Below are 191,264 nucleotides of genomic sequence, written 5' to 3'. Positions count from 1 at the left end.
TCTTGAAAGAGATGTCAAAGTTATAGGGTCAAGTGAATAAGAGCATGTGGTGGATGCCTTGGCGATTACAGGCGACGAAAGACGTGATAGCCTGCGATAAGCTTCGGGGAGCTGGCAAATAAGCTTTGATCCGGAGATTTCTGAATGGGGAAACCCACCTCGCAAGAGGTATCGCATGATGAATACATAGTCATGCGAGGCGAACCGGGTGAACTGAAACATCTCAGTAGCTCGAGGAAAAGACATCAACCGAGATTCCGAAAGTAGTGGCGAGCGAAATCGGAAGAGCCTTCTATTGATAGCACGACTGTTAGCAAAACGGAATGGAAAGTCCGGCCATAGCAGGTGATAGCCCTGTATGCGAAAACAGACGTGTGGTACTAAGGTAGAGACAAGTAGGGCGGGACACGAGAAATCCTGTCTGAATATGGGGGGACCATCCTCCAAGGCTAAATACTCGTAATCGACCGATAGTGAACCAGTACCGTGAGGGAAAGGCGAAAAGAACCCCGGGAGGGGAGTGAAATAGATCCTGAAACCGCATGCTTACAAAAAGTAGGAGCCCTTAGGGGTGACTGCGTACCTTTTGTATAATGGGTCAGCGACTTACATTCAGTGGCAAGGTTAACCGAATAGGGAAGCCGTAGAGAAATCGAGTCCGAATAGGGCGAATCAGTCGCTGGGTGTAGACCCGAAACCAAGTGATCTATCCATGGCCAGGATGAAGGTGCCGTAACAGGTACTGGAGGTCCGAACCCACTAGTGTTGCAAAACTAGGGGATGAGCTGTGGATAGGGGTGAAAGGCTAAACAAACTTGGAAATAGCTGGTTCTCTCCGAAAACTATTTAGGTAGTGCCTCAAGTATTACCGTCGGGGGTAGAGCACTGTTTAGGCTAGGGGGTCATGGCGACTTACCAAACCTATGCAAACTCCGAATACCGACGAGTACAGCTTGGGAGACAGAGCACCGGGTGCTAACGTCCGGACTCAAGAGGGAAACAACCCAGACCGCCAGCTAAGGTCCCTAAAATTGGCTAAGTGGGAAACGAAGTGGGAAGGCTAAAACAGTCAGGATGTTGGCTTAGAAGCAGCCATCATTTAAAGAAAGCGTAATAGCTCACTGATCGAGTCGTCCTGCGCGGAAGATGTAACGGGGCTAAGCCAGTTACCGAAGCTGCGGATGTGCAATTTATTGCACGTGGTAGGAGAGCGTTCTGTAGGCCTGTGAAGGTGTCTGGTAACGGATGCTGGAGGTATCAGAAGTGCGAATGCTGACATGAGTAGCGTTAAAGGGGGTGAAAAGCCCCTCGCCGTAAGCGCAAGGTTTTCTACGCAACGTTCATCGGCGTAGAGTGAGTCGGCCCCTAAGGCGAGGCAGAGATGCGTAGCTGATGGGAAACAGGTCAATATTCCTGTACCGATGTGTAGTGCGATGTGGGGACGGAGAAGGTTAGCTCAGCCAACTGTTGGATATGTTGGTTCAAGCCTGTAGTCGTGCCCGGTAGGCAAATCCGCCGGGCTTAGATGAGGGGTGATAACGAGGCTGCTTGCAGCCGAAGTGAGTGATACCCTGCTTCCAGGAAAAGCCACTAAGCTTCAGCTACACACGACCGTACCGCAAACCGACACTGGTGCGCGAGATGAGTATTCTAAGGCGCTTGAGAGAACTCAGGAGAAGGAACTCGGCAAATTGATACCGTAACTTCGGGAGAAGGTATGCCCCAAGTAGGTGAACCTGTACAAGGCGAGCCCAAAGGGGTTGCAAAAAATCGGTGGCTGCGACTGTTTAATAAAAACACAGCACTCTGCAAACACGAAAGTGGACGTATAGGGTGTGACGCCTGCCCGGTGCTGGAAGATTAAATGATGGGGTGCAAGCTCTTGACTGAAGTCCCAGTAAACGGCGGCCGTAACTATAACGGTCCTAAGGTAGCGAAATTCCTTGTCGGGTAAGTTCCGACCTGCACGAATGGCGTAACGATGGCCACACTGTCTCCTCCTGAGACTCAGCGAAGTTGAAATGTTTGTGATGATGCAATCTCCCCGCGGAAAGACGGAAAGACCCCATGAACCTTTACTGTAGCTTTGTATTGGACTTTGAACAGATCTGTGTAGGATAGGTGGGAGGCTTTGAAGTGAGGTCGCTAGATCTCATGGAGCCAACGTTGAAATACCACCCTGGTGTGTTTGAGGTTCTAACCTAGGTCCATTATCTGGATCGGGGACAGTGCATGGTAGGCAGTTTGACTGGGGCGGTCTCCTCCCAAAGCGTAACGGAGGAGTTCGAAGGTACGCTAGTTACGGTCGGACATCGTGACGATAGTGCAATGGCATAAGCGTGCTTAACTGCGAGACTGACAAGTCGAGCAGATGCGAAAGCAGGACATAGTGATCCGGTGGTTCTGTATGGAAGGGCCATCGCTCAACGGATAAAAGGTACTCTGGGGATAACAGGCTGATACCGCCCAAGAGTTCATATCGACGGCGGTGTTTGGCACCTCGATGTCGGCTCATCTCATCCTGGGGCTGTAGCCGGTCCCAAGGGTATGGCTGTTCGCCATTTAAAGAGGTACGTGAGCTGGGTTTAAAACGTCGTGAGACAGTTTGGTCCCTATCTTCCGTGGGCGCTGCAGATTTGAGGAAGCCTGCTCCTAGTACGAGAGGACCGGAGTGGACACACCTCTGGTGTATCGGTTGTCACGCCAGTGGCATTGCCGAGTAGCTAAGTGTGGAAGAGATAACCGCTGAAAGCATCTAAGCGGGAAACTCGTTTCAAGATGAGATCTGCCGGGGCCTTGAGCCCCCTAAAGAGTCGTTCAAGACCAGGACGTTGATAGGTCAGGTGTGGAAGCGCAGTAATGCGTTAAGCTAACTGATACTAATTGCTCGTGCGGCTTGACCCTATAACTTTGACAGCCTGTCTTCACATCCCCCAAAGATGTGTCAGACATTCTCTTCAAAGATTGTTATGCCAAGTTGACGCATTCAAAAAAACACACAATCTGATTCCAAACTCTATGAATTCGCCGAGCTGTTCCAGTAACAGCTCAGCACTCAGTTATGCCTGATGACCATAGCAAGTTGGTACCACTCCTTCCCATCCCGAACAGGACAGTGAAACGACTTTGCGCCGATGATAGTGCGGGTTCCCGTGTGAAAGTAGGTCATCGTCAGGCTCTTACAGCCCAGCAACGCCCCCCTCTGTGATCAGAAGGGGGCGTTTCTGCTTTGGAATTGCCAAAACACTGCACACCAAACTCAATGCCTGCCAAGCCAGCCGGCAAACGTTGCATCCGGTGAGTCTGCTTTGCACCTTATCGGCCAAGACAGCCCAGAGCTCGACTGCGGGGGCTTAAGGTCGCCAGGGCGCCAAGCCGTCCAGAATTCAGGGCAACAGAATTCGGGGCAAGTGAAGGGACAGAGCAGAGGGGGCTTGGCGGCAAGGTTGCCCGCACGCATATGCTCGGGCCGTGGCCCTGTATGCGCGCAGCCAGAAGGCGCTAGGTAGCCTGCCCCATGTCTGCCTCGGTGCCGTGCACAAATACCTTCAGCTCACCCGCTCCGAACGCTTTCCAGCCCTCGTTGGTCGTCAGTGGATCTGTTGCCACCAATTGCACCCTGTCTGAGGGGGTGGTGAGTGGCGCAAAATCAATGCAGAGGTCTTCATCGGACAGTTGGGCTACAGCAAAAGGATGCCGGCGTTCGAGGTGATAAAGGTGGGTTGAAGCGTGGGCCCACAGTGCTTCCCCATTGGACAGTAAGAAATTGAACGTTCCATGCTTTGCAATGTGTGGAGCAAGTTCGCGCAGCGTGTGTGTGAGTTCTTCAATGCTGGGCATTCCGGCATGCGATTTTGCAAGTTCTTGCAGGAGCCAACAAAATGCGTGCTCGCTGTCAGTAGTGCCTACCGGGTGAAAATGCGCATGCAATCTGGGGCGAAATTCTTTCAGATCGCCGTTGTGTGCAAAAACCCAGTAGCGTCCCCAAAGTTCGCGCACGAAAGGGTGGCAGTTTTGCAGGCTCACAGGGCCTTGCGTGGCCTTGCGGATATGGGCAATCACATTAAAGCTCTTGATGGGATAGCCCCGGATCAGCTCGGCAATCGGCGAGTTCGCCGCGGGTTGATGGTCCACGAAGTGGCGCAAACCGCGGTCTTCAAAGAAAGCGATGCCCCATCCATCGGCGTGATCGGCGGTGTTGCCGCCCCGTTGGGCAAACCCCCGAAAGCTGAACGTAATGTCCGTGGGGGTATTGCTGTTCATACCAAGCAGCTGGCACATAAATAAATCCGTTGGTGTGGAGACTGAAGAAATTGGCGCTACGGTGCGTCGGTCTGTGCAGGTGCACCCCGCAACTGCCAGGCAGCAATGAGGGCGAGCAGGCAGAGCCCTGCCAGCATCAGAAAGGTTTCGCCAAATGCTGCGATGCGTGCGGCGCTGGTGGCGGCGGTCGCCAAGGAATCGCCATGCACGCCCAAACGCCATTCCAGCACGATTCCGCAAAGGCTCACGCCCGCAGCGCCCCCCAGCATGCGCACAAAGCCAATGACACTGGATCCCTGGGATATGAGTGTTTTGTCCAGGGGGCGCATGGCGCCCAGGTTGAGTGAAGGCAGGATAAAGCCCAGGCCGATACGGCCCAGCACGGCAAACAGCACCAGCATCCAAAGTGCCGACTGCAGGCCCACCAGCATCATCAGTGCAAACGAAGCGCCCAGCAGCGCCAGGCCTGTGCTGACCAGCCAGTGGGTGGGAACCCGGTCAGCCAGTCGGCCGACCAAAGGAATGGTCATCGCAAGCACGATCCCGGAAGGCAGCATGATGGTGCCTACGTGGGAGGCCGACAGCTGCAACCCCAGTTGCATGAAGACTGGCAGCAGATAGGTGGAACCGAACAGTGCGGTGCCGTAGATGAAGGCCACCACGCTGCCCATGGCGAATTGTCGGTAGCTAAAGACGCGCAGGTCCATGAGCGGCTGGAGGCCGCGCCTTGATACGCGACGCTGCCACCAAAGAAACAGCACAAAAAACAGAATTGCGCCACTCATCAAAAGGGCGGCCTGGGCGTAGGGCCCGCTGTGCATTGCCACCAGGCCGTTCAGCAGGCACAGCGTACCCAGCGTGCCCAGCATCAAGCCGCGCCAGTCCAGTGGCTCACCCCGGCGATCCGCAGGCACGCCACCGGGTGCGGTAGTGGGTACGAACTTATAGGCCAGGGCAATCGATGCAAGGCAAAACGGCACGACCATGAAGAAGATGGATCGCCAGCCAAACCAGTCGACCAGCAGCCCGCCCACGCTGGGTCCGATAGCGGGAGCCAGCACCACCCCCATCCCGAAAATGCCGCTGGCGCGTCCCTGTTCGTGGGGTTTGAACGCATACAAAATGATCACGGCGGGAATGGGCTGCACCACCCCGGCCGCCAGACCCTCGGCGACACGTGCGGCCAGCACCAGACCGAAATGCCCGGAGAGCCCACCCGCGATGCCCCCTGCCAGCAGCAGAACCATGGCACCCACATAGGTGGCGCGGTAGCCATAGCGTGAGAGCAGCCACGGCGTGGTCAGCATTGACACGGTGGTAGCCACCATGAAGCCCGACGTGACCCACTGGGCACGTTCCTGGCCGAGCATGAAGTAATGGCTCATGTCCGGGATCGCCACGTTGACGATCGTGGACGACATGATGGACGCCATGGTGCCCACCATGACGGAAAGCAGCAGCAGCCAGCGGTAACGTTCGCCGTAGCGCTCGCGCAGCACGGCGATCGAGCCGGGCGGCTGTGTCATGGTGCCGCGCTCAGGAACGTTCGGTCCAGAGCTTGCCGCCGGTGGCCCAGTTTTCGCGCTTCACATCGGCGATGAGGATGTCCACCATCTCGGGCGTACCTCCTAGCACCTCGACCGACACGCGGGTGATTTCTTCGACAAGTTTTTTCTTCTGTTCGACCGTGCGGCCTTCAATCATTTCGACGCGGTAGGTCGGCATGGGGGGACTCCTGGGCAAAAATCAATCATAAATGCGCGGTCTGCGGCCCGGGCGTGGTTATGTCGGCGGGGTCGGGGGTGCGGGCGCACACCGGGCAGATGCAGCGCTGGCCGCGCTCCTGCTCTGGCAGACGGCTCAGTGCCGCCCTGGACACCGTAACCTGCAGGCACCAGCATTCCTGCGGGTCGGCACCCGAGGCCATGGCGCATTCGTTGGGCTGGCCGCAGGCGGGGCAGGCGTTCGGGGGGGAAGAGGGCGAGGGGTTCATGAAAAGAGGGGCAGCGCGAACTTGGAGTGTAGGCCAAGGCCCGACGCAACGGTACCCGAAGCTGCTGTTGAATTTTAGATAAAAGCAGGCTACAAGGCTTATAAATAAAGCGCAAGCAGCTATTTAATCAATAGCAGATGATGAAGCACCCCTCATCCCCCCAGCGGCAGCAGTGCGCCGACCGCGCGGGTCGGTGGCGATCGAAATAGGCACCCCCTGCGGGGGGTGGAATACCGCTGCAAACGCCTGACTGCAGCCTTTCGTGCAGGGAATTCCCCAGCGGTTGGACTGTTTTTTGTGCCCGAAGTCCGGCGCACCGACTGTACATTCACCGGTCACGCCGTTGATGTGCGCCCTGTCCGCCCTCCCGCCTCCACCAGCTGGACCGTCGCAGTCGCCCGGCAACGCAGAGGCGCAAAGATCACCAGACAGTCAACCCGCCTGCGCACGATGGTGAGCACCGCTTGCCGCAGCGATGAGAGCGCTGCGCACCATCGCACCCGGCGGCAAAGCCGGGGGTAAAGACAACCAAAGGGAGAGCCGTGCTGTTACTCATCGTTTTGCTTCCGCTGCTGCTGGGCACCGCCGCCACGTTCTGGCTGGGTTCGCGCTCGCGCTGGCTCACGGCGCTGGCGGCGGGGGCCGTCACAGCGGCCAGTCTGGGCCTGTTGTTGAACCACGCGCCAGCGGTGATGGCGGGCGAGGTCATCGTGAACGCCTGGGACTGGGTGCCCGAGATCGGGCTGAACCTCACCTTCCGGCTGGACGGCCTGTCGATGATGTTTGCCGGGCTGATCCTGTTCATCGGGCTGATGATCGTCATCTATGCGCACTACTACCTGAGCGCCAAGGATTCGGCGGGCAAGTTCTACAGCGAGATGATGCTGTTCATGGCCGCCATGCTGGGCGTGGTGCTGTCAGACAACCTGTTGCTGCTGGTGGTGTTCTGGGAGCTGACCAGCCTGTCTTCGTTCCTGCTGGTGGGCTACTGGAGCCACCGGGCCGACGCGCGTGCCGGTGCCCGCCAGGCACTGGCCGTGACCGGCGGCGGCGGCCTGGCCATGCTTGGGGGCTTTGTACTGCTGGGCCAGATTGCAGGCACCTATGAACTGAGCGCCATGCTGGGCAACGTGGCCGCCATCCAGGCCGACCCGATGTTTGTGCCCGCGCTGCTGCTGATCCTGATCGGCGCCTTCACCAAGAGCGCGCAGTTTCCGTTCCATTTCTGGCTGCCCGACGCCATGGCCGCACCCACGCCAGTGTCGGCCTACCTGCACTCGGCCACCATGGTGAAGGCCGGCGTTTTTCTGCTCATGCGCATGTACCCGGTGCTGGCGGGCTCGGGCTGGTTCGAGGCGATCGTGACCACTGTGGGCCTGATCACGGTGCTGTTTGCGGCCTTCATCGCCATCTTCAAGCACGACCTCAAGGGGCTGCTGGCGTACTCCACCGTGAGCCACCTGGGCCTCATCACCTTTCTGGTGGGGCTGGGCTCGCCGCTGGCGGCCGTGGCGGCGGTGTTCCACGTGTTGAATCACGCCACGTTCAAGGCCTCGCTGTTCATGATCGCCGGGATCGTGGACCACGAAACCCACAGCCGCGACATGCGCAAGCTGGGCGGCCTGTGGGCGCTGATGCCCTGGACGGCCACCCTGTCCATGGTGGCGGCGGCGTCCATGGCCGGTGTGCCGCTGACCAACGGATTCTTGTCCAAAGAAATGTTCTTCACCGAAGCGGTGGCGGGCACCACCGGCGTGTGGGCCTGGCTGGTGCCTGCGGCGGTGACGCTTGCCGGCATTTGCAGCGTGGCGTATTCGCTGCGCTTTGTGCACGACACGTATTTCAACGGGCCGCTTGGCGATGTGCCCAACACCCACCCGCACGAGCCCCCGCTGGGCATGAAGCTGCCCGCCATGCTGCTGGTGACAATGTGCATCGCGGTCGGCCTGCTGCCCGCCATCACCTTCGGCCCGCTGGTGGACGTGGCGGCCACGGCCCTGGCGGGCAAGCCACTGCCCGAATACCACCTGGCCCTCTGGCACGGTTTCAACCTGCCGCTGCTCATGAGCGCTGTGGCCCTGGTGGCGGGCGTGGGGCTGTACCTGCTGCTGGCGGCGCACAAGCGGCTGCACCGCATCGAGTCCGAGGCCTGGTTTGGCCCGGCCACCGGGCGCCAGATTTTTGACGCTCTGATCGACGGCCTGTTTGGCCTGGCGGGGCGCATCTCGGCGCGGCTGGAAAGCGGCTCGCTGCAGCATTACCTGGCCTGGACGCTGGGCGCCGCCATTGCCGTGGTGGCCGTGACCGTGCTGGGCGGTGGCAGCCCTATGGGCACCGGGCCGCGTGAGCTGTTGCCGGCTTCGCCGCTGGCCATTGCCATCTGGCTGCTGCTGGGGGCCACCACGGTGGCGCTGGTGGCGACGCACCACCAGCGGTTCCAGTCGGTGGTGCTGGTGGGCGTGGTGGGGCTTGTCACGTCGCTGACCTTTGTCAGCCTGTCTGCACCCGACCTGGCGCTGACCCAGTTGTCGGTGGAGGTGGTGTCCACCGTGCTGCTGCTCATGGGCCTGGCCTTGCTGCCCCAGCACTCGCCGCGCGAGTCCGGCCGCCTGCGCCGCATGCGCGACGGCGCACTGGCGCTGGCCGGGGGGGCGGGCATGTCGTGGCTGGCCTGGGTGCTGCTCACCCGCGACCACGACTCCATCTCCTGGTATTTCCTGGACAAATCCATGCCAGCGGGCGGGGGCACCAACGTGGTCAACGTGATCCTGGTGGACTTCCGGGGCTACGACACCTTTGGTGAGATCACCGTGCTGGGCATTGCCGCCATTGGTGTGCTGGCGCTCATGGAAGGCATGCGCACGCGCCGCCCCACGGCCGACACCGAGGGCCGCAACTGGACCTTTGCCGAGCAACCCCTGCTGCTGCGCGTGGCGGCGGCGGTGGTGCTGCCGGTGGCGCTGGTGTTCACGCTCTACATCTTCATGCGCGGCCACAACCTGCCGGGCGGCGGCTTCATTGCCGGCCTGATCACGGCCGTGGCGCTGGTGCTGCAGTTCATGTCGATGGGACAGGTCAAGGCCGAATTGCTGCTGCGCGGCCAGGGCGGGCGCCGCTTCGTGAAATGGATTGGTGCCGGTCTGGGCATTGCCGGACTCACCGGCGTGGGCGCATTCGTGTTCGGCCGCCCCTTCCTGACCAGCGCCCATGGCCACCCCCATGTGTCCCTGCTGGGCGAGTTGCCGCTGGCTTCGGCTGCGCTGTTTGACCTGGGCGTCTACCTTGTGGTGGTGGGCGCCACGCTGCTGACCATCTCGGTGCTGGGCACCGTGAGCCGCGAGAGCCCGCAACCCGCCGCCCCGCGGCCACCGGAGCCTGCCGCATGAACGCCGCAAGCCCCCGTCACCCCTCGCCCGCCGTGCGACACACCAAGGAACCCACATGAGCATGGAATTTTTGCTGGCCACCGGCATCGGCTTTGTCACTGCCTGCGCCATTTACCTGATGCTGCGCGGGCGCACCTTTCCCGTGGTGCTGGGCCTGTCGCTGCTGGGCTATGCGGTGAACGTTTTCATTTTTGCCATGGGACGCCTGTGGTCCAACGCCCAGCCCATCCTGGTGGGTGATGGCCCCGTGGCCGACCCCTTGCCACAGGCGCTGGTGCTCACCGCCATCGTGATCGGCTTTGCCACCACCGGCTTTGTGATCGAACTGGCGCTGCGCAGCCGCCATGAGAGCGGCAGCGACCACGTGGACGGGCACGAGCCCGGCCACGCCCCGGGTTACCGCAGCGCCGCCCAGGCACCTGCGGGCAAGAGTGGAGGGCAGGCCTGATGTGGGATGTGATCTCTGCTTTCTGGCTGCAGCACGCCCCGGTGCTGTCGGTATTGCTGCCGGTGTTCACGGCCGTGGGCCTGTTGCTGATCGGTGATTCGGCCAGTTCAGGCAGCACCGGGGCGGACGGCCGCCAGCGCTGGGGCGCACGGCTGTCCATGGCGTCGGTGTTGCTGGGCCTGTTCATGGCCGTTCAGCTGGTGCGCCACGCCAGCGGCGGCGAGCTGCTGGTGTACCAGCTGGGTGAATGGCCCGCGCCGTTTGGCATCGTGCTGGTGCTCGACCGCCTGTCGGCCCTCATGGTGCTGCTGACCTACCTGGTGGCGGTGCCGGTGCTCTGGTATGCCACCGGTGGCTGGGACACACGGGGCCGCCACTTTCATGCCCTGTTCCAGTTCCAGCTGATGGGCCTGTGCGGCGCCTTCCTGACCGGCGACCTGTTCAACCTGTTCGTGTTCTTCGAGGTGCTGCTGATCGCCTCGTACGTGCTGCTGGTGCACGGCCAGGGCCGCGAGCGGTTTCGCATGGGCGTGCACTATGTGGTGCTCAACCTCGCGGCCTCGGGGCTGTTCCTGATCGGGCTGGCGCTGGTGTACGCCGTCACCGGCACACTCAACATGACCGACGTGGCCCTGCGCGTGGGCCAGCTCACGGGCGACAGCGCCGTGCTGGCGCGGGCAGCGGCGCTGGTGCTGCTGGTGGTGTTTGGCCTGAAGGCGGCGCTGGTGCCGCTGTACTTCTGGCTGCCGGGCACCTACGCGTCGGCCAGTGCGCCGGTGGCCGCGCTGTTTGCCATCATGACCAAGGTGGGCGTGTACAGCATCATCCGCGTGCACTGGGGCATTTTTGGCGCCGAGGCCGGTGAGGCCGCCTTTGCGGCCCAGGCCTGGCTGCTGCCGCTGGCCCTGACCACCAGCGTGCTCGGCGTGCTGGGTGCGCTGGCCGCGCACAGCATGGGCCGGCTGGTGGCCTACCTCACCGTCTCGTCGGTGGGCACCATTCTGGCGGGCGTGGGGCTGTACTCCCCTGAAACCCTGTCTGCTTCGCTGTACTACACGCTGCACAGCACGGTGGTGATTGCGGGCCTGTTCCTGCTGGTCGAGCTGATGGCCGCCCAGCGCGGCGACGCGCTGGACAAGCTGCGGCCTGCTGCGGCGGTGCGCGAGCCGGTGCTGCTGGGGCTGATGATGATTTTTGGCGCGGCCTCGGCCGCCGGGCTGCCGCCGTTGCCGGGCTTTCTGGGCAAGCTGATGATTCTGGAGAGCTCGTCGGGCCTGCCCGCGCAGGCCTTGGTCTGGGCGGTGGTGCTCAGCGTGGGCTTCTTCACCATCGTGGGCCTGGCACGCGCCGGGGTCATCGTGTTCTGGCATATCCAGCCCGGCGAAGGCCGGGGCGAGCCCAGCTCGGGCTCCAGCGTCAAGTTGTTATCGGCCGTGTGGTCCTTCATGGCGCTGACGCTGGCCATGGCGGTGCTGGCATCCCCCGTGAAGCGCTACACCGACGCCACCGCTCGGCAGCTGGCCGACCAGGCCGCCTACGCCCGCGCCGTGCTGGGCGTGACCGGCGCCCCCACCACCCGGCCCTACGACGGCCAACGCACACCGGCCGCGGCCCCCACCGAGGAGACCCGATGAACCCCAACACCTCGCCCCCCGCCAATCCGGCGCGCAAGCCGGGCTGGCTCAGCCATCCGCTGCTGTCCCTGCTGCTGGGCGCCAGCTGGCTCGCGCTGTCGCACAGCCTGGAGCCCGTGCACCTGCTGTCGGCGCTGCTGATTGCCCTGATCGTGCCGCGCCTGCTGCACCCGTTTCTGGGCGAACACGCCCGGATCGACTGGCTGGCCGCCGTGCGGCTGACCTTGGTGGTGCTCAAGGACATCGTGGTGGCCAACATCACGGTGGCCCGGCTGGTGCTGGGCCCGCTGCCGCGCATGCAGCCCGCCTGGCTGCCCGTGCCGCTGGCCTGTGACCACCCGCGCGTGAATGCCTTGTTCGCCACCATCATCACCACCACGCCCGGCACGGTGTCGTGCGTGGTGGACGAGCAGCGCCACGAAATTCTGGTGCATGCCCTGACCTGCGACGACGCGCAGGCCATGATCGACGACATGAAGACGCGCTACGAGGCGCCTTTGCTCCAGATTTTTCGCCAGCAGCCGCGCGCCGCAGCGCCCGGCGCTGGCGCCACCACCGGGAGGGCCGCATGAACGTTCTGGACATGGCATTGAACCTGGGCGTGGCTGCCGTGACGGTGGCCGTGGTGCTGTGTGCCTGGCGCCTGCTGCGCGGGCCTGAAATGACCGACCGCCTGCTGGCACTGGACACGCTCTACATGAATGCCGTGGCGCTGATCGTGCTGCTGGGCATCCGCTGGAACACCGCGCTGCTGTTTGAGGCCGCCCTGCTGGTGGCCATGCTGGGCTTTGCCTCCACCGTGGCGCTGGCACGCTACCTGAGCCGCGGCGACGTGGTGGAATAAAGGAGTAACCATGCACCCTCTGATCGAATGGACTGCCGCCGCGCTGATTGTGATCGCGGCCTTCTTCCTGCTGGTGGGAGCCATTGGCCTGGCCCGCCTGCCCGACTTTTTCATGCGCCTGCACGCACCCACCAAGGCATCCACGCTGGGTGTGGGCGGCGTGCTGCTGGCGTCCATGCTGGTGGCGTTCAGCCAGGGCCGCCCCGGCATTGCCGAGCTGCTGATCACGCTGTTTGTGTTCGTCACGGCCCCGGTTTCGGCCAACCTCATGGCCCAGGCGGCGCTGCACCTCCGGCTGGCGTCGCGCGCGCCGGTGCCCGACGACGCGGTGCCCGAGCGCCGCCAGGGCTGAGCGCCATGAACAACGGCACCCGAAGGTGCCGTTGTTCATTAAAACAGCCTTCAGTCTTTGTCCATAAAGCGCTGATAGCTATTACATCAATAGCAATCGATCACGCCGACGCCTTGAGCTTCAGGCGCCAGGCGTGCAGCAGGGGCTCGGTGTAACCGCTGGGCTGCTCCACGCCCTTGAACACCAGATCGCAGGCGGCCTGGTAGGCCATGGATTCGGCAAAGCGGCCGTGCATGCGCTGGTAGAGCGGGTCACCGCTGTTTTGCTGGTCCACCTTGGCGGCCATGCGCTCGAAGGTGGCGCGCACGCGGCCTTCGCTCACCACGCCATGCAGCAGCCAGTTGGCCATGTGCTGGCTGCTGATGCGCAGCGTGGCACGGTCTTCCATCAGGCCGATGTCGTTGATGTCGGGCACCTTGGAGCAGCCCACGCCCTGGTCCACCCAGCGCACCACGTAGCCCAGAATGCCCTGGGCGTTGTTGTCCAGCTCCTGCTGGATCTCCTCGTCGCTCCAGTTCGGGTTGGCCGAGACGGGAATGGTCAGCAGGCCGGTCAGCAGGTCATCGCGCAGGGCATTGGCGTCGGTCTTTTCCAGTTCGATCTGGATGTCGCTCACCTTGACCTGGTGGTAGTGCAGGGCGTGCAGCGTGGCGCCCGTGGGGCTGGGCACCCAGGCGGTGTTAGCTCCGGCCTTGGGGTGGGCGATTTTCTGCTTGAGCATTTCGGCCATCAGGTCCGGCATGGCCCACATGCCCTTGCCAATCTGGGCCTTGCCGCGCAGGCCGCACGACAGGCCCACCAGCACGTTGCTCTTTTCGTAGGCCTGGATCCAGGCGCTGCTCTTCATGTCGCCCTTGCGGATCATGGGGCCGGCGTGCATGGCGGTGTGCATCTCGTCGCCCGTGCGGTCCAGGAAGCCGGTGTTGATGAAGGCCACGCGGCTCGATGCCGCAGCGATGCAGGCCTTGAGGTTGACGGAAGTGCGGCGCTCTTCGTCCATGATGCCCAGCTTGACGGTGCTGTCAGGCAAGCCCAGCAGCTTTTCCACGCGGCCAAACAGCTCGGCGGCAAAGCCCACTTCGGCGGGGCCGTGCATCTTGGGCTTGACGATGTAGACCGAGCCTTTGCGCGAGTTGCGGACGCCATTGGCGCCGTGGCCTTGCAGGTCATGCAGGGCGATGGCCGTGGTGACCACGGCGTCCATGATGCCTTCGGGGATCTCGCATTGCTGGCCCTGGGCGTCCGTCCACAGGATGGCCGGATTGGTCATCAGGTGGCCCACGTTGCGCAGGAACATGAGCGAGCGGCCATGCAGGCGCACTTCGCCCGCGCCGCTGGGTGCGGTGTAGACGCGGTCGGGGTTCAGGCCGCGCGTCATGGTCTTGCCGCCCTTGTCAAACGATTCGGTCAGCGTGCCCTGGAGGATGCCCAGCCAGTTGCTGTAGCCCAGCACCTTGTCTTCGGCATCGACGGCGGCCACCGAGTCTTCGAGGTCGAGGATGGTGGACAGGGCGGCTTCCAGCACCAGGTCGCTCACACCGGCGGCATCGGTCTGGCCGATGGGGGTGCTGCGGTCGATCTGGATATCGAGATGCAAGCCGTTGTGCTGCAGCAGCACCGCCGAGGGCGCAGCGGCGTTGCCCTGGTAGCCGGTGAACTGGGCGGGGTTCTTCAGGCCCGAGGTGCTGCCATTCTTCAGGGCCACCACCAGCTGGCCGGCTTCTACGCGGTAGCCGGTGGCGTCCTTGTGCGAACCGGTTGCCAGCGGCGTGCTCTGGTCAAGCACGTTGCGGGCGAACTCGATCACCTTGGCGCCGCGCACCGGGTTATAGCCCTTGCCCTTTTCGGCGCCATCGGTCTCGGGGATGGCATCCGTGCCGTACAGCGCGTCGTACAGGCTGCCCCAGCGGGCGTTGGCGGCGTTCAGGGCATAGCGCGCATTCAGGATGGGCACCACCAGCTGGGGGCCCGCCTGGACGGCGAGCTCGTCGTCCACATTGGACGTGGTGACCTGCACGTCGGCGGGCTGGGGGACCAGGTAGCCGATGGTTTCAAGAAACTTGCGGTAGGCCGCCATGTCGGTGATCGGGCCGGTGTGGGCCTTGTGCCAGGTATCGAGCTCGGTCTGCAGGCGGTCACGCTCGGCCAGCAAGGCGATGTTGCGGGGGGCGAGATCGGCCACGATGGCGTCAAAGCCCTTCCAGAAGGCGCTGCTCTGCACGCCGGTGCCGGGCAAGACCTTGTCTTCCACAAAGCGGAACAGGGAGGTGGCCACTTGCAGGCCGTGAACAGAGGTGCGTGCGGTCATGGTGCGATGCCTAACGAATGAAAAATGAAGGAAGAGCCAGCCAGCGGGACCGCCGGTGCGGGACATGGACAGACTGTATTGCAATTGTTTGGTGGCATAAAGCCCTTGAATATCTTGAAACCAATGACTTTTAAGCAAAAGTAGATCAATAATGTGCTACCAATATAATAGCTTATGGCGCTTATTGGGTAATGGCTTGCGGCTGTTTTTGTTCATATTTTGCGGCATGGCGCTGCCCCACTGCCTTGCGCAGGTTTGTCTCCATAATCAGCGCCCATGGACAAACTCAAGGCCTTCGAATCCTTTGTGTCAGTGGCCACGCGCGGCAGTCTCACCGCTGCGGCCAAGGCCGAAGGCGTGGCGCCCGCCATCATGGGGCGGCGGCTGGACGCCCTGGAAGAGCACCTGGGCGTGAAGCTGCTGGTGCGTACCACGCGGCGCATCAGCCTGACGCACGAAGGCAGCGCATTCCTGGAGGACTGCCAGCGCCTGCTGTCCGACGTGGCCAACGCCGAAGCCAGCGTGTCCGAAGGCGGCGTCAAGGCCACGGGGCATTTGCGCATCACCGCCCCTGCGGGCTTTGGCCGTCGTCATGTGGCGCCGCTGGTGCCGCGTTTCCGGCTGGCGCACCCCGATGTGACGATCTCGCTCAACCTCAGCGACCGCGTGGTGGACCTGGCCGGCGAGGGCTTTGACTGCGCCGTGCGCGTGGGCGACCTGCCCGATTCGTCGCTGGTGAGCGTGCGCATCGCCGACAACCGCCGCCTGTGCGTGGCCACTCCCGCCTACCTGCAACGCCATGGGGTACCGCGCCACCCCAGCGAGCTGTCGGGCCATGACTGCCTCACGCTGTCGAGTGAAGCCTCGCAGACGCGCGGCTGGGCCTTTCGCATGCCGGCCCCGGACGGTGGCAGCGAGGTGGTGCACCTCAAGCCCGGCGGGCCGCTGGATTGCTCGGACGGCCAGGTGCTGCACGACTGGTGCCTGGCGGGCTACGGCATGGCATGGCGCAGCACCTGGGAGGTGGAGGCGGAAATCGCCGCCGGCCGTCTGGTGGAAGTGCTGGAGGAATATGCAGCACCACCCAACGGCATTTACGTGGTGTTCCCCCAGCGCAAGCACATGCCGCTGCGGGTGCGCCTGTGGATTGACTTCCTCAAGCACAATTACAGCCAACCCGGTTTCTGGACCGCCGCATGACCCGCACCGCGGGGCGTTGCGAACCGCTCCCTGCCGCCGCAATTCACAAGGATCTGCAATGACTCTCGAAGCCGTATTGGCCAGCCTGCATCTGGTGGCCATCCTGACCCTGGTGGTCTTCATGTCGAGCCAAGCGGCGCTGTGCCGCATCGAATGGCTCAATGCCGCCGTGGTAGAGCGGCTGGTGCGCCTGGACGTGATCTACAACGTGACGGCGCTCGTGCTGCTGCTCACGGGCCTGGCGCGCGTGGTGTGGGGCATCAAGGGCATGTCCTGGTATGTCTCGCAGCCCCTGTTCCATGTGAAGGTCACGCTGTTCGTGGTGATGGTGCTGCTCTCCATCTGGCCCACGCTGTCGTTTCGGCGCTGGCGCAGCCAGCTGCGTGCCACCGGCGCGCTGCCGCAGGCCCGCGAGGTGGGGCAGGTGCGCCGGCTGGTCATGGTGCAGTCGCACATCCTGCCCGTGGTTGCCGTCATTGCCCTGTTCTGGGCGCGTGGCTGGTAGGCAGGCCCCGCAGTGGGTAGCGCTTTCTGCCCGATTGCGCCCTGGACCGGCCCCGCCCGCCGCGCCGATGGCACATGCGGGCAGGCGTTTGTCGCTTCAATGCCCTCGGCCGCGCAGCCGCCTGGCACCTGCCCCGTAAAATCGCCCGATGCTCTCTGTCAAACAAGATCTGCTGGCCGCGCTCGCGGCCGAGCTGGAAACCCTCACCCCCGGCGCGGGCGCCAAGGCCGCATTTGAATCGCCCAAGGTGGCCTCCCATGGAGACTTCGCCTGCACCGCGGCCATGCAGCTGGCCAAGCCACTCAAGCTCAATCCCCGCCAGGTGGCAGAGGGCCTGCGCACCGCGCTGCTCGCCACGCCGGTTTACCAGCGCTGGGTTGCCGACATCGACATCGCGGGCCCCGGCTTCATCAACATTCGCCTGAAACCGGCGGCCAAGCAGGAAATCGTGCGCGAGGTGCTGGCTGCTGGTGAGCGCTTCGGTTTCCAGAACCCGCGCAATGCGCGCGTGCTGGTCGAATTCGTCTCTGCCAACCCCACCGGGCCGCTGCACGTCGGCCATGGCCGCCAGGCGGCCATTGGTGACGCCATCAGCAACCTGTTCGCCACGCAGGGCTGGAGCGTGCACCGCGAGTTCTATTACAACGACGCAGGCGTGCAGATTCAGACCCTGGCCCACAGCACCCAGCTGCGCGCCAAGGGCTTCAAACCCGGCGACGAATGCTGGCCCATCGACCCGGAAAACCCGGCGAGCAAGGCCTTCTACAACGGCGACTACATTGTCGACATTGCCGAGGCCTTCAAGGCCAAGGCCACCGTCAAGGCCGACGACCGTGAGTTCACCGCCAACGGCGATGTGGAGGACTACGACAACATCCGCCAGTTTGCCGTGGCCTACCTGCGCAACGAGCAGGACAAGGACCTGCAAGCCTTCAATCTGCACTTTGACGAGTACTACCTCGAATCCAGCCTGTACACCAGCGGCCGTGTCGAGCAGACGGTGAACAAGCTCATTGCCAATGGCAAGACCTACGAGCAGGACGGCGCGCTGTGGCTCAAGTCCACCGACTACGGTGACGACAAGGACCGCGTCATGCGCAAGGGCGACGGTAGCTACACCTATTTCGTGCCCGACGTGGCGTACCACATCACCAAGTGGGAGCGCGGGTTCACCAAGGTCGTCAACATCCAGGGCACCGACCACCACGGCACCATTGCGCGCGTGCGCGCCGGGCTGCAGGCGGCCGATGTGGGCATTCCCCAGGGCTATCCCGACTACGTGCTGCACACCATGGTGCGCGTGGTCAAGGGCGGTGAAGAGGTCAAGATCAGCAAACGCGCGGGCAGCTACGTCACGCTGCGCGACCTGATCGAGTGGACCAGCAAGGACGCCGTGCGTTTCTTTCTGCTCAGCCGCAAGCCCGACACCGAATACACCTTTGACGTCGATCTGGCCGTGGCGCAGAACAACGACAACCCGGTGTATTACGTGCAGTACGCGCATGCGCGCATCTGCTCGGTGCTGCGGGCCTGGCAGGAGGCCAGCGGCGGCGACGTGGCCTCGCTCAAGGAGGTGGACCTGTCTCCGCTGGACGGGCCGCAGGCCCAGGCGCTGATGTTGCAACTCGCCAAATACCCCGACATGCTCACCGCTGCTGCCGAGGGCGAGGCGCCGCACGACGTCACCTTCTACCTGCGTGATTTGGCCGCCAGCTACCACAGCTATTACGACGCCGAGCGCATCCTGGTGGACGACGAAGCAGTAAAAAGGGCCCGCCTGGCACTGGTCGCTGCCACCGCGCAGGTGTTGCACAATGGCCTGGCCGTGCTGGGCGTATCGGCTCCAGCCAGAATGTAAGCAGTTACTACCATGAAGAAAAAACAGACGGGTGGCACCATCATCGGCTTCATTTTCGGAGTCCTTGTGGGCCTGGGTGCCGCACTGGTCGTGGCCGTGTATGTGACCAAGGTGCCCGTGCCATTCCTCAACAAGGGGGGTGTGCGGGGCGTGGACCAGGACGCGGCTGAAGCGCAAAAAAACAAGAACTGGGACCCGAACTCGCTGCTCACCGGCAAGGGCTCTGCACAAAGCCCTGCGCGCGTGCCCACACCGGCGGCCCCGGCCAGCGCTAACGGCGCTAACGGCACGGCTCCAGCCGCCGAGGTCACCGCTGCGCGGACCCCCGCTAGCAAGCCCGCAACGGCCGATGCCAAGCCCGCAGCAAAGGTCGACACCAAACCCGCCGCCTCGGCAGACCCGCTGGGCGATCTGGCCAAGGCCAAGTCGGCGGCGGTGGATCCGTTTGATTATTTCGTGCAGGCCGGAGCGTTCCCCAACCAGGCGGGGGCCGATGCCCAGCGCGCCAAGCTGGCCATGCTGGGCTGGGAAGCCCGCGTGAGCGAGCGTGAGCAGAATGGCCGCACCGTGTACCGTGTGCGCGTGGGCCCTTTTTCCAAGCGCGACGACGCCGAGCAGCTCAAGGAAAAGCTGGAAGGCGCGGGCGTAGAGTCCGCGATGGTGCGCGTACAGCGCTAAAGCAGCAAAGCCCATCGCCATTGTCTGAACTTTTTCATGGGGGAGTGCTCACACCTCCAGACCCGAACAAGGAGTGTCCCTGTTATGAAACGCCGCGAGTTTTCCCTGTCCACCGCTTCGGTGGTTGCCGCTTCCGCCCTGACCTTGCCACTGGCCACGCCGGCCATGGCGCAGGCGCGCCAGTTCAAGGAGGGCAAGGATTACACCAGGCTCGCCAAGCCGCTGACGCCCGATGCGCCTGCTGGCAAGGTGGATGTGATCGAGTTTTTCTGGTACAGCTGCTCGCACTGCAACGCATTCGAGCCAGCGCTGGAGTCCTGGATCAAGGCCGCTCCCAAGGATCTGAGCATCCGTCGCATCCCGGTGGCGTTCAATGCCAGCTTCGTGCCACAGCAAAAGCTGTATTTCACGCTGGAAGGCATGGGCAAGCTCGATACCGTGCATGGCAAGGTATTCCGCGCCATCCACGTTGAAAAGCAAAAGCTGGCCAAGGACGATGAAATCTTCGCCTGGGTGGCCCAGCAGGGGGTGGACATCGCCAAGTTCAAGGAGATGTACAGCTCTTTCACGGTGGCCAGCCAGGTGCGTCGTGCCACGGCGTTGCAAGAGGGCTACGGCGTGGAAGGCGTGCCGTCGATGGGCGTTGCCGGCCGGTTCTATACCGATGGCACCATGGCTGGCAGCATGCAGACCGTGCTGCAGGTGGTGGAGCATCTGGCGGGCGTGGCACGCAAGGGCTGATTGCGCAACCCGCTCCCGAGAAGCCCGCGCCAGCGGGCTTTTTTATGGGCGATGGCACCGGTGCATGGCTACAATGAGTGCAAGATTCGTGCCTCATGAAAAAAAGCCTCCTCCCGATCCTGCTGCTGACCGCCCTTGCCTGCGCCCCTGGCGTGGGCCAGGCCGAAAAGGCCGACCGCAACAAACCCATGAACATCGAGGCCGATGCGTTGCGCCACGATGAACTCAAGCAAACCAGCGTCTTCACGGGCCGGGTGGTCATGACCAAGGGCTCCATCGTGCTGCGCGGGGCGCGGCTGGATGTGCGCCAGGATGCCGATGGCTACCAGTACGGCGTTGTCACGGCCGAGCCTGGCAAGCGCGCATTCTTCCGGCAAAAGCGCGACACCGTGGCGGGCGCACCCGACGAGTTCATAGAAGGCGAGAGCGAAGTCATCGAGTACGACGGCAAGGCCGACAACGTGCGCTTCATCACCCGCGCCGAGATGCGCCGCTACCGCGAATCCGTGGTGACCGACGAGCTTTCGGGCGCCGTCATTGTGTACAACAACCTCACCGACGTTTTCACGGTGGATGGCCAGAAAAAGGCGGCCGCCAGCGGGGCGGGCGATGCGCCTGCTGCGGGCGGGCGGGTGCGTGCCGTGCTGTCACCCAAAGAACAGCCTTCCGGCGCTGCCGCTCCGGCCAATGCAGCCAGCGGGCCGGTGCTGCGTCCCAGCAATTCCCTCGGCGGTGCGAGCAAGTGAGTGCTGCGACAGTGAATCAAGACCCAGATACCCAGGCGGGCAGCCGCCTGGAAGTGGAGCACCTCGAAAAATCCTATGGCAGCCGAAAGGTCGTCAAGGACGTGTCGCTGGTTGTGCAAAAGGGCGAAGTGGTGGGTTTGCTCGGGCCCAATGGCGCTGGCAAGACCACCTCGTTCTACATGATCGTGGGCCTGGTGCGCTGCGACGGGGGCGATATCCGCATCGATGGCCATTCGGTGGCCGACATGCCCATCCACCGGCGCTCGCGCCTGGGGCTGTCTTACCTGCCGCAAGAGGCATCGATCTTTCGCAAGCTCAACGTCGAAGAGAACGTGCGCGCCGTGCTGGAGCTGCAGCGGGGCGATGACGGCAAGCCGCTGGGCCGGGCGCAAATCGAAGAGCGCCTCACGTCCTTGCTGCAGGAGTTGCGCGTGGACCATTTGCGCGACTCGCCGGCCCTGGCATTGTCGGGTGGTGAGCGCCGCCGGGTCGAGATCGCCCGTGCCCTGGCCACCCAGCCCCGCTTCATCCTGCTCGATGAGCCCTTTGCCGGCATCGACCCCATCGCGGTGATCGAGATCCAGCGCATCATCGGTTTCCTCAAGGCGCGCGGCATCGGCGTGCTGATCACCGACCACAACGTGCGCGAAACCCTGGGCATCTGCGACCACGCCTTCATCATCAGCGACGGCCGCGTCCTGGCCCAGGGCACCCCGTCCGAAATCGTCGACAACGCCGAGGTGCGTCGGGTGTACCTGGGTGAACATTTCAGGATGTGATGAAACCTGGTCTTTCGCTGCGCGTCTCGCAGCACCTGTCGCTTACGCCGCAGCTGCAGCAATCCATCCGGCTGTTGCAGTTGTCCACGCTCGAACTCTCGCAGGAAGTCGAGCAGATGCTCGACGAGAACCCGTTTCTCGAGCGCACGCCCGAAGAAGCCCCACGCGAAGAGTTTGGTCTTGAAGCGGCCGACACCCCCGCGCAGACCGACGATTACAGCGCCGATGACGCTATATTTTCAGGAGCTGTTAGCGCAAGCAGCACAAGCGCTGAAGGCCAAAATGATGCTGAAACGCCCAGCGCCAGCGCGGACGAGCCCGACTGGAGCGGCGACGGCACCGTGGAAATGGCACCCAACGACGCCGAGTGGGGGGGCGACGCACCCGCGCGCAACCGCAATGACTCCGAGGGCGACGAAGCCGATGCCACCGAGCTGGCCCGCTCGCACGAGTCACTCACGTCCTTCCTGCACCGCCAGGCCTTGGCGCTGCGCCTGTCGGAGATCGACCGCGCCGCGCTGCGCTTTCTGATCGAATCGCTCAACGACGACGGCTACCTCGAAGAGCCCCTCGAAGAGCTGGCCACGGGACTGGCTGGCGAGGGCAACCTGGAGCAGATCGACGAGCTGGTGCACCGCTTCACCGTGGCGCAGCGCCTGCTGCAAAGCCTGGAGCCGGTGGGCGTGGGCGCGCGCAACCTGGCCGAGTGCCTCACGCTGCAACTCAAGGCCCTGGCCGCCGACGAAGGCAGCGCGATCGACCCCGACGCCGTGCAGACCGCGCTGCGCATCTGCCAGCAGCCGCTGGAGATGCTGGCCCGCCGCGACATCCGCCGGCTGACGCAGCTGTGCGGCGATGGCGAAGAGCGCACCCGCGCCGCCATGGCGCTGATCGCCCGCCTGGAGCCGCGCCCCGGCCGCCGCTTTGCCGATGTAGAGCGCAACATCATCGTGCCCGATGTCATCGTGCGCAAAGCCGGGCGCGCCAATGGTCGCGATGGCCAGCACAACTTCATCGTCAGCCTCAACCCCGATGTGATGCCGCGCCTGCGCGTGCACGACATCTATGCGGGCGCCCTGCGCGGGCACAAGGGCGGCGAGGGCCACCAGGGCATGCAGCAGCGCCTGCAGGAGGCGCGCTGGTTCATCAAGAACATCCAGCAGCGCTTTGACACCATCCTGCGCGTCTCGCGCGCCATCGTCGAGCGGCAAAAGAGCTTTTTCACCCATGGAGAGCTGGCCATGCGCCCGCTGGTGCTGCGCGACATTGCCGACGAACTGGGCCTGCACGAATCCACCATCAGCCGCGTGACCACCGCTAAATACATGGCCACGCCGATCGGCACCTACGAGCTGAAATACTTCTTTGGCTCGGGCTTGGGCACCGAGACCGGCGGCAACGCATCGAGCACGGCGGTGCGCGCGCTCATCAAGCAGTTCGTTGCCGCCGAAAACCCCGCCAAACCCTTGTCCGACAGCCAGATTGCCGAGATGCTCAAGGAGCAGGGCATCGAGTGCGCGCGCCGCACCGTGGCCAAATACCGCGAGGCGCTCAAAATCGCGCCGGCCAACCTGCGCAAGGCGCTGTAGACGTTTTTTCCCGCCGAGCGCGTGGGCTGTGCGTCTGTCAGCTGCCGTTTGTCATCCCTTTGTTCTGTTTTTTACTTGTCTCTCACGCCATGGCCCGCATCGTTTTCGATCTTCCTGCCCACTTTGTCTTTTCGACCGAGATGCAGATCTACATCAGCCATGTGAACCAGGGCGGGCACCTGGACAATGCCCAACTGCTCAGCCTGGTGTCCGAGGCGCGCGTGCGCTTTTTCCAGGCGCAGGGCTATCCCGAGGCGGATGTGGGCGGCCTGGCCATCGTGGTGGGCGACATCGTGGCGCAGTACAAATCCGAGGGCTTTCATGGCGAGACCATGCGTGTGGAGATGACTCCCGCCGATTTCAACCCCTACGGCTTTGACCTGGTGTTTCGCATGACCGAAAAATCGCAGGGCCGCGAAGTGGCACGCGGCAAGACCGGCATCGTCTTCATCAACAAGTCCGATCGCAAGGTGGCGCTGCTGCCCGCACACATCCGCGCGCTGCTCAGCCGCCCACCTGTTTCTGCCGCCCAGCCGTAGGCGCGTATCCTTTTGCCCTGTCTATGAACCAACTCCAACTTTTCCTGCCGTGCGCCGCTGGTGTCGAGAGCTATCTGGCTGACGAAGTGCACGCCATCACCGGCCTCACGGGGCAAGACCTGCTCACGGGGCGGGGCGGCGTGCTGCTGCGGGCCTCGTGGCGCGATGCGCTGCTGCTCAACCTGCACAGCCGCCTGGCCCAGCGCGTGCTGGTGCAACTGGCGCACCGCCCCTACCGCTCTGAAAACGACCTGTATGCCGCCGCCAGCGACGTGGCCTGGGAAATCTGGTTCACCACGCGCCAGACCTTCAAGGTCGAGGTGACGGCGCAGCACAGCCCGCTGCAGAGCCTCAATTTCGCGGGCCTCAAGGTCAAGGACGCCGTGGCCGACCGCTTTCGCGCCAAGACCGGCGTGCGCCCCGATGTGAACACGCAGTGGCCCGATGTGCGCATCCACCTGCACCTGACCACCGAAGAGGCCACGATCTACATCGATACCAGTGGCGAGCCGCTGTTCAAGCGCGGCTGGCGCGAAGACAAGGGCGACGCGCCGCTGAAAGAAACCCTGGCCGCCGCCATGATTGCCGCCAGTGGCTGGGACCCCCTGGGTGACAACCCCGTGCCCCTGTACGACCCCTGCTGCGGCAGCGGCACCATCGCCATCGAGGCCGCGCAGATCGCCTGCCGCATCCCGGCCGGCATGCTGCGCCGCTTTGCGTTCGAGAAACTGCTGCCGTTCCAGAGTCATGTCTGGAGTGCTATCAAAAACGAAGCTGAAGGCGCAATACAGGAAAGCGCTGTGCCCATATTTGGCAGTGATGTGGCCCACCGCATGGTCGATTTTGCCCAGCGCAATGCCGAGCGCGCCGGTGTCGCCGATGCGGTGCAGCTGCGCGGTGGTGATGCCCTGCAGCGCATGCCGCCCTGCGAGCAGCCCGGCGTGATGCTGCTCAACCCGCCCTACGGCGAGCGCATTGCCGCCGCCGGCACGGCCGGGCAAAACGCCAACGAGCGCGCCGCCCAGCGCGCGCAGGGCGATGCGGTCGGCCGCGAAGCCGCACACACCGACGATGGCGGCGAGTTCTTCAGCCAGCTGGCCGCGCACTGGAAAAAGAACTACGCCGGCTGGCAGGCCTGGATGCTCACCCCCGACCTCAAGCTGCCCGGCAAGATGCGCCTGAAAGAATCGCGCCGCGTGCCCATGTGGAACGGCCCCATCGAGTGCCGCCTGTTCCGCTTCGACATGGTCAAGGGCTCGGTGCGCGCGCCGCGTGGTGATGGTTCGGCCCCGTCGGCGCCAGCGCCCAAGGCCCATGGCGGCTAGGCCTGCACGCCATGTGCTGGCGCTGCCCGAATGCGGCGCACCCGGCGATGGCGGTGCCAACGCGCGCGCGCTGGTGCTGGACACCAACATCGTGCTCGACCTGCTGGTGTTTGCCGACGCGGCCGTGGCGCCCCTGCGCACGCTGCTCGACGCCCAGCGGCTGTGCTGGGTGGCCACACCACCAATGCGCGACGAACTCGCACGCGTGCTGGCCTATCCGCAGATCGTGCCGCGCCTGGCGTTTTATGGGCTGACCGCCGATGCGCTGCTGCAGTCCTATGAAGCCCAGGTGCGCTGGGTGGATGTGGCGCCGCGCGTTTCAGCCGTGTGCAAGGACTCCGACGACCAGCATTTCATCGACCTGGCCGTAGCCCACCGCGCCATCCTGCTCAGCAAGGACAAGGCGGTACTTTGCATGCAAAAAAGGCTGCTGGCCCTTGGTGCGCAAGCGGCAAAAGCTATAGTTTTTGAGGAAGATGGATGGGCCGGGGTGTCGCCGGTGGGCACAGCCACCACGCCCTTGGCCGTGCTGGCGGCTTGACTTTTCGCCCTGGCGGGCGGCTACACTGGCCGCCTTTGCAAGGGGCCGCGGGCAGCATCCAAGCCCAGCGGCCCCGCTGACTGGAGCCCCGCTATGAACACCCCCCAACAAGAACCCTCGGACGCCGCCGCCGCATCCGCATCCGCATCTGCCGCACCGGCCCTGGGCCCCGACGAACTCGACGAGATCGACACGCTGCTGGACGACCTGCGCACGCGGGGCGAAGAGATTCCGCAGTGGGAGTTTTGCGATGGTTTCCTCACGGCGCTGATCTGCAGCCGCCGCCCCATTCCGCCATCGGAATACCTGCCCATGCTGCTGGGCGATGGCGCAGCGATCGATCTGGCCGAAGACGAGCCGCTGCCGCTGCCGCTGCTGCCGGCGTTTGCCGATGCCGCCCAGCAGGCGCGGTTCCTGGAGCTGTGGATGCTGCGCTGGAACGAGGTCGAGGCGCAGCTCGACGCCCCGGTCGAAAAGCTGGACGACGACCGCACCTTTCAGCCCGAAGCCATGGACATGCGCGGCGCCGTGGCCAGCCTGCCTGAAGACCAGCGCGCCGAAATGGCCGGGCAGGAAATCCCCTCCTTTGGCCAGGTGTGGGCACTGGGCTTCATGTTTGCCGTGGAAAACTGGCCCGAGGACTGGGCCGCCCCGCGCGACAAGGAAGCCGCCAAGTGGCTTGACGATGCCCTGGACAGCATCGTCGCCCTGACCGAGGACGACACCGGCAAGCCCGAGGTCTGCATGTTCAGCGAAGACGGCCCGCCCAGCACCAGCCAGGCGCGCGTGGAAACCTTCGGCGAAGCCATCTGGGCCGTGTACGACCTGCGCCAGCTGTGGAAAAGCCTGGGCCCGCGCATCGAAACCGTGCGCAAGTTGGCCGAACCTGGTCGCAATGAGCCTTGCTGGTGCGGCAGCGGCAAGAAGTTCAAGAAGTGCCACGGCGCGTAAACGGCTGCTCCTGAAAAAGGAGCTTCTAGCGCTTTGCAGGCAAGGGCTGGAGGCTGATTTGGCCTGAATATTTACATGTCTCAGGCTCTCTCCCCAATCCGTTCGGGCTGAGCCTGTCGAAGCCAGGGCGCCCTTTGCCAGCACCCCTTCGACAGGCTCAGGGCGAACGGGTCTATCTGAGGCAAGCACCTAATCAGGTGTTTTGGCTTGAATTTTGACGGAAGGCGCGCGGGCCGCTACGCCAGCAGCGCCTGCAGCCGCGCCAGCGCATGGCGCACCGTGGCAGCGCGCACGGCGGCGCGGTCGCCCGCAAAGTGCTGCACCTGGCTGTGCGTTTGCCCGGCCACGCACCAGCCAAACCACACCATGCCCACGGGCTTGTCGGCACTGCCGCCCGTGGGGCCAGCGACACCAGTGACGGCCACGGCCACCTGGGCGTGCGCGTGCGCCACCGCGCCTTCTGCCATGGCGCGTGCCACGGGCTCGCTGACGGCGCCGTGCTGCGCAATCAGTGCCGTGGGCACGCCCAGCAGCTCGGTCTTGGCCGCGTTGGAATAGGTGACGAAGCCGCGCTCGAACCACTGGCTGGAGCCTGCCAGGTCGGTGCAGGCGGCGGCGATCATGCCGCCAGTGCAGCTTTCGGCGGTGGCCAGCATCCAGCCGCGCGTGAGCAGTTGGGCAGAAATTTGAATCAAAATAGCCTCTAGCCCTTTACCATCAAGCGCCAGCAGCTCTTCTTTTGATAGTGATGGGGCGGTCACCAGAAGAACCTCCACACCGCAATGACCAGCAGTGTGCAAAACGCCGCCACAAAGTCGTCGAACAAAATGCCCCAGCCGCCGCGCCAGCCAAAGCCCTTGAACAGCTGGTCGGCCCAGCCCACGGGCCCGGGCTTGGCGGCATCAAAGTAGCGAAACAGGGCAAACGCCACGGCCTGGCCCCACAACCCCATGGGCATGGCCAGCCACAGCACCAGCCAGAAGGCCACGACCTCGTCCCAGACGATGCTGCCGGGGTCGGACACGCCCATGTGCCGCGCGGTGATGGTGCAGGCCCACCAGCCCACCAGCGTGCCCGCGCCGATCAGCAGGCCCATTTGCTGCGGGTCCAGCCAGTGCTGCAGCACCAGAAACGCCAGCCAGGCCCACAGCGTGCCCACGGTGCCCGGCGCCTTGGGGCTCAGGCCCGCGCCAAAACCCAGCGCAAGGCAGTGCGCCGGGTGTTGCAGCATGAAGGCGGCAGTGGGCCGACGCGGCGGTGGCGGTGTGCCGGGGGCGCGCGGCGTGGCATCGGTCACATCGACCGTGTCGCGGGGGGCGCCAGATGGGGTGGGAATCACGCGGGAACCTCGGGGGGTGCATCAGAAGGGGGAATGCTAGCAGCCGCGTTTGCCCCGGCGGCGGGCGCAACGGCACAACCTCCGCGCCGGCTGCACGCTCAGGCCGACGCGCCGGGCTGCGTGTTGGCGGGCGCGGCTGCAGGCAGGCGCACCAGCAGCACCGGCACGGGGGAGGTGCGCGCAATTTGCTCGGCATCGCTGCCCAGGAACATGCGCGCCAGGCCTCGCCGCCCCTGGGTGCCCAGCACGATCAGGCGGGCGCCCCATTGCCGGGCTTCGTCGATCACCAGCGGTGCCACCTGGGCGTCCAGGTTTTCCAGCAGCCGGATTTCGGCCTGGATGCCTTGCGCGGTGAGCTGATCGCAGGCCTTGCGCAGCATGGTCTCGGCCCCCTTCATGGCGGCGGGGAGAAAGTCGCTTTGGTAGACCTCTGGGCGCACAAAGCCGACCGCGTGTGTCAGGGGGTCGATGATGTGCAGCAGCCGCACCTGCGCACCCATTTTCAGCGCCAGGCCGGCGGCTTCTTTCAGGGCTTGTTCGGAGGTGGGGCTGCCGTCAAAGGGAACCAGGATTTTTTCGTACATGAGGGGCCTCTTGCAAAGATGGGCAAATAGGGGCAAAAACAGGTGAAAGCGGATGAAACCAGTCTGGCACAGCCCGCCGGGGAACGGAAAAAAAAGGTCAGGCCATCTGGCTGATGGTTTTGCGAAAACGGGCCAGGGCGGCAGTGAACAGCACGCCGCCAATTACCAATATGGCCAGCAATTGCGGCCACACCATGTCGAGGCCGGCACCGCGGTACAGGACGGCCTGTGCGGCGGTGACGAAGTGCGTGGTCGGCGCGGCCAACATCACTTGCTGCACGAATTCCGGCATGCTCTCGCGCGGCGTGACGCCGCCCGACAGCATTTGCAGTGGCAACAGGGTCAGCACCAGCAGCATGCCGAACTGCGGCATGGAGCGGGCCACGGTGGCCAGGAAGATGCCCATGGAGGTGGTGGCAAACAGGTGCAGCGCCGACAGCGCCATGAACAGCAGCACCGAGCCCTGCACCGGCACCCGAAGGACGCCCTGCACCACGAACACCAGCGCCACCAGCGCCGCCAGCAGCACCACCAGCCCCATGGACCACACCTTGGCCAGCATGATCTCGCCGGGCGTCACGGGCATGACCAGCAAATGCTCGATGGTGCCGTGCTCGCGCTCGCGGATCAGCGCCGCGCCCGTCAGGATGATGGACAGCATGGTGACGTTGTTGATGATCTCCATCAGCGAGCCAAACCATGCCTGTTCGAGGTTCGGGTTGAAGCGCATGCGCACGTTCAGGTCCACCGGCAGCTGCGCGGCGCTGCGGTGGCGCTGCACGAACTCGCCCACCTCGCCCGCCACGATCTGCTGGATATAGCCGCTGCCGGTGAACGCCTGGCTCATGCGCGTGGCGTCCACGTTGAGCTGCACTGCAGGGGCGAGCCCGGCCAGCACCTCGCGCTGGAAGTTGGGCGGGATGTCGAGCACAAAGGTGTAGGTGCCGTTGTCCATGCCGGCATCCATCTCGGCCAGCGTGATCAGGCGCGGGGTGGTGAAGTGCGGCGGGTAGAAGCTGGCCACGATGCGCGCCGACAGGGGCGAGTCGTCCTCGTCCACGATGGCGATGGCGGCCTTGTGCAGGCTCTCGGGCATGGCCGTGGCGGCTACGTAGATCGACACCGTGAAGGTGTAGACGATCAACACCAGCATCATGGGGTCGCGCACCAGGCTCCACAGCTCCTTGATCCCCAGGCGCCAGATGTTGGCAATGGATGCAGCGTGCATGCTCAGGACTCCTGCTTTCGCAGCAGCAAGATGGCCGTGCCGACGATGACCGGCGCGGCGATCAGCAAGGGCCAGAACGAAGGCAGCAGGCTGCCCAGGTCCAGCGCCTTGCTGAAAACGCCCCGGCTGATGGTGAGGAAATGCGTGGCCGGAAAAATGCGCCCCACGAAGGCGCCCACGCCTTCGAGCGAGGACACCGGGTTGATCAGCCCCGCATACTGGATGGAAGGGATCAGCGTGCCGATCATGGTGACGAACATCGCCGAAATCTGGCTGCGGGTAAAGGTGGAGGCCAGCAGGCCAATGCCCGTGGACGACACCACGAACACCAGTGCCGCAAGCGCCAGCGTGGCAAAGCTGCCCTTGAGTGGCACATCGAACACCGTGACGGCCAGCGCGGTCATGAGCAGAAAGTTGAACATGGCCAGCGCGATGTAGGGCAGCTGCTTGCCCAGCAGAAATTCGGTGCGCGTAACGGGTGTGACATACAGGTTGATGATCGAGCCCAGCTCTTTTTCACGCACCACCGAGAGCGCCGTGAGCATGGCGGGTATCAGCATCAGCAGCAGCGGAATCACGGCCGGCACCATGGCGGGCAGGCTTCTGACATCGGGGTTGTAGCGAAAGCGGGTCTCGACCGAGCTGGCCGCCGCCAGCCGCACGCCCAGCCGTGGCTGCGCCAGGTCGGCCAGCCACATCTGGTGCATGGCGCCGACATAGCCGCGCACGGTTTCCGCGCGCATGGGCATGGCGCCATCCACCCAGGCGGCCACCTGCACCGACCGGCCATGCTGCAGGTCGCGCGCAAAGCCGGGCGGAATCTCGATGGCCAGCGCCAGTTCGCCGCTGCGCATGCGCTGGTCCAGCTCGGCGTGGCTGCCAAGCGGTGGCTTTTCGATGAAGTAGCGCGAGCCCGCGAGGTTGAGTGTGTAGTTCTGGCTCAGCAGGGTCTGGTCGTGGTCCAGCACCGCATAGCTGAGGTCTTCCACGTCCATACTGATGCCGTAGCCAATGATGAACATCAGCAGGGCGGTTCCGAGCAGCGCCAGCGTGGCGCGCACCGGGTCGCGCCGCAGCTCCAGCGTCTCGCGCCACATGTAGCTCAGGGCGCGCCCCAGGCTGAAGAAACTCCGGCTCGGCGGCGCGGCGGGGGGCTCGGCGTTCCGTGCGGGGGCAGCCTCGGTGGCGCCCGGCGTGGGGGCGGGCGCTGGCGTGCGTTCAGCGGGCACGGCCCGCCGGGTGCCCGAGGCGTCTTCCAGGTAGGCAATGAAGGCTTGCTCCAGCGAGCCCGCGCCGCGCTGCATGGCAATGTCTGCCGGCTTGGCACTGACCAGCACCTTGCCGGCGTGCATGAGCGAGATACGGTCGCAGCGCTCGGCCTCGTTCATGAAGTGCGTGGAGATGAAGATCGTGACCCGGTCGCGCCGCGACAGCTCGATCAGCAGGCGCCAGAAGTTGTCGCGCGCCACCGGGTCCACACCCGAGGTGGGCTCGTCCAGGATCAGCAGCTCGGGCTGGTGCACCATGGCCACCGCCAGCGACAGGCGCTGGCGCAGGCCCAGGGGCAGGGCATCGGGCAGGCTGTCAATCTCTTCCTGCAGGCCAAAGCGCTCGACCATGGCCTGCACGCGCCCTGGCACCTGGGCTTCGGGCACATGGAACAGGCGCGCGTGCAGCACCAGGTTTTGCCGCACGGTCTGCTCGCCATACAGCGAAAACGCCTGGGACATGTAGCCCACGCGGCGGCGGGTTTCGATGTCTTTGGGGTTCACTTTCTGGCCAAACAGCCAGGCATCGCCCTCGCTGGCGGGCAAGAGGCCGGTGAGCATTTTCATGGTGGTGGACTTGCCGCAACCGTTGGAGCCCAGAAACCCGAAGATCTCGCCGCGGCGGATGCGGAAATCCACATGGTCCACGGCCACGAAGTCGCCAAAGCGCATGGTCAGGCCCTGCGCCTCGATGGCCACCTCTGCGTCGTCGTCCAGCACCAGCGGTGTGATCTCCACGGGCTCGTGCCCGCGTTTTTTGGCCTCGGGCAGCAGCCCGATGAAGGCGGCCTCCAGGTTGCTGGTGCCGGTGCGTTCCAGCAGCTCGTGGGGCGCACCGGTGGCGAGCACCTGGCCGTCGTCCATGGCCACCAGCCAGTCAAAGCGCTGGGCCTCGTCCATGTAGGCCGTGGCCACCACCACGCTCATCTGCGGGCGCTCTTGCCGGATGCTGGCAATCAGATCCCAGAACTGGGCGCGCGCCAGCGGGTCCACGCCGGTGGTGGGCTCGTCCAGGATCAGCAGGTCGGGGTCGTGGATCAGCGCGCAGCACAGCCCCAGCTTTTGCTTCATGCCGCCCGAGAGCTTGCCCGCCGGGCGTGCCAGAAAGGGGTGCAGACCGGTGCTGTGCGTGAGGTGATCGATGCGCCGGCGCCGCTCGGCCGCGTTGTGGCCAAACAGGCGGGCGAAGAATTGCAGGTTTTCTTCCACCGACAGCGTGGGGTACAGGTTTTTCCCCAGGCCTTGCGGCATGTAGGCGATGCGCGGGCAGACCGCATCGCGGTGCTGTTTGCTGCGCATGTCGCCGCCCAGCACCTGCAGGCTGCCCTGCTGCAGCGCCCGCGCGCCGGACACCAGTGCCAGCAGGCTGGATTTGCCCACGCCATCGGGCCCGATGAGCCCGACCATGCGCTGGGCGGGCAGGTCGAGCTGTATGTCCGCCAGCGCCACGGTTTTGCCGTAGCGCAGGCCCACACCGGCCAGCTGAACCACGCTGGGGGACGTTGCTGCCACGCCTTACTCCGGCAGCTTCACGGCCAGATGGGCCGGCCAGGGGGCGTTTGCGTCGAGCTTGAGCCAGGCCATGCCGGGCAGGCCGGTCTTGACCAGTTGCACATGCTTTTGCAGCAATTCGGGGGCGATCTGCGCCTTGACGCGGAACATCATCTTTTGCCGCTCGCTGGCGGTTTCCACCGTCTTGGGGGTGAATTGCGCGGTGCTGGCCACAAAAGACACCCGGGCCGGAATCACCAGCTGCGGCGCCGCATCGAGCACGATGCGCACCTCGCTGCCCAATGCCAGCTGGCCTGCCACGGTTTCGGGCAGAAAGAAGGTCATATAGACATCGGACAGGTCCACCAGATTGAGCACCTTGCCGCCGCCGCCGATCACCTCGCCGGCCTGGGCGATGCGGTATTGCACGCGTCCGCTGCGGGGCGCCAGCAGTGCGCTGTCAGCGATGTCGGCCTGGATGCGCGCCACCGAGGCCAGCGCGGCCGTGACCGAGGCGCGCGCGCTGGTCACCTGGGTGCGTGCCGCGGTGATGGCCGCCTGCGCGGCATCGGCTTGGGCCTTGGCCGCCACCACGGCGGCCTGCAGGCTGCGTTCGCGGGCGCGGTCGTCGTCCAATTCCTGGTCCGACGAGGCGCCTTCGCGCACCAGGGTTTGCGAACGTGCCAGGCGCCGCTGCGCGGCCTCCAGCTCGCTTTGGCGCTGCGCCACCAGGGCCAGAACGGCCTGCCGGTCGCTTTGCCGCACGGCCACCTGGGCTTCGGCGGTGGCCACGGCGGCCACCGCCTGCTGGTGCCGCGCCTTGGCCTCATCGTGTGAGGCTTCCAGCGTGTCGATCTGCATGTGGGCCAGGGGCTGGCCGGCAGTGACGAAATCGCCTTCTTTCACCAGAATGCTTTGCACGCGGCCGCCCAGTTTGGCTGCCACGTCGACTTCGGTGGCTTCGATGCGGCCGTTGCCGCTGACGAAACCCTCGCCGGGGCCCTGGGGGCGCAGGGTGGACCAGGCATAGGTGCCCGCAGCCGTCACAGCGGCCAGGACGGCCAGAAGAATCAGCCGGTTTTTGAGGGTGGAGTTCATGGTGCTTGAAAAGGGGCTGGCTCAGGGAGCGGGGCGGGTTGCGGTGGGGGCAACGGCGGCGCTAGTGGCATTGGTGGCATCGGGGGGGCTCGGCCAGCGCGCCCCCGCCCAGCGCGGCATACAGGCTGACCTGGCTGGACAGCAGGGCGCGGCGCAACTGCACCACCTGCTGATCGGCCACCAGCAGGTCGCGCTGGGCATCCAGCACTTCCAGGAACGCAGCGGCGCCATGGTCATAACGCAACTGCGACAGGCGTGCGCGCTCGCTCTGCGCAGCGCGCGCATCCTGCGCAATGGCCAGCTGGCGGGCCAGGACCTGGCGCGCCACCAGCGCGTCGGACACATCACGGAAGGCGCCCTGCACGGTTTTTTCGTAGTTCGCCACGGCGATGTCGCGGCGCACCTCGGTCAGGTTCAGGTTGTTGCGCAGGCGCCCGCCGTTGAACAAGGGCACGGAAATGGTGGGCGAGAACGTCCAGGCCTGGCTGCCGCTGTCAAACAGGCCGCCCAGCTCGGCGCTGGCGGTGCCCAGCGAGCCTGTAAGCGCCACGCGAGGGAAAAACGCCGCACGCGCTGCGCCGATTTGCGCCTGGGCCGCCCGGAGCTGGTGCTCGGCGGCCATGATGTCCGGGCGCTGGGCCAGCAGGTCGGACGGCAGGCCCACGCGCAGTGGCGGCATCTGCAGGGTGTCCAGGCGCACGGTGGCAGGTGTTGGCCCCACCGGCGCACCCACCAGCAGCGCCAGGGCGTTGGCCTGCTGAGCGCGGGCCTGCTCCAGCTGGGCGCCCAGTGCCTCGGCCTGCGAGAGCAGCGTTTGCACCTGGGTAAGGTTCAACCGCGATGCGGACCCGACGTCCACGCGCCGCTGAAATATGCGCAGGCTTTCCTTGCGGCTGGCGATGGCCTGGTGCGCCAGCAGCAGGCGCTCCTCCAGCTCACGCAGCGCCAGTTCACTTTGGGCGACCTGTGCGATCAGACCCAGCGTGACGGCGCGCCGGGCCGCATCGCTGGCCAGGTAGTTTTGCAGGGCCGCGTCGTTCAGGCTGCGCACGCGCCCCCAGAAATCGATTTCCCAGCTGGCCAGGCCCACGCCAGCCTGGTACTGGCTGCCCAGCAAGGGCTGGCGCGTCAGGTTCAGGTCGGCCGGCACGCGCGAGCGGTCCATGCCGGCCTGGGCCCCCAGGGTGGGCAGCATGTCGGCGCGCTGGATGCCATAGGCGGCCCGCGCCTCCTGCACGCGCAGCGCGGTGGTGCGCAGATCGCGGTTGTTCTCCAGCGCCTGCGCAATCAGGGCCTGCAGGCGCGGGTCGGTGAAATAGTCGCGCCAGCCGGTGGTGGCGGCCGGCGTGCCGGTGTCCGTGCCCGGTGTGGCGTAGTGCGCGGGCACTGGCAAGGCGGGCGTCTCAAAAGGCGGTGCCATCGATGCGCAACCGGTGAGCACCAGCGTGGCGGCTGCCAGGGCGCAAGCAGCGCGGCGGGCCGTTGCAGGGGGCGTGGCCATGGCTATTTTTCCAGCACGTAGGTGCCGGGGGCATCACCCACGGGAGGGTAGGCGGTAGCGCCTGCGCGGGGCGGTTTGACCGGGGTGCCCGAGCGCGCCTTGAGCCATGCCAGCCAGGCGGGCCACCAGGAGTCGGGTGTGTCCGTGGCAGCGGCCAGCCACGCGTCGGGCGGCAGGTAGTTGCCGCCTGCCGGGCGGGTCAGCATCTGGAAATGCCGGCGCGGGTTGCCGGGCGGGCTGACGATGCCTGCGTTGTGGCCGCCACTGGTGAGCACGAAGGTGTTTTCGGCGGGGCTCAGCTGCTGCAGCTTGAAGACCGAGCGCCAGGGCGCCACGTGGTCGGTGACGGTGCCCACCATGAATGTGGGCAAGGTGATGTCGCCCAGCGTCACGGGCTTGCCGCCCACCGGGTAGCGGCCCTCGCTGAGGTCATCGTCGAGGAACAGCCGACGCAGGTACTGCGAGTGCATCTTGGCGGGCATGCGCGTGGTGTCGGCGTTCCAGGCCATCAGGTCGTTCATGGGGGCCCGCTCGCCCAGCAGGTATTCGTTGACCAGGCGCGACCACAGCAGGTCGTAGGAGCGCAGCATCTGGAACGCGCCGGCCATCTGGGCCCCCGTGAGGTAGCCGGTTTGGGCCATTTGCGCTTCCAGCAGGCTGATCTGGCTGTTGTCGATAAACAGGGCCAGTTCGCCTGGCTCGGTGAAGTCGGTCTGCGCCGCGAACATCGTCATGGAGGCCAGGCGCTCATCCCCGTCGCGCGCCATGGCGGCGGCCGCAATCGCCAGCAGCGTGCCACCCAGGCAGTAGCCGGCGGCGTGCACCTTGGCCTGGGGCACGATGGTGTTGATGGCGTTCAGTGCGGCGTGAAAACCCTGGTCCAGGTAATCATCCATGCCCAGGTCACGGTCCTCTGCGCCCGGGTTGATCCAGGAGATGCAAAACACCGTGTGCCCCTGGTCCACCAGGTACTTGATGAGCGAGTTGTGGGGCGACAAATCGAGGATGTAGTACTTCATGATCCACGCCGGCACGATCAGGATCGGCTCGGGGTGCACGGCTTTGGTGGTGGGCGTGTACTGGATCAGTTCCATCACGCGGTTCTTCAGCACCACCTTGCCGGGGGTGATGCCCACGTCGCGGCCGACCACAAAATTCTCTGCGCCAGCGGGCGGCATGCCAGCGGCATGGCGCCGGGCGTCGTCCAGCAGATGGAGCGCGCCACGCGCCAGGTTGGCGCCGCCTTGCGCCAGTGTGCGGTTCAGCACCACGGGATTGGTGGCCAGCTGGTTGCCGGGCGAGAACACATCGAGAAACTGTCGGGCCGCGAAGGCCACCATGTCTTCGTGGTGCTTGTCCACACCCCAGACACCATGCGTTGCGGCGGCCCACCATTGCTCGGTCAGCACAAACGACTGGTGCATGAGGTTGAACGGCCACTGCTGCCAGGCGGGGTCGGCAAAGCGCCGGTCCTGGGTGGGGGTGGCCACGGCATGGCGGGCCTTCTTGTCGGGGCCTGCCGCCATTCGCGCCAGGGCGTACGCCGCCATTTCCTGCCCCTGGCGCAGCGCCAGGTGCGCCAGGTCCATGCAGTGGCCCGGCGAGGCGGCCAGATGCAGGGCCCAGTCGCTGGCTGCCATCAGGGCAGAGGCGTGCGACAGCGACGCAACACTGCGCGCAATAGCCGCGTGCACGGTGGGGTCGAGCCGTTCGGCCATGGACAGGGTGGTGTTCGCAGGGGTTGGCATGAATGGAGTCCCAGATGAAAAGCGGGCCGATGGTGCCGTTGCACTTTACGCAGGCCAGACGATGAGTGACTTGAGATGTATCAATTTTATATGCTTACCGACCGGTCGGTAGATAATAATGCCGAGCATAGCCAGAACGCGAGACAAAACGATGACCCAGCAACTGCCACCCTCAGGCGCGGCCCCGGCCGTCGTGCCGCTGCGACAGCGCCTGCCCCCCGAGGTGCGTGTGCTGCAGATTCTGGACGCCGCGCTGGTCGAATTCTCCGAGCGGGGCTTTGCCGCAGCCCGGATGGACGACATCGCGCGCCGCTGCGGGCTCTCCAAAGGCGGCCTCTACGCCCATTTCGCGGGCAAGGAGGAAGTGTTCGAGGCACTGCTGACCCGCTCGCTCGCGCCACCCGACTTTGGACAAATGCCGGTGCTGGGCAACGGCATACGGCCGCTGGCGCAGTGGGTGGTGGACAAGCTCTATGACTCGCTGGGCCGCCCTGGCGCGGTGGCCACGCTGCGCCTGCTGGTGGCTGAAAGTGCGCGTGTGCCGCACCTCGTTGCCTTATGGAAGCGCAACGTGGTGCAGCCCCATCTGGCCTTGCTGGGCGTCATTCTGCGTGCCCACGCCGTGCAGGAGGGGTGGGTTCCCAGCGTGATCACGCAAGAGCCGTGGCTGGTGGTCTCGCCGGTGGTGCATGCCCTGCTGTCGCAGGTGGTGCTGGGCGATGCGGACCCGCATGAACTCGCGCATTACCGCCAGGGCCATGTCGCCCTGCTGTGCGAACTGCTGGACCCTGCATCCCGAATCCTGCCGCCGCTTCAGCCTGCGGCGAAGTGGTCGAACGATGCGTAGCGCTGCACCACGGGCTGGCCTTGCGCGTCCACCAGCCGCAGGCCGGGTTCGGCCTCGATGCGGCCGATGCGCGTGACGGGTGTGCTGCTGGCCAGTGACGCAGCGGCCACTGCGGCGCGCCGGGCCACCGGGGCGGTGAAAGCCAGTTCGTAGTCATCGCCCCCGGCCAGAGTGCACTGGTGGAGCAGTTCAGGGTCAAATTTGCCTCTAGCGCTTATAGGTAAAGCGCTAATAGCTATCAAATAAGTAGTAATTGAGGTATCGATGCAGGCACCTGTTCCCGAGGCGCGCAGGATGTGGCCCAGGTCGCCGAGCAGCCCGTCGCTCACATCCAGGGCACTGCTGGCCACGCCGCGCAGCGCCTGGCCCAGTGCCACGCGGGGTGTGGGTTGCTCCAGGCGCAGGCGGGCGGCGGCCAGCACATCGGCGGGCAGGGTGATGTGCCCTTGCAATGCCTCCAGCGCCAGCCGGGCATCGCCCAGCGTGCCGCTGACATAGATGTCGTCGCCAGGCCGCGCGCCGCTGCGCAGCAAGGCCTGGCCTGCGGGCACCTCCCCAAACACCGTGATGCAGATATTGAGCGGTCCTTGCGTGGTGTCGCCGCCCACCAGCTCGCAGCCGTGTCCGTCGGCCAGGGCCAGCAGCCCGCGCGAAAACGCTTCGAGCCAGGGCGCATCCACGCGGGGCAGTGCCAGGGCCAGCGTAAAGGCCAGCGGGCGCGCGCCGCAGGCCGCCAGGTCCGACAGGTTCACGGCCAGCGCCTTGTGCCCCAGGCGTTCGGGGTCCACGTCGGCAAAGAAGTGGCGGCCTTGCACCAGCATGTCGCTGGAGACGGCCAGCTGCATGCCCGGCGCGGGCGCCAGCAGCGCGCAGTCGTCGCCCACGCCCAGGGCGGCGCGGCGCACGGGCCGCGTGAAGTAGCGTGCAATCAGGTCGAATTCACCCATGGGGACGAATTGTGCGGTGTGTCGCGCATCCGGGCATCGGCGCGGTGGCGCAGGCTTGGCCGGTTACCCGCCGCCGCACCTTGTGCACAGTGGCATCGGGCGGGTCAGTTGGTGCCTCGAAAACGCAATGCGGCCTGGCGGCTGACTTCAGCCAGCAGCTGTTCTTCGCGCTGGCGCTCGCGCAGCCAGCGGGCGTCGTTCTGTCCGGCTTCGGTTTCTGTGCGCAGCATGTGCATGGCGTTGGATGCGCCTTGCATGGCCGCGTGCCCGGCGATCTGGTCCATGGTCATGCGGATATGGTCGCGCAGCGGCATGTGGTCGCCGGTGGCAGGGTCGACATACACGGCGTCCATGCCAAAACGGCAGGCCTGGAAGCGGTTGTAGGTGTAGACGAGGTAGTCGTCCTCTTGGGGCATGAAGGGTTGCGCGTTCAGGAACCACGCGCCGAGCGACTGCACGAAGCCAGCCAGCGCGGCGGCACGCTCGATGGTCAGTGGCGTGTCGAACACCCGGATCTCGATGGTGCCGAACTCGGGCTTGGGGCGGATGTCCCAGTAAAAGTCCTTCATGCTCTTGACCACGCCGGTGCGGGTCATCTTGTTGAAGTAGGTGGTGAAATCGTCCCAGGTCAGTGCAAATGGCGCGCGGCCCGACAGAGGAAACGCGAACACCGAGTTGAGCCGAGCCGAGTCGAACGCCGTGTCCTGCCCCTGCACGTAGGGGCTGGAGGCCGACAGCGCAATGAAATGCGGGATGTAGCGCGACATGCGGTGCAGCATCAGGAGCGCGGCGTCGGCATCGGGGCAGCCAATGTGTACATGCTGGCCAAAGATGGTGAACTGCTTGGAAAGGTAGCCATACAGCTGCGACAGCTCCTGAAAGCGTGGCTTGTCGTAGATGCGCCGCTCGTGCCACTGCTGGAACGGGTGCGTGCCGCCGCCCACCACGGCAATGTTGAGCTTGTCCGCGCTTTTGACCAGCGCGTCGCGGATGGGGCTGAGCTGCCCCAGCACCTCGCTGGCCGAATGGCAGATGCCGGTGGAGATTTCGATCATGCTGTTCGTCATCTCGGGCACCACGCTGCCAGGCAGCGGCACCTTGCTCATCAGGCGCAGCATGTCTTCGGCGTAGGGCGCCAGATCGTAGTCGTGGGTGTTGACCAGCTGCAGCTCCAGCTCCACGCCCAGCGTCAGCGGTTCGGAATGGGTAAAGGCTTCAAGACTCACTTCGGTCTCCATTGCCGCCGCGCGACAGCGGGGCCCAAGGTTTGGAACTCTCGCCCGCGCGGTAGATGGCTACCGTGGCGATCACGGCGCCCAGCACTTCCATGAGCAAGATGGCGGGCAGCGCCACGCGGGCAATCAGGTGGCCCGTGGAGGGGGATGCCACCACGAACTGCGAGGCGATCAGCAGTGCAATGGACGACATGGGCGTCATGGCGCAGCCCACCCACAGGGCCTGGCGCCAGCTGGCACCGCTGCCCACATTGCCCAGCCCTACGCCCACGGCCTTTGCGGCCAGTCGCACGGCGATCAGTGCCAGCACCACGCCGACCACGGGGCCGCTCCAGTCGGCCTGCGCCGCCACGGTGGACACCAGCACGAACATCAGCATGGTGAGCAGCGACGAGGCGTTGCCCAGCTGGCGCGGCCAGGCCCACGGGCGCGGGTTGAGCTGCTTGAGCAGCATGCCGCCCAGCAGGGCCGCCAGCGGCGCGGAGCCACCCATGTGCGCTGCCACGGCGGTGGCAGCGGCGATCAGGGCCAGCAGCAGCATCGAGGTGTTTTCGCTGGTCGGACTCATGAAGCGCAAGGCCATGCGCAGCGCCAGCGACAGCACAGCCGCCACGATGATCGACACGCCCAGCACCACCACCACGGGATACATGGTGTCCAGCAACGTGACGCTCTGGCGGTTGATCTGCTCGGCACGGGCGCTGCCCAGGGTGAGCGCATAGAGGGTGGACAGGGTGGCGAGCACAATGGCGCGCTCGGTGACGGGGCCGGCCGCGCGGGTGTCGGCCACCACGCGCGTCAGCACGGCGGGCGATGCGGCCAGCGCCACCAGGGCCAGCGGGCCAGCCACATGCGCGGGCATGTCCAGCCACACCAGCACCCAATAGACGGCAAAGTAGGTCAGTGCCGATTCGGCAATGCTCTGCACCAGCACCATGGGGTTGTGGCGAAACCAGCGCAGCGGAATGCGTCCGCCGCACTCGAACAGCACGATGGAGATGCCCAGCTCCAGCAGAAACAGCCCGATGCCCTGAAGCGGCCACACCGCCCCGCTGAAGCCTGCCAGACCGGCAGCGGTGCCCACCAGGGAGTAGCCCACCACTTTGGGCAGGCCTGTGTGGCGCTGGCACAGATAACCCGCGATAGCGGCCACCGCCAGCAACAGCGACCATTGCACCGTGGGCAACCCGGCCGAAGGGCGCAGCCACTGCGCCCAGAAGCTCAGGATTTCGTTCATTTCATGGGTCCTCTCCATCAGACGGGCAGCGCCCGGTGGGCGGGAAAGACAGGCCAGCGCCTGCTGGCGCCACGGTCCTTCCCGGCGGTTACCTGAATTTACATGCGCAAACGACAGTGCCCTGTAGGACAGCGGCGCCCGTGTTTGCGCAGGCCAGAAGCGCCTGAATCAGGCGGCCTGGCGTTCAGGCACGAAAAAGCTCAACGGCGCCTTGAGCAGGCGGTGCCGCATTGCTGCATAGATGCGAGAGCGGTCAACACCGCTCACGTTGTGGGCTCGCAATGCCAGGCGGAAAGCCATGTAAAAGCTTACTCCGACATTGAGGGCGCCCAGCAGGGGAATGGTGGCTACAGCCCACCAGAACGCACTCTGGTGAATGACGTCCCAGCCCAGCGCAGCCGTGGCCGCGCCCAACTGCCCTGAAGACAGTGTGACATGGCGCACGTCCAGCCCCAACCCGAAAAACCCTGCAAACGCCGGGACCAGGCCGAGCATGAAGCCCAGCGAGATGTTGGCGGCAAAGCCCGACAGGTTCTCGCGCAGAAAGTGCGCCCAGCGCGCCGCGCGTTCCTTGCCCAGCCGGGAGGTGATGCGCGGGTTGTAGCGCACGGCCGAGTCGAGCCGGTGCAGCACAAACCAGTTTTCGGTCCAGCCCGCGATGATGCTGGAGGCAAACAGCAGCACGCCCGTGAATGCTGCGAACAGCAGCGACGGCCCCAGGAGGTGCAGCGACTCCAGCACATGGCCGGCTTCTTTCGTGCTGATGGCGGGCGAGCCCTTGGCCCATGCAATCAGCAGCGCCAGGCCCAGAACCAGGGGGTACACCACCAGCACATTGCCCAGCACGGCTGCAACCTGTGAGCGCACCAGGTGGGCGACTTCATCGACAAACGACTCAATGGCCTCGCCCGAGGCCAGCTCCTTGAGCTTGGCCGCCATGGCGGGGGCGGTCATGGCCGGCTGTTTGGTGGCTACGGTGAAGTGCAGCAACTGCACCAGCACAAAGCTCAAGGCATAGTTCGCCCCCGCCCAGAAGCCGCCCCAGAATGCCGACAGCGCCATTGCGTAAAGGGCAAACTTGGCCAGCGTGGTGAAGGCCATCACGGCGCCGCCGCCAGCGGCTTTCTTCACCATGGAGCGGTATTCGACCGCCGTGCGCGTGATGTAGTGTTCGCCCGTCTCGGCGCTGCGCTCGGCCACTTTGGCGGCCAGCAGTGACGAGTTGGATGCCAGCAGCGCCCGCAGGCTGCGCCGCTCTTGCCCCACCTCTACCAGATGCGCCAGAAGGCGGGCCGCCGTGACGGCGGGCTGGGGGGACAGCAGGCAGTCGAGCAACTCGCGCACCCGCAGGATGCGCGCACGCAACTGGCGCAGCCGAAACACCAGGTCCACGGAAATTCCGTTGTCTTCAAAGTGCGTGTAAACGGTGGCAGCGGCGGCACGGCAGGCTTCCAGGCGCTCGCGCAGTCGCCGGGCTGCCTCCTGCAGCCGGTCGGGGGTGCGCAGCGCATGCAACACTTCCACGCGCAGGCTTTCCACATCACGGATCAGCGCATGAAAGGGTTGCGACTCGCGGGCCGATTCGCTCATGCGCAGGCGCAACCCCGGCGCAAAGCCGGTCGAGAGGATCTGCCCCGCGCAGTAGGTGATGGCGTCCAGCAGTGCGTGCTGCCAGCGCGATGCGCCCTGAGGGCTTTGCGGCGTCAGCAGGGCTACCAGCCGGTTCAGCGTGGCTTCGTCCAGTGCGCCGAGCCACTTTGCATCGAAAGCACTGGGCAGGGCCAGAACGAAGAGCTCCGATGCGTCAATGGTTTCGGGGCTGTGCGGCAGCAGCTTGTTGCGCAGTCGCTCTGCGGCTTCGCTGAGCAGTGCCGTGTCCTTGGCAAAGCCAAAATCAGCCAGCAGCGTGGTGATGTCTACCGACTCCACAAGGGTGGCCCACCAGGTTTGCAGCTGCCGCTGCACATCGGGGCGCGCCTCGACCGCTTCCAGAAACAGTTGGACCCGGGACGTGGAACCCGGTACCGAATCGCGCGCGCCACGCACCCAGTCGAGCAGGTCAATCAGCCATACATGGCGCTGCCCAAGTCCTGCGTGCGGGTCCAGGGCCGCCAGCAGCTCCGCCAAATCCGGGGCCGGCCGCTTCAATGCAGCACCCTTCCGTTCATGGGCTGACCCGAGGTTCCGGGGGCGGTCGCCTCCAGCACGAACAAGGGGATCGGGCTGCTGAATGGTTCGCCGTCTTCTGCCACGCAGTAAAACGTGCCGTGCATGGTGCCACTGGCGGTGCGCAGACCGCAACCGCTGGTGTACTGGAACGACTGGCCCGGTTTGAGCAAAGGCTGCTGGCCCACCACGCCCAGGCCTTTGACCTCTTCGGTGTGGCCCCGGGCGTCACTGATGATCCAGTGGCGCGAGATCAGCTGGGCGGGCGCTTCGCCTGCATTGGTGATGGTGATGGTGTAGGCAAAGCTGAAGACGCCAGAGTCCGGGGAGGACTGCTCCGGCAGGTACTCTGGCTGTACTTCCACATCAAACTGGTACTTGGGCATGGGCGAATGGTAACTGCGACAATCGGGCCATGAGCCGACCTTTTCGCATTGCCCCCTCGATCCTCTCAGCCGATTTCGCCCGCTTGGGCGAAGAAGTGCGCAGCGTCATTGCCGCCGGTGCCGACTGGATTCACTTCGACGTGATGGACAACCATTACGTACCCAACCTCACCTTTGGCCCCATGGTCTGCCAGGCCCTCAAGCCGCATGCCAAAACGGCTGCCGGCGTGGCGGTGCCCGTTGATGTGCACCTGATGATCCAGCCCGTGGACGCCCTGGCTGCCGCGTTTGCCGACGCGGGCGCCGACTACATCAGCTTTCACCCCGACGCCTCGGGCCATGTGCACCGCAGCATCCAGGCCATTCGCAGCAAGGGCGTCAAACCCGGCCTGGTGTTCAACCCGGCCGAACCGCTGGATGTGCTGGACTGGGTGATCGACGACATCGACCTCATCCTCATCATGAGCGTGAACCCCGGTTTTGGCGGCCAGAGCTTCATTGACTCGGCCCTGCGCAAGATCGAAGCCGTGCGCAAGCGCATCGACGCCTCGGGCAAGGACATCCGCCTGGAGGTGGATGGTGGCATCAAGGCCGACAACATCCGCCGTGTGGCCGATGCGGGTGCCGACACCTTTGTGGCGGGCAGCGCCATTTTTGGCAAACCCGATTACAAGGGTGTGGTGGACGCGATGCGCGCGCAGCTGGCCTGAGCGGGCCACTGGTCTTCGCCGCAGGGATCAACGGCCGGGGTTGAGCTCCCGCTGCACATGTGCCAGCAGCCCGTCGCAGGCATCTTCCAGCAGGTCCAGTACACGCTCGAACCCCTGCGCATTGCCGTAGTACGGGTCTGGCACCACGGGACTGCTGGTGCGCAGACAGAACTCTGTCATGCGCCGCAAACGATATTGCTGCTCTGGAGGGCAACGGCGGCGCAGTTCCGCCAGGTTGTCGTAGTCCATGGCCAGCACCAGATCGAAGGTGTGGAAATCGCCATCGGTGATCTGACGGGACCGCAGATCTGCCAGCGCATAGCCGCGTTGCCTGGCCTGAATTTGTGCGCGTGCGTCGGGGGGCTCGCCCCTGTGGGCGCTGTGGGTGCCGGCTGAATCGATGCGCACTTTGTCGGCCAGCCCGGCGCGCGCCACGCGCTGGCGAAACACGCCATGGGCCGTGGGGCTGCGGCAGATGTTGCTCATGCAGACGAAGAGAACAGAAAACTGGCGCATGTTCTAGAGGGCCGCCACGTCAGTCGGCAAGGGTGCGATTGTATGGACCGGTCTGCAAAGCGGGCCCGGCGTGCTGGGCTCGTTGCCTGTTCCATGGCAATTTTCCAGCATGATTGACGAGGCATATGCAATAAGATGGACAAGCAGTATGCCCTCCGGTGTGAAGTGCTGGTCTTCCAGTGGCGCCGGGTTGATCCAGTGTGGTATCGATGTCTGCAGACAAACGGGGAACAAGCAAACCATGTTGATCCAGCCGGTAGTGTTGTCGGGTGGTTCGGGCACACGCCTGTGGCCGCTGTCGCGGGAAAAATACCCAAAGCAATTGCTCGCACTCATGGGCGAGGACTCGCTGTTGCAAGCGACCCTGCGTCGGTTTGAGGGCGTTTCCGGCGCCGACAGCGCACCCCCGCTGGTGGTGTGCAACGAGGAATACCGTTTTGTGGTGGCAGAGCAATTGCGTCTGATCGGCAAGCAAGGCCGCATTGTGCTCGAGCCGATGGGCCGCAACACCGCGCCAGCGTTGACGCTCGCTGCAATGGCTGCACGTTCCGGCGGAGATGATCCGGTATTGCTGGTCATGCCTGCGGATCACGTAGTGGCTCAGCCTGAGGTATTCCAACAGGGCGTGTGCCATGCTGCCCGGCTGGCTCAGGATGGGGCCATCGTCACTTTCGGTATCACCCCGGACCGGCCCGAGACGGGCTACGGTTACATCCAGGCTGGCGCTACGCTGAATGAAGACGGTGCGCGCGCCATAGCCCGTTTTGTCGAAAAGCCCGACCTCGCTACGGCCGAAGGCTACCTGCAAGCGGGTGATTACCTCTGGAACAGTGGGCTGTTTGTGTTGCGCGCCTCGGTCTGGCTGAAAGCTCTGGAGCTCTGCCGTCCGGATATCCTGGCTGCCTGTGATGTGGCGTGGAAAAACGGCACATCGGACCTGTCGTTTCTCCGCGTGGACGCTGAGTCATTTGCTGCCTGCCCGAGTGATTCCATCGACTATGCCGTGATGGAGCGTTTGACCGGGGCGAAGGCGGTAGCAGGCCTGCCACCTGGCGTGGTGGTGCCGTTGTCGGCGGGCTGGTCTGATGTGGGTGCCTGGGACGCGCTTTGGCAAATCCTTCCCAAGGATGACGACGGCAATGTCGTGCAGGGACGTACCCTGATACAGGACTGCCGCAATACCTTGGCTCTGTCATCCGGGCGTCTCTTGGCATGCGTGGGTGTGCAGGGTTTGGTCGTCGTAGAAACACCCGACGCGGTGCTTGTGGCCGATCAGCGCCACACCCAGGATGTGAAAAAAATCGTTGATCGTCTTAAACGTGATGGTCGCACCGAGGGTATGGTGCACCGCAAGGTGTATCGACCCTGGGGCTGGTATGACGGTGTCGACGGAGGCGAGCGCTTCCAGGTCAAGCGCATCATGGTCAAGCCTGGCGGCAAGCTGTCGCTTCAGATGCACCATCACCGTGCCGAACACTGGATTGTTGTGCGTGGCACCGCCCGTGTGACCAAGGGCGACGAGGTGTTTCTTTTGTCTGAGAATCAGTCCACTTATATCCCTTTGGGGGTGACACACCGCCTGGAAAACCCCGGCCAGGTCAGCCTGGAGATGATCGAGGTACAGTCCGGCTCCTACTTGGGCGAGGACGACATCGTGCGGTTCGAAGACCTGTACGGGCGCTGATTTCCATATTGGCCCACCTGGCGGGAGCTGCCTTCATGAAGTCAGAGCGAAAGCCACAACACGTTCTTCTGACCGGCGCCGCCGGGTTCATTGGTAGCCACGTGGCCGGGCGCCTGCTGGAGCGCGGTGATCGGGTGATGGGCCTGGACAATCTCAGCGACTACTATGACCCCGCACTCAAACAGGCCAGGCTACAGCGGCTTGAAGGAGTGGCGAATTTTCGTCTTGTACAGCTCGATCTGGCCGACCGCACGGGAATGGCAGAGTTGTTCGCTGCCGAGCGTTTTGACAGCGTCATCCATCTCGCCGCCCAGGCCGGCGTGCGATACAGCATTACCCATCCCAATGCTTATTTCGATTCCAACCTGACCGGATTTGGCCATGTCCTCGAAGGCTGCCGCGCCCAAGGTGTCGCGCACCTTGTGTATGCCTCCAGTTCCAGCGTTTATGGCGGCAATACAAAAATGCCGTTTACTGAATCGGACGCCGTTGACCACCCTGTGAGCCTGTATGCCGCCACCAAGAAGGCCAACGAGCTCATGGCCCACACCTACAGTCACCTTTATGGATTCCCCACCACCGGGCTGCGCTTTTTTACAGTCTATGGCCCCTGGGGACGGCCTGACATGGCGTACCACCTCTTCACCCGTGCCATCCTGGCCGACGAGCCGATTTCGGTCTTCAACCACGGGGACATGCGGCGTGACTTCACCTATATAGACGACATCACGGAGGGCGTGCTGCGCGTACTGGATAAACCAGCCACTCCTGAACGCGTGGGCGCAGCCCCTTACCGGGTGTTCAACATTGGTAACTGCGACCCTGTTCAGCTGCTCGACTTCATTCGTTGCCTGGAAAGCGCGCTGGGCAAATCGGCCATCAAGAAGCTGCTTCCAATGCAGCCGGGGGATGTGCCGGCAACGTATGCCAGCACCCAAGCACTTCGGGAGTGGGTGGGTTTTGCACCGTCTACGCCGCTGGCTGAAGGAATAGAGAGTTTCGTACGTTGGTATCGGGAGTACTACGGCTGCTGAGTCTGCCTGTCCGCGGATGCGATGTGGTGCCCTCAGGCCTTTTCTCCTGGGTAGGTGGGCACGGTTTTTTGCCTTGACGAAACAGCGGTGCAGGCATTAAGTCGCACGCAGAGACAGATTTTGTGCAGCCAAAAATGCATTTACGTTTGACATTCGTTCGGGGTATGCTGCAACGAGGCTAGGTTGTTTTGGCTATAGCCGTGCAAACGATGTAAGGAGTTGCGCCATGCGGAAATACGTTTCGAGGCTCCTGGGCCTGGGCTCAATGGCTCGCGTTGTGGCAGCTGCGGCCTTGGCCTCTTCGGTGGTTGGCTGTGCGGGTATGCGGGGAGGGGACCATCCGGCTGCGCCAGCCAAAGCGTCCGCCCCAGACTACAACTACATCGTGGGGCCTGGAGATACGCTCAACATCATCGTATGGCGAAATCCCGAGTTGTCACAGGTCGTGCCGGTGCGCCCGGACGGTCAGGTGTCTACCCCCCTGGTTGACGGACTCGTCGCGCAAGGTAAAACGTCGGCGCAGATCGCTCGGGACGTAGAAAAAGAGTTGGGTAAATACGTGCGGGATCCGGTCGTCACCGTGATCGTTACTGGCTTCGTTGGCCCCTACAGTGAGCAGATCCGTGTGGTGGGTGAAGCGGCCAAACCGCAGTTCCTTCCCTACAAGCAAAAAATGACAGTACTGGATGTGATGATTGCGGTAGGTGGATTGACTGATTTTGCCGATGGCAACAGCGCCACGCTCGTACGCGCGGCCGAGGGCAACAAGCGTTACACCGTACGCCTGAATGATCTGGTCAAGCGCGGTGATATCGACGCCAATGTGGAAGTGCTTCCTGGCGATATTCTCATCATCCCTCAAGGGTGGTTCTGACTTGCCTGAGCAAGGATTGGCGGCTGACAGGCGCCCAGTGGACTTGTTGAGGGGGAACGAATGGATGAGTTTCTAGGCCAGATCACCACAACCGTCCGCGGCATGTGGAGCTATCGTCGTCTGGCCATGCTGATCACATGGCTGGTAGCTGCCGTGGGCGTGGGTGTGGTGCTCATGATGCCGGATCACTACCAGGCATCGGCGCGTGTGTTTGTAGACACGCAGTCCATTCTGCGTCCGCTCATGACCGGCATTGCTGTACAGCCGAACATCGAGCAGCAGGTTGCCATGCTCAGCCGTACGCTGCTTAGTCGACCTACGGTGGAGCGGCTGGTTCGCACCGTCGATCTGGATCTCGGTGCGCATTCCAAGGCTGCAAAAGATGCGGTGGTCGATGCCGTGACCAAGTCCATCAGCATCCAGACCACCGGGCGCGACAATCTCTATACGTTGTCCTATCGCGACCAGAATCCTGAGAGGGCGCAGCGTGTCGTGCAGGCTCTGCTGACCATCTTTGTCGAATCCAGTTTGGGTGCATCGCGCCAGGATTCAGACAGTGCGCGTCGCTTCCTTGATGAACAGATCAAGAGCTACGAGGCCAAACTCACAGACGCCGAGGGCCGCCTCAAGGCGTTCAAGTTGCGAAACATTGAGTTGCAATCCCAAAGCGGCCTGGACTCGGCGGGACGGGCCGCCGAAATCGGCAACCTTCTAAGTCAGGCCCGGCTGGAGCTGCGCGAAGCTGAAAGTGCGCGGGCGGCGGCGAGTCGTCAGTTGGAGATGCTTCGCGCGCAAACTGAACAGTCTCTCATCGGGTCTGCAGTCGGTATACAGACGCCTGAGCTGGATGCGCGCCTTTATGAGCAGAAGCGCAATCTTGATACGCTGCTACAGCGCTACACCGACGAGCACCCGGATGTGGTCAACACGCGCAGATTGATCGCAGAACTTGAAGCTCAGAAGCGCCGCGAAATAGACGAGCTGCGGCGCAAGGCCAAGGCTGCGCCCGGTGGGCCCGCCGTGGAGGCCAATCCGGCAGTATTGGAGCTCAATCGCATTTATTCTGCAGCTGAAGTTCAAGTGGCGTCACTGCGCGCGCGCGTCGTTGAATATGAGTCGCGTGCCAACCGTGTGCAGGAACAACTCAAGGTGGCCCCGCAGCTGGAGGCTGAGTTGGCGCAGCTGAATCGGGACTATCAGATCAACCAGAAAAACTATGCCGATCTGGTGTCCCGCCGTGAATCGGCCATGATGTCGGGGCAATTGGAAAACACGTCCAGTGTGGCTGAATTTCGAGTCATCGACCCGCCGCGCGTGTCGCCCAAGCCAGTGGCTCCCAACCGGGTTCTATTGATGCCAATGACCTTGCTGGCAGCTTTGGGCGCAGGGCTTGGAATGGCGTTTCTCATGAGCCAGATCAGGCCGGTTTTCTTCGATGGTGCGGCCTTGCGCCAATTGACCCAACTGCCGTTGCTGGGGGTGGTGGATTTAATCCCCAGTAATGCGTTTCGTCAGCGTGAATCGAGAAGCTTTAAGCGATTCATCGCGGCCTTGCTTGCACTCGTTCTGCTCTATGCGGGTGGAATGTTAGCGCTGTCCTACTTCTCGGGCCTTCTTGGGTGACATGCCATCATGACAAGTTCCATTGAAAAAGCGGCGCAGCGGCTTGAACAATTGCGAAAAGCGGGTGTGCCTGTGTCGGGTAATGTGGTGCGGCATGAAGAAATCCCTGCTCCGAGCGCCGAGCAGCAATCAGCCAAATTTTCACCGGCAGAAGATGTTGTCATCGATGTGCAGCGGGGCGTGCCAGCTTCCAAAAGCGTGCACATTGATTTGACGGCATTGGCTGCGGCTGGATTTGTTACTCCCAATGCGCCCCGCTCCGCCACGACAGACCAGTTTCGTGTCATCAAACGGCCACTGCTGGAAAATGCAACGGGCAAAGGCGCCTCGCTGGTAGCCAATGGCAACCTCATCATGGTGACCAGTTCGTTACCCGGGGAGGGCAAGACCTTCACGGCGATCAACCTGGCCATGAGTCTGGCAATGGAGCTGAACCATACGGTGATGCTCGTTGATGCCGATGTTGCACGCCAGTCCATCATGAAAACACTGGGCCTGCCCCCGGCACCCGGCTTGCTGGACTTGTTGTTGGACGACAAGATCGGCTTGCCTGACGTACTGTTGCGCACCAATATAGATAATTTCACTCTGTTGCCAACGGGCCTTCCGAACCCGCGTGCGACGGAATTGCTGGCCAGCGATGCCATGGTCGCACTGCTCAATGACATGGGCAAGCGCTACAGCGACCGCATCATCATTTTCGATTCACCCCCATTGCTGCTGACCACGGAAGCGCGGGTTTTGGCCAGTCACATGGGCCAGGTTGTCATCGTCGTGCAGGCTGAAAAAACGCTGCAGTCGCAAGTTCAGCATGCCCTGTCCACCATCGAGGCTTGCCCTATCAGGCTCATGGTGCTCAACCAGGCGCGTAGCCGTGGCCTGGGTGCTTATGGCTATGGGTATGGCTACGGCTATGGCTACGATCGATTAGTGGGCGAGTCCAGCATGGCTACTGCCGCGGCGTGACGGAAATAGGAGTGTTCGCGTGAACCGCCCTTATCGCTACACCGCAAGTCCTCCCTTGGTTCGCTGGGCATCACTCGCTTTGGCAGCCGCTCCAGCGTTTCTTTCTGGCACCGTCACCGCACAACAAGAAGATGTGCAGGCAGCAACAAGTCAACCCAGCGTGGTATTCGAGCCGCGTGTTTCTGTGCAGCACACCATTACCAATAATGCACGGCTCGATGCAACCGGTGACAGTGATCAGGTGACAGAGGTGATCCCAGGTTTTCAGCTGATCAGCAACACGGCACGTGTCAAAGGGTTTGTTGATTACTCACTGCACGACACCTATTACGCACGGGAGTCAAGGTTTAATCAGATTCGGCACAACCTGAATGCCAACGCGGTCGTCGAAGCGATCGAGCAGTGGGCCTTTTTCGATGTGGCCGCCGTCGTCGCTTCGCAGCCTATATCGGCCTTCGGCCCACCGGTGGATGGTTACCCTGCCAATCCCAATGCTTCGCAGACGTCGAGCTTTCGACTTTCTCCTTACCTGCGAGGCCGCATTGGAGCGGTGGTGGATTACGAGGCGCGTTACAGCGTGCAAGATACCCGCACCAAGGCAGACAGTCGATCTGATGTCACTACGCAAGACTGGCTCTTGCATCTGGGTAGCCGAGAAAGCGGGAAAATCCTGGGCTGGGCCGTAGATGCCAGCAACCAGGTCGCCGATTATTCACTCGGTCGGAGTATTGAAACCACTGCGGTGCGTGCGCGGGTGAATATTGCGATGACGCCGCAGTTGGTTGTTACGGGGATTGGCGGAACCGAAACCACCAACCAGATGTCGCCCACACGCGAGTCTCACAGCATTGCAGGGTTCGGTGCTACGTGGCAGCCATCGGAGCGGTCCCGACTGTCTTTCGAACGCGAGAGCCGCTATTTTGGCGAAGCCCACAATGCATCACTGGAGCATCGCACTGGGCGCACTGTCTGGCGCTACACCGATGTCAAGGTCATTTCCAATGGGTTGGACGCACAGTCGGCGTCGCTGGGGTCGCTGTTCGACCTGCTTGACGGCTTCTACGCACAGCTTGAGCCTGATGCCATCCGCCGCACACAGCTCGTTCTGGCAGAGATTGAGCGCCTGGGGCTGCCCGCCAACGTACAGGTTTTTCCTGATTTTCTCCGGTCATCGAGCACCTTGCAGCGGGTGCAACAACTCTCGCTGGCGCTGTTGGGGCAGCGCAGTACCGTGACGCTGGCCGTTTCGCGTTCAGATAGCCGCTCTATTGGTGGTGCGCTCCAGTTGGGCGATGATTTCGATACCAACTCCCGCATTCGTCAGCGAGGGTGGAGTTTGTGGCTTGCCCATCGCCTTACACCGAATTCTTCGATCCATGCAAATTGGGGCGAACAGCGCAGCGTAGGTACTTTTCCAGGGCTGGAGACCCGTGTGCGCTCACTTGTCTTGGGCTGGAATGTGCTGTTGGCCCGTCGCACCAGTGGCGGTATCCAGATACGCCGCGTGCGGTCCGATGGCCTCGCCAGTCCTTATAGCGAATCGGCCATCGTTGGGACCATCACACACAGGTTCTGATCCATGTACGAAGCGTTTTATGGGTTGAGCAGCAAACCCTTCCAACTCAATCCCGATCCCAGCTTCTATTTCAGTAGCAAGCAGCACCAGCGCGCACGCGCGTATCTAGAGTACGGCGTGATGCGTTGCGAAGGATTCATTGTGATTACGGGCGAGGTGGGGGCGGGCAAGACGACGATTGTGCGCGGCCTGATCGAAAGTCTGGACCCAGGCACCGTTGTCGCCGCCCATCTGGTGAGCACGCAGTTGGGTGCCGAAGACACGCTGCGACTGGTGGGGGCCGCATTCGGCGTCCATGTGCATGGTGTTTCCAAAGGTGACCTGTTGCTGGCACTGGAAGCGTTCTTCGTCACCCAGACGCTGCAAGGAAAGCGTTGCCTGCTAATCGTCGACGAAGCGCAGAATCTTCAGCAGCAGGCGGTGGAAGAGCTGCGCATGCTGTCCAACTTCCAGAGTGGCCAGAACGCACTGCTGCAGACTTTTCTGGTTGGCCAACCCGAGTTTCGGGAAATCCTGCAAAGCCCCAGCATGCTGCAACTGCGTCAGCGTGTCACCGCCACTTGCCATCTCGGTCCCCTGGAGGCAGATGAAACCCGCGAGTACATCCTGCATCGCTTGAAATGTGCGGGTGCCCGCGAAAAGCCCACCTTCGATCCAGAAATATTCGACTGCGTCCACCAATACACAGGCGGAATTCCCCGGCGCGTCAACACCTTGTTTGACCGGATCCTTTTGCAGGGATTTCTGACGGACAGGACACACATTGACCTGGAACTGGTCAGCGACATCATTCACGAAGTTCAATCTGAAATGCGTGTGCCGCCCAAGGCAGCCTATCCTTGGGAAATACCTTTGTATGCGGCTGCGCAAGGTTCGCATTACGAGGGGCTGGTCGATGGCGATTTGGCGTTGGGGCCGTTGGATCTGGATTTGAATCTGGATTGCGCTCTGGCAGACAGCATGTCCGGGCATCTCGCGCAAGTTTCGGCCGAGCAACTGAGTGCCCGTTTGCTTCGTATCGAGCGCAGCGTTCTGCGCCAGGAGCGCGTGACCCTCGAAATCTTGATGAATCTGCAAAAGCTGGTGGCCGCAAGTCGGCGCCCGCGTGCCGATAGTGCCGCTGGCTAGAGCCGGGAGTCCATCGCCATGCGCAGCACGCCCTCCATCACCAACGCGCTGACCATTGACGTGGAGGATTACTTCCAGGTATCGGCTTTCGCCCCCTACATTGAACGCAGTGCGTGGGATTCGCGCGAATGCCGGGTGGAGCGCAACGTCGAGCGCATCCTGGCCATGCTGCAAGAGAACAAAACCCACGCCACCTTCTTCACATTGGGCTGGATCGCCGAGCGGTATCCGGCGTTGGTGCGCCGCATCGTGGACGGTGGTCATGAGCTGGCCAGCCATGGCTACGGTCATGAGCGTGTGAGTGACTTGTCGGAGGCCGCGTTCTTCAACGACATTCACCGTGCCAAAGCCCTGCTGGAAGACATCGCCGGTACTTGCGTGCACGGTTACCGTGCCCCCAGCTTCTCTATCGGTGCAGGCAATTTGTGGGCGCTGGATGCGCTGCAGCGCGCAGGCTACCGCTACAGCTCCAGCATTTACCCCATCCAGCACGACCACTACGGCATGCCGGATGCCCCCCGTTTTGCCCACCAGATACGCGACGGATTGATCGAGGTGCCACCGACCACCCTGCGTATGTTCAACCGCAACTTGCCGTCCAGCGGGGGAGGCTACTTTCGCCTTTTTCCCTATGCGCTGTCGCGCTGGATGCTGCGCCAGGTGAATCGCCAAGACAGCTCACCTGCCGTTTTTTACTTTCATCCCTGGGAAATGGATGTCGGACAGCCGCGCGTTCAGGGCATTGGTTTCAAGACCCGCTTCAGGCATTACGTGAACATCGGTCGCATGGAACAGCGGCTGGGGCACCTGCTGAGGGACTTTCAATGGGGCCGCATGGACCATATTTTTCTGTCCCCGCATTCAAAAGAGGTGGCCCGTGTCTGAAGTTGCCTCCACGCTCGCCGTTCGCCGGCTGGATGTGCACAACGCAGCCGACGCAGCGCGGTGGGACGCTTTTGTGCTGGGCTGTCCGCACGCCACTTTTTTCCATCGGGCGGGCTGGCAGGTATTGATCCGCGAGGTGTTCCATCACGACACTTACTTTCTCTATGCCGAGAGCGGTGGAAGCATCCTGGGCGTGTTGCCGCTGGGGCATGTCAAAAGCCGCTTGTTTGGCAATGCCCTCACCAGCTTGCCTTTTTCCGTGTACGGAGGCGTTGCAGCGCTGGACGAAGATGCTGCCGTGGCGTTGGAGCACGAGGCCGAGCTGCTGGCGCAGCGCCTGGGTGTGGACCACCTGGAGTTGCGCCATGTGCAGCGCCGCCACGCCGACTGGCCACTGCAAGACCTCTATGTGACGTTCCGCAAACAGATCGCGCCGAAAGAAGAGGACAACCTGCTCGCCATCCCGCGCAAGCAGCGCGCCATGGTGCGAAAAGGCATCAAGAACGGGCTCACATCCCACATCGATACCACGGTCGACCGCTTCTTCGCGCTGTATGCCGACAACGTGCACAGGCATGGCACGCCAGCCCTTCCCAGGGCCTATTTCAAAGGGCTGTGTCGGGTCTTCGGGCCTGACTGTGAAGTGCTCACCATTTGCGCGCCCGATGGGCGCTGCATCAGCAGCGTGCTGAGTTTCTATTTCCGTGACGAAGTGCTGCCCTACTATGCCGGCGATGACGAGGCCGCACGGGAACTGGCGGCCAACGACTTCAAGTACTGGGAGCTCATGCGCCTGGCCTGCGCCCGAGGCATGAGGGTGTTCGACTATGGACGCAGCAAGCAGGGCACAGGCTCGTATGCGTTCAAGAAGAACTGGGGCTTTGAGCCCACGCCCTTGCACTATGAATTCCGGCTGTACAAATGCGACAGCGTGCCGCAGAACAACCCCGCGAATGCCAAGTACCGCCTGCTGATCGCCGCCTGGAAGCGCATGCCCATCGGACTGGCCAATTGGCTCGGGCCCAAAATTGTGCGCAACCTTGGCTGAGTGCTACCAACGCATGACTGCCATGAGCAATATTCTCTACCTGGTGCACAGACTGCCGTACCCCCCGAACAAGGGTGACAAGGTGCGTTCATACCACCTGCTGCGCCACTTGCAGCAGCGCCACCGGGTGTTTCTTGGTACCTTCATCGACGACCCGGACGATGCGCAACATTTGCCCACACTCCAGGCCCTGTGTCCCGACCTGCACGTGGAGCGCATCCACTCACGCAGCGCCAAAGTCAAGAGCCTCCGCGGTCTCCTGGCGGGTGAGGCGCTCACGCTGGCCTACTACCGCAACGCTGGGATGCGGCGCTGGGTCGAGCAGATAAAGGCGGAATACAGCTTGCAGGCATGCGTGGTTTTTTCCTCGGCTATGGCGCAGTACGCGCAGCCGCTTTTGCCGCAGGTGCCCATGCTGGTGGACTTTGTCGATGTGGATTCTGCAAAATGGACCCAGTACGCACCCGCACACCGCTGGCCCTTGTCCCTGCTGTATCGCCTGGAGGGAAGGCGTTTGCTCGCATACGAGCGCGCAATGGCCACATTGGCGCGCCGTTCGTACTTCGTTACGCCCAACGAAACCGCCTTGTTCTTGTCGCAGGCGCCGGAATGTCAGGGGCGCGTGCAGTCGATGGGTAACGGGGTGGATGCCGATTTTTTCGTACCAAACCCTCTGCGGCTCAACCCCTTCGAAGCCGGAGAGCAGGCCGTAGTGTTCACCGGTGCCATGGACTACTGGCCCAACATTGACGGTGTCAGTTGGTTCGCGGCCGATGTGCTTCCGCTCTTGCGCACCCGCTGGCCGCTGGCACGCTTTTATATCGTGGGTCGCAGCCCTTCGTCTCAGGTCCAGGCGCTGGCTGGCGCGCATGTGGTGGTAACCGGGACCGTGCCCGACGTGCGGCCCTATCTGCAATACGCCAGCGCCGTGGTGGCGCCCTTGCGTGTGGCGCGTGGTATCCAAAACAAGATTCTGGAAGCCATGGCCATGCAACAGCCAGTGGTTACCGGCAGTAGCTGTGCCGACGCCATCGGCGCCACCGTGGGTCAGGGGCTGTTGCGTGCAGACACGCCGGAAGAGTTTGTTGAAGCCCTGAAGCCGCTGCTGGAGTCGCCCTACAACGCAGCAGCATTGGGTCAACAGGCTCGTCGCTACGTCGAGCAGGAATGCAGCTGGCAAGCGCATCTGAGCGGCATCGACAGTTGCCTTGGAAGCCTGCGTGCCAAGCCCCCTCAGGAAGTCGTGGCATGAGGGTGTCAACATGACAGGCCGCCTCCAACGTCTCCCCGCCTATTGGCGCAGGCCCCTGGGTGCATTGGTACTTCTGCTTGCAGTCATTTTGGTCGCGTACTGGCATACGGCCTGGAGCATGGCGATGATCTGGGCGCGCTCCGACACCTACGCGCACGGCTTCGTGGTGCCCATCATTTCGCTGTGGCTGGTGTGGCGCCAGCGCGCGGTTCTGGCGCCCATGGTTCCCCGCCCGGGCCGCCTGGCGTGGGTGCTTATGGCGGGCGCTACGGCGCTCTGGCTGGCTGGCGATCTGGTGGCTGTGAATGCTGCTACTCAGCTTGCGCTGATAACGTTGATCGTGTTGTCTGTGCCTGCCGTGCTCGGTTGGCGCGTGGCCAAGGCGCTGGCTTTTCCTTTGGCTTTTCTGTTTTTTGCCGTACCGATCGGCGACTTTTTGCTGCCCCGTTTGATGGAGTGGACCGCCGACTTCACCGTGATGGCGCTGCGTGCGAGCGGCATCCCGGTGTATCGCGAAGGCCTGCAATTCATCATCCCTTCGGGCACATGGTCGGTCGTAGAGGCGTGCAGTGGAATTCGCTACCTCATCGCGTCCGTAACGGTAGGCTGCCTTTTCGCGTATCTCAGCTACCAAAGCACGCGCAAGCGCATGGTGTTCATTGGTGTGGCCATCCTGGTGCCGCTGGTGGCCAACTGGATGCGCGCGTACATGATCGTCATGCTGGGGCATTATTCCGGCAATACCATCGCCACGGGTGTGGATCACCTCGTGTACGGATGGTTGTTTTTCGGGATCGTCATCGGCGTGATGTTCCTCATCGGCGCGCGCTGGGTAGACCCACTTCCGCCACCGTCCAAGAAGGTAATTCCTGGTGGTTCGACTGCTGAAAACGCTCCGTTTCGAACACCTTGGCTTGCGTTGGCGCTCGTCTTTTTCGTGGTGCTGGCGCCGCATGGTGCGCTGGCTGTCATGGACTTTGGCACGCAGACACGGCCTGTGCAAGTGGTCGAGCCCATGGTTGCGGCCCCCTGGCATGCCACGTCCACGCCGCCCAGCACCTGGCGGCCGGCTTTTGAATATGCCTCTGACACGCTGGACGCCGGTCTGATTGACGGTCAGGGCCAGCCGCTGGGACTGCACGTCAGCTATTACCGCCAGCAAAACTATCAGCGAAAGCTGGTCAGTTCAGAGAACGTGCTGGTCAAAAGCCAAGACCCAATCTGGACGCGGGCGGCCAATGGTTCTGCCGATGCGCGGCTGCAGGGCCGGTCCCTGCGTATGGACACCGCCGTGCTGCGTCAGCGTCAGCACACGCCCAGCACGGGCAACGTCGGCCAGCGCCTGTTGGTGTGGCGCTTCTATTGGGTTCATGGCGCCTTCACCGCCAGCGACTACGCGGGCAAGATACAAGGTGCTCTGGGCCGCATCAGCGGGTGGGGCGACGACGGGGCGCACATTGTGATCTACGCACCGTTGTCCGACACCAAGGAGTCTGAGGTGGAAGCTTCGGCGCGGCTGCAGTCCTATCTGGACGGCCAGGGCGACGCACTGGTGGCGGCGCTCAGGCAGACGCGAGGGCGCGACTGACCATGTGTGGCATATCCGGTCTTTTCGATACGCAGGGTTCGCGCGCCTACTCGCGTGATCTGATTTCGCGCATCAACAATGTCCAGGCCCACCGCGGGCCGGATGAGGACGATGTGCACCTGGAGCCCGGTCTGGCGCTGGGGCATCGGCGCCTTTCCGTCATCGACCTGGCCACCGGCAAGCAGCCCTTGTTCAATGAAAACGGTACCGTGGGCATTGTCTTCAACGGCGAGATTTACAACTACCGCGAGCTGATGTCCGAACTCAAGGCTTTGGGCTATCGCTTCAGGACGCGCAGCGATACCGAAGTGATCGTGCATGCCTGGCAAGCCTGGGGCGAGGCCTGCTTGCACCGACTGAGGGGCATGTTCGCCTTTGCCTTGTGGGACCGCAACCAGCAAACCCTGTTCCTTGCGCGCGACCGCATGGGTGTCAAGCCCATGCACTACACGTGGTTGCCCGACGGTAGCTTCGTTTTTGGCTCCGAACTCAAAGTGCTCACTGCACACCCGGGCTTTGTGCGCGACATTGACCCGCTTGCGGTGGAAGACTATTTCTCGTTCGGCTACGTTCCCGATCCCCGTTGCATCTACCGCCACGCCCACAAGCTGCCTGCGGCCCACTGCCTCACCCTGCGCCGGGGCGACTCTGCCCAGGCCCAGCCGGCGCCCTATTGGGATGTGCACTTCAGTAATGACAACCCCATCGGCCTGGCCGATGCACAAGTCGAACTGCGTGAGCGGGTGAAAGAGTCGGTGCGACTGCGCATGATCGCGGATGTGCCACTGGGGGCATTCCTCTCCGGCGGGGTGGACTCCAGCGCCGTGGTGGCCACTATGGCCGGTCTGTCAGACTCGCCCGTTCACACCTGTGCCATTGGTTTCGATGACCCGCGTTTCAATGAATCCGCCTTTGCTCAGCAGGTGGCGGAACGTTATCACACCGACCACAAGCTCGAAGTCGTCAGAAGCGACGACTTCGATCTCATCGACACGCTGGCAAGGCTTTACGACGAACCTTTCGCTGACAGCTCGGCCATACCCACCTATCGCGTCTGCCAGATGGCGCGCAAGCATGTCACCGTGGCGCTGTCCGGCGACGGCGGCGACGAGAGTCTGGGCGGGTACCGGCGCTACCGCATGCACCAGGGCGAAGAGGCTCTGCGCAATTGCCTGCCGCATGGTTTGCGCCGCCCGCTGTTTGGTGCGCTAGGGCAGATGTACCCCAAGGCAGACTGGGCGCCGCGTCCGTTGCGGGCCAAGACCACCTTGCAGGCTTTGGCTATGGACAGCGTGCAGGCCTACCACCACAGCATGTCGCATCTGTTGGCCGACCAGCGCCAGGTGTTGTTTTCCGCGGCATTCCAACGCTGCCTGGGAGGCTACAGCTCGCTCAATGTGTTCCGGCAGTACGCTCTTCAGACAGAGATCGACGACCCGCTGGCCCTGATCCAGTATTTAGACTACAAAACTTGGCTGGTCGGCGACATCAACACCAAGGTGGATCGCGCCAGCATGGCGCACTCGCTCGAAGTGCGGGAGCCGCTGATGGATCACCAACTCGTGGAATGGCTGGCTACGCTGCCCAGCGACCTGAAGATCCGAGGAGGGGAGGGCAAATATGTACTTAAGAAGGCATTCGAGCCCTTGCTACCGCGCGAAGTCCTGTACCGGCCGAAGATGGGGTTTTCGGTGCCATTGGCCAGTTGGTTGCGAGGTCCGCTTGCGCAACGCTTGAAGGAGTCCGTGCTGAGCCCGCGCATGTTGGCATCGGGCTACTTCAACGCCGGAACGCTGAAAACCCTCGTCCACCAACACCTTGGTGCGCATCACGACCATTCGACGGCTTTGTGGATGCTCATCATGTTCGATGCGTTTTTGCGGCAAGCGATGGAGCCGGTCCGTCCTGTTGTACCCGCAGCCCTCACCGAATGGGCCACCCCATGAGTAGCCCACGGCGCCGCCGGCGCATCGTTCATGTGGTGCTTTCGCTCACCACCATCAGCGATTTCAAATATCGCATCACCCAGCCCGACGTGTGCTTCATAGAGCTGCAAAAGCCACCGGGTCACGCCGTGCCGCTTTACCCGCGCATCGTTCAGCCGCTACGTGACTTCAAGGCCGACGCAGTGCTCAGCTGCAATCTGGCCGCGCTGGAGATCACGCCACTGGCGTGGCAGGCACGTGTGCCGCTACGCATTCATACCGAGCACGGCTGGGACGCACACGACCCGGCGGGCCAGAATCTGCGCTACCAGCGCCTGCGCAAGCTACCCAAGCCTTTCGTCAGCCACTACCTAGCAGTATCGAAAGACTTGGATGAATGCTTAGCACACGCCATCGGAGTGCCAGGGACACCCGATGTGGTGGAGGACAGCGTCACAGGGCTGCTCGTTCCTTCTGGCGGCACCAATGCGATGGCGCAAGCTTTGTGGAGTCTGTACACGGACGCGGCCAGAGGCTGTTCTTTTGCCCAATCAGCGCGTCGACGGGCGTTGAAAAATTTTGGGATGGATGCGATGGTGCATTCCTGCGAACGGCTGTTTTTCGGTCAGCAGAGGGGTGAGTCGGATCGCAGCGTTCCAGGTTGCTCCGGGTAATCATGAAAATCCTCTACCACCACCGCACCGCTTCGAAAGATGGTCAGGCTGTCCACATCGTAGAGATGATCGACGCCCTGCGCAGCGAGGGGCACGAAGTGCGTGTGGTGGCACCAGGCGCGTCTGAAGCCAATGCGGATGCGGTGGTTCAAGGTGGTGGTCGCATGGGCAGCGACATGGATTGGGTGCATCGCCTCAAAGCCATGCTGCCCAAGGCCGCTTACGAGTTGATGGAGTTGGCCTACAACCTGGTGGCCTATCGCAAGCTGATGGCCGCCGCCCGCGATTTTCATCCGCATGTGATTTACGAGCGCTACAACCTCTTCCTGCTTGCCGGCCTCATGGTTAAAAGGCGCTTGGGTATTCCGCTGTTGTTGGAGGTGAACTCGCCCTTGGTGCTGGAGCGCTCGCAGCACAGCGGCGGTTTGGCTCTGCAGCGACTTGCCCGCTGGGCAGAAGGAACTGCATGGCGCGGGGCTGATGCCGTATTGCCCGTGACGGAAGTATTGGCTGATCATGTGCGTGCGTGCGGTGTCCCGACCGAACGCATTCATGTTGTGCCCAACGGTATCAACCGCGCGCACTTCGCCGATGCGCCGATGCCCGATGCAGCGAAGATGCGGCTCGGCCTTGAGGGAGCGGTGGTGCTGGGCTTCACCGGTTTTGTACGCGACTGGCATGGTGTGGACCGCATCATCGACTGGATGGCCTCACCCCAGGCGCCACAAGGTACGCATCTGCTGGTGGTGGGCGATGGCCCGGTGCGCGCTGAACTGGAAGCGCAGGCGCAGCGATTGGGGCTGGCTGATCGAGTGACGTTCACCGGCGTGATCCACCGCGATCAGGTGCCGTCCTTTGTTGCGGCTTTCGATGTGGCGCTGCAGCCGGCGGTTACGCCCTATGCCTCGCCGTTGAAGTTGATGGAGTATTTGGTTCTGGGCAAGGCGGTGGTGGCCCCGGCCACGCCCAATCTGCAGGAAGTGCTGACAGACGACGTCAATGCCCTGATGTTCGAGCAAGCCCTGCCCGGCGCACTGGAGAGTGCACTCACACGCATATGCACCGACACATTGCTGCGGCAACGCCTGGCCCAAGGCGCTGCAGACACCATTGACCGGTTGGACCTGACCTGGATCGGCAATGCCCGCCGGGTGACTGCCCTGGTGGAGGCTGGCTAATGAAAATCTTGCTGTTCTCTACACTACATCCCAGTTCAGCGCGCCCCATCCATGGCATCTTTGTAGAGACACGCCTGCGCGAGTTGCTCAAGACGGGGCAGGTGCAGGCCCGGGTAGTGGCGCCGGTGCCGTGGTTCCCCTTCAAGGGCCAGCGATTTGGCGAGTATGCGCAGTTCGCTGCCACCCCGCGCGTGGAGCAGCGCAACGGCGTAGAGGTGCACCACCCGCGCTATCTGCTTTTGCCCAAGGTGGGCATGAACCTTGCCCCCTTTGCCATGGCCCTGGGGGCCTTGCCCACCATCCGACGCTTGCAGCGACAAGGCTTCGACTTCGATCTCATCGACGCCCACTACTACTATCCCGACGGTGCGGCTGCTGCGCTGCTGGCCAAGTGGCTGGGCAAGCCCTTTGTAGTGACGGCACGCGGCACCGACCTGAACCTCATTCCGCAGTACCATTTTCCGCGCAAACTGATTCTGAAAACTGCCGCGCAGGCCAGCGCGTCCATTGGCGTATGCCAGGCGCTCATGGACAAACTGGGCGAATTGGGCGCCGACCGCTCCAAGCTCAATACACTGCGCAACGGCGTCGATCTGGAGCGCTTTGTGCCTGAGGACCGTGCCAATGCTCGCCAGCGTCTCGGCCTTCCGGCCAGGGGCCGTTACCTGCTGTCTGTCGGGCACCTCGTTGAGCGCAAGGGGCATCACATCGCCATTGAATCCCTGCAGTATTTACCTGGGGTGACATTGCTCATTGCCGGTGCGGGCCCAGAGGAAGCAGCCCTGAAAGATCTGGCCAGCCGCCTGGGGGTGGCTGACCGCTTGCGCTGGGGCGGTGTGGTGCCCCAAACCGAGTTGAAGTGGTGGTACAGCGCGGCCGACGTCCTGGCCTTGTGCAGCAGCCGGGAGGGCTGGGCCAATGTGCTGCTGGAGGCTATGGCTTGCGGCACGCCGGTGATAGCCACAGACATCTGGGGCACGCCCGAGGTGGTGAGCACCCCTGCGGCCGGTGTGCTGATGGCGCGTCGCGATGCGTCGGCGCTGGCTGAGGCCTGGGTGCAGCTTCACACCCAGTTGCCTGCGCGAGAGGAAACGCGCGCCCATGCGCAGACGTTCTCTTGGGATGCGACGACGCAGGGGCAGCTGCAGCTCTTTCAGAGGGTTGTAGATGTCAGGACCTGAGACGCTTTCTATCCGCGCTCCTGAGCGGCTGCTGGCATGGGTGCTGGTACTGGGGTGTGTGGAACTGCTGTTTGCGCAGGCACCCCATGGAGGCGCCTTTTACTGGAGCGACTCGCCGCGCCACGCCCTCAATGGTGTGTTCGTCATGGATCTGATCAAGGCGATGCCGCTCGACGACCCTACTGGCTATGCCTATCGGTATTACGCCCAGTACCCGGCGCTTACGATCCTGTTCTATCCACCGCTGTTTTACGCCATCAGTGCGCCTTTTTACGCGGTGCTCGGGGTGTCGCACGAAACGGCGCTGCTGGTGGTGGCACTGCACTACCTGGCCCTGGGCCTGGGCTGCTGGCGCCTGGCGCGGTATTGGCTGCCTGCCGCCCCGTCGCTCGCGTTTGCCACGCTCGTGCTCTGGCTACCCGAGGTGGCCTTCTGGGGAAGGCAGGTGATGCTCGAGGTGCCCGCCTTTGCGTTCCTGGTGTGGAGCGCCGTGGCCATGGTGGCCTATCTGCGTGGGGGGCCGCCCAGGTGGCTATACCTCGGAGCTGCGCTGCTGGTGCTGGGCATGTACACCAAGATCAGTGTGGCCTACATGGGGCTGGTCTATGCCGCCTTGATCGCGCAGCGCGACGGCTGGGCGGTGCTGCGCAATCGCCACCACTGGAGGGTGGCCGCCCTAGCTTTTTTGGGCTTGTTGCCCCTGGCAGTTCTCACCCTAAAGTTTGGCCAGGCCAACATGCAGTCGGTTACCGGTGTGGCCGACGCCGTTGCATCGCGCACCAGTTGGCAAGGCTGGGTTTGGTATCTGCAGCAGATCCCTTCGCAGGCGGGTTGGCCGCTGACGGTGCTTGGCCTGGCCGGCGCCATCATGGCCGCATGGCGGCGCATGCCAGGGCTGAGTTTCTGGTGGTTGGGTTTCGGGGTGGGGTACCTGTTCTTCTCGTCCATCGACCTTAAGGAAGCCCGCCACAGTGTTTTCTTGCTGCCATCGGTCGTCTTTTTTGCTGTGCTTTTGCTGCACACGCTGGTCCTACCCCGGCTGGGCCATTGGGCAGTCCCTGCGCTGATGCTGCTGGTGTTTGCCACCGCGGGCTTGACCGTGTGGACACGCCCGGTGTTTTATGTGCAAGGCTATTCCCAGGCAGCGGCCGAGGTGGCACGGCTTGCACCGCGTGGCAGCACGGTCATGTTCTCGGGTTATCGTGACGGTTCATTTGTATTCAACATGCGCGCACTGAAGAGCCGGCGCGACCTGCACGTCATGCGGGCCGACAAGCTGCTGCTGGGCGTGGCCGTGCGGCGGGAGCTGGGCGTGGAGCAAAAGGGCCACACCGAGGCCGATATTGCCGAAGCCATCAACGCCAACGGCGTGCACTACGTGGTCATGCAACCTGGTTTCTGGATCGACCTGGAGGCCATGCGGCGTTTTGAGCGTGTGATGTCCAGTGAACAGTTTGAAGAGGTGGCGCGCATTGCTACCCCCGCCAACCACAAGGCGCACGAGACCGAACTGGTGATTTACCGGAACAAGGGGGCGGTGTCGCCCCGCCGGCAAGGCACCGATATCGAACTGAAGATCATCAACCGGCGCATATCGGCCGACTGAGCGAAATATAGAGAGACCCACAGTGGAAGCAATTATTCTGGTGATCGACATGGGCGTCATGCTGTATTTGTGCTGGCGCTTGTTTCGTGGTCGACGCGAGAAAAATATCGACTTGGGTTTTCTGCGCTATGACGATGTCGACAGTCACCGCTGAGCCACCGGCCTCTCTTACTCACGAAAAATCCCATGCGTGATTTGGCTTTTGCCCTGATGCTGCTGGCAGCACTGCCCCTAGCGGTGGCGCGTCCTTTCAATGCCTATCTGCTGTGGGGGTGGACGGCATTGCTCGCCCCAACCACTTTCTTTTATGGATGGATGGTCGGCAACCGGGTCAATTTCTTGTGTGCCGTGCTCACCCTGGTGTTGCTGGCACTTGGGAGGGTGCCCTGGCGCGACTACCAGCCCAACAAGGTGACGTGGCTCTACTTGCTCTTGGCGGCCCACGCCACGCTGGCTTTTTTACTGGCTTACCCGGGCAATCCCTATAACGACCAGTATTTTGAGTTCCTGATCAAGGGTTTGCTGTTCTGCGTGGTCATGCCGTTCTTCGTGCGCGAGCGCGTGCATTTCCACGCCATCTTCATCGTCATTGCCCTGGGCCTGGGAATTCACGGGGTGCTCAATGGTCTTAAGACGGTGGCCTCGGGCGGTGGGCACAACATGATGGGCCCTGCGGGCACCATGCTTGGCGACCGCAATCATTTGTCCACCGCGCTGGCCGTGGTGCTGCCAGTGCTTTTTTATTTGCAGACCTACGCCGCCAATCGGCTTGTTCGCCTGGGTTACCTGGGCGCATTCTGCGTCGTGGTTCTCGCCATTCTGGGCGGCGGGTCGCGCGCCGGATTCATTGCCGTGTCGGTGGTGGGGCTGTGGCTCATCATCACCTCACGGCGCAAGGGCATGGCGCTGGTGTTGGTGGCAGGCGCTGTGCTGGCTTTCCTGGCATTCGCGCCCGATGACATCACCAGTCGCCTCACCACCATCAAAGAGGCAGGCGAAGACAGCTCCTTCATGGGCCGCGTGATCGCCTGGAAAATCAGTTCGGCCATCGCCTTGGAAAATCCCGTCTTTGGCGGCGGATTTCATGCGGTTCAGGTTCAAGCAATCTGGGACAAATTCAAAATGTCTCCGGGCTTGCTCGGTTTTTTGAATTTGCCCGTTCCGGAATTTTCCGCCAAGGCGGCTCACAGCATCTACTTCGAAGTAATGGGGGACCTTGGCCTTGTGGGCTTGGCGCTCTTTCTGTTCATCCTGTTGCGGGCGCTCTGGAACCGGCGGATCATCAAAGGCATGACAACCCAGTTGGGGGTGCATTACCAATGGGCGCGAGACATGGCAGACATGCTCATGCTGTCGGTGCTGGCCTACATGGTGGGCGGAGCCTCGGTCAGTCTGGGTTACCTGGAGGTAATCTACATGATCGTCATGCTCATGGAGTTGCTGCGCGTGCACGTAGCCCGTGCACTCGCGGCGGCCGCAGGTGAGGCCGCTGCGCTGGGTCGAAGGGGCAATACGTGATTTCCAGATTCGTCCTGCAATCGCTGTCCAAAGACAAGCTGTCGGTGTTCTTGTTTCACAAAGTGCCGCAGCAATGTGACCCGCTGGTACCGGCCGACCTGGACATGGCGCGGTTCGAGTACCTGCTGGACCACACGTTTTCCAAGTTGCACGTACTGCCGCTGGAAGAGGCCATTGGCCGTCTGCAGACAGGCACCCTGCCACGCCGCGCTGCCTGCATTACCTTTGACGATGGTTACCCCGACTGGCTGGCGGGGGTTGCCCCCGCCCTGCGCCGACGCAACTTGCATGCCACCTTTTTCATCACATCGGGCCAGTTCGATGGCGTACCACTATGGCATGAGCGCATTTTGGCGGCGGTGCGCCGGCTGTCCGGACCGTCGCTGGATATGGGTATTCCCTTTTTGCCAGCGCAGCCGGTGGCCTCCATCGACGACCGGCGTCGTCAGGTTCAGCGCCTAGAGCAAGAGTTGAAGTACCTCACCCTTTACCGCCGCGAGCAGATTCTGCAGCAGCTGGAAGCCGAAGCAGGGGTGCATTCTGCTGACGTGCCGGTGATGAGCGAGACACAGTTGCGTGACCTGCATAGCCAGGGCTTTGGTATCGGAGCACACACCGCTTTGCACCCCATCCTGGACTATTGCAATGCTGAAGAAGTTGAGCGCGAAATCGGAGGCGCCCGTGAGCGCCTCCAGGCCATTGTGCGTGGACCGGTGAACGGCTTCGCTTACCCCAACGGTCGTCCTTACGCCGATTTTTCTCGCCTGCATGTGGACGCCGTCAAGCGGGCGGGATATCGCTACGCCGTTACCACCCATTGGGGGGTTGCAGACGCTTCGACATCGCCATTTCAGATTCCACGTTTCACCCCTTGGGCAGAGCGCGATTGGCACGTGACCTTTCAACTGGTGCGCAACCTGATGACAGAGCCAATGCAGGTGCCGGAGATGGCAACATGAGTGCAACAGCGATCCTGAAGGACCTGTCGCGCACCGCGCTCTACCGGTGCGGAGCATTGGGGGCGTGGCACCGCTGGCGCAACCGCCGCGCACTCACGGTGCTGATGTTTCACCGGGTTTTACCCGCCGATCACCCGACTTTCACGCTTGCCGAGAGGGAGTTCACCTTTACCCTGGACGGTTTTTGTCGCACGCTGGACTTTGTGCAACGCCACTACAGCGTGGTGAGCCTGAACGACTTGCAGGCGGCCCGCCTGGGGCAGGCGGCGTTGCCCCCCAACCCCTTGTTGATCACCTTTGATGACGGCTGGCGCGACACCTTGACCCATGCGGCCCCCGAACTGGCGCGACGTGGTCTGCCGGCGGTGATGTTCCTGGCCAGCGAGGTTGTGGAGCTTGACAATCCACAATGGTGGCAGGACGCCCTGGTGGCGGCTCTGGCTGAGCCCGGGGCATCGGCCCGTTTGTGGGCGGCTGCCGGATGGAAAGAGAAGCCGAAAGGCAGCATTGGTCAGGCATTGGCGGCGCACTTGGGTGCCATGAAAGAGACTGAACGTCAGGCGTGGTTGGCGCAGCATGCGTCCCGCGTCTTGGGTCAGATCGTGGCACGCCAGATGGTGACACTGAGTGATTTGAGCGCCACGGAATTGAATTCTTTCGCCATAGGCGGGCACGGGCACACGCACAGCCCCTTGACCCTATCTCCCGACCCGGAGGCTGAACTGCAAGCCAGCCAGCGTTTGCTGGGCAGGTTGAATCAGCAGGTGAGAAGCATGTCGTTCCCGCATGGCGTGAGGTCAGGTGACCTGGTCTCGTTGGCGAGAAAGAGCGGGTTCGACTGGATATTCACCAGCGACCCCGTGTTGGTTGATGCCTCTCACTGGCCCAACCCAATGCCGGCCTTGGGGCGCGTTCATGTCCCTGAAAGCGCCTGGACATGCAGGGCAAACCGCATTGACCCTGCCCGCCTTGCCACGTTTCTGTTTTTTCGCCCCATACAAGGGCACCGTCTCCAATGAGCGCTCATTGCCTGCGCGTCCAGCGCAAGCCCTTTGACACACTGACAGCCGCTGAAAACGCAGGGTGGGCGAGGTTGCTGCGCGAAAGTGCCACTTCGCGCTGGGCATTCTTGTCGCCCACCTATGCCGAGGCAGCGACCATCACCCTGGGCCCGGTGGATGTGCTGCTGTTTTGGCAGAGCGACGAGTTGGTGGGTGTGATGCCCTTGCAGCGTGCGAGCGGCTGGCTGGGGCGTATGGGCATGCGAGAGCCGGTGGGCAGGCACATGACTGACTATTTCGGCCTTCTGGCTCGGCCCGGTCTTCAGCTTGATTGGCGCTCGCTGCTGCTGAAGGCGGGGGTCCCATGTCTTTATTTCACCCACCTCGACGAAAGCCAGTCGGCCCATGGACTCAAAGGTGACAGCCCGAAAAGTGGACTTCGGACCTGCATTCATCCCGCGGGCGGCGAGGCCCACTGGGAATGGCTGCGTACGCGGGACAAAAAACTTGTCAGTGACACGGAGCGGCGCGAACGAAAGCTGGTTACAGAACACGGCCCGCTTCTGTTTGAGATGCAATCAACCTCGCCTGTGCTGGATCTTGAGTCCTTAATCAGCCTGAAGAATGCCCAATACCGGCGAACCGGGCATGAGGGTGGCGCGCTGCTTGATCCAGCGAATGCGTGTCTGTTGTCCCGTTTGATGGCCTCTCAAGACACCAACTGCCAGCCCCGTCTCAGTGTTTTGCGTTGCGGCGAGCAAGTGGTGGCAGGTCATTTCGGCCTTCAGTGCGGACCGCTGTTGCACTATTGGTTTCCGGTGTACGACAACCAGTTTTCTGCCTATTCGCCAGGGCGAATTTTGTATCGGTACATTCTCCTGGCGGCGCCAGCGCACGGCATTACATGTATCGATCGGGGAGAGGGCGACTCTCCATCCAAACGAGACTTTGCCAATGAAGAACACCTGTTTTTCAGGGGGCTTGTCAGCAGCGGGGTTCGTGGCCAAATCCTGTCATTTATCCAGCGCCTGAAATGGCGGTTTTCTGCCTGATCAGGAAGTGGGCGTCTTTGCGTGGCCAGTCCAAAAAGACAGAGTGATATAGGTCAAGCAGCGCAGAGGGCGGTGCCCGCGGCGAAGGGCCTGATAGAAAGCAGCGCGTGCGACGGTTCGGTCTCCGTGCCAGTAATGGGAATATGCGTGATCAAAATGAACGCTGCCCAAGCGCTCATCGAATGACTGCGGCGATAGCCTTTGGTCATTGAGAGTGTTCAAGCCCCAGCGCATCGAGGCAGCTTTGAGCAAGTTGGCCAAGTGATTCTGCGGCGACAGTCTGTGCATAGCACTCGCACCATGGATTCGATACAAGGCCACGGGGCCGTTAAGTGAATGCATTTCAGCCACCCGCGAGGCCCTCAGCCAAAAGTCATAGTCTTCACCCAGTCGCATGGCCTCGTTGAAGCCCCCAATCGCCTCGTACACCGTGCGACGTGTTACAGCGGTGTTCATTCCCACCAACAGTCCGTCAAGCAGTCTGGTGTAAAGCCAGCCAGATCGTTCGGGGTCTGCAGCGGTGAGTCGGCTCGCATCTTCTGTCAGCGCGCTGGCTGGTGCAAACCCTCCCTCGGGCAAGGCAGGCCAGCGAACGAACTTTCCAAAAACAACGCCTGCCTCTGGGTGACTGTCGAAATACTGAACCTGGGCCATCAACTTGCCTGGGAACCAGATGTCGTCGGCATCCAGGAAGGCGATCAGATCCCCGCGCGACTGCGCCATGCCCACATTGCGCGCTCTTGATACTCCCGTCCCGGTCAGGTGAATCACTCGAATGCGGGAATCTTGAAGAGTGTACCGGTCATAGTTGTCGTCGGTGGACCCGTCGTTTATCAGCAGCAACTCCAGGTCGGTGAACGATTGTTGCAGCACGCTGTCGAGGGCTTCCTGCAAGTAGTCCTTGCCGTTTCGCACCGGAATCACGACGGAGACAAGTGGTTTGGTCATGGCTGCATTGAGGTGATAGGACGATTTCATTTCAGTAAACCCTCCATTTCGTGCAAGTGGGCGGACAAGCGGCGTAGGCCGTTTGAGTGCGCTTTGCTCCGCCTGTAAGCGCGTGCTCTCATATCTTCTGCCGCCGCCGGACCAGCTTTTTTTGCATCCGCTTCAACTCATCGGCCATTGGCAGTGAAAGCAGGAAGCAGCTGGCCAGGAATGCCGCTAGTGCGCCACAGCCCGTCACCAGAATGGTCGCCCATGGGGCAAAGTTGACGGGCATCGCTTCACGGATGCCAAGGCAAACTCCTCCCACCAGTAGAGCCTGGGCCAGCACAGGCAGGGTGCTCCGGGCCCATGTCGCCCATCCTAGGTTCAGATACCGCTCGTGAATCCATAGGTTGTAAGGCACGCTGAGCAACTGGCCGAGCGCCATTGCCAGCGCGAAGGTGCCCAGGGTGCCATCCATTAGCCACACAGCGCACGCCACTTTGGCGACTACCAACAAGGCGTTCGGGCCGATGGCGGCGTAAGGCTTGCCAACGCCCGTCAATACTGGGGCGCTAAGTGTGAACAAACTGCTGATTGCAAAGGCCAAGCACAGCCAGGGTACGGCGGGTACGGCCTGCAGCCAGGTACTGCCATACAGCAGGCTGACGATGTCGTGTGCGAGCACTGCAATGGCGGCGAGCGCGGGCAGTATCAGTGAGTTGATCAGCGACGTGGCTCTCAGGTATTCACCGGCCACTGGTCCGTTGGCGTGGTGAACCTTGGCCATGTAAGGCAAGGCGAAGTAGTTGACCGTGGGTAGCAGGGCTGTGCTGACCATGTTCACGGTGGAGTTGGCGCGACTGAACAGGCCAACCGCAGTGGGTGTCATCCACCGGCCAAGCAATATGTCGGGCAGCGCGTTATCCGCGGCCTTGAGCAAGGCTGTCAACAGGTTGCCCAGGCCGAAGTGCACGATCCCTTTGAGCTGGCTGAAGCCCGGGATCCAGGGCAATGATCGGCCCAAGGCCCATCTGGCCATTGCCCCGGTGACGATGATGTTTATCAGGTTGGCCCAGGCCATGGTCATGGGGCCAAAACCCGCAAGGGCCAGCCCCACTGAGGCGCCGAAATACACCACCGTGGCTACTGCACCGATGGTCGCCGACTTCTTTACGTCCATCTCACGCGAAATGATGGCCATTGGAATGGCGCCGAAGGGAATAAACACAAAACCCAGGGCCAGCACCTGAACCACTGGTACGACGCGTGCTTCGTGAAAGAAATGGGCCCAGTAAGGTGCGCTCAAAAACATGAGTGCGGCCACGCTCCACGATGTAATCAGTAGCACGCCCAGTGCGCTGCTCAGACTATCCGGGGTGAGCTCTTTTACTCGCTTGATGAATGATGTAACACCGAAATCTCGGAAAACATGGGCCACGGCCATCAGCACAGCGCTCATGGAAAAAATGCCAATGTCTTGCGGGCTGAGCAGGCGCGCCAGCACAATGGTCAGCACAAAATTGGCCACCAGGGCCAAGTTGCTGACGATAAATTGCAAGGCGACTTTTTGACGAACAGATGACACGTTGCCGTTTCTTCAGAGCCAGATGGCCACCTGAGCGGTGCTTGGGCTGTCAATCCTACAGGTTCGATCCTCGTTTGCACGTTTTTTATGAACGGAGCGATGTCGTCCTTAAAAAATTCGCACAGATTGCTTGCCTGCTATGTAAAGTAACCACTTGCCGATGAAAAACGCCACAAGAATGGCCGCAGCGGTGGTGTGCAGGATAGTTGGAGGTGGAGCTGTCACGCTTGAAATTTCCAGTCGTTGTTTTTGCGTGGTTGAAATTTTCCGCTATTCACGGAGCGCAAGGATTATTTTGCGCACGGAGTTCTTCTGAAGTAACGGGGGATTTGGTTCATGATTGCCGATTCAAAACGATTGAAAGTTGTTCTGATTCCACCGGAAGAATGGCTCCCAAGTATTAAAAATTTTGTCCACGGAGAATGCCCTGATCCTGTAGTGTTCTTTGAATTTCTCGCCGAACATCATGGCATTGATGTGGAGTTGATGGATCCACATGTTCCGAAGTGGATGCCTCTGGTGCACAGGCATCCCATATATAGAGGCCTGGATCCGGTTCGGGCTATCAAGGTGCTTTTTTTCCGTCGCAACGTGGATGTTGTCGTTTCTGTTTTTGAGAGTTCGGCCACCGTGCTCTCATTCCTGCGTGAATGGTTTCCCTTTAAACCGAAGTTGATCATGTGGGATATAGCGCCTGACGAGGTGTGGCGCCCCAGGCGCTGGCTGCAGAACATAACGGTTCCGCGGGTTGATAACATATTGCTGCTTTCGTCTCAGCAGCAAAGTTATCTTGAGACCCGATGGCATTCTGGAGACAAGGCCAAGATGATTTGGCAAAGCGTGGACACCCGTTTTTATGAGCCTGAACCAGCGCAGCCAATGGGGCCAGTGTTGGCTATAGGAGACGACCATGGACGCGATTGGCCAACGTTGATCGAGGCATTGGCTCCACTTGATATAGACCTCGTGCTCAAAACACGCAGCAAAATAACAATCCCAGAAGGGGCGCGCTTGAGGGTGCGCCAGATCTCCAATCGTGTGAGTTTCCGTGAACTGCGAGATCTGTACGCAAAAGCGAGTATTGTTGTTATTCCGTTGTCAGAGACGTTGAACGTGAGTGGCGTGGGTAGCGTTCTGGAGGCCATGGCAATGGGTAAAGCCTTGGTCATCAGCGATAATCCTCCTATACGGGATTACCTGGAGCCAGGAAAAACGGCAGACGTTGTGCCAGTCGGAGATGCTCTCACCTTGCGCAAGGCGGTCAAGGCGTTGCTTGCTGATCATGAGCGTATGGTTGAAATGGGGCGTTTTGCAAGAGAGCGTGTGGTGCATCTCTATGGGAATGAGGCGTTAGCTCATCGTTTTGCTGCTGCTCTTCGAAATATTTGTAGAAGTTAGTTGCTTGACGCCCATTGACCATGGCGGCACTTATTGACTGCGTAGGCGCCGTATTCTGCTGATGACCCGTCTTTTGAAAAATCTGAGTCGTGTGAAGTAGTCGAGATCAAGTCCTTCATCAACCGTGTATCCGGTGGCCCTTACCCGTACTCCACGGAGATTTAAGTTCCCGTTCTTCAAAGAGTGCTGTTGAACTGTGTGCCATAAGATTGATTCGGCATTCATTGGGATATTTTTTGTAACAATATCGTCAATTATCGATATTCTGTCGGCATAGACTTTTGCAGCACGCAGATTACACATGCATACCCTATCATTGAGTCCGCCCCAGCGCTGCCAGGTAGGTGTCAAAATATCAAATCGACCGTCAAGCAAATTTGGTAATGCATCTGCCGGAGCGAGTCTGTCTAAGTATTCAACATCCGGGCGCGCAAATAATACGGCGTCTACTTTGTCGCCCTCTGCACTTTTTATCATTTGCATCACAGCATGCAGGCTGCGATACTGGTGGATGAGGTTTCGGTGTGAGTTGACAGTTGGGTCGTTGCTCTGCAAGTCATGATGTTTAAATTTCTCAAGTAAAACTGCAACTTCCTCGTCTTTTTGCGGTGCCATGATAACCTGGTCAAACGCAAGCAGGTTTATTCCGCGGTTCTTGAACGAGCCGACTTTTTCGCCGCTCCGCGGATTATGGATGGTGGTGGGAATGTTGAAGTGCCCAAATAACTTTACTTGAGCGCCGTATTCCCTCAGAGGGTTTATTAAATTGTCGATAATGCTCCTGTGGGTCCAGGGGAGCGATCGGTTCAAGCCGAACAGGGCAATACACACGCGCATAGGTATGTTTGGTGGAATGGGACAGGTTCAGGCTAGAAATGCAACCCCCGAGGTTTGAATGTAGGCGGTCAATTGACCGGCGCTCAGGTGGAATCCGTGATCAGCCGTCAGAGGCGATCGTATGCCTATGTGTCTGTCTGGGCAACGATGGCCATGGAGGCGTTGCCTGTAGCCTGCTGCGCCTACCCGATCCACTGCATTTCGTTCCAACTGTCGTCACGTGTCGAAGACTTCCGGGTAAGAGCACCAGCGTTTGTGGCAGACCACTTTGCCCCCAATTTGTCGAAAAAAAAGGGAACGTGTTGGACACGTTCCCTTTTTGCATCCTGCCCAAGGCAGGCTTTACACGCTTGTATTACCGCATCATCCGGTCAAGGTCTTGGAACGATGGCCCAAGTCGGGTTGTTCGACATGTCGGCGTCCATCGCTGGTGTCATCCCACGCCATTTTTCGTACGTTGATCCTGCCTCAGCTATTCCACCATTGAACGCAGAGGCCAGCGCTGCACGGGCACTTGCTGCATACCCACCCGACCATGCTGGATAACCCGCAATGACCATTCCCGGGCTGCAAGTTTCACCAGGAAAGTTAGCCTGGAAAAAATCTCGCCAAGAGGTGTAGGGATTGTTGTTCGAGTTCCTGGTAAGGAAGTAGTAGCCTGCTGCATATGCAGTACAGAACCCTTGGGCTTCAGCGTTGAAACGACCCACGTTGAATTTGCTGATCCATGCCAACGTTGTGTAGGCATTTGGCTCATTGTTTTCTGCCAACTGTGCCATCACAATGCCGAAATAGTCGTTTTGCCATGGCCCGGTGACCTCTTGTTGGTCAGGCTTCGGCAATGCATTCAGCGGATAAAGGGTGGCTGCATTGGGATTCAAAGGGTATTCCTTGGCATACCAATCCAAGTTGACTTTCAGGCGGTTGTCGAAGTAGCTCTTGCGAGGATGGTTGTCTGGCAGTGCGCGATAGGTTTCACCCAGTGCACGCATAGCCCACGCCTGTCCGCGAACCTGATTGTCTTTTGCTAATCCGAGCCCGGCACCCCGGTATCCCGGGTTTGGAGTCGCTGCGTTCCAGGCAGCCCAGAACATCATTTCGTCTAAATAGAAGTTGTCTCCTGTCACCAGGTAGGGCACGTATGCGAAAGATGATTGGTGAGCCACATCCGGTGTCCAGATGGTGGTGCCGTTTACGACCGTCGGCAAGACAGGACTGGACCAGTCTGGAGTGATAGAGACATTGGGATATCGATCAAGGTCCAGGGGGTAGCCTGTGGCCTCGTCTCGATAGTGCGTGTTGACGGCAGCCGCGGCGTCAGCGTTGGCCAACATCACTTCAAGTGCGCTGGAGTCTTGGCTCAAGAGGTAATTAACCGTCCACCGGGGGTAGGGGCCAAGATCGTCGCGCCCACCTGTCATTGGGAAATAGGGCTCCACCATGACATTGCCCATTGGTCCTAACGCTGCTTGGTCAGCGCGAGCTTTGATCAAGCGGCTGTAGTCGTTGGCCAGGACGCTGGCGGGGATTTGAATGCTCAGGTCGTAATTCCAGACGGCTTTGCTTGCCATGAAATACGGCATGTTGTGGCGCACGCGGGCCTTGGGTTCCGCCAAGGCGCCGGTCCACAGCACCTTATGCCACCGCGCATGGTGGTAGTGCGTGAACTTGGGCTGGGTGTAGATCGTGCTGCCGTTGCGTTTGACGGCGAACGAGTAGGTGATGTTGCCCGGGCTGGCCGTCCAGGTACGGGTGTTCTCCATGACCACGTCGGTACGGATGCGCTGGCCGCCGTCCGTCAGGCGCGTGTGCAACCGTGCGCTCAGGTGCGGGTGCGCGGTGCCGGTGGCCTTGTTCTTGAAGGGCAGGGCGACCGTGTACTCGGTGGCCACAGCGCCAGCCAGGCGGCGGCCGGTGGTGCTGGCGATTTGCGTGACGAGTTGGCTTTGGGGTTGTGCCACCAGCGTGGCCGTGACGTTGCCGTTGGCGTCGTAGACCTGGGCTTCGAGTTCCAGGTTCCAGTCCGGCGTCGCGGGTACGCTGGGGGTGCTGTTGGCCTTCGCGCCAGGGAAGATGTTGATGATGCGTGCTTCGCCAGGCTGGACGTTGCTCAGCTGAGCGCTGAGTACGGCGAAACGGGCGGAGCCGTCGCGGTGCGACGATATTTCGTCGGTCTGCAGGGGGATGGCCGCACCGCCTACCTGAGCCACAAGCCCTTGCGATGTGTGCAACCAGTCGCCCGCTTTAAAGGGTTGACCAAAGGTGACTGGCAAGCTGGCCTGTGCCTGTGCGCTGGTGGATGCCACCTCGACACAGGTGATGGCTCCGGCAGCACAGCTGAACGGGGCCTTGGCAATCGGAGCTGGAGCTGGAGCTGGAGCTGGAGCTGGAGCTGGAGCTGGAGTCGGGGTCGGGGTCGGGGTCGGGGTCGGGGTCGGGGTCGGGGTCGGGGTCGGGGTCGGAACGATGCCTGGGGTTGCAACGATGCCTGGGGTTGCAACGATGCCTGGGGTTGCAACGATGCCTGGGGTTGCAACGATGCCTGGGGTTGCAACGATGCCTGGGGTTGCAACGATGCCTGGGGTTGCAACGATGCCTGGGGTTGCAACGATGCCTGGGGTTGCAACGGATTGTGTCGAGGGCCTAGTGGTGGGGCGTTGGCGCAGTCGCTCGAGTTCCAGAGCGGACTCGGACGCTTGCGCAGTCTCCACTCCAAGTGCAGCGCTCTCGCTGCCGCCCCCGCACGCGGATAGGGTGATTAAAAGAAGCAGGCTTGTAATCCCATCGCGACAATCGTTTCTGATTGTTCGAGGGTGAGTGGGTGCAGTGATCATGTGAATCGGACTATTCAATCGAAGGGTATTGCAGAGTTGTGGCGACACAAGGCCTATGCCGATGCCGGGTGACGCCATGGAATCAGGCGCGAATAGCGGTGCGCCAGCATTAACAGAGCCGCACAACATGCGAGGGTTTGGGGGTATTGACTACAGGAAAAGTCCGTTAAGACCTACAGCAGACGAGCGATTGTCCGAGAGGGTGTGACTTGAGACGAAACTGGTTGTCACAGGATAGAACCCAGCATTTCACTGTTTTTGCCAGTCGATGAGCTCCGTTCGGAGCACCTGGTGACGCTCTGTGAGCACGGTGCCGTGGACGTGTAAACGTGTAGCACCAAACTTAGGTTGGTTAAGCGGTTAGACGGGTTAAGTCAACGAGAAAATAACCGTCTGCTCGACAAGTCTCACTGCTGTATCAAGGTGGCTCATGCACTCCGAAGCACAGGCACGGACTGCTCCGTTCGATTGCAACATCTTTAAACATATTTGCGGAGCGCCAGACTTGGCTAGTCGAGCTGCGGCCCAACTATCAATCGCTGCGAACAGCGAGCCATGCCGGTGTGAAAATTTTAAGCCGCAATCCGCTTTTGATGCTATTGATATAATAGCTTTAAACGCTTTATCAGTAAGCGTTTTGGCCTGTTTTATGCCAGAATAACAGGGCGGCGACGCGCAGAAAGAACGGTGGATTTTTGGGGATATCTGCTACAACTTGCTTCAAATCCTGGAGGAGTGGCAGATGGGGGACACATCGAACATGCCGTTGGTCGTGGACTTGGACGGCACCCTCACGCCCACCGACACCTTGCTGGAGTCATTGGTCAGCCTGCTCAAGCATTCTCCGGTGAGCCTCCTGCTCCTGCCTTTGTGGCTTATGCGAGGCCGGGCGGGTTTCAAGGATGCCATCTCGATGCGCGTCACCATTGACGCCGAAAAAATCCCCTACTGCGCGCCGTTACTGGAGTACCTCCAAGAGGAAAAATCCAGGGGGCGCCAGATTGTCCTTGCCACTGCGGCGCACTACACAACCGCCGACCAGGTGTCCAGGCACCTGGGCATTTTTGACAAGGTGTTGGCCACCCGTGCTGGAGACAACCTGAAGGGCCCGGCGAAGCTCAAGGCGATTCAGGGAAGCGTAGGCGAGGCTTTTGTGTATGCCGGCGATTGCAAGGCCGACCTTCCCATCTGGAAGGAGGCCAGTGCGGCAATCCTGGTGGGTGTGGCGCAAAGCACGGCGGCGCTCGTGCGGCGCCAGGTGCCGATTGAGCGCGAATACCCGAAGCAGAACAGCGGCATGGCCGCGTGGCTGCGGGCATTGCGGGTGCACCAGTGGGTCAAGAACCTGTTGCTGTTCGTCCCCCTGCTCACCACGTTCGAGTTCACCGACATCTACAAGCTGGGCAGCATGGTGCTGGCTTTCCTGGCGTTCTCCTTCGCTGCGTCCGCGACCTATATCGTCAACGATCTTTGGGACCTCGACAGCGATCGTTCTCACCCCCGCAAACGCCTGCGCCCGTTTGCTTGTGGTGCTCTGCCGATTTTGCATGGACTCCTTGTGGCGGGCATTGGTCTGGTGCTGTCGCTTGTGGTGGCCAGCACCGTGTCACAAGGATTTTTCTGGATGTTGGTGACGTACCTGGGACTGACCAGTTTCTACAGCTGGGTGATCAAGGAATACGTGCTGATGGACGTGCTCATGCTGTCGCTTCTTTACACCATTCGCATACTGGCTGGATCCGTGGCGATCGGTGTGGCCACCAGTTCCTGGCTGCTGGCGTTTTCGGCGTTCCTGTTTCTGAGCCTGGCATTGGTCAAGCGCTGTGCCGAGCTGGTGTCGTTGAAAGAGGCCGGTGTGGGCGCCACCCGGGGGCGCGACTACCGGGTGAGCGACTTGGTGGTGCTGTGGCCGCTGGGTGTTGGCGCCGCGCTGTGTGCCGTGGTGGTGTTTGGCCTGTTCATCAGCGCCCCCGAAACCCAGGCACGCTACGCAACCCCGCAAATGCTGTGGCTCGTGGCGATTGGGCTGGTGTATTGGATGGCCCGCCTGTGGGTCAAGACTTCACGCGGCGAGATGCATGACGACCCCGTCGTCTATGCCGTCAAAGACCGTGGCAGCCGCCTGACGGTGCTCGCCATGATCGGCGCAGCCATGGTGGCTTTTTTTGTCACTTTGGAGCTTCAGCCATGAACACCTTTGCGATTGCCCTGTTGAGCGTCGCGCTGTCGGTGGCCGCTCAGTTCGCGCTGAAGGCCGGCATGTCGGACCAGGGGGTGCGGGATGCCTTGGCCCCGCCATATTCGCTGGGCAATGTGGCTTCAGTGATTGCCAACAAGTATGTCCTGGGGGGCTTTCTGCTCTATGGCCTGGGGGCCGTTATCTGGCTTGGCGTGCTGTCGAAGTGGGATGTGAGCAAGGCCTACCCGCTGGTCGGGCTGGGATTTGCATTGACGGTGGTGGTGGGGCTTATGCTGGGCGAGCAGGTTTCGCTGCTGCGGGCGGGTGGTGTGGCATTGATATGCGCCGGGGTTTTTTTGGTTGCGCGGTCCTGAAAAATATGCCGAAATCGCACACCCAGTCGCGCCCTCAGGGGGGGCGGCTATGCCTACTCTGATCTGTTTTTTGCCCATGTTGTATAGGACTAGCCCGTGGGCTCCAGCAGCTGGGAGGCGGACTTTCAAGAAAAAATGCGCCAGATCCTGTTGCGTTGGAATGACGCATTCATAGCGTCCGAGAGGCGCACGTTTTCTTAACGAGGCATCATGAAAATCACAGTCATCGGGACGGGATATGTGGGGCTGGTCAGCGGGGCATGCCTGGCCGAAGTGGGCAACGATGTGCTGTGCTTGGACCTCGATCTGGAGAAGATTCGGGTTCTGGAGGCAGGCGGCATCCCGATTTATGAGCCTGGCTTGCAAGACATGGTGCAGCGCAATGTTGCCGCCGGGCGCTTGCACTTCACCACCGATGTGGCGCGCGCGGTCCGGCACGGCACCATCCAGTTCATCGCGGTGGGCACGCCGCCCGATGAAGACGGCTCGGCAGATATGCAATATGTGCTGACTGCGGCGCGCAGCATTGGCCGTCTCATGACCGACTACAAGGTGGTGGTGGACAAGAGCACGGTGCCTGTGGGCACGGCCGACAAGGTGCACGAAGCCATCGCAGATGAATTGGGACAGCGAGGCGTGCAGACGCCTTTTGCGGTGGTGTCCAACCCCGAGTTCCTAAAGGAAGGCGCAGCGGTGGAGGACTTCATGCGCCCCGACCGCATCATCGTGGGCGCGTCCGATGAGCACGCCATCTCGCTCATGCGTGCACTGTATGCGCCGTTCCAGCGCAATCGCGAGCGTCTGATCGTGACAGATGCACGCAGCGCCGAACTGACCAAATACGCCGCCAATGCCATGCTGGCCACGCGCATCAGCTTCATGAACGAGTTGGCCAATCTGGCGGAAAAACTGGGTGCCGACATTGAAATGGTTCGCCAGGGTATGGGCTCAGACCCGCGCATTGGCTACCACTTTCTCTACCCGGGCTGTGGCTACGGCGGCTCGTGTTTTCCGAAGGACGTGAAAGCGCTCATCAAAACCGCGGCTGGCGCAGGCGACGTGGGCCTGAAAGTACTCATGGCGGTGGAAGCCGCCAATAACGCGCAAAAACACGTGCTTGGCCGCAAGATCAAACAGCGTCTGGGCGACGACCTCACGGGTCGGCATTTTGCGGTGTGGGGCCTGGCGTTCAAGCCCAACACCGACGACATGCGCGAAGCGCCCAGCCTTGAGCTGTTGACCGACTTGCTGGCCGCCGGTGCCACGGTCATCGTCTACGATCCGGCCGCCATGCACGAAGCGCAACGCGTGCTGGGTAACGAGCCGTGCGTTCGCTATGCGCAGTCTCCCAACGATGCCCTGGAAGGTGCGGACGCGCTGGTCATCGTGACCGAATGGAAAGAGTTTCGTAGCCCGGACTTCGAGCTCATCAAGGAACGGCTCAAGCAGCCACTCATCGTGGACGGTCGCAACCTGTACGACCCTGCGCTGGTGCGTGGTATGGGATTTGACTATCTGGCCATTGGCCGCTGAGCGACCAAGGCAGGTCGGCGGCATGGCTTGCGACGTGTTCGAGACCGAGGCCTGGTTTGCCAACTTGCTGGCCCATGGTTTCGAGCGGCCTCCCCACAAGAACTGGGAGTGGCAGCTGCCAGCCCTGCAGCACGGCCACGCTGCCCATTTGCACTTGATGCAGCAATCGCCCGGCGAGCCGTTGGCAGCCTTGAGCACTTACTACAGCTGCCTCTATGGTCCTGTGGGCTCAGTTGAAGCTATCCGTGATCTCTCGGCCCCGCAGTGGCAGGCGGCGGTTCAGGCGCTGCGACAGCTGGCGGGGGGGGCTGTGCTTCGTCTGCAGCCGCTGGATGCCGACAGTGCGTGGCTGGCCGGGCTGCAAAATGGTCTGCGCGCAGCGGGCTACTGGTCGGATCGGTTTTTCTGTTTCGGTAACTGGTATCAGCCGGTGCCTGACGGCGGGTTTGGCGTGTACTGGCAGCAGCGTCCGTCGGCCCTTCGGCACAGTGTGGAGCGTGGGCGACGCCGACTGGACCACGCTGGGGCCTGGCGCATCGAGATCCACACGGGCGACGCAGCCGGCCTGGATGGCGCATTGGCCGCATACCAGACGGTCTACGCCCAAAGCTGGAAGCAGCCTGAGCCTTGCCCGGGCTTCATGACGGGGCTCGTGCACACCGCGGCGCACGAAGGCTGGCTGCGCCTGGGGGTGTTGTGGCTGGGAGAGCAGCCGCTGGCTGCGCAGGTCTGGCTTGTGCATGGCGGCAAGGCCAATATCTACAAGCTGGCTTATGTGAAGGGGCAAGACCGCTTGTCGCCTGGTTCCATACTCACAGCGGCACTGATGGAGCACGTCATGGACGTGGACGGGGTGCAAGAAGTCGACTTTCTTAGCGGCGACGACGCCTACAAGCGCGACTGGATGGCCCAGCGCCGCGAGCGTGTGGGGCTGGTGGCGTTCGACCAGCGGCATTGGCGTGGCTGGTTGGCAGGGGGGCTGCATCTTTTGGGGCGTTGGCGCAGGCTCTGGCACTCAGCTGGGTGAGTCATTTTCACGAAGGCACGATGCCCACCAAAAAGTTTGCAGCGCTCAATGATGAGGCCTCTTATTCCACGTGAACAGGCATTGCGCAGATCGATGTGTTGCCAATTTGCACTTCTTGGCAGCAATGTGGTAACGAAACGAAAACGTTATGCGGAGGAAGTTCTCAAGGCTGCACGAGGGGTTGTTTTGTGCTGTCTTCGTTCACTAAGTGTTACGGATCGACCGTTAACTTAAACGATCATCGAAAAACAACCATCTTCAAAGTGGTTTTCATCCTCTGCAGGCATGCGTGACCCCCTTCATGGGCCATCTTCTGTCGCCAATGAGGCACGCCTTAGCCCACGCACTACACGCATGATCGTCTCGCATGAATGCCGTTTTACACCCACACCAAGAGTTCTCTGCCCACTTCTCGGGCCGTGAGGTGTTGCCCCATCACGATGGCCCCTTGTTTCATTCCGTACAAGAATTGCGCTACCAAGTGTACTGCGAGGAATGTGGCTTTCTGAAGCCAGAAGAGTGCTTCAACCGACGTGAAAGTGATGAGCATGACAGCAACTCTGCTCACTTTGCTGCGCTGAACCGCAGCGTCGAACTGGCGGGGTATGTACGCTTGGTTCTTCCCGACGCGATCCAGACTTTTCCGTTTCACAACCACTGCGTCATCCTTTTTGATGGCGTGGTCTTGCCCCCTGCTTCGCACTCGGCCGAGATCAGTCGGCTGATGGTGCGTAAAGACTACCGGCGCCGACATGGCGAGCAACCCCCGAGTGGGGCTTCGACTGACAAGGCGGAGCACGCAAATGGCCATGAAATGCGCAACCCCTCCCCGCAAATTTTGCTGACCCTGTATCGCGAAATGTATGCCTACAGTCTGCAAAACGGGATTCGTTATTGGTACGCTGCTATGGAACGCTCCCTGGCGCGGATACTGACGCGGATGAATTTTGGTTTCCAGCAAATCGGGCCCGCCACCGACTACTATGGCCCCGTGGCTCCTTACGTGGCAGACCTGCGAGTACTTGAGAACCAGCTTGACCAGAGTAATCCGGCCTTGCTGGCCTGGATGCGCAGCGCGAGTGCATTGACCTGAGCGCCGATGGGGCTGCTCTCGCTTCTGCCTTCGGGCGCAGTGCGTGCGCTGCGCAAGTTCATGTTGAGTCAGGGCCGGCGCATGGGCAGCCATCGCATGCTGGCCATCTCAAAAAGCCGTGCAATTCACGCCATCAGGGACGCCGCCAGGATCAGCCCGGCATACAGAACCTTGCTGCAGGAGCACGGGGTCAATCCGGCCCAACTCGGACCGCAGACCGACTGGAATCGCCTGCCGGTTCTGTCCAAAGCCAACACTTTTGAGCGTTTTACGCTGGCGCAACTCTCACGGCCAATGCCTGCCAACGCGCTGGCCGATGTGCTCACCAGTTCCGGCCGAAGTGGTCGCAGTTACGGGTTTCGTCTAACGGCCCGCAAAGAGCACGAAGAAGCCTGGTTTTCTATCGATCTGGGTCTTCAGGATGTCTTTGGCGTGGACGAAAAGCCCACGCTGCTCGTCAACTGTCTGCCTATGGGGGTGGTGTTCCACTCCAGGGCGGTGGCTGTGGCCAATGTCAGTGTGCGCGAGGACATGGCTTGCTCCATCTTGCGCGACGTGGGACCGGGTTTTCAGCAAACCGTGCTGTGCACCGATCCCTTGTTCATTCGCAGGTTGCTGGACGAAGCCCGCAGGGCGGGCGTGGACTGGCGCGCGCTGAATACCAGCGTGATCGTGGGCGAAGAAGTGCTGGTCGAAGCACAGCGCGACTACATTGCCGCCCGCATGGGCATTGACATTGATCGTGATCCCCGCCGCATCGTGGGCAGCTCCTTCGGGGTGGGCGAGCTGGGGCTGAACCTGCTTTTTGAAACGCGCGAAACCATTCGCATGCGCCGCGCCATGCGCACCCAGTTGGCGCTGGCGCAGCTGCTCTGCGGTTCGGCGGCGGTGTTGTACGCCATGCCCTCCGTTTTTTGCTACAACCCGCTGCGCACCCACATCGAAGTTCTGAATCCAGATGCGAACGGCTTCGGCGAACTATGCATCACCATGCTCGACAGCCACGCCGTCATTGCGCTGCCGCGCTACGCCACGGGCGATCTTGGCAGGCTCGTCAGCCCCCATGAAACTGCCCAGGCGGCAGCCATGGCCGGCACCGCTTCCCCTTGGCTACCGCTGGTGGCTGTTCAGGGGCGCATCAAAGACCGCCCGGCAGGCCTGCCTTCTGTAGAAAGCATTAAAGAGTTGCTTTACCTGGACCATGCCATCGCCGACCAGTTGAGCGGCGCTTTTCGCCTTGCAAAAAACGCTACGGGTGGCATCCAGCTGTCGCTGCAGGCCAACCAGGCTGGCGTAGTCACGCCGACGCTGCGCGCACAGCTTATGGATCACTGCACCCGTCATGGGTTTGCAGAACTGGAAGTGGAACTGGTTGAGCCCGAAGATTTTCCGTGGCGGCCCCTGTTGGACTTTGAGCGAAAGTTTGCTTACGTGACCGCAGCCACCGATTGAGCGTCGGGTTTTTTTACGCCATCGACATGGCGAATCGGCAATTTCCAAAAAAGTCTTTATTTTTCAACCACTTGGAGTGTTTTGAATGGTTGGCACGGCACGTGCTTACAGGGATAGCGAGGCGGTTTGAAGCGTCAACAACCGGGTTCTTCCCGGCGACCAGACAGCCTCTTACGCCAACCCTTATCAGGAGTCACCATGAAACACCTCACCAAAACCCTGCTGGCCGCAGGTGCGTTGGCAGTCAGCGCACTTTCCCATGCGGCCCCTGTCATCAACTGGGATGTCACAGCCTCAGGCACTTGGACTGCCTTTACATCCAGTGCCGGTGCGGGCGCTGGCGTCCAAAATCCTGATCCTTTGACATTACAGTGGGGAACGTCCACCGGTAGCGGTCAAAGCTCGCTGGTGATCAACAATCCCGCCCCGGCCACGACAAATATTCCGACATGGTACGGGGGTGGCACTCCTCCTGCCGGTTACATCGCCCCAAGCATTGCACTGACACACTCGAACAACCCCATCACCGGAAGAACGTTGACGAGTGCGGTGTTGACGGCTGTTGTGACGCTGAAGCCAACGAACCCCTCTGGCCCCGATTTGCCTCTGCCAGACATCGACTACGCCATCCGGTTCACTGAAACGCCGAACTCCACTCCTTGCGCAGCCACAAGTCCTCCGGGAGTTCCATGCAACGACATCTTTGTGCTGGTTGATGGCTTTCTCAATGAGTCCTTCGACTATGACGGTCAGACGTACTTCGTGAATGCCTTCCCTACCTCGGGCGGCAATCTGAGCACTCTGTCCAATAGCGCTTGCGCTGCCGCAGGTGCCCCCAATGGCTGCTTTGGCTTCACCACGGTGGAAGGGCAAAATACCCGTCTGGCTTTCGGTCTCACCATTTCGTCGGAGCGCCTCGAGGTTCCAGAACCTGGATCGCTGGCTCTGATTGGCCTGGCATTGGCGGGCCTGGGATTTGTAAGCCGTCGGCGCTCGGCCTCCTGATGGGTTGACGTAGGCACCACCGTCCAGCGGCGGTACCTGGAAATTAGAAGGGGGCTCGCTTCGGCGCAGCCCCCTTTTCTTTGTCTCTTGGTGCACGCGCAACCGCCGCGTGCGGTGATGGTTCAGCGATGAAGATCGTTCAGCCAGGCAAGTACCACGGCTTGCACCTCGTGTTGCGCCGAGGTACTGGAAAAGGTGTGGTCTGCGCCGTGCACCCAGTGTTGGGTAACGCCAGGGCGTGAGAGCAAGCCGCGCCAGGCAGGGTGCGTTTTTGCATGTTCCACGAACTCCTGTGCCGTCAGGTCTCGCTCACTCAATATAAGCATCATTTTGCATTCAAACGCTTGCCAGCCGAGCGCCATTAGCTCCTGAAATGTGAGTGTTTTAGGTGGATTTTGCCGCATGGTGCGCAGGTTGCTCCCCAGGCTGCGCAATGCCCGCCAGCCTACGCCACCGGCTGCCAGCTTGCGCCAGAAATCGGGTTCCATGAGACGCTGTCGGTAATAGTGCTTGACCTGTGCGCGGGCCAGTCCGGCGTCGGAACGTACCCAGGGGTTGAGCAGCACCATGCCGACCACGCGCGGGTCTTGGTGTGCTTTCATATAAAGCAGGCTCGCCGATGCTCCGTCGCACAAGCCCCAGAGCACGACCTTGTCCACTTTTGAATGCTGGCCATGCAAGGCGTCGATGGCGGCGGCGATGTGGGGGGCTGAATCTTCGAATGCCACAGGAGCGCCCGGGCTGTCACCCATGCCAGGGAAGTCAAAGCGCAGCACGGGGTAGCCCGCTGCAGCGAGAAAGCGGGCCATTTGTACAAACTGCCTGTGGCTGCCCACCCGGTATTGGGCGCCGCCCACGACAATCACAACCCCTGTGTTTTGCTGCGGTGCAACCGGAGCGGGCAGGCTGACGATGCCCAGCATGTCCTGCGCCTTTGGCCCGGGGATGACCAGAGGGTGCTCGTGGATACTCATGGTGGTGCTGCTTGCGTGGCTGGTCTGGTGAGCGCGCTGAGGGTGGCCTGCACGAGGGTGGGAGCGTCTTCAGTGGCCACGGTCTGCCAAAAAAGTGGTCCTGTGAGCGCCTGCGCAGACACGGCCCAGCCGGCTGTGCGCCAAACGGCGAGCTGCTTTTCTGAGGCCGGGCTGAGCACGGACTCTGCCTGGGCCGCCAACTCCAACCAGACAAGTTGCCCGGGGGTGCGCCGTGGTGGCTGGAGCCCGGCCGCAGCCAGGCCCCGCGCCAGCGCCGGGCTCAGGGTGAAGCCGGCAACGTCCACGGGCTGGCCGTTGTCCAGCAAATGCGCTGGCGTCGGCCCGTTGCCCTTGCCAGTGCCCAGCCACTGGCCTGCAGTGTGCAGGCGCAAAAACTGTTGCAGCTGCTGCTGTCCGTTGATGGCGGGCTGCCACAGCAAAAAATGACACGCTTCATTCAGCTCGTTCGCCAGCGCTGTGGCAAGCAGGGCGCCTGCGCGCATGCCCCACAGCCAAAGTGGCCCGCCGGCGTGTTCTCGCAACCAGCGGTGTGCATGGTGCGCATCCTGCAGCCACGCTTCCCAGGTGGCGTCGGAAAAGCGGCCTTCGCTGTCACCACACCCCGAAAGATCCATTTGCAGCACGCCGTAGCCGGCCTGTGCCAGCGCCCGCGCCTGTTGTGCGACCACGCGCCGCGTGCAGTTGAGCTCTTCGGCAAAAGGGTGCAAGTACAGCACGCAACCCCGGAGTTCATCGCCTTGCGGAGGGTGGAACAGGCAAAAGCACTGCCCGTTGCCGGTTGGCAGGAAGAATGCATCCGGCAAGGGGGACGGCCCGAGAAGACTCATTTGTCTTGCCGGGCCAGTGTCTGCTCCACCAAATCGCTCAGGCTGCCCACGGTGGCGAAGACCGAGCCACTGAGGTCATCGTCACTGAAGGTGATGCCAAAGTGGTTTTCCAGACCGGTGAGGAGGGCCAGTACGGCCATGGAGTCGAGTTCGGGCAGGGCGCCGAGCAGTGCGGTTTCGCGCGTGAAAGCAGCAGCGCGCCCTTGCAGGCGGAGTGCGCCGTCGAGTACGTGAAGGACTTGTTCGGTCAGGTTCATGGCGAATGCTTGTATAGGGCGGATGTGTCGATGGATTCTAGGACTGTGGCGCGTGCGTGCGGCACGCTGCCAGGATGCGTGGCAATGACTTACCATCCGCAACATGCCCCAAGCGCCAGATTTCAACAGGGGAGTTCCCCCCGTTTTGCTGCACGAGCTACCGGCCCGGGCCGCCGCCTGCTGGCCTGGTCACCTGGCCTTGACGGTGGACGGGCGGCATTGGTCGTATGCCGACCTGCAGCCGCAGATGGAGCGCTGTGCGGCGGGCCTGCTGTCTTTGGGATTGGAGCGCGGCGCACGTGTGGCGGTGTACCTCGAAAAGCGGGTGGAAACCGTGGTGGCCAGCTTTGCGGCGCCTGCCGCGGGTGGCGTGCTGGTGCCCATAAATCCACTGCTCAAGGCGGCGCAGGTAGCGCACATATTGCAAGACGCACAAGCACAGGTGCTGGTGACATCCGCAGCGCGGCTGGCGGCGTTGGCACCGGTGCTGGTGGCCTGCTCCGAGCTGCGGCATGTGGTGTTGTGTGATGGGAGAGCACAGCCCACTCCCTCCGGTTGGCCGGACCACTTGGTCTTGCGCGTCTGGCCCGATGTGTTGGACAGTCAGTCTGCCGCGTTGCCCGCCTTGCTGGATACCGATGTGGCGGTGATTTTTTACACCTCCGGCAGCACGGGTCAGCCCAAGGGAGTGGTGTTGTCGCACCGAAATCTGGTGGCCGGGGCTACCAGCGTGGCGGGCTACCTGCACAACCGTGCCGATGACACTTTGCTGGCCGTGTTGCCGCTGTCGTTCGATGCCGGATTCAGCCAGCTCACCACGGCTTTCCTGGTGGGCGCCCGTGTGGTGCTGCTCAACTACCTTTTACCGCGTGATGTGCTGCAGGCCATGGTGCGCGAGCGGGTTACGGGCCTGACCGCCGTGCCCCCGCTGTACATGCAACTGGCTGCACTGGACTGGCCGGCCGGTGCCGCGCAACATCTGCGCTATTGGGCCAACACCGGCGGGCGCATGCCCGGGGCCACGCTACAGCGCTTGCGAGATCTGGCGCCTGCGGCCTTGCCCTTTCTGATGTACGGACTGACCGAGGCGTTCCGTTCAACCTATCTGCCGCCTGAAGAAGTGGATCGGCGACCCGATTCGATAGGGCGCGCGATACCGAACGCCGAGGTGCGCGTGCTGCGCGACGACGGCAGTGAATGTGCAGTCGATGAACCCGGCGAGCTCGTGCATCGCGGCCCATTGGTGGCTTTGGGGTACTGGCGGCGGCCCGAAGAAACCGCGAACCGATTCAAGCCCTGGCCGCCGGCCTTGCTGCCCGCAGGTGGCGACTGGCGGGCGCCCGAGCGCGCGGTGTACTCGGGCGACACGGTGCGCCGCGATGCCGATGGGTTCTTGTATTTTGTGGGTCGGCGCGACGAAATGATCAAGACATCGGGCTACCGCGTCAGTCCGACTGAAGTGGAAGAGGTGCTGTACGCCAGCGGCCTGGTCGCCGAGGCGCTGGTGCATGCGGTGCCGGATGAGGCGCTGGGCAGCGCCATCTGTGCGGCGCTGCTGGCTTCGCCCGCCGCTAGCGGCCAGGCCGATGAAGACAGTGCAGCCCTTCTGGCGCATTGCCGAGAACACCTGCCGGCGTTCATGCTGCCCAAAATACTGAACTGGGTGAGCCAGCCGCTGCCGCGCAGCCCCAATGGCAAGCTGGACCGTCAACGCTGGATAAAAGAATATGGATCGATTCGACACATCCCGCGATGAACTGCAGGTCGGCGGTCTGCCGCTTTCCATGCTGGCTGAGCGGGTCGGCCAGACGCCGTTCTACGCTTACGACCGTGCCCTGATCGCTGCGCGCATCCATGCAGTGCGCCAGGTGCTGCCGCAAGGCGTGCACCTGCACTACGCCATCAAGGCCAATCCCATGCCGGCGCTGGTGGGCTTTTTGTGCCCGCTGGTCGATGGCATGGATGTGGCCTCGGCCGGCGAACTCAAGCTGGCGCTCGACGCCGGCGCGGATGTCCGGTCCATCGGTTTTGCCGGGCCGGGCAAACGCGAGGCCGAGTTGCGCCAGGCCGTAGCCTCGGGGGTGCTGCTGCATGTGGAGTCGGCGCGCGAGCTGCGGGCATTGGCCGATGCCGCGCATGCACTGGGGCGGCCAGCGCGCGTGGCACTGCGCATCAATCCAGACTTTGAGTTGCGTGGCGCAGGCATGCACATGGGTGGCGGGCCCAAGCCCTTCGGAATCGACGCCGAACAAGTGCCCGACTTGTTGCGCAGCATGGCGCAGCATGGTTTGGTGTTTGAAGGCTTTCATGTTTACCCGGGCTCGCAGAACCTGCGTGGTGAAGTCATTGCAGAGAGCCTGCGCCGATCGCTCGACCTGGTGTTGCGCCTGGCGCAGGATGCCCCCGCGCCTGTGCGCCTTGTCAACCTGGGGGGCGGCTGGGGCATACCGTATTTTCCGGGTGAGCGGGCTCTGGATCTGGCTCCCGTTGCCAGTGTCCTGGCGGAGGTGCAGATGGATCTGGAGCGAGCGTTGCCCGCGGCGCGGCTGGTGCTGGAGTTGGGGCGTTACCTGGTCGGCGAGGCGGGCATTTATGTGGCGCGGGTGATCGACCGCAAGGTGTCGCGTGGACAGGTGTTCCTGGTGACCGACGGTGGCATGCACCATCATCTGGCCGCCTCGGGAAATTTTGGTCAGGTAATCCGGCGCAACTACCCGGTGGCGATCGGGAGCCGGTTGCAGGCGACCGACCGCGAAACCGCCTGTGTCGTGGGTCCGCTGTGCACGCCGCTGGATGTGCTGGCCGACCGGATGGAGCTGGCAGTGGCGCAGCCGGGCGATCTGGTGGTGGTGTTCCAGTCCGGGGCCTACGGCGCGACGGCCAGTCCGCAGGCGTTTCTGGGGCACCCGCCTTGTCCCGAAGTGCTGGTGTAAACGCAAGCAGTCGGGTGTCCGCCGCTGTCCTTACGGGCGTGGCGGGTTTGTGTGGTCTTTTATTTGCGGCGACCGCATTGGCTGCTGCTCTGCAGCACCCGGTGGCTCCGGCCCTTGCCGTGTTGATGCTGGTGGGCGTAGCGGCCTGGGCCATACGGCGGCCTGCTGATCTGTGGTTCATGCTGCCGACCGTGCTGCCCGTGGCCAATTTCACCCCCTGGACGGGCTGGTGGTTGGTGGACGAATCGGACCTCTTGATGCTCGCTGCCATGGGCGGCGCCTACCTGCGCTGGGGGCTTGATGCGTGGAACAAGCCGGCGGTGGCGTTGGGACGGACGCCGCGCAGCATGCAGTGGGTTTACGTGGTGCTGCCGCCGTTGCTGCTGATAGGCGTGTGGCGCGGGTTGGACGATGCGCGTGCTGCCACACCCTGGGCCGCGATGCTGGCGGACCTGTGGGCCCAAGGGGTTTACGGAGACTACGATTTGCCTGGCAACACGCTGCGGGTGGCCAAGAGCATGGTGTGGGGGCTGGTGCTGATGCCCGTGCTGTACCGGTATGGACAAGCTGCGCCTCTGCGGCTGGCGCGCGGCATGGTCGTCGGGCTTTTTCTGGTGTGCGCCGCCGTGTTCTGGGAGCGCGGCATTTACGTGGGCGCGCTGGATTTCAGTGACCGCACCCGAATCACCGCCTGGTTCTGGGAAATGCATGTCGGCGGCGGAGCCATAGACGTTTACCTGGCGTTGGCGTTACCGTTCGCATGGTGGGCGGCATGGACCGCGCGGCATGGCTGGCGCTGGTGTGCGGCGGGGGCGCTGATGCTGCTGTCGATCTATGCGGTGCTCATGACGTATTCGCGCGGCGTTTATCTGTCTGTGGCGCTCGCCTTGATTGCGCTGGTCACGTTGGCACACAGATACCGATTGGTTGCGCCCGATAGTTCTGTATGGCACCGGCGTGCCATGGCGTTCCTGGCGGTTGCGTTGGTGGCTGAAGCGCTGGGCGTTCTGGTGGGTGGCACCTTTATGCCGGATCGCCTGGGCCGATCGAATAAGGATCTTTACCAGCGCTTCGAACATTGGGAGCGCGGTGTTGACTTGTTGAAGACGCCAAGCCAGTGGGTCCTTGGGCTGGGTGTGGGGAGGTTGCCTGCGCACTACAGCACACAGACCTCTGAGGGTGGGCTGCCGGGCCAGGTGCGCTGGGTCCGCAGTGCCGAAGGCAGCCCCCAGGCGTTGATTTCGGGACCGGCTCAACCTGGCGTCAAGGGCAAACTGGCGCTTACCCAGCGCGTGGCTCTGGCCCCCGGTGGTGCCTACCGAGTCCGCTTGCGAGGGTACGTGCAGGCGCCTGCTCGCCTGTGGGTTCAGTTGTGTGAGCAGCATCTGCTGTATGCCTTCGAGTGCCAGGAGCAAACGCCCCTTGTGCTTGCGTCAAGCGATGCCGTGGGCGGCTGGATGGAGCTGCAACTGCACGGCCCCGCTTTTGCGTCGACCGGTATCCGCTCTGCCTGGAGAGAGGGTGTGCTGTCGATCGCGGTGCTGCAAGCGAAGACGCGTGTGCGCCTGGATGCGGTGGAGCTGATTGATCCACAGGGTCGGCAGGTGCTCAAGAATTCAGCTTTTGCGCTAGGGCCGCGCCACTGGAGCAGCATCGCTTATGCGAACTTCCTGCCCTGGCATATGGACAACCTGTACCTCGAGTTGTTGATAGAACGCGGTTTGCTTGGTTTGGCGGCATTAGCAGCCCTGGCTGTATGGGCGCTGGCAATGGCCTCTCAAGGCGTTGCACGCCAAAACCCCCTGGCCTTGATCGTGGGAATCGCTATATCGGCCACCCTTCTGATTGGCGTGGTAATAAGTGTTATTGAAATTTCACGTGTATCCACTATGCTGTGGCTGTTGCTTGTCGTATCGCCATTGATCCGCGAGAGCTAGCGGGGTGAATGCGGATGGGGTTTGGTTTGCGGGTATTTGCCCCCTGCGAAGCACGCTGTCAAGCAAATTTTTACCGAACCAGGGTTGCTTCTTGGTTAAACATTTGGTTTCATAAATTTCCAGATGTGGGTAATTTTTGATCCGTATTTTTTGCGTCCTAGAACGGACACGGCAGGAAGCAATTAATGATCAAGATTTCCAGTCATTATTTTCACCGACGGACCATTTTGCAGATCATGGTTTATTCGGTCCTGATTGTTGGCACGTTGATTGTTTCGTTGACGATGCAGGCCGGAGCAGGCATGTTCAATCTCTCGGCGATCATTGCGGGTGTCATTCGAGGGGCCTTGATGGCCGTCGGAATTCTCACAGTGAATTTTTCCCTTGGTTTGTACGAGCACCCCAGCAAGTTGACGGTTGGCCAGATCCGGGCCCGGGCAGTGTTGTCGTTTCTTTTTTCCATGGCCATTGCCAGCGGCATTTTGTTCCTCTTGCCCCTTCAGTCCCCGTACCAGAATGAGCAGGCACTGATTGCCTTGCTGATTATTGTCAGTGGCATGTTGATTATTCGATTGTTTGGCGGGAATATATTCCCTGCTTCCTACACGCGCCAGCGCATTCTGGTTTTTGGCACCGGAGCGCGTGCAGGTGTGGTTGGCCAGTCTTTGCAGGAAAACGACCCCGGTATCGAATTGGTGGGGTATTTTTCGAGTTCAAACGAAAAAGAGCCTGCCGTTTCTGCATTGAAAATTATTTCTGATGGTCAAACGCTGACCGATGCAGTGAATAAGCACCGTGTGGAAAAAATTGTGGTGGCGCTGAGTGAGCGGCGAGGCGGTAGCATGCCGATGCGTGAATTGCTCGATTGCAAGGTCAATGGCATTCAGGTCATCGACATCGCAACGCATTTCGAACAGTTTCTGGGGCAAATCCATCTGGAAGCCGTGTCAGCTGGTTGGCTGATTTTTGGAGATGGATTCAAACAGGGGCTTGTACGGTCTATTGTCAAATGGATCTTTGACATGGTTGGAGCAAGTTTATTGTTGTTGATTGCATCTCCCGTGATGCTTGTTACCGCGCTCTTGATTTTTATTGAAGATGGTGGTCCTGTTCTTTATCGTCAAGCGCGCGTCGGCCGCAATGGTCGGATTTTCAATGTGATCAAGTTCCGCAGCATGCGCAAGGACGCGGAGAAAGACGGTACACCCCGCTGGGCCAGTGCCGGAGATGCGCGGGTTACGCGCATTGGAAAAATCATCCGCAAAATGCGCATCGACGAACTGCCCCAGCTGTTTTGCGTACTCAAGGGGGACATGAGCCTTGTGGGGCCTCGGCCAGAGCGGCCCTATTTTGTGGACCGGCTCACGCTCGAGATTCCCTACTACGCCTTGCGGCACGGCATCAAGCCGGGATTGACTGGATGGGCCCAGGTGCGTTACCACTATGGCGCGTCCATCAAAGACACAGAGCACAAGTTGCAATACGACCTTTACTACGTCAAAAACCATTCATGGTTTCTTGACTTGGTCATCCTGTTTGAAACGGTGGGCGTAGTCCTGACCGGCAAAGGTGCTCAGTAACACGGGTCCGCCCGCACCTCGCCATGAACAACAGTGAAAACGCGCTGGTTTACTGGGGGTTGGCTTTGGTAGCGGGCGCCTACTCTTTGTTGTCCCTGCGTTTGGTCCGCCAGGAAAATTGGCAGGAGCCAGTCAATCGCATCGGCTTGGCAATGCTTGCCGCAGCGCTACTTACTGTGGTGTGGAGTGGTTTCAGCTTGCTGGCGCTGACCGTCAGCGCTGACTGGTGGCTGGGTGCGCAGTCGGCCGACATGCTGCGCTACCTCTGCTGGGGTGTCTTTGTCGCCCTTTTCTTCAACCCCAACGCCGGCGTGGCACAGGGCCCGTGGTATCGCTGGTTGCCTGGGCTGGCATCGGCGGGTTTGCTGGGCGTGCCCGCACTGATCGTGCTCGTCAACGTTCTGGCGGGGGCGACGGGCCACATGTTTCTCATGGTGCTGTTGGCACTTGGAGGCCTGGTGCTGGTGGAGCAATTGTTCCGCAATCTGCCCGAGGATTCGTTGTGGAGTGCAAAGCCGGTGTGCCTCGGGCTGGCGGGCACCTTCCTGTTCGATTTGTACTTGTTTTCTCAAGGCGTGCTGTTTCAGGGGGCAGATCCTGATGCTCTGAGTGCGAGGCCTTTGGTGCACGCCCTGATGGTGCCACTACTGCTGCTGGCCACAACGCGGCATCGCAACTGGATCACCAAGATTCGGGTCTCGCGCAAGGTCGTTTTCCACTCCGCGACGCTGGTGCTGGTGGGGCTTTATATGCTGTTCATTGCGGGCGTTGGCTATTACGTTCGCTATTTCGGCGGTGAATGGGGTGGCGCCCTGCAATTGGGTCTGGTTTTCGTGGGATTGGTACTGGCACTGGCGCTGGCGCTTTCAGGCTCGTTGCGAGCCAAGTTGCGGGTGTTTTTGGGCAAGCATTTCTTTCGCTACCGCTTTGATTACCGCGAAGAATGGTTGAAGTTCACCGCCACGCTGTCGAGCCAGGCCCACCCCCAAGAAGCGGGCCAGAATGTGGTGAAGGGCCTTGCCGACATGCTGGAGAGCCCTGCAGGTGCATTGTGGCTGCTGCGTCCGGACGACGATCAGTACCGACAGGTGGCCCGGTGGAATCTGGCCGCGACCAGCCAGACCGTAGACCAGCAGGCCGAGCTACCGACGTTCATGCGATCCACAGGATGGGTGGTCAATCTGGAGGAGTTTCGTGCTTCGCCCGGGCGCTACCGGGATTTGCGCCTGCCCGATTGGCTGGCCGAGTACCCGCAAGCCTGGCTGTTGGTCCCGCTGTGGCAAGGCAAGGATTTGTTGGGCTTTGTGTTGCTGGCCAGTCCGCGCACGTTGGTGGACGTCAATTGGGAGGTCACCGATCTGCTCAAAACAGCCGGACGCCAGGCCGCGAGCTTCCTGGCGCAAATACAGGCCACCGAAGCACTGCTGGAGTCCCGCAAGTTTGAAGCCTTCAACCGAATGTCGGCATTTGTGGTCCACGATCTGAAAAACATCGTCGCCCAGTTGTCGCTCATGGTCAAAAACGCCAAGCGACTGCAGGACAACCCCGAATTCCAGGCCGACATGCTGATGACGGTAGAGAACTCGCTCGACCGCATGCGCCAGCTGATGCTGCAGTTGCGCGGAGGCTCTGCGTCCGGTGATGCGTCCGTGGGTGTGGATCTGTGCAAGATTGCGGAACGGCTGGCAGCCAATGCCTCGCGCCGCGGCCGCACCGTGCACCTGGAGGCGTCGCCACAGGTTTTTACCCGTGGACAGGCCGACCGGTTGGAGCGCATCATCGGTCATCTGGTGCACAACGCCTTCGACGCGACGGAAGTCCATGACCGGGTCTGGGTGAAAGTGGATCGTTTCGGTAGCCATGCTCGCATCGAAGTGGGTGATGAAGGCCAGGGAATGACCGAAGAGTTTGTCAAGACGCGCTTGTTCAAGCCGTTTCAGACCACCAAAGAGGCTGGCATGGGAATTGGCACCTACGAAAGTTTTCAGTACGTGCAGGAGCTCGGCGGCAAGGTTTCCGTGGACAGCCAGATTGGCAAGGGAACCGTGGTGCGTCTCCTGCTTCCCTTGTTTGAAATCGGTCGTGATTTCGGATTACACCCCCAGGAGGAGGCATGAGCCCGGACAAGTTGCAGCCCCTGCTTGTTGTCGAGGATGACTTGGCGCTGCAAAAGCAGATCAAGTGGTCGCTGGATCGTTTTGAATCCGTCACCGCCCATGATCGTGAAAGTGCCATGACGCAGTTGCGTCGTCATGCGCCCGCGGTGGTGACCATGGACCTTGGCCTGCCCCCGGATGCCGACGCGGTCTCCGAGGGGTTCAAGCTGCTAGAGCAAATTTTGGGTGCTGATCCTGACACCAAGGTCATTGTGCTCACCGGGCAGAACGACCAGTCCAACGCGCTCAAGGCCGTGGCCATGGGTGCTTACGATTTTCTGGCCAAGCCGTTTGAGCCTGAAGTGCTGAACCTGACCGTGGAGCGTGCCTTCCGGCTGCACCATTTGCAGACCGAGAACAAACGTCTGCGGGCGATGCAGATGCCCGACACGCTTGCCGGCTTGCTGACGCGCGATCCGCAGATGCTGCGCATTTGCCGCACCATTGAAAAAGTCGCCAACACCAACGCCTCCGTCATGCTGCTGGGCGAAAGCGGCACGGGCAAGGAGGTCCTGGCGCGCGGCCTGCACCAGCTTTCTAATCGCAAGGACGGCAAATTCGTCGCCATCAACTGCGCGGCCATTCCTGAGAATCTGTTGGAAAGCGAACTCTTTGGCTACGAAAGAGGGGCCTTCACAGGAGCCGCAAAGACTACTCCCGGCAAGATTGAGACAGCGCACGCAGGCACGCTCATGCTCGATGAAATCGGGGACATGCCGATGTCTTTGCAAGCCAAGCTGCTGCGATTCCTGCAAGAGCGCGTTGTTGAGCGTGTAGGTGGTCGTCAGGAAATAGCCGTGGATGTGCGTGTTGTGTGCGCAACCCACCAGAACCTCACGCAATGCGTCAAGGAGGGGCGGTTTCGAGAAGATCTCTATTACCGCCTGGCTGAGATCGTGGTGGAGATACCGCCCTTGCGTGCGCGGGTAGGAGACGCGGCGCTGCTTGCACACGCCTTTGTGCGCCGATTCGGCCAGGAGCACCGGCGCAACCTGACACTGGCTGATGATGCGCTGCGCGCGATTGAGGCGCATCCCTGGCCGGGCAACATCCGCGAACTAGAAAACTGCATCAAGCGGGCCACCATCATGGCCGATGGCAACCAGATCACGGCCGACGATGTCGGGCTTATGGGTGCTGCCAGCGACGATGTGGACCGATCACTGGACCTGCGTGTGACGCGCGAGGCCGCCGAGCAGCGGGCGGTGCTTGCAGCGCTTGCCCGGGCGGACGGCACGATTGCCAAGGCCGCCGATCTTCTGGGTGTCAGCCGCCCCACGCTGTACGACCTGATGCATCGCCTGGGCCTCAAGCCCTGAAACATCTCTCTGGAGGACGACCATGAAGGCTCCCGTTTCCCGCTCTTTTGTTCCCGCAGCCACTCTTGCCATGGCCTTGCTGGTGTCGGCATGTGGTAGCGACAGCCCGGATGCGCTCCTGGCGTCGGCACAGGACTACCTGAGCCGCAACGATGCGCCCGCGGCCATCATCCAGCTCAAAAATGTCTTGAAGGACCGCCCGGATTCCGCCAAGGCACGCCTTCTGCTCGGCCAGGCCTTGCAGGCCACCGGTGACATAGCGGGAGCGGAAACCGAGTTCAGGAAAGCGCAGGATCTGGGTGCGGCCCCTGACGAAGTGGTGCCGCAACTGGCGCAAGCCTTGTTGCTGGGCAAGCAGTTCGGCAAGATCACGACCGACTATGCCCTCCTGCAGCTTGCCAGCGCCCCAGCGCAGGCAAGTCTCAAGACGACTGTGGCGATTGCCTGGCTGCGCCAAGGCCAAGAGGAGAAGTTCCGCGCCAGCATCGATGAGGCGCTCAAGGCCAAGGCAGACCATGTGCCTGCGCTCATCGAGCTGGTCCGCGCCAGTGCCCAGCGCGGCAATATTGATGAGGCCTTGGCAGGGCTGGACAAGATTCCCCGGCAATCCTCCGGTGCCGACGAGGCGCACAAACTGCGCGGTGACTTGCTGCTGTATAGCAAGCGCGACATGGATGCGGCGATGGTGGCGTACCGGGATGCGCTTCAGGTCAATCCCTCTTATCTGGAAGGGCAGGCGGCCGTCGTTCAATTGCTACTTCTCCAGGGCAAGACCGAGGCCGCCGCCGAAGCCTTGCAGGGGCTGGCAAAGGAGGCGCCCGGCAAGCCGCAGACCTTGTATTTGCAGGCGATGCTGGCATACGCCAAAAATGATCTCAAGGCGGCACAGGAACACGCGCAAAAACTCGTGACCCTCACCCCTGAGAATTTCCGTGCGCTTGAACTGGCCGGCATGACGGAGCTGCGGCTGGGGGCCAATGTGCAGGCCGAGGCGTTGCTGGCCAAGGCCCTGCAACTGGAAGCGGGGCTGCCCATGGCACGGCGGGGTTTGGTGACGGCCTATGTGCGCCAGGGCCGCCTCGACAAGGCCATGTCCGCACTTCCTGTGGACGTTGAGCGCAACGACCGTGATCCCGGAATGATGGCGCTCGCCGGTCAGGTGTACATGCTCCATGGCGATGTGGACCGGGCACAGCGCTACTTCGCACGGGCGTCCAGCCTTGATCCTGAAGACCCCGCAAAGCGCACATCGCTGGCGGTCAGCCGCCTGGCATCGGGTCAGAGGGATGCTGCGCTGGGTGAGTTGCAGAGCATTGCGGCCTCGGATGACGGGGTGGTGGCAGACATGGCCCTGATCAATGCACTGCTGCAGGAGCGCAAGGTCGATCAGGCCCTGAAAGCCATTGATGCGCTGGAGAAAAAGCGTCCTGCAGACGTGATGCCAGTCTTCTTGCGCGGCCGAGCCCTGTTGCTCAAGCGCGATGCGGTCGGCGCACGCAAGGCCATGGAAAGGGTTCTCGAGATCGACCCCAACTACTTTCCCGCTGTGGGCGTGCTGGCGGTGCTCGACAACGCCGACAAGCGGCCAGACGATGCGCGTGCGCGCCTTGAGGCGGCCATCAAGCGCCAGCCAGGCAACGTTCAGGCGCATCTGGCCCTGGTGGAATTGCGCCAGGCCAATGGCGCGGACAAGACAGAGCTGGCGACGCTCTTGCGCAAGGTGGTGGAGGCGGCGCCCAGCAGCCCCCTCCCGCGTCTGCTTCTTGCAGAGCACCATTTGCGCCACAGCGAGCCCAAGGATGCGCTGGTTGTGGCACAACAGGCGGTGTCCGCACTGCCTGACAACGTTCAGTTGCTCGATGTCCTGGGGCGCGCGCAGTCGGCCAACGGCGAACACAACCAGGCACAGGCCAGTTTCAACCGCATGGCGGCGCTGCAGCCGCAGTCTTCCCTGCCCTTCCTGCGCATGGCCAGCGCCAACCTGATCGCCGGGGACCGTGACGCTGCCAGTCAGAATCTGCGCAAGGCGCTGGAGATTGAGCCCAAGTCGTTGGAGGCCCAGCAAGGGCAAGTCAGTCTTGCCATGGCGGCGCAGAAGCCCGGCGATGCCTTGGCCATCAGTCGCGCAGTGCAAAAGCAAAGGCCCAAGGAGCAGGTGGGCTATATGCTCGAAGGCGAGATTCACGCGGCAGGCAAGGCCTGGGATAAAGCCGCCGACGCTTTCCGCGCGGGGCTCAAGCAGGTAGCCAGCCCGGAGCTGGCAGTGCGGCTGCATGACGTGCTGCTGTCGGCCGCAAAAAAACCCGAAGCCGATCGATGGGCCGCTGAATGGTTGCGGACCCAGCCCAAGGATGCGGTTTTTCCTTTCTATCTGGGAAACCGGGCACTCACTCTCAATGAGTTGCCGGAAAGTTTGCGCCAGTTCGAACGGGTGGTGGCGATTCAGCCCGACAACGCGGCTGCCCTGAACAATCTGGCATGGCTCAAAGGCCAGCTTGGCCGCGACGGCGCACTTGCCGATGCCGAACGCGCCAATGCGTTGGCACCCAATCAGCCGGCGTTCATGGACACCTGGGCGATGTTGCTGTCTTCCGCCAACCAGCATGAGCGGGCCTTGGAGATGCAGAAAAAGGTGGTTCAGCTGCAGCCGCAGGTTTTGGAATTCAAGCTGAACCTGGCCAAGATTCAGATCAAGGCAGGCAACAAGGATGCTGCCCGCGCACTGCTGGATGAACTCAGCGCGGCAGGAGATCGGTTTTCGGCCCAGGCCGAGGTGGATCGGCTGAAGAAAACGCTGTGAATTCCTGCAATGAATGTGCAGTCAAAGCTAAGCAAATTGACCTGCTCTGGAGAACGTGATGAAAGAAACCGAAACAACGTCGACAACGTCTGGCGCGGTACCAGACGGGCATGCACACGGCGTCAGCCGCCGCCAGATTGTGCGTGCGGGCCTGAGTGCCGCGCCCGTGGTGGCCGCGCTCAAGAGCAACACCGTTCTGGCCGGAGCAGTGGGCGGCGGCCAGGGCAATGGTGTGACCACATCGGCTTTTGCCTCGCTGCAGGCCAACCAGGGACGGGTCAGCAATGCCCGCTACAAGACCGACTGCATCGTTCGCACGCCTGCAGAGTGGAAGCTCAAGCAAAGCGAGTTCAAGAAAAAGAAGTTTCAGGAGTGCGGCTTTGTTGCCAACCCCGAAGGAAGGTTCGGGCGCCGCGTTTCGCTGGGGGATGTGTTGGGCTACGAGGGCCATGATCGCGACACCGTTTTGGCCCGCTATGTGGTGGCGTCGTATCTGACAGCGCTCGAGTTCCACGACGATCGTGACGTGCTGGCGCTCTCCACCTCGCAATGCAATGCGATCTGGAGCGGGCGCGGCAACTGGAGTCCGTTTGCGGGCGTCCAGTGGGACTATGCACAAACCATCGCCTACTTCGAAACCATCTACAGTGCGCGCCGTTACGGCTGATGCCGCCCCGGTGCAGCCCGTGCATGCTATGCGCTGGCACTGCCCACGGCGCGCAGACTATCTGCTGCAGCTGTGGCCCGATGGCGCCGTGGTGTACGACGAAGCCAGTGGCGATATCCATGCGCTCAGCCCCATTGCGGGCGAGCTGCTGCAGCAGCTGTTGACGGTGCAGCAGTCTTGCGCCGAAAGTCTGGCCCAGGCGCTGCTGGGCGAGCAGCCCACCGCGGAAGATATTCGCAAGGTGGACAAGTTGCTGAAAGATTTTGAATACCTGGGTTTTATCGAACCCTGTGACGCGTGAGTGCGCAGCGTCAGCTGTCCTCCCTGCCCAGGACGCAACTGGACAGGCTGCTGGGCGGCGAAGGCCTGGGTATCGTGATTCCACCGTTTGTTGTGCGGGTGCGCAGCCCCATCTGCGTTGTGGCCGATGGCATCGAGCGCCTGTATTCAGACCACCTGTTGGCCCCGCAGGATGGGGCGGGGTTCTTTGACTTCCATGTGGCAGTGGAGGCAAGCCGTCCATGGTTTCGGCCGCTGTGTGTTTTCGCGCTGGACGGACGCCAGCCGTTCACGCCGCTCGCGCAGGGCGAAGCGTTCGCACTGTTCGAGTGGGGGTTGAACTGGTGCGTGACCAGCCACTGCCACCAGTGGATCAGCCTGCACGCAGCCGTGCTGGAAAGGGGTGGGCGCGCCGTGGTTCTGCCGGCACCGCCGGGTGCGGGCAAGAGCACACTGTGCGCGGCGCTCATGCTCCATGGCTGGCGCCTGCTGTCCGATGAATTGACGCTGCTGGAGCCCGGCAGCGGCTGGGTGGTGCCGTCCCCGCGCCCCATCAGCCTCAAGAATGCCTCCATCGATGTGATTCGTGAGCGCGATCCGGGTTGCGTGCTGGGGCCGGTGGCGCACGATACGCAAAAAGGCACGGTCGCGCACCTCAAGGTGCTGCCAGATAGCCTGGCGCGTGCCGACGAGCGCGCCTTGCCGGCCTGGATCGTCTTTCCCCGGTACGAGCGCGGCGCCGCGCTGCAGGTGCAGCCGCGCGCCAAGGCCACCACCGTGATGGAGCTCGCGCGCAACAGCTTTAACCAGCATGTGCATGGCCGCGCAGGCTTCGAGGCCCTGGTGCGGATGGTCGATGCCTGCGACAGTTTCGATTTGCGCTACAGCCAGCTCGACCAGGCGCTGGACTGGTTTGATGCGCTGGAGCCACCATCGCCCGCGAGGGTTGCCTGATGCACGACGACGCCATGCAGCCGCTGTTGAACCTGCTGGGCCCGGCGCCGCAGCCGCAGCGGCTGAGCTTGGCTCAATGGGATCTGGTGGTGCGGCAGGCGCGCCGCGCCAATGTGCTGGCGCGCATTGCCTCCCTGGTGCAGGCCCGTTGCGCGTGGCATGCAGTGGCCCCTGCGCCGCGCCAGCACCTGGCCTCGGCGCTGGCACTGGCCACGCGCCAGCAGCGTGAGTTGCGCTTTGAGGTGGCGCAGATCGCGCGCGCCCTGCAGCCAACGGGCCTGCCCGTGGTGTTGCTCAAAGGGGGCGCCTACACCTTGGCTGGCCTGCAGGCATCAATGGGGCGCATGGTGTCGGATGTGGACATTCTGGTGCCGCGCGAGCGCCTGGCCGACGTGGAAACGGCGTTGATGATGGCCGGCTGGGTGCACGCCGACCATGATGCCTACAACCAGCACTACTACCGCACCTGGATGCACGAGCTGCCGCCGATGCGGCACCTGCACCGTGGCACGGTGCTGGACGTGCATCATGCCCTGGTGCCTGGCACCGCCAGGGCCCGGCCCAGCACACAACGTTTGTTGCAGGCGGCGAAGGCGCTGCCCGGTCAAGCGGGCGTGTGCGTGCTCGCACCGGTGGACATGGTGCTGCACAGTGCGGCGCATCTTTTCCACGAAAGCGACTTCACGCACGGATTCCGGGGCGTGGTGGACATCGACGCATTGATGCGCGAGTTTGCCTCGGTGCCCGGTTTCTGGTCGGACCTGCTCGAGCGCGCGGCGGCGCTGAGCCTGCAGTGGCCGCTGCACCATGCGCTGCGCTATGCGCAGGCCATCATGCAAACGCCCGTGCCGTCCGGCGCAGTGGCCGCACTGGCGCCCAGCGTGGGCCAGCAGGCCCTGCAGCACCGCTTGCGCGACGCCCTGTATTTGCGCACGCTGCGGCCCGATCACGCTTCCACCGCGGATGCGTGGACACCACTGGCGCGCGGTTTGCTCTACCTTTACGGCCACCATCTGCGCATGCCGCTGCACTTGCTGGTGCCCCACCTGGGGCGCAAGGCGCTGCGCGGGCTGCTTCCCAAGGAGAAAACATGAACCACAAACGCTGGTGGGTGCGCTGGGCACTCGTATTTTTGTTACATGCGGCATGGAGTGGCACCACGCTGGCACAACTGCCCGACACCATCGAGCGGATCAAACCCGCCGTGGTGCTGGTGGGCACCTACCGTGCAACGGACGCGCCGCGGTTTCGCTATGTCGGCACCGGCTTTGTGGTGGGCGACGGCTTGCGCGTGGTGACCAACGCCCACGTGATATCCGCCATCCCTGCCATGGGTGCCGATGGGCCGGCACTGGTGGTGCAACTGCGCGCGGGGGCTGGCGTGTGGACCATGCGCCAGGCGCGGGTGCTGGAGACTGTTCCCGAGCACGATCTTGCCTTGCTGCAGATCGACGGACCGGCAGCGGCAGCGCTGAACGTGGTGGCGTCCGACCCGGTGCGTGAGGGGGAGGAACTGGCGTTCATGGGCTTTCCCATCGGCGGGGTGCTGGGGTTTTCCAGCGTCACGCACCGGGCCACCGTCTCGTCCATCACCACCATGGCCTTGCCCAGCCCAACGGGCCAGCAGCTGAGCGAACGCGCCATTCGCAGCCTGCGCTCCGGGCCCTTGCAGGTGTTCCAGCTCGATGCCACGGCTTATCCGGGCAACAGCGGCGGACCCCTGTTTGATCCGCGCAGCGGCGCGGTACTCGGCGTCATCAACATGGTGCTGACCAAGAGCACGCGCGAATCGGCCATGAGCCAGCCCTCGGGTATTTCGTATGCGATTCCGAGCCGCTATGTGCTGGAGCTGATGGCGCGGCACCGGTAGATGCGGGGGGCGGTTTGCCCCTGCAGCATGCCCATGGCGGGCCGCTGTGGTGCAGCGCAGTAACATGCGGCGCATTGTTTTGAAACCTGCTGGCCATGCTGAATTTGAAGTCTTTTGGATCGAACCCCACCCCCCTGGACGCCGTCATCATCGACCTGGATGGCACGATGGTGGACACCTTGGGCGACTTTGCCGAAGCCCTCAACCGGATGCTGGGCGATCTGGAACTGCCACCCATTGCGGCGCAGCACATCGAACGCATGGTGGGCAAGGGCTCTGAACATTTGCTGCGTTCAGTGCTCAATCACGTGCTAGAGCATATGGGTAAAGCGCCTACAGCTATTGAAATTGAAGCGCTCTACGCCCATGCCTGGCCCAGCTACCAGCGGCACTATCTGGCCATCAATGGACACTACGCGCGCGTCTATCCCGGCGTGGAGGCAGGCCTGCAGGCCCTGCGCCATGCTGGCCTGCGTCTGGCATGCCTGACCAACAAGCCCACTTCGTTTGCTTTGCCGTTGCTACGCGCCAAGGGGCTGGAGGGCTATTTCGAGCAGGTTTTCGGGGGTGACAGCTTTGACAAAAAAAAGCCCGACCCGTTGCCGTTGCTGAAAACCTGCGAGGCCCTGCAAACCGCGCCTGCCCGCACGCTGATGGTGGGTGACTCGTCCAACGATGCGCAGGCCGCTCGCGCTGCTGGCTGCCCTGTGGTGCTGGTCACCTACGGCTACAACCACGGCCTGCCGGCGCAGGCGGTGGATGCAGACGGGTACGTGGCTTCGCTGGAGTTGCTGCTGGCGTGAGCCGGGGTGCCCGTCAGGCGCCTGCCCCGATGACGGCTTGCCCGCTGTAGCCAATGTGCCCTGCGGGGGCTGCCGCCGTAGCGGCCTGGCGGCGCTGCGCCGGTGCCGCCAGGGGCGTGTGCAGGCCAGAGGCCAGCTTGAACACTGCAACGGCGTCGACCAGTTGCCCGGCCTGGAGCCTGAGACCGTCTGCGGCTGCGGCGCTTTGCTCCACCAGGGCCGCGTTTTGTTGGGTCGCCTGGTCCATCTGGGTGATGGCCTCGCCCACCTGCGAGACGCCCGAGCTTTGCTCGCTGCTGGCGGCGCTGATCTCTCCCATGATGTCGGTCACGCGGCGGATGGACGCGACCACTTCGGTCATGGTGGTGCCGGCCTTGTCCACCAGCCGGGTGCCCTGTTCCACCCGTTCCACGCTCGCGCCGATGAGGCTCTTGATTTCCCGGGCGGCCTCGGCACTGCGGCCCGCCAAGCTGCGCACTTCGCCGGCCACCACGGCAAAACCTCGGCCCTGCTCGCCTGCGCGGGCGGCCTCCACCGCTGCGTTCAGCGCCAGGATGTTGGTCTGGAACGCAATGGAATCGATCACGCCAATGATGTCGGCGATCTTCTTGCTGCTGTCGTTGATGCCCTTCATGGTGTCCACCACTTCGGCCACCACGTCGCCACCCTGCACGGCCACCGTTGACGCGCTCATGGCCAGCTGATTGGCCTGGCGCGCGTTGTCGGCGTTCTGCCGCACGGTAGAACCCAGTTCTTCCATGGAGGCTGCGGTTTCTTCCAGGGCGCTGGCCTGCTGCTCGGTGCGGGCAGAGAGGTCGTTGTTGCCCGTGGCGATTTCCACGCTGGCGGTTGCAACCCCCTCGGCGCTGTTGCGCACATTGCCCACAATGGCCGCCAGGCGTGATTGCATGGTGGCCAGCGCCTGTAGCAACTGACCGGTTTCGTCGCGGCTGTCGCAGGCAATGGGGCAGGTGAGGTCGCCGTTGGCAATGCGCTCAGCAGCTTGTCTGCCCAGTTGCACGGGACGCACGATGGATCGTGTCACCGTCCAGGCAAGCAAGGCGCCCAGCGCTACCGCGACCAGGGTGCCCACCCCCAGCAGCATCTGGCTGCCTCGGGCCAGGGTGCTGGTGTCGCGCTGGCTGTAGGCCAGCTGCGTGGCCATGGTTTTGCGCAGATCGTCCAGTGCCCCGAGGTATCTGTCGGCCAGGGGACGCAGGTCTGTATCCACCATGGCGGGCACATTGGGCTCGCCGCCGCGGTGCAGTTCACGGATCTCGTTCAGTTTGTCGCTGTAGGCGGCACGCGCCGCGGCAATGGCTGTCAGCAGGGCGCGCGCCTGGTCATCCTGCACCAGGCCCTCAATGCGCTTGACCTTGCTCTCCATGCTGGTGGCCGTGGCCTGGGTGTCGGCCGTGAGCTTTTCCATGTAGTCGCGATCGATGGCCTTGAGGAACGCTTCGGTGCGCACCCAGTTCAGCCGGATGTCGGATGCCCAGTCTTCCACCAGCGTCTGCTGTTCAATCTCTTGGGTGGCCACCCTCTCGCTGGCCATCTGCAGGCTGGAAATGCGCCACATGCCCATGGCAGCAATGAGCGCCGTGATGACCAGAATGGCGCCGAAAGAAAGGCCCAGACGCAGGCCGACGGGAAGGTTGCTGAGTTTCATGGTGGCCTTGATGAGCGATAGGGGGCTGCGGTGGGGGCGGTCCACCAAGCGTGCCCAGGCGTTGGTGTTGCGGCTAAAAATGCTTCAGGAGCTGGGTGGTGCGGGGCGCGTCGCCGGGTTGTTAGCGCAATCCTTTAAGCCTGTCGGACAGGCGAACGGGGCGGCCAAGCGTAAAAAAAACCTGCCTTGGGGGCAGGCTCAGTCCAGGGCGCAACAAGCGCGCGTCACTGTGGCTGCGGCTTGACGCCCAGCAGTTCGTCCTTGAGCTTCCAGTCGGCCGGCGTGTTGCCAAACCAGATGGACATCAGGGCGCGATAAAAGGCAGGGTCCTTGAAAGGCTCGGCCTGCAACTTGCCCTTGGCGTAGACGCTCAGTCCTTTGGCGGGGTCCCATTCGAGTGAGCAGACATCGCCGGGCGCAAACGACTTGTTGGCCGCAAAGATGTCTCCCATTTTGATCATGCCGGGAATGATCTTGGAGAGTTCCTGCTTGCTCACGTTGTCTTCCATTCCGCGCGTCAGCAACTTGCCGAACTCTGCGGAGTTGATGTCACGCAAAAACGTCATGGACAGCCGCTTGGGACCGGGTGCGGCAATCAAATCGTCCAGCGAAGACACCCGGCGCGTCGTGTAGAGGTCGCCCACGTACACCTTGAACGGGCCTTTGTAACGGATGCCAGCCCCGTTGAGTTGCAGCTTGGTGCCGCTGACGGTGACGGCGTCCTCCACCTTGACGCCAGCCAGCTCAACGGCGACGGCAGCCGTGGCTGCAGCACCCCAGCACAGGCCGGCTGCGAGAAATAGGGCATGCATTGTTTTGCGCATAGAAATCCTGAAAAAGCACGACCGTTCATTTAATGCAACAAATTGTGCGCTGGTGGGCGCTGGCGTGCATCGGGGTTTTCCCCGGGACAGGCCTGGCAAGGGCTGTGCGCGTTTTCGTCGGCCTGGAGGCGCGCATTTGCTACACTTTGCCCATGTTCATACACCACGTGTTCATTACAGGTTGCAGCGACCGGGGAGCCTGGCCCTGGCGTAAGCCTGTCTTTTTGAACGCCTGATTGCACCTGGGCCTCTTTCCCAGCGTGCACCCGTGGCCCCGCCGGGGCCTGTCGAATGAACAGCGGCGCTTTGTACAACGCGCTGCCTCAGCTGGGAGCTCTCCCCGTGATCACGGAACTTGAATTCAAAAGCCTGGCCGGTGAAGGCTACAACCGCATCCCGCTCATGGCGGAAGCCTTTGCGGACCTTGAAACCCCGCTCTCGCTTTACCTGAAGCTTGCGCACAGCAAAGACGGCGGCAAGCACAGTTTTTTGCTGGAGTCGGTGGTGGGCGGCGAGCGGTTTGGCCGTTACAGCTTTATTGGTCTGCCCGCCCGAACCTTGTTGCGCGCCAGCGGTTTTGGTGCAGACGCCAAAACCGAGGTGGTGACCGACGGCCAGGTGGTGGAAACCGCGCGCGGCAACCCGCTCGATTTCATTGAGAGCTACCAAAAGCGCTTCAAGGTGGCCCTGCGCCCGGGCCTGCCGCGCTTTTGTGGTGGCCTGGCGGGTTACTTTGGCTATGACACGGTGCGCTACATCGAAAAAAAGCTCGAAACCACCTGCCCGCCCGATGCGCTGGAAACCCCCGACATCCTTTTGCTGCAGTGCGAAGAGCTGGCTGTTATCGACAACCTCTCGGGCAAGCTTTACCTGATCGTCTATGCCGATCCGGCCCAGCCCGAAGCCTATGGGAAGGCCAAAAAGCGGCTGCGCGATCTCAAGGACCAGCTTAAATACTCGGTGAGTGCCCCGGTGGTCAAAGCCACCGAAAACCACCCCGCACAGCGCAGCTTTGCCAAGGCCGACTATCTTGCGGCCGTGGACCGGGCCAAGGAGCTGATTGCCGCCGGTGATTTCATGCAGGTGCAGGTGGGCCAGCGCATCCACAAGCGCTACACGGAAAGCCCCCTGAGCCTGTACCGCGCGCTGCGCTCGCTGAATCCCTCGCCGTACATGTATTTCTACAACTTTGGAGATTTCCATGTGGTGGGCGCCAGCCCCGAGATCCTGGTGCGCCAGGAGCACACCGATGCGGGCACCAAAGTCACCATCCGGCCACTGGCTGGCACACGCCCGCGCGGTGCCACGCCCGAGAAGGACAAGGCCGCCGAGGTGGAACTCATCAACGACCCGAAAGAGCGTGCCGAGCATGTGATGCTGATCGATCTGGCGCGCAACGACATCGGGCGCATCGCCCAGACGGGCACCGTCAAGGTGACCGAAGCCTTTGTGGTCGAACGCTACAGCCACGTGATGCACATCGTGAGCAACGTCGAAGGACTGCTGCACGAGGGCATGACCAGCATGGACGTGCTCAAGGCAACCTTCCCGGCAGGCACCCTCACGGGGGCGCCCAAGGTGCATGCCATGGAGCTGATTGACCAGCTCGAACCCGTCAAGCGCGGGGTGTACGGCGGTGCCTGCGGTTACCTGAGCTATGCGGGTGACATGGATGTGGCCATCGCGATCCGCACCGGCATCATCAAGGACGGCAACCTGTATGTGCAGGCGGCCGCTGGCGTGGTGGCCGACTCGGTGCCCGAGCTGGAGTGGAAGGAAACCGAACACAAGGCACGCGCACTGCTGCGTGCCGCCGAACTTGTCGAGGAGGGGCTGGAATGACCCAGGCCATCAACAACGTGCAGCATTGCACAACCATGGACGATGTGCGTCGCCACATTGATGCGCTGGACGACGTGCTGGTGCCCTTGCTGGTCACACGCGGCGGCTACATGACCCAGGCCGCGCGCATCAAGCAGGATGCATCGCAGGTGCGCGATGAAGAACGCATCCAGGCCATCGTGGACCGCGTGCGTGCACGCACCCAGATCGAGGGTGGCGAGCCCGACGTGATGGAGGCCATCTACCGCAGCATGATGGAAGCCTACATTGCCCACGAGCACCGCGAGTTCGCGCGCCTGCGCCAGACCGCCACACAGGAAGGTTGAAGCCATGAAACTCCTGATGGTCGACAACTACGACAGCTTCACCTACAACATCGTCCAGTATTTCGGCGAACTCGGCGCGCAGGTGGAGGTGTTTCGCAACGACGAAATCACTGTGGCTGAGATCGAGGCGCGGCTCAACGCCGGGCAGCTCGATCGCCTCGTGATCTCGCCCGGCCCCTGCTCGCCCGCCGAGGCGGGCATTTCGGTGGCGGCCATTCAGCACTTTGCCGGTAAGCTGCCAATTTTGGGCGTGTGCCTGGGCCACCAGGCCATCGGTGCTGCATTTGGCGGCACCATCGTGCGGGCCCAACAGCTCATGCACGGCAAGACCAGCGTCATCACCACCACGCAAAAAGGCGTGTTTGCCGGGCTGCCAGAAAAGTTCACGGTGAACCGCTATCACTCGCTGGCCATCGAGCGCGCCACCTGCCCCGAGGTGTTGGAGGTAACGGCCTGGACCGAAGACGGCGAAATCATGGGCGTGCGCCACAAAACGCTGGCCATCGAGGGCGTGCAGTTCCACCCCGAGAGCATCCTCACCGAGCACGGCCACGCCATGCTGCGCAACTTCCTGGAGCAGCGCAGCACCTGAGGGCCGCGCTTGGCACCGCGCCAGGCAGCGGCACTGTCTGCGCTCTGGGTGTGTCAAGGTACTTTAATTTTGATAGCTGCTGGCGCTTATCCTATAAGCGCCAGAGCCCTAAAAGACACTATTTTTGGCAGAGGCCCCATGTCCATCACCCCCCAGGAAGCGCTGCAGCGCACCATCGAGCACCGCGAAATCTTTCACGACGAAATGCTGCACCTGATGCGCATGATCATGCAAGGCGAGCTCTCGCCCGTCATGCTGGCGTCCATCGTCACCGGCCTGCGCGTGAAGAAGGAAACCATTGGCGAAATCACCGCCGCCGCGCAGGTGATGCGCGAGTTTTCCACCAAGGTGCATGTGCAGGACACCACGCACATGGTGGACATTGTTGGCACTGGCGGCGACGGTGCCAACACCTTCAACATCTCCACCTGCGCCACCTTTGTGATCGCGGCGGCGGGCGGCAAGGTCAGCAAGCATGGCGGGCGCAGCGTGTCCAGCAAAAGCGGCAGCGCCGACGCCATGGAGGCCCTGGGCATTCACATCAACCTGTCGCCCGAAGCCATTGCCCGGTGCATTGCCGAGGCGGGCATCGGCTTCATGTTCGCGCCCAACCACCACCCCGCCATGAAGAACGTGGCGCCCGTGCGCAAAGAGCTGGGCGTGCGCACCATCTTCAACATCCTGGGTCCGCTGACCAACCCCGCGGGTGCCCCCAACATCCTCATGGGCGTGTTCCATGAAGACCTGGTGGGTATCCAGGTGCGTGCCCTGCAGCGCCTGGGCGCGCAGCACGCGCTGGTGATCTATGGCCGCGACGGCCTGGACGAAATCAGCCTGGGTGCCTCCACCCTGGTGGGCGAGCTCAAGGACGGTGCCATCCGCGAATACGAAGTGCACCCCGAAGACTTTGGCCTGGCCATGAGCAGCACCCGCCAGTTGCGCGTGGAAACCCCCGAGCAGTCGCGCACCATGATGCTCGACGTGCTCCATGGCAAGCCCGGCGCGGCCAGTGACATCGTCTGCCTCAACGCCGGTGCCGCGCTGTATGCCGCTGGCGTGGCCAGCTCCATCCCCGACGGCCTGGCCCGCGCCCGCGCAGCCCTGACCTCGGGCGCGGCACTCGCCAAACTCGATCAATTGGTAACGCTCACCCATTCACTGGGAGTCTTGTAATGGAAACATCTATCTGGAACTACCCCGGCACCTGGGTCTGGCTGGGTATCACGGCCGTGATGGTGGTCGGTTTTGTGCTGTTTGCGCTGGCCCTGCACCGCACGCTGCGCCGCCCCCCGGCTGAGACCAGCGCCCCACAGCCGTCATCGTCAAAGCCCGCCGCGCCAGGCGCCTCGGCTGCCTCCCCACGGCCGCAAGACCACCAGACACCATGAACGATGTTCTGAAGCGCATCGTCGCGCGCACCCCCGCGCCGACGGCCTGATCCCGGACGCGCACCATGTGGCAGGACCCTGGTACCTGGATCGCATTGGGCGTCTCGGCGCTTTTCGTCGTGGCCGGATTCGTCATGCACCGGGTTTTTGTGCGGGTGCTCAAGACGCCGGAGCCTCCGGCAGTGGATGCTGATCAGCCGGTGCCGCCAAAGGATGCGCCTTGACACCGCTACCACCCCGCCTTCCGATCAGGCCCACATCCCTGCCGGTGTGGGCCGGGATGCTGGCCATGCAGCCAAGGGTATGGCTGCCCGAAAAGCTGGAGTCGGCTGCTTCCAGACGCGAAATCATCCTGACGACTGCGCTGTCGGGTTTGTTTTGCAGCGCATCCGTGTTGTGGATGACCGGTCTGAAGGAAGGCCCCGCATTCTGGGTTGTTGCGCTCCTTTGCACGGGTTTGGTCGTGCTGGCGATGCATCTGCAATGGCGAAGCAAGCAGGTTCGCCGGGGGTGGATCGTTGATTTTCAGCAGGGCAGCCTGACACCGATAGGTCTTGCCCAACGCGAGCGCATTCAAATTGACCCTGCCCAATACAGCCTGGGTTGCTACCCGGCCGCCACCAGAGAAACGGGGGCATCCTTCTTGCTGGAACTGCGGCATGTTCGCCGTGGACCTGTGGCCGCATTGACCTTGGTGCATCTGACCTCCCGGCCGTTTCAGCGCAACCTGCGCATTCTTGACCGCTGCGTGGACACGCTGGCAGAGCGCCTGCGGATCCGCCGCTCGGGCGCCCCACTGCTCACGGGTACAGACGTGCCCCATGCCCGTTGACCATTCCACCATTTCCCTCTTAAACCATGTCTGACATCCTGAACCAAATCGTCGCCGTCAAGCACGAAGAAGTCGCCGCCGCCCAAAAGCGCCTGCCCCTGGCCGCCATGCGCGCCGACGCCGAGAGCCGCGTGCTCACGCGCGACTTTGAAGGCGCGATGCGCGCAAAAATCGCCAAGGACCAGGCAGCGGTGATCGCCGAGATCAAGAAAGCCAGCCCGAGCAAGGGCGTGATCCGCGCCGACTTCATTCCCGCCGACATTGCCCAAAGCTACGCCGACGGCGACGGCAAGGTGAGCGCGGCCTGCCTCTCGGTGCTGACCGACAAGCAGTTTTTTCAGGGCAGCGTGGACTACCTCAAACAGGCGCGCGCCAGCTGCCAGCTTCCTGTGCTGCGCAAGGACTTCCTCGTGGACCCTTACCAGGTGTACGAGGCCCGCGCCATGGGTGCCGACGCCATTTTGCTGATCGCCGCCTGCCTGGATGATGCCCAGATGGCAGACTTCGAGGCCATCGCGCGTGGGCTGGACATGGCCGTGCTGGTGGAGGTGCACGACCGCGCCGAGCTGGAGCGGGCGCTCAAGCTCAAGACGCCGCTGATCGGCATCAACAACCGCAACCTGCGAACCTTCGAGGTCACGCTGGACACCACGCTGGGCATGCTCGCCGACGTTCCCAAGAATCGCCTGCTGGTCACCGAGTCCGGCATCCTGAAGCCTGCCGACGTCAAAACCATGCGCGACGCCGGCGTGCACGCCTTCCTGGTGGGCGAGGCCTTCATGCGCGCCCCCGAGCCGGGGCTGGAGCTGGCCAAGCTGTTTGCTTGAAGTTAACTTCCCCAGAGTCGCCTTCCCCCCGCTCTCGCATCGCTGCGGGCATGGGGACGCCACCCGTGCGGCGGGGCGGCACTTGCACGGTGGCCGCTGGCCTGGGCTGCGTCAGTGCCGGGGATCGCGGGTGTTGCAGAACGGGGGGCGCCATTGACTGCAAAAGTTATAGCTGCTCGCGCTTGCTGAATAAGCGCTGGAGGCCGATTTGACTCAATTTTCTGTACTGAACGACGCCGCACTGGCGCCGACGCAACTGCTAAGCGCTGACCCCGCCGACTGGCCCGTGGCGCCGGGCTGGCAGCCGCTGGTGCAGGCATTCTTTGAGGGAGCGGTGGGCGGCAAGCTGCGGGCTTTCCTGCAGGCGCGGCTCGAGGCCGGGGCCGTCATTTTTCCGCCGCGCCCGCTGCGCGCGCTGGAACTCACGCCGCCCGACGAGGTGCGCGTGGTCATCCTGGGGCAGGACCCGTACCACGGCCGGGGCCAGGCCGAGGGGCTGGCGTTCTCGGTGGCACCCGGCGTGGCGCTGCCTCCGTCGCTGCGCAACATCTTCAAGGAACTGCAGCGCGACCTGGGCACGCCGCCGCCCGCGTTTCCACTGCCCGGCGGCAGTCTGGTGAAGTGGGCGACGAGCGGCGTGCTGCTGCTCAACACTACGCTGACGGTGGAAGAAGGCCAGCCCGCCAGCCACGCGGGCAAGGGCTGGGAGGTACTGACCGACGCCGTCATCCGCCATGTGGCCGAAGGGCCGCGACCGGTGGTGTTCATGCTCTGGGGCGCGCATGCGCAAAGCAAGCGCGCCGTCATTCCTGCGGACCGGGGGCACCTGGTGTTGTGTGCCAACCATCCCTCGCCGCTGTCGGCGCTGCGGCCGCCGGTGCCTTTCATTGGCTGCGGGCATTTTGGATTGGCGCGGGGGTTTCGGGAGGGGTAAGAGCGCGCTGCCCGCGTTCACTGGGTCGACGGTTGCCGACACAGTGAATAGACGCGCTAAACGAGTTTTTTGACGGACGCGGTGCCGGTTGAAGAAGTCGTCGTGGTAAGTGCAGGGCTACAGATTTTTGGTGGCATAAGCAGGCGTATTCGATGTACCGTCATCGGACATCAGTTGCTTCACCACACCAGTGCGGACCAGTGCCGTGAAAACGCCCAAGCACAGCCCCATGAACAGCCCAAGGGCCAAAATCATTGATTTTTTGGGGGCAAAAGGCTTTTCGGGTGCAATAACTTGACCGTCTATGTGGAAAATTTTGAATTTCTTTTCTGCAGATTTCAGCTCTGACAGCAGGCGCATTTGAGACTGGGCTGCGCGCAAGCCGTCCACAAAGGGCGCGTCGTCTTTGCGGTTCTTGAGCACAGCAAGTTCGGCTTGCAACGACTTGCTGCCACGGGCATACAGGCGCGAACCATCTATGACCGAGGCCACGCCGTCTTGACGGGGCGGTTGGGCGCTGGTCATCTGGGGATCCCTGATGCCGACTGCCAGGGCAACCTGCAGGGCTTCGGTCAGCTGGGCTTGTCGATCATTACGGGTCTGCTCTGTGATTCGCAGCTTTTCTTTCAGGTCGCGTTCTGTGTTCTGCAGTTGCAATGCAATGGCTTTTTCAGCATCGCTGAACAGGGCCAAGGTGGCGTCTTCCGCAACCTGATTGAGGAAAGTGGTGGTCCAAGAAGCAGCCTTTTCGCCCGAAGGGGCTTCTATGCGCACGCTGTAGAGGTCGCGGCCTTTCTTGGGAGGCGGAGGCGTAATCGTCAAAACTTTCTGACTCATGTGCTGATATAGCGCTTGCCGGGCTGCCGCGCTGTCAGGGGCATTGTCTTGCGCCGGTAAATAGATTTCCTGAAAAAAGCGCTGTTTGGCTTCGTCCGTGAGCAACCTGCGCACGAAATACGCAAACACCTGCTCCGGTGTGTACTGCTCGAGGCCGGAGGCACTGGTCCTGCCGCTATTGAGTTCGGCGATCTCGCTGCTGTATGGCCTGTCCAGATACGCCTTGATCTCAAAGCGGGAAGGAATCAGGAGCAACACGAGTGCGGCGAGCAGTATGCCCGCACTCGTCAAAGCGCTCACGATGCGCCATTGGCTCTTGAGGTTGAACCAAACGTTTTGAAACGTGAGTTCGGAGTCAGCGTGTGAACGAATGGAATGTGGGGGGGGGGGGGCATAAGCATTAGATACGATCGGTAACGAAATATTGTCGCATCAAACGATCTTTTGGTTGCATTTTTCAGTGTTTTTACTGCTTGACTTTCTGTAGTGATAGATGCTTTTTGCATGAATGCAGTGTGTGTGATGCATGTTGATGGCACGCCGTACCTTGTGTTCGATTTGATGGGTGTGGACATGCATTGCCGATGCCATTTGTGTGCAATTTCAGTTTTTGGAGGCCGTGTCTCGGCCCGGCGGCCGACTCACTTTTGAATCAACCCGCTGTGCGGGTTGTCTTTGCTTCGCCAAAGGTGCGCTATGCGCACGGTGCTCTCGTATGTTGCTTCGCAACCTTCTCCAGCAGCAAAAGTAAGCAAAAGAAAGGCGACCCTGCAGTCTGCGACCCCTGCGGGGCAAACCTGCGGCGGGGCGTTTGCGGGGTGCGTCGTGGAACTCGCTTTGCGCTGCGCGCGCCGCTCGGATAACCACGGCGAGTCAGATGACGAAGCATGCGCGCGAAGGCGCGCATGCCACCCCGCAAACGCCCCGCCGCAGGCGCAGCCAGAAGGGGGTGGGCAGCCCAAAAGCCAAACAGCCAAACAGCCACACGGGCCATTGCTGCGCTTGGCCCAGTCTGCGCATCGCGCGGGGCTTGCGCCCGGGCGGTGTGGGCCGAGCGAAGCGACGGCCCGTATGGATGTCCGCTTGCGGGTTCCCTTCAGGATGCGCCGAGGAGCGCAGGTTTTGGCGGATCAGGGCTCGCGTCTGTTTGAGTGACGCGAAGCGGCGCGAGTTTAGCGAGACCCCGGCAAAACTGAGCACCGCAGGTTGCCCGCAGTGAAGCGAAGGGACGCAGCCTGTAGGGTCGCTTTTTCTTGGCTTACTTTCTTTTGGCGAGGTGTATGGACCGGGGACATTGTTAACAGATGTGCGGACACATGGTTTACAGATCTGATTAAACGGCCTCGGTGTCAGCCAGGTCAATTACCAAGCAGCGATGGTGTGCGAAGAACACCTCAAAGCAGCCGTCCTTGTCCTGCTTGGGCCGGATACCCACCTTGTGGCGATGCAGGGCATTGCTCAGCTTGTATCGCTTGCCCCTGAACTTCAGGATCCCGTTCCAGTCGACCGTGCTCACTTCGTCTTCACTGCTGTACTCGGGCAGGCTCAATTGCTCCGGGAACGCTATCTTGCTGGGCCGATAGCACGTGACCGGTGTAGCTCCATGCAGTGCTTGGTGCGGGCGCTGATGGTTGTAGACCGCACGCCAGCGATCCAGCGCCGCCTGTACCCTCTCCAAGCTCTCAAAGCACCGTCCCTTGAGCACCTCGATCTCCAGTGTTCGATGGAAGCGCTCGTCCTTGCCATTGGTTTGCGGGTGGTAGGGTCGGCTGTGACTGACGTGAATGCCCAGTTGTACCAGCCACACGCCCAGTACTGTGAGCTGGCCCGGCGCACTTGGTGAGCCCCAGGGAGCGCCGTTGTCGAAGTTGATCTGCGCGGGCAGGCCATAGCGCCTGAATACTTCTGTCATGTGCGCTTGAACGACCTCGGTGGCAGTCTTGCCGCAGGCCTGCAAAGCCAGGTTAAAGCGCGAGTGATCATCCAGCATGGTCAGCGGCGAACAGCGCCCCTGAAGAGTCTGAAAGTGACCCTTGAAGTCGGCTTGCCACAGTGCGTTGGGCTCTTCACGTTCGAACCGCTGCCAGGGCTTGGCCGCTTCGCTGGCCTCGGACGTGATCAGGCCGTGGCGGCGCAGGATGGAGGTGGCGGTGCTGGGAGCCACACAGGGCCCACCCAGATGCTGCAAACGCCAGCTGATCTTGCGCCCGCCCCACGAGGGGTGCTCGGTGCGTACCGCGATGACGGCCGCCTCTACCTGCGGTGAGGAGCTGCTTGGACTGTTGCGGGGCCTGCGCGATCGATCTACCAGCCCCTCACTGCCTTGCTCTTCAAAGCGATTGAGCCACTTGTACGCGGTTGGGGCACTGATGCCAAAGCGTCGGCACAGCTCACGCACGTTGGCCCCTTCTTGCCTTGCCAGCTCAACGAATTCCTGTCTCAGGTTCATGGTGTTGCAAGCCTTCCATGGCATATAGACCTCCGGCGAAGTTCACCGAAAGTGTTAACCATGTCCTCGCACACCTGTTAACAATGTGCCCGGTCCATACAGGCGAGGCAAAAGAAAGTGAGTCGCCCGCCGGGGCGAGACCCGGCCCCCGCACTCGGCAAAGGCACACTACAAGCTATAAAAACAATAGCTACTAGCGCTTTATGTATAAGCGCCAGCAGCCAAATAGGCTCAAATTGTCAGCCCGCACCGCCCTTAAAACCGCGGTAACTCCGGGTGCTTGATCTGCCCGCCCCGCACCAGCATCTTCCCGTACTCCGCACACCGGTTCAGCGTGGGGATCACCTTGCCGGGGTTGAGCAGGCCAGCCGGGTCGAAAGCGTATTTCAGGCCAAACATCTGCGCGTTTTCTTCGGCGCTGAACTGCACGCACATGCTGTTGAGCTTTTCCACCCCCACCCCGTGCTCGCCCGTCACCGTGCCTCCCATGGCCACGCTGGTTTCCAGGATGTCGGCGCCAAACAGCTCGCAGCGGCGCAGTTGGTCGGCGTCGTTTGCATCAAACAAAATCAGCGGGTGCAGGTTGCCGTCGCCCGCGTGGAACACGTTGGCGCAGCGCAGCTGGTATTTTTTCTCCATCTCCTGGATGGCCAGCAGGATGTCGGCCAGGCGCTTGCGCGGGATGGTCGAGTCCATGCACATGTAGTCGGGGCTGATGCGGCCGCTGGCTGGAAAGGCGTTCTTGCGCCCGCTCCAGAAACGCAGGCGCTCTGCCTCGTCGCGGCTGACCGAGATGGCGGTGGCGCCCGCAGCGCGCAGCACCTCGCTCATGCGGCCGATTTCTTCCTCCACCTCTTCGGGGGTGCCGTCGCTTTCGCACAGCAAGATGGCTTCGGCCGTCAGGTCGTAGCCTGCGTGCACAAAGTCTTCCACGGCGGCCGTCATGGGCTTGTCCATCATCTCCAGCCCGGCGGGGATGATGCCGGCGGCAATGACGGAGGCCACGGCATCGCCCGCTTTGCGCACGTCGTCAAAGCTGGCCATGATGCAGCGCGCCAGCATGGGCTTGGGGATGAGGCGCACGGTGACCTCGGTGGTGACGGCCAGCATGCCCTCGCTGCCGATCACGGCGGCCAGCAGGTCGTAGCCGGGTGCGTCGAGCGCCGCGCTGCCAAATTCGACGGGCTCGCCTTCCACCGTGAAGCCCTTGACCTTGAGCACGTTGTGCACCGTGAGGCCGTATTTGAGGCAGTGCACGCCGCCCGAGTTTTCAGCCACGTTGCCGCCGATGGTGCAGGCGATCTGGCTGCTGGGGTCGGGCGCGTAATACAGGCCATAGGGCGCCGCCGCATCGCTGATGGCCAGGTTGCGCACGCCGCACTGCACCACGGCCGTGCGGCTTTCGGGGTTCAGGTCGAGGATGCGGTTGAAGCGGGCCAGCGACATCGTCACGCCCATGGCGTGCGGCATGGCGCCGCCCGACAGGCCCGTGCCCGCACCGCGCGCCACCACGGGCACCTGGAGCTGGTGGCACACCTTGAGCACGGCCTGCACTTGCGTCTCGGTTTCGGGCAGGCACACCACCAGCGGGCGCTGCCGGTAGGCGGTGAGGCCATCGCATTCGTAGGGCGTGGTGTCTTCGCTGTGCCAGAGCAGGGAATGCTGGGGCACCACGCGGGTGAGGGCCTGCACGACTTCAGCCTGGCGCGCAGAGCGCTCGGCGGGCGAAGGGGCGGCAACGGACATGCTGTCGGTGTTCATGGTCGCCACTGTAGGGGATGGGGACGGGCGGGGTGTGAGGTTTTCTGCAGGTGTTTGTGAAAAATACCGAAATGCTCACTAATTGATAGCTTATAGCGCTTGATGGACAAGCGCTGGGGCTGATTTTTGCCTGAACTTGGTGGAGGAGGGCGCGGCTCGGGCGAGGGCAGCCGAGCAAGGGCCGCCCCGCAGCGAGGGCTGCGTCCCCCTTCCCGGCGCAGCCGAGATAAGGGGGAAGGCGCCAAAGGCGACTCAGGGGGATGCCTCTACTACGCCATGGTCTTGCGCAGCCACTCGGCAAACGCGGCGCATTCCCAGCGGTCCATGGTGCCGGTGCGCCAGCACAGGTAGTGCGCGTGCGGGCTGGCGGTGTCGGTGGCAAACAGGCGCACCAGCGTGCCGTTTTCGAGCCAGGGCGCGCCCAGCTTGAGGCGAACCAGCGCCACGCCCATGCCGGCTGCGGCGCCGTCGCACATAAGGCCGATGTCGTTGAACTGCGAGCCCTCGCTGGGCTCGGCCCAATCGAGGCCGGTGGCGGCAAACCAGGTGCGCCAGGGTTCCAGCGGGCTGCGCAACAGGGGCACGCCTTCCAGGTCTTCGGGCCGCTCGAACGGCCCGTGCTCGCGCACGAAGGCGGGCGAGGCCAGGGGCGTGACCACGTCGCGGGCCAGTTCCACGTGCTCCACGTCGGCATAGTGGCCCGCGCCAAAACGCACCATCAGGTCGGCATCTTCGGCCACCACGTCCAGCAGCGGAATGGACACCTGCAAGGCCAGGTCGATCTCGGGGTAGGCCTCGGTGAACTGGCGCAGGCGCGGGATGAGGATGGTGCGCGCAAACGTGGGCGTGACGGCCAGCTTGAGCCGCCGCCGCCCCGGCGCCGCTGCCTGGCCCGGAAACCGCTGCAGCGCGCCCAGCCCCTCGCGCACATGGGCCAGGTAGGCGCTGCCTTCGGTGGTCAGCGAAAAATCGGCGCGGCCGAACAGCCGCACGCCCAGGATCTGCTCCAGCTGCTTGACCCGGTGGCTCACGGCGCTGGGCGTGACACACAGCTCTTCGGCCGTCTGCGTCACGCTGCGCAGGCGGGCCAGGGCTTCAAACGTCAGCAGGCACTGGATGGGCGGAATGCGCCGCGCCGCGCTGCTGAGGAAAGAGGACGGTGCTGCCGTGGCCATTTAGCAAACCCCTGGAATGTGTGCTGCCCGTGGCGCCTGAGACAGGCCCGGCTCAAGCGAAGGCCGCCGCGCAAGGGCCGCCATGCCGCGTAGGCGGCGTTTCACTGGCGTGCACTGGCGGCGTCCCCCTGCCTGCGGCGCGCAGCGCCGCGAGCGCGGGGGGAAGGCGCGAAGCGACTCAGGGGGGTGTTCCATATCTCTAGCGGAAGATCACGGTCTTGTGGCCGTTGAGCAGCACGCGGTGCTCGCTGTGCCACTTCACGGCGCGCGCCAGCACCTGGCTTTCGGTGTCGCGGCCGCGGGCGGTGAGGTCTTCCACGGTGTCGGTGTGGTCGGCGCGGGCCACGTCCTGCTCGATGATCGGGCCCTCGTCGAGGTCGGCGGTGACGTAGTGGGCTGTGGCGCCGATGAGCTTCACGCCACGGTCATGTGCCTGGTAATACGGCTTGGCACCTTTGAAGCTTGGCAAGAAGCTGTGGTGGATATTGATGGCCCGTCCGGCTAGTTTTTGACACAGATCAAGTGAAAGTATCTGCATGTAACGAGCCAGCACCACCAGTTCGGCCCCTTCGGCCTCGATAATCTCGTACTGTTTGGCCTCGGCCTGCGCCTTGGTGGTGCCGGTGAGGGGAATGTGGTGGAACGGCACGTTGTAGCTGGCTGCCAGTTGGTAGAAGTCGCGGTGGTTGCTGATGATGGCGCGGATGTCGATGGGCAGCAGGCCGCTCTTCCAGCGAAACAGCAGATCGTTCAGGCAATGGCCTTCCTTGCTGACCATGAGCACGGTTCTGACGGGCTGGGCCGTGGCATGCAGGCTCCAGCGCATCTGGTGGGGCTCTGCAAAGGTGGCCAGGCGGGTCTTCAGGGTGGCGTGGTCGTGCTGGTCGCAGGCAAACTGCACCCGCATGAAAAACAGGCCCGTGGCGTTGTCGTTGTATTGGGCGGCTTCTTCGATGTTGCCGCCATGCTCCAGCAGGAAACCAGAGACGGCGTGCACCAGCCCCAGGCGGTCGGGGCACGAGAGAGTAAGGATGTAAGCGTGGGTCATAGCTGTGCGATTGTCGCAGCAAGGCCCGCAGGTGTCGGAATAAGGAACTTCATGTACATCCCGTGTTTCGTCGCGAAACTCACCCCCTGGTGGGGAGTGGCGCTGTACCTCGCCTTTGGCGTTGCATGGGTGTTCGCGGGCGATGCGCTGTTGGCCCAATGGGCTGGCACGCCCGAGCAGATTGCGCATTTTCAGACCTGGAAGGGCTGGGCGTATGTGCTCTTCACCAGTGCCCTGGCCGGCTGGCTGCTGGCGCGCATGCGCAAGGTGGAGCGGCAACGCTCGGCGGTGGCGCGCGAGCTGGCGCAGATAGTGCACCACGCGCCGGTGGGCATGGCGCGCGTGGCACTGGATGGGCACATTCTGTGGGCCAATGGCTGCCTGTGCCGAATGCTGGGCATGGAGCTGGCCGAATTGCAGGCCCAGAATATCCGCAAGATCGTTCAGGCTGACGACCCGGAACAGGCCACGCAGCAGCTGGCACGCCTGCTGGCGGGCGAGATTGACCACTACCTGGGGCCGCGGCACTACACCCGGCCGTCTGACGGGCATGTAGTGCATATGCTCAACACCGTGACCTACGTGCCCGAGGAGGGCGACGAACCGGCCCACCTGGACTGCGTGTTGCAAGAAATGGGCGAGATCCAGGCCGCGCGCACCGCCCTTGAGCGCAGCGAGACACGCCTTCGCCTGGCGGTCGAGGGCAGCGGCAGCGGCATGTGGGACCACGACCTGGTGCGGGACCAGACCGTGTATTCGCCCACCGTGGCGCGCATGCTGCATTACACGGGCGACGATTTCTCCCGTGATTTCCGCATGCGCGAGCGCCTGCACCCCGACGACAGCGAGCGCGTGCGGCTGGCCCTGCAATACGCCCTGACCTCGGGCGAACCGTTCGTCGAGAAGACGCGGCTACGGTGCTTTGACGGCAATTACCGCTGGTTCATGGCCCGGGGGGTGCGTCATCTGAGCGATGCGGGGCAGCCTGAGCGTTTTTCGGGCATCTTGACCGACCTGACCCGCGAGCGCCAGATCGATGAGCGCCAGCGGCTGGCCGCCACTGTCATGGAGAACATGAGCGAGGGCGTGATCGTGACCGACACGGACAACCGCATTCTTTCGGTCAATGCCTCGGTCACGCGGTTGCTGGGCTACACCGAGGAAGAACTGCTGGGCAAGACGCCGCGCGTGTTCAAGTCCGAACGGCACGACCGGGCGTTTTACCAGGCGATGTGGGATTCAGTGAAGCGCACCGGGCGCTGGCAGGGTGAAATCTGGAACCGGCGCAAGAACGGTGAGGTGTTTCCCGAGCACATGTCGCTGAGTGTGGCGCGCGACGCGGCCGGCGCGCCAACGCACTACGTGTGCATGTTCTCCGATATTTCCGGCGAGAAGGCGCAGCACCAGCGCCTGGAGTTTCTGGCCAACAACGATGCGCTCACCGGGCTGTCCAACCGCCTGTGGTTTTGCGAGCAGCTCGAAGACGCGGTGGTGCAGGCGCGCGGTAGCGGCGAACGCATGGCCGTGCTGCAGCTCAACCTGGACCGGTTCAAGGATGTGAACGACAGCTATGGCCATGCCATTGGCGACCTGATGCTCAAGGACATTGCGCGCCGGGTGCAGGCTGCCATGCGGCCGGGCGACCTGCTGGGCCGCATGGCGGGGGATGAATTGGCCGTGGTGGCGCGCAACCTGCGCCATGCCGATGGCGCGGCAGCGCTGGCGCGCCAGCTGATTGCTGCGGTGGCAGAGCCCTGGCATTCGCCCGAAGGGTTTGAGGTGATGGCCGGAGTGAGCGTGGGCATCTGCATGTTCCCGGAACATGCGACCACGGCCCCGACGCTGCTGCAGGGCGCCCACGCCGCAGTCTATGGGGCCAAGGCGCTGGGGCGCGGATCATCGTGTTTTTACACCGAGAACATGACCCAGGCCGCGCGCGAGCGGCTGGCGCTCGAATCGCGCCTGCGCCTGGCGCTGGCGCAAGGGCACATGGTGCTGCATTACCAGCCGCAGATCGACATCGCTTCGGGGCGCATCGTGGGCGCCGAGGCGCTGGTGCGCTGGAACGACCCCGAAGAAGGCCTGATTGCCCCGGGGCGTTTTATCCCGGTGGCCGAGGTGTCGGGCATCATCGGCCCCCTGGGGGAATGGATCATCGGCGAGGCCTGCCGCCAGGGGCAGCGCTGGCACGACGAAGGCCTGCCCCCGCTGACGATCGCGGTGAACGTGTCGCCGCGGCAGTTTCAGCTGACCGACCTGGTGGGCTGCATCGCATCGGCCCTGAAAGAAACCGGATATTCGGCCGCCCTGCTGGAACTGGAAATCACCGAAAGCGCGCTGGCCGAACGCGAAGACGAGGCGCTGTTGACCATGCGGCAGCTGCGCGACCTGGGTTTGCGGCTGGCGGTGGATGATTTCGGCACCGGCTATTCGTCGCTGGCGCAGCTCAAACGGTTTCCCATCGACGTGCTCAAGATTGACCAGGGGTTTGTTCGCGACATTCCGCAAAGCTCGGACGACATGGCCATCAGCGCGGCCATCATCGCCATGGGCCACAGCATGGACCTGCGGGTGCTGGCCGAGGGGGTTGAGACGGCCGAGCAGCTGGCCTTTCTGCGCGAACGCGGCTGCGACAGCTACCAGGGGTATTTCTGCAGTCGCCCCGTGCCGGCCGAGGCGTTTGCCGCCCTGGTGCGGGCGCAGCAGGCCCGGTAAATAGAGGGCGGCACGCGCGGCTGGGCTTGCCTGCGGGGCGTGCCGGTGCGGGCTAATTCGGCAGGCGCAGCACCTCGCACGCGTCGTGCGGCGGCAGGGGCGCTGTGGTGACGACGATATCTGCTCCTGTTGTTGTAGCTGCTTGCGCTTTATCGGTAAGGGCTGAAGCCACTTTTGATGTTAAATTGGTTGGCCAGTGGGTTGGAATGCCCCTGTGGCGCAGCACATGCTCGCCACCGGCCACCAGCAGCACGGTCTGGCCGGGGCGCACCGCTTCCTGGGCTGTGAGGGCCATGCTGGCGTCGCGTGCGATCTGCACGCGCGCCATGGCGGGCAGTCGCGTCGCGGGCAGCAGGCCGCAATGGCCGTCCTGAAGGGCGTCAAGCAGTTGCTGGCGGGCGGGGGCGGCTAGGTGGTTGTCCCAGCGGGTTTCCTGCGTGGCCGCGGCCATTGCGCTGCGTGGCAGGTTGCCCCCCAGCACGGGCACCCCGGCGCGCACGGCGGCCATGGTCACGGGGCCGTACGCGGACCAGGGCCACGCCGCGTCGTTCCATTGCAGGGCCGACTGCACCTGCGCTTCGGTGGCGTCGCGCGCCAGCGCTGCGGTGGAGTGCCCGCGCTCGGCCATCTCCAGCACCACGGCCGCCAACCGCCCGCGCGCCGCCAGCCACTGCACCGTGTCGCGCTGCAGGCGCTGGTGGTCCGGGGCGTCGTGCTGCTCGCCCAGCAGCAGAACGTCGGTGGGCAGTGCGCTTTCAAGCTGCGCGGGCCACTGGGCAGAGGGCACTACGGCGGGGTGGCTGGCGCAGCCAGCCAGGGCCAGGGCCGCGATGGCGGCTCCCAGGCGTGTGTTGAATCGGGGAAAAGCAGGCAGCATGGAGCCATGCTACGCGCCCCGCAATTGATTCGCATCAAGACAAGGGTGGGACACCCTTCCTACACTGCGCCCATGCGCACCAAGTCCCCGCTGACCTTCAAGCTGCTGGCCATGGGCGGAGGATTCCTGCTGGTGGCCATGGCTTCCATCGGGTTGACGCTGTGGGTGGCTTGGCAGCTCGAGGGCGGGGCTGCGGCCGTTAACGAAGCCGGGCGCCTGCGCATGAACATGCTGCGCATGGTGCTGGTGCAGCAGACCGAGTCGCCCGAGGATGTGCAGATGCACGCGCGGCAGTTTGACGCCAGCCTGGAGTTGCTGCGCACGGGCGATCCCTCGCGCCCCCTGTTTGTGCCCTGGGGGGCCGACACGCGGGCGCGCTTCGAAGAAATTCGCGCCACCTGGGGAGGCATACGCAAGGAGTGGGCCATTGGCTTGCCGCCAGACCGTGCCCGCTCACTGGCCCAGGCCGACAGCTTTGTGCAGAAAGTGGACGGGTTTGTCGAGGCCATCGAAATCCAGATTGCGGGCTGGACCGCCGTGCTGCATCTCTTCCAGCTCGCCCTGATGGCGGTGGCCATTGCCGCTGCGGTGACCTTCATGGCGGTGAGCTATCTGCTGGTGCTCAATCCGGTGTCGCAACTGCAGCAGGCGCTGGCGCGTTTGCGCCAGGGAGAGTGGGGGACGAGGCTGCCGGTAGAGACCGATGACGAATTTGGCCAGCTCGCCGCGGGGTTCAACCAGATGGCCCAGGCGCTGCAGGTCTCGCACGAAGGCTTGGAGCAAAAGGTGCGCGAGAAGACCGCCAGCATTGCCGTGCAGAACCAACGCCTGGCGGCGCTTTACGAGGTCAGCGCGCTGGCCTCCACGGCAACCGGGCTGGAGGCGCTGGCGCAGGGCTTTGTGCAGCAGATCCGCAGGGTGGCGGGTGCTGATGCGGCCGCGGTGCGCTGGTCGGACGAGGCCAATGAACGCTACGTGCTCCTGGCCGGCGACGGCATGCCGCGCATCATGACCGAGGAGGAACATTGCCTGCACACGGGCGCCTGCATGTGCGGCCAGCCGCAAAGCCATGCACGCACCCGGGTCATCCCCATCATGGCGGCCACCATGCTCGCGTTTCCGCACTGCCGCGACGCCGGCTTTCAGACCATGGTGGCTGTGCCGGTGCAGATGCAGCAGCGGTTGCTTGGCGAGGTCAACCTGTTCTTTCGCTCTTCGGTGGAGCTGACCGACGAGGTGCGCGATCTTCTGGAAGCCATGACGCGCCACCTGGCCAGCGCCATGGAGGGCCTGCGCGCCAACGCCCTGGAGCGCGAGGCCGCTGTCTCGGAAGAGCGCAGTCTGCTGGCGCGCGAGCTGCATGACTCGATTGCGCAGTCGCTGGCTTTCCTGAAGATCCAGACGCAGCTGCTGCGCGACGCTGTGGCCAAGGGCGACATCGTGGCGCGCGACCGCAGCATGGGCGAGCTCGATGTGGGCGTGCGGGAGTGCTATTCGGATGTGCGCGAACTGCTGGTGCACTTTCGCACGCGCACCAGCGAAGAAGACATCGAGGCGGCCCTGCGTGCCACCTTGTCCAAGTTCGAGCACCAGACCGGGATCGCCGCCACGCTCACCATGGCAGGACATGGCCTGCCGCTGGCACCCGATGTGCAGATCCAGGTTCTGCACATGGTGCAGGAGGCCTTGTCGAACGTGCGCAAGCATTCGGGGGCGACCCGGGTGGAGCTGCGCGTTTATCGGCATCCCCGCTGGCGCTTCGAGGTGCAGGACAATGGCGTCGGTTTTGATGTGGGGGCGGTGCCGCCCGACTCTGTGCACGTCGGCCTGGGCATCATGCGCGAACGCGCACACCGCATCGGCGCGATGGTGCAGGTCGAGTCGACACCGGGTGCGGGCGTGCGCGTGTGCATCGAGCTTCCCACCATGTCCGCAGTGCAGGAACCCCGAGAAATGCCTGCGCCTGCCATTGCCCATTGAGTCGATTGAGCCCATTGATGCCTATGCCTGATTTGCCGCCTGTGACGTTGCTTGTCGTGGATGATCACAACCTGTTTCGCCGTGGCCTGGTGGCCTTGCTGGGGCAGGACCCCGGCCTGAAGGTGGTGGGCGAGGCGGGCGATGCCGCGCAGGCGATGCGTCTGGCACCCGCACTGCGCCCGGATGTGATCCTGCTCGACAACCATTTGCCCGGTGTGACGGGGGTGGACGCCATTCGGGGTTTGCGTGAGGTGTCCCCATCCTCGCGTGTGCTCATGCTGACCGTGAGCGAAGACGCGCAGGATCTGTCAATGGCGCTGCGCAATGGCGCACAGGGCTATCTGCTCAAGACCATCGACGGGGATTTGCTGGCGCATGCCATTCGCCGCGCTGCTGCCGGAGAACCCGTGGTCAGCCCCGAGTTGATGGGCAAGCTGGTGGCCGCCTTCCAGTCGCAGGGGGGGCCGGAGGTGGACGCCCTGGAGTCGCCTGTGTCAGGCAAGGTGCATCCGGAGGCGGCCCCCGATACGGTAGAGCAGCGCACGCCGCTGTCGCCGCGCGAGGAAGACGTGCTGCGCGAGATTGCCCGGGGCTCCAGCAACAAGGAGATCGCGAGGGCACTGGACATTGCCGAGACCACGGTGAAGATCCATGTGCAGCACATCCTGCGCAAGCTGGGCCTGAGCTCGCGCGTGCAGGCCGCCGTGTACGCCTCGGATCGCCAGCGGTAGGCCGCACCCTCTGTTTTCTACTCCCTCGTAGTTCTTTCGAACTATGGTGCTGCAATCCCCTCGTCCTTTTTGCCCTGCTGACACATCCTGAAGAGGGATAGGCAAAACCCTGCCTTCGCGGGACGATGCATGCCATACAGGAACAAGAGGGAATGTCCATGGCAAACGCATCGCTTTCGGCGGGCGAAAGTCCGCAACGCACCCGGCAGGCTTGGTCTGTGCTTTTGGTAAGCACCTTGGCCTTCACCGTCTGCTTCATGGTGTGGATGATGTTCGGGGTGATCGGCATCCCGATCAAGAAGATGCTCAACCTGAGCTCCACGCAATTCGGCCTGCTCACGGCCATGCCGGTGCTCACCGGCTCGCTGGTGCGCGTGCCACTGGGCATCTGGACCGATAAATTTGGCGGCCGGATCGTCATGACCGCGCTGATGGCGCTCACCGTGCCGGCGATCTGGTTCATGAGCTATGCCACCGAGTATTGGCACTTCCTCACGATTGGCCTGTTTGTCGGGCTGGCGGGTGGTTCGTTCTCGGTGGGTACGCCTTATGTGGCGCGCTGGTTCCCCAAGAACCGGCAGGGCATGGCGATGGGGGTGTACGGCGCGGGCAATTCGGGCGCTGCCGTGAACAAATTCGTGGCGCCGGTTCTATTGGTGGCTTTTGGCTGGGCCATGGTGCCGCAGGTGTACGCCGCCATCATGCTGGGTACCCTGGTGCTGTTCTGGCTGTTCAGCTACAGCGACCCGGCCCATCTGGTGCCCAGTAACGTCAAGTTCACCGACCAGCTCAAGGCGCTCAAGGACCCCAAGGTCATCAAGTACTGCCAGTACTACAGCATTGTGTTTGGTGGTTACGTGGCCCTGTCGCTGTGGATGGTGCAGTACTACGTGGGCGAGTACGGTCTGGACATCCGTGTGGCGGCGCTGCTGGCGGCCTGCTTCTCGTTGCCCGGCGGTGTGCTGCGCGCCATTGGCGGCGTGCTCAGTGACAAGTATGGCGCCCACAGCGTCACCTGGTGGGTGATGTGGGTGAGCTGGATCTGCCTGTTCCTGCTGAGCTATCCGCAGACCGATTTCACCATCCTCACGGTCAATGGCTCCACCACGTTTCACATCGGTTTGAACGTCTATGCCTTCACCGCGCTGATGGGGGTGCTGGGCGTGGCTTTTGCCTTCGGCAAGGCCAGTGTCTTCAAGTACATCAGCGATGACTATCCAAAAAACATTGGCGCCATCAGCGGCATCGTGGGCCTGGCGGGTGGTCTTGGTGGCTTCGTGCTGCCCATCATGTTTGGCGCCCTGATGGACTTCACTGGCGTTCGTTCCAGCGCCTTCATGCTGATGTATGGCGTGGTCTGGGTTTCGCTGATCTGGATGTACTTCACCGAAGTGCGCCGCACCGATGTGATGGACCCGGCAAGTGCTTCGGCGCAGCAAGCCGTCCGCTAAATTTTTAAGGTATCACCATGTCTGCCAACCAACACAGCAGCGGCCGCCAGGGGCGTCTGCTCACCATCTGGGCCCCCGAGGACAAATCGTTCTGGGAGCGGGAGGGCGAAGCCGTCGCCAAGCTCAACCTGTGGATCTCGGTGCCTGCATTGTTTCTGGCCTTCGCCATCTGGCAAGTCTGGAGCGTTGTGGCCGTGAGTCTGCCGGGACTGGGTTTCAAATATTCCACCAACCAGCTGTTCTGGCTTGCCGCGGCGCCTGCGCTCAGCGGCGCCACGTTGCGCATCTTTTACTCGTTCATGGTGCCGCTGGTCGGTGGCCGTCGCTGGACATCGATCTCCACTGTTACCTTGCTCATCCCCGCCATTGGCATTGGCTACGCGGTGCAGGACAACACCACCAGCTATCCGACGATGCTGGTGCTGGCGCTGCTGTGTGGCCTGGGCGGCGGCAATTTCAGCTCCAGCATGGCCAACATCAGCTTCTTCTTTCCGAAAGAACGCAAGGGCTCGGCCTTGGGGGTGAATGCGGGCCTGGGCAACCTGGGCGTGTCGGTGGTGCAGTTTTTGAGCCCGCTGGTGGTCACGGCAGGCATCTTCGGCATTTTTGGTGGCGATGCGCAGACGATCGTGAAGAACGGCCAGACCGTGCAAGTGTGGACACAGAACGCCGCCTTCATCTGGGTGCCATGGATCGCGCTGGCTTCGCTGGCCGCATGGTTTGGCATGAACGACATTGCCGACGCCAAGGCGTCGTTTGCCACGCAGGCCGCCATTTTCCGGCGCAAGCACAACTGGCTGATGTGCGTGCTGTACCTCGGCACGTTCGGCTCGTTCATCGGCTATGCCGCCGGGTTCCCCTTGTTGATCAAGAGCCAGTTCCCCAGCATCAATCCGCTGGCCTATGCCTGGCTGGGGCCGCTGGTTGGCGCCGTGGTGCGGCCTTTTGGCGGCTGGCTGGCAGACAAGCTGGGTGGCGCGCGCGTCACGCTGTGGAACTTCATCGTCATGGCGCTGGCCGTGGTGGGCGTCACGTTCTTCCTGCCCTCGGCGGGAAATGAAGGTCAGTTTGCAGGCTTCTTTGTGTGCTTCCTGGTGCTGTTCCTGACCACGGGGATCGGCAACGGCTCCACCTTCCGCATGATTCCGGTGATTTTTCTGGCCGAAGCGATGCAGGGCGTGGACCGCAACAATGCCGCCGCCGTTGCCCAGGCCAACAAGGAGGGCAACACCCTGGGTGCCGCCACCCTGGGGTTCACGGCCGCCATGGCCGCCTACGGTGGCTTCTTCATCCCCAAGAGCTACGGCAGCTCCATTGCGCTGACGGGTGGTCCCGAAGCAGCGTTGTGGGCCTTCGTTGCCTTCTATGTCATCTGCATTGTGATCACCTGGTGGTACTACGCCCGCAAGCATGCCGAGATGCCTTGCTGACCGCCCACCGAACCGATAGAAAAAGGAGCCCCCGATGAGCCATTTCCTCGATCGTCTTACGTACTTTTCGCAACCGCGCGAGACCTTTGCGCAGGGCCACGGCCAAACCAACGGTGAAGACCGCACCTGGGAAGACGCCTACCGCGACCGCTGGGCGCACGACAAGATCGTGCGCAGCACCCACGGCGTGAACTGCACGGGTTCGTGCTCGTGGAAGATTTACGTCAAGGGCGGTATCGTCACCTGGGAAACCCAGCAGACCGACTACCCCCGCACCCGCCCCGATCTTCCCAACCACGAACCCCGTGGCTGCGCGCGCGGCGCCAGCTACAGCTGGTACCTGTACAGCGCCAACCGTGTGAAGTACCCCATGGTGCGCGGCCGCCTGCTCAAGCACTGGCGCGCCGCCCTCCTGCTGGCCAAGAGCCCGGTGGATGCCTGGGCGAACATCGTTGAAAACGAATCGGCCAAACGCGAGTGGCAAAAGCAGCGCGGCTTGGGTGGCTTTGTGCGCAGCACCTGGGATGAGGTCAACCAGATGATCGCGGCGGCCAACGTCTACACGATCAAGAAGCATGGCCCTGACCGCATCATCGGTTTCTCGCCCATTCCGGCGATGAGCATGATCAGCTACGCCGCCGGCAGCCGCTACCTCAGCCTGATTGGCGGCGTCTGCATGAGCTTTTACGACTGGTATTGCGATCTGCCCCCGTCCAGCCCGCAAGTCTGGGGTGAGCAGACCGACGTGCCCGAATCGGCCGACTGGTACAACAGCAGCTTCATCATTGCCTGGGGCTCCAACGTGCCCCAGACACGCACGCCCGATGCGCACTTCTTGACCGAAGTCCGCTACAAGGGCACCAAGGTCGTGTCCATCACGCCCGATTACTCTGAAGTGGCCAAGCTCGGTGATCTGTGGATGCACCCCAAGCAGGGCACCGATGCCGCCGTGGCCATGGCCATGGGCCATGTGATCCTGAAGGAGTTCTACTTCAAGGACGGCGGCAAGGGCCGCAGCACCTACTTTGACGACTACGCACGCCGCTACACCGACCTGCCGCTCTTGGTGGTGCTCAAGGAAAAGACGCTGCCCGATGGTCGCACGGTGATGGTGCCCGACCGCTATGTGCGCGCCAGCGACTTCCCCGGCCAGCTCGATCAGTCCAACAACCCCGACTGGAAGACCGTGGGCTACGACGAACTGGGCCAGGTCACGCTGCCCAATGGCTCCATTGGCTTCCGCTGGGGGGCTGACGGCCGCGCCGACGAGGGCCTGTGGAACCTGGAGAACAAGGAAGCGCGCACCGGTAACACCGTCAAGCTCAAGCTCTCGGTGATCGAAGATGGCGAGCAGGCCTACGACGTGGCTGACGTTGCCTTCCCGTACTTTGGCGGTGTGCAGACGCCTAACTTCACGGCCAACGAGCAAGGTGGCGATGTGATGGTACGCCGTGTGCCGGTGAGCCACCTGGAACTGGCCGGACACGAAGCCCAGGGCCGCGTGATGGTGGCCACCGTGTTCGACCTGCTGGCTGGCAACTACGGCATCGACCGCGGCCTGCCTGGTGAAGAAGTCGGCGGCAGCTACGACGCTGACCGCCCTTACACCCCCGCATGGCAAGAATCCATCACCGGTGTGCCGCGCGCGCAGATCATTGCCGTGGCGCGGCAGTTTGCCGACAACGCCGACAAGACGCATGGCAAGTCCATGGTGATCATCGGCGCTGCCATGAACCACTGGTACCACTGCGACATGAACTACCGCGGCATCATGAACATGCTGATGCTGTGCGGTTGTATTGGCCAAAGCGGCGGCGGCTGGGCGCACTATGTGGGCCAGGAAAAACTGCGCCCCCAGACGGGTTGGACGGCGCTGGCCTTTGCGCTCGACTGGATTCGCCCACCGCGCCAGATGAACAGCACCAGCTTCTTCTATGCCCACACCGACCAGTGGCGCTACGAAAAGCTGGGCATGGAAGAGATCCTCTCGCCCCTGGCGGACAAGAAGTCCTACAGCGGCTCGATGATTGATTACAACGTGCGCGCCGAGCGCATGGGCTGGCTGCCTTCGGCGCCCCAGCTCAAGACCAGCCCGCTGCAGGTGGCCAAGGACGCTGCGGCTAAGGGCATGGACGCCAAGGACTATGTGGTGCAGTCTCTCAAGGACGGCAGCCTGCAAATGAGCTGCGAGGACCCGGACCATCCCGACAACTGGCCGCGCAACATGTTCGTGTGGCGCTCCAACATCCTGGGCTCCTCGGGCAAGGGACATGAGTACTTTCTCAAGCACCTGCTGGGCACCACCCACGGCGTGCAGGGCAAGGATCTGGGCCAGGACGAAGCCAAGCCCGAAGAAGTGCAGTGGCACGCCAAAGCACCCGAAGGCAAGCTGGACCTGCTGGTCACGCTCGACTTCCGCATGAGCACGACCTGCCTTTACTCCGACATCGTGCTGCCCACGGCCACCTGGTACGAGAAGAACGACCTCAACACCAGCGACATGCACCCCTTTATCCACCCGCTGTCCACCGCGGTGGACCCTGCCTGGCAGGCCAAGAGCGACTGGGAGATCTACAAGGGCTTTGCCAAGGCTGTGAGCGAGGTCAGCGTGGGCCACCTGGGCGTTGAAAAGGACGTGGTGCTCACGCCCATCATGCACGACACGGCCGGTGAAATGGCCCAGCCCTATGGCGTGCGCGACTGGAAGAAGGGCGAGTGCGAACTTATCCCCGGCAAGACCGCGCCCCAGGTCACTGTGGTCGAGCGCGACTACCCCAACCTGTACAAGCGTTTCACGGCTCTTGGCTCCTTGATGGACAAGGCAGGCAACGGCGGCAAGGGCATCGGCTGGAACACGCAGACCGAAGTCGGCCAGCTCGGCGACCTGAACGGCCGTGTGAAGGAAGAGGGCGTGACGCAGGGCATGCCCCGCATCGTGAGCGATATTGACGCCACCGAAGTGGTGCTGATGCTGGCTCCCGAAACCAACGGCCATGTGGCCTGCAAGGCCTGGGAGGCCTTGGGCAAGCAGACCGGGCGCGACCACGTGCACCTGGCGCTGCACCGCGAGGACGAGAAGATCCGCTTCCGCGACATCCAGGCGCAGCCGCGCAAGATCATCAGCTCGCCCACCTGGTCAGGCCTGGAAAGCGAAAAGGTCAGCTACAACGCGGGCTACACCAATGTGCACGAGTACATCCCATGGCGCACCCTCACGGGCCGCCAGCAGTTCTACCAGGACCATCCGTGGATGCGCGACTTTGGCGAAGGTTTTGTGAGCTATCGCCCGCCGGTGCACCTGAAAGCGCTGCACGAAGTCGAAGGCAAGAAGCCCAACGGCAACCGCGAGATCGCGCTCAACTTCATCACGCCGCACCAGAAGTGGGGCATCCACAGCACGTACAGCGACAACCTGATGATGCTCACGCTCAATCGGGGCGGTTCGGTGGTGTGGCTGAGCGAAGACGACGCGGCCAGCGCTGGCATTGTGGATAACGACTGGGTCGAACTGTTCAACGCCAACGGCGCCATTGCAGCCCGTGCGGTGGTGAGCCAGCGTGTGAACCCCGGCATGGTGATGATGTATCACTCGCAAGAGAAGATCATCAACACCCCCGGCTCCGAGATCACGGGTACCCGCGGCGGCATCCACAACTCGGTTACGCGCATTGTGCTCAAGCCCACCCACATGATTGGCGGCTACGCGCAATACAGCTACGGCTTCAACTACTACGGAACCATTGGCACCAACCGCGATGAGTTTGTGCTGGTGCGCAAGATGGACCGCGTGGACTGGCTGGACGACGAAGTGTCTGACACCGGCGCACACGCCTGAGCCCCGCAAGGAGAAAAACGATGAAAATTCGCGCACAAATCGGCATGGTGCTGAACCTGGACAAGTGCATTGGTTGCCACACCTGTTCGGTCACCTGCAAAAACGTCTGGACCAGCCGCCCCGGGGTGGAATACGCCTGGTTCAACAACGTTGAAACGAAGCCCGGCATTGGCTATCCCAAGGAATGGGAAAACCAGGACAAATGGAACGGCGGCTGGGTACGCAACCCGGACGGCTCCATCGCTCCCCGCCAGGGCGGCAAGTGGAAGCTGCTCATGCGCATCTTCGCCAACCCCAACCTGCCGCAGATCGACGACTATTACGAGCCCTTCACGTTCGACTACGACCACCTTCAGTCGGCGCCCGAGAGCAAGGCTGCGCCCACGGCCCGTCCGCGCAGCCTGATCACCGGCAAGCGCATGGAGAAGATCGAATGGGGCCCGAACTGGGAAGAAATCCTGGGCGGCGAGTTCAGCAAGCGCAGCAAGGACAAGAACTTCGACGATGTGCAAAAAGACATCTACGGCCAGTTCGAAAACACCTTCATGATGTATTTGCCGCGCCTGTGCGAGCACTGTCTGAACCCGGCGTGCGTGGCATCGTGCCCCAGCGGCTCGATCTACAAGCGCGAGGAAGACGGCATCGTGCTGATCGACCAGGACAAGTGCCGTGGCTGGCGCATGTGCGTCTCGGGCTGCCCCTACAAGAAGATCTACTACAACTGGCAGTCGGGCAAAGCCGAGAAGTGCATCTTCTGCTACCCGCGCATCGAAGCCGGCCAGCCCACGGTGTGCTCCGAAACCTGCGTGGGCCGCATCCGGTATCTCGGTGTGCTGCTGTATGACGCAGACCGCATCCAGGAAGCCGCCAGCGTGGAGCGCGACCGCGACCTGTACCAGGCGCAGCTCGACATCTTCCTGGACCCGAACGACCCCGATGTGATCCGCCAGGCACGCATCGACGGTATTTCTGACAGCTGGATGGAAGCCGCCCGCAACAGCCCTGTCTACAAGATGGCGGTGCAATGGAAGGTGGCCCTGCCGCTGCACCCCGAATACCGCACGCTGCCCATGGTCTGGTATGTGCCGCCACTGTCGCCCATCACGGCTGCCGCCAACGCGGGCCATGTAGGGGTCAATGGCGACATCCCCGACGTGTCGCAACTGCGCATTCCGGTGCAGTACCTTGCCAACCTGCTTACCGCCGGTGACACCGGCCCTGTGGTGCGGGCACTGGAGCGCATGCTGGCCATGCGTACCTACCAGCGCGACAAGCATGTGGAGCAGCGCCAGAACCTGTCTGTGCTCAAGCAGGCAGGCCTGTCGCTGGCCGAGGTCGAGGAGATGTACCAGGTGATGGCCATCGCCAACTACGAAGACCGCTTCGTGATTCCGTCGGCCCACCGCGAGTACGCTGAGAACGCGTTTGACATCCGGGGCGGCTGCGGTTTCTCGTTTGGCAACGGCTGTTCCGACGGCGCCACCGAGACGAGCATGTTTGGTGGCAAGAAGCCGCGCACCATCCCCATCAAAGCGACGGTCTGAGCGCAGGCAAAGGAATCACCATGTTCAAGAAGAACCCGACCTCCGTGCGCCTGACATTGCGCGCCCTGGGCTACCTGCTGAGCTACCCCGATGCGCAACTGCGCAGCGTGATGCCGCAACTCATCGATGCCTTGCAGGCAGAGCAGGCACTGACGCATGAGCGCATGTCCGAGTTGAAGGGGGTGTGCGAGCACCTCGCGGCACTCGATCCGATGGAAGCCGAGGCGCGCTATGTCGATAACTTCGACCGCGGTCGCCAGACTTCGCTGCACCTGTTCGAACATGTGCACGGCGACTCGCGCGACCGGGGGCCGGCACTCATCGACCTGATGCAGACCTACGAAAAGGCCGGCCTGCAATTCGAGGCCGACGAGCTGCCCGACCACCTGCCGGTGGTGCTGGAGTTCGCCTCAACCCAGCCGCCGGAAGTGGCCAAGGAGTTTCTGGGTGAAATGGCCCACATCCTGAATGCACTTTTCAGCGCGCTGGTGGCCAGGAGCAGCCCTTATGCCAGCGTGATTGCCGCCGTGCTCGAAGTGTCGGGACAGCGCGTGCAGTCGGTGGCGCTCACGCCCGAGCCGCCCATGGATGAGGTCTGGGCAGAGCCCGAAGCGTTTGGCGGTTGCAGCACCCAGGGCCAGGCCAAGCCTGACCAGCCACAGCCTGTTCATTTTGTTCGTACCCCCCGCCCCGAGCGGGCACCAGAAGGAGTCTCCGTATGACCGCCTGGCTTGATACCCTGTTGTTCGGCATCTATCCCTATATTTGCCTTTCTGTCTTTTTCATCGGCAGCTGGGTGCGGTTTGACCGCGACCAGTACACCTGGAAAAGCGATTCGTCCCAACTGCTGCGCACGGGCAGTCTGCGCTGGGGCAGCAACCTGTTTCATATTGGTGTGCTGTTCCTGTTTTTCGGCCACACCGTGGGCATGCTCACGCCGCACTTCATGTATGAAGCCTTCATCAGCGCGGGCAACAAGCAGGTGATGGCCATGGTGTCGGGCGGTATCGCCGGGCTGCTGGGGTTTGTGGGGGTTTCTGTCCTGCTGCACCGCCGTCTGTCGGACCCGCGCATCCGCGCCACCTCGAAGACGAGCGACATCGTGCTGTTGCTTTTGCTGTGGCTGCAGCTGGCTCTGGGGCTGGCCACGATCCCGTTGTCGGCCCAGCACCTGGATGGTTCCATGATGATGAATCTGGCCGAGTGGGCGCAACGCATCGTGACCTTCCGTACGGGTGGGGTAGAGCTGCTGGCGGACGCCGGCTGGATCTTCAAGGCCCACATGGCCCTGGGCATGAGCATTTTTCTGATCTTCCCGTTCACCCGACTGGTGCATGTGTGGAGCGGTTTTGGCACGCTGGCCTATGTGCTGCGCCCCTATCAGCTGGTGCGTGCGCGCCGCATGAATTTGCCGCAAGGCCACATGCAGCCCAATGACCAGCGCCGCGCCTGATGTCCACACTGTCAAGGAGCACAACATGAGCCATGGATGTGGATCGGGAGGCTGCGGCTGCGCCTCCACCGGAAACGAAAAGGAAACGGGCGCAAGCACGCTCACCGCCGAACAGGCCGTGGCGTACGAAGCCCTGGCAACGGCCATGGAGGCGGCACCCGTAGCCCAGTCTTCACAGGCGCCGGCAGGCGTGGCGCAGGTGATGCCCTTGGCCGCCATCAACGGCATTGCCTTGCATGAAGTGGGGCAGCTGCTGGACGAGGAAACGCTGCGCCAGCGTGCGTGCACAGAGCTGTTGCGCCAGGCGGCCCAGCAAGCGGGCCTGCTGTCGTCAGATGACATGCCGGGTACCGACGGTGCCACCAGCGCTGCGGCTTCCGCCGCCATCGAGCAATTGCTGGAGCGGGAGCTGCCCATTCCAGAGCCTTCCGAAGAGGCGTGCCGTCGCTACCATGAGGCCCATCCTGCCGCGCACGCCCATGGCGAGCGTGCACAGCTGCGCCATGTGCTATTTGCCGTGACGCCCGGAGTGGATGTGAAACAGCTGCGCCTGCGCGCAGAGGCAATGCTGATCGACCTGCGTTGTGCAGACGACGGCGGGGTGCGCTTTGCAGAGGCTGCCAAACAATGGTCCAACTGCCCCAGCGGGCAGCAAGGTGGCGACCTGGGCTGGCTGACCCGGGCCGACTGCGCGCCCGAGTTCGCCCGGGAAGTGTTCGGCAGTGCCGAAATTGGTGTGCTCGCACGGCTGGTGCATAGCCGTTTCGGCCTGCATGTGGTCGAAGTGGTAGCCCGCGAGGCGGGGCAGCAGCCTTCGTTTGAAGAGGTGCGGCAGGCGATTGGTCTTACCTTGCGCCAGCAGGCCTGGGTCAACGCCCTGCGGCAATACCTTCAGTTGCTGGCGGGCGCCGCCGTGGTGGAGGGCGTGGTGCTGGATGCGGCGGATTCGCCGCTGGTTCAGTAGTTTTCAAGGGTATGGGCGAATGTCATGCCGGATGAGTTGCTCGATCGCCTGCGTCGGTTTCATGACGATGCTTTCCCCCAATACCGCCAGCAGTTCCAGGACTTGGTGGACGAGGGGCAGCATCCCACCACGCTTTTCATCGGCTGCTCTGACTCCCGACTGGTTCCTTACCTGCTGACCGGGGCAGGGCCCGGCGAACTGTTTCTTGTGCGCAATGTGGGGGCGTTCATTCCGCCTTACGACGGATCGCATGGCCACCACGGCACCACGGCGGCGATTGAATTCGCGGTGCTCAACCTGAAAGTTCAGCGCATCATCGTTTGTGGCCACAGTCATTGTGGGGCTATCAAGGCGATGTATGGTGAAGTGTCGCCTGAGGCTCCCAACCTGGAACGCTGGCTCGATCTGGGCCGCGAGGCCCTGCTGCCGGTGCAACCCGGACCGGAGGCGTTGCGTCGCACCGAGCAAAGGGCCGTTATTTTGCAGCTGGAGCGGCTGATGGAATATCCTATGGTCCGTAGCCGAGTGCAGGCAGGTCATATCAGCCTGCACGGCTGGCATTACGTGATCGAGGAGGGGGAAGTGCATGTGTTTGACGTCAAGACGGGGGGCTTTGTGCCCGCGTCGCTGGCTGACAACAGTGGTACGGGGCCGTACCACCCCTATGTGGAACATGACGGGCAGGTTCTTTTGGACGAGCTTTGATTCCTTCTTGACGGATCGCAGGCCACCTGAAGGCGAATATCCAATCATCCGAAACCATGAAGCGCGAACCCAATCCCCCCATGAATTCCACCTCTTTGTTGCAGCCCATCAGCCTGGATGTGCTGCGTGAAAAATACCTCAAAACCGGCGAGACCAGCGCCGAAGACCTCTACCGCCGCGTGGCCCGCGCCCTGGCCTCGGTAGAAGCGCCCGACCTGCGCGAAAAGTACGAAATCCTGTTCCTGGAGAACCTGCATGCGGGTGCCATCGGCGCCGGGCGCATCATGAGCGCGGCCGGCACCGACATCCAGGCCACGCTCATCAACTGTTTTGTACAGCCCGTGGGCGATTGCATTCAGGGCGTGGACGATGAGGGCTTTCCCGGAATCTATGAAGCCCTGCGCGAGGCTGCCGAAACCATGCGCCGCGGCGGTGGCGTGGGCTACGACTTTTCGCGCATCCGGCCCAAGGGCGCCCAGGTCAAGGCCACGGCATCCGTGGCTTCGGGCCCGTGCAGCTACATGAACGTGTTTGACCAGTCGTGCTCCACCGTCGAAAGCGCGGGGGCGCGGCGCGGTGCGCAGATGGGGGTGTTGCGCATCGATCACCCCGATGTGCACGAGTTCATCACGGCCAAGCGCACACCCGGGCGCTGGAACAATTTCAATGTGTCGGTCGGGGTGTCGGATGCCTTCATCGAGGCTGTCCAGCAGGGCCAACCCTGGGAGCTGGTGCACCGTGCGCGTCCGGGCGCTGTGGCCATGGCGCAGGGCGCCTACCAGCGCGCCGATGGCATGTGGGTCTATTCCACTGTGCAGGCGCGGGCGCTGTGGGACACCATCATGAAGTCGGCCTACGATTTTGCCGAACCGGGCATCCTGTTTCTCGATCACATCAACGAGGACAACAACCTCAATTACTGCGAAGACATTGCCGCTACCAACCCCTGCGGCGAGCAACCCCTGCCGTCCTATGGTTGCTGCGACCTTGGCCCTGTCATCCTGACGCGGTTTGTGCACCACCCGTTCGGATTCGACGGGTTGCCGGCATTTGACTTCGAGGCCTTCGAGAAAGTGGTGGCCCTGCAGGTCCGCGCGCTCGACAATGTGCTGGATGTGACTTTCTGGCCCCTGCCGCAGCAGCGCGACGAGGCCATGGCCAAGCGCCGCATTGGTGTGGGCTTTACCGGCATGGGCAACACGTTGGCCATGCTGTGCCTGCGCTACGACATGCAGGAAGGGCGCGCGATGGCGGCGCGCATTGCGCAATCCATGCGCGATGCGGCTTATCTCGCCTCGGTGGAGCTGGCCCGCGAAAAGGGTGCCTTCCCCAAGTTCGAGGCCGAGCCCTACCTGGCGGCCGGCACCTTTGCCAGCCGCCTGCCAGAGCCGATCAAGAAAGCCATTCGCAAGCACGGCATCCGCAACAGCCACCTGCTGTCGATTGCCCCCACGGGTACCGTGAGCCTGGCCTTTGCCGACAACGCCTCCAACGGTATCGAACCACCGTTTTCTTGGATGTACAAGCGCAAGAAGCGCGAGGCCGACGGCAGCACCAGCGAGTACGCGGTGGAAGACCATGCCTGGCGTCTTTACCGCGACCTGGGCGGCGACGTGGATGCGTTGCCCGACTATTTCATCTCGGCGCTGGCCATGCCTGCCGAAGGGCATATCGCCATGATGGAAGCGGTGCAGCCCTTTGTGGACACGGCCATCTCCAAGACCGTGAACATCCCGGCCGACTACCCCTACGATGACTTCAAGGACCTGTATCTGCAGGCTTGGCGCGCCCGACTCAAGGGGCTGGCCACCTACCGGCCCAATGCCATCCTGGGTTCGGTGCTCGAAACCCATGCGGCAGAGCCTGCACCGGTGGCTGCGCCTGCAACCCCGTCAGTGGATCCCATGCGCACGGTGATCGAGAGCCGGCCCAAGGGTGGGCTTTCCGCGGTGGCCGAGAAGGTGGAGTACTGGACGCAAGAGGGCCACAAGACGCTGTACCTCATTGTCTCGTTCCTCCCGGTGCCCACGGGCGTTGGCTCGGGAACGGTCGATCGCGCCATTGAGTTCTTCATGCCGGTGGGCCAAAGTGGCGAGTCGCAGCAGTGGATCACTGCCAGCATGCGTTTGCTGTCCCTGGCGGCGCGTGGCGGTTTTCTGGAGCGGGCACTTTCTGACATGCGCAAGGTGGCATGGGACCGCGGCCCCGTGCGCCTGGGTACGCACCAGAAGGATGACGGCACCCGCGTGCCCATGTGGCACGACTCCGAGGTGGCGGCCATGGCCTATGCCGTCCAGAACATCCTGGCGCGGCGCGTGACCGATCCGGTGCAGCAGGTGCTGCCCCTGGAGGAGCCGGCATCGCAGGTCAGTGGCATGCCGCCCGCCATGGCGGGCAAGAAGTGCACCGAATGCGGTGCGCACGCCGTCATCCGCAAGGATGGCTGCGACTACTGCACGCAGTGCGGCCACCTGGGGACCTGTGGGTGACAACCCGGCCCGTGATTCCGGTGCGGGTGGCGTCCGGTAAACCTTCCGCGCAGGCGCTGGCAAACATGGACAAGCGCTGGCGCGTGCGTTACCTGATGCTGGCGCCGCACCGCCTCGGTTTCTTTTTGGCCATGGTGGTGCTGGTGGCGTCGGGCCTGTGGTGGGCGCTGGTGCAACTCGACCGGTCCACCGGCTGGCTTGCCTTGCCCTCGGTGATATCACCCACGCTGGTGCATTCGGCGGTCATGGCGTTCGGCTTTATTCCGCTGTTCTTTTCGGGATTCCTTTTCACCGCCGGCCCCAAATGGCTGGGCGTGGAGGCCCCGCTGGCGAAGGACCTGCGCGTGCCGCTGTTCTCGCTGGCGGCGGGTTGGCTGCTGTGGCTGGCCGGCGCGCACCTGCACGCAGGTGTGGCATGGGCAGGGCTGGCACTGGCCATGGTCGGGCTGGTCTGGATGACCGTGCAGTTCTGGGGGCGTATCCGGCGCAGCCAGGCGGAGGATCAGCTCCATGCCCGAGTGATCGGCACCGCCTGTGTGGTGGGGTGTGTCAGCCTGGCAGGGCTGTTGCTCAGCGTGGTTTTCGAAGCGCATGCGACAGCGCGCGCGTGGATCTTCACGGGGCTCTGGGGCTTTGTGGTGGTGGTCTATGTCACCGTGGCGCACCGCATGATTCCGTTTTTTACCTCCAGTGCCATGCCCATGGTTCAGGCCTGGCGCCCGTTCTGGGTGCTGTGGCTGATGCTGGCGGCGGCGGCGCTGCAGGTGCTGGCTGCTTGGCTGGAGCTGGCTGGAGTGCCGTCCAGCGCGGCTGGCACGGCATGGTTGCTGGTGCACGGCACGCTGCAATTGATGGTGGGCGGCGTACTGGTCTGGCTGGCCTGGGTGTGGGGGCTGGTGCAAAGCCTGAAGAACAAGTTGCTGGCCATGTTGCACATCGGCTTTCTGTGGCTGGGTGTGGCGTTCCTGCTGGGTGGGGTGTCGCAGTGGCTGGTGGGCACGCTGGGCATGGGAGTGCTGGCACTGGGAGCGCTGCACGCGCTGACCATGGGCTGCCTCGCCTCGCTGATGCTGGCCATGGTCACGCGTGTGTCCTGCGGCCACAGCGGCCGCGCGCTGGTGGCTGACCGCATTGCCTGGTCGCTGTTCTGGTGCCTGCAGGCGGCTGCGCTGCTGCGCATCGCAGCGTCTGTTCCGGGCATCGCCGGGCTCTCTTTGCCGTGGTTGTTGCCCGTGGCGGCCGGCCTGTGGGCTGGCACCATGGGAGTCTGGGGGCTGCGGCTGGGGCGTTGGTACGGTTGCCTGCGTGCCGATGGGCGACCGGGCTGATGCATGGATCTGCCCATGGCTGACACGCCCGTGCCATTGAACAACGTGCCCGTTGCGGCGCACCCCGCTGTCTCGGACGACGGCGCAGTGGCCGCCATGGCCACGGCGCTGATGCAGTCGCGCCAGACCATCCTGCCCAAGCGGCTGGGCGCCCCCGGTCCGGGGGCTTCCGAGCTGGCCACCATCGTCAATGCCGCAGCGCATGCGCCAGACCATGGCCAGCTGCTGCCCTGGCGCTTTGTGCTGGTGCCCGAGGCCGCGCGCCCTCCATTGGCCGAGGTGTTTGCGCAGGCGCTGCTGGAGCGTGATCCCGGTGCCACGCCCGAGCAGTGCGGCCAGGCGCGCGAAAAAGCCTTCCGTGCTCCGGTGCTGATGCTGGTGGTGGTGGATGGCGAACGCGGCGACCCCGAAATTGATTTGGCCGAGCGGCTGCTTTCAGCGGGTTGCGCCGTGCAGAACATGCTGCTGATGGCCACCGCACAGGGCTATGGCTCGGCGCTGACCAGCGGAAAGGCCCTCAAGGCGGCCAGCCTGCGGGCGTTGTTTCGGCTGTCGGCTTGCGAGCGGGCCCTGTGCTTCATCAGCATCGGCACCGTGCTGTCGCCCAAGGCGGCGCGTGCGCGGCCCGTGCCAAGCGACTACGTCAGCACGCTGGACGCGGATCGGGGCGTGGTGCCTGGATTCTGACCCTTGCCAACTTCTTTCATTGCGAGATTTTTTCCATGGATATTTCCAGCTTCGACGATCTGCTGCAAGCCGCGCGGATGCAGCCCGAACCCCAGCGTCTTCTGTTTGTGTTTGCAGCGGTCGAATTGCCCGACGATGCCACCCCTGCCCAGCGTGCGCGCTTTGAAGCCGGGCAGGGCGGCGCCCTGGTGCCGCTGATGTGTGTGGACAAGACCCCGCAGGATTTGCCCTCGTTCAGTGCCCTGGTGGAAGAGGCCCGCCAGTTCACTGCCCCCGGCCACGACTGGGCCATGGTGTTCGCTGCAGCCCTGTCGGGCACGCTGAATCAGGCCCCCAGCAGCGCCGATGCCGAGGCGCCCCTGCAGCGCATGGTCGATGCCATCAAGGGCGGCGCGCATGGTGCCTACATTCCGTTTGACCGGCAGGGTCAGCCGGTCCGGTTCGGGTGAGCGCCGAGATGGGCACGACCTCCGCCTTGCCCGGTTTCAATGCCCCTTCCGTGGGGTTTGAGCAGCCCTTTGCCATGCTGGAGGCATGCCACGAGCGCGTGCAGCGCACGCTGGCCCTGCTGCAGCGGCTGCGCGCCCATGTGCTGGAGCACGGCGCAGATGTGCCCGCCCAGCACGCCGCGCGCGACGTGCTGCGCTACTTTGACATCGCGGCGCCCCTGCACCATGAAGACGAGGAGCTTCATGTGTTTCCGCTGCTCCTGGCGCAAGGCTCCCCTGACGTGGCTGCGCTGGTGCGGCGCCTGCAGGACGACCATGCCTGCATGGCCGCCGACTGGGCTGATGCACGCAAGGCGCTTCAGGCCCTGGTCGATGGCGATCTGAAGGGGTTCAGCGATGCCGATGGCGCAGCGTTTGACCAATTCACGGCCCGGTACGACCGGCACATCGCCGACGAGGAAACCGTGGCCTACCCTTCGGCACAAGCCCTGCTGGCAACGCCTGCGCTGCAGGCCATGGGCAACGAAATGGCTGCCCGACGCAAGGCGCCGCCGCCAGTGCGGCAATAATTCAAAAAAGATAGCTGTTCGCGCTTATTGGATAAGCGCCAGAGCTCGATTTGCCTAAAAATCGCTTCGCAAAGAGCGACGCCTGCCATGCCCCAAGGGCATGGGCGCGCTGCACGAGGCTGGGGCGTGCACGCTGGATACTGGCGGACTCGTATGCGTAACCCTCTGCTTTTTGCCCGCGTGGCCATCACCTTGGCCCTGGCCTGGGCTGCCGCCGCCGCCTGTGTGGCACTGCACACCCCGCTGCCCTGGATGATCGGCCCGCTGCTGGTCACCTCGCTGCTGTCCATCGGTGGCGCACCCACCGAAAGCTGGGCCCCGCTGCGCAATGCTGGCCAGTGGTCGATTGGCGCCTCGCTGGGGCTTTATTTCACGCCACAGGTGGTGGCGCTGGTGGCCAGCCTGTGGTGGGCCATCGCGCTGGGCATTGTGTGGGCGCTGGTGCTGGGCTGGCTGTTTGGTGTCTGGCTGTACCGGGTTCATGCGCCGCGCATGCATGGCGTGCCGGCGTCGATGATGCGGGCCACCAGCTATTTCTCGGGGGCCATTGGCGCGGCGTCTGAAATGACGCTGCTGGCCGAGCGCGAAAATGCCCGCACCGACCTCGTGGCCGCCAGCCACAGCCTGCGCCTGCTGATCGTCACGGTGACCATTCCCTTTGCGCTGCAGTGGAGCGGCCTGCATGGCCTCGATATCCTGCCGCCCACCGTGCGCGCAGTGAGCTGGCCGGGGCTGGCGCTGCTGGCCCTTCTTACCGGTGCAGGTGCGCTGGTCATGGACCGGCTGGGCCGCGCCAACCCCTGGTTCATGGGCGCGCTGGTGGTGTCGATGGGGCTGGCCATGGCGGGCGTCGCACTGTCGGCGGTGCCCCAGGGGCTGGTCAACGCGGCCCAACTGGTGATTGGCGTGAGCCTGGGCGTGCGATTTCGCGCCGACTTTTTGCGCACCGCACCGCGCTGGCTGGCCACGGTGGCCGGGGGCACGCTGGTGCTGATGGGCGTATGTGCGCTGTTTGCCTGGTTGCTGGCGCGGGCCACCGGGCTGCCCTGGGTCACGCTGCTGCTGGGCACTTCACCGGGGGGAATCACGGAAATGGCCATCACGGCCAAGGTGCTGCAACTGGGCGTGCCGGTGGTCACGGCGTTTCAGGTGTGCCGGCTGATTGCCGTGCTGGTGCTGGTGGAGCCCTTGTTCCGGCGCATTTACCCGCCGACGGCTTGAGTGGCGACGCAAGGCGCCCGGCATCGGGCAGAAAAAAAGGGGCGATGCCCCTTTTTTTCGATCACACCTTCTCAGTGCACCACCACTGGGTTTTGCGCCAGACCGGCATAGCGGTCCAGTGCGTCTTCCACTTCTTCCTGGGTTGGGGTGTCGCGTTGCCAGGCCAGGATCTGCTGCTGGAACATTTCGGCCCAGGAACCGTCCAGGTACACCTCTTTGCCCGAGCGCTTGTCCACAATTTCGAAGCCGTGGCGGGCCAGCTGCGGTGCTGGCGGCGCGGTGTCATTGAGTGGCCCCCCTTTTTGCTCGACGGCATCAGGCAGCATGTGGACCACCACAAAAGAGTCAGAGTCGTAGAGCATTTGCATGGAGTTCCCCCAGTCGATATATGAATCAGATGACAGCGGGTGGGCAGAGTTCAAGTCCCACGGCTCCCGGTACCTGATGCTTTGCAGTATTTCACGAAAAAGGGGCTGTGCCGGATTCGTGGGGGCTTTTCGCCGCAATGGCGCCCGCAAGCAACACCGAACGCCCGGCGTGGCCAATCAGGGCGGCCCGCTGCTGCTCAGACGCAGATCGGCAAAGTCGCCATTGGCCTGGGTGAGGCGGATGCGCACGGGTACATAGCCCAGATCGGGCGCCAGCCACAGCTCGGCCTTCTGGTCGTAGTCGCGGCGCGGCAGGCGCAGCAGCTTCCAGGCCGGGGTGGGGCCGGCGGGCAGGTCCAGTGTTTCCTGCTCCTCGATCGAGAAAGTCCAGCGGTCGGCGCTGCGGGCGCTGACGGTGGTCAGGGTGACCTGGGTGCCGGGCACAAACCGCGCCGGGTCGGCCGCCAGCAGCGCACCGAGCTGGATGAATACGCTCAAGCGGTCCTGCACGCCGGGGCCCACGGCCGCCTGCGGGGTGTTGGCGCTGAAGGTAACGCGGCCCTGGGCGTGGTCAAAGTGGGCCGCCTGTTCACTGCGCGAACGATCTGCAAAGCGCTCTGGCTGCAGCCCTTGTGGCGTAACCTGGCCCACGCTGCTCTGGGAGCGGCTGCCCACCAGAAAGGCGCTGATCTCTTGCCGGGCTTCGTAACGGCTGCCGTCGTGCTTCCACAGCAGCTCGGCGCGCGCGTTGTAATTGAACTTTTTCGCTTGGCCATTCACGTCAAACGTCAGGCGCACCGGCGCGGGCAGGCGCACGGAGGGCGCGGCTGTGCTGGCCATGCGGCCCGTGCCGCCACCGGGCGGGCTGATGTCCACGCCTGCGCCCGTGCCGCTGTCCTGGGCTGTGGCGGGGGCCGTGGCAGGGGCGGGGCTTTCGGGGCTGGGGGATGGTGGCGCTGCCGCACTGGCCGGGGGCTGCGGGGCTGCGGCCACCACCTCTGCTTGCGCTGTCGCTTCTGTCTCGGCGGTTGCCTCGGAAGAGGGCGTTCCCTGGTCGTCTTCCGCCGGAGCCGATGGTGGTGATTCACCGGTTTCGACGGGGCTTTGGGCCTGTGCCTGGGGCTCTGGCGGCGGTGCGGTGGCCGCTGCCTTCGCCTTGGGGGGCGTGGTGCGGGGCTGCGGCGCGGGTTTCTTGCGCGCGGCGGTGGGGCGGGCGGGTGCCGGAGATGCCTGCGCCACCACGGGGCGGGGCGGCGGTGGGGCAATGTTGCGGGTGCTGAAAACCGGTGCCGCCGGGGCTGCGGATGGGGTGCCGTCCCAGTCCAGGGGCATTCCTTGCAGCACCAGCCAGTGCAGCGCCAGCACCAGAAGGGTCAATACAGGCAGCGGTCGGCGTGGCATCACAGGGGCTCCGGCGGGTGTCAGGCGCAGCCCGCGCCCAGGTCTTGCGAGAGCTGGGCAGCGGCGACGCGCAAGGGGGTGTCGATGGCGCCGCCCCAGTTGGGATCGAACGTGGCCACCGAGCCCAACGTGGTGATGCCCAGCACCAGGTGGCCGTCGGCGTCGAACACCGGCGCACAGAACGCAACGATGCCGGGCAGCAGCGTGTCCACCACGCGGGCCGATCCGTGCGTGCGCACCTCGGTCAGCAGGGTATCGACCGCCGCCGCGGTGGTGGGCAGATCGGTGCGGCGTAGCTTGGCGGCGTGGGCCAGCTCGTCCTGCAGCATGGGGGCCACGGCCTCGCGCGGCATGTGGGCGGCAAAGCAGCGGCCCGTGGCCGAAGACAGCAGTGGCATCACATCGCCCAGGCGCAGGTTGGCGGTAACGGCCTGGGACGACTCTTCCCAGTGCACGATGGTCGGCCCCCGGTTGCCCCACACCGCCAGGGCGAGGGTGTGGCCAATGGTCTGCATGAGTGCAGGCATGCGTTCGCGCGCCAGGCGCACCGCATCCAGGCGCGACAGCGAGGCCAGGCCCAGCTTGAGCGCCGCCGGGCCCAGGTCGTAGTGTGCGGTGCGGCTGTCCTGCACCACCAGCCCCAGGCGCTGAAAGCTCACCAGATAGCGGTGGGCCTTGGCCGCGCTCATGCCGGCCGAGGCCGCCAGGTCTTTCAGCATGAGCGGCCCGCGCGAGCGCGTCAGCCCCTCCAGCAGCAAAAACCCCACCTCCACGGACTGGATGCCTGCACGTTCTTTGTCCATGTGCACTAAAATTTGCAAGTTTTGTTTAGTTAAATCAATTTCACCCAGCGTAATTTTTGCTGGGCGCGAGCGCCATTTTCACCAAGACAAAGGTTCTGTCCCCATGAAACTCGCCACCTACAAAGACGGCTCGCGCGACGGCCAGCTGCTTGTCGTCTCGCGCGACCTGGGCACGGCCCATTATGCGACCGGCATAGCCAGCAAGCTCCAGCAGGTGCTGGACGACTGGAACTTCCTTTCGCCCCAGTTGCAGGACCTGTACGACCAGCTGAACAGCGGCCGCGCGCGCCATGGCTTCCCGTTCGATCCCAAGCAGTGCATGGCCCCGCTGCCGCGCGCTTACCAATGGGCCGATGGCTCTGCGTACATCAACCATGTCGAACTGGTGCGAAAAGCGCGCAACTCCGAAGTGCCCGCAAGTTTTTACACCGATCCGCTGATGTACCAGGGCGGCAGCGACGACTTCATCGGCCCCTGCGACGATGTGGTGGTGCCCAGCGAGGCCATGGGCATTGACTTCGAGGCCGAGATTGCCGTGGTCACCGGCGACGTGAAGATGGGTGCCAGCCCCGAGCAGGCCCTCGACGGCATTCGCCTGGTGATGCTGGCCAACGACGTGAGCCTGCGCAACCTCATTCCCGCCGAGCTGGCCAAAGGTTTTGGCTTCATGCAGAGCAAACCCGCCACTGCGTTCAGCCCTGTGGCTGTGACGCTCGACGAACTGGGTGACGCCTGGGACCACGGCCGCCTGAACCTGGTGGTGCAGTCCACCTGGAACGGCCGCAAGGTGGGCATGTGCGACGCCGGCCCGGAGATGACCTTCCACTTCGGCCAGCTGATTGCCCATGTGGCCAAGACACGCAACGTGCGCGCCGGCTCCATCATCGGCAGCGGCACCGTCAGCAACAAGGGCGTGCAGCAGAGCGGCCGCACCGAGTGGCCCAGGGGCTACAGCTGCATCGCCGAAAAGCGCTGCATCGAAACCATTCAAGACGGCCAGCCCAGCACCGAGTTCATGAAGTTCGGCGACACCATTCGCATCGAAACCAAGGGCCCGGACGGCGCCAGCATCTTCGGCGCGATCGACCAGGCCATTGCGCCGCCTGCAGGCGCGTGAGCAGGGTTGGCGAGAAAATATGAATGAAAAGTGCCTGTAGCGCTTATGGGTAAAGCGCTATAAGCTATTATAATAATAGCAAATACGACAGTACCCCGGTGCAGTCTGGCACCCTGTCACCTGCGCTGGCTGCCGCCTGGCGGGTGCCCGGGAATCACATGGCTACCTGAGGCGCACGCGACGCCAGAGCGCACCGGTGAAAAGGCCACATGGATGGCAAGGGTGTGTCTCGGGGGTAACTAGACGACCGGTCTAATGGCGGCACAATGCACCCGTGACCACCGAACAGCAACCCCTCGTCAAACACCACATCCTGCGCTGCGGCGAGCGGCTGATTGCCGCCAAAGGCTTTGTGGGTGTGGGCCTGGCCGAAATCCTGGCGGCGGCGGGCGTGCCCAAGGGCTCGTTCTATCACTACTTCGGCAGCAAGGAGCGCTTTGGCGAAGCGCTGCTGGCGCAGTACTTGGAGCGCTATCTGGGGCAACTCGATGCGCTGCTGCGGCCCGACGATGCCGGCACCCCGGCGCGGGCGCGGCTGATGCGCTACTGGTCTTACTGGAACGTGTCGCAGTGTGGCATCGCCCCCGCTGACGCAGCCGTTGATGACTGTGCCACCGAAGCCGCAGGCGCCCGGTGCCTCATCGTCAAGCTCAGCGCCGAGGTGGCCGACATGTCCGAGCCCATGCGCCTGGCGCTGCGCCGGGGCACCGACGACATCGTGCAGCGCATCGCCCTGTGCCTGCAGCAATGCCAGAACGAGGGCGCAGTGCCTGCCAGTGCCGACACGGCGGCCGTGGCCCTCACCTTGTACGAGCTGTGGCTGGGCGCCAGCCTGCTGGCCAAACTGCGCCGCGATGGCACGGCGTTCGACCATGCCCTGAAAAGCACCGAGCAGCTGCTGGACATGGCACCCGCCTGAAAGACGGCCCATGCGTTCTGGCACACCTTGTTTTCACCCCACTGACGCTTCCTCGCGCGCCGGCTCCGTTTGCGGCAACCCTGCGATCCCCGTCTCCCACTCAACCCCCGAAGGACTGCCATGCTGAATTTTGATTTTCACAACCCCACCCACATCGCTTTCGGCAAGGGCCGTGTGGCCGACCTGGCCAAGCTGGTGCCCGCTGCCGCCAAGGTGCTGATCCTGGTCGGTGGCGCCAGTGCCGAAAAGACCGGCACGCTGGCCGAAGTGCGCGCCGCACTGGGCGAGCGCCAGCACGCCACCTTCAGCGGCATCGAACCCAACCCGAGCTTCGAAACCTCGATGAAAGCCGTGGATCAGGTGCGCAGCGGCGGCTTTGATTTTCTGCTCGCCGTGGGCGGTGGCTCGGTGATCGACGCGGTCAAATTCATCGCCGCTGCCGTGCACTTTGAAGGCGACGCCTGGGCCATCCTCGAAAAGCGCGGGCGCAACATCACGCAGGCCATGCCGTTTGGCGCCGTCCTCACGCTGCCCGCCACGGGCTCCGAAATGAACAACGGCAGCGTCATCACGCACCGCGGCAAGGGCGCCAAGCTGGCCTTCAGCAGCGTGCACACCTACCCGCTGTTCTCGGTGCTCGACCCCACCAAAACCTACACGCTGCCACCCCAGCAGCTGGCCAACGGCGTGGTGGATGCGTTTGTGCACACCGTAGAGCAGTACCTGACCTACCCGGTCAACGCACCTGTGCAAGACCGCTTTGCCGAAGGCATTTTGCAGACACTGATCGAGATCGGTCCGCGCCTGCTGACGGCAACCGAACCCGTGTACGACGACCGCGCCAACCTGATGTGGGCCGCCACCATGGCGCTCAACGGCCTGATTGGTGCGGGCGTGCCGCAAGACTGGGCCACGCACATGATCGGTCACGAGCTGACGGCGCTGCACAACATCGACCACGCGCGCACCCTGGCCATCGTGCTGCCCGCATTGCTCAACGAACGCCGCGTGCCCAAGCGTGAAAAGCTGCTGCAATACGGCGAGCGCGTGTGGGGCATCACCACCGGCACTGACGATGAACGCATCACCGCTGCCATCGAGCGCACGCGCGCCTTCTTTGAAAGCATGGGCATCGCCACACGCCTGTCGGGCTACGGCCTGGGCGCCGAGGCCATCGACACCGTGGTGGCGCAGCTCGAAGCGCACGGCATGGTGCAACTGGGCGAGCAACGCGAGGTGACGCCCGCCGTGAGCCGCCGCATCCTCGAAGCGGCACTGTAAGCACGCTGGCGGCCGGGGCATTGGCGCATCGTTGCGCCCATGCGGCCCGGCCACAAGATCACTCCAAAGGACATTGCATGCCAAAGATATTGATGGTTCTCACCTCCCACGACCAGCTGGGCAACACCGGTGCCAAAACCGGCTTCTGGCTGGAAGAGTTTGCCGCACCGTACTACGTGTTCAAGGACGCGGGCGCGGACGTGACGCTGGCATCGCCCCAGGGCGGCCAGCCGCCGCTGGACCCCAAAAGCGACGACCCCGGCGCGCAGACCGACGCCACGCGCCGCTTCAAGGCCGATGCGGCTGCACAAAAGCAGCTGGCCAGCACCCAGCGCCTGGCCGACGTGAATGCAGCCGACTACGACGCAGTGTTCTACCCCGGCGGCCATGGCCCGCTGTGGGACCTGGCTGAAGACGCGCACTCCATCGCACTCATCGAGGCCACGCTCAACGCGGGCAAACCCGTGGCGGCGGTGTGCCACGCGCCCGCCGTGCTGCGCCACCCCAAGGGCCCGGATGGCCAATCGGTGGTCAAGGGCAAAAACGTGACCGGTTTCACCAACACCGAGGAAGCCGCCGTGGGGTTGACCGACGTGGTGCCGTTTCTGGTGGAAGACATGCTCAAGGCCAACGGCGGGCACTACGCCAAGCTGGGCGACTGGCAGCCCTATGCGATCACTGACGGACTGCTGATCACGGGGCAAAACCCCGCGTCGTCGGAGCCCGCGGCGCATGCGTTGCTGAAAAAGCTGGGCTGAAGCCCGCAGCACAGCTTGCCTGCAGGCAGGAGCGCCAGCAGGGTGCCGGGCGCTGGCGGAGAAAATTTGAGAGAAATTGGCTGCTAGCGCTTATCTGATAAGCGCTAGCAGCTATGGTTTTTGATGCGATATGTGAATAGTCCGGGTGTGCAAAGCACCCGAGGGATCAAGCCGCGTGCGGGGTGCCCGCAGCCGCGTGCGGGGCACAGGCCTGCACCTCCACCAGGCAGTCATAAAACGTGGGCGCCCGGCCCATGTCGGTCAGCGACTGGCTGGTGAGCTGGTTCACGTTGGTGCCGTCGAGCCCCAGCTTGCGCCACCAGATGCCCAGGCCGTTGACCACGCCGGGCCGCGCGCGCAGCGACACCGCAGCGTGGCAGCGGTAGCTGCCGCGGTCGTTGAACACGCGCACCACGGCGCCGTCACCAATGCCGCGCGCCAGGGCGTCGTCGGGGTGGATCTCCAGCACGGGGCGGCCTTCGATGTCGCGCAGGCTTTGCACGTTCACAAAGGTGGAGTTCAAAAAATTGCGCGCTGGCGGTGAAATCATGGCCAGCGGGTAGTGTGCCGAGCTGCCCTGCAGCTCGTGGTTGGGCAGGTGGTCGGGCAGGCCGTCCAAGCCCTGCGCGGCCAGGCGGGCGCTGAAAAATTCGCACTTTCCGCTGGGCGTGGCAAAACCGCCTTCGGCAAACGGCGCGTCGGGCAGCGCCAGCGTGGCAAAGCCCTGGGTTTCGAGCAGGGCAAAGTCCACCGCATCGCCAAAGGCCTGTCGGCACAGCGCTTCGTCGCTGTCGGCAAAGCAGGGCTCGGTAAAACCCATGCGCGCCGCCAGGTCGCGGAAGATCTGCGCATTGCTGCGCGCCTGGCCCTGGGGTGCGATGGCGGGGCGGTTGAGCAACACATCGGTGTGGCCATAGGCCAGGTGCACGTCCCAGTGTTCGAGCTGCGTGGTGGCGGGCAGGATGAAATCGGCGTAGTCGGCCGTGTCCGTCTGAAAATGCTCCAGCACCACGGTGAACAGGTCTTCGCGCGCAAAGCCCTGCACCACCTTGCCGGAATCGGGCGCCACGGCCACCGGGTTGCTGTTGTAAACCACCAGGGCCTCGACGCGGGGCCCGAAAGCGGGCGAGGCCTCGCGCAGCAGGTCGTCACCAATTTGCACCATGTTGAGCGTGCGTGGCGTGCGCGCAGGCATCAGGTCAGGCCGCTGCAACGCTGCGCGCTGCGCCGGAAACTGGCCTGAGCTGGACAGCAACATGCCGCCCGCGCGGTGGCGCCAGGCGCCGGTGAGCGCTGGCAGGCAGGCCACGGCGCGCACGGCGTTGCCGCCGCCGCGCACGCGCTGCATGCCGTAGTTCAGGCGGATGGCGGCGGGCTGGGTGGTGCCATAGTCTTTGGCAAGCTGGCGGATCTGCTCGGCGGGCACGCCGCAGACCTCGGCCGCGCGCTCGGGCGGCCACTGCAGGGCGCGCTCGCGCAGCTGCTCCCAGCCCAGTGTGTGGCGCGTTATGTAGTCGTGGTCCAGCCAGTTGTTCTTGATCAGCTCGTGCATCAGTGCCAGGGCCAGCGCGGCATCGGTGCCGGGGCGCAGGGCAATGTGCTCGTGGCACTTGTCGGCGGTTTCGGTCTTGCGCGGGTCGATGCATACCAGCCGTGCGCCGTTGCGTTTGGCCTGCTGCGCATAGCGCCAGAAATGCAGGTTGCTGCCAATCGAATTGCTGCCCCAGATCAGGATGAGCTTTGCCTGCGCAAAAAACTCCACCTTCATGCCCACCTTGCCGCCCAGCGTTTGCACCAGGGCTTCGGCGCCGGCCGACGCGCAGATGGTGCGGTCCAGTTGCGAGGCGCCCAGGCGGTGGAAAAACCGCCGGTCCATGCTCTCGCCCTGCACCATGCCCATGGTGCCCGCGTAGCTGTAGGGAAGGATGGCCTCTGGGTTGCGTGCTGCGATGGCGCCGAGACGCTGCGTGATCTCGGCCAGGGCTTCGTTCCAGCTGACGGGTGCAAACTGGCCGCTGCCCTTGGGGCCCGTGCGCTTGAGGGGCGTGAGGATGCGCTCGGGGTGGTAGCTGCGCTCGGTGTAGCGGGAGACCTTGGTGCACAGCACGCCATCGGTGTGCGGGTGGTCGGGGTTGCCCTGCACGCGGGTGGCCACGCCGTTTTCCACCGTGGTGAGCAGGGCGCAGGTGTCGGGGCAGTCGTGCGGGCAGGCTCCACGCACCTGCAAGGGGGCAGACGGCAGGGAATTGGCGGCAGATGGCGAGGGCATTCGGTGGGTCGGTCGGTAAACTGCAGGATAGGTAATAAAGTGCATACCTTGTGCCCTGTCCAGGAAGGCTGCCTACCGGCAGTACCGGGGGGCGCACTCGATTCACAAGAGCAGAGATTTCACCATGAACCAAAAGGCAATAGGGCGCAGACAATTTTCAGTAGGCTTGGGCGCGGCAGCGCTGGGCGGCTTCAATCTGGCACAGGCGCAAGGCGAAGGCCGCATCGTGCTGGGGCAGTCGGCGCCCTTCACCGGCCCTTCGGCCCAGTTGGGCATCCAGTTCAACCTGGGCGCCAAGCTCTTTTTTGACCGACTCAATGCCCAGGGCGGCGTGGGCCGGCGCACGGTGGAAATCCGCACCATGGACGACGGCTACGAGCCCGACCGCTGCGCCGAAAACACCCGAAAACTCATTGCCGACGACGTTTTTGCGCTGTTTGGCTACATCGGCACCCCTACCAGCCTGGCGGCGCTGCCGATTTTCACCCAGGCCAAAGTGCCGTTTTTTGGCCCCTTCACCGGGGCTGAGGCGCTGCGCCAGCCCTTCAACCGCCTGATATTTCATGTGCGCGCTTCGTACTACGACGAAACCGCGCTCATCGTGCGCCAGCTCACCAACCTGGGGCTCAAGAAGATCGCCGTGTTCTACCAGAACGATGCATATGGCAAGGCGGGGCTGGATGGCGTGACCAAGGCGCTCGCCGATCTCAAGCTTGCGCCCGTAGCCACGGCCACGGTGGAGCGCAATACCACCGACGTGAAGGCCGCCGTGGACAAGCTGGTGCCCGCCATGCCCGACGCCGTGGTGCAGATTTCGTCCTATGGGGCCAGTGCTGCGTTTGTGCGCGCTGCGCGCAAGGCGGGCTTTGGCGGCACGTTCTATAACGTGTCGTTTGTAGGCACCCAGGCGCTGGCCGACGAGCTGGGCAAGGACGGTGCGGGTGTGGTGGTGTCGCAGGTGGTGCCCTCACCCTACCAGCCCTCACGCCAGATCACACGCGAGTTTCTGGAGGCCATCAAGAAGGGCGGCGACAAGGTGCAGGCCAACTATTCCAGCCTGGAAGGGTACCTGGCAGCCCGCGTTTTCACCGAAGGCCTGCGTCCGGCGCTGGCCGGTGGCAAGCTCAGCCACGACAGCTTCATTGCAGGCATGGAATCCCTGGGGTCGCAGGTGATTTCCGGGTTCCCGGTGTCCTTCAGCAGCTCGGACCACACGGCATCGAGTTTTGTGGAAATGTCCATGCTCACAGGCGACGGCCGCGTCAGAACCTGACTCCGCCAGCACGGCGGGCGTTCTTTCAGCCCAAGGCGCGCGTGCGCGCCAGTCCCTGCATGAACGCCTCGCAGCGCGCCAACTGTTCCAGGCTCACAAATTCATCGGGCTGGTGCGCCTGCTGAATGCTGCCGGGGCCGCACACCACGGTGGGAATGCCGGCGTTCTTGAAAAGGCCGGCCTCGGTGCCAAAGGCCACCAGCGTGGTGCCCTTCTCGCCGGTGAGCTCTTGCGCCAGGCGCGTTACGGCATCGTCCTTGCTGCCCAGAAAACTGGGGATTTCGCAGATGGTCTCGAAGCTGAAACCTGCCGCGGGCGCCACCGTCTTCATGGCCGGCTCCAGCGCCTGGGCGTAGGCCACCACCTCGGCCTGCATCTGGGCGGCGTTAGCGGTGGGCAGGTTGCGAAACTCGTAGCGAAACTCGGCATCGCGCGGCACCACGTTGTCGGCGATGCCGCCGTGAAACTGGCCCACGCTGGCCGTGGAGAACGGCACGTCAAAGCCCGCAAAGCGCGGCTCGTTGCGCTCGAACCCCTCGGCCATGTCGCGCACCCGGCCCACCACGCGGGCCGCCATTTCGATGGCGTTGACCGAGTGCGGCGTGAGCGACGAGTGGGCCTCTTTGCCGCGCACGCAGCACTTGTAGCGGTACACCCCCTTGTGCGCGATGGCGGGCACCATGCTGGTGGGTTCTCCCACGATGCAGGCCAGAGGCCGGATGCCTGCGTCGCGCAGGTCGGCAATCAGTTCCTTCACACCAAAGCAGCCGATCTCTTCTTCGTAGGTGAAGGCAAAGTGCACGGCAAAGGGGGCGTCGCTGTTCAAAAACTGCTCGGCCTGCGAGAGGGCGATGCCAATGAAGGCCTTCATGTCAGCGCTGCCACGGCCAAAAAGCCTGCCGTCCTGCACCACGGCGCCCAGCGGGTCCATGCTCCAGTCCTGTCCGTCCCAGGGCACCGTGTCGGTGTGGCCCGACAGGATGACCCCGGCGGGCTTGCCCTCGCCCAGCGTGGCAAACAGGTTGGCCTTGGTTTTATCGGCGTTCCAGGTCAGGCGGCTTTTCACGCCCAGTTGCGCCAGATGGTCGCGGATGAAATGAATCAGCTCCAGGTTGGAGCGGTGGCTGACGGTGTTCATGCGCACCAGGGTTTGCGCAAGTTCCAGGGCGTGGGGTGAAATCATGGCGTGGGGGTGTCAACGTACGGGTGGGCGGCCATCTGCAAGCCGGGCTAGACTGTGAATTCGTAAGGATGCACATCATGAACGTTATTGATTCCATCGTCACCCAGGCCGCCGGTATTGCCGCAGTGCGCCGGGACATTCACGCCCACCCCGAGCTGTGTTTTGAAGAAGTGCGCACCGCCGATGTGGTGGCACAAAAGCTCACCGAATGGGGCATTCCCATCCACCGGGGGCTGGGCAAGACCGGCGTGGTCGGCATCGTCAAGGGGCGGGACGGCGGCGCCAGCGGCCGTGCCATCGGCCTGCGCGCCGACATGGACGCGCTGCCCATGCAGGAGTTCAACACCTTTGCCCATGCGAGCCAGCACCACGGCAAGATGCACGCCTGCGGCCACGATGGGCACACGGCCATGCTGCTGGCGGCGGCGCAGCACTTTGCGAAACACCGCAATTTCGATGGCACCGTGCACCTGATCTTTCAGCCGGCGGAAGAGGGCGGTGGCGGCGCGCGCGTGATGATCGAGGACGGCCTGTTGGAGCAGTTCCCCATGCAGGCCGTGTTTGGCATGCACAACTGGCCGGGCATGAAGATGGGCCAGTTTGCCGTGAGCCCGGGACCGGTGATGGCTTCCAGCAACGAGTTCAAGATCACCATCCACGGCAAGGGTGGTCACGCCGCCATGCCGCACACCGGCATCGACCCGGTGCCCATTGCCTGCCAGATGGTGCAGGCCTTTCAGACCATCATCAGCCGCAACAAGAAGCCGGTGGATGCGGGCGTGATCTCGGTCACCATGATCCACACGGGCGAGGCTACCAACGTGGTGCCCGACAGTTGCGAGTTGCAGGGCACCGTGCGCACCTTCACGCTGGAGGTGCTGGACATGATCGAGGCGCGCATGAAACAGGTGGCCGAACACACCTGCGCCGCGCATGAAGCCACTTGCGATTTCGAGTTTGTGCGCAACTACCCGCCCACCGTGAATTCGGCTGCCGAGGCCGACTTTGCGCGCAAGGTGATGGCCAGCATCGTGGGCGAGGCCAACGTGCTGGTGCAAGAGCCCACCATGGGCGCCGAAGACTTCGCCTTCATGCTGCAGGCCCGGCCCGGCGCCTACTGCTTTATTGCCAACGGCGACGGCGGGCACCGCGACCTGGGCCACGGCGGCGGCCCCTGCACGCTGCACAACCCGAGCTACGACTTCAATGACGACCTGATTCCGCTGGGCGCCACCTATTGGGTGCGGCTGGCCGAAGAATGGCTGGCGCAGGCCCGCGATTGACCGGCGACTGGCCGGTGCAAGGCAGCCGGGACGCTGGGCATCTTCACGAATCGGGCGCGAGTTCTCAGGCGGCACCACCGCGCACGCTCCTTTTGCCATCTGTTCAGGAAACACCATGATCGGTATCGTCCAGGCGTTTGCTCCCACCTACGCGCGTGCACGCACGCAGTTCCTGGAGGCCGCCGCCACGGCCAGCCTGCCGATCGAATCGCACCGCCATCCTTTGCTGGGGCGCGATGGCGAAGACCTGGCCATGGACGTGGTGCGCGATGGCCCACCCGACGCCGACAAGCTGCTCATCGTGAGCAGCGGCTGCCATGGGGTGGAGGGGTTTTGCGGCAGTGGCGTGCAGGTGTTTGCGCTGCACGACCAGGAGTGGCGCGACCTGGCGCACGCCCAAGGCGTGGCCGTGCTGTACATCCATGCGCTCAACCCCTATGGGTTTTCGCAACTGCGCCGCACCACGCACGAGAACGTGGACCTGAACCGCAATTTCCACGACTTCAGCCAGCCACTTCCCGTCAACGCCGCTTACCGCGAAGTGGCACCGCTGCTGCTGCCCCATGCGTGGCCACCGCAGGCGGACAACGTGCAGGCGGTGCAGGCCTACATCGCCACGCATGGCGCAGCGGCCTGGCAGGCCGCCATCACGCGCGGGCAGCATGAGTTTGCCCAGGGCCTTTACTTTGGTGGCACGGCGCCGACCTGGAGCAACCAGACGCTGCGCGCCGTGCTGCGCCAGCATGGCCGCCGGGCATCGCGCGTGGGCTGGATTGATCTGCATACAGGCCTGGGACCCAGTGGCCTGGGCGAGCGCATCTACTGCGGGCCTGACGATGCCGCCGCCGTGCAGCGCGCGCGCCACTGGTGGGCGGGCGACGGCGCCACGCCCGTCACTTCCATCTACGACGGTTCGTCCACCTCGGCTTTTCTTACCGGGCTGATGTGGAGCGCCATCCTGGACGAATGCCCCCAGGCCGAGTTCACCGGCATTGCCATGGAATACGGCACGCAGCCGTTGCAGGATGTGCTGCAGGCGCTGCGTGCCGAGCACTGGCTCTATCTCCACCCACAGGCCCCCGCTGTACAGGCCGCGCAGATCAAGGCGCAGATGCTGGCGGCGTTCTATACCGACACCGACGCCTGGAAGGGTCAGATCATCAGCCAGGCGCGGCAGTCGATGTTCCAGGCGGTGCAGGGACTGAAGCGGCCCTGAGGGCGTGAATCGTTCTAAGATACAGCGCAGCAAAATTTTGCCGACACCGTTCTCTTTCCAACTTTTCCATCAAGGACCAACGACATGGCCGACCTGAACGCCACTTTCGAAGCCGCTGTGGCTAATTCCAAGAACCTCAGCGAGCGTCCCGACAACGTCACGCTGCTGAAGATCTATGCGCTGTACAAGCAGGCCACGGCGGGCGACAACACCGAAAAGAAGCCCAGCTTCTCCGACGTGGTGGGCCGCGCCAAGTGGGACGCATGGGAAAAGCTCAAGGGCACCGGTCTGGATGCTGCCAAGCAGCAGTACATCGACCTGATTGAATCGCTCAGCTGAAGCGCGGGTCACGTCCATGAAAAAAGCGGCTTCATGCCGCTTTTTTCATGGGCCGATGCGGCGGGCAGTGCGTCCCAAAGTGCGTCAGTCGCGCCAGGTCACGCTGTCGCCCGGTGCTGCGCGCTGCGTGCGAAACCCGTTGGCCGGATGCGCCGGGTCGGCCAGGCCGAACGAGATGCCGCAGACGATGCTGCGGTCTTGCGCAATGCCCAGCGCCTCGCGCAGAACACTGGGGTAGGCGGCCAGCGCGGCTTGCGCAATGGTCGCCACGCCCAGGCTGTGGGCGGCCAGCAAAAAATTGCCAACGTAGGCGCCGCAGTCCACCGCGCCATACACGCCCAGGGCCTCGTCGCTGCTGACGATGGCCACATGCGGCGCACCGAACATGGTGAAGTTCTGGGCCGCCTGCCGTGCCGAGGCCTCGCGGTCGCCCTTGGGAATGCCCAGGGCTTCGTAAAGGCCCCAGCCGCATTCGCGGCGCCGCTCCTGGTAGACGCCCCGGTATTCGCGCGGCCAGGGCAGGTCGGGCGCCGGGGACTCGGCGGCCACATGGGCCTGCAGGGCGCTGCGCAGGCGCGCCAGCGTGGCACCGCTGGCAATGGTGAGCTGCCAGGGCTGCGCATTGCACCATGAGGCCGTGCGCTGCGCGGCGGCAAGGATGCGGTCGATGGTGGCGCGGTCCAGCGCCTGCGGCAGGAAAGCGCGGCAGCTGTAGCGGGTGTGCAGCAGGGCGGACAGCGTTTCGTAGGCGGGCGTTGTCCCGGCCGGTGTGGTGGCGGACGGCGGTGTGTGCGGTGCTGTCATTTCAGGCTTTGCGGGCCGCAGCCTTGGCGGGCGCGCGGCGGGCCGTGGTGCTGTCTTTGACGGCCTTGGCCGGTTTCTTTTGGGTCGCCGGTGCCATGTGCGCAGCGGGGTGGGGGGCGTTGAGCAGTGCATCGAGCTGCTCACCGATTTCTGCTTCGATGCGGTCCTTGAAGGCGCCAAACAAAAAGCCCAGCGCGGCCTTCATTTCAAACTGGTGGGCATCCACCAGCAGGGTGCCTTTCACGCCGGCACGGCTGAAATACAGGGTGTCCTGCGTATCGCCTTCTTCATAGCTGCAGTCCATGTCGAATTTTTTTTCGGCCTTTTCGGCCCAGGACACGCCGACTTTGCGGGCTTCTTGGAAGCCCAGGTGGTGTTCGCGGTGGATGTGGATGTCAGGCACCGGGTGGCTCCTTGGGGGGTGATAGTGCGCGCAGGCTCTGGTGGCGTTGCGTTTCGGGCTGTTTTGCCAGTTGTCTGACAGCATCATAAAACCGGGGCCACTGGCGGCCCTCACGCGCGAAAAGGGCTTCGAACGCGGGCACCAGTTCGTCGTAGGCGGCCTGTGCGGCAAAGCTGGCGTTGTTGGCATGGGCCACCCAGCGGTCATAACCCGCCAGCTGCGCGGCATTCATGGCGGTGGGGCGATCGCTGGGGGCCTCCAGCCAGCCGGCCCGCAGCGCGGCGTAGTCGCTTCGAAAGGATTGCATTGCTTCTGTTTTCATAGCTGTTAGCGCTTTACTGTCATGGGCTGGAGCCTGTTTTTGCTTATAAATCGCAGCCAGCTTCTCCCGGGTGGCGCGCGTCAGGGCGCGGAAGGCATTGCGCCGCGCGCTGCTTTCGGCAAAAGCCTGGCGGGCCTGTGGTGTGGATTGGGTCGCCAGCCACTGCGCGCTGCCCAACCGCTCTACCGCCGTGGCAAACGATTCGTTGAACAGTGTGTCGCCCGGTGCATAGACCACCTGGTGCGCCAGCTCGTGGAACAGCAGGCGCACAAACTCGCCCTCGGGCCAGGCGATGAACGTGCTGAGCAGCGGGTCGCCGCCCGCCCAGTTCATGTAACCCAGGGTGGAGTAGGCGGGCACGCCATACACCTCGACTTCCAGGCCTTGCTGTGCCAGTTGTGCGGCCTCGGCCCGGGCATCGGCTTCGGCGAAGTAACCGCGATAGCCAATGCAGCCCGTGACCGGAAAGCACCAGGTGTGCAGCGTGAGCGCGTAGGGCGGCGCGGCCACTACGTTCCACACGGCGGCGGGGCGCTTGAGGTCTGCATAGCGGCGGTAGCTGGCGTTGTCGGGCAGGCCCAGCTCGGCCACGGCAAAGGCGCGGGCGCGCTGGGCCAGGTGCAGGCGCTCGCGCAGTGCGGGGGTGGTGTCGGTGCGGGTGATCCACTGGTCGATGGGATCGGCCGCCTGCATGATCTGCAGGTGCCCACGCACGGATTGCCAGTAGTACCCGAGCGTGCTGCCGTGGCTGGCGCATCCCGGCAGTGCCAGCACCATGAGGCAGAGCAGGGCAAGGCGTGGCAGAAACGAAGGGGGCATGTCGGCAGGGCAAAAAAGGGGGAGTCTGCAGTGTAGACACAAGGCCCGGGCAGGGCTTGCCCACCAGTTTCTGCGAAACGGATACGGGGTTGTGCGCGTGCAGGTCATCCCTAGAATGCACCATGACCCACGTTGTTCCCGAGCCGACCGCCGATGTGCCCACGGGCCTGTGTGTGGATGACGCCGGTTGCCCGCGCTGCAGCTGGTGCCAGGCCACCCCCGGCTATCGCCACTACCACGACCATGAATGGGGTTTCCCCGTGGCAGACGACCGACGCCTGTTCGAGAAGCTGTGTCTGGAGGGCTTTCAGTCGGGCCTGAGCTGGCTCACCATCCTGAACAAGCGCGAGGGCTTTCGTGCGGCGTTTGCCCACTTCGATGCGGAGCAGGTCGCGGCCTTGGGCGCGCGCGACGTGGAGCGCCTGGTGCAGGACGCAGCCATCGTGCGTCACCGGGGCAAGATCGAGTCCACCATCAACAATGCGCGGCGCGTGCTGGAGCTGCGCCGCGAGTTTGGTTCGCTGGCGCACTACGTGTGGCGCCATGAGCCTGCGGCCGCCGACCGGCCCGGTCGCATCACGCGCGAGGTGGCGCGCACCCTGTCCACGTCGCCCGCGTCCATTGCCCTGGCCAAAGACCTGAAAAAGCGCGGCTGGAGTTTTGTGGGGCCCACCACGGTGTATGCCTTCATGCAGGCCATGGGGCTGGTGAACGACCATCTGGAAGGTTGCCATGCGCGCACCCTGGCCTTGAAGGCGCGGGCAAAGTTTGTGGTGCCGTGAAGACCGTGCTGTACGGCCGACATGCCAGGCTGCGCCGCCGACCGGCCCTGCCCGCATGAAGCATGTTTGCCCCCATTGCCAGCAGCCCGGCGTCAGCAACGCAGCGCTTCGCTGGTCCACGCGAGAGGGCCCTGCGCAATGCGGCGACTGCGGCGGGCTGTCGCATGTGCTGGCCAGCACGGCCAACGCCATTGGCGTGTTCACCTGGATGACGCCGATCGGTGGCCTGGTGCTGGGTGCGGCCCTTGCGTCCGTTGGGGTTGTGGTGGCTGGCTTGCTGGTGGCGGGTTTGGGCAATGTGTGGATGTGGCGCCGGTGCGAGCTGTTTCCGACAGAGAGAAAGACCGCACAAACTGCGCGCCGTGTGGGCTGGGCGGCTGCGCTTGTTTCGGCAGTAATGGCGTTCCTGGGCTGACCTTGGCAGACGGGCGGATCAGGGTGCGACAGGCCCGGGGTGCCAGCGACTATTGCCGCACTACCGGCCGCAGCATCCACAACGCCGCCAGCGCCGCCACACCCAGCAGGGAGGTAACCCACAAGGCCGCAGCGCCCACGCCATCGATCAGCAGTCCAAACAGCAGCGGCGCAAAGGCCTGTGCCACGCGGGCGGGTGCCATCATCAGGCCCTGGCGTTCGCCGTAGCCCGCCGGGCCGAAAAACGCCAACGGCAGCGTGCCCTTGGCGATGGTCAGGATGCCATTGCCCGCGCCGTGCAGCACGGTGAACACCGCCGCTGCCGGGGCGCCCACCACTATCAGGATGGCCGCGCCCACCGGGTGGGCGGCGGCGGCCAGCTGGGCCGACAGCAGCGGGTGCAGGCGACTCAGCAGGCCAAACTCCAGCAGGCGTGCCACCACCTGGGCGGGGCCCACCAGCGCTGCGATGGCCACCGCCGCCTGCAGTGATGTGCCGCTGGCCTGCAGCACGCGCGGCAGGTGGGCGGCCATGGCCGTGCTGGTGAACCAGGTCACGGCAAAGACAAACGACAGCAACACCGCAGTGCGCAGCGCGTGGGGCGCGTCGGAGGCCGCAGGCGTCGGCAATGCCTGCGTGGCTTTCTCCGAAGCCGGTGCCGGTGCCGGTGCCGGTGCCGGTGCATTCTGCCCGGTTGCCGCGTTCTCGATGCCGGGCAATCCGCCATTGAGTGGCAAGCCCACCAGCAGGTGCAAGGCCGCCCAGCCAAAACATGCGCCACGCCAGCCCCATTGCAATTCCATCCAGGCCGACAGCGGCCAGCCCACGGTGCTCGCAAAACCCGCAATCAGGGTGATGCCGGTGATGGCCCCGCGTGCGCCCTGGCCGTACAGACGCACCAGCGTGGCAAAGGCCGCTTCGTACAGGCCCGAGCCCATGGCCACGCCCATCAGCGCCCAGGCCGCGAACAACCCCACGGGGCCCTGAGCCATGCCCATGCCCGCCAGGCTGGCGGCAAACCACAGATTGGTGCCGACCAGCACCGGGCGGCCGCCGTGCCGGTCAATCGCCCGGCCCGCCAGCGGCCCCAGCAAGGCCGACACGATGAGCGCCAGCGAGAACGCGGCAAACACCATGGACGTTGCCACGCCCAGGTCGCGCGCCATGGGTACCGCCAGCATGGCGGGCAGGTAGTAGGTCGAGGCCCAGGCCAGCGTTTGCGCGCAGCCCAGGCGTGCCACGGTCCAGCGTTGGGACGATGGCCTCATGGCAGGTTGTGCGGCACGGTGTGCAGACGGGGGGCGCGAGGGTGTGCTGCGGGCGGTGCGTCAGGCGCGTCGGCCTTTGGCATCGATGACCACTTCACCGTCCTCCTTGGTGAAGGCTCCCTTCTGCGGTGCGGGCAGGATGTCCAGCACCTGCTCGGACGGGCGACACAGCCGCGTGCCCAGCGGCGTGACGACGATGGGACGGTTGATGAGGACGGGGTGGGCCAGCATGGCGTCAATGAGCTGCGTGTCGGTCACGCCAGGGGCGCCCAGGTGCAGTTCTGTGAACAGCGCTTCCTTGGTCCGCACTGCGTTGATCACTGGCTGGCCGGTGGCCGCAATCAGTGCTAGCAGCGTGGCGCGGTCGGGTGGGGTCTTCAGATATTCGATGACCTCGGGCTCGGCGCCGCTGTTGCGGATCATGGCCAGGGTGTTGCGGGACGTACCGCATTGGGGGTTGTGATAGATGGTGATGCGGGGCATGGCTGGGTCGGTGGTGGGGGGAGTGCAGCTTCAGGCGCTGGCAGGTCGGGGCGTGAATGGATCCGCCGCGCGGGGCGCGGGCCTGTGCAGCGACGGCAAGATGGTAGCCATGATCAGGCGGCTTGCAGGGGCGACTGTTAGCGCGCCATCTCCAGGTGGTCCAGCAGCACGAAATCCGTGCCCGGTGCCGGCTGGGCGAACAACGCCAGGCTGTTGAAACGCAGCGGGGGCAGGTCGGAGAAGAACTCCTGTGCGGCGTCGAACACCAGGGCCTGTGTCTGGGCGTCCACCTGTTGCAGGGGGCCGGTGATGGGCAGGTAAAACCGGTACTCGTCCAGCTTGAGCGGGTGGCTTGGGTGCTGCAGCAATTGGGCCTGCCGGTGCGTCAGGTGTGCGGACTGCTGATGGGCCAAACCGGCGTCGGACGGCGGCGCTGCCAGCAGTTGCAGCTGGGTCATGCACCGTGCGGCAGCCTTGTGGATGAGCGCATTGGCAGCGGGGGAGGCGAGCGGTACGAGCGCCAGAAAGTCGTCGATGCGCTCCACATGCAGGGGTGGCAAAACCACCGGTTCCAGGCTGTGTGCCACCGTTTGAACTTCGTGGTGCAGCGTGACCCAGTCGGTGCCGACAGCCAGCGCAAACGGAGCCATGAGTGCGGCATGCCAGCCATGGATGCGTGGCGCAGCGGTCAGCTGCAGCAGGTCTTGCGGGCTCACGCCCTCAATCTCTGGTTGCTGCAGGGGCTGCAGCAGTGCGGCGCAGCGGCCCAGCCAGTGGCTTCCGGCCAGCCAGCCCAGGCTGCCAGGGTTGGGTGCGTAAGACACCGCGTAGCGGTGGGCGGCGGAGGGCGTGCTGTGGTGCATGGCGGGATTGTGGTGCGGGGTGCAAACGGGGCGCGGGCAGTGGTCGCATTGCTCAGCCGCCTTTGTCTCCATTCACCCAGCCCAGGTCCAGCGGGCGGTCTTCAAACTCGGTGTTGAGCACCACGGTGCTGGTGGTGCGTGCCACGCCCGCAATGGCCTTGATCTCGTACAGCACATCCTCCAGCGCGCGCGCATGGGTGGTGCGCACTTTGGCCAAAAAGTCGTATTCGCCCGCCACACTGTGCAGCTCTTGCACCTGCGGCATGGCACGCAGACGCGGTGCCACGTCACGGCAGTGGATGCCGCCGTCGTTGCGGATGGCCACGAAAGCCGTGAAGTTCAGCCCCACCCGCTCCGGGGCCACGCTGATCGAGAAGCGACGGATTACCCCTTTGTCGAGCAGCTTCTTCACGCGCTCATGCACGGCAGCGGTGGACAACCCCACTTCAGTCCCCACGTCGGCATAGGAACGCCGGCCATCCGCGCCAAGCGCCGAAATTATTCTGGCGTCCATGTCATCTGTCTGAATATTTGCTTGCATGAAGGCTAAATTTTGGTAAAAATTCCGAAAACCTTGTGGTTTCCATAAATTATTCGGTAAGGGGAAGAATATGCCGGCAATTTTCAATGCGCAAGCCCGTGTGCAGCGCACCTGGGCCGTTGCGGTGGCCTTGCTGCTGGTCTATGTGGTGTGGGGCACCACGTATTTCGCCATTGGCATCGCACTGCAGACCATGCCGCCCCTGCTGATGAACGCGATCCGCTTCCTGTGCGCCGGTGGCGTGATGCTGCTGATCGCGCTCATGCAGGGACATGCGCTGCCAACGGCGCAGCAGTGGCGCAACTCGGCCCTGGTTGGCGGGCTGATGGTGTTTCTGGCCATGAACCTGATCGGCTTTGCGCAAAAGCTGGGCATCGGTTCGGGCCTGATGGCCACCGTGGTCACCACCATGCCCATGTGGCTGGCGCTGTGGTCGCGCTGGGGCGCCGAGCGGGTGCCATCCACGAGCTGGATCGGGCTGGCGCTGGGCGTGGCCGGTGCCCTGCTGCTGGCGCTGGAGGGAGATTTCTCGGCCACCTGGCTCGGTGCGCTGCTGGCCTTTGGTGCGCCGCTGTGCTGGAGCGTCGGCTCCTACGCCTCGCGCAAACTGTCGCTGCCTGCACCCGCCATGGCCTCGGCCGCGCAGTGGTTTTCTGGCGGTGCCATGGGGTTGGTGGTGGCGCTGTGGTTTGAGCCGTTGTCTGCCCTGGGCCAGGTCAGCGCCAGCTCGTGGGCCGCGTGGATCTATCTGCTGGTGTTTGGCACCTTGGTAGCGCTCAATGCCTACCTGTGGCTGTTGCAAAACACCTCGGCTGCTTTGGCTGGCAGCTATTCGTTTGTGAATCCGGCCGTGGCTCTGTTGGTTGGTGTGGGCATGGGGGGCGAGCGATTGACGGGCTGGGTGTTCGCTGCGCTACCGCTGGTGGTAGCTGCGCTGGCATTCATTCTGTATGGCTCGGCGATGCGGGTCTGGTGGGTGAAATGGCGGCGTGTGGCCCCACACCCGGCCTGTGAGGTGCAGCGGCCCCCTGCCTGACGTTTGCCGGGTGGGCGCGGTGCGCGCTGCCCGGCAAAGTTGACGTGCTGGTGGCGAGCGGTCGGTACTTTCGATGCGCTGCAGGGTTGCCGGGATTCACCGGGGCGTTGCGGATGCAGGCGCGAATTTTTGGGTACGCAGGAACGCAGAAACCAAAGGTAAGTAGATCGAACCTTTGCTGCGCCAAAAACGGGTTTCAGACCGGTGCCCCTCCAACGGGAGGGCGGCGAGAGGCCTGCTGCTGGCCACAGGCGGGGCTGAGCCGCTGTGTGGCGCATTCCCTTGATGCGCCGATGGCGTGTTGACGCGCCGGATGGCAACTTCAAGAATGCGCATTCATGAAGCACTTGCTGCACATACTCGAAGGGCGTCTTCAGACGCTGCCGGTCCGCATGGCGGTTCAGTTGCCTGCGGGGCAGCAGCTGGGTGCGCGTGACGCGGCCGTAACTTTGCGGTTTCGGGACCGCATGGCGCTGGTGGCCCTGGCCTCGGGGGAAATTGGCAAGGTCGGTGCGGCGATTGTCGAGGGCAAGGTGGCGTTGGAAGGCAGCATGCGCGCACTGATGGCCGCTGCCGCCGGGCTGCTGGCGCGCAACCCGGTGCAGGACTCGCGCCATCACTGGTGGCGCCAGGTGCTGGCGCGTGCGCGATCGATGGCGGTGCACTCCGTGCCGCAGGATGCGCGCCAGGTGCAGTTTCACTACGACCTGTCGGATGATTTTTATGCGCTTTGGCTGGACCCGCTCAGGGTGTATTCGTGTGCCTATTTTCGCGACCCCACCATGACGCTGGCGCGCGCGCAGGAGGCCAAGCTGGATCTGATCTGCCGCAAGCTGCGTCTTCAGCCGGGTGAGCGTTTTCTGGACATAGGCGCCGGCTGGGGTGCCCTGCTGCTGTGGGCTGCGGAGCACTATGGTGTGGATGCGACGGGCATCACGGTATCGCGCAACCAGCATGCGCATGTGCAGCAACTCATAGCGGCACGCGGGCTCGCGGGGCGGGTGCGCGTGCAGCTGTGCGACTACCGGGAACTCCAGGCCGAAAAGCCTTTCGACAAGGTGGCATCCGTGGGCATGTTCGAGCATGTGGGGCGGGCGAAGATGAGCGCCTACTTCGCCACCGTGCGAAACCTCTTGCACCCCGGCGGGCTGCTGCTCAACCACGGCATCACCGCCGGTGGTGTGGACAACGCGCAACTGGGCGCCGGCATGGGCGATTTCATCGAGCAATACATCTTTCCGGGCGGCGAGTTACTGCACGCCAGTGCCGTGTTGCACGACATGGCGCAGGCCGGGCTGGAGATGGTGGACACCGAAAATCTGCGCCCCCATTACGCCCGCACGCTGTGGGCCTGGTCGGACGCGCTGGAAGCCGCGCTGGAATCTGCACGCCAGGTGCTGCTGGCGCAGACGGGACCGGAGCGGGCAGACAAGGCATTGCGCGCCTACCGGCTGTATCTGGCTGGCAGCGCCCTGGGGTTTGAGCGCGGCTGGATGGCACTGCACCAGATGCTGGCAGTGCACCCCGATGGCAACATGGGCTCTGGCACGTTGACGGGGGCACAATCTGCTTATCCGTTTACGCGCGACTACATCTACACCGAGGCACCCACGTCATGCTCTACAAATTCAAATCCCGCTCCGCTCCCGATCTGATCATGCTCGAACCCCACGGGCGCCAGATCCTTCAGATTATCGGCAAGACGCCCGGTCCCACCGGCATCATCACGGCCGCACAGATTCCGGCGGCCATGGCTGCGCTGCAAGCCGCTGTTGCGGCCGACGAGGCGCTAACCGATGCGCAGGAGCCGACGGACGATGAGGCCGTCGAGCGCCCGGACACCGTGCGCCTGCACCAGCGCGCGGCGCCGTTTCTTGAAATGCTGCGCCGTTCTGTGGCGCAAGAGCACGACGTGGTGTGGGGCGCCTGAAGCGACCCCTGGTTTTGCGCAGTCCTCAATCGACCTTTGCGCCCGAGGCTTTCACCACGCCCGCCCATTTGCGGTGCTCATTGTCAATATGCCGGGTGAACTCGGCGGGGGTATTGCCTCCGGGGATGGCCCCCTGCGCCAGCAGCCGCTCTTTCATGGCCGGTGATGCCAGGGCCTTGGCCACTTCCTGCTGAATGCGGTTGACGATGTCGGGTGGCGTTCCTGCAGGCGCCAGCAGGCCAAACCATGAACTCGCCTCATAGCCCTTGAGCGCGGGGCCCCCGGCCTGCTCCACCGTGGGCACGTCGGGCAGCGCGGCAGAGCGCTCGCCACTGGTCACCGCCAGCGCGGTCAGCTTGCCTGCCTTGATCTGCGCCATGGACGATGGCAGGTTGTCAAACATCACATCGGCATTGCCCGCCACCATGTCCATCAGCGCCGGCCCTGAACCTCGGTACGGCAGGTGCAGCATGTAGGTACCTGTCATGCTCTTGAACAGTTCTCCCGCCAGATGGATGGACGTGCCGTTGCCGCTGGACGCCATGTTCATCTTTCCCGGACTGGCTTTGGCCACACGGATGAAGTCCTGCACGTTTTTCACGCCCAGCGCCTTGGCCTTGTCGGCATTCATCACCATTACATTGGGCACGGCAGCCACCAGCGTCACCGGGGCAAAGTCCTTGATGGGGTCGTAGGGCAGCTTGGCGTAAAGGGCCCGGTTGATTCCGTGCGTTCCCACGGTCCCCATCAGCAGGGTGTAGCCATCGCCGGGCGCCCGGGCCACGATCTCTGCGCCCACATTGCCTCCGGCGCCCGCCCGGTTGTCCACGATGAACTGCTGGCCAAACGCACGGCTAAGGTCCGGCACCAGCGCACGCGCCAGGATGTCGGTAGTGCCACCGGGCGCAAAGGGCACGACGATGCGCACCGGCTTGGTGGGCCAAACGCCCTGGGCATGCGCGGATGGCAGCACCGCGAATGTGCAGGCCAACGTGACAGCCGCCACGGTAGCAACGCTGCGGCGACGGGAGGTGTTGATGCGTGGGGTCATGGTGTTCCTTTCTGTGAAGACCCCTCTGGTTCTACGCGTCCTGTGCCGGGCGGTGCAGGTGGATAACCCCAAGCACACTACTGTGCTCACGCAGCCCCAGGCGGTGGTGTTGCGGGCATTCCCCATGAAAAAAGCCGCCTGGCCCCAGAGGGCAGGCGGCTGACAGCGGCGCGGTGGAAAACCGCTGGGGCTCAGTCGGCGTAGGTGCCAGCGGCCTTGATGACGGCGCCCCACTTGTCGATTTCAGCCTGAACAAACTTCTTGTGCTCTGCGGGCTCGATGCGCTTGTCCGTTACCACCACGGCACCCAGACCCTCCTGCTTCTTGATGAATTCGGGGTCTTTCAAGGCAAGCTTGAGGGCATCGTTGATCTTGGTCACGATGGCCGCTGGCGTGCCCTTGGGTGCATACAGGCCGTGCCAGATGGTCACTTCAAAGTTCTTCAGCCCCGATTCGGCCAGCGTGGGCAGGTCCTTGAGTGCGGGGGTGGTGAGTCGCTTGGAGGTGGTCACGGCAAAGGCCTTGACCTTCTTGCCTTCAATCTGCGAAGTGGTGTTGGTGGTCTGATCGCACAGCAGGTCGATCTGGCCGCCAATCAGGTCGGTGATGGCTGGCGCCGTGCCCTTGTAAGGCACCGTGGTCATTTCGACCTGCATGGCGTTCTGGAACATCAGGCCGCACAGGTGGGACGCAGCGCCCAAGCCTGCATTGCCCAGATTGATCTTGCCCTTGTTCTGGGCGATCCAGCCGGTGAGCTCCTTCATGTTGTTCGCAGGGATGTTGGGCCGTGCGATCAGGGTCATGGGTACATCGTTGACCATGCCCAGGTATTCGAAATCGTTGGGCACGCTGAACGACAGCTTGCGATACAGCGCAGGCATGGTGGACATGCCGATGTGGTTGAGCAGCAGGGTGTAGCCATCGGGGGTGGCGCGGGCCACGCGGGCTGCACCGATCGAGCTGCCTGCACCTGCCGTGTTGTCCACGACCACGGTAACGCCCAGCGGCTTGCGCAAGGCTTCGGCCAGGTCACGCGCTACGCGGTCCGTAGGGCCGCCTGCAGTGAAGGGCACCACCAGAGTGACGGTCTTGTCCTTGGCGGGGTAATCCTGGGCGTGGGCACCCAGCGTGGCGGCCGCAGCGATGGCAATCAGTGCGAGTTTCGGCATTTTTTTCATGAAAGGCTCCTGTACTTGGACGCGCCATGATAGCGAGCCCTCCCAAGGGGTGTATTGAGGAAATCACTTAGCGCTTGTCAGGGATGAATTTTATTAATATCACCACCTAGCGCTTATGTGGTAAGCGCATTATGCTATCAATAAAATAGCAAAATTAGGGTAAACGCTAGGCAAACTTTGCACTCCCTGCGCGCGATCCACCACCGGGTTTTTGCGCTGGAGCAAACCGCGCCAGCCCCGGTGTGGCATTTCAGCGATAGCTGCGTGCGTCTTCAATGACGCGGCCGTCGTTGGGCAGGGAGCCTGGGGCCACCATTTGCACTTCGCTGCGCAGCTTGGTCACTTCGCGGGTGACCTCGGCCAGCTGTTGCGCCAGGCCCTCGGCGGTTTCGTGCGTCTCGACCTGCAGCACCATCTCGTCGTTGGCCATTTCGCCGCTGACCACCAGCCTGGCCCGCAGCACCTGTGGAAACCGGCGGGCAATGTCGGCGACCTGGCCCGGGTGCACGAACATGCCCCGCACCTTGGTGGTCTGGTCGGCACGCCCCATCCAGCCCTTGATGCGCGTGTTGGTGCGGCCGGTGGGGCACATGCCGGGCATTACGGCAGACAGGTCGCCGGTGCCAAAACGGATCAGCGGGTAGTCGGGGTTCAGGGTGGTCACCACGACTTCCCCCACCTCGCCCTCCGGCACCGGATCTCCCGTACCGGGGCGCACGATCTCGACGATCACCCCTTCGTCCAGCACCAGGCCTTCGCGTGCCGTGGTCTCATAGGCAATCAGCCCCAGATCGGCCGTGGCGTAGCACTGGTAGCCGGCGATGCCGCGTTCGGCGAACCAGTCGCGCAGGCTGGGTGGAAACGCCTCGCCAGAGACCAGGGCCTTTTTCACGCTCGGCAGGGGCACGCCCAGTTCAGCAGCTTTCTCGATAAGGATTTTGAGGAAGCTGGGCGTGCCGATGTAGCCCGCAGGCTGCAGTTCGGCCATGGCCAGCACCTGCTGCTCGGTCTGGCCCGTGCCGCCGGGGAAGACCGTGCAGCCCAGCGCATGCGCGCCGGTTTCCATCATGGAGCCTGCGGGCACGAAGTGGTAGCTGAAGCTGTTGTGTATCAACTCGCCGGGCCGAAAGCCTGCGGCGTGGATGGCCCGCGCCATGCGCCAGTAATCGGGCCGCGTGCCCTCGGGCTCGTAGATGGTTCCAGGGCTGGCAAACACGCGCGTCATGCCCGGCCCAAAGCCCAGCGCGCTGAAGCCGCCAAACACGTTGGTGGCGCGGCCAGCCTGCTGGCGCTCCAGCAGCTCGTGCTTGCGTGTGACCGGCAGCGCAGCCAGCGCCTCGCGGCTGGTGACGGACCCGGCATCCACCCCCGCCAGAATGCTGGCAAATGCGGGTGATGCCTTCTGGGCATGGGCGATTTGCTGCGGCAGCGCCGCCATCAGCGCCGCTTCACGCTCTGCTGGGCTGCGCGTTTCCAAGGCGTCATAGAACGTGCTCATGCCTGGGTTCCTTTGGGTAGGTTTGAGTCAAAAATGCCTCTGGCGCTTATCTATAAAGCGCAAGCAGCTATCAAATTAAGAGCGAAAACGTTTTGAACTGAGATCAACAAAGGGCGCTGCCTTGAATCCCGGCGCGGCGATCGCCAGCGCACCCGTGGAACTGGCTTTGCCAGGCCACCGGGTGCGTCCCCCTGAGGGGGAAGGCGCGCAGTGCCACAGAGGGCTCCTTAAGCCAACCAGCGCTTGCGGCGCTTGTAGCTCTTGACGTCCTTGAAGCTCTTGCGCTCACCACCGCCCACGCCCAGGTAGAACTCCTTCACGTCTTCGTTGCTGGCGAGGTCGGAGGATGGACCGTCCATCACAATGCGGCCCGATTCCATGATGTAGCCGTAGTCGGAGTACTTCAGTGCCATGTTGGTGTTCTGCTCGGCCAGAAGAAAGGTCACTTTCTCCTTGGTGTTCAGGTCCTTGACGATGTTGAACACCTCTTCCACGATCTGGGGCGCCAGGCCCATGGACGGCTCGTCGAGCAGCACCATGCTGGGGTTGGTCATCAGGGCGCGGCCAATGGCACACATCTGCTGCTCGCCCCCTGAGGTGTAGGCCGCCTGCGAGGTGCGGCGCGTCTTGAGGCGCGGAAAATAGTTGTAGACCTTTTCCAGGTTGGCAGCGATCTCGGCCTTGCTCGACCGCGTGTAGGAGCCGGTGAGCAGGTTTTCCTCGATGGTGAGGTGGGCAAAGCAATGACGCCCTTCCATCACCTGCACCACGCCGCGCTTGACCAGATCGGCGGGGGAGAGGTTCTCGATGCGCTCGCCGCGCAGATCGATATTGCCCTTGGTGACCTCGCCCCGTTCACCCTTGAGCAGGTTGGAGACGGCGCGCAACGTGGTGGTCTTGCCGGCGCCATTGCCGCCCAGGATGGCGACGATGCTGCCCTCGGGCACCTGCAGCGAGACACCCTTGAGCACGAGGATCACGTGATTGTAGATGACCTCGATGCCGTTGACGTTCAGAACGATGTTTTTGGAGTCCATTGTGTTGCCTTCGCTTTGCCAATCGAAAGGGTTGCGGTGCACCCTTTTCGATTGGCGGCTGTAAACACAGCCGGTAATAACTGGCGCGGCCCAGGCCAGGAACGCCGCGCAAGGGCCGCCCCGCAGCGCTGGCGTTGTCCCCCTTCCGCAGCGCGTAGCGCTGCAAGAGAAGGGGGAAGGCGCGCAGCGCCTCAGGGGGATGTCCTTAGCTCTGGCAGTCCGCCGCATCGCGGCGCGTCATCTTCTTGTCGGCCAGATACTTCTCAGAGCCAGCCTTGACCATGGGCTTGAGGATCTGCTCGTCCGCCTGGTACCAGTCGGCACCAACGTCCCACTTCTTTCCGTCCCAGGTTTGCACCCGGGCCCAGGTCGAACCCATGTGGTCGGCGCAGCTGGTGGAGATGGGGCGCATGACGTTGTTGAAGCCCAGGGCGTCCAGCTTCTTCTGGTCGAGGGCCAGGTTTTCCATGCCCCAGCGCACTTGTTCGCCGGTCATGACCTTGCCCTTGCCGAAGCGTTCCTGCGCGCGGCGCACGGCTTCGATGCTCAGCATCTGGATGATCACGCCACGGGTGTACAGCACCGAGCCCACTTCGTCCTTGGGACCCGTGCCCTGACCCTTGTCGTGCACGTTCTTGAGGATGTCCTGGATCACCTTGGGCTGCTGTCCCGAGCCATTGAGCGCCAGTGCGTGGTAACCCTTGGCACCTTCGCCCACGTCGCGCACATCGGGTTCGGCACCGGCCCACCACACGCCATACATCTTCTCGCGTGGGTAACCCGTCGCCTGGGCTTCCTTCAGGGCGGTGGAGTTCATCACACCCCAGCCCCACAGCAGCACGTAGTCGGGGCGGCTCTGGCGCACCTGCAGCCAGGTGGCCTTCTGTTCGACGCCAGGGGCAGTCACAGGCAGCATCTGCAGCTCGAAGCCGTGCATCTTGGCGCGTTCCTGCATCAGCGGGATGGGCTCTTTGCCGAACGGACTGTCGTGGTACACGAGGGTGACTTTCTTGCCCTTGAGCTTGTCCATGCCGCCCAGGCCCTTGCCAATGTGCTGCAGCAAAATGTCGGCGCCCGTCCAATAGCTGCCCATCAGCGGGAAGTTCCACTTGAATGCCATGCCGTCCTGCGAAACCGACAGGCCATAGCCCAGCGTCATCAGCGGGATCTTGTCGGCAGGGGCTTTTTCGGTCAGGGCGAAGGTGATACCGGTCGATTGCGGATCGAACATGGCGACGCCCGGGCGGCTCTTGAGGCGCTCGTAGCATTCCACACCACGGTCGGTCGCATAGCCGGTTTCGCACTCTTCAAAGGCGATCTTCACTCCGTTGATGCCGCCATCGCGGGCGTTGATCATCTTGATGTAGTCCTGCTTGCCGTTGGCCCAGGGCGTGCCGTTGGGCGCGTAGGGGCCGGTGCGGTAGGACAGGAGCGGGAAGAACTGCTCCTTGGCCTGTGCGAAAGCGCTGGTGCTCAGCGACGATGCACAGGCGGCCACGGCGGCTGCGGCAATCACAAGTTTCGAAAGCTTCATGGATGTCTCCTTTGAATGAAAGTATTGAAGCGCGGGGGAAATGCGAAATGGGTAGTGGACGCGCCCATCAGGGCTGCCGGTATCCGGAATTGCGTGTAAGTGGTTTCCTGCAGTGGCGGGTATCAGTGTGGGAACGGCCACAGGCGCATCTTCTGCTTGCCGATGGACCACAGCTTTGCCAGTCCATGGGGTTCGACAATCAGGAACCAGACGATCAGGGCGCCAAAAATCATCAATTCGGCGTGCGACACCGCCGCCGTGGAAATGTCAAATCCAAACGTTGAGGCCAGTGCCGGGAGAAACTGGTTCAGGAAAATGGGCAGTACCACGATGAAGGCAGCGCCAAAGAACGCGCCCATGATGGAACCCATGCCGCCGATGATCACCATGAACAGCAGGCGGAACGAGATTTCGACAGAAAACGCTGCCGGCTCCCACGAGCTCAGGTGCACGAAGGCCCACAGTGCACCGGCCATGCCGACAATGAAGGAGCTGACCGCGAACGCGCTGAGCTTGGCATACATGGGGCGGATGCCGATCACCGCAGCAGCCACGTCCATGTCGCGAATGGCCATCCATTCACGGCCGATGGCGCCGCGCACCAGGTTCTTTGCCAGCATGGCAACCACCACCAGCAGCGCCAGGCAGAAGATGTACTTGCTCATGGCGCTGTCGATGGGTATGCCAAAGACCTGCAGGTTGTTCACCGACACCGAGCCCGAATCGGAATTGTTGGTGAACCACTTGATGCGCAGGAACATCCAGTCGCTGAAGAACTGCGCGGCCAGCGTGGCCACCGCGAGGTAGAGGCCCTTGACGCGCAGGCTGGGCAGGCCGAACAGGATGCCGAAGAACGTGGCGCACAGTCCGCCGAGGATCAGCGCGGGGATGAGTGGCATGCCCGGAAAGCGCACGAAGAAGTTGAAGGCGCCGTAAGCACCCACGGCCATGAAGGCACCCGAGCCCAGCGAAATCTGCCCGCAGTAGCCCACAAGGATGTTCACGCCCAGGGCCGCCATCGACATGATGACCAGCGGAATCAGGATGGCGCGGTAAAAATAATCGGTGGCCAGCATGGGCACCACCAGGAAGGCCACCGCTAGCAGCAGGGCAATGGCGATGCGGTCCTGGGCGATCGGAAAGACCTGCTGGTCTGCCCGGTAGCTGGTCTTGAACTGGCCGTTTTCGCGGTAGAACATTATTTACTCCTAAACTTTCAACCAAGGGCGATGATCTTTTGGCTGCGGGCACTGCGTGCCCTTCGCCGAAAAATCATTCTTCGCTGCGCGAAGCGCCCTTCGGGCGAATCGTGTGTTTCACACACGATCGATAATTTTTTCGCCAAACAGACCCTGGGGCCGGAACAACAGGAACACCAGGGCCAGCACATAGGCAAACCAGATTTCGATGCCACCGCCCACGAACGGGCCCAGGTACACCTCGGAGAGCTTCTCGCCTACACCGATGATCAGGCCGCCGATGATGGCGCCGGGCACCGAGGTCAGGCCGCCCAAAATCACCACCGGCAGGGCGCGCAGCGCCACGGTGGTCAGCGAGAACTGCACACCCAGCTTGGAGCCCCAGATCATCCCGGCCACCAGGGCCACGACACCCGCCACACACCAGACGATGACCCAGATGCGGTTGAGCGGAATGCCGATGGATTGCGCCGCCTGGTGGTCGTCGGCCACGGCGCGCAGGGCGCGGCCGGTCTTGGTCTTCTGGAAGAAGATGCTCAATATCACCACCAGCGCGGCCGCAATGCCGGCGGCGATCACGTCTTCCTTGTTCACCAGCACACCGCCCTCGAACATCGATTCGAGCAGGAACACGGGCTCCTTGGGCATACCGACGTCGATCTTGTAGATGTCGCTGCCAAAAAACGTCTGGCCCAGGCCTTCAAGAAAGTAGGTGATGCCCAGCGTCGCCATGAGCAGCGTGGCGCCTTCCTGGTTGACCAGGTGGCGCAGCACCAGGCGCTCAATGAGCCAGGCCACTGCAAACATGCAGATGCCCGCGATCACGAAGGCCAGCAGGTTGGCAACGATCATGTTGTCGATGCCGGTCCATTGGGGAATCCACTCGGCAAACCGGGCCATGGCCAGCGCTGCGAACAGCACCATGGCGCCCTGGGCGAAGTTGAAAACGCCCGAGGCCTTGTAGATCAGCACGAAGCCGAGGGCCACCAGGGAATAGAGCATGCCGGCCATGAGGCCGCCAATCAGTGTTTCAAGAAAGAATGCCATTTGTTTGTTCCGTTCAAAGTCGGTCGGCGCCGGGCCGCCCCAAGGCGACCGAGGCCCTCTCGGGGGGCAGCGCAGTACACGAAGTGACAAGCGTGGGGGTCATAGGCTTTCAGTGGCTGGTGCCAAGATAGGCGCGGATCACGTCTTCGTTGTCGCGGACTTCCTGTGGCGCGCCGTCGCCAATCTTCTTGCCGTAGTCCAGCACCACCACGCGGTCGGAGATGTCCATCACCACGCCCATGTCGTGCTCGATCAGCACGATGGTGGTGCCAAACTCGTCGTTCACGTCCAGGATGAAGCGGCACATGTCCTGCTTTTCTTCCACGTTCATGCCGGCCATGGGCTCATCAAGCAGCAGCACCTGCGGCTCCATGGCCAGGGCCCGGCCCAGGTCCACGCGCTTTTGCAGGCCGTAGGGCAACTGGCCCACGGGGGTCTTGCGGAAGGCCTGGATTTCGAGGAAGTCGATGATGTGCTCGACCTTCTCGCGGTGCGCGATTTCCTCGCGCTCTGCCGGGCCCCAGCGCAGCGCCTGCAGGAACAGGTTGCTCTTGATCTTGAGGTTGCGCCCCGACATGATGTTGTCGATCACGCTCATGCCCTTGAACAGCGCCAGGTTCTGAAAGGTGCGAGCCACACCCATCTCGGCCACCTGGCGGCTGTTCATGTGGTCGAACGTTTTGCCACGGAAGGTGATGGAGCCCTCCGAGGGCGTGTAGACGCCGTTGATGCAGTTGAGCATGGAGCTCTTGCCGGCCCCGTTGGGGCCGATGATGGAGCGGATTTCATGCTCCTTCACGTTGAACGAGATGTCGGTCAGGGCCTTCACGCCGCCAAAGCGCAGGCTGATGTTCTTGACGTCCAGGATGACGTCGCCAATCTTTTTCTGGGTCATGGGGTGCTTTCCGGTGTCTCAGGCACTGACCTTGGCAGGCGCATGGATCTTGGCGTCGATGATCTGCAGCGTGGCGCTGACGCTGCCGGTGCGGCCATCCTCGAACTTGACCTGGGTTTCGATGAATTGTTCGGTGCGCCCGCCGTAGAGCGCATCCACCAGCACGCCGTACTTCTGAGCGATGAAGCCGCGGCGCACCTTGCGGGTGCGGGTCAGTTCGTCGTCGTCGGGGTCGAGTTCCTTGTGCAGAACCAGGAAGCGCGCCACCTGCGTGTCGGACATGCCGGGCTCGCCCGCCAGGCCTTCATTGACCTGGCCGATGCACTCGGCAATGAGCTGCAGCACCTGGGGCTTGGAGGCCAGGTCCACGTAGCCGCCGTAAGGCAGGCCCTGGCGCTCGGCCCAGTTGCCCACGGCCTCGTAGTCGATGTTGATGAAGGCACAGACCTGGTCTTTGCCATGGCCAAAGCACACGGCTTCCTTGATCTGCGGGAAGAACTTGAGCTTGTTCTCGATGTAGTTGGGCGCGAACATGGCGCCGCCAATGAGCTTGCCCACGTCTTTGGCGCGGTCGATGATGCGCAGGTGGCCGTCCTGGTCGAGCACGCCGGCATCGCCCGTGTGGAAGTAGCCATTGGCGTCGATGACCTCGGCCGTGGCGTCGGGGCGCTTGTAGTACTCCTTGAGCACCGACACGCCCTTGACCAGCACCTCGCCGTTGTCGGCGATTTTCAGCTCGATGCCGGGCGCGGCCTGGCCCACGGTGTTGAGCTTGACCTGGCCGTTCTTCTGGATGCACACATAGGCGCAGGTTTCGGTCTGGCCATACAGCTGCTTGAGGTTGATGCCGATGGAGCGGAAGAAGCGGAACAAATCGGGGCCGATGGCGGCGCCGGCCGTGTAGGCCACGCGAATGCGCGACAGGCCCATGACGTTGCGCAGCGGCCCGTAGATGGTGACGTCGCCCAAGGCGTACATCAGCCGGTCCATGAAACCCACGGGCTTGCCGTCCAGAACGTCAGAGCCCACGCGCCGGGCCAGATCCATCGCCTTGGCATACATCCAGCGCTTGAAGGGGGCTGCGTCTTCCATGCGGATGGAGACGGAGGTCAGCATGCCTTCAAACACGCGCGGCGGCGCGAAGTAATAGGTGGGGCCAATTTCGCGCAGGTCGATCGATATGGTGGCGGCCGACTCGGGGCAATTGATGGTGAAGCCCGCCACCAGCCACTGGGCCAGCGAGAACAGGTGGTCACCCACCCAGGCCGGCGGCAGGTAGGAGATCACGTTGTCTTTGGGGTTCAGGCCGTCCACCTCGACGCCGCCCTGTGCAGAGCCGATGAAGCTGGCGTGCGTCTGGCACACGCCTTTGGGCTTGCCGGTGGTGCCCGAGGTGTACAGGATCACCGACACATCGTCGGGCTGGTTGCGGGCGACCTGGGCATCCCAGGCGCCAGCGTGGGTGCGGTCCCATTCGGCGCCCAGTTCCTTGAGTTTTTCGGTGCTGATCAGGCCGGGCTGGTCGTAGTTGCGCAGGCCGCGAGGATCGTCGTAAATGATGTGTGCCATGCCGGGCACGGTTTCGCGCACTTCCAGCAGTTTGTCGACCTGTTCCTGGTTCTCGGCGAACAGGAACTGGACTTCGGCGTCCTCCATCACAAAGGCCATTTCAGAGGCCACGGCATCCTGGTAGAGCGGAATGGGTACGCCGCCAATGCTCTGCACGGCCACCATGCTCATATAGAGGTGGGGGCGGTTGTCGCCCACCAGGGCCAGGTTCTGGCCGCGCTGGAAGCCCAGGGCGAGCAGACCGCAGCCCAGATGGCGCACGGTCTGGGCGGCATCCTTCCAGGTCCATGTTTGCCAGATGCCGTATTCTTTTTCGCGCAGTGCCGGGGCCGTGGGGCGCTCGGCAGCATGCTTGAGCAGCAGTTGCGGGAACGTGGTCTTCATTCCGGTTCCTAATATTAATGAGGTGTCAGCCCGGTGACTGCCGGGTGCGCGGCCTTGTGGCAGCGCTTTGGACTCCATGCTAGGACTGACTTTGACGTTGTCATGTCTTTCGGACGACAATTTACGGGAAAGTCCTCTTGGGTTGAACCCTCGTTGCCACGGGCTATCGGATGAAGCGCCCATCCCGTCCCACCAGCGTCAGTTCCACAAAGCGCGATGCATTGCGGTCGGGTGTGGTGGCGTTGATCTCGAAGCCACCCAGATCCCACTTTTTGAGGTTCCAGGTGGCGTCGATAAAAGCGGCGCGCGTTGGATTGCGCCCGGCGCGCTGCAGCGCCTCGGCAAACACACGGGCGTTGATGTAGCCCTCCAGCGCCAGGTGCGAAGGCTCTGCCGTGGCGCCTGATGCTTTCCATGCCGCCTGGAAGTCACGCACCACCGGTGTGACCACGTTCGACGGCAGAGGCACCACCTGAGAAATTGCCATGCCCGTCGCATCCGCTCCCAGCGCTTTCACGGTGGCAGGGGTTCCCATGACCGACAGTGCATACAGCGTTACACCGCGCCGGAGGGCTCGAAACGCTTTCACAAACTCCAGTGTGGGCTTGCCCGCCAGGCCAATCACGACGGCTTCGGGGTTGGCCTCTGCGAGCTTGGCCGCCGCAGCGCCTGCGTCCGAGGCGTTGTTTTCAACCGTCACGGCGGCGGCTTCCGGCAGTTTGAGACGGCTCATGGATTGCCGGGCCGAGTCGAATACCTCCTTGCCGAACGAGTTGTTCTGGTAAACGATGCCAATGCGCTGGATGCCGATCGTGGACAGGTGCTGCACCAGTTTTTCGGCCTCGTCGGCATAGCTTGCCCGGATGTTGAAAACATTGCGGGCGGTCTTGGTGCGGCTCAGCTGGGCCCCTGTGAACGGCGCAAAGAAAGGGATGCCGCTCTCGATCACCTTGGGTAGCATCGCGTCGATCATGGGGGTGCCCATGCAGTTGAACAGGGCAAAGTAGCTGCTGTCGGCCAGAAACCGTTCGACGTTGGCCAGTGCCTTGGGCACTTCGTAGGCATCGTCGAGTGTGGCGAGTTCGATGGTGCGGCCTTGCACTCCGCCCTTGGCGTTGATGGCGGCAAAGGCTGCCGTGGCGCCCTGGTGCATGGCCGAGCCCAGGTCGGCCAGCGGGCCGCTGAGCGCGGTGGACTGGGCGATCTTGATCGAACCCTCCTGTGCCCGCACGCTGCCTGCCCCCAGCCAGGGCAGCGTCGCGGCCATCGCCAGTAGCTTGCGGCGGGCCAGATGGGTAACGGGGCGGCCTGTGGCCTGCGAAGTGCTCGAACGGATGGGATGTTTCACCGGCAGGTCCTTGGAAATCAGGGAGCGATGCTCCCAACGGGGCCATCATCCGGCGAGGATTGGCATTTTTTTGTCTTTATGACGACAATTCGGCTCGTGGTATTCCCCTAAAACCCGAGTCTCCATCGCCCCGAAGAATCGCGCATGACCCACGATCTGTCCCTGCACCAGCGCCGTCGCCCGCCCACCGAGGCCGAGCTGGGCGGCATTCCCTGGCTGATGCCGTTGCAGCCCGCCGAACGTGAACGCGCCGTGGCCTCCTTGCTGGTGGGCGACGCGAAAGCGGGGGACTATGTCTGCCGTCTCGGGCGGCCGGTGACTTACTGGTTTGGCGTGGTGGAGGGCCTGCTCAAGATGAGCAGCGACAACGCCCAGGGCCAGACCATGACTTTCACTGGCGTGCCTCCCGGCGGCTGGTTTGGCGAGGGCACCGCGCTCAAGCGCGAGCCCTACCGCTACAACATCCAGGCCCTGCGCAAAAGTGTGGTGGCGGGACTGCCGATCGACACCTTTCACTGGCTGCTCGACCACTCCATCGGCTTCAACCGCTTTGTGATGAACCAGCTCAATGAACGCCTGGGGCAGTTCATTGCGGCGCGCGAGATCGACCGGCTGAACAACCCCGATGTGCGGGTGGCACGCAGCCTGGCCTCGTTGTTCAACCCCGTGCTTTACCCCAATGTGGGCGAGGTGCTGCGCATCACGCAGCAGGAGCTGGCTTACCTGGTGGGGCTGTCGCGCCAGCGGGTCAACGAGGCCCTGGCTGCGCTCGAACAGCAAGGGGCCATCCGCATTGAATACGGTGGGCTGCGGGTGCTGGAGCTTTCTGCGTTGCGGTCCAGCATCTTTCAGTGCAGAGACGTTTGACAGGGCCTTGGCCTGCTGTCCAGGCGCTTTTTGCGCCATGGTACTGTTACAAATAGGGCGATTCTGTTGGGGGCCGGACGCACACGCATGACGGGGTCTGTCGCATTCTTCTTATGGGCTAAATATGGCTTTAGCCCTTTTCTGTTAAGCGCTACGCGCTATAAAAATAGTATTATTTTTGAGATTGCACGTTGCGCTGCGCCACCACGGTGGTGAGCGGCGTGGGGTATAAACCCGTTACATGTGTGGGAGTTTCTGATGCCTCTGTTTTGTCGCAAGCAGCGCTTGCTGGTGGGGTTTGCCGCCCTGTGGATGTTGGCGGGATGCGCAGGCTTGGCCCAGCCGCAGGCTGGCACGGGCCCGGAAGTGGTTTATGCCATCTCCGGCTCTCACGAGCTGCTCCGTTTGGAGGCAGCGCAGCCGAGCCGGGTGATAGAGCGCAAGCCGCTCACCGGCTTGGCCCCGGGCGATGCGCTGATCGGCATCGATTTTCGGGTGGCGCGTGGCGTGCTCTATGCACTGTCCAGGTCCGGGCAGCTTTACCGGGTGGATCGTGCCAACGGCGTGCTGAGCCCGGTGGGTGCGGTGACTGTGGCACTGCCTTTGGACGGCGCGGTGATCGGTTTCGATTTCAACCCCACGGTGGACCGCATTCGCGTGGTAACGCCCTCCGGCCACAACCTGCGCCTGCACCCGGACACCGGTGCCATGGTGGACGGCGATGCCACCCGCGACGGAGTGCAGCCCGATGGGGCGTTGCGCTACGTGGTGGGCGATGTCAACTTTGGCAGCGCGCCCGACATTGCGGGGGCCGCCTACACCTACAACACCCGCGATGAAACGATCACCACCAACTACGCCATTGATCGCGCACGGGGCGCCCTGGTCATGCAGGGCTCGCTCGAGGGCGCGGTGCCCGTCGTCTCGCCCAACACCGGCCAGCTGCGCACCGTCGGCGCGCTGGGCCTGGGGGCGTTGACCGATGTGGCCTTTGACATTTCTGACGTTGCCAACACGGCCCTGATCGCGGTGCGCACGGCTTCCGAGCCACGCACTCGCCTGCACCGCGTAGACCTGGCCACGGGCCGTGCCACCGATCTCGGCCAGGTGGGTGACGGCAGCGCGCTGATTGGCGTGGCGATCGAACCATGACCATGCTTGCGGTGTGGCTGGAGCGACGCATTGGCTTGGTGCGCGCCTGGATGCCGCCTGCGCTCGGCACGGCCTGCGGCATGGCATGTGTGCTGTGCCTGACATGGGGCCAGGCCGGGACGGCGCATGCCGCCACCGTGCAGATCGAGGTGCTGGACGCGGCCGGCAAACCCGTGGTCGATGCCGTGGTGTTTCTGGAGTCGGCACAAGCGCGTCGCCAGGTGCGCCCCCTGGCGGCGCTGGAGATGGCGCAGCAAAAAAAGCAGTTTGTGCCCGAAGTGCTGGTGGTACCGGTAGGCTCCGAGGTGCGGTTTCCCAACCACGACTCGGTTCGCCACCATGTGTATTCGTTCTCGCCGGCCAAGAAGTTCGAGCTCAAGCTCTACAGCGGCACACCGGCCAACCCCGTGCTGTTCGACCGGCCTGGCGTGGTCGTGCTGGGCTGCAATATCCATGACCAGATGGTCGGCTGGATTCTCGTGGTGGACACACCCTATTACGCACAGACCGTTGCGGCCACTGGCAAGGCGCAGATCGACAACGTGCCGGCGGGCAGCTACCGGCTGCGCACCTGGCACACGCGCCTGCCCGTCGGCGCGCCCGCACTGGACCAGGGGCTGAGCGTGCCGGTCACCGGGGCCGCCGCCGTCGCCGTGCGCATGCAGGGGTTGCAGCCTTGAAGCTGGCGGTGCTGCGGCGCAGCCTGATCGTGCGGCTGGTGGGCATGTCGCTGCTGCTGCTGCTGATCGTGCAGGCCGCCGGTTTTGCCGTGGTGCGTGCCACCATCGACCGCAACGCCCGCAGCCAGATCGCGCGCGAACTCGACACCGACGAAAACGTCTGGCGGCGGCTGCTCGACCAGAATGCCGAGAAGCTGCGCCAGGGCTCGGCTTTGCTGGCGGCCGACTACGGGTTCCGCTCGGCAGTGAACTCGGATGACGAGGAAACCATCCAGTCGGTGCTGGAGAACCATGGCAGCCGGATCGGCGCCGAGGTGACGGCGCTGCTGGACACCCGATTGAACCTGCGTTCGCTCAGCGCATCCGGCGGCGCACGCGATTTCCAGGCCGCTGTGCGGCAGGTGGCGCCGCTGCTGGCCAGCCAGCCGCAGGGCAGCCGCATGGCCGTGATCGGTGGCGTGCCCTACCAGTTTGTCATGGTGCCCATGCGGGCGCCGGTGGTGATCGGCTGGGTGCTGATGGGGTTTCCCGTCAGCCAGTCCCTGGCCGACGAAATGCGCCAGCTGCTGTCGGTGCATGTGGCCTTGCTGGTGAAGGCTGCAGATGGCGGCCTGTCCGTGCCGGTGAGCACCTTGTCCGCCGAGCCGCTGGCACTGCTGCGCCGCGATGGCATTCCCACGGGCGAACTCGATACCGATCGCGGCATTTTGCTGGCGCGCGCCAGCCCGCTGGAGACGGTGGGAGGCGAGGTTCAGGCGCTGCTGCTGCGCTCGGTGGACGAGGTGGTGGCGCCGTATCGGCAGCTGCAGGTGTTGCTGGCCATCATCACCGTGGCCGGTGTGCTGCTGTTCGCGGTGGGCAACGGCGTGATGGCGCAGCGTGTGACGACCCCCCTGCGATCGCTCCTGGCCGCCACGCGGCGGCTCTCGCGCGGCGAATACGACGTGCCGCTGGAGCACATGGATCGCGCGGACGAGATCGGCAACCTGGCGCGGTCCTTTGACAAGATGCGCGTGGATATCGGTGCGCAGCAAAGCGAGATCCGGCGGCTGGCCTATTGGGACCGGCTCACGGGCCTGCCCAACCGCGAACGTTTTCGTGCAACCGTGGTGGCGGCCATTGGCGCCAGCCCGGGCGCGCCGCAGCCGCTGGCGGTGCTGACGCTGGACCTGGATCGGTTCAAGCATGTGAACGATGTGCTCGGCTATGCCTTTGGTGACCGGCTGCTGCAGGCGGTGGCCGATCGCCTGCGCGAAGAGGTGGACGCAGCGCAGGACATGGTGGCCCGCATGGGAGGCAACGAGTTTGCCGTGTTGCTGCACGGTGCAGATGCTTCGGCAGCCCACGAGGTGGCGCGCCGCATCCACCGCTCGTTGGAAGAGCCGCTGGTGTTCGAGGACCAGAGCGTCGATCTGAGCGCGGGCATTGGCATTGCCTGCTGGCCGGGGGACGCCGACGACGCGGACACTCTGCTCAGCCGTTCCGAGATTGCCATGTATGCGGCCAAGCGCCAGCTCAGCGGTGCGCTGCGCTACGACCCCGGCTTCGATCTGGCGAGCGCGCAAACCCTGTCGTTGCTGTCCGAGCTGCGCCGTGCCGTGGAGCGCAAAGAACTGCGCCTGTACCTGCAGCCCAAGGTCGCGCTGCACGGCCAGCCGGGGCGGGCGGCCGAGGCCCTGGTGCGTTGGCAGCATCCGCAGCGTGGGTTGGTTCCTCCCGTGGATTTCATACCGTTCGCCGAGCAGACGGGGTTCGTGCGCCAGCTCACGCTGTGGGTCTTTGAAGAGGTCGCCCGCTTGCTGGCTTCGCCCCAGGCGCGGCACCTGCCGCTGCGCGTGTCGGTCAACCTGTCCACACGGGATTTGCTGGACCCCGAGCTCAGCACCCGGCTGGCGGGCATTCTGGCCCGCCACGGCGTGCAGGCCAGCGCGTTTTGCCTGGAGATCACCGAAAGCGCCATCATGGACGACCCCCAGCGCGCCGAGGCCATGCTCAACCGCCTGTCGGAGCAGGGGTTCAAGCTGTCGATTGATGATTTTGGAACCGGCTATTCGTCGCTGGCCTACCTCAAACGCCTGCCGGTGGACGAGCTCAAGATCGACAAATCCTTTGTCATGGGCATGGAGGCAGGCGAGGACGACGCCATGATCGTGCGCTCCACCATCGACCTGGCACACAACCTGGGCCTCACCGTGGTGGCCGAAGGCGTGGAAACCGCTGCCATTCTGGCGCGCCTGCGCACCCTGGCGTGCGATGAGGCGCAGGGTTACCACATCGCGCGGCCCCTGCCGGTCGACGACTTTCTGGCCTGGCAAGCCCGCCAGGGGGAAGCTTCACCGCTCTGATCGGTTTCTGGCAACGCTGGCTGATTTTCATTGGACCGTCTGGCTCCACAGGCGAAAATACCCGCCATGTCTTCTTCCCGTTCCCGTCCGCCAGCTGGCCCTGCCGCTGCTTCTGTCTCCCAGCCGAGTGATCCAGCCGCAGCTGCGCCCGCCGCCCGCCCGGTGTTGCGGCTTCCCGCCGTGGCGGCCAAGGCCAGCCCCCGGGCTTCCGCCGCGCCCGCGCGGGGCCCCGCACCGGCGCGGCCCGCAAGAGGCCCTGCGCCACCCAACTACCGCACGGCGTCCGCCGGGTTTGTGGCGCCGGTCCGCCAGGCGCCCGTGCGCTCGCCGCCTGCTGGCAAAGGCGCTGCAGGCGGTGCGGGCGGAGCAACCGGCATGGCCACATCGCGCTTGAACAAGCGCATGGCCGAGCTGGGCCTGTGCTCGCGGCGCGAGGCCGACGACTGGATTGCCCAGGGCTGGGTCAAGGTCAATGGCGAGGTGGCGGAAATGGGCGTGCAGGTGCTGCCCACCGACCGCATCGACGTGGACAAGGTCGCGCAGGGTTTTCAGGACCAGCGCGTCACCATCTTGCTGCACAAGCCCATGGGCTATGTAAGCGGCCAGGCAGAGGACGGTCACACGCCTGCCGTGGCGCTGATCAACCCGCGCACCCACTGGCGCGATGACCCCAGCCGCAACCGTTTCTCGCCGCCCCAGTTGCGCGGTCTGGCACCGGCCGGGCGGCTCGATATTGACTCGGTTGGCCTGCTGGTGCTCACGCAGGACGGACGCGTCGCGCGCCAGCTGATTGGCGAGGACTCCACCGTGGACAAGGAATACCTGGTGCGAGTGGTCTACCAGGCCCCGGGCCAGGCGCTGCCACGCCATCCGTCTGAGCGCTCCGCGCCGCTGCAGGAAATTGACGAGCGCGACCCTGTCAGCACCAATGTGCAGGCCGTGTTTCCACCCCAATTGCTGGAGCGCCTGCGCCACGGTCTGAGCCTTGACGGCGAGCCGCTCAAGCCCGCCAAGGTCGATTGGCAAAACCCCGAACAGTTGCGCTTTGTGCTCACGGAAGGCAAAAAACGCCAGATCCGCCGCATGTGCGAACTGGTGGGTCTGAAGGTGGTGGGGCTCAAGCGCATCCGCATAGGCCGCGTGACGCTGGGCAATTTGCCGGTCGGCCAGTGGCGCTACCTGTCACCCAACGAGCGGTTCTGAGCCGGCGCAGCCTGTCATTGACACCCGCCGGGTGGCCGAAAGGGCGCGAGCCCGTGGTGGAAGGCGGCGGAGTGGCTGTCTTTTGCACGCTGGCGGCAACGCGGGTGCCGGTGGAGCCACTACCATCGTGCCTTTGATCGAACAATAAGGAGGGTTTGTGAGCGACGTGAAATACCGACTGGTCACCCGCAGCGACTTTGACGGCCTGGTTTGTGCCGTGCTGCTCCATGAACTCCAGCTCATTGACGAGATCGCCTTCGCCCACCCCAAGGATATGCAGGACGGCAAGGTGGCCATCACGGCCCGCGACATCACCGCCAACCTGCCCTTTGTGCCGGGTGCGCACCTGGTGTTTGACCACCACGAGTCCGAAACCGTCAGCAACGCCGGACGGCGCGATATCAACCACATCATCGATGCGAGCGCGCCATCGGCAGCGCGCGTGATCTTCAACCATTACGGCGGCAAGGCGGCCTTCCCCCGGGTTTCCGACGACATGATGGCTGCCGTGGACCAGGCGGATTCTGCCCAATACACCCGCGAGGACATCCTCAGCCCCCAGGGCTGGGTGCTGCTCAGCTACCTCATGGATTCGCGCACCGGCCTGGGCCGCTTCAAGGAGTTTCGCATCAGCAACTACGCGCTGATGATGGACCTCATCCAGTACTGCCGCGACCATACGATTGACGAAATCCTGGCGCTGCCCGATGTGCAGGAACGCGTGGCACTCTACAAAGAGCACGCGACCAAGGCCAGAGAGCAGATACTGCATTGCGGTATCTGCATCGACAAGCTGGTGGTGCTGGACATGCGCGAGGAAGAAACCATCTGGGCGACCAACCGCTTCATGGTGTATGCGCTGTTCCCGCAGGCCACCGTGTCCGTGCAGGTGGTGTGGGGCTTGAAAAAGCAGAACACTGCGCTGGCAGCCGGAAAATCCATACTGAACCGCAGCAGCAATGCCCATCTGGGCAATCTGATGCTGGAGTTTGGCGGCAACGGGCATGCCGACGCAGGCGACTGCCAGGTGCCCAACGACAAGGCCGATCAGGTGCTGCAAGCCCTGGTGCAGCGCATCACGGCCGCTGGCTGAGCCTTTTTCGTCCGGCCAATACGGCTCTCCCGTGCGCGGAGAGCCTTTCACCCCAGGGCTTCGAGCGGGCAGGGCCTTGAAACCCCGCAACCCGCCCATAACTGCCGCCTGCCGGTATTGGCAGGGGCGGGTTCAAGCCCTGCCACGCATATTTCATTGATTCCAACACGAGAAAAACCACCATGAGCAAACAAACCCTGTCGTTTCAGGCCGAAGTTGCCCAGCTGCTGCACCTGGTCACCCATTCGCTGTATTCCAACCAGGAGATATTCCTGCGCGAGCTCGTCTCCAACGCGTCGGACGCCTGCGACAAGCTGCGCTTCGAGGCGCTGAACAACAACGCCCTGTACGAAGACGCACCCAACCTGGAAGTGCGCGTCACCTTCGACAAGGCCGCCAAGACGCTCACCATCACCGACAACGGCATCGGCATGAGCGAGCAGGAGGCCATCGACCACTTGGGGACCATTGCCAAGAGCGGCACCAAGGACTTCATGGGCAAGCTCTCGGGCGACCAGAAGCAGGATGCCCAGCTCATCGGCCAGTTTGGCGTGGGTTTTTACTCGGGCTTCATCGTGGCCGACAAGATCACCGTGGAATCGCGCCGCGCGGGCCTGCCGGCTGAGCAAGGCGTGCGCTGGACCAGTGGCGGCAGTGGCGATTTCGAGGTGGAAACCATCGCCCGCCCCGCGCGCGGCACCAGCGTCATCCTGCACCTGCGCGACGATGCAGAGGAATACCTCAACGCCTGGAAGCTCAAGCAGGTCATCGCCAAATACTCCGACCACATCAGCCTGCCCATCCTGATGGAAAAGGAAGAGTGGAAAGACGGCGAGCTCATCAACCCCGGAGACGAAAACGGTGGCCGCCAGCCCGGCGGCATGGTCAAGACCGGCGAATGGGAAACGGTGAACAAGGCCAGCGCCCTGTGGACGCGCCCCAAGAAAGACATCACCGACGAGCAGTACCAGGAGTTCTACAAGGCCATCAGCCACGACCACGAGGCGCCGTTGACCTGGG

Annotated in this window: 162 protein-coding genes and 2 rRNA genes (1 of these 164 cut by a window edge); 108 read left to right on the top strand and 56 right to left on the bottom strand. The window is 63.3% G+C overall.

Annotated features, from left to right (window positions below; translation table 11 throughout):
• Positions 1-26: 26 nt before the first annotated feature.
• Together K226_RS0102410 and rrf are read left to right on the top strand one after the other, a co-directional pair.
• Positions 27-2,904, top strand: a 23S ribosomal RNA gene (locus K226_RS0102410).
• A 160-nt stretch (positions 2,905-3,064) separates the two neighbouring features.
• Positions 3,065-3,177, top strand: a 5S ribosomal RNA gene (gene rrf / locus K226_RS0102405).
• A 324-nt stretch (positions 3,178-3,501) separates the two neighbouring features.
• On the opposite strand, the gene K226_RS0102400 is transcribed toward rrf, so the two are convergent.
• From K226_RS0102400 to K226_RS19405, 4 genes are read right to left on the bottom strand one after another with little or no spacing between them, the layout of a single operon-like run.
• Entirely contained in the window at positions 3,502-4,281 is a 780-nt protein-coding gene (locus K226_RS0102400) for a class II glutamine amidotransferase (protein WP_024813279.1), read from the bottom strand.
• A gap of 38 nt (positions 4,282-4,319) precedes the next feature.
• Positions 4,320-5,789 (bottom strand): MFS transporter, encoded by a 1,470-nt coding sequence (locus K226_RS0102395; RefSeq protein WP_024813278.1) that lies wholly within the window; start codon positions 5,787-5,789, stop codon positions 4,320-4,322.
• A gap of 10 nt (positions 5,790-5,799) precedes the next feature.
• Positions 5,800-5,988, bottom strand: a complete 189-nt coding sequence (locus K226_RS0102390; protein WP_024813277.1) for a 4-oxalocrotonate tautomerase — start codon at positions 5,986-5,988, stop codon at positions 5,800-5,802.
• A gap of 25 nt (positions 5,989-6,013) precedes the next feature.
• Complete coding sequence (locus tag K226_RS19405; protein ID WP_081739315.1) at positions 6,014-6,256, bottom strand: cysteine-rich CWC family protein; 243 nt, start codon at positions 6,254-6,256, stop codon at positions 6,014-6,016.
• A gap of 542 nt (positions 6,257-6,798) precedes the next feature.
• Between K226_RS19405 and K226_RS0102385 the strand changes: the two genes are divergently transcribed.
• The 6 genes from K226_RS0102385 to K226_RS0102360 all read left to right on the top strand — a co-directional run bounded on the left by K226_RS0102385 (position 6,799) and on the right by K226_RS0102360 (position 12,920).
• Positions 6,799-9,642 carry a monovalent cation/H+ antiporter subunit A gene (locus K226_RS0102385; RefSeq protein ID WP_024813276.1) on the top strand — a complete coding sequence of 948 codons (2,844 nt, stop codon included), beginning with the start codon at positions 6,799-6,801 and terminating at the stop codon, positions 9,640-9,642.
• A 61-nt stretch (positions 9,643-9,703) separates the two neighbouring features.
• The gene (locus tag K226_RS18615; protein ID WP_202798322.1) at positions 9,704-10,090 is read left to right on the top strand and encodes a Na+/H+ antiporter subunit C; all 387 of its coding nucleotides are present in this window, start codon (positions 9,704-9,706) and stop codon (positions 10,088-10,090) included.
• Positions 10,090-11,724 (top strand): monovalent cation/H+ antiporter subunit D, encoded by a 1,635-nt coding sequence (locus K226_RS18610; RefSeq protein WP_081739314.1) that lies wholly within the window; start codon positions 10,090-10,092, stop codon positions 11,722-11,724. The genes K226_RS18615 and K226_RS18610 overlap by 1 nt, the downstream gene beginning before the upstream one ends.
• On the top strand, positions 11,721-12,296 hold the full coding sequence (locus tag K226_RS0102370; protein ID WP_024815546.1) for a Na+/H+ antiporter subunit E: 576 nt from the start codon (positions 11,721-11,723) through the stop codon (positions 12,294-12,296). Before K226_RS18610 ends, K226_RS0102370 begins: the two co-directional genes overlap by 4 nt.
• Positions 12,293-12,568, top strand: coding sequence for a K+/H+ antiporter subunit F (locus tag K226_RS0102365; RefSeq protein WP_024813275.1), 276 nt, complete (start codon positions 12,293-12,295; stop codon positions 12,566-12,568). The genes K226_RS0102370 and K226_RS0102365 overlap by 4 nt, the downstream gene beginning before the upstream one ends.
• 10 nt (positions 12,569-12,578) lie before the next feature.
• Positions 12,579-12,920 carry a Na+/H+ antiporter subunit G gene (locus tag K226_RS0102360; protein WP_024813274.1) on the top strand — a complete coding sequence of 114 codons (342 nt, stop codon included), beginning with the start codon at positions 12,579-12,581 and terminating at the stop codon, positions 12,918-12,920.
• 100 nt (positions 12,921-13,020) lie between these two features.
• Here K226_RS0102360 and K226_RS0102355 read toward each other — a convergent pair whose 3' ends face one another.
• Complete coding sequence (locus tag K226_RS0102355; RefSeq protein WP_024813273.1) at positions 13,021-15,228, bottom strand: malate synthase G; 2,208 nt, start codon at positions 15,226-15,228, stop codon at positions 13,021-13,023.
• 276 nt (positions 15,229-15,504) lie between these two features.
• Between K226_RS0102355 and K226_RS0102345 the strand changes: the two genes are divergently transcribed.
• The 12 genes from K226_RS0102345 (at position 15,505) to K226_RS0102290 (ending at position 26,680) form a co-directional block, all read left to right on the top strand.
• On the top strand, positions 15,505-16,428 hold the full coding sequence (locus K226_RS0102345; RefSeq protein WP_024813272.1) for a LysR family transcriptional regulator: 924 nt from the start codon (positions 15,505-15,507) through the stop codon (positions 16,426-16,428).
• 58 nt (positions 16,429-16,486) lie between these two features.
• Positions 16,487-16,933 carry a DUF2214 family protein gene (locus K226_RS0102340; protein ID WP_024813271.1) on the top strand — a complete coding sequence of 149 codons (447 nt, stop codon included), beginning with the start codon at positions 16,487-16,489 and terminating at the stop codon, positions 16,931-16,933.
• Between the two features lie 148 nt (positions 16,934-17,081).
• Positions 17,082-18,791: an arginine--tRNA ligase gene (argS, locus tag K226_RS0102335; protein ID WP_024813270.1), complete on the top strand. Its 1,710-nt coding sequence runs from the start codon at positions 17,082-17,084 to the stop codon at positions 18,789-18,791.
• Positions 18,792-18,803: 12 nt separating this feature from the next.
• Positions 18,804-19,469 carry an SPOR domain-containing protein gene (locus tag K226_RS0102330; protein WP_024813269.1) on the top strand — a complete coding sequence of 222 codons (666 nt, stop codon included), beginning with the start codon at positions 18,804-18,806 and terminating at the stop codon, positions 19,467-19,469.
• Positions 19,470-19,553: 84 nt separating this feature from the next.
• Positions 19,554-20,210, top strand: a complete 657-nt coding sequence (locus K226_RS0102325) for a thiol:disulfide interchange protein DsbA/DsbL (RefSeq protein WP_024813268.1) — start codon at positions 19,554-19,556, stop codon at positions 20,208-20,210.
• Positions 20,211-20,305: 95 nt separating this feature from the next.
• Positions 20,306-20,956 (top strand): lipopolysaccharide transport periplasmic protein LptA, encoded by a 651-nt coding sequence (gene lptA / locus K226_RS0102320; protein WP_024813267.1) that lies wholly within the window; start codon positions 20,306-20,308, stop codon positions 20,954-20,956.
• On the top strand, positions 20,953-21,735 hold the full coding sequence (gene lptB / locus K226_RS0102315) for an LPS export ABC transporter ATP-binding protein (RefSeq protein ID WP_024813266.1): 783 nt from the start codon (positions 20,953-20,955) through the stop codon (positions 21,733-21,735). Before lptA ends, lptB begins: the two co-directional genes overlap by 4 nt.
• On the top strand, positions 21,735-23,324 hold the full coding sequence (locus K226_RS0102310; RefSeq protein WP_024813265.1) for an RNA polymerase factor sigma-54: 1,590 nt from the start codon (positions 21,735-21,737) through the stop codon (positions 23,322-23,324). The genes lptB and K226_RS0102310 overlap by 1 nt, the downstream gene beginning before the upstream one ends.
• 89 nt (positions 23,325-23,413) lie before the next feature.
• Positions 23,414-23,863: a thioesterase family protein gene (locus K226_RS0102305; protein WP_024813264.1), complete on the top strand. Its 450-nt coding sequence runs from the start codon at positions 23,414-23,416 to the stop codon at positions 23,861-23,863.
• Positions 23,864-23,886: 23 nt separating this feature from the next.
• A complete protein-coding gene (locus K226_RS0102300; RefSeq protein ID WP_024813263.1) occupies positions 23,887-25,188 on the top strand; it encodes a class I SAM-dependent RNA methyltransferase in 1,302 nt (433 codons plus the stop codon).
• Positions 25,178-25,729 carry a putative toxin-antitoxin system toxin component, PIN family gene (locus K226_RS0102295; protein ID WP_081739313.1) on the top strand — a complete coding sequence of 184 codons (552 nt, stop codon included), beginning with the start codon at positions 25,178-25,180 and terminating at the stop codon, positions 25,727-25,729. Before K226_RS0102300 ends, K226_RS0102295 begins: the two co-directional genes overlap by 11 nt.
• Positions 25,730-25,822: 93 nt before the next feature.
• Positions 25,823-26,680 (top strand): UPF0149 family protein, encoded by an 858-nt coding sequence (locus tag K226_RS0102290; RefSeq protein WP_024813261.1) that lies wholly within the window; start codon positions 25,823-25,825, stop codon positions 26,678-26,680.
• A 236-nt stretch (positions 26,681-26,916) separates the two neighbouring features.
• Here K226_RS0102290 and K226_RS0102285 read toward each other — a convergent pair whose 3' ends face one another.
• The 8 genes from K226_RS0102285 to K226_RS0102250 all read right to left on the bottom strand — a co-directional run bounded on the left by K226_RS0102285 (position 26,917) and on the right by K226_RS0102250 (position 36,937).
• Positions 26,917-27,336 carry a CinA family protein gene (locus K226_RS0102285; protein ID WP_051463508.1) on the bottom strand — a complete coding sequence of 140 codons (420 nt, stop codon included), beginning with the start codon at positions 27,334-27,336 and terminating at the stop codon, positions 26,917-26,919.
• A gap of 101 nt (positions 27,337-27,437) precedes the next feature.
• Positions 27,438-27,911, bottom strand: coding sequence for a phosphatidylglycerophosphatase A (locus K226_RS0102280; RefSeq protein WP_081739394.1), 474 nt, complete (start codon positions 27,909-27,911; stop codon positions 27,438-27,440).
• A 206-nt stretch (positions 27,912-28,117) separates the two neighbouring features.
• A complete protein-coding gene (locus K226_RS0102275) occupies positions 28,118-28,603 on the bottom strand; it encodes a universal stress protein (protein WP_024813258.1) in 486 nt (161 codons plus the stop codon).
• A gap of 97 nt (positions 28,604-28,700) precedes the next feature.
• Positions 28,701-29,831, bottom strand: a complete 1,131-nt coding sequence (locus tag K226_RS0102270) for an ABC transporter permease (RefSeq protein WP_024813257.1) — start codon at positions 29,829-29,831, stop codon at positions 28,701-28,703.
• Between the two features lie 2 nt (positions 29,832-29,833).
• Complete coding sequence (gene rbbA, locus K226_RS0102265) at positions 29,834-32,611, bottom strand: ribosome-associated ATPase/putative transporter RbbA (RefSeq protein WP_024813256.1); 2,778 nt, start codon at positions 32,609-32,611, stop codon at positions 29,834-29,836.
• A 3-nt stretch (positions 32,612-32,614) separates the two neighbouring features.
• Positions 32,615-33,688 carry an HlyD family secretion protein gene (locus K226_RS0102260; protein WP_024813255.1) on the bottom strand — a complete coding sequence of 358 codons (1,074 nt, stop codon included), beginning with the start codon at positions 33,686-33,688 and terminating at the stop codon, positions 32,615-32,617.
• 61 nt (positions 33,689-33,749) lie between these two features.
• Positions 33,750-35,189, bottom strand: a complete 1,440-nt coding sequence (locus tag K226_RS0102255) for an efflux transporter outer membrane subunit (RefSeq protein ID WP_024813254.1) — start codon at positions 35,187-35,189, stop codon at positions 33,750-33,752.
• A gap of 2 nt (positions 35,190-35,191) precedes the next feature.
• The gene (locus K226_RS0102250; RefSeq protein WP_024813253.1) at positions 35,192-36,937 is read right to left on the bottom strand and encodes an alpha/beta fold hydrolase; all 1,746 of its coding nucleotides are present in this window, start codon (positions 36,935-36,937) and stop codon (positions 35,192-35,194) included.
• A 151-nt stretch (positions 36,938-37,088) separates the two neighbouring features.
• On the opposite strand from K226_RS0102250, the gene K226_RS0102245 reads away from it, so the two are divergent.
• Entirely contained in the window at positions 37,089-37,784 is a 696-nt protein-coding gene (locus K226_RS0102245; protein WP_024813252.1) for a TetR/AcrR family transcriptional regulator, read from the top strand.
• Here K226_RS0102245 and thiL read toward each other — a convergent pair.
• From thiL to apaG, 5 genes are all read right to left on the bottom strand, one after another.
• On the bottom strand, positions 37,751-38,731 hold the full coding sequence (thiL, locus tag K226_RS0102240; protein ID WP_024813251.1) for a thiamine-phosphate kinase: 981 nt from the start codon (positions 38,729-38,731) through the stop codon (positions 37,751-37,753). The two genes, K226_RS0102245 and thiL, sit on opposite strands and share 34 nt — an antisense overlap.
• Positions 38,732-38,835: 104 nt before the next feature.
• Complete coding sequence (locus tag K226_RS0102235; protein ID WP_024813250.1) at positions 38,836-39,957, bottom strand: YbdK family carboxylate-amine ligase; 1,122 nt, start codon at positions 39,955-39,957, stop codon at positions 38,836-38,838.
• Positions 39,947-41,203: a cation:proton antiporter gene (locus tag K226_RS0102230; RefSeq protein WP_024813249.1), complete on the bottom strand. Its 1,257-nt coding sequence runs from the start codon at positions 41,201-41,203 to the stop codon at positions 39,947-39,949. The genes K226_RS0102235 and K226_RS0102230 overlap by 11 nt, the downstream gene beginning before the upstream one ends.
• Positions 41,204-41,371: 168 nt before the next feature.
• Positions 41,372-43,351 carry a site-specific recombinase gene (locus K226_RS0102225; RefSeq protein WP_024813248.1) on the bottom strand — a complete coding sequence of 660 codons (1,980 nt, stop codon included), beginning with the start codon at positions 43,349-43,351 and terminating at the stop codon, positions 41,372-41,374.
• Positions 43,348-43,755, bottom strand: coding sequence for a Co2+/Mg2+ efflux protein ApaG (gene apaG, locus K226_RS0102220; RefSeq protein WP_024813247.1), 408 nt, complete (start codon positions 43,753-43,755; stop codon positions 43,348-43,350). The genes K226_RS0102225 and apaG overlap by 4 nt, the downstream gene beginning before the upstream one ends.
• 29 nt (positions 43,756-43,784) lie before the next feature.
• Here apaG and rpe point away from each other — a divergent pair, with 29 nt between their 5' ends.
• Complete coding sequence (gene rpe, locus K226_RS0102215; RefSeq protein ID WP_024813246.1) at positions 43,785-44,465, top strand: ribulose-phosphate 3-epimerase; 681 nt, start codon at positions 43,785-43,787, stop codon at positions 44,463-44,465.
• 27 nt (positions 44,466-44,492) lie between these two features.
• On the opposite strand, the gene K226_RS0102210 is transcribed toward rpe, so the two are convergent.
• Positions 44,493-44,981 (bottom strand): low molecular weight protein-tyrosine-phosphatase, encoded by a 489-nt coding sequence (locus tag K226_RS0102210; protein WP_024813245.1) that lies wholly within the window; start codon positions 44,979-44,981, stop codon positions 44,493-44,495.
• A gap of 241 nt (positions 44,982-45,222) precedes the next feature.
• On the opposite strand from K226_RS0102210, the gene K226_RS0102205 reads away from it, so the two are divergent.
• The 20 genes from K226_RS0102205 (at position 45,223) to K226_RS0102105 (ending at position 69,733) form a co-directional block, all read left to right on the top strand.
• Positions 45,223-46,665, top strand: coding sequence for a mannose-1-phosphate guanylyltransferase/mannose-6-phosphate isomerase (locus K226_RS0102205; RefSeq protein ID WP_024813244.1), 1,443 nt, complete (start codon positions 45,223-45,225; stop codon positions 46,663-46,665).
• Positions 46,666-46,700: 35 nt separating this feature from the next.
• The gene (locus K226_RS0102200; RefSeq protein ID WP_024813243.1) at positions 46,701-47,699 is read left to right on the top strand and encodes an NAD-dependent epimerase; all 999 of its coding nucleotides are present in this window, start codon (positions 46,701-46,703) and stop codon (positions 47,697-47,699) included.
• A 226-nt stretch (positions 47,700-47,925) separates the two neighbouring features.
• Positions 47,926-48,573 (top strand): XrtA/PEP-CTERM system exopolysaccharide export protein, encoded by a 648-nt coding sequence (locus K226_RS0102195; protein WP_024813242.1) that lies wholly within the window; start codon positions 47,926-47,928, stop codon positions 48,571-48,573.
• Between the two features lie 60 nt (positions 48,574-48,633).
• Positions 48,634-50,196 carry an XrtA system polysaccharide chain length determinant gene (locus K226_RS0102190; RefSeq protein ID WP_024813241.1) on the top strand — a complete coding sequence of 521 codons (1,563 nt, stop codon included), beginning with the start codon at positions 48,634-48,636 and terminating at the stop codon, positions 50,194-50,196.
• 9 nt (positions 50,197-50,205) lie between these two features.
• On the top strand, positions 50,206-51,162 hold the full coding sequence (locus K226_RS0102185) for an XrtA-associated tyrosine autokinase (protein WP_024813240.1): 957 nt from the start codon (positions 50,206-50,208) through the stop codon (positions 51,160-51,162).
• 19 nt (positions 51,163-51,181) lie between these two features.
• Positions 51,182-52,738, top strand: a complete 1,557-nt coding sequence (locus K226_RS0102180) for a TIGR03016 family PEP-CTERM system-associated outer membrane protein (RefSeq protein ID WP_051463457.1) — start codon at positions 51,182-51,184, stop codon at positions 52,736-52,738.
• Positions 52,739-52,741: 3 nt separating this feature from the next.
• Positions 52,742-53,866, top strand: coding sequence for an XrtA/PEP-CTERM system-associated ATPase (locus K226_RS0102175; RefSeq protein ID WP_024813238.1), 1,125 nt, complete (start codon positions 52,742-52,744; stop codon positions 53,864-53,866).
• A gap of 18 nt (positions 53,867-53,884) precedes the next feature.
• Positions 53,885-54,751 (top strand): XrtA system polysaccharide deacetylase, encoded by an 867-nt coding sequence (locus tag K226_RS0102170; RefSeq protein WP_024813237.1) that lies wholly within the window; start codon positions 53,885-53,887, stop codon positions 54,749-54,751.
• Positions 54,744-55,799: a FemAB family XrtA/PEP-CTERM system-associated protein gene (locus K226_RS0102165; protein WP_024813236.1), complete on the top strand. Its 1,056-nt coding sequence runs from the start codon at positions 54,744-54,746 to the stop codon at positions 55,797-55,799. The genes K226_RS0102170 and K226_RS0102165 overlap by 8 nt, the downstream gene beginning before the upstream one ends.
• Before the next feature lie 13 nt (positions 55,800-55,812).
• A complete protein-coding gene (locus tag K226_RS0102160) occupies positions 55,813-57,051 on the top strand; it encodes a TIGR03087 family PEP-CTERM/XrtA system glycosyltransferase (protein ID WP_051463456.1) in 1,239 nt (412 codons plus the stop codon).
• A 10-nt stretch (positions 57,052-57,061) separates the two neighbouring features.
• A complete protein-coding gene (gene xrtA / locus K226_RS0102155) occupies positions 57,062-58,639 on the top strand; it encodes an exosortase A (RefSeq protein WP_035240812.1) in 1,578 nt (525 codons plus the stop codon).
• Positions 58,640-58,641: 2 nt separating this feature from the next.
• On the top strand, positions 58,642-60,585 hold the full coding sequence (locus tag K226_RS0102150; RefSeq protein WP_024813233.1) for an XrtA/PEP-CTERM system amidotransferase: 1,944 nt from the start codon (positions 58,642-58,644) through the stop codon (positions 60,583-60,585).
• On the top strand, positions 60,582-61,238 hold the full coding sequence (locus K226_RS19265; protein WP_081739393.1) for a glycosyltransferase: 657 nt from the start codon (positions 60,582-60,584) through the stop codon (positions 61,236-61,238). Before K226_RS0102150 ends, K226_RS19265 begins: the two co-directional genes overlap by 4 nt.
• 2 nt (positions 61,239-61,240) lie before the next feature.
• Positions 61,241-62,416 carry a glycosyltransferase family 4 protein gene (locus K226_RS0102140; protein WP_024813231.1) on the top strand — a complete coding sequence of 392 codons (1,176 nt, stop codon included), beginning with the start codon at positions 61,241-61,243 and terminating at the stop codon, positions 62,414-62,416.
• Positions 62,416-63,597, top strand: coding sequence for a glycosyltransferase family 4 protein (locus K226_RS0102135; protein ID WP_024813230.1), 1,182 nt, complete (start codon positions 62,416-62,418; stop codon positions 63,595-63,597). Before K226_RS0102140 ends, K226_RS0102135 begins: the two co-directional genes overlap by 1 nt.
• Positions 63,584-65,203, top strand: a complete 1,620-nt coding sequence (locus tag K226_RS0102130; protein ID WP_024813229.1) for a glycosyltransferase family 39 protein — start codon at positions 63,584-63,586, stop codon at positions 65,201-65,203. Before K226_RS0102135 ends, K226_RS0102130 begins: the two co-directional genes overlap by 14 nt.
• Positions 65,204-65,389: 186 nt before the next feature.
• A complete protein-coding gene (locus tag K226_RS0102120) occupies positions 65,390-66,721 on the top strand; it encodes a putative O-glycosylation ligase, exosortase A system-associated (RefSeq protein ID WP_024813228.1) in 1,332 nt (443 codons plus the stop codon).
• A complete protein-coding gene (locus K226_RS0102115; protein WP_024813227.1) occupies positions 66,718-67,680 on the top strand; it encodes a polysaccharide deacetylase family protein in 963 nt (320 codons plus the stop codon). The genes K226_RS0102120 and K226_RS0102115 overlap by 4 nt, the downstream gene beginning before the upstream one ends.
• Positions 67,677-68,699 carry a polysaccharide deacetylase family protein gene (locus tag K226_RS0102110; RefSeq protein WP_024813226.1) on the top strand — a complete coding sequence of 341 codons (1,023 nt, stop codon included), beginning with the start codon at positions 67,677-67,679 and terminating at the stop codon, positions 68,697-68,699. Before K226_RS0102115 ends, K226_RS0102110 begins: the two co-directional genes overlap by 4 nt.
• Before the next feature lie 74 nt (positions 68,700-68,773).
• Positions 68,774-69,733, top strand: a complete 960-nt coding sequence (locus K226_RS0102105) for a GNAT family N-acetyltransferase (RefSeq protein WP_238324191.1) — start codon at positions 68,774-68,776, stop codon at positions 69,731-69,733.
• On the opposite strand, the gene K226_RS0102100 is transcribed toward K226_RS0102105, so the two are convergent.
• Together K226_RS0102100 and K226_RS0102095 are read right to left on the bottom strand one after the other, a co-directional pair.
• Positions 69,734-70,681 carry a glycosyltransferase family A protein gene (locus K226_RS0102100; protein WP_024813224.1) on the bottom strand — a complete coding sequence of 316 codons (948 nt, stop codon included), beginning with the start codon at positions 70,679-70,681 and terminating at the stop codon, positions 69,734-69,736.
• Positions 70,682-70,799: 118 nt separating this feature from the next.
• Positions 70,800-72,248: an oligosaccharide flippase family protein gene (locus K226_RS0102095; protein WP_035240809.1), complete on the bottom strand. Its 1,449-nt coding sequence runs from the start codon at positions 72,246-72,248 to the stop codon at positions 70,800-70,802.
• Between the two features lie 336 nt (positions 72,249-72,584).
• On the opposite strand from K226_RS0102095, the gene K226_RS0102085 reads away from it, so the two are divergent.
• Positions 72,585-73,646, top strand: coding sequence for a glycosyltransferase family 4 protein (locus K226_RS0102085; RefSeq protein ID WP_081739311.1), 1,062 nt, complete (start codon positions 72,585-72,587; stop codon positions 73,644-73,646).
• A gap of 30 nt (positions 73,647-73,676) precedes the next feature.
• On the opposite strand, the gene K226_RS19750 is transcribed toward K226_RS0102085, so the two are convergent.
• Both K226_RS19750 and K226_RS0102080 read right to left on the bottom strand, forming a co-directional pair.
• The gene (locus K226_RS19750) at positions 73,677-74,477 is read right to left on the bottom strand and encodes a hypothetical protein (protein WP_155886488.1); all 801 of its coding nucleotides are present in this window, start codon (positions 74,475-74,477) and stop codon (positions 73,677-73,679) included.
• Between the two features lie 377 nt (positions 74,478-74,854).
• A complete protein-coding gene (locus K226_RS0102080) occupies positions 74,855-76,789 on the bottom strand; it encodes a hypothetical protein (protein ID WP_238324190.1) in 1,935 nt (644 codons plus the stop codon).
• A gap of 1,270 nt (positions 76,790-78,059) precedes the next feature.
• On the opposite strand from K226_RS0102080, the gene K226_RS0102075 reads away from it, so the two are divergent.
• From K226_RS0102075 to K226_RS19395, 7 genes are all read left to right on the top strand, one after another.
• Entirely contained in the window at positions 78,060-79,508 is a 1,449-nt protein-coding gene (locus tag K226_RS0102075) for a UbiA family prenyltransferase (protein ID WP_024813220.1), read from the top strand.
• Positions 79,505-79,870 carry a membrane protein gene (locus K226_RS0102070; protein WP_024813219.1) on the top strand — a complete coding sequence of 122 codons (366 nt, stop codon included), beginning with the start codon at positions 79,505-79,507 and terminating at the stop codon, positions 79,868-79,870. The genes K226_RS0102075 and K226_RS0102070 overlap by 4 nt, the downstream gene beginning before the upstream one ends.
• 210 nt (positions 79,871-80,080) lie before the next feature.
• Complete coding sequence (locus K226_RS0102065) at positions 80,081-81,403, top strand: UDP-glucose/GDP-mannose dehydrogenase family protein (protein WP_024813218.1); 1,323 nt, start codon at positions 80,081-80,083, stop codon at positions 81,401-81,403.
• A gap of 22 nt (positions 81,404-81,425) precedes the next feature.
• Positions 81,426-82,430: a GNAT family N-acetyltransferase gene (locus tag K226_RS0102060; protein ID WP_024813217.1), complete on the top strand. Its 1,005-nt coding sequence runs from the start codon at positions 81,426-81,428 to the stop codon at positions 82,428-82,430.
• 367 nt (positions 82,431-82,797) lie between these two features.
• Positions 82,798-83,523 (top strand): PEP-CTERM/exosortase system-associated acyltransferase, encoded by a 726-nt coding sequence (locus tag K226_RS19400; protein ID WP_081739310.1) that lies wholly within the window; start codon positions 82,798-82,800, stop codon positions 83,521-83,523.
• 6 nt (positions 83,524-83,529) lie between these two features.
• On the top strand, positions 83,530-84,975 hold the full coding sequence (locus tag K226_RS0102045; protein WP_024813214.1) for a hypothetical protein: 1,446 nt from the start codon (positions 83,530-83,532) through the stop codon (positions 84,973-84,975).
• A gap of 198 nt (positions 84,976-85,173) precedes the next feature.
• On the top strand, positions 85,174-85,980 hold the full coding sequence (locus K226_RS19395; protein ID WP_081739309.1) for a THxN family PEP-CTERM protein: 807 nt from the start codon (positions 85,174-85,176) through the stop codon (positions 85,978-85,980).
• Between the two features lie 122 nt (positions 85,981-86,102).
• Here K226_RS19395 and K226_RS0102030 read toward each other — a convergent pair whose 3' ends face one another.
• The 3 genes from K226_RS0102030 to K226_RS0102020 are packed head-to-tail and all read right to left on the bottom strand — an operon-like array spanning position 86,103 to position 88,059.
• Positions 86,103-86,954, bottom strand: a complete 852-nt coding sequence (locus K226_RS0102030; protein ID WP_024813212.1) for a hydrolase 1, exosortase A system-associated — start codon at positions 86,952-86,954, stop codon at positions 86,103-86,105.
• On the bottom strand, positions 86,951-87,802 hold the full coding sequence (locus K226_RS0102025) for a hydrolase 2, exosortase A system-associated (RefSeq protein ID WP_024813211.1): 852 nt from the start codon (positions 87,800-87,802) through the stop codon (positions 86,951-86,953). Before K226_RS0102025 ends, K226_RS0102030 begins: the two co-directional genes overlap by 4 nt.
• Positions 87,799-88,059, bottom strand: coding sequence for an acyl carrier protein (locus K226_RS0102020; protein ID WP_024813210.1), 261 nt, complete (start codon positions 88,057-88,059; stop codon positions 87,799-87,801). Before K226_RS0102020 ends, K226_RS0102025 begins: the two co-directional genes overlap by 4 nt.
• A 103-nt stretch (positions 88,060-88,162) precedes the next feature.
• Here K226_RS0102020 and K226_RS0102015 point away from each other — a divergent pair, with 103 nt between their 5' ends.
• The 13 genes from K226_RS0102015 (at position 88,163) to gph (ending at position 105,357) form a co-directional block, all read left to right on the top strand.
• Positions 88,163-89,815 carry an acyl-CoA ligase (AMP-forming), exosortase A system-associated gene (locus tag K226_RS0102015; RefSeq protein ID WP_051463455.1) on the top strand — a complete coding sequence of 551 codons (1,653 nt, stop codon included), beginning with the start codon at positions 88,163-88,165 and terminating at the stop codon, positions 89,813-89,815.
• Positions 89,787-90,992, top strand: a complete 1,206-nt coding sequence (locus tag K226_RS0102010) for a pyridoxal-dependent decarboxylase, exosortase A system-associated (protein WP_024813208.1) — start codon at positions 89,787-89,789, stop codon at positions 90,990-90,992. The genes K226_RS0102015 and K226_RS0102010 overlap by 29 nt, the downstream gene beginning before the upstream one ends.
• Positions 90,993-91,069: 77 nt before the next feature.
• Positions 91,070-92,929, top strand: a complete 1,860-nt coding sequence (locus K226_RS0102005; protein WP_051463454.1) for an O-antigen ligase family protein — start codon at positions 91,070-91,072, stop codon at positions 92,927-92,929.
• Between the two features lie 185 nt (positions 92,930-93,114).
• Positions 93,115-94,509, top strand: a complete 1,395-nt coding sequence (locus tag K226_RS0102000) for a TIGR03013 family XrtA/PEP-CTERM system glycosyltransferase (RefSeq protein WP_024813206.1) — start codon at positions 93,115-93,117, stop codon at positions 94,507-94,509.
• A 23-nt stretch (positions 94,510-94,532) separates the two neighbouring features.
• On the top strand, positions 94,533-96,626 hold the full coding sequence (prsK, locus tag K226_RS0101995) for an XrtA/PEP-CTERM system histidine kinase PrsK (protein WP_024813205.1): 2,094 nt from the start codon (positions 94,533-94,535) through the stop codon (positions 96,624-96,626).
• Positions 96,623-97,984 carry a PEP-CTERM-box response regulator transcription factor gene (gene prsR / locus K226_RS0101990; protein WP_024813204.1) on the top strand — a complete coding sequence of 454 codons (1,362 nt, stop codon included), beginning with the start codon at positions 96,623-96,625 and terminating at the stop codon, positions 97,982-97,984. The genes prsK and prsR overlap by 4 nt, the downstream gene beginning before the upstream one ends.
• A gap of 22 nt (positions 97,985-98,006) precedes the next feature.
• Positions 98,007-100,784, top strand: a complete 2,778-nt coding sequence (gene prsT, locus K226_RS0101985) for an XrtA/PEP-CTERM system TPR-repeat protein PrsT (protein ID WP_024813203.1) — start codon at positions 98,007-98,009, stop codon at positions 100,782-100,784.
• A 58-nt stretch (positions 100,785-100,842) separates the two neighbouring features.
• Positions 100,843-101,451, top strand: a complete 609-nt coding sequence (locus K226_RS0101980; protein ID WP_024813202.1) for a hypothetical protein — start codon at positions 100,843-100,845, stop codon at positions 101,449-101,451.
• Positions 101,452-101,479: 28 nt separating this feature from the next.
• Positions 101,480-101,752 (top strand): HPr-rel-A system PqqD family peptide chaperone, encoded by a 273-nt coding sequence (locus K226_RS0101975; protein WP_238324238.1) that lies wholly within the window; start codon positions 101,480-101,482, stop codon positions 101,750-101,752.
• Positions 101,749-102,684: an HprK-related kinase A gene (locus K226_RS0101970; protein ID WP_202899870.1), complete on the top strand. Its 936-nt coding sequence runs from the start codon at positions 101,749-101,751 to the stop codon at positions 102,682-102,684. The genes K226_RS0101975 and K226_RS0101970 overlap by 4 nt, the downstream gene beginning before the upstream one ends.
• Positions 102,684-103,778, top strand: coding sequence for a nucleotidyltransferase family protein (locus tag K226_RS0101965; protein ID WP_024813199.1), 1,095 nt, complete (start codon positions 102,684-102,686; stop codon positions 103,776-103,778). Before K226_RS0101970 ends, K226_RS0101965 begins: the two co-directional genes overlap by 1 nt.
• Positions 103,775-104,554, top strand: coding sequence for a S1C family serine protease (locus tag K226_RS0101960; protein ID WP_024813198.1), 780 nt, complete (start codon positions 103,775-103,777; stop codon positions 104,552-104,554). The genes K226_RS0101965 and K226_RS0101960 overlap by 4 nt, the downstream gene beginning before the upstream one ends.
• Positions 104,555-104,649: 95 nt before the next feature.
• Complete coding sequence (gene gph, locus K226_RS0101955) at positions 104,650-105,357, top strand: phosphoglycolate phosphatase (protein WP_024813197.1); 708 nt, start codon at positions 104,650-104,652, stop codon at positions 105,355-105,357.
• A gap of 13 nt (positions 105,358-105,370) precedes the next feature.
• Here gph and K226_RS0101950 read toward each other — a convergent pair whose 3' ends face one another.
• Positions 105,371-107,026 (bottom strand): methyl-accepting chemotaxis protein, encoded by a 1,656-nt coding sequence (locus K226_RS0101950; RefSeq protein WP_024813196.1) that lies wholly within the window; start codon positions 107,024-107,026, stop codon positions 105,371-105,373.
• Positions 107,027-107,250: 224 nt separating this feature from the next.
• Positions 107,251-107,850: a chalcone isomerase family protein gene (locus K226_RS0101945; protein ID WP_238324189.1), complete on the bottom strand. Its 600-nt coding sequence runs from the start codon at positions 107,848-107,850 to the stop codon at positions 107,251-107,253.
• Between the two features lie 342 nt (positions 107,851-108,192).
• Between K226_RS0101945 and trpE the strand changes: the two genes are divergently transcribed.
• The 8 genes from trpE (at position 108,193) to K226_RS0101905 (ending at position 114,591) form a co-directional block, all read left to right on the top strand.
• The gene (gene trpE, locus K226_RS0101940) at positions 108,193-109,692 is read left to right on the top strand and encodes an anthranilate synthase component I (protein ID WP_024813194.1); all 1,500 of its coding nucleotides are present in this window, start codon (positions 108,193-108,195) and stop codon (positions 109,690-109,692) included.
• A complete protein-coding gene (locus tag K226_RS0101935) occupies positions 109,689-110,018 on the top strand; it encodes a chorismate mutase (protein ID WP_024813193.1) in 330 nt (109 codons plus the stop codon). The genes trpE and K226_RS0101935 overlap by 4 nt, the downstream gene beginning before the upstream one ends.
• 4 nt (positions 110,019-110,022) lie before the next feature.
• Positions 110,023-110,610 (top strand): aminodeoxychorismate/anthranilate synthase component II, encoded by a 588-nt coding sequence (locus K226_RS0101930; RefSeq protein WP_024813192.1) that lies wholly within the window; start codon positions 110,023-110,025, stop codon positions 110,608-110,610.
• Between the two features lie 138 nt (positions 110,611-110,748).
• Entirely contained in the window at positions 110,749-111,783 is a 1,035-nt protein-coding gene (trpD, locus tag K226_RS0101925) for an anthranilate phosphoribosyltransferase (RefSeq protein WP_024813191.1), read from the top strand.
• Positions 111,783-111,998, top strand: coding sequence for a hypothetical protein (locus K226_RS0101920; RefSeq protein WP_024813190.1), 216 nt, complete (start codon positions 111,783-111,785; stop codon positions 111,996-111,998). The genes trpD and K226_RS0101920 overlap by 1 nt, the downstream gene beginning before the upstream one ends.
• A gap of 289 nt (positions 111,999-112,287) precedes the next feature.
• The gene (locus tag K226_RS0101915) at positions 112,288-112,830 is read left to right on the top strand and encodes a hypothetical protein (protein ID WP_155886486.1); all 543 of its coding nucleotides are present in this window, start codon (positions 112,288-112,290) and stop codon (positions 112,828-112,830) included.
• 26 nt (positions 112,831-112,856) lie between these two features.
• Complete coding sequence (trpC, locus tag K226_RS0101910) at positions 112,857-113,657, top strand: indole-3-glycerol phosphate synthase TrpC (RefSeq protein ID WP_024813188.1); 801 nt, start codon at positions 112,857-112,859, stop codon at positions 113,655-113,657.
• Between the two features lie 226 nt (positions 113,658-113,883).
• Positions 113,884-114,591, top strand: coding sequence for a uracil-DNA glycosylase (locus tag K226_RS0101905; RefSeq protein ID WP_024813187.1), 708 nt, complete (start codon positions 113,884-113,886; stop codon positions 114,589-114,591).
• 117 nt (positions 114,592-114,708) lie between these two features.
• Here K226_RS0101905 and K226_RS0101900 read toward each other — a convergent pair whose 3' ends face one another.
• From K226_RS0101900 to purU, 5 genes are all read right to left on the bottom strand, one after another.
• Positions 114,709-115,728, bottom strand: a complete 1,020-nt coding sequence (locus K226_RS0101900) for a GNVR domain-containing protein (protein ID WP_155886485.1) — start codon at positions 115,726-115,728, stop codon at positions 114,709-114,711.
• 1,033 nt (positions 115,729-116,761) lie between these two features.
• Positions 116,762-117,901, bottom strand: coding sequence for an IS481 family transposase (locus K226_RS0101895; protein ID WP_024813185.1), 1,140 nt, complete (start codon positions 117,899-117,901; stop codon positions 116,762-116,764).
• Positions 117,902-118,132: 231 nt separating this feature from the next.
• Positions 118,133-119,638 carry an FAD-linked oxidase C-terminal domain-containing protein gene (locus tag K226_RS0101890; protein ID WP_024813184.1) on the bottom strand — a complete coding sequence of 502 codons (1,506 nt, stop codon included), beginning with the start codon at positions 119,636-119,638 and terminating at the stop codon, positions 118,133-118,135.
• 269 nt (positions 119,639-119,907) lie between these two features.
• Positions 119,908-120,813 (bottom strand): LysR substrate-binding domain-containing protein, encoded by a 906-nt coding sequence (locus K226_RS0101885; protein WP_024813183.1) that lies wholly within the window; start codon positions 120,811-120,813, stop codon positions 119,908-119,910.
• A gap of 199 nt (positions 120,814-121,012) precedes the next feature.
• On the bottom strand, positions 121,013-121,861 hold the full coding sequence (gene purU / locus K226_RS0101880) for a formyltetrahydrofolate deformylase (protein WP_024813182.1): 849 nt from the start codon (positions 121,859-121,861) through the stop codon (positions 121,013-121,015).
• Between the two features lie 51 nt (positions 121,862-121,912).
• On the opposite strand from purU, the gene K226_RS0101875 reads away from it, so the two are divergent.
• Positions 121,913-124,576, top strand: coding sequence for a bifunctional diguanylate cyclase/phosphodiesterase (locus K226_RS0101875; RefSeq protein WP_035240805.1), 2,664 nt, complete (start codon positions 121,913-121,915; stop codon positions 124,574-124,576).
• Between the two features lie 52 nt (positions 124,577-124,628).
• Here the strand turns inward: K226_RS0101875 and K226_RS18595 are convergent, their stop codons facing one another.
• Entirely contained in the window at positions 124,629-125,453 is an 825-nt protein-coding gene (locus K226_RS18595) for a ChaN family lipoprotein (protein ID WP_035240803.1), read from the bottom strand.
• A gap of 72 nt (positions 125,454-125,525) precedes the next feature.
• Between K226_RS18595 and K226_RS0101860 the strand changes: the two genes are divergently transcribed.
• The 16 genes from K226_RS0101860 to K226_RS0101785 all read left to right on the top strand — a co-directional run bounded on the left by K226_RS0101860 (position 125,526) and on the right by K226_RS0101785 (position 146,289).
• Positions 125,526-127,433, top strand: a complete 1,908-nt coding sequence (locus K226_RS0101860) for a type IV pili methyl-accepting chemotaxis transducer N-terminal domain-containing protein (RefSeq protein WP_024813179.1) — start codon at positions 125,526-125,528, stop codon at positions 127,431-127,433.
• 17 nt (positions 127,434-127,450) lie between these two features.
• Entirely contained in the window at positions 127,451-128,164 is a 714-nt protein-coding gene (locus tag K226_RS0101855) for a response regulator (RefSeq protein WP_202899869.1), read from the top strand.
• Positions 128,165-128,322: 158 nt separating this feature from the next.
• On the top strand, positions 128,323-129,615 hold the full coding sequence (locus K226_RS0101850) for a nitrate/nitrite transporter (RefSeq protein WP_024813177.1): 1,293 nt from the start codon (positions 128,323-128,325) through the stop codon (positions 129,613-129,615).
• A gap of 17 nt (positions 129,616-129,632) precedes the next feature.
• Complete coding sequence (locus K226_RS0101845) at positions 129,633-131,045, top strand: NarK family nitrate/nitrite MFS transporter (RefSeq protein ID WP_024813176.1); 1,413 nt, start codon at positions 129,633-129,635, stop codon at positions 131,043-131,045.
• Positions 131,046-131,079: 34 nt separating this feature from the next.
• Positions 131,080-134,880 carry a nitrate reductase subunit alpha gene (locus K226_RS0101840; RefSeq protein ID WP_024813175.1) on the top strand — a complete coding sequence of 1,267 codons (3,801 nt, stop codon included), beginning with the start codon at positions 131,080-131,082 and terminating at the stop codon, positions 134,878-134,880.
• Between the two features lie 20 nt (positions 134,881-134,900).
• Positions 134,901-136,424: a nitrate reductase subunit beta gene (narH, locus tag K226_RS0101835; RefSeq protein ID WP_024813174.1), complete on the top strand. Its 1,524-nt coding sequence runs from the start codon at positions 134,901-134,903 to the stop codon at positions 136,422-136,424.
• A 20-nt stretch (positions 136,425-136,444) separates the two neighbouring features.
• Entirely contained in the window at positions 136,445-137,146 is a 702-nt protein-coding gene (gene narJ, locus K226_RS0101830) for a nitrate reductase molybdenum cofactor assembly chaperone (protein WP_024813173.1), read from the top strand.
• Positions 137,143-137,877, top strand: a complete 735-nt coding sequence (narI, locus tag K226_RS0101825; RefSeq protein WP_024813172.1) for a respiratory nitrate reductase subunit gamma — start codon at positions 137,143-137,145, stop codon at positions 137,875-137,877. Before narJ ends, narI begins: the two co-directional genes overlap by 4 nt.
• A gap of 25 nt (positions 137,878-137,902) precedes the next feature.
• Complete coding sequence (locus K226_RS0101820; RefSeq protein ID WP_024813171.1) at positions 137,903-138,841, top strand: peptidylprolyl isomerase; 939 nt, start codon at positions 137,903-137,905, stop codon at positions 138,839-138,841.
• Positions 138,842-138,865: 24 nt separating this feature from the next.
• Complete coding sequence (locus tag K226_RS0101815) at positions 138,866-139,546, top strand: carbonic anhydrase (protein ID WP_024813170.1); 681 nt, start codon at positions 138,866-138,868, stop codon at positions 139,544-139,546.
• A 56-nt stretch (positions 139,547-139,602) separates the two neighbouring features.
• Entirely contained in the window at positions 139,603-142,035 is a 2,433-nt protein-coding gene (locus K226_RS0101810; RefSeq protein WP_024813169.1) for an adenosylcobalamin-dependent ribonucleoside-diphosphate reductase, read from the top strand.
• Positions 142,036-142,100: 65 nt separating this feature from the next.
• Positions 142,101-143,363: an NnrS family protein gene (locus K226_RS0101805; RefSeq protein ID WP_024813168.1), complete on the top strand. Its 1,263-nt coding sequence runs from the start codon at positions 142,101-142,103 to the stop codon at positions 143,361-143,363.
• 15 nt (positions 143,364-143,378) lie between these two features.
• Entirely contained in the window at positions 143,379-144,050 is a 672-nt protein-coding gene (locus K226_RS0101800; protein WP_024813167.1) for a nitroreductase, read from the top strand.
• A 35-nt stretch (positions 144,051-144,085) separates the two neighbouring features.
• Positions 144,086-144,499, top strand: coding sequence for a hypothetical protein (locus tag K226_RS0101795; RefSeq protein ID WP_024813166.1), 414 nt, complete (start codon positions 144,086-144,088; stop codon positions 144,497-144,499).
• An 8-nt stretch (positions 144,500-144,507) separates the two neighbouring features.
• Positions 144,508-145,068 (top strand): hemerythrin domain-containing protein, encoded by a 561-nt coding sequence (locus tag K226_RS0101790; protein WP_024813165.1) that lies wholly within the window; start codon positions 144,508-144,510, stop codon positions 145,066-145,068.
• Positions 145,069-145,221: 153 nt separating this feature from the next.
• A complete protein-coding gene (locus tag K226_RS0101785) occupies positions 145,222-146,289 on the top strand; it encodes an AbrB family transcriptional regulator (protein WP_024813164.1) in 1,068 nt (355 codons plus the stop codon).
• 71 nt (positions 146,290-146,360) lie between these two features.
• Here K226_RS0101785 and K226_RS0101780 read toward each other — a convergent pair whose 3' ends face one another.
• From K226_RS0101780 to K226_RS0101770, 3 genes are all read right to left on the bottom strand, one after another.
• Complete coding sequence (locus K226_RS0101780) at positions 146,361-146,657, bottom strand: DUF3567 domain-containing protein (protein ID WP_024813163.1); 297 nt, start codon at positions 146,655-146,657, stop codon at positions 146,361-146,363.
• 177 nt (positions 146,658-146,834) lie between these two features.
• A complete protein-coding gene (locus K226_RS0101775) occupies positions 146,835-148,058 on the bottom strand; it encodes a DUF3108 domain-containing protein (protein WP_024813162.1) in 1,224 nt (407 codons plus the stop codon).
• Positions 148,059-148,078: 20 nt separating this feature from the next.
• The gene (locus tag K226_RS0101770; protein WP_024813161.1) at positions 148,079-148,861 is read right to left on the bottom strand and encodes an IclR family transcriptional regulator; all 783 of its coding nucleotides are present in this window, start codon (positions 148,859-148,861) and stop codon (positions 148,079-148,081) included.
• A gap of 103 nt (positions 148,862-148,964) precedes the next feature.
• Here K226_RS0101770 and K226_RS0101765 point away from each other — a divergent pair, with 103 nt between their 5' ends.
• From K226_RS0101765 to K226_RS0101750, 4 genes are all read left to right on the top strand, one after another.
• On the top strand, positions 148,965-149,978 hold the full coding sequence (locus tag K226_RS0101765; protein WP_024813160.1) for a fumarylacetoacetate hydrolase family protein: 1,014 nt from the start codon (positions 148,965-148,967) through the stop codon (positions 149,976-149,978).
• 274 nt (positions 149,979-150,252) lie between these two features.
• Positions 150,253-150,897 carry a TetR/AcrR family transcriptional regulator gene (locus tag K226_RS0101760; protein ID WP_024813159.1) on the top strand — a complete coding sequence of 215 codons (645 nt, stop codon included), beginning with the start codon at positions 150,253-150,255 and terminating at the stop codon, positions 150,895-150,897.
• Between the two features lie 120 nt (positions 150,898-151,017).
• A complete protein-coding gene (locus K226_RS0101755) occupies positions 151,018-152,178 on the top strand; it encodes an iron-containing alcohol dehydrogenase (RefSeq protein WP_024813158.1) in 1,161 nt (386 codons plus the stop codon).
• 77 nt (positions 152,179-152,255) lie between these two features.
• On the top strand, positions 152,256-152,936 hold the full coding sequence (locus tag K226_RS0101750; protein ID WP_024813157.1) for a type 1 glutamine amidotransferase domain-containing protein: 681 nt from the start codon (positions 152,256-152,258) through the stop codon (positions 152,934-152,936).
• A 166-nt stretch (positions 152,937-153,102) separates the two neighbouring features.
• On the opposite strand, the gene K226_RS0101745 is transcribed toward K226_RS0101750, so the two are convergent.
• On the bottom strand, positions 153,103-155,205 hold the full coding sequence (locus tag K226_RS0101745) for a molybdopterin-dependent oxidoreductase (protein WP_024813156.1): 2,103 nt from the start codon (positions 155,203-155,205) through the stop codon (positions 153,103-153,105).
• 124 nt (positions 155,206-155,329) lie between these two features.
• Here K226_RS0101745 and K226_RS0101740 point away from each other — a divergent pair, with 124 nt between their 5' ends.
• The gene (locus tag K226_RS0101740) at positions 155,330-156,478 is read left to right on the top strand and encodes an ABC transporter substrate-binding protein (RefSeq protein ID WP_024813155.1); all 1,149 of its coding nucleotides are present in this window, start codon (positions 155,330-155,332) and stop codon (positions 156,476-156,478) included.
• 25 nt (positions 156,479-156,503) lie between these two features.
• Here K226_RS0101740 and argE read toward each other — a convergent pair whose 3' ends face one another.
• The gene (gene argE / locus K226_RS0101735; RefSeq protein ID WP_024813154.1) at positions 156,504-157,661 is read right to left on the bottom strand and encodes an acetylornithine deacetylase; all 1,158 of its coding nucleotides are present in this window, start codon (positions 157,659-157,661) and stop codon (positions 156,504-156,506) included.
• Positions 157,662-157,738: 77 nt separating this feature from the next.
• On the opposite strand from argE, the gene K226_RS0101730 reads away from it, so the two are divergent.
• The 3 genes from K226_RS0101730 to K226_RS0101720 all read left to right on the top strand — a co-directional run bounded on the left by K226_RS0101730 (position 157,739) and on the right by K226_RS0101720 (position 160,499).
• Entirely contained in the window at positions 157,739-158,944 is a 1,206-nt protein-coding gene (locus K226_RS0101730; RefSeq protein ID WP_024813153.1) for a M20 aminoacylase family protein, read from the top strand.
• Positions 158,945-159,059: 115 nt separating this feature from the next.
• Entirely contained in the window at positions 159,060-160,160 is a 1,101-nt protein-coding gene (locus tag K226_RS0101725) for a M14 family metallopeptidase (protein ID WP_024813152.1), read from the top strand.
• An 84-nt stretch (positions 160,161-160,244) separates the two neighbouring features.
• Complete coding sequence (locus K226_RS0101720) at positions 160,245-160,499, top strand: acyl-CoA-binding protein (RefSeq protein WP_024813151.1); 255 nt, start codon at positions 160,245-160,247, stop codon at positions 160,497-160,499.
• A gap of 84 nt (positions 160,500-160,583) precedes the next feature.
• On the opposite strand, the gene K226_RS0101715 is transcribed toward K226_RS0101720, so the two are convergent.
• Genes K226_RS0101715 through K226_RS0101705 form a run of 3 tightly spaced genes read right to left on the bottom strand, consistent with a single transcriptional unit; the run spans position 160,584 to position 162,847 of the window.
• On the bottom strand, positions 160,584-161,303 hold the full coding sequence (locus K226_RS0101715) for a nitroreductase (protein WP_024813150.1): 720 nt from the start codon (positions 161,301-161,303) through the stop codon (positions 160,584-160,586).
• 1 nt (position 161,304) lies between these two features.
• A complete protein-coding gene (locus tag K226_RS0101710) occupies positions 161,305-161,706 on the bottom strand; it encodes a polyhydroxyalkanoic acid system family protein (RefSeq protein ID WP_024813149.1) in 402 nt (133 codons plus the stop codon).
• On the bottom strand, positions 161,699-162,847 hold the full coding sequence (locus tag K226_RS0101705) for an aminopeptidase (RefSeq protein WP_024813148.1): 1,149 nt from the start codon (positions 162,845-162,847) through the stop codon (positions 161,699-161,701). The genes K226_RS0101710 and K226_RS0101705 overlap by 8 nt, the downstream gene beginning before the upstream one ends.
• A 122-nt stretch (positions 162,848-162,969) precedes the next feature.
• Between K226_RS0101705 and K226_RS0101700 the strand changes: the two genes are divergently transcribed.
• Both K226_RS0101700 and K226_RS0101695 read left to right on the top strand, forming a co-directional pair.
• Complete coding sequence (locus tag K226_RS0101700; protein WP_024813147.1) at positions 162,970-163,629, top strand: DNA-3-methyladenine glycosylase I; 660 nt, start codon at positions 162,970-162,972, stop codon at positions 163,627-163,629.
• A 55-nt stretch (positions 163,630-163,684) separates the two neighbouring features.
• Entirely contained in the window at positions 163,685-164,044 is a 360-nt protein-coding gene (locus tag K226_RS0101695) for a hypothetical protein (RefSeq protein ID WP_024813146.1), read from the top strand.
• A 49-nt stretch (positions 164,045-164,093) separates the two neighbouring features.
• Here K226_RS0101695 and K226_RS0101690 read toward each other — a convergent pair whose 3' ends face one another.
• The 4 genes from K226_RS0101690 to K226_RS0101675 all read right to left on the bottom strand — a co-directional run bounded on the left by K226_RS0101690 (position 164,094) and on the right by K226_RS0101675 (position 167,198).
• Positions 164,094-165,311, bottom strand: coding sequence for an MFS transporter (locus K226_RS0101690; RefSeq protein ID WP_024813145.1), 1,218 nt, complete (start codon positions 165,309-165,311; stop codon positions 164,094-164,096).
• Between the two features lie 60 nt (positions 165,312-165,371).
• Positions 165,372-165,794 carry an arsenate reductase (glutaredoxin) gene (gene arsC / locus K226_RS0101685; protein WP_024813144.1) on the bottom strand — a complete coding sequence of 141 codons (423 nt, stop codon included), beginning with the start codon at positions 165,792-165,794 and terminating at the stop codon, positions 165,372-165,374.
• 137 nt (positions 165,795-165,931) lie between these two features.
• Positions 165,932-166,657, bottom strand: coding sequence for a DUF1045 domain-containing protein (locus tag K226_RS0101680; RefSeq protein WP_024813143.1), 726 nt, complete (start codon positions 166,655-166,657; stop codon positions 165,932-165,934).
• Between the two features lie 52 nt (positions 166,658-166,709).
• The gene (locus tag K226_RS0101675; RefSeq protein ID WP_236637137.1) at positions 166,710-167,198 is read right to left on the bottom strand and encodes an Lrp/AsnC family transcriptional regulator; all 489 of its coding nucleotides are present in this window, start codon (positions 167,196-167,198) and stop codon (positions 166,710-166,712) included.
• A 70-nt stretch (positions 167,199-167,268) separates the two neighbouring features.
• Here K226_RS0101675 and K226_RS0101670 point away from each other — a divergent pair, with 70 nt between their 5' ends.
• The 3 genes from K226_RS0101670 to K226_RS0101660 all read left to right on the top strand — a co-directional run bounded on the left by K226_RS0101670 (position 167,269) and on the right by K226_RS0101660 (position 170,164).
• On the top strand, positions 167,269-168,234 hold the full coding sequence (locus K226_RS0101670) for an EamA family transporter (protein ID WP_024813141.1): 966 nt from the start codon (positions 167,269-167,271) through the stop codon (positions 168,232-168,234).
• Positions 168,235-168,572: 338 nt separating this feature from the next.
• Entirely contained in the window at positions 168,573-169,889 is a 1,317-nt protein-coding gene (locus tag K226_RS0101665; RefSeq protein WP_024813140.1) for a class I SAM-dependent methyltransferase, read from the top strand.
• A complete protein-coding gene (locus tag K226_RS0101660) occupies positions 169,850-170,164 on the top strand; it encodes a DUF1840 domain-containing protein (RefSeq protein ID WP_024813139.1) in 315 nt (104 codons plus the stop codon). The genes K226_RS0101665 and K226_RS0101660 overlap by 40 nt, the downstream gene beginning before the upstream one ends.
• A 25-nt stretch (positions 170,165-170,189) precedes the next feature.
• On the opposite strand, the gene K226_RS0101655 is transcribed toward K226_RS0101660, so the two are convergent.
• From K226_RS0101655 to K226_RS0101605, 10 genes are all read right to left on the bottom strand, one after another.
• Positions 170,190-171,215 (bottom strand): tripartite tricarboxylate transporter substrate binding protein, encoded by a 1,026-nt coding sequence (locus tag K226_RS0101655; RefSeq protein WP_024813138.1) that lies wholly within the window; start codon positions 171,213-171,215, stop codon positions 170,190-170,192.
• Positions 171,216-171,406: 191 nt separating this feature from the next.
• A complete protein-coding gene (locus K226_RS0101645) occupies positions 171,407-172,393 on the bottom strand; it encodes a tripartite tricarboxylate transporter substrate-binding protein (protein WP_024813137.1) in 987 nt (328 codons plus the stop codon).
• A 250-nt stretch (positions 172,394-172,643) separates the two neighbouring features.
• On the bottom strand, positions 172,644-173,891 hold the full coding sequence (locus K226_RS0101640) for a phenylacetate--CoA ligase family protein (protein ID WP_024813136.1): 1,248 nt from the start codon (positions 173,889-173,891) through the stop codon (positions 172,644-172,646).
• 227 nt (positions 173,892-174,118) lie between these two features.
• On the bottom strand, positions 174,119-174,928 hold the full coding sequence (locus tag K226_RS0101635) for an ABC transporter ATP-binding protein (protein ID WP_024813135.1): 810 nt from the start codon (positions 174,926-174,928) through the stop codon (positions 174,119-174,121).
• A gap of 205 nt (positions 174,929-175,133) precedes the next feature.
• Positions 175,134-176,462: an ABC transporter substrate-binding protein gene (locus K226_RS0101630; protein WP_024813134.1), complete on the bottom strand. Its 1,329-nt coding sequence runs from the start codon at positions 176,460-176,462 to the stop codon at positions 175,134-175,136.
• 122 nt (positions 176,463-176,584) lie between these two features.
• Positions 176,585-177,661, bottom strand: a complete 1,077-nt coding sequence (locus K226_RS0101625; RefSeq protein ID WP_024813133.1) for a branched-chain amino acid ABC transporter permease — start codon at positions 177,659-177,661, stop codon at positions 176,585-176,587.
• 117 nt (positions 177,662-177,778) lie between these two features.
• Complete coding sequence (locus tag K226_RS0101620; protein WP_024813132.1) at positions 177,779-178,708, bottom strand: branched-chain amino acid ABC transporter permease; 930 nt, start codon at positions 178,706-178,708, stop codon at positions 177,779-177,781.
• Positions 178,709-178,817: 109 nt separating this feature from the next.
• Positions 178,818-179,603, bottom strand: coding sequence for an ABC transporter ATP-binding protein (locus K226_RS0101615; protein ID WP_024813131.1), 786 nt, complete (start codon positions 179,601-179,603; stop codon positions 178,818-178,820).
• Positions 179,604-179,621: 18 nt separating this feature from the next.
• Entirely contained in the window at positions 179,622-181,556 is a 1,935-nt protein-coding gene (locus tag K226_RS0101610) for a long-chain fatty acid--CoA ligase (RefSeq protein WP_024813130.1), read from the bottom strand.
• A gap of 163 nt (positions 181,557-181,719) precedes the next feature.
• On the bottom strand, positions 181,720-182,823 hold the full coding sequence (locus K226_RS0101605) for an ABC transporter substrate-binding protein (RefSeq protein ID WP_024813129.1): 1,104 nt from the start codon (positions 182,821-182,823) through the stop codon (positions 181,720-181,722).
• A 225-nt stretch (positions 182,824-183,048) separates the two neighbouring features.
• Here K226_RS0101605 and K226_RS0101600 point away from each other — a divergent pair, with 225 nt between their 5' ends.
• The 7 genes from K226_RS0101600 to htpG all read left to right on the top strand — a co-directional run.
• Entirely contained in the window at positions 183,049-183,771 is a 723-nt protein-coding gene (locus K226_RS0101600) for a Crp/Fnr family transcriptional regulator (protein ID WP_024813128.1), read from the top strand.
• Positions 183,772-184,029: 258 nt separating this feature from the next.
• A complete protein-coding gene (locus tag K226_RS0101595; RefSeq protein ID WP_024813127.1) occupies positions 184,030-184,923 on the top strand; it encodes a DUF4394 domain-containing protein in 894 nt (297 codons plus the stop codon).
• 80 nt (positions 184,924-185,003) lie between these two features.
• On the top strand, positions 185,004-185,603 hold the full coding sequence (locus tag K226_RS0101590) for a methylamine utilization protein (RefSeq protein WP_155886524.1): 600 nt from the start codon (positions 185,004-185,006) through the stop codon (positions 185,601-185,603).
• A gap of 44 nt (positions 185,604-185,647) precedes the next feature.
• On the top strand, positions 185,648-187,948 hold the full coding sequence (locus K226_RS0101585) for a bifunctional diguanylate cyclase/phosphodiesterase (RefSeq protein WP_051463501.1): 2,301 nt from the start codon (positions 185,648-185,650) through the stop codon (positions 187,946-187,948).
• A 375-nt stretch (positions 187,949-188,323) separates the two neighbouring features.
• Positions 188,324-189,151: a pseudouridine synthase gene (locus K226_RS0101580; RefSeq protein ID WP_035241227.1), complete on the top strand. Its 828-nt coding sequence runs from the start codon at positions 188,324-188,326 to the stop codon at positions 189,149-189,151.
• 157 nt (positions 189,152-189,308) lie between these two features.
• Positions 189,309-190,244, top strand: coding sequence for an exopolyphosphatase (locus K226_RS0101575; RefSeq protein ID WP_024813123.1), 936 nt, complete (start codon positions 189,309-189,311; stop codon positions 190,242-190,244).
• A gap of 182 nt (positions 190,245-190,426) precedes the next feature.
• On the top strand, positions 190,427-191,264 hold the 5' end (the start) of the coding sequence (htpG, locus tag K226_RS0101570) for a molecular chaperone HtpG (protein ID WP_024813122.1). 1,136 nt of this gene lie beyond the right edge of the window; only the first 838 of its 1,974 coding nucleotides appear in the window; the start codon lies at positions 190,427-190,429; its stop codon lies beyond the right edge, outside the window.

Origin of the sequence: Acidovorax sp. JHL-3, assembly GCF_000526295.1 — a bacterium.
Taxonomy (GTDB): domain Bacteria; phylum Pseudomonadota; class Gammaproteobacteria; order Burkholderiales; family Burkholderiaceae_C; genus Acidovorax; species Acidovorax defluvii.
Note: the sequence above shows the minus strand (reverse complement) of the source record. Positions and strands in the feature narration are given on the sequence as shown.

Coding starts and splice junctions, on each gene's coding strand:
- K226_RS0102400 (WP_024813279.1), bottom strand. CDS start 4,281: ATGTGCCAGCTGCTTGGTATGAACAGCAATACCCCCACGGACATTACG.
- K226_RS0102395 (WP_024813278.1), bottom strand. CDS start 5,789: ATGACACAGCCGCCCGGCTCGATCGCCGTGCTGCGCGAGCGCTACGGC.
- K226_RS0102390 (WP_024813277.1), bottom strand. CDS start 5,988: ATGCCGACCTACCGCGTCGAAATGATTGAAGGCCGCACGGTCGAACAG.
- K226_RS19405 (WP_081739315.1), bottom strand. CDS start 6,256: ATGAACCCCTCGCCCTCTTCCCCCCCGAACGCCTGCCCCGCCTGCGGC.
- K226_RS18615 (WP_202798322.1), top strand. CDS start 9,704: ATGGAATTTTTGCTGGCCACCGGCATCGGCTTTGTCACTGCCTGCGCC.
- K226_RS18610 (WP_081739314.1), top strand. CDS start 10,090: ATGTGGGATGTGATCTCTGCTTTCTGGCTGCAGCACGCCCCGGTGCTG.
- K226_RS0102370 (WP_024815546.1), top strand. CDS start 11,721: ATGAACCCCAACACCTCGCCCCCCGCCAATCCGGCGCGCAAGCCGGGC.
- K226_RS0102365 (WP_024813275.1), top strand. CDS start 12,293: ATGAACGTTCTGGACATGGCATTGAACCTGGGCGTGGCTGCCGTGACG.
- K226_RS0102360 (WP_024813274.1), top strand. CDS start 12,579: ATGCACCCTCTGATCGAATGGACTGCCGCCGCGCTGATTGTGATCGCG.
- K226_RS0102355 (WP_024813273.1), bottom strand. CDS start 15,228: ATGACCGCACGCACCTCTGTTCACGGCCTGCAAGTGGCCACCTCCCTG.
- K226_RS0102345 (WP_024813272.1), top strand. CDS start 15,505: ATGGACAAACTCAAGGCCTTCGAATCCTTTGTGTCAGTGGCCACGCGC.
- K226_RS0102340 (WP_024813271.1), top strand. CDS start 16,487: ATGACTCTCGAAGCCGTATTGGCCAGCCTGCATCTGGTGGCCATCCTG.
- argS (WP_024813270.1), top strand. CDS start 17,082: ATGCTCTCTGTCAAACAAGATCTGCTGGCCGCGCTCGCGGCCGAGCTG.
- K226_RS0102330 (WP_024813269.1), top strand. CDS start 18,804: ATGAAGAAAAAACAGACGGGTGGCACCATCATCGGCTTCATTTTCGGA.
- K226_RS0102325 (WP_024813268.1), top strand. CDS start 19,554: ATGAAACGCCGCGAGTTTTCCCTGTCCACCGCTTCGGTGGTTGCCGCT.
- lptA (WP_024813267.1), top strand. CDS start 20,306: ATGAAAAAAAGCCTCCTCCCGATCCTGCTGCTGACCGCCCTTGCCTGC.
- K226_RS0102310 (WP_024813265.1), top strand. CDS start 21,735: ATGAAACCTGGTCTTTCGCTGCGCGTCTCGCAGCACCTGTCGCTTACG.
- K226_RS0102305 (WP_024813264.1), top strand. CDS start 23,414: ATGGCCCGCATCGTTTTCGATCTTCCTGCCCACTTTGTCTTTTCGACC.
- K226_RS0102300 (WP_024813263.1), top strand. CDS start 23,887: ATGAACCAACTCCAACTTTTCCTGCCGTGCGCCGCTGGTGTCGAGAGC.
- K226_RS0102295 (WP_081739313.1), top strand. CDS start 25,178: ATGGCGGCTAGGCCTGCACGCCATGTGCTGGCGCTGCCCGAATGCGGC.
- K226_RS0102290 (WP_024813261.1), top strand. CDS start 25,823: ATGAACACCCCCCAACAAGAACCCTCGGACGCCGCCGCCGCATCCGCA.
- K226_RS0102285 (WP_051463508.1), bottom strand. CDS start 27,336: ATGCTGGCCACCGCCGAAAGCTGCACTGGCGGCATGATCGCCGCCGCC.
- K226_RS0102280 (WP_081739394.1), bottom strand. CDS start 27,911: ATGCTGCAACACCCGGCGCACTGCCTTGCGCTGGGTTTTGGCGCGGGC.
- K226_RS0102275 (WP_024813258.1), bottom strand. CDS start 28,603: ATGTACGAAAAAATCCTGGTTCCCTTTGACGGCAGCCCCACCTCCGAA.
- K226_RS0102270 (WP_024813257.1), bottom strand. CDS start 29,831: ATGCACGCTGCATCCATTGCCAACATCTGGCGCCTGGGGATCAAGGAG.
- K226_RS0102260 (WP_024813255.1), bottom strand. CDS start 33,688: ATGAACTCCACCCTCAAAAACCGGCTGATTCTTCTGGCCGTCCTGGCC.
- K226_RS0102255 (WP_024813254.1), bottom strand. CDS start 35,189: ATGGCCACGCCCCCTGCAACGGCCCGCCGCGCTGCTTGCGCCCTGGCA.
- K226_RS0102250 (WP_024813253.1), bottom strand. CDS start 36,937: ATGCCAACCCCTGCGAACACCACCCTGTCCATGGCCGAACGGCTCGAC.
- K226_RS0102245 (WP_024813252.1), top strand. CDS start 37,089: ATGACCCAGCAACTGCCACCCTCAGGCGCGGCCCCGGCCGTCGTGCCG.
- thiL (WP_024813251.1), bottom strand. CDS start 38,731: ATGGGTGAATTCGACCTGATTGCACGCTACTTCACGCGGCCCGTGCGC.
- K226_RS0102230 (WP_024813249.1), bottom strand. CDS start 41,203: ATGAACGAAATCCTGAGCTTCTGGGCGCAGTGGCTGCGCCCTTCGGCC.
- apaG (WP_024813247.1), bottom strand. CDS start 43,755: ATGCCCAAGTACCAGTTTGATGTGGAAGTACAGCCAGAGTACCTGCCG.
- rpe (WP_024813246.1), top strand. CDS start 43,785: ATGAGCCGACCTTTTCGCATTGCCCCCTCGATCCTCTCAGCCGATTTC.
- K226_RS0102210 (WP_024813245.1), bottom strand. CDS start 44,981: ATGCGCCAGTTTTCTGTTCTCTTCGTCTGCATGAGCAACATCTGCCGC.
- K226_RS0102205 (WP_024813244.1), top strand. CDS start 45,223: ATGTTGATCCAGCCGGTAGTGTTGTCGGGTGGTTCGGGCACACGCCTG.
- K226_RS0102200 (WP_024813243.1), top strand. CDS start 46,701: ATGAAGTCAGAGCGAAAGCCACAACACGTTCTTCTGACCGGCGCCGCC.
- K226_RS0102195 (WP_024813242.1), top strand. CDS start 47,926: ATGCGGAAATACGTTTCGAGGCTCCTGGGCCTGGGCTCAATGGCTCGC.
- K226_RS0102190 (WP_024813241.1), top strand. CDS start 48,634: ATGGATGAGTTTCTAGGCCAGATCACCACAACCGTCCGCGGCATGTGG.
- K226_RS0102185 (WP_024813240.1), top strand. CDS start 50,206: ATGACAAGTTCCATTGAAAAAGCGGCGCAGCGGCTTGAACAATTGCGA.
- K226_RS0102175 (WP_024813238.1), top strand. CDS start 52,742: ATGTACGAAGCGTTTTATGGGTTGAGCAGCAAACCCTTCCAACTCAAT.
- K226_RS0102170 (WP_024813237.1), top strand. CDS start 53,885: ATGCGCAGCACGCCCTCCATCACCAACGCGCTGACCATTGACGTGGAG.
- K226_RS0102160 (WP_051463456.1), top strand. CDS start 55,813: ATGACTGCCATGAGCAATATTCTCTACCTGGTGCACAGACTGCCGTAC.
- xrtA (WP_035240812.1), top strand. CDS start 57,062: ATGACAGGCCGCCTCCAACGTCTCCCCGCCTATTGGCGCAGGCCCCTG.
- K226_RS0102150 (WP_024813233.1), top strand. CDS start 58,642: ATGTGTGGCATATCCGGTCTTTTCGATACGCAGGGTTCGCGCGCCTAC.
- K226_RS19265 (WP_081739393.1), top strand. CDS start 60,582: ATGAGTAGCCCACGGCGCCGCCGGCGCATCGTTCATGTGGTGCTTTCG.
- K226_RS0102140 (WP_024813231.1), top strand. CDS start 61,241: ATGAAAATCCTCTACCACCACCGCACCGCTTCGAAAGATGGTCAGGCT.
- K226_RS0102135 (WP_024813230.1), top strand. CDS start 62,416: ATGAAAATCTTGCTGTTCTCTACACTACATCCCAGTTCAGCGCGCCCC.
- K226_RS0102130 (WP_024813229.1), top strand. CDS start 63,584: ATGTCAGGACCTGAGACGCTTTCTATCCGCGCTCCTGAGCGGCTGCTG.
- K226_RS0102120 (WP_024813228.1), top strand. CDS start 65,390: ATGCGTGATTTGGCTTTTGCCCTGATGCTGCTGGCAGCACTGCCCCTA.
- K226_RS0102110 (WP_024813226.1), top strand. CDS start 67,677: ATGAGTGCAACAGCGATCCTGAAGGACCTGTCGCGCACCGCGCTCTAC.
- K226_RS0102100 (WP_024813224.1), bottom strand. CDS start 70,681: ATGACCAAACCACTTGTCTCCGTCGTGATTCCGGTGCGAAACGGCAAG.
- K226_RS0102085 (WP_081739311.1), top strand. CDS start 72,585: ATGATTGCCGATTCAAAACGATTGAAAGTTGTTCTGATTCCACCGGAA.
- K226_RS0102075 (WP_024813220.1), top strand. CDS start 78,060: ATGGGGGACACATCGAACATGCCGTTGGTCGTGGACTTGGACGGCACC.
- K226_RS0102070 (WP_024813219.1), top strand. CDS start 79,505: ATGAACACCTTTGCGATTGCCCTGTTGAGCGTCGCGCTGTCGGTGGCC.
- K226_RS0102065 (WP_024813218.1), top strand. CDS start 80,081: ATGAAAATCACAGTCATCGGGACGGGATATGTGGGGCTGGTCAGCGGG.
- K226_RS0102060 (WP_024813217.1), top strand. CDS start 81,426: ATGGCTTGCGACGTGTTCGAGACCGAGGCCTGGTTTGCCAACTTGCTG.
- K226_RS19400 (WP_081739310.1), top strand. CDS start 82,798: ATGAATGCCGTTTTACACCCACACCAAGAGTTCTCTGCCCACTTCTCG.
- K226_RS0102045 (WP_024813214.1), top strand. CDS start 83,530: ATGGGGCTGCTCTCGCTTCTGCCTTCGGGCGCAGTGCGTGCGCTGCGC.
- K226_RS19395 (WP_081739309.1), top strand. CDS start 85,174: ATGAAACACCTCACCAAAACCCTGCTGGCCGCAGGTGCGTTGGCAGTC.
- K226_RS0102030 (WP_024813212.1), bottom strand. CDS start 86,954: ATGAGTATCCACGAGCACCCTCTGGTCATCCCCGGGCCAAAGGCGCAG.
- K226_RS0102025 (WP_024813211.1), bottom strand. CDS start 87,802: ATGAGTCTTCTCGGGCCGTCCCCCTTGCCGGATGCATTCTTCCTGCCA.
- K226_RS0102020 (WP_024813210.1), bottom strand. CDS start 88,059: ATGAACCTGACCGAACAAGTCCTTCACGTACTCGACGGCGCACTCCGC.
- K226_RS0102015 (WP_051463455.1), top strand. CDS start 88,163: ATGCCCCAAGCGCCAGATTTCAACAGGGGAGTTCCCCCCGTTTTGCTG.
- K226_RS0102010 (WP_024813208.1), top strand. CDS start 89,787: ATGGATCGATTCGACACATCCCGCGATGAACTGCAGGTCGGCGGTCTG.
- K226_RS0102000 (WP_024813206.1), top strand. CDS start 93,115: ATGATCAAGATTTCCAGTCATTATTTTCACCGACGGACCATTTTGCAG.
- prsK (WP_024813205.1), top strand. CDS start 94,533: ATGAACAACAGTGAAAACGCGCTGGTTTACTGGGGGTTGGCTTTGGTA.
- prsR (WP_024813204.1), top strand. CDS start 96,623: ATGAGCCCGGACAAGTTGCAGCCCCTGCTTGTTGTCGAGGATGACTTG.
- prsT (WP_024813203.1), top strand. CDS start 98,007: ATGAAGGCTCCCGTTTCCCGCTCTTTTGTTCCCGCAGCCACTCTTGCC.
- K226_RS0101980 (WP_024813202.1), top strand. CDS start 100,843: ATGAAAGAAACCGAAACAACGTCGACAACGTCTGGCGCGGTACCAGAC.
- K226_RS0101975 (WP_238324238.1), top strand. CDS start 101,480: ATGCGCTGGCACTGCCCACGGCGCGCAGACTATCTGCTGCAGCTGTGG.
- K226_RS0101965 (WP_024813199.1), top strand. CDS start 102,684: ATGCACGACGACGCCATGCAGCCGCTGTTGAACCTGCTGGGCCCGGCG.
- K226_RS0101960 (WP_024813198.1), top strand. CDS start 103,775: ATGAACCACAAACGCTGGTGGGTGCGCTGGGCACTCGTATTTTTGTTA.
- gph (WP_024813197.1), top strand. CDS start 104,650: ATGCTGAATTTGAAGTCTTTTGGATCGAACCCCACCCCCCTGGACGCC.
- K226_RS0101950 (WP_024813196.1), bottom strand. CDS start 107,026: ATGAAACTCAGCAACCTTCCCGTCGGCCTGCGTCTGGGCCTTTCTTTC.
- K226_RS0101945 (WP_238324189.1), bottom strand. CDS start 107,850: ATGCGCAAAACAATGCATGCCCTATTTCTCGCAGCCGGCCTGTGCTGG.
- K226_RS0101935 (WP_024813193.1), top strand. CDS start 109,689: ATGACCCAGGCCATCAACAACGTGCAGCATTGCACAACCATGGACGAT.
- K226_RS0101930 (WP_024813192.1), top strand. CDS start 110,023: ATGAAACTCCTGATGGTCGACAACTACGACAGCTTCACCTACAACATC.
- trpD (WP_024813191.1), top strand. CDS start 110,749: ATGTCCATCACCCCCCAGGAAGCGCTGCAGCGCACCATCGAGCACCGC.
- K226_RS0101920 (WP_024813190.1), top strand. CDS start 111,783: ATGGAAACATCTATCTGGAACTACCCCGGCACCTGGGTCTGGCTGGGT.
- K226_RS0101915 (WP_155886486.1), top strand. CDS start 112,288: ATGCAGCCAAGGGTATGGCTGCCCGAAAAGCTGGAGTCGGCTGCTTCC.
- trpC (WP_024813188.1), top strand. CDS start 112,857: ATGTCTGACATCCTGAACCAAATCGTCGCCGTCAAGCACGAAGAAGTC.
- K226_RS0101895 (WP_024813185.1), bottom strand. CDS start 117,901: ATGCCATGGAAGGCTTGCAACACCATGAACCTGAGACAGGAATTCGTT.
- K226_RS0101890 (WP_024813184.1), bottom strand. CDS start 119,638: ATGAACACCGACAGCATGTCCGTTGCCGCCCCTTCGCCCGCCGAGCGC.
- K226_RS0101885 (WP_024813183.1), bottom strand. CDS start 120,813: ATGGCCACGGCAGCACCGTCCTCTTTCCTCAGCAGCGCGGCGCGGCGC.
- purU (WP_024813182.1), bottom strand. CDS start 121,861: ATGACCCACGCTTACATCCTTACTCTCTCGTGCCCCGACCGCCTGGGG.
- K226_RS0101875 (WP_035240805.1), top strand. CDS start 121,913: ATGTACATCCCGTGTTTCGTCGCGAAACTCACCCCCTGGTGGGGAGTG.
- K226_RS18595 (WP_035240803.1), bottom strand. CDS start 125,453: ATGCTGCCTGCTTTTCCCCGATTCAACACACGCCTGGGAGCCGCCATC.
- K226_RS0101860 (WP_024813179.1), top strand. CDS start 125,526: ATGCGCACCAAGTCCCCGCTGACCTTCAAGCTGCTGGCCATGGGCGGA.
- K226_RS0101855 (WP_202899869.1), top strand. CDS start 127,451: ATGCCTATGCCTGATTTGCCGCCTGTGACGTTGCTTGTCGTGGATGAT.
- K226_RS0101850 (WP_024813177.1), top strand. CDS start 128,323: ATGGCAAACGCATCGCTTTCGGCGGGCGAAAGTCCGCAACGCACCCGG.
- K226_RS0101845 (WP_024813176.1), top strand. CDS start 129,633: ATGTCTGCCAACCAACACAGCAGCGGCCGCCAGGGGCGTCTGCTCACC.
- K226_RS0101840 (WP_024813175.1), top strand. CDS start 131,080: ATGAGCCATTTCCTCGATCGTCTTACGTACTTTTCGCAACCGCGCGAG.
- narH (WP_024813174.1), top strand. CDS start 134,901: ATGAAAATTCGCGCACAAATCGGCATGGTGCTGAACCTGGACAAGTGC.
- narJ (WP_024813173.1), top strand. CDS start 136,445: ATGTTCAAGAAGAACCCGACCTCCGTGCGCCTGACATTGCGCGCCCTG.
- narI (WP_024813172.1), top strand. CDS start 137,143: ATGACCGCCTGGCTTGATACCCTGTTGTTCGGCATCTATCCCTATATT.
- K226_RS0101820 (WP_024813171.1), top strand. CDS start 137,903: ATGAGCCATGGATGTGGATCGGGAGGCTGCGGCTGCGCCTCCACCGGA.
- K226_RS0101815 (WP_024813170.1), top strand. CDS start 138,866: ATGCCGGATGAGTTGCTCGATCGCCTGCGTCGGTTTCATGACGATGCT.
- K226_RS0101810 (WP_024813169.1), top strand. CDS start 139,603: ATGAAGCGCGAACCCAATCCCCCCATGAATTCCACCTCTTTGTTGCAG.
- K226_RS0101805 (WP_024813168.1), top strand. CDS start 142,101: ATGGACAAGCGCTGGCGCGTGCGTTACCTGATGCTGGCGCCGCACCGC.
- K226_RS0101800 (WP_024813167.1), top strand. CDS start 143,379: ATGGCTGACACGCCCGTGCCATTGAACAACGTGCCCGTTGCGGCGCAC.
- K226_RS0101795 (WP_024813166.1), top strand. CDS start 144,086: ATGGATATTTCCAGCTTCGACGATCTGCTGCAAGCCGCGCGGATGCAG.
- K226_RS0101790 (WP_024813165.1), top strand. CDS start 144,508: ATGGGCACGACCTCCGCCTTGCCCGGTTTCAATGCCCCTTCCGTGGGG.
- K226_RS0101785 (WP_024813164.1), top strand. CDS start 145,222: ATGCGTAACCCTCTGCTTTTTGCCCGCGTGGCCATCACCTTGGCCCTG.
- K226_RS0101780 (WP_024813163.1), bottom strand. CDS start 146,657: ATGCAAATGCTCTACGACTCTGACTCTTTTGTGGTGGTCCACATGCTG.
- K226_RS0101775 (WP_024813162.1), bottom strand. CDS start 148,058: ATGCCACGCCGACCGCTGCCTGTATTGACCCTTCTGGTGCTGGCGCTG.
- K226_RS0101770 (WP_024813161.1), bottom strand. CDS start 148,861: ATGGACAAAGAACGTGCAGGCATCCAGTCCGTGGAGGTGGGGTTTTTG.
- K226_RS0101765 (WP_024813160.1), top strand. CDS start 148,965: ATGAAACTCGCCACCTACAAAGACGGCTCGCGCGACGGCCAGCTGCTT.
- K226_RS0101755 (WP_024813158.1), top strand. CDS start 151,018: ATGCTGAATTTTGATTTTCACAACCCCACCCACATCGCTTTCGGCAAG.
- K226_RS0101750 (WP_024813157.1), top strand. CDS start 152,256: ATGCCAAAGATATTGATGGTTCTCACCTCCCACGACCAGCTGGGCAAC.
- K226_RS0101745 (WP_024813156.1), bottom strand. CDS start 155,205: ATGCCCTCGCCATCTGCCGCCAATTCCCTGCCGTCTGCCCCCTTGCAG.
- K226_RS0101740 (WP_024813155.1), top strand. CDS start 155,330: ATGAACCAAAAGGCAATAGGGCGCAGACAATTTTCAGTAGGCTTGGGC.
- argE (WP_024813154.1), bottom strand. CDS start 157,661: ATGATTTCACCCCACGCCCTGGAACTTGCGCAAACCCTGGTGCGCATG.
- K226_RS0101730 (WP_024813153.1), top strand. CDS start 157,739: ATGAACGTTATTGATTCCATCGTCACCCAGGCCGCCGGTATTGCCGCA.
- K226_RS0101725 (WP_024813152.1), top strand. CDS start 159,060: ATGATCGGTATCGTCCAGGCGTTTGCTCCCACCTACGCGCGTGCACGC.
- K226_RS0101720 (WP_024813151.1), top strand. CDS start 160,245: ATGGCCGACCTGAACGCCACTTTCGAAGCCGCTGTGGCTAATTCCAAG.
- K226_RS0101715 (WP_024813150.1), bottom strand. CDS start 161,303: ATGACAGCACCGCACACACCGCCGTCCGCCACCACACCGGCCGGGACA.
- K226_RS0101705 (WP_024813148.1), bottom strand. CDS start 162,847: ATGCCCCCTTCGTTTCTGCCACGCCTTGCCCTGCTCTGCCTCATGGTG.
- K226_RS0101700 (WP_024813147.1), top strand. CDS start 162,970: ATGACCCACGTTGTTCCCGAGCCGACCGCCGATGTGCCCACGGGCCTG.
- K226_RS0101695 (WP_024813146.1), top strand. CDS start 163,685: ATGAAGCATGTTTGCCCCCATTGCCAGCAGCCCGGCGTCAGCAACGCA.
- K226_RS0101690 (WP_024813145.1), bottom strand. CDS start 165,311: ATGAGGCCATCGTCCCAACGCTGGACCGTGGCACGCCTGGGCTGCGCG.
- arsC (WP_024813144.1), bottom strand. CDS start 165,794: ATGCCCCGCATCACCATCTATCACAACCCCCAATGCGGTACGTCCCGC.
- K226_RS0101680 (WP_024813143.1), bottom strand. CDS start 166,657: ATGCACCACAGCACGCCCTCCGCCGCCCACCGCTACGCGGTGTCTTAC.
- K226_RS0101675 (WP_236637137.1), bottom strand. CDS start 167,198: ATGCAAGCAAATATTCAGACAGATGACATGGACGCCAGAATAATTTCG.
- K226_RS0101670 (WP_024813141.1), top strand. CDS start 167,269: ATGCCGGCAATTTTCAATGCGCAAGCCCGTGTGCAGCGCACCTGGGCC.
- K226_RS0101665 (WP_024813140.1), top strand. CDS start 168,573: ATGAAGCACTTGCTGCACATACTCGAAGGGCGTCTTCAGACGCTGCCG.
- K226_RS0101660 (WP_024813139.1), top strand. CDS start 169,850: ATGCTCTACAAATTCAAATCCCGCTCCGCTCCCGATCTGATCATGCTC.
- K226_RS0101655 (WP_024813138.1), bottom strand. CDS start 171,215: ATGACCCCACGCATCAACACCTCCCGTCGCCGCAGCGTTGCTACCGTG.
- K226_RS0101645 (WP_024813137.1), bottom strand. CDS start 172,393: ATGAAAAAAATGCCGAAACTCGCACTGATTGCCATCGCTGCGGCCGCC.
- K226_RS0101640 (WP_024813136.1), bottom strand. CDS start 173,891: ATGAGCACGTTCTATGACGCCTTGGAAACGCGCAGCCCAGCAGAGCGT.
- K226_RS0101635 (WP_024813135.1), bottom strand. CDS start 174,928: ATGGACTCCAAAAACATCGTTCTGAACGTCAACGGCATCGAGGTCATC.
- K226_RS0101630 (WP_024813134.1), bottom strand. CDS start 176,462: ATGAAGCTTTCGAAACTTGTGATTGCCGCAGCCGCCGTGGCCGCCTGT.
- K226_RS0101625 (WP_024813133.1), bottom strand. CDS start 177,661: ATGTTCTACCGCGAAAACGGCCAGTTCAAGACCAGCTACCGGGCAGAC.
- K226_RS0101620 (WP_024813132.1), bottom strand. CDS start 178,708: ATGGCATTCTTTCTTGAAACACTGATTGGCGGCCTCATGGCCGGCATG.
- K226_RS0101615 (WP_024813131.1), bottom strand. CDS start 179,603: ATGACCCAGAAAAAGATTGGCGACGTCATCCTGGACGTCAAGAACATC.
- K226_RS0101610 (WP_024813130.1), bottom strand. CDS start 181,556: ATGAAGACCACGTTCCCGCAACTGCTGCTCAAGCATGCTGCCGAGCGC.
- K226_RS0101605 (WP_024813129.1), bottom strand. CDS start 182,823: ATGGCCGCGACGCTGCCCTGGCTGGGGGCAGGCAGCGTGCGGGCACAG.
- K226_RS0101600 (WP_024813128.1), top strand. CDS start 183,049: ATGACCCACGATCTGTCCCTGCACCAGCGCCGTCGCCCGCCCACCGAG.
- K226_RS0101595 (WP_024813127.1), top strand. CDS start 184,030: ATGCCTCTGTTTTGTCGCAAGCAGCGCTTGCTGGTGGGGTTTGCCGCC.
- K226_RS0101590 (WP_155886524.1), top strand. CDS start 185,004: ATGGCATGTGTGCTGTGCCTGACATGGGGCCAGGCCGGGACGGCGCAT.
- K226_RS0101585 (WP_051463501.1), top strand. CDS start 185,648: ATGTCGCTGCTGCTGCTGCTGATCGTGCAGGCCGCCGGTTTTGCCGTG.
- K226_RS0101580 (WP_035241227.1), top strand. CDS start 188,324: ATGGCCACATCGCGCTTGAACAAGCGCATGGCCGAGCTGGGCCTGTGC.